Annotated in this window: 238 protein-coding genes, 4 tRNA genes and 3 pseudogenes (1 of these 245 cut by a window edge); 118 read left to right on the top strand and 127 right to left on the bottom strand. The window is 59.4% G+C overall.

Translation table 11 applies throughout. The features are described 5' to 3' along the window. On the top strand, positions 1-197 hold the 3' portion of the coding sequence (locus SYNCC9605_RS11525; protein WP_011365246.1) for a ribbon-helix-helix domain-containing protein. Its footprint begins 97 nt before the window's first position; 197 of the gene's 294 nt are visible here — the last part of the coding sequence; its start codon lies off the left edge, out of view; it ends in the stop codon at positions 195-197. Here SYNCC9605_RS11525 and SYNCC9605_RS11520 read toward each other — a convergent pair. The 6 genes from SYNCC9605_RS11520 to SYNCC9605_RS11495 are packed head-to-tail and all read right to left on the bottom strand — an operon-like array spanning position 194 to position 8,135. Further along, positions 194-1,333, bottom strand: a complete 1,140-nt coding sequence (locus tag SYNCC9605_RS11520) for an anhydro-N-acetylmuramic acid kinase (RefSeq protein WP_011365245.1) — start codon at positions 1,331-1,333, stop codon at positions 194-196. The genes SYNCC9605_RS11525 and SYNCC9605_RS11520 overlap by 4 nt on opposite strands. A gap of 4 nt (positions 1,334-1,337) precedes the next feature. After that, the gene (locus SYNCC9605_RS11515) at positions 1,338-2,042 is read right to left on the bottom strand and encodes a potassium channel family protein (protein WP_011365244.1); all 705 of its coding nucleotides are present in this window, start codon (positions 2,040-2,042) and stop codon (positions 1,338-1,340) included. A 24-nt stretch (positions 2,043-2,066) separates the two neighbouring features. Then, positions 2,067-3,482 (bottom strand): TrkH family potassium uptake protein, encoded by a 1,416-nt coding sequence (locus SYNCC9605_RS11510; protein ID WP_011365243.1) that lies wholly within the window; start codon positions 3,480-3,482, stop codon positions 2,067-2,069. A 29-nt stretch (positions 3,483-3,511) separates the two neighbouring features. Beyond that, on the bottom strand, positions 3,512-5,329 hold the full coding sequence (locus SYNCC9605_RS11505) for an SLC13 family permease (protein WP_011365242.1): 1,818 nt from the start codon (positions 5,327-5,329) through the stop codon (positions 3,512-3,514). After that, positions 5,317-6,993, bottom strand: a complete 1,677-nt coding sequence (hflX, locus tag SYNCC9605_RS11500) for a GTPase HflX (RefSeq protein WP_011365241.1) — start codon at positions 6,991-6,993, stop codon at positions 5,317-5,319. The genes SYNCC9605_RS11505 and hflX overlap by 13 nt, the downstream gene beginning before the upstream one ends. Beyond that, complete coding sequence (locus SYNCC9605_RS11495) at positions 6,990-8,135, bottom strand: NAD(P)/FAD-dependent oxidoreductase (RefSeq protein WP_011365240.1); 1,146 nt, start codon at positions 8,133-8,135, stop codon at positions 6,990-6,992. Before SYNCC9605_RS11495 ends, hflX begins: the two co-directional genes overlap by 4 nt. An 88-nt stretch (positions 8,136-8,223) precedes the next feature. Between SYNCC9605_RS11495 and SYNCC9605_RS11490 the strand changes: the two genes are divergently transcribed. Then, the gene (locus SYNCC9605_RS11490; RefSeq protein WP_011365239.1) at positions 8,224-8,970 is read left to right on the top strand and encodes a phosphoadenylyl-sulfate reductase; all 747 of its coding nucleotides are present in this window, start codon (positions 8,224-8,226) and stop codon (positions 8,968-8,970) included. Then, positions 8,971-9,696, top strand: coding sequence for a type III pantothenate kinase (locus SYNCC9605_RS11485; protein WP_011365238.1), 726 nt, complete (start codon positions 8,971-8,973; stop codon positions 9,694-9,696). Here SYNCC9605_RS11485 and bcp read toward each other — a convergent pair. Then, entirely contained in the window at positions 9,674-10,141 is a 468-nt protein-coding gene (gene bcp, locus SYNCC9605_RS11480; protein ID WP_011365237.1) for a thioredoxin-dependent thiol peroxidase, read from the bottom strand. The two genes, SYNCC9605_RS11485 and bcp, sit on opposite strands and share 23 nt — an antisense overlap. A 92-nt stretch (positions 10,142-10,233) precedes the next feature. On the opposite strand from bcp, the gene SYNCC9605_RS15630 reads away from it, so the two are divergent. The 3 genes from SYNCC9605_RS15630 (at position 10,234) to SYNCC9605_RS11470 (ending at position 11,677) form a co-directional block, all read left to right on the top strand. Then, the gene (locus SYNCC9605_RS15630) at positions 10,234-10,491 is read left to right on the top strand and encodes a hypothetical protein (protein WP_049749500.1); all 258 of its coding nucleotides are present in this window, start codon (positions 10,234-10,236) and stop codon (positions 10,489-10,491) included. 2 nt (positions 10,492-10,493) lie between these two features. Continuing rightward, a complete protein-coding gene (locus tag SYNCC9605_RS14945) occupies positions 10,494-10,655 on the top strand; it encodes a hypothetical protein (RefSeq protein ID WP_156783127.1) in 162 nt (53 codons plus the stop codon). A gap of 320 nt (positions 10,656-10,975) precedes the next feature. Further along, positions 10,976-11,677, top strand: a complete 702-nt coding sequence (locus tag SYNCC9605_RS11470; protein WP_011365235.1) for a hypothetical protein — start codon at positions 10,976-10,978, stop codon at positions 11,675-11,677. Between the two features lie 48 nt (positions 11,678-11,725). Here SYNCC9605_RS11470 and SYNCC9605_RS11465 read toward each other — a convergent pair whose 3' ends face one another. Further along, entirely contained in the window at positions 11,726-13,891 is a 2,166-nt protein-coding gene (locus SYNCC9605_RS11465; RefSeq protein ID WP_011365234.1) for an AAA family ATPase, read from the bottom strand. A 154-nt stretch (positions 13,892-14,045) separates the two neighbouring features. On the opposite strand from SYNCC9605_RS11465, the gene SYNCC9605_RS11460 reads away from it, so the two are divergent. From SYNCC9605_RS11460 to SYNCC9605_RS11450, 3 genes are read left to right on the top strand one after another with little or no spacing between them, the layout of a single operon-like run. After that, positions 14,046-15,119, top strand: a complete 1,074-nt coding sequence (locus SYNCC9605_RS11460) for an efflux RND transporter periplasmic adaptor subunit (protein ID WP_011365233.1) — start codon at positions 14,046-14,048, stop codon at positions 15,117-15,119. A 9-nt stretch (positions 15,120-15,128) separates the two neighbouring features. Then, positions 15,129-18,551: an efflux RND transporter permease subunit gene (locus SYNCC9605_RS11455; RefSeq protein ID WP_011365232.1), complete on the top strand. Its 3,423-nt coding sequence runs from the start codon at positions 15,129-15,131 to the stop codon at positions 18,549-18,551. Positions 18,552-18,559: 8 nt separating this feature from the next. Continuing rightward, on the top strand, positions 18,560-18,853 hold the full coding sequence (locus tag SYNCC9605_RS11450) for a hypothetical protein (RefSeq protein WP_011365231.1): 294 nt from the start codon (positions 18,560-18,562) through the stop codon (positions 18,851-18,853). 6 nt (positions 18,854-18,859) lie between these two features. Here SYNCC9605_RS11450 and SYNCC9605_RS11445 read toward each other — a convergent pair whose 3' ends face one another. Further along, positions 18,860-19,294 carry a hypothetical protein gene (locus tag SYNCC9605_RS11445; RefSeq protein ID WP_011365230.1) on the bottom strand — a complete coding sequence of 145 codons (435 nt, stop codon included), beginning with the start codon at positions 19,292-19,294 and terminating at the stop codon, positions 18,860-18,862. A 158-nt stretch (positions 19,295-19,452) separates the two neighbouring features. Between SYNCC9605_RS11445 and SYNCC9605_RS11440 the strand changes: the two genes are divergently transcribed. Further along, entirely contained in the window at positions 19,453-20,202 is a 750-nt protein-coding gene (locus SYNCC9605_RS11440) for a hypothetical protein (RefSeq protein WP_156783126.1), read from the top strand. A 49-nt stretch (positions 20,203-20,251) separates the two neighbouring features. Here SYNCC9605_RS11440 and SYNCC9605_RS11435 read toward each other — a convergent pair whose 3' ends face one another. Both SYNCC9605_RS11435 and SYNCC9605_RS11430 read right to left on the bottom strand, forming a co-directional pair. Then, complete coding sequence (locus SYNCC9605_RS11435) at positions 20,252-20,695, bottom strand: hypothetical protein (protein WP_011365228.1); 444 nt, start codon at positions 20,693-20,695, stop codon at positions 20,252-20,254. Between the two features lie 173 nt (positions 20,696-20,868). Continuing rightward, positions 20,869-22,527, bottom strand: a complete 1,659-nt coding sequence (locus tag SYNCC9605_RS11430) for an alpha-D-glucose phosphate-specific phosphoglucomutase (protein ID WP_011365227.1) — start codon at positions 22,525-22,527, stop codon at positions 20,869-20,871. A gap of 111 nt (positions 22,528-22,638) precedes the next feature. On the opposite strand from SYNCC9605_RS11430, the gene SYNCC9605_RS11425 reads away from it, so the two are divergent. Next, the gene (locus tag SYNCC9605_RS11425; RefSeq protein ID WP_011365226.1) at positions 22,639-22,989 is read left to right on the top strand and encodes a hypothetical protein; all 351 of its coding nucleotides are present in this window, start codon (positions 22,639-22,641) and stop codon (positions 22,987-22,989) included. A 38-nt stretch (positions 22,990-23,027) separates the two neighbouring features. On the opposite strand, the gene SYNCC9605_RS14940 is transcribed toward SYNCC9605_RS11425, so the two are convergent. The 12 genes from SYNCC9605_RS14940 to SYNCC9605_RS11375 all read right to left on the bottom strand — a co-directional run bounded on the left by SYNCC9605_RS14940 (position 23,028) and on the right by SYNCC9605_RS11375 (position 31,374). Next, entirely contained in the window at positions 23,028-23,222 is a 195-nt protein-coding gene (locus SYNCC9605_RS14940) for a hypothetical protein (protein ID WP_041435191.1), read from the bottom strand. 38 nt (positions 23,223-23,260) lie between these two features. Then, on the bottom strand, positions 23,261-23,632 hold the full coding sequence (locus SYNCC9605_RS11415; RefSeq protein ID WP_041435190.1) for a hypothetical protein: 372 nt from the start codon (positions 23,630-23,632) through the stop codon (positions 23,261-23,263). Positions 23,633-23,857: 225 nt separating this feature from the next. Then, positions 23,858-25,897 (bottom strand): methyltransferase domain-containing protein, encoded by a 2,040-nt coding sequence (locus SYNCC9605_RS11410; protein WP_156783125.1) that lies wholly within the window; start codon positions 25,895-25,897, stop codon positions 23,858-23,860. A 49-nt stretch (positions 25,898-25,946) separates the two neighbouring features. Further along, entirely contained in the window at positions 25,947-26,540 is a 594-nt protein-coding gene (locus SYNCC9605_RS15735; protein ID WP_308297695.1) for a phospholipase D-like domain-containing protein, read from the bottom strand. Positions 26,541-26,615: 75 nt separating this feature from the next. After that, the gene (locus SYNCC9605_RS15730) at positions 26,616-27,026 is read right to left on the bottom strand and encodes a phospholipase D-like domain-containing protein (protein ID WP_308297694.1); all 411 of its coding nucleotides are present in this window, start codon (positions 27,024-27,026) and stop codon (positions 26,616-26,618) included. A gap of 39 nt (positions 27,027-27,065) precedes the next feature. After that, positions 27,066-27,344, bottom strand: coding sequence for a hypothetical protein (locus SYNCC9605_RS15725; protein WP_011365222.1), 279 nt, complete (start codon positions 27,342-27,344; stop codon positions 27,066-27,068). 39 nt (positions 27,345-27,383) lie between these two features. Further along, on the bottom strand, positions 27,384-27,590 hold the full coding sequence (locus tag SYNCC9605_RS11400) for a hypothetical protein (protein ID WP_011365221.1): 207 nt from the start codon (positions 27,588-27,590) through the stop codon (positions 27,384-27,386). Further along, complete coding sequence (locus tag SYNCC9605_RS11395; RefSeq protein WP_011365220.1) at positions 27,581-28,654, bottom strand: DUF4912 domain-containing protein; 1,074 nt, start codon at positions 28,652-28,654, stop codon at positions 27,581-27,583. Before SYNCC9605_RS11395 ends, SYNCC9605_RS11400 begins: the two co-directional genes overlap by 10 nt. A gap of 184 nt (positions 28,655-28,838) precedes the next feature. Then, positions 28,839-29,627, bottom strand: coding sequence for a phycobilisome rod-core linker polypeptide (locus SYNCC9605_RS11390; protein WP_011365219.1), 789 nt, complete (start codon positions 29,625-29,627; stop codon positions 28,839-28,841). 90 nt (positions 29,628-29,717) lie between these two features. Further along, positions 29,718-30,311, bottom strand: coding sequence for a phycobiliprotein lyase (locus SYNCC9605_RS11385; RefSeq protein ID WP_011365218.1), 594 nt, complete (start codon positions 30,309-30,311; stop codon positions 29,718-29,720). A gap of 80 nt (positions 30,312-30,391) precedes the next feature. Continuing rightward, complete coding sequence (locus SYNCC9605_RS11380) at positions 30,392-30,730, bottom strand: hypothetical protein (RefSeq protein ID WP_011365217.1); 339 nt, start codon at positions 30,728-30,730, stop codon at positions 30,392-30,394. Then, positions 30,730-31,374, bottom strand: coding sequence for a helix-turn-helix transcriptional regulator (locus tag SYNCC9605_RS11375; RefSeq protein ID WP_011365216.1), 645 nt, complete (start codon positions 31,372-31,374; stop codon positions 30,730-30,732). Before SYNCC9605_RS11375 ends, SYNCC9605_RS11380 begins: the two co-directional genes overlap by 1 nt. Before the next feature lie 158 nt (positions 31,375-31,532). Between SYNCC9605_RS11375 and SYNCC9605_RS11370 the strand changes: the two genes are divergently transcribed. From SYNCC9605_RS11370 to SYNCC9605_RS11350, 5 genes are read left to right on the top strand one after another with little or no spacing between them, the layout of a single operon-like run. Beyond that, on the top strand, positions 31,533-31,889 hold the full coding sequence (locus SYNCC9605_RS11370; protein ID WP_011365215.1) for a ferredoxin-thioredoxin reductase catalytic domain-containing protein: 357 nt from the start codon (positions 31,533-31,535) through the stop codon (positions 31,887-31,889). 5 nt (positions 31,890-31,894) lie between these two features. Beyond that, a complete protein-coding gene (gene sufB / locus SYNCC9605_RS11365; protein WP_011365214.1) occupies positions 31,895-33,334 on the top strand; it encodes a Fe-S cluster assembly protein SufB in 1,440 nt (479 codons plus the stop codon). A gap of 42 nt (positions 33,335-33,376) precedes the next feature. Then, positions 33,377-34,165 carry a Fe-S cluster assembly ATPase SufC gene (sufC, locus tag SYNCC9605_RS11360; protein ID WP_011365213.1) on the top strand — a complete coding sequence of 263 codons (789 nt, stop codon included), beginning with the start codon at positions 33,377-33,379 and terminating at the stop codon, positions 34,163-34,165. A gap of 2 nt (positions 34,166-34,167) precedes the next feature. Then, positions 34,168-35,346 (top strand): SufD family Fe-S cluster assembly protein, encoded by a 1,179-nt coding sequence (locus SYNCC9605_RS11355; RefSeq protein ID WP_011365212.1) that lies wholly within the window; start codon positions 34,168-34,170, stop codon positions 35,344-35,346. Next, the gene (locus tag SYNCC9605_RS11350; RefSeq protein ID WP_011365211.1) at positions 35,343-36,623 is read left to right on the top strand and encodes a SufS family cysteine desulfurase; all 1,281 of its coding nucleotides are present in this window, start codon (positions 35,343-35,345) and stop codon (positions 36,621-36,623) included. The genes SYNCC9605_RS11355 and SYNCC9605_RS11350 overlap by 4 nt, the downstream gene beginning before the upstream one ends. Before the next feature lie 6 nt (positions 36,624-36,629). Here SYNCC9605_RS11350 and SYNCC9605_RS15270 read toward each other — a convergent pair whose 3' ends face one another. Continuing rightward, positions 36,630-36,803, bottom strand: coding sequence for a hypothetical protein (locus SYNCC9605_RS15270; protein ID WP_011365210.1), 174 nt, complete (start codon positions 36,801-36,803; stop codon positions 36,630-36,632). 200 nt (positions 36,804-37,003) lie between these two features. Next, the gene (locus SYNCC9605_RS11345; RefSeq protein WP_011365209.1) at positions 37,004-37,333 is read right to left on the bottom strand and encodes an MscL family protein; all 330 of its coding nucleotides are present in this window, start codon (positions 37,331-37,333) and stop codon (positions 37,004-37,006) included. A gap of 216 nt (positions 37,334-37,549) precedes the next feature. Here SYNCC9605_RS11345 and SYNCC9605_RS11340 point away from each other — a divergent pair, with 216 nt between their 5' ends. Further along, positions 37,550-39,073, top strand: a complete 1,524-nt coding sequence (locus SYNCC9605_RS11340; protein ID WP_156783124.1) for an alpha/beta fold hydrolase — start codon at positions 37,550-37,552, stop codon at positions 39,071-39,073. Here the strand turns inward: SYNCC9605_RS11340 and SYNCC9605_RS11335 are convergent. Beyond that, positions 39,070-40,977: a S9 family peptidase gene (locus SYNCC9605_RS11335; RefSeq protein WP_011365207.1), complete on the bottom strand. Its 1,908-nt coding sequence runs from the start codon at positions 40,975-40,977 to the stop codon at positions 39,070-39,072. The two genes, SYNCC9605_RS11340 and SYNCC9605_RS11335, sit on opposite strands and share 4 nt — an antisense overlap. Before the next feature lie 49 nt (positions 40,978-41,026). On the opposite strand from SYNCC9605_RS11335, the gene def reads away from it, so the two are divergent. From def to SYNCC9605_RS15265, 4 genes are all read left to right on the top strand, one after another. Beyond that, positions 41,027-41,632, top strand: a complete 606-nt coding sequence (gene def / locus SYNCC9605_RS11330) for a peptide deformylase (RefSeq protein WP_011365206.1) — start codon at positions 41,027-41,029, stop codon at positions 41,630-41,632. Positions 41,633-41,635: 3 nt separating this feature from the next. After that, a complete protein-coding gene (locus tag SYNCC9605_RS11325) occupies positions 41,636-41,833 on the top strand; it encodes a hypothetical protein (protein ID WP_006850702.1) in 198 nt (65 codons plus the stop codon). Positions 41,834-41,883: 50 nt separating this feature from the next. Then, the gene (locus tag SYNCC9605_RS11320; protein WP_011365205.1) at positions 41,884-42,513 is read left to right on the top strand and encodes a DUF3747 domain-containing protein; all 630 of its coding nucleotides are present in this window, start codon (positions 41,884-41,886) and stop codon (positions 42,511-42,513) included. An 80-nt stretch (positions 42,514-42,593) separates the two neighbouring features. Continuing rightward, positions 42,594-42,743 (top strand): hypothetical protein, encoded by a 150-nt coding sequence (locus SYNCC9605_RS15265; RefSeq protein WP_011365204.1) that lies wholly within the window; start codon positions 42,594-42,596, stop codon positions 42,741-42,743. On the opposite strand, the pseudogene SYNCC9605_RS11315 reads toward SYNCC9605_RS15265, so the two are convergent. Beyond that, positions 42,737-43,997, bottom strand: a pseudogene (locus SYNCC9605_RS11315) (YifB family Mg chelatase-like AAA ATPase). The gene SYNCC9605_RS15265 and the pseudogene SYNCC9605_RS11315 sit on opposite strands and share 7 nt — an antisense overlap. 75 nt (positions 43,998-44,072) lie before the next feature. Between SYNCC9605_RS11315 and SYNCC9605_RS11310 the strand changes: the two are divergent. Genes SYNCC9605_RS11310 through SYNCC9605_RS11300 form a run of 3 tightly spaced genes read left to right on the top strand, consistent with a single transcriptional unit; the run spans position 44,073 to position 46,656 of the window. Next, positions 44,073-44,414: a histidine triad nucleotide-binding protein gene (locus tag SYNCC9605_RS11310; protein WP_011365203.1), complete on the top strand. Its 342-nt coding sequence runs from the start codon at positions 44,073-44,075 to the stop codon at positions 44,412-44,414. 55 nt (positions 44,415-44,469) lie between these two features. After that, a complete protein-coding gene (locus tag SYNCC9605_RS11305; RefSeq protein ID WP_011365202.1) occupies positions 44,470-46,446 on the top strand; it encodes an ABC transporter ATP-binding protein/permease in 1,977 nt (658 codons plus the stop codon). A gap of 9 nt (positions 46,447-46,455) precedes the next feature. Next, a complete protein-coding gene (locus SYNCC9605_RS11300) occupies positions 46,456-46,656 on the top strand; it encodes a chlorophyll a/b-binding protein (protein ID WP_011365201.1) in 201 nt (66 codons plus the stop codon). Here SYNCC9605_RS11300 and SYNCC9605_RS11295 read toward each other — a convergent pair whose 3' ends face one another. The 4 genes from SYNCC9605_RS11295 to psbX are packed head-to-tail and all read right to left on the bottom strand — an operon-like array spanning position 46,657 to position 48,770. After that, positions 46,657-47,133 carry a TolB family protein gene (locus SYNCC9605_RS11295; RefSeq protein ID WP_011365200.1) on the bottom strand — a complete coding sequence of 159 codons (477 nt, stop codon included), beginning with the start codon at positions 47,131-47,133 and terminating at the stop codon, positions 46,657-46,659. It abuts the gene before it with no gap. Beyond that, complete coding sequence (locus tag SYNCC9605_RS11290; protein ID WP_011365199.1) at positions 47,130-47,660, bottom strand: hypothetical protein; 531 nt, start codon at positions 47,658-47,660, stop codon at positions 47,130-47,132. Before SYNCC9605_RS11290 ends, SYNCC9605_RS11295 begins: the two co-directional genes overlap by 4 nt. Before the next feature lie 5 nt (positions 47,661-47,665). Then, entirely contained in the window at positions 47,666-48,598 is a 933-nt protein-coding gene (locus tag SYNCC9605_RS11285; RefSeq protein ID WP_011365198.1) for a Ycf66 family protein, read from the bottom strand. A 49-nt stretch (positions 48,599-48,647) separates the two neighbouring features. Beyond that, complete coding sequence (psbX, locus tag SYNCC9605_RS11280; RefSeq protein ID WP_006851281.1) at positions 48,648-48,770, bottom strand: photosystem II reaction center X protein; 123 nt, start codon at positions 48,768-48,770, stop codon at positions 48,648-48,650. An 80-nt stretch (positions 48,771-48,850) separates the two neighbouring features. On the opposite strand from psbX, the gene SYNCC9605_RS11275 reads away from it, so the two are divergent. Beyond that, positions 48,851-49,180, top strand: a complete 330-nt coding sequence (locus SYNCC9605_RS11275; protein WP_011365197.1) for a YggT family protein — start codon at positions 48,851-48,853, stop codon at positions 49,178-49,180. Positions 49,181-49,182: 2 nt separating this feature from the next. Here SYNCC9605_RS11275 and accC read toward each other — a convergent pair whose 3' ends face one another. Next, positions 49,183-50,529, bottom strand: coding sequence for an acetyl-CoA carboxylase biotin carboxylase subunit (accC, locus tag SYNCC9605_RS11270; RefSeq protein ID WP_011365196.1), 1,347 nt, complete (start codon positions 50,527-50,529; stop codon positions 49,183-49,185). 119 nt (positions 50,530-50,648) lie between these two features. On the opposite strand from accC, the gene SYNCC9605_RS11265 reads away from it, so the two are divergent. The 3 genes from SYNCC9605_RS11265 to msrB all read left to right on the top strand — a co-directional run bounded on the left by SYNCC9605_RS11265 (position 50,649) and on the right by msrB (position 52,453). Continuing rightward, positions 50,649-50,730 (top strand) — tRNA-Leu (locus SYNCC9605_RS11265). 9 nt (positions 50,731-50,739) lie between these two features. Next, a complete protein-coding gene (locus tag SYNCC9605_RS11260) occupies positions 50,740-52,023 on the top strand; it encodes a hypothetical protein (RefSeq protein ID WP_011365195.1) in 1,284 nt (427 codons plus the stop codon). Positions 52,024-52,051: 28 nt separating this feature from the next. Beyond that, positions 52,052-52,453, top strand: coding sequence for a peptide-methionine (R)-S-oxide reductase MsrB (msrB, locus tag SYNCC9605_RS11255; protein ID WP_011365194.1), 402 nt, complete (start codon positions 52,052-52,054; stop codon positions 52,451-52,453). Positions 52,454-52,478: 25 nt separating this feature from the next. Here msrB and SYNCC9605_RS11250 read toward each other — a convergent pair whose 3' ends face one another. From SYNCC9605_RS11250 to SYNCC9605_RS11240, 3 genes are all read right to left on the bottom strand, one after another. Continuing rightward, positions 52,479-53,564 carry a PRC-barrel domain-containing protein gene (locus tag SYNCC9605_RS11250; RefSeq protein ID WP_011365193.1) on the bottom strand — a complete coding sequence of 362 codons (1,086 nt, stop codon included), beginning with the start codon at positions 53,562-53,564 and terminating at the stop codon, positions 52,479-52,481. A 90-nt stretch (positions 53,565-53,654) separates the two neighbouring features. Then, positions 53,655-57,263: a chromosome segregation protein SMC gene (smc, locus tag SYNCC9605_RS11245; RefSeq protein ID WP_011365192.1), complete on the bottom strand. Its 3,609-nt coding sequence runs from the start codon at positions 57,261-57,263 to the stop codon at positions 53,655-53,657. Positions 57,264-57,313: 50 nt separating this feature from the next. After that, a complete protein-coding gene (locus SYNCC9605_RS11240; RefSeq protein ID WP_011365191.1) occupies positions 57,314-57,670 on the bottom strand; it encodes a hypothetical protein in 357 nt (118 codons plus the stop codon). Between the two features lie 59 nt (positions 57,671-57,729). Here SYNCC9605_RS11240 and SYNCC9605_RS11235 point away from each other — a divergent pair, with 59 nt between their 5' ends. From SYNCC9605_RS11235 to SYNCC9605_RS11225, 3 genes are all read left to right on the top strand, one after another. Then, the gene (locus tag SYNCC9605_RS11235; RefSeq protein ID WP_011365190.1) at positions 57,730-58,152 is read left to right on the top strand and encodes a DUF883 family protein; all 423 of its coding nucleotides are present in this window, start codon (positions 57,730-57,732) and stop codon (positions 58,150-58,152) included. Then, positions 58,152-58,538: a phage holin family protein gene (locus SYNCC9605_RS11230; RefSeq protein WP_011365189.1), complete on the top strand. Its 387-nt coding sequence runs from the start codon at positions 58,152-58,154 to the stop codon at positions 58,536-58,538. The genes SYNCC9605_RS11235 and SYNCC9605_RS11230 overlap by 1 nt, the downstream gene beginning before the upstream one ends. 155 nt (positions 58,539-58,693) lie before the next feature. Then, the gene (locus tag SYNCC9605_RS11225) at positions 58,694-59,461 is read left to right on the top strand and encodes a hypothetical protein (protein ID WP_011365188.1); all 768 of its coding nucleotides are present in this window, start codon (positions 58,694-58,696) and stop codon (positions 59,459-59,461) included. Here the strand turns inward: SYNCC9605_RS11225 and SYNCC9605_RS11220 are convergent. Then, positions 59,443-60,585 (bottom strand): THUMP domain-containing class I SAM-dependent RNA methyltransferase, encoded by a 1,143-nt coding sequence (locus SYNCC9605_RS11220; RefSeq protein WP_011365187.1) that lies wholly within the window; start codon positions 60,583-60,585, stop codon positions 59,443-59,445. The genes SYNCC9605_RS11225 and SYNCC9605_RS11220 overlap by 19 nt on opposite strands. Positions 60,586-61,152: 567 nt before the next feature. Here SYNCC9605_RS11220 and SYNCC9605_RS11215 point away from each other — a divergent pair. Continuing rightward, on the top strand, positions 61,153-61,482 hold the full coding sequence (locus SYNCC9605_RS11215) for a hypothetical protein (protein WP_156783123.1): 330 nt from the start codon (positions 61,153-61,155) through the stop codon (positions 61,480-61,482). Between the two features lie 183 nt (positions 61,483-61,665). Here SYNCC9605_RS11215 and SYNCC9605_RS11210 read toward each other — a convergent pair whose 3' ends face one another. From SYNCC9605_RS11210 to SYNCC9605_RS11190, 5 genes are all read right to left on the bottom strand, one after another. Next, complete coding sequence (locus SYNCC9605_RS11210; protein ID WP_156783122.1) at positions 61,666-62,403, bottom strand: hypothetical protein; 738 nt, start codon at positions 62,401-62,403, stop codon at positions 61,666-61,668. A gap of 210 nt (positions 62,404-62,613) precedes the next feature. Continuing rightward, the gene (locus SYNCC9605_RS14115; protein ID WP_011365184.1) at positions 62,614-63,933 is read right to left on the bottom strand and encodes a cytidylyltransferase domain-containing protein; all 1,320 of its coding nucleotides are present in this window, start codon (positions 63,931-63,933) and stop codon (positions 62,614-62,616) included. A 278-nt stretch (positions 63,934-64,211) separates the two neighbouring features. After that, positions 64,212-65,066, bottom strand: coding sequence for a hypothetical protein (locus SYNCC9605_RS11200; RefSeq protein ID WP_011365183.1), 855 nt, complete (start codon positions 65,064-65,066; stop codon positions 64,212-64,214). Then, positions 65,066-66,715: an AAA family ATPase gene (locus tag SYNCC9605_RS11195; protein ID WP_041435178.1), complete on the bottom strand. Its 1,650-nt coding sequence runs from the start codon at positions 66,713-66,715 to the stop codon at positions 65,066-65,068. The genes SYNCC9605_RS11200 and SYNCC9605_RS11195 overlap by 1 nt, the downstream gene beginning before the upstream one ends. Positions 66,716-67,008: 293 nt before the next feature. Then, positions 67,009-67,218 (bottom strand): hypothetical protein, encoded by a 210-nt coding sequence (locus tag SYNCC9605_RS11190; RefSeq protein ID WP_049749494.1) that lies wholly within the window; start codon positions 67,216-67,218, stop codon positions 67,009-67,011. A 53-nt stretch (positions 67,219-67,271) separates the two neighbouring features. Between SYNCC9605_RS11190 and SYNCC9605_RS14935 the strand changes: the two genes are divergently transcribed. Next, positions 67,272-67,430: a hypothetical protein gene (locus tag SYNCC9605_RS14935; RefSeq protein ID WP_156783121.1), complete on the top strand. Its 159-nt coding sequence runs from the start codon at positions 67,272-67,274 to the stop codon at positions 67,428-67,430. A gap of 304 nt (positions 67,431-67,734) precedes the next feature. Here SYNCC9605_RS14935 and SYNCC9605_RS11180 read toward each other — a convergent pair whose 3' ends face one another. Both SYNCC9605_RS11180 and SYNCC9605_RS11175 read right to left on the bottom strand, forming a co-directional pair. Next, the gene (locus SYNCC9605_RS11180) at positions 67,735-68,949 is read right to left on the bottom strand and encodes an integrase (RefSeq protein WP_011365180.1); all 1,215 of its coding nucleotides are present in this window, start codon (positions 68,947-68,949) and stop codon (positions 67,735-67,737) included. Between the two features lie 168 nt (positions 68,950-69,117). After that, entirely contained in the window at positions 69,118-69,402 is a 285-nt protein-coding gene (locus SYNCC9605_RS11175) for a hypothetical protein (RefSeq protein ID WP_011365179.1), read from the bottom strand. Positions 69,403-69,614: 212 nt separating this feature from the next. Between SYNCC9605_RS11175 and SYNCC9605_RS15720 the strand changes: the two genes are divergently transcribed. Then, complete coding sequence (locus SYNCC9605_RS15720) at positions 69,615-69,758, top strand: DUF1651 domain-containing protein (RefSeq protein WP_308297693.1); 144 nt, start codon at positions 69,615-69,617, stop codon at positions 69,756-69,758. Between the two features lie 121 nt (positions 69,759-69,879). On the opposite strand, the gene SYNCC9605_RS14930 is transcribed toward SYNCC9605_RS15720, so the two are convergent. Both SYNCC9605_RS14930 and SYNCC9605_RS14925 read right to left on the bottom strand, forming a co-directional pair. After that, on the bottom strand, positions 69,880-70,074 hold the full coding sequence (locus SYNCC9605_RS14930; RefSeq protein WP_156783120.1) for a hypothetical protein: 195 nt from the start codon (positions 70,072-70,074) through the stop codon (positions 69,880-69,882). A gap of 442 nt (positions 70,075-70,516) precedes the next feature. Further along, positions 70,517-71,068 (bottom strand): hypothetical protein, encoded by a 552-nt coding sequence (locus SYNCC9605_RS14925; protein WP_198002452.1) that lies wholly within the window; start codon positions 71,066-71,068, stop codon positions 70,517-70,519. A gap of 305 nt (positions 71,069-71,373) precedes the next feature. On the opposite strand from SYNCC9605_RS14925, the gene SYNCC9605_RS14920 reads away from it, so the two are divergent. Then, entirely contained in the window at positions 71,374-71,988 is a 615-nt protein-coding gene (locus SYNCC9605_RS14920; RefSeq protein ID WP_049749492.1) for a hypothetical protein, read from the top strand. Positions 71,989-71,992: 4 nt separating this feature from the next. Further along, on the top strand, positions 71,993-72,646 hold the full coding sequence (locus SYNCC9605_RS14105) for an OmpA family protein (protein WP_011365176.1): 654 nt from the start codon (positions 71,993-71,995) through the stop codon (positions 72,644-72,646). Between the two features lie 418 nt (positions 72,647-73,064). Here the strand turns inward: SYNCC9605_RS14105 and SYNCC9605_RS11165 are convergent, their stop codons facing one another. Both SYNCC9605_RS11165 and SYNCC9605_RS14915 read right to left on the bottom strand, forming a co-directional pair. After that, entirely contained in the window at positions 73,065-73,343 is a 279-nt protein-coding gene (locus tag SYNCC9605_RS11165; RefSeq protein WP_011365175.1) for a hypothetical protein, read from the bottom strand. After that, the gene (locus SYNCC9605_RS14915; protein WP_156783118.1) at positions 73,340-73,528 is read right to left on the bottom strand and encodes a hypothetical protein; all 189 of its coding nucleotides are present in this window, start codon (positions 73,526-73,528) and stop codon (positions 73,340-73,342) included. The genes SYNCC9605_RS11165 and SYNCC9605_RS14915 overlap by 4 nt, the downstream gene beginning before the upstream one ends. Before the next feature lie 109 nt (positions 73,529-73,637). Here SYNCC9605_RS14915 and SYNCC9605_RS11160 point away from each other — a divergent pair, with 109 nt between their 5' ends. Together SYNCC9605_RS11160 and SYNCC9605_RS11155 are read left to right on the top strand one after the other, a co-directional pair. Beyond that, the gene (locus tag SYNCC9605_RS11160) at positions 73,638-74,198 is read left to right on the top strand and encodes a tyrosine-type recombinase/integrase (protein ID WP_257929312.1); all 561 of its coding nucleotides are present in this window, start codon (positions 73,638-73,640) and stop codon (positions 74,196-74,198) included. 217 nt (positions 74,199-74,415) lie between these two features. After that, positions 74,416-74,910, top strand: coding sequence for a hypothetical protein (locus SYNCC9605_RS11155; protein WP_011365173.1), 495 nt, complete (start codon positions 74,416-74,418; stop codon positions 74,908-74,910). A gap of 303 nt (positions 74,911-75,213) precedes the next feature. On the opposite strand, the gene SYNCC9605_RS14910 is transcribed toward SYNCC9605_RS11155, so the two are convergent. Then, on the bottom strand, positions 75,214-75,390 hold the full coding sequence (locus tag SYNCC9605_RS14910) for a hypothetical protein (RefSeq protein ID WP_156783117.1): 177 nt from the start codon (positions 75,388-75,390) through the stop codon (positions 75,214-75,216). A gap of 129 nt (positions 75,391-75,519) precedes the next feature. On the opposite strand from SYNCC9605_RS14910, the pseudogene gdhA reads away from it, so the two are divergent. Next, positions 75,520-76,875: pseudogene (gene gdhA / locus SYNCC9605_RS11150) on the top strand (NADP-specific glutamate dehydrogenase). 199 nt (positions 76,876-77,074) lie between these two features. On the opposite strand, the gene SYNCC9605_RS14100 reads toward gdhA, so the two are convergent. Then, the gene (locus tag SYNCC9605_RS14100; protein WP_011365171.1) at positions 77,075-77,533 is read right to left on the bottom strand and encodes a DUF3750 domain-containing protein; all 459 of its coding nucleotides are present in this window, start codon (positions 77,531-77,533) and stop codon (positions 77,075-77,077) included. Between the two features lie 355 nt (positions 77,534-77,888). Between SYNCC9605_RS14100 and SYNCC9605_RS11145 the strand changes: the two genes are divergently transcribed. Further along, positions 77,889-78,254: a hypothetical protein gene (locus SYNCC9605_RS11145; protein ID WP_011365170.1), complete on the top strand. Its 366-nt coding sequence runs from the start codon at positions 77,889-77,891 to the stop codon at positions 78,252-78,254. Between the two features lie 124 nt (positions 78,255-78,378). On the opposite strand, the gene SYNCC9605_RS11140 is transcribed toward SYNCC9605_RS11145, so the two are convergent. The 3 genes from SYNCC9605_RS11140 to SYNCC9605_RS14905 all read right to left on the bottom strand — a co-directional run bounded on the left by SYNCC9605_RS11140 (position 78,379) and on the right by SYNCC9605_RS14905 (position 80,282). Beyond that, on the bottom strand, positions 78,379-79,107 hold the full coding sequence (locus SYNCC9605_RS11140) for a hypothetical protein (RefSeq protein ID WP_011365169.1): 729 nt from the start codon (positions 79,105-79,107) through the stop codon (positions 78,379-78,381). A 3-nt stretch (positions 79,108-79,110) separates the two neighbouring features. After that, positions 79,111-79,239, bottom strand: coding sequence for a hypothetical protein (locus tag SYNCC9605_RS15625; protein WP_257929308.1), 129 nt, complete (start codon positions 79,237-79,239; stop codon positions 79,111-79,113). A gap of 851 nt (positions 79,240-80,090) precedes the next feature. Then, positions 80,091-80,282, bottom strand: a complete 192-nt coding sequence (locus SYNCC9605_RS14905) for a hypothetical protein (RefSeq protein ID WP_156783116.1) — start codon at positions 80,280-80,282, stop codon at positions 80,091-80,093. 962 nt (positions 80,283-81,244) lie between these two features. Here SYNCC9605_RS14905 and SYNCC9605_RS14900 point away from each other — a divergent pair. Then, positions 81,245-81,385, top strand: coding sequence for a hypothetical protein (locus SYNCC9605_RS14900; RefSeq protein ID WP_156783115.1), 141 nt, complete (start codon positions 81,245-81,247; stop codon positions 81,383-81,385). Positions 81,386-81,492: 107 nt separating this feature from the next. Then, positions 81,493-81,960: a hypothetical protein gene (locus SYNCC9605_RS11125; RefSeq protein WP_257929306.1), complete on the top strand. Its 468-nt coding sequence runs from the start codon at positions 81,493-81,495 to the stop codon at positions 81,958-81,960. A gap of 690 nt (positions 81,961-82,650) precedes the next feature. Here SYNCC9605_RS11125 and SYNCC9605_RS14895 read toward each other — a convergent pair. Then, entirely contained in the window at positions 82,651-83,076 is a 426-nt protein-coding gene (locus SYNCC9605_RS14895) for a hypothetical protein (RefSeq protein WP_011365167.1), read from the bottom strand. Positions 83,077-83,817: 741 nt separating this feature from the next. Here SYNCC9605_RS14895 and SYNCC9605_RS11115 point away from each other — a divergent pair. Continuing rightward, entirely contained in the window at positions 83,818-84,102 is a 285-nt protein-coding gene (locus SYNCC9605_RS11115; protein ID WP_156783114.1) for a hypothetical protein, read from the top strand. A gap of 64 nt (positions 84,103-84,166) precedes the next feature. Next, on the top strand, positions 84,167-84,709 hold the full coding sequence (locus tag SYNCC9605_RS11110) for a DUF2808 domain-containing protein (RefSeq protein ID WP_257929302.1): 543 nt from the start codon (positions 84,167-84,169) through the stop codon (positions 84,707-84,709). A 10-nt stretch (positions 84,710-84,719) separates the two neighbouring features. Here the strand turns inward: SYNCC9605_RS11110 and SYNCC9605_RS15620 are convergent, their stop codons facing one another. Together SYNCC9605_RS15620 and SYNCC9605_RS11105 are read right to left on the bottom strand one after the other, a co-directional pair. Further along, positions 84,720-84,854, bottom strand: coding sequence for a hypothetical protein (locus SYNCC9605_RS15620; RefSeq protein WP_255445653.1), 135 nt, complete (start codon positions 84,852-84,854; stop codon positions 84,720-84,722). Positions 84,855-84,989: 135 nt separating this feature from the next. Then, a complete protein-coding gene (locus SYNCC9605_RS11105; protein ID WP_011365164.1) occupies positions 84,990-85,205 on the bottom strand; it encodes a Nif11-like leader peptide family natural product precursor in 216 nt (71 codons plus the stop codon). Positions 85,206-85,294: 89 nt separating this feature from the next. On the opposite strand from SYNCC9605_RS11105, the gene SYNCC9605_RS11100 reads away from it, so the two are divergent. Continuing rightward, complete coding sequence (locus tag SYNCC9605_RS11100; protein ID WP_011365163.1) at positions 85,295-85,981, top strand: SDR family oxidoreductase; 687 nt, start codon at positions 85,295-85,297, stop codon at positions 85,979-85,981. Here SYNCC9605_RS11100 and SYNCC9605_RS11095 read toward each other — a convergent pair whose 3' ends face one another. The 7 genes from SYNCC9605_RS11095 to SYNCC9605_RS11065 are packed head-to-tail and all read right to left on the bottom strand — an operon-like array spanning position 85,982 to position 94,356. Beyond that, the gene (locus tag SYNCC9605_RS11095; protein ID WP_011365162.1) at positions 85,982-86,758 is read right to left on the bottom strand and encodes a sulfotransferase family protein; all 777 of its coding nucleotides are present in this window, start codon (positions 86,756-86,758) and stop codon (positions 85,982-85,984) included. A 3-nt stretch (positions 86,759-86,761) separates the two neighbouring features. Next, positions 86,762-87,679: a hypothetical protein gene (locus SYNCC9605_RS11090; protein ID WP_041435161.1), complete on the bottom strand. Its 918-nt coding sequence runs from the start codon at positions 87,677-87,679 to the stop codon at positions 86,762-86,764. Continuing rightward, positions 87,676-89,961 carry an N-acetylneuraminate synthase family protein gene (locus SYNCC9605_RS11085; protein ID WP_011365160.1) on the bottom strand — a complete coding sequence of 762 codons (2,286 nt, stop codon included), beginning with the start codon at positions 89,959-89,961 and terminating at the stop codon, positions 87,676-87,678. Before SYNCC9605_RS11085 ends, SYNCC9605_RS11090 begins: the two co-directional genes overlap by 4 nt. A 39-nt stretch (positions 89,962-90,000) precedes the next feature. After that, on the bottom strand, positions 90,001-91,320 hold the full coding sequence (locus tag SYNCC9605_RS11080) for a DUF6716 putative glycosyltransferase (RefSeq protein WP_011365159.1): 1,320 nt from the start codon (positions 91,318-91,320) through the stop codon (positions 90,001-90,003). Continuing rightward, positions 91,317-92,345 (bottom strand): DUF6716 putative glycosyltransferase, encoded by a 1,029-nt coding sequence (locus SYNCC9605_RS11075; RefSeq protein WP_011365158.1) that lies wholly within the window; start codon positions 92,343-92,345, stop codon positions 91,317-91,319. The genes SYNCC9605_RS11080 and SYNCC9605_RS11075 overlap by 4 nt, the downstream gene beginning before the upstream one ends. Continuing rightward, positions 92,342-93,649, bottom strand: coding sequence for a DUF6716 putative glycosyltransferase (locus tag SYNCC9605_RS11070; RefSeq protein ID WP_011365157.1), 1,308 nt, complete (start codon positions 93,647-93,649; stop codon positions 92,342-92,344). The genes SYNCC9605_RS11075 and SYNCC9605_RS11070 overlap by 4 nt, the downstream gene beginning before the upstream one ends. 26 nt (positions 93,650-93,675) lie before the next feature. Next, entirely contained in the window at positions 93,676-94,356 is a 681-nt protein-coding gene (locus SYNCC9605_RS11065) for a cytidylyltransferase domain-containing protein (protein ID WP_011365156.1), read from the bottom strand. Between the two features lie 32 nt (positions 94,357-94,388). Here SYNCC9605_RS11065 and SYNCC9605_RS11060 point away from each other — a divergent pair, with 32 nt between their 5' ends. The 3 genes from SYNCC9605_RS11060 to SYNCC9605_RS14095 all read left to right on the top strand — a co-directional run bounded on the left by SYNCC9605_RS11060 (position 94,389) and on the right by SYNCC9605_RS14095 (position 99,163). Then, positions 94,389-96,386 (top strand): capsular polysaccharide biosynthesis protein, encoded by a 1,998-nt coding sequence (locus tag SYNCC9605_RS11060; RefSeq protein WP_041435159.1) that lies wholly within the window; start codon positions 94,389-94,391, stop codon positions 96,384-96,386. A gap of 103 nt (positions 96,387-96,489) precedes the next feature. Further along, positions 96,490-98,379 carry a capsular biosynthesis protein gene (locus tag SYNCC9605_RS11055; RefSeq protein WP_257929293.1) on the top strand — a complete coding sequence of 630 codons (1,890 nt, stop codon included), beginning with the start codon at positions 96,490-96,492 and terminating at the stop codon, positions 98,377-98,379. A 58-nt stretch (positions 98,380-98,437) separates the two neighbouring features. Further along, on the top strand, positions 98,438-99,163 hold the full coding sequence (locus tag SYNCC9605_RS14095) for a 1-acyl-sn-glycerol-3-phosphate acyltransferase (RefSeq protein WP_198002451.1): 726 nt from the start codon (positions 98,438-98,440) through the stop codon (positions 99,161-99,163). On the opposite strand, the gene SYNCC9605_RS11045 is transcribed toward SYNCC9605_RS14095, so the two are convergent. From SYNCC9605_RS11045 to SYNCC9605_RS11035, 3 genes are read right to left on the bottom strand one after another with little or no spacing between them, the layout of a single operon-like run. Next, on the bottom strand, positions 99,126-100,394 hold the full coding sequence (locus tag SYNCC9605_RS11045; protein ID WP_041435155.1) for a beta-ketoacyl-[acyl-carrier-protein] synthase family protein: 1,269 nt from the start codon (positions 100,392-100,394) through the stop codon (positions 99,126-99,128). The genes SYNCC9605_RS14095 and SYNCC9605_RS11045 overlap by 38 nt on opposite strands. A 2-nt stretch (positions 100,395-100,396) precedes the next feature. After that, positions 100,397-100,684 carry an acyl carrier protein gene (locus SYNCC9605_RS11040; protein WP_257930029.1) on the bottom strand — a complete coding sequence of 96 codons (288 nt, stop codon included), beginning with the start codon at positions 100,682-100,684 and terminating at the stop codon, positions 100,397-100,399. Between the two features lie 42 nt (positions 100,685-100,726). Then, positions 100,727-101,665, bottom strand: a complete 939-nt coding sequence (locus SYNCC9605_RS11035; protein WP_011365150.1) for a GNAT family N-acyltransferase — start codon at positions 101,663-101,665, stop codon at positions 100,727-100,729. Positions 101,666-101,905: 240 nt separating this feature from the next. Here SYNCC9605_RS11035 and SYNCC9605_RS11030 point away from each other — a divergent pair, with 240 nt between their 5' ends. Then, complete coding sequence (locus tag SYNCC9605_RS11030) at positions 101,906-103,003, top strand: SLBB domain-containing protein (protein WP_257929290.1); 1,098 nt, start codon at positions 101,906-101,908, stop codon at positions 103,001-103,003. On the opposite strand, the gene purB is transcribed toward SYNCC9605_RS11030, so the two are convergent. Further along, on the bottom strand, positions 103,004-104,299 hold the full coding sequence (gene purB / locus SYNCC9605_RS11025) for an adenylosuccinate lyase (protein ID WP_011365148.1): 1,296 nt from the start codon (positions 104,297-104,299) through the stop codon (positions 103,004-103,006). A gap of 107 nt (positions 104,300-104,406) precedes the next feature. Here purB and SYNCC9605_RS11020 point away from each other — a divergent pair, with 107 nt between their 5' ends. Together SYNCC9605_RS11020 and SYNCC9605_RS15715 are read left to right on the top strand one after the other, a co-directional pair. Continuing rightward, the gene (locus SYNCC9605_RS11020; protein WP_011365147.1) at positions 104,407-105,033 is read left to right on the top strand and encodes an N-acetylmuramoyl-L-alanine amidase; all 627 of its coding nucleotides are present in this window, start codon (positions 104,407-104,409) and stop codon (positions 105,031-105,033) included. After that, complete coding sequence (locus SYNCC9605_RS15715) at positions 105,005-105,310, top strand: hypothetical protein (protein WP_011365146.1); 306 nt, start codon at positions 105,005-105,007, stop codon at positions 105,308-105,310. Before SYNCC9605_RS11020 ends, SYNCC9605_RS15715 begins: the two co-directional genes overlap by 29 nt. A 21-nt stretch (positions 105,311-105,331) precedes the next feature. Here the strand turns inward: SYNCC9605_RS15715 and SYNCC9605_RS11015 are convergent, their stop codons facing one another. Beyond that, positions 105,332-105,670, bottom strand: a complete 339-nt coding sequence (locus SYNCC9605_RS11015) for a P-II family nitrogen regulator (RefSeq protein WP_011365145.1) — start codon at positions 105,668-105,670, stop codon at positions 105,332-105,334. 125 nt (positions 105,671-105,795) lie between these two features. Here SYNCC9605_RS11015 and queF point away from each other — a divergent pair, with 125 nt between their 5' ends. Then, the gene (gene queF, locus SYNCC9605_RS11010; protein WP_011365144.1) at positions 105,796-106,185 is read left to right on the top strand and encodes a preQ(1) synthase; all 390 of its coding nucleotides are present in this window, start codon (positions 105,796-105,798) and stop codon (positions 106,183-106,185) included. On the opposite strand, the gene SYNCC9605_RS11005 is transcribed toward queF, so the two are convergent. The 4 genes from SYNCC9605_RS11005 to SYNCC9605_RS10990 form a co-directional block, all read right to left on the bottom strand. Continuing rightward, on the bottom strand, positions 106,173-107,471 hold the full coding sequence (locus SYNCC9605_RS11005) for a cytochrome c biogenesis protein ResB (protein WP_011365143.1): 1,299 nt from the start codon (positions 107,469-107,471) through the stop codon (positions 106,173-106,175). The two genes, queF and SYNCC9605_RS11005, sit on opposite strands and share 13 nt — an antisense overlap. A 5-nt stretch (positions 107,472-107,476) precedes the next feature. Beyond that, positions 107,477-108,166: a cytochrome c biogenesis CcdA family protein gene (locus SYNCC9605_RS11000; RefSeq protein WP_198002508.1), complete on the bottom strand. Its 690-nt coding sequence runs from the start codon at positions 108,164-108,166 to the stop codon at positions 107,477-107,479. Positions 108,167-108,244: 78 nt separating this feature from the next. After that, a complete protein-coding gene (locus tag SYNCC9605_RS10995; RefSeq protein WP_257930028.1) occupies positions 108,245-109,342 on the bottom strand; it encodes an FtsW/RodA/SpoVE family cell cycle protein in 1,098 nt (365 codons plus the stop codon). Positions 109,343-109,592: 250 nt separating this feature from the next. Beyond that, complete coding sequence (locus tag SYNCC9605_RS10990; protein ID WP_041435153.1) at positions 109,593-109,793, bottom strand: hypothetical protein; 201 nt, start codon at positions 109,791-109,793, stop codon at positions 109,593-109,595. A gap of 94 nt (positions 109,794-109,887) precedes the next feature. On the opposite strand from SYNCC9605_RS10990, the gene SYNCC9605_RS10985 reads away from it, so the two are divergent. Next, the gene (locus SYNCC9605_RS10985) at positions 109,888-110,694 is read left to right on the top strand and encodes a TlyA family RNA methyltransferase (protein WP_011365139.1); all 807 of its coding nucleotides are present in this window, start codon (positions 109,888-109,890) and stop codon (positions 110,692-110,694) included. A 56-nt stretch (positions 110,695-110,750) separates the two neighbouring features. On the opposite strand, the gene SYNCC9605_RS10980 is transcribed toward SYNCC9605_RS10985, so the two are convergent. From SYNCC9605_RS10980 to SYNCC9605_RS10965, 4 genes are all read right to left on the bottom strand, one after another. Further along, positions 110,751-110,951 carry a phycobilisome linker polypeptide gene (locus tag SYNCC9605_RS10980; protein WP_006851140.1) on the bottom strand — a complete coding sequence of 67 codons (201 nt, stop codon included), beginning with the start codon at positions 110,949-110,951 and terminating at the stop codon, positions 110,751-110,753. Between the two features lie 5 nt (positions 110,952-110,956). Then, on the bottom strand, positions 110,957-111,445 hold the full coding sequence (gene apcB / locus SYNCC9605_RS10975; protein WP_006849956.1) for an allophycocyanin subunit beta: 489 nt from the start codon (positions 111,443-111,445) through the stop codon (positions 110,957-110,959). Positions 111,446-111,484: 39 nt separating this feature from the next. After that, on the bottom strand, positions 111,485-111,970 hold the full coding sequence (locus SYNCC9605_RS10970) for an allophycocyanin subunit alpha (RefSeq protein ID WP_011365138.1): 486 nt from the start codon (positions 111,968-111,970) through the stop codon (positions 111,485-111,487). 409 nt (positions 111,971-112,379) lie between these two features. Continuing rightward, positions 112,380-115,331, bottom strand: coding sequence for a phycobilisome rod-core linker polypeptide (locus tag SYNCC9605_RS10965; RefSeq protein ID WP_011365137.1), 2,952 nt, complete (start codon positions 115,329-115,331; stop codon positions 112,380-112,382). Positions 115,332-115,477: 146 nt separating this feature from the next. On the opposite strand from SYNCC9605_RS10965, the gene SYNCC9605_RS10960 reads away from it, so the two are divergent. The 14 genes from SYNCC9605_RS10960 to SYNCC9605_RS10895 all read left to right on the top strand — a co-directional run bounded on the left by SYNCC9605_RS10960 (position 115,478) and on the right by SYNCC9605_RS10895 (position 125,142). After that, on the top strand, positions 115,478-116,647 hold the full coding sequence (locus SYNCC9605_RS10960; protein ID WP_041435808.1) for a class I SAM-dependent methyltransferase: 1,170 nt from the start codon (positions 115,478-115,480) through the stop codon (positions 116,645-116,647). Positions 116,648-116,693: 46 nt separating this feature from the next. Further along, positions 116,694-117,032 carry a hypothetical protein gene (locus tag SYNCC9605_RS10955; RefSeq protein WP_011365135.1) on the top strand — a complete coding sequence of 113 codons (339 nt, stop codon included), beginning with the start codon at positions 116,694-116,696 and terminating at the stop codon, positions 117,030-117,032. A gap of 24 nt (positions 117,033-117,056) precedes the next feature. Further along, positions 117,057-117,782 (top strand): F0F1 ATP synthase subunit A, encoded by a 726-nt coding sequence (atpB, locus tag SYNCC9605_RS10950; protein WP_006852023.1) that lies wholly within the window; start codon positions 117,057-117,059, stop codon positions 117,780-117,782. 170 nt (positions 117,783-117,952) lie between these two features. Then, positions 117,953-118,201, top strand: a complete 249-nt coding sequence (gene atpE, locus SYNCC9605_RS10945; RefSeq protein ID WP_006851467.1) for an ATP synthase F0 subunit C — start codon at positions 117,953-117,955, stop codon at positions 118,199-118,201. Between the two features lie 69 nt (positions 118,202-118,270). After that, complete coding sequence (locus SYNCC9605_RS10940) at positions 118,271-118,735, top strand: F0F1 ATP synthase subunit B' (RefSeq protein WP_011365134.1); 465 nt, start codon at positions 118,271-118,273, stop codon at positions 118,733-118,735. Next, a complete protein-coding gene (locus SYNCC9605_RS10935) occupies positions 118,735-119,217 on the top strand; it encodes a F0F1 ATP synthase subunit B (protein WP_011365133.1) in 483 nt (160 codons plus the stop codon). The genes SYNCC9605_RS10940 and SYNCC9605_RS10935 overlap by 1 nt, the downstream gene beginning before the upstream one ends. After that, positions 119,217-119,765: an ATP synthase F1 subunit delta gene (gene atpH, locus SYNCC9605_RS10930; protein ID WP_011365132.1), complete on the top strand. Its 549-nt coding sequence runs from the start codon at positions 119,217-119,219 to the stop codon at positions 119,763-119,765. The genes SYNCC9605_RS10935 and atpH overlap by 1 nt, the downstream gene beginning before the upstream one ends. A 57-nt stretch (positions 119,766-119,822) precedes the next feature. After that, on the top strand, positions 119,823-121,343 hold the full coding sequence (atpA, locus tag SYNCC9605_RS10925) for a F0F1 ATP synthase subunit alpha (RefSeq protein ID WP_011365131.1): 1,521 nt from the start codon (positions 119,823-119,825) through the stop codon (positions 121,341-121,343). Between the two features lie 13 nt (positions 121,344-121,356). Beyond that, positions 121,357-122,307 (top strand): F0F1 ATP synthase subunit gamma, encoded by a 951-nt coding sequence (locus tag SYNCC9605_RS10920; protein WP_011365130.1) that lies wholly within the window; start codon positions 121,357-121,359, stop codon positions 122,305-122,307. 103 nt (positions 122,308-122,410) lie between these two features. Then, positions 122,411-123,121, top strand: a complete 711-nt coding sequence (locus SYNCC9605_RS10915) for a TIGR02466 family protein (RefSeq protein WP_083757099.1) — start codon at positions 122,411-122,413, stop codon at positions 123,119-123,121. Positions 123,122-123,153: 32 nt separating this feature from the next. Further along, positions 123,154-123,483: a 2Fe-2S iron-sulfur cluster-binding protein gene (locus tag SYNCC9605_RS10910; protein ID WP_011365128.1), complete on the top strand. Its 330-nt coding sequence runs from the start codon at positions 123,154-123,156 to the stop codon at positions 123,481-123,483. After that, positions 123,480-123,665 (top strand): hypothetical protein, encoded by a 186-nt coding sequence (locus SYNCC9605_RS10905; protein WP_011365127.1) that lies wholly within the window; start codon positions 123,480-123,482, stop codon positions 123,663-123,665. Before SYNCC9605_RS10910 ends, SYNCC9605_RS10905 begins: the two co-directional genes overlap by 4 nt. After that, positions 123,662-124,714, top strand: coding sequence for a DUF3326 domain-containing protein (locus SYNCC9605_RS10900; protein ID WP_041435150.1), 1,053 nt, complete (start codon positions 123,662-123,664; stop codon positions 124,712-124,714). Before SYNCC9605_RS10905 ends, SYNCC9605_RS10900 begins: the two co-directional genes overlap by 4 nt. Further along, positions 124,714-125,142, top strand: a complete 429-nt coding sequence (locus tag SYNCC9605_RS10895; protein ID WP_011365125.1) for a YchJ family protein — start codon at positions 124,714-124,716, stop codon at positions 125,140-125,142. Before SYNCC9605_RS10900 ends, SYNCC9605_RS10895 begins: the two co-directional genes overlap by 1 nt. Here SYNCC9605_RS10895 and ald read toward each other — a convergent pair. The 5 genes from ald to SYNCC9605_RS10870 all read right to left on the bottom strand — a co-directional run bounded on the left by ald (position 125,139) and on the right by SYNCC9605_RS10870 (position 130,909). Then, positions 125,139-126,278: an alanine dehydrogenase gene (gene ald / locus SYNCC9605_RS10890; protein ID WP_011365124.1), complete on the bottom strand. Its 1,140-nt coding sequence runs from the start codon at positions 126,276-126,278 to the stop codon at positions 125,139-125,141. The two genes, SYNCC9605_RS10895 and ald, sit on opposite strands and share 4 nt — an antisense overlap. Positions 126,279-126,350: 72 nt before the next feature. Further along, a complete protein-coding gene (locus SYNCC9605_RS10885; RefSeq protein ID WP_011365123.1) occupies positions 126,351-128,036 on the bottom strand; it encodes an NAD+ synthase in 1,686 nt (561 codons plus the stop codon). Beyond that, a complete protein-coding gene (locus tag SYNCC9605_RS10880) occupies positions 128,036-128,617 on the bottom strand; it encodes a nicotinate-nucleotide adenylyltransferase (protein WP_011365122.1) in 582 nt (193 codons plus the stop codon). Before SYNCC9605_RS10880 ends, SYNCC9605_RS10885 begins: the two co-directional genes overlap by 1 nt. A gap of 1 nt (position 128,618) precedes the next feature. Continuing rightward, positions 128,619-129,914 (bottom strand): GTP-binding protein, encoded by a 1,296-nt coding sequence (locus tag SYNCC9605_RS10875; RefSeq protein WP_011365121.1) that lies wholly within the window; start codon positions 129,912-129,914, stop codon positions 128,619-128,621. Then, positions 129,911-130,909, bottom strand: a complete 999-nt coding sequence (locus tag SYNCC9605_RS10870; RefSeq protein WP_011365120.1) for a CNNM domain-containing protein — start codon at positions 130,907-130,909, stop codon at positions 129,911-129,913. Before SYNCC9605_RS10870 ends, SYNCC9605_RS10875 begins: the two co-directional genes overlap by 4 nt. A gap of 87 nt (positions 130,910-130,996) precedes the next feature. Here SYNCC9605_RS10870 and SYNCC9605_RS10865 point away from each other — a divergent pair, with 87 nt between their 5' ends. Further along, on the top strand, positions 130,997-132,325 hold the full coding sequence (locus SYNCC9605_RS10865) for an aminopeptidase P N-terminal domain-containing protein (RefSeq protein WP_041435147.1): 1,329 nt from the start codon (positions 130,997-130,999) through the stop codon (positions 132,323-132,325). On the opposite strand, the gene SYNCC9605_RS10860 is transcribed toward SYNCC9605_RS10865, so the two are convergent. Then, positions 132,322-133,470, bottom strand: coding sequence for a calcium:proton antiporter (locus tag SYNCC9605_RS10860; RefSeq protein ID WP_011365118.1), 1,149 nt, complete (start codon positions 133,468-133,470; stop codon positions 132,322-132,324). The two genes, SYNCC9605_RS10865 and SYNCC9605_RS10860, sit on opposite strands and share 4 nt — an antisense overlap. Before the next feature lie 4 nt (positions 133,471-133,474). After that, positions 133,475-134,173: a TIGR01548 family HAD-type hydrolase gene (locus tag SYNCC9605_RS10855; RefSeq protein WP_011365117.1), complete on the bottom strand. Its 699-nt coding sequence runs from the start codon at positions 134,171-134,173 to the stop codon at positions 133,475-133,477. Between the two features lie 102 nt (positions 134,174-134,275). Here SYNCC9605_RS10855 and SYNCC9605_RS10850 point away from each other — a divergent pair, with 102 nt between their 5' ends. Further along, entirely contained in the window at positions 134,276-134,791 is a 516-nt protein-coding gene (locus SYNCC9605_RS10850; RefSeq protein ID WP_011365116.1) for a 30S ribosomal protein PSRP-3, read from the top strand. A 168-nt stretch (positions 134,792-134,959) separates the two neighbouring features. Here SYNCC9605_RS10850 and atpC read toward each other — a convergent pair whose 3' ends face one another. Next, positions 134,960-135,370 (bottom strand): ATP synthase F1 subunit epsilon, encoded by a 411-nt coding sequence (gene atpC, locus SYNCC9605_RS10845; protein WP_011365115.1) that lies wholly within the window; start codon positions 135,368-135,370, stop codon positions 134,960-134,962. Positions 135,371-135,444: 74 nt separating this feature from the next. Next, positions 135,445-136,908 carry a F0F1 ATP synthase subunit beta gene (gene atpD / locus SYNCC9605_RS10840; RefSeq protein WP_011365114.1) on the bottom strand — a complete coding sequence of 488 codons (1,464 nt, stop codon included), beginning with the start codon at positions 136,906-136,908 and terminating at the stop codon, positions 135,445-135,447. Positions 136,909-137,130: 222 nt separating this feature from the next. Here atpD and groES point away from each other — a divergent pair, with 222 nt between their 5' ends. The 3 genes from groES to SYNCC9605_RS10825 all read left to right on the top strand — a co-directional run bounded on the left by groES (position 137,131) and on the right by SYNCC9605_RS10825 (position 139,723). After that, complete coding sequence (gene groES, locus SYNCC9605_RS10835) at positions 137,131-137,442, top strand: co-chaperone GroES (protein WP_011365113.1); 312 nt, start codon at positions 137,131-137,133, stop codon at positions 137,440-137,442. 77 nt (positions 137,443-137,519) lie between these two features. Next, entirely contained in the window at positions 137,520-139,154 is a 1,635-nt protein-coding gene (groL, locus tag SYNCC9605_RS10830) for a chaperonin GroEL (RefSeq protein WP_006851861.1), read from the top strand. Between the two features lie 218 nt (positions 139,155-139,372). Next, complete coding sequence (locus tag SYNCC9605_RS10825; RefSeq protein WP_011365112.1) at positions 139,373-139,723, top strand: hypothetical protein; 351 nt, start codon at positions 139,373-139,375, stop codon at positions 139,721-139,723. 59 nt (positions 139,724-139,782) lie between these two features. Here the strand turns inward: SYNCC9605_RS10825 and SYNCC9605_RS10820 are convergent, their stop codons facing one another. The 4 genes from SYNCC9605_RS10820 to gpmI form a co-directional block, all read right to left on the bottom strand. Then, positions 139,783-141,201: a hypothetical protein gene (locus SYNCC9605_RS10820; protein ID WP_011365111.1), complete on the bottom strand. Its 1,419-nt coding sequence runs from the start codon at positions 141,199-141,201 to the stop codon at positions 139,783-139,785. A 217-nt stretch (positions 141,202-141,418) separates the two neighbouring features. After that, positions 141,419-142,588: a hypothetical protein gene (locus tag SYNCC9605_RS10815; protein ID WP_011365110.1), complete on the bottom strand. Its 1,170-nt coding sequence runs from the start codon at positions 142,586-142,588 to the stop codon at positions 141,419-141,421. A gap of 737 nt (positions 142,589-143,325) precedes the next feature. After that, positions 143,326-143,556 (bottom strand): preprotein translocase subunit SecG, encoded by a 231-nt coding sequence (gene secG / locus SYNCC9605_RS10810; RefSeq protein WP_011365109.1) that lies wholly within the window; start codon positions 143,554-143,556, stop codon positions 143,326-143,328. Then, a complete protein-coding gene (gene gpmI / locus SYNCC9605_RS10805; protein WP_011365108.1) occupies positions 143,556-145,193 on the bottom strand; it encodes a 2,3-bisphosphoglycerate-independent phosphoglycerate mutase in 1,638 nt (545 codons plus the stop codon). The genes secG and gpmI overlap by 1 nt, the downstream gene beginning before the upstream one ends. A gap of 108 nt (positions 145,194-145,301) precedes the next feature. Here gpmI and pyrR point away from each other — a divergent pair, with 108 nt between their 5' ends. Beyond that, positions 145,302-145,853: a bifunctional pyr operon transcriptional regulator/uracil phosphoribosyltransferase PyrR gene (pyrR, locus tag SYNCC9605_RS10800; protein WP_011365107.1), complete on the top strand. Its 552-nt coding sequence runs from the start codon at positions 145,302-145,304 to the stop codon at positions 145,851-145,853. Here the strand turns inward: pyrR and SYNCC9605_RS10795 are convergent. The 3 genes from SYNCC9605_RS10795 to SYNCC9605_RS10785 form a co-directional block, all read right to left on the bottom strand. Further along, positions 145,837-146,058, bottom strand: a complete 222-nt coding sequence (locus SYNCC9605_RS10795) for a ferredoxin-thioredoxin reductase variable chain (RefSeq protein WP_041435801.1) — start codon at positions 146,056-146,058, stop codon at positions 145,837-145,839. The two genes, pyrR and SYNCC9605_RS10795, sit on opposite strands and share 17 nt — an antisense overlap. A gap of 30 nt (positions 146,059-146,088) precedes the next feature. Continuing rightward, on the bottom strand, positions 146,089-146,934 hold the full coding sequence (locus SYNCC9605_RS10790) for a hypothetical protein (protein WP_011365105.1): 846 nt from the start codon (positions 146,932-146,934) through the stop codon (positions 146,089-146,091). Between the two features lie 87 nt (positions 146,935-147,021). Continuing rightward, positions 147,022-148,596, bottom strand: a complete 1,575-nt coding sequence (locus tag SYNCC9605_RS10785; protein WP_011365104.1) for an Hsp70 family protein — start codon at positions 148,594-148,596, stop codon at positions 147,022-147,024. A 62-nt stretch (positions 148,597-148,658) separates the two neighbouring features. On the opposite strand from SYNCC9605_RS10785, the gene SYNCC9605_RS10780 reads away from it, so the two are divergent. The 4 genes from SYNCC9605_RS10780 to SYNCC9605_RS10765 all read left to right on the top strand — a co-directional run bounded on the left by SYNCC9605_RS10780 (position 148,659) and on the right by SYNCC9605_RS10765 (position 150,153). Next, positions 148,659-148,943, top strand: a complete 285-nt coding sequence (locus SYNCC9605_RS10780; RefSeq protein ID WP_011365103.1) for a hypothetical protein — start codon at positions 148,659-148,661, stop codon at positions 148,941-148,943. Positions 148,944-148,985: 42 nt separating this feature from the next. Further along, positions 148,986-149,213: a DNA-directed RNA polymerase subunit omega gene (locus SYNCC9605_RS10775; RefSeq protein ID WP_011365102.1), complete on the top strand. Its 228-nt coding sequence runs from the start codon at positions 148,986-148,988 to the stop codon at positions 149,211-149,213. 9 nt (positions 149,214-149,222) lie between these two features. Further along, positions 149,223-149,594: a DUF1818 family protein gene (locus SYNCC9605_RS10770; RefSeq protein WP_011365101.1), complete on the top strand. Its 372-nt coding sequence runs from the start codon at positions 149,223-149,225 to the stop codon at positions 149,592-149,594. Between the two features lie 313 nt (positions 149,595-149,907). Continuing rightward, positions 149,908-150,153, top strand: a complete 246-nt coding sequence (locus SYNCC9605_RS10765; protein WP_006851681.1) for a DUF2811 domain-containing protein — start codon at positions 149,908-149,910, stop codon at positions 150,151-150,153. Here SYNCC9605_RS10765 and SYNCC9605_RS10760 read toward each other — a convergent pair. From SYNCC9605_RS10760 to SYNCC9605_RS10735, 6 genes are all read right to left on the bottom strand, one after another. Beyond that, positions 150,105-150,842 (bottom strand): hypothetical protein, encoded by a 738-nt coding sequence (locus SYNCC9605_RS10760; protein ID WP_011365100.1) that lies wholly within the window; start codon positions 150,840-150,842, stop codon positions 150,105-150,107. The two genes, SYNCC9605_RS10765 and SYNCC9605_RS10760, sit on opposite strands and share 49 nt — an antisense overlap. After that, positions 150,817-151,263 carry an EVE domain-containing protein gene (locus tag SYNCC9605_RS10755; protein ID WP_011365099.1) on the bottom strand — a complete coding sequence of 149 codons (447 nt, stop codon included), beginning with the start codon at positions 151,261-151,263 and terminating at the stop codon, positions 150,817-150,819. Before SYNCC9605_RS10755 ends, SYNCC9605_RS10760 begins: the two co-directional genes overlap by 26 nt. 85 nt (positions 151,264-151,348) lie before the next feature. Continuing rightward, positions 151,349-152,734 (bottom strand): UDP-N-acetylmuramoyl-L-alanine--D-glutamate ligase, encoded by a 1,386-nt coding sequence (gene murD, locus SYNCC9605_RS10750; protein ID WP_011365098.1) that lies wholly within the window; start codon positions 152,732-152,734, stop codon positions 151,349-151,351. 42 nt (positions 152,735-152,776) lie between these two features. Beyond that, a tRNA-Val gene (locus SYNCC9605_RS10745) sits at positions 152,777-152,848 on the bottom strand. A 73-nt stretch (positions 152,849-152,921) separates the two neighbouring features. Beyond that, complete coding sequence (locus SYNCC9605_RS10740; RefSeq protein ID WP_011365097.1) at positions 152,922-153,698, bottom strand: photosystem II S4 domain protein; 777 nt, start codon at positions 153,696-153,698, stop codon at positions 152,922-152,924. Further along, complete coding sequence (locus tag SYNCC9605_RS10735) at positions 153,698-154,198, bottom strand: hypothetical protein (protein ID WP_011365096.1); 501 nt, start codon at positions 154,196-154,198, stop codon at positions 153,698-153,700. Before SYNCC9605_RS10735 ends, SYNCC9605_RS10740 begins: the two co-directional genes overlap by 1 nt. Positions 154,199-154,305: 107 nt before the next feature. Here SYNCC9605_RS10735 and serA point away from each other — a divergent pair, with 107 nt between their 5' ends. The 4 genes from serA to SYNCC9605_RS10715 all read left to right on the top strand — a co-directional run bounded on the left by serA (position 154,306) and on the right by SYNCC9605_RS10715 (position 157,756). After that, on the top strand, positions 154,306-155,892 hold the full coding sequence (gene serA, locus SYNCC9605_RS10730; protein ID WP_011365095.1) for a phosphoglycerate dehydrogenase: 1,587 nt from the start codon (positions 154,306-154,308) through the stop codon (positions 155,890-155,892). Then, positions 155,892-156,779 carry a 50S ribosomal protein L11 methyltransferase gene (gene prmA, locus SYNCC9605_RS10725; protein WP_011365094.1) on the top strand — a complete coding sequence of 296 codons (888 nt, stop codon included), beginning with the start codon at positions 155,892-155,894 and terminating at the stop codon, positions 156,777-156,779. The genes serA and prmA overlap by 1 nt, the downstream gene beginning before the upstream one ends. A gap of 155 nt (positions 156,780-156,934) precedes the next feature. Continuing rightward, positions 156,935-157,234, top strand: a complete 300-nt coding sequence (locus tag SYNCC9605_RS10720; protein ID WP_006043345.1) for a ferredoxin — start codon at positions 156,935-156,937, stop codon at positions 157,232-157,234. 99 nt (positions 157,235-157,333) lie between these two features. Continuing rightward, positions 157,334-157,756 (top strand): hypothetical protein, encoded by a 423-nt coding sequence (locus tag SYNCC9605_RS10715; RefSeq protein ID WP_049749532.1) that lies wholly within the window; start codon positions 157,334-157,336, stop codon positions 157,754-157,756. Positions 157,757-157,770: 14 nt separating this feature from the next. On the opposite strand, the gene psbV is transcribed toward SYNCC9605_RS10715, so the two are convergent. Together psbV and rnz are read right to left on the bottom strand one after the other, a co-directional pair. After that, positions 157,771-158,283 carry a photosystem II cytochrome c-550 gene (psbV, locus tag SYNCC9605_RS10710; RefSeq protein ID WP_041435140.1) on the bottom strand — a complete coding sequence of 171 codons (513 nt, stop codon included), beginning with the start codon at positions 158,281-158,283 and terminating at the stop codon, positions 157,771-157,773. 73 nt (positions 158,284-158,356) lie between these two features. Then, on the bottom strand, positions 158,357-159,316 hold the full coding sequence (gene rnz, locus SYNCC9605_RS10705) for a ribonuclease Z (RefSeq protein WP_011365091.1): 960 nt from the start codon (positions 159,314-159,316) through the stop codon (positions 158,357-158,359). 5 nt (positions 159,317-159,321) lie between these two features. Between rnz and SYNCC9605_RS10700 the strand changes: the two genes are divergently transcribed. From SYNCC9605_RS10700 to SYNCC9605_RS10690, 3 genes are read left to right on the top strand one after another with little or no spacing between them, the layout of a single operon-like run. Next, the gene (locus tag SYNCC9605_RS10700) at positions 159,322-160,809 is read left to right on the top strand and encodes a SpoIID/LytB domain-containing protein (RefSeq protein WP_011365090.1); all 1,488 of its coding nucleotides are present in this window, start codon (positions 159,322-159,324) and stop codon (positions 160,807-160,809) included. Between the two features lie 16 nt (positions 160,810-160,825). After that, entirely contained in the window at positions 160,826-161,536 is a 711-nt protein-coding gene (locus tag SYNCC9605_RS10695; protein WP_011365089.1) for a glucosamine-6-phosphate deaminase, read from the top strand. Between the two features lie 19 nt (positions 161,537-161,555). Continuing rightward, positions 161,556-161,819, top strand: coding sequence for a hypothetical protein (locus SYNCC9605_RS10690; RefSeq protein ID WP_011365088.1), 264 nt, complete (start codon positions 161,556-161,558; stop codon positions 161,817-161,819). 27 nt (positions 161,820-161,846) lie between these two features. Here SYNCC9605_RS10690 and SYNCC9605_RS14090 read toward each other — a convergent pair whose 3' ends face one another. Further along, positions 161,847-162,017, bottom strand: coding sequence for a Nif11 family protein (locus SYNCC9605_RS14090; protein ID WP_011365087.1), 171 nt, complete (start codon positions 162,015-162,017; stop codon positions 161,847-161,849). A 306-nt stretch (positions 162,018-162,323) separates the two neighbouring features. Here SYNCC9605_RS14090 and SYNCC9605_RS10685 point away from each other — a divergent pair, with 306 nt between their 5' ends. The 5 genes from SYNCC9605_RS10685 (at position 162,324) to SYNCC9605_RS10665 (ending at position 169,904) form a co-directional block, all read left to right on the top strand. Next, positions 162,324-162,614, top strand: a complete 291-nt coding sequence (locus SYNCC9605_RS10685; RefSeq protein WP_041435137.1) for a hypothetical protein — start codon at positions 162,324-162,326, stop codon at positions 162,612-162,614. A gap of 969 nt (positions 162,615-163,583) precedes the next feature. Beyond that, positions 163,584-165,512, top strand: coding sequence for an AAA family ATPase (locus tag SYNCC9605_RS10680; protein WP_011365085.1), 1,929 nt, complete (start codon positions 163,584-163,586; stop codon positions 165,510-165,512). Between the two features lie 41 nt (positions 165,513-165,553). Beyond that, positions 165,554-165,877 carry a hypothetical protein gene (locus SYNCC9605_RS10675; protein WP_041435134.1) on the top strand — a complete coding sequence of 108 codons (324 nt, stop codon included), beginning with the start codon at positions 165,554-165,556 and terminating at the stop codon, positions 165,875-165,877. Positions 165,878-166,715: 838 nt separating this feature from the next. Continuing rightward, positions 166,716-168,032: a DUF2252 family protein gene (locus SYNCC9605_RS10670; protein WP_011365082.1), complete on the top strand. Its 1,317-nt coding sequence runs from the start codon at positions 166,716-166,718 to the stop codon at positions 168,030-168,032. Between the two features lie 1,548 nt (positions 168,033-169,580). Beyond that, positions 169,581-169,904: a hypothetical protein gene (locus tag SYNCC9605_RS10665; RefSeq protein ID WP_011365080.1), complete on the top strand. Its 324-nt coding sequence runs from the start codon at positions 169,581-169,583 to the stop codon at positions 169,902-169,904. 455 nt (positions 169,905-170,359) lie between these two features. Here the strand turns inward: SYNCC9605_RS10665 and SYNCC9605_RS10660 are convergent, their stop codons facing one another. Then, the gene (locus tag SYNCC9605_RS10660) at positions 170,360-171,103 is read right to left on the bottom strand and encodes a YebC/PmpR family DNA-binding transcriptional regulator (RefSeq protein ID WP_041435794.1); all 744 of its coding nucleotides are present in this window, start codon (positions 171,101-171,103) and stop codon (positions 170,360-170,362) included. 52 nt (positions 171,104-171,155) lie between these two features. After that, positions 171,156-172,064, bottom strand: a complete 909-nt coding sequence (truB, locus tag SYNCC9605_RS10655) for a tRNA pseudouridine(55) synthase TruB (protein ID WP_041435792.1) — start codon at positions 172,062-172,064, stop codon at positions 171,156-171,158. 41 nt (positions 172,065-172,105) lie between these two features. Between truB and SYNCC9605_RS10650 the strand changes: the two genes are divergently transcribed. Both SYNCC9605_RS10650 and SYNCC9605_RS10645 read left to right on the top strand, forming a co-directional pair. Beyond that, positions 172,106-172,870, top strand: coding sequence for a class I SAM-dependent methyltransferase (locus SYNCC9605_RS10650; RefSeq protein ID WP_011365076.1), 765 nt, complete (start codon positions 172,106-172,108; stop codon positions 172,868-172,870). A 7-nt stretch (positions 172,871-172,877) separates the two neighbouring features. Further along, on the top strand, positions 172,878-173,324 hold the full coding sequence (locus SYNCC9605_RS10645; RefSeq protein WP_011365075.1) for a DUF2127 domain-containing protein: 447 nt from the start codon (positions 172,878-172,880) through the stop codon (positions 173,322-173,324). A 37-nt stretch (positions 173,325-173,361) separates the two neighbouring features. Here SYNCC9605_RS10645 and rpmA read toward each other — a convergent pair whose 3' ends face one another. Both rpmA and rplU read right to left on the bottom strand, forming a co-directional pair. Then, positions 173,362-173,628 carry a 50S ribosomal protein L27 gene (gene rpmA, locus SYNCC9605_RS10640; RefSeq protein WP_011365074.1) on the bottom strand — a complete coding sequence of 89 codons (267 nt, stop codon included), beginning with the start codon at positions 173,626-173,628 and terminating at the stop codon, positions 173,362-173,364. Positions 173,629-173,672: 44 nt separating this feature from the next. Next, entirely contained in the window at positions 173,673-174,038 is a 366-nt protein-coding gene (rplU, locus tag SYNCC9605_RS10635) for a 50S ribosomal protein L21 (RefSeq protein ID WP_011365073.1), read from the bottom strand. Positions 174,039-174,170: 132 nt separating this feature from the next. Between rplU and SYNCC9605_RS10630 the strand changes: the two genes are divergently transcribed. From SYNCC9605_RS10630 to kaiC, 3 genes are all read left to right on the top strand, one after another. Further along, entirely contained in the window at positions 174,171-175,055 is an 885-nt protein-coding gene (locus SYNCC9605_RS10630; RefSeq protein WP_011365072.1) for a circadian clock protein KaiA, read from the top strand. After that, the gene (kaiB, locus tag SYNCC9605_RS10625) at positions 175,052-175,417 is read left to right on the top strand and encodes a circadian clock protein KaiB (RefSeq protein WP_006850278.1); all 366 of its coding nucleotides are present in this window, start codon (positions 175,052-175,054) and stop codon (positions 175,415-175,417) included. Before SYNCC9605_RS10630 ends, kaiB begins: the two co-directional genes overlap by 4 nt. Before the next feature lie 65 nt (positions 175,418-175,482). After that, entirely contained in the window at positions 175,483-177,021 is a 1,539-nt protein-coding gene (kaiC, locus tag SYNCC9605_RS10620; RefSeq protein WP_011365071.1) for a circadian clock protein KaiC, read from the top strand. Position 177,022: 1 nt separating this feature from the next. Here kaiC and SYNCC9605_RS10615 read toward each other — a convergent pair whose 3' ends face one another. Together SYNCC9605_RS10615 and purD are read right to left on the bottom strand one after the other, a co-directional pair. After that, on the bottom strand, positions 177,023-179,089 hold the full coding sequence (locus SYNCC9605_RS10615) for an ATP-binding protein (protein WP_011365070.1): 2,067 nt from the start codon (positions 179,087-179,089) through the stop codon (positions 177,023-177,025). After that, positions 179,086-180,393 (bottom strand): phosphoribosylamine--glycine ligase, encoded by a 1,308-nt coding sequence (purD, locus tag SYNCC9605_RS10610; protein WP_011365069.1) that lies wholly within the window; start codon positions 180,391-180,393, stop codon positions 179,086-179,088. Before purD ends, SYNCC9605_RS10615 begins: the two co-directional genes overlap by 4 nt. A 58-nt stretch (positions 180,394-180,451) precedes the next feature. Between purD and SYNCC9605_RS10605 the strand changes: the two genes are divergently transcribed. Genes SYNCC9605_RS10605 through msrA form a run of 8 tightly spaced genes read left to right on the top strand, consistent with a single transcriptional unit; the run spans position 180,452 to position 188,251 of the window. Continuing rightward, positions 180,452-181,360 (top strand): hypothetical protein, encoded by a 909-nt coding sequence (locus SYNCC9605_RS10605; RefSeq protein WP_011365068.1) that lies wholly within the window; start codon positions 180,452-180,454, stop codon positions 181,358-181,360. Then, positions 181,357-182,109, top strand: a complete 753-nt coding sequence (gene purC / locus SYNCC9605_RS10600; RefSeq protein WP_011365067.1) for a phosphoribosylaminoimidazolesuccinocarboxamide synthase — start codon at positions 181,357-181,359, stop codon at positions 182,107-182,109. The genes SYNCC9605_RS10605 and purC overlap by 4 nt, the downstream gene beginning before the upstream one ends. Positions 182,110-182,151: 42 nt before the next feature. Continuing rightward, positions 182,152-184,335 (top strand): BamA/TamA family outer membrane protein, encoded by a 2,184-nt coding sequence (locus SYNCC9605_RS10595; protein ID WP_041435790.1) that lies wholly within the window; start codon positions 182,152-182,154, stop codon positions 184,333-184,335. Then, positions 184,335-185,162 (top strand): UDP-3-O-acyl-N-acetylglucosamine deacetylase, encoded by an 828-nt coding sequence (gene lpxC, locus SYNCC9605_RS10590; protein WP_011365065.1) that lies wholly within the window; start codon positions 184,335-184,337, stop codon positions 185,160-185,162. The genes SYNCC9605_RS10595 and lpxC overlap by 1 nt, the downstream gene beginning before the upstream one ends. Beyond that, positions 185,159-185,614 carry a 3-hydroxyacyl-ACP dehydratase FabZ gene (gene fabZ / locus SYNCC9605_RS10585; RefSeq protein ID WP_011365064.1) on the top strand — a complete coding sequence of 152 codons (456 nt, stop codon included), beginning with the start codon at positions 185,159-185,161 and terminating at the stop codon, positions 185,612-185,614. Before lpxC ends, fabZ begins: the two co-directional genes overlap by 4 nt. 5 nt (positions 185,615-185,619) lie before the next feature. Then, a complete protein-coding gene (lpxA, locus tag SYNCC9605_RS10580) occupies positions 185,620-186,444 on the top strand; it encodes an acyl-ACP--UDP-N-acetylglucosamine O-acyltransferase (RefSeq protein ID WP_011365063.1) in 825 nt (274 codons plus the stop codon). After that, positions 186,444-187,625, top strand: a complete 1,182-nt coding sequence (gene lpxB, locus SYNCC9605_RS10575) for a lipid-A-disaccharide synthase (protein WP_011365062.1) — start codon at positions 186,444-186,446, stop codon at positions 187,623-187,625. The genes lpxA and lpxB overlap by 1 nt, the downstream gene beginning before the upstream one ends. A gap of 32 nt (positions 187,626-187,657) precedes the next feature. Beyond that, positions 187,658-188,251, top strand: coding sequence for a peptide-methionine (S)-S-oxide reductase MsrA (gene msrA, locus SYNCC9605_RS10570; protein ID WP_049749531.1), 594 nt, complete (start codon positions 187,658-187,660; stop codon positions 188,249-188,251). A 284-nt stretch (positions 188,252-188,535) separates the two neighbouring features. Here the strand turns inward: msrA and SYNCC9605_RS15260 are convergent, their stop codons facing one another. After that, positions 188,536-188,718: a hypothetical protein gene (locus SYNCC9605_RS15260; RefSeq protein ID WP_041435129.1), complete on the bottom strand. Its 183-nt coding sequence runs from the start codon at positions 188,716-188,718 to the stop codon at positions 188,536-188,538. A gap of 793 nt (positions 188,719-189,511) precedes the next feature. Continuing rightward, positions 189,512-189,649, bottom strand: coding sequence for a hypothetical protein (locus SYNCC9605_RS14880; protein WP_156783112.1), 138 nt, complete (start codon positions 189,647-189,649; stop codon positions 189,512-189,514). A gap of 273 nt (positions 189,650-189,922) precedes the next feature. On the opposite strand from SYNCC9605_RS14880, the pseudogene SYNCC9605_RS14070 reads away from it, so the two are divergent. Further along, positions 189,923-190,047, top strand: a pseudogene (locus tag SYNCC9605_RS14070) (peptide-methionine (S)-S-oxide reductase); the annotation flags it as partial. A 527-nt stretch (positions 190,048-190,574) separates the two neighbouring features. On the opposite strand, the gene SYNCC9605_RS15255 reads toward SYNCC9605_RS14070, so the two are convergent. Next, positions 190,575-190,721, bottom strand: coding sequence for a hypothetical protein (locus tag SYNCC9605_RS15255; RefSeq protein ID WP_198002450.1), 147 nt, complete (start codon positions 190,719-190,721; stop codon positions 190,575-190,577). Positions 190,722-190,953: 232 nt separating this feature from the next. Between SYNCC9605_RS15255 and SYNCC9605_RS10555 the strand changes: the two genes are divergently transcribed. The 4 genes from SYNCC9605_RS10555 to SYNCC9605_RS15610 all read left to right on the top strand — a co-directional run bounded on the left by SYNCC9605_RS10555 (position 190,954) and on the right by SYNCC9605_RS15610 (position 192,364). After that, a complete protein-coding gene (locus tag SYNCC9605_RS10555) occupies positions 190,954-191,244 on the top strand; it encodes a DUF3104 domain-containing protein (RefSeq protein ID WP_041435126.1) in 291 nt (96 codons plus the stop codon). A 157-nt stretch (positions 191,245-191,401) separates the two neighbouring features. Further along, positions 191,402-191,569, top strand: coding sequence for a DUF4278 domain-containing protein (locus SYNCC9605_RS14065; RefSeq protein WP_071813050.1), 168 nt, complete (start codon positions 191,402-191,404; stop codon positions 191,567-191,569). A 96-nt stretch (positions 191,570-191,665) separates the two neighbouring features. Then, positions 191,666-191,818, top strand: a complete 153-nt coding sequence (locus SYNCC9605_RS15250; protein ID WP_198002449.1) for a hypothetical protein — start codon at positions 191,666-191,668, stop codon at positions 191,816-191,818. A 363-nt stretch (positions 191,819-192,181) separates the two neighbouring features. Beyond that, a complete protein-coding gene (locus SYNCC9605_RS15610; RefSeq protein ID WP_041435123.1) occupies positions 192,182-192,364 on the top strand; it encodes a hypothetical protein in 183 nt (60 codons plus the stop codon). On the opposite strand, the gene SYNCC9605_RS10540 is transcribed toward SYNCC9605_RS15610, so the two are convergent. Genes SYNCC9605_RS10540 through SYNCC9605_RS10515 form a run of 6 tightly spaced genes read right to left on the bottom strand, consistent with a single transcriptional unit; the run spans position 192,365 to position 196,371 of the window. After that, positions 192,365-192,601: a hypothetical protein gene (locus SYNCC9605_RS10540; RefSeq protein ID WP_011365057.1), complete on the bottom strand. Its 237-nt coding sequence runs from the start codon at positions 192,599-192,601 to the stop codon at positions 192,365-192,367. Next, the gene (locus SYNCC9605_RS10535; RefSeq protein ID WP_011365056.1) at positions 192,598-194,067 is read right to left on the bottom strand and encodes a leucyl aminopeptidase; all 1,470 of its coding nucleotides are present in this window, start codon (positions 194,065-194,067) and stop codon (positions 192,598-192,600) included. Before SYNCC9605_RS10535 ends, SYNCC9605_RS10540 begins: the two co-directional genes overlap by 4 nt. Positions 194,068-194,122: 55 nt before the next feature. Further along, positions 194,123-194,695 carry a hypothetical protein gene (locus SYNCC9605_RS10530; RefSeq protein ID WP_011365055.1) on the bottom strand — a complete coding sequence of 191 codons (573 nt, stop codon included), beginning with the start codon at positions 194,693-194,695 and terminating at the stop codon, positions 194,123-194,125. Continuing rightward, entirely contained in the window at positions 194,695-195,264 is a 570-nt protein-coding gene (locus SYNCC9605_RS10525; protein WP_011365054.1) for a hypothetical protein, read from the bottom strand. The genes SYNCC9605_RS10530 and SYNCC9605_RS10525 overlap by 1 nt, the downstream gene beginning before the upstream one ends. 47 nt (positions 195,265-195,311) lie before the next feature. Further along, complete coding sequence (locus SYNCC9605_RS10520) at positions 195,312-195,626, bottom strand: hypothetical protein (RefSeq protein ID WP_011365053.1); 315 nt, start codon at positions 195,624-195,626, stop codon at positions 195,312-195,314. A gap of 43 nt (positions 195,627-195,669) precedes the next feature. Further along, complete coding sequence (locus SYNCC9605_RS10515; protein ID WP_011365052.1) at positions 195,670-196,371, bottom strand: helix-turn-helix transcriptional regulator; 702 nt, start codon at positions 196,369-196,371, stop codon at positions 195,670-195,672. 201 nt (positions 196,372-196,572) lie between these two features. Between SYNCC9605_RS10515 and SYNCC9605_RS10510 the strand changes: the two genes are divergently transcribed. The 4 genes from SYNCC9605_RS10510 to pyrF are packed head-to-tail and all read left to right on the top strand — an operon-like array spanning position 196,573 to position 200,059. Then, the gene (locus tag SYNCC9605_RS10510) at positions 196,573-196,902 is read left to right on the top strand and encodes a DUF1825 family protein (RefSeq protein ID WP_011365051.1); all 330 of its coding nucleotides are present in this window, start codon (positions 196,573-196,575) and stop codon (positions 196,900-196,902) included. Positions 196,903-196,962: 60 nt separating this feature from the next. Next, on the top strand, positions 196,963-198,210 hold the full coding sequence (tyrS, locus tag SYNCC9605_RS10505; RefSeq protein WP_011365050.1) for a tyrosine--tRNA ligase: 1,248 nt from the start codon (positions 196,963-196,965) through the stop codon (positions 198,208-198,210). A gap of 50 nt (positions 198,211-198,260) precedes the next feature. Continuing rightward, positions 198,261-199,274, top strand: coding sequence for a phosphotransferase family protein (locus SYNCC9605_RS10500; RefSeq protein WP_011365049.1), 1,014 nt, complete (start codon positions 198,261-198,263; stop codon positions 199,272-199,274). Between the two features lie 59 nt (positions 199,275-199,333). Beyond that, on the top strand, positions 199,334-200,059 hold the full coding sequence (gene pyrF, locus SYNCC9605_RS10495; RefSeq protein WP_011365048.1) for an orotidine-5'-phosphate decarboxylase: 726 nt from the start codon (positions 199,334-199,336) through the stop codon (positions 200,057-200,059). Between the two features lie 50 nt (positions 200,060-200,109). On the opposite strand, the gene plsY is transcribed toward pyrF, so the two are convergent. From plsY to SYNCC9605_RS10470, 5 genes are all read right to left on the bottom strand, one after another. Beyond that, positions 200,110-200,721: a glycerol-3-phosphate 1-O-acyltransferase PlsY gene (gene plsY, locus SYNCC9605_RS10490; protein WP_011365047.1), complete on the bottom strand. Its 612-nt coding sequence runs from the start codon at positions 200,719-200,721 to the stop codon at positions 200,110-200,112. After that, complete coding sequence (locus SYNCC9605_RS10485) at positions 200,718-201,737, bottom strand: DUF3086 domain-containing protein (protein ID WP_011365046.1); 1,020 nt, start codon at positions 201,735-201,737, stop codon at positions 200,718-200,720. Before SYNCC9605_RS10485 ends, plsY begins: the two co-directional genes overlap by 4 nt. A gap of 107 nt (positions 201,738-201,844) precedes the next feature. Further along, complete coding sequence (locus tag SYNCC9605_RS10480) at positions 201,845-202,270, bottom strand: DUF3119 family protein (protein ID WP_011365045.1); 426 nt, start codon at positions 202,268-202,270, stop codon at positions 201,845-201,847. Continuing rightward, on the bottom strand, positions 202,267-203,016 hold the full coding sequence (locus tag SYNCC9605_RS10475; RefSeq protein WP_011365044.1) for an MlaE family ABC transporter permease: 750 nt from the start codon (positions 203,014-203,016) through the stop codon (positions 202,267-202,269). Before SYNCC9605_RS10475 ends, SYNCC9605_RS10480 begins: the two co-directional genes overlap by 4 nt. After that, entirely contained in the window at positions 203,013-204,341 is a 1,329-nt protein-coding gene (locus tag SYNCC9605_RS10470) for an MFS transporter (RefSeq protein ID WP_011365043.1), read from the bottom strand. Before SYNCC9605_RS10470 ends, SYNCC9605_RS10475 begins: the two co-directional genes overlap by 4 nt. Positions 204,342-204,472: 131 nt before the next feature. On the opposite strand from SYNCC9605_RS10470, the gene SYNCC9605_RS10465 reads away from it, so the two are divergent. Then, positions 204,473-204,543, top strand: a tRNA-Gly gene (locus SYNCC9605_RS10465). Between the two features lie 4 nt (positions 204,544-204,547). On the opposite strand, the gene SYNCC9605_RS10460 is transcribed toward SYNCC9605_RS10465, so the two are convergent. Further along, positions 204,548-206,653 carry a glycogen debranching protein gene (locus SYNCC9605_RS10460; protein WP_011365042.1) on the bottom strand — a complete coding sequence of 702 codons (2,106 nt, stop codon included), beginning with the start codon at positions 206,651-206,653 and terminating at the stop codon, positions 204,548-204,550. 41 nt (positions 206,654-206,694) lie between these two features. Here SYNCC9605_RS10460 and SYNCC9605_RS10455 point away from each other — a divergent pair, with 41 nt between their 5' ends. The 4 genes from SYNCC9605_RS10455 (at position 206,695) to SYNCC9605_RS10440 (ending at position 209,457) form a co-directional block, all read left to right on the top strand. Continuing rightward, entirely contained in the window at positions 206,695-207,354 is a 660-nt protein-coding gene (locus SYNCC9605_RS10455; protein ID WP_011365041.1) for a hypothetical protein, read from the top strand. Positions 207,355-207,487: 133 nt separating this feature from the next. Beyond that, positions 207,488-207,763, top strand: coding sequence for an HU family DNA-binding protein (locus SYNCC9605_RS10450; RefSeq protein ID WP_006850925.1), 276 nt, complete (start codon positions 207,488-207,490; stop codon positions 207,761-207,763). 67 nt (positions 207,764-207,830) lie between these two features. Next, positions 207,831-208,712, top strand: a complete 882-nt coding sequence (gluQRS, locus tag SYNCC9605_RS10445) for a tRNA glutamyl-Q(34) synthetase GluQRS (protein ID WP_011365040.1) — start codon at positions 207,831-207,833, stop codon at positions 208,710-208,712. Between the two features lie 397 nt (positions 208,713-209,109). Beyond that, positions 209,110-209,457, top strand: a complete 348-nt coding sequence (locus tag SYNCC9605_RS10440; protein ID WP_011365039.1) for a hypothetical protein — start codon at positions 209,110-209,112, stop codon at positions 209,455-209,457. Between the two features lie 9 nt (positions 209,458-209,466). Here SYNCC9605_RS10440 and SYNCC9605_RS10435 read toward each other — a convergent pair whose 3' ends face one another. The 4 genes from SYNCC9605_RS10435 to SYNCC9605_RS10420 form a co-directional block, all read right to left on the bottom strand. After that, positions 209,467-210,246, bottom strand: a complete 780-nt coding sequence (locus SYNCC9605_RS10435) for a prohibitin family protein (protein ID WP_011365038.1) — start codon at positions 210,244-210,246, stop codon at positions 209,467-209,469. 301 nt (positions 210,247-210,547) lie between these two features. Beyond that, positions 210,548-211,276: a succinate dehydrogenase/fumarate reductase iron-sulfur subunit gene (locus SYNCC9605_RS10430; protein ID WP_011365037.1), complete on the bottom strand. Its 729-nt coding sequence runs from the start codon at positions 211,274-211,276 to the stop codon at positions 210,548-210,550. After that, on the bottom strand, positions 211,273-213,192 hold the full coding sequence (locus SYNCC9605_RS10425; protein WP_011365036.1) for a fumarate reductase/succinate dehydrogenase flavoprotein subunit: 1,920 nt from the start codon (positions 213,190-213,192) through the stop codon (positions 211,273-211,275). The genes SYNCC9605_RS10430 and SYNCC9605_RS10425 overlap by 4 nt, the downstream gene beginning before the upstream one ends. Continuing rightward, positions 213,189-213,815: a succinate dehydrogenase cytochrome b subunit gene (locus SYNCC9605_RS10420; protein ID WP_011365035.1), complete on the bottom strand. Its 627-nt coding sequence runs from the start codon at positions 213,813-213,815 to the stop codon at positions 213,189-213,191. The genes SYNCC9605_RS10425 and SYNCC9605_RS10420 overlap by 4 nt, the downstream gene beginning before the upstream one ends. Before the next feature lie 144 nt (positions 213,816-213,959). Between SYNCC9605_RS10420 and SYNCC9605_RS10415 the strand changes: the two genes are divergently transcribed. Together SYNCC9605_RS10415 and SYNCC9605_RS10410 are read left to right on the top strand one after the other, a co-directional pair. Further along, a complete protein-coding gene (locus SYNCC9605_RS10415; protein ID WP_041435117.1) occupies positions 213,960-214,997 on the top strand; it encodes a hypothetical protein in 1,038 nt (345 codons plus the stop codon). After that, on the top strand, positions 214,994-216,088 hold the full coding sequence (locus SYNCC9605_RS10410) for a hypothetical protein (RefSeq protein WP_156783109.1): 1,095 nt from the start codon (positions 214,994-214,996) through the stop codon (positions 216,086-216,088). The genes SYNCC9605_RS10415 and SYNCC9605_RS10410 overlap by 4 nt, the downstream gene beginning before the upstream one ends. Here SYNCC9605_RS10410 and SYNCC9605_RS10405 read toward each other — a convergent pair whose 3' ends face one another. Then, positions 216,089-216,772, bottom strand: coding sequence for a TMEM175 family protein (locus tag SYNCC9605_RS10405; protein ID WP_257929152.1), 684 nt, complete (start codon positions 216,770-216,772; stop codon positions 216,089-216,091). Positions 216,773-216,859: 87 nt separating this feature from the next. Continuing rightward, positions 216,860-216,932, bottom strand: a tRNA-Thr gene (locus SYNCC9605_RS10400). Between the last annotated feature and the right edge of the window lie 9 nt (positions 216,933-216,941).

Below are 216,941 nucleotides of genomic sequence, written 5' to 3'. Positions count from 1 at the left end.
CGGAGCTGGAATCCCGCACGGTGAGCAACATGGCGCGGGTGTTGATCCAGCAAGGCGTGCAACGCCATGAGCAGGAGTTGGAGGCGTCCGCACCGGCCCCGACCCGTGAAGAGCGCCTGCGGTCCGCCCTGGAATCACAGCAGCCACGCCGTCTGAGGGGCGCTCCCCGGCGCTTGCGCTTGCACAGGCCCGGTTAGGCCGGATTCACCCGCACCCCGAGCACGGCTTCCCTGCTGGCTCCGGTGACAGCAGGGACATTGCCGGGATGCCCCCTCTCCTGCCACCAGGCCAGCAACGCGAAGACCAGGGCTTCTCGGGCTTCCGTCGGCACCCCCAGACTGCTGCTTGCATCGAGCTGCGCGCCTCGGCAGCGTCGCCGCAGCTCATCGATCAACACCGGGTTTTGGCTGCCGCCCCCGGCTGTGATCAGTTCGATCGGTGCGATGCCAACGCTCTGGCGCAGGTGCTCCAGATCCTGGGCAACCACAGCCGCGGAAAAGGCCGTCAACGTGGCGATGGCATCTGCCGCTGAGGCTCCACCCAGTTGTTTCAGGCGTCGGTTGAGGTCGGCCTGTCCGAAACACTCCCGTCCCGTGGATTTTGGAGGTGCCAGCTGGAAGTACTCCTCCTCGAGCCAGCGCTGGATCCAGAGCTCATCCGCATGGCCCTGCGCTGCCATCGCCCCACCCTGGTCGAAGCTTTGGGCGCCATTGGTGAACTGGCGCATGCCCAGGTCGATCAGGCTGTTGGCGGGTCCGCAGTCCCAGCCCAAGACCGCGGCATGGCGGTCGTTTCCACTGCAGGGGGGGATCAGGGTGAGGTTGGCAATGCCGCCCAGGTTCAACAGTGCCCGCCAGCCCTGCGTGCTCCCCAGTAGCGCTGCATCAGCCCGGGGCACGAGCGGTGCTCCCTGCCCACCAAGCGCCAGATCAGCGGCGCGGAAGTCATGCACCACGGGCCTTTGCAGCCGATGGGCCAGCAGGGGGGCCAGCAGCATCTGCCAGCTGGCCCCTCGTGCCTCGTCGGCCGGGGGGCGGTGCCAGACGGTCTGGCCATGGCAGCCGATCAGCTCAGCTTTGGCATCGGGGTCGCAGGCCAGGGCCGCCTCGGCTTGCGCCTCTGTGATGGCTTCGGCCAGCTCCAGCCAGAGGGCAGCCGGCATCGGAGCGCCCTGGCCGGCTGCCACCACCTGCCGCTGCAGTTCGAGCGGATAGGACTGATGGTGGTGGCGTAGCAGGGACCACTGAGGACGCTGGGGTGGGCCGTCGAAGCGCGCCAGCACTGCATCAACACCGTCAGCACTGGTTCCGCTCATCAGCCCGAGGCAGTGCATCGGCTCAGTTTCTGGGTAGCCGCTGCAGGTCGTCCACCAGTCCCATCACCACAAGCAGGTGCCCCTCCTCCAGCACGTGGGATGCCGGTGGGTTCACCATCAGGCTGCTTTGCGGTCCTGCCGCCAGCACGTTCACCCTGAAGTTCTTGCGCAGATTCAGATCCCTGAGCGAGCGGCCCACAAACGGTTCTGGAACCTTGATCTCCTCGATGCAGTGCTGTTCATCCAGGGCCAGCCGTTCCATCAGGTTGGGGCGCACCAGCTCCAGCCCCAGACGCTCCCCCTGCATGCGCGAGGGAAAGATCACCCGGTCGGCCCCCACCCGCTTCAGCATTTTTTCGTGCAGATCGCTTGTTGCCCTCGCGATCACCTGGCGCACGCGGCTGCCCTCGCTGTCTTTGGCGATCAAGGTGGCGGTGATGCTGGCCTCGATCGGTTCACTGATCGCCACTACCACGGTGCCCATGTCGAGCACGCCGGCTTCCCGCAGGGCCTCTTCGTCGGTGCAGTCCACGACGCGGGCCTCCACGCTGGGCTCTACCTGACGCAGTTCATCCACTGCTCGCTCTGAGCGGTCCACGGCCAGCACATCCGCTCCGTTCTGGAGCAGTTCCCGACAAACGGCGATGCCGAAACGGCCCACGCCGATGATCGCGAAGCCGAGTCTCTCGCTGCCCTGCGCTGGGCTCCACTGCCACCACTCCTTCATCGCTGCCTCCCCCGCTGATCGCGCTCAGACATACAGATCCTCGCTGGGATATCCGATTCGATTCTGGCGATTCATCTGAATTTGTTCCTGGGTCATCGCTTCCCAGATCGCACTCAGCAGCAGCAGGATCCCCAGCCGTCCCACAAACATCCCCACCATCAGCACAGCCTGACCGAAGCGGGGAAGTTCAACGGTCACCCCCAGATCCAGGCCCACCGTGGCGAAGGCGGAAATGCAGGTGAACAGCATTTCCATGAAGGTGAACGAATCCTTGCCGTTCAAATTGCTGGCGATGCTGATCAGCATTGCCATGGCCATCACGAACAGAAGGGAGCCCACCGTGATGCCAACGGCCCGCAGCACCACCTTGTCGTTGATGGTTCTGTTGCGGATCACGACCACCTCCCGCCCCCGCAGGGTGGAGCGGGTGGCCGCCATCAAGGCGGCCACTGTGGTGGTTTTGATTCCACCACCGGTGCCGCCAGGGCTGGCACCGATGAACATCAGCACCATCAGCAACAGCAGGCTGGATTCGGTGACGGTGTCGAGCGAGAGCGGCACGGTGCTGAAGCCGGCGGTGCGTGCTGTCACTGATTCGAACAAGGCCGTGAGCCAGCGCTCGGACCACGGCATGCCTGCGAAGATCTCGCCCTGGTTCAACCATTCCGTCAGGACCAGTCCCCCAGCTCCGAAGGCGATCAAGAGCATATTGGTGCGCAGCACCAGCCGTGAATGGAGGCTCAGACGGCGGCGGTTTCGCCGCCTGGGCAGCAGCTGCGTGCTCAGATCGCTGGTTACCCGCCACCCCAGGCCGCCGGTCACGATCAGCAGCATCACCACGGCATTCACAACGCCGTTGCTGCGGTAGCGCTCGAGGCTGTCGCTCCAGAGCCCGAACCCCGCGTTGTTGTAAGCCGAGATGCTGTGGAACACCGCCGCCCAGAGGCGTTCTCCGTGGTTGGGGATGTCATCGAAGCCGAAGTGATACAGGATCACAGCCCCCACCAGGATCACCAGCGTCGCCGTCAGGGCAATGCCACGAAACGTGCGCCCGACGCCTCCCACGCCGAATTCATCCAGGGCCTGCCCCCGGTCCAGCCGGCGTCGCAAGGCTGTCCCCTGCACCACGAAGCCCTGGAGAAACGTGGTGATGGCCATCAAGCCAAGGCCCCCCGCCAGGATCATCAAGGCCAGCAACGCTTGGCCGAAGGTCGTGAGATCGGTGCCGATGTCGATGATCGACAGGCCCGTCACCGTGATGGCGGATGTGGCGGTGAACAACGCTTCCCAAAGCCCAACGCTGCTTGAGGAGCAGAGCGGAGTGGCCAGCAGCAGCGTGCCGATCAGCACCACCAGCAAGCCGGTCACCACAGTGAACTGGGGAACCGTGAGCCGACGATGCCAGCCCTGGCTCCGTTCGATGGCCCTTCCGATCGGCACAGGCGCGCGCGAGATCTGACCAGTGTTGTTCAGGATCCGCCGTAATGCCAGAGGATCAAGGCCGGCACCAGAACGGTCATGATCACCGTCAGGCCGAGTCCGTAGCGGGTGACATCCAGAAATCGGTAACGGCCTGGGCCGAACACCATCAGGTTTGTCTGATATCCCACTGGGGTGAGAAAAGACTGACTGGCACCGAACAGCACTGTGATTAGCAAGGCGGTGGGAGATAACTGCAGGGACGGAGCCAGTTGCACAGCCACAGGCGCCAGCAGGGCGACTGAGGCGGCATTGCTCATCACTTGGGTCAACAGCGTGGTGCCGATGAAGACAACTATTAACGCGGCATAGCTCGGCCAGCCAGCCAGCCCCTGCTGGAGCACCAGGGCGAGGGCATCGGCCAGGCCCGTGCTCTGCATGGCGACGCTGAAACTGGTGAGGGATCCCAGCAGCAGGATCACGTCCAGCCGAATCGAGCGCTGCAGTTCACCAAGGCGAAGGCAGCCGGTGGCCACCACGCTCACCATGGCCAACAGCACTGCGGCCACAAGGGGGATGGGGGTGAGACTCGGCAGCAGCAGCATGGCCAGGGCGATGCTGACGGCCACGGGCTTGCGCCGCACGGTCGGGAGGTCATCCTCCAGTCGATCCAGCACCAACAGGTCATTGCTGGCCTGAAGGCCGCGGATGGAGTCGATCGGTGCCTGCAGCAGCAGCACATCTCCCTCTCGCAGGATCACCTGGCCAAGGCGTTCCTGAACGGTTTCCTGGCCGCGGCGAAGGGCGAGCACCGTGGCGTTGTGGCGTTGCCGGAACCGCAATTCCCGCAAGCTGGCGCCGGCCAGCGTGGAACCAGCCGGCAGCAACACTTCCACGGTTTTCTGACCGCTGGCTTCTTCGGTGTTCAGACTGAATCCGGCGTTCTGGCCCTGGGTGGTGAGCTGAACCGTGTGATCCTGCTGGAGACGCAGCAGATCCGGGCGGGTGACCCGCAGCAGCAGACGATCGCCCGCTTCAAGACGTCGGTCTGCCAGGGGGGGCAGCAACCTCTCCCCACCGCGTTGCAGCTCCAGCACGTCCACGTCGAAACGGCGCTGCAGCCGACTGTTCAGCAGTGAGCGGCCCACCAGCTCCGAGTCTGGGGGGATGCGCACTTCTGTGCAGTAACTGCTCGTTTTATTAGTGTTGCCCAGATCATCCGTCGTGGCACCACGGTCCGGCAGCAGCACTTTCGGAGCCATCACCAGGTAAAGGGCGCCGGCCAGCCAGACTGGCAGGCTGATCAGGGTGAAGCTGAACAGATCGAGGGAGCCATAGCCCAGTTGTTCGCTGATGTCGCTCACCAACAGATTCACCGAGCTGCCCAGCAGGGTGAGGGTGCCCCCCAAAACCGTTGAAAACGACAACGGCAGCAGCACCCGGGATGGTGAGATGCCGCGCCGTTGGCACCAGCCCTCCACCACGGGAAGCAGTGATGCCACCACGGGCGTGTTGGGTACAACTCCCGATACCGGTGCGATCACGAAGGCCATCAGCGCGATCAGACGGCGCGAGGAACGGATCCGCTCCGAGGCGATCAGGGCCCTCAGGCGATCCAGGGCACCGCTTTTGAACAGGGCTGCGGAGACCGGAAACAGGCCCAGAAGGGTGATCAGTGCAGGACTGCCGAACCCCGCCAGGGCCTCCTGGGGATTGAGCACCCCGGTGGCGATCAGAAGGCTCAGGCTGAGCAACCCGGTGAGCTCCGGGGCAATCACTCCGGTGATTAACAGCACCACCGCCAGACCCAAGACGGCCAGGGTGATCAACGCCTGAGGGTTCTGAAGAGCGCTGCTCAGCTCGGCCATGGCGGCGAGTCGCCGGTCGTCAATTGCGGCGATTCTGCCCCGGGATCAAAAAATTGCTCGCGCAACCACTGCTGTAGGCCCTGTAGCCCATCCCCCCGCACGGCCGAGAGAAACAGGGCATCGGGATCCCGCTGGTGAATCGTCTCGATCGCAGTCGCCTCACAGCGGTCGATCTGATTGGCGATCACCCGGCGCAGGGCGGTGCTGCCAAGGTCATCAAGCAGGCGATGCACCGTGTCCAAGTGGCCTTCCCAGTCGGGGTCAGCAAGGTCCACCACCAGCAGCAGCACATCGGCGTCCAGTGCTTCCTCCAGCGTCGCGCGGAAGGCTTCCACCAGTGGGGCGGGAAGATCGCGGATGAACCCCACCGTGTCGGTGAGCAGCAGACGTTGAGGGCGTGTCCCAGGGCAGGGCAGGTCGAGTTTGCGGGTGGTGGGGTCCAGGGTGGCGAACAACTTGTTCTCCGCCAGCACGCGGTCACTGGCCCGTTTGCCGCACAAGGCATTGAGCAGGCTTGATTTTCCTGCATTCGTGTAGCCCACAAGCGCCACCCGCGGCAGACCACGCCGTTGATCCCGTAAGCGGCTGCGGTGGGATTGAAGTTGGCGTTGATCGCGAAGCAGTCGTTCGATGCGTCGGCTGATGGCCCTTCGGTCTTTTTCCAGCTGGGTTTCTCCTGGGCCGCGCGTGCCGATGCCGCCGCCCTGACGCGACAGGCTGCTGCCCCGTCCCAGCAGGCGCGGCAACCGATAGCGCAGTTGAGCCAGTTCCACCTGAAGCCGCCCTGCCGCACTGCCGGCCCGCTGGGCAAAGATGTCGAGGATCAACTCACTGCGGTCGGAGACCGGGCAGCTGAGCAGCCGCTCCAGATTGCGGGCCTGTACGGGGGTGAGCTCCCGGTCGGTAATGACGAGGGAGGCCTGGCAGCGGCGGATCTCGAGGGCCGCTTCCTGAAGTTTCCCGGAGCCCCAGATCGTCTGGGGATTGGTTTGGCCCCGGCGCTGGCTGGTCCGGGCCACCGGTTCGGCACCGGCACTGCGCACCAGGCCTTCTAGCTCAGCCAGATCCCGCTGGTCGCGCCGTTCATCGCCACTGATCAGCGTGAGCAGAAGCACCCGCTCGTCTCCGGCCGCAGCGCTGCTGTTCTGCGGTTGGGGTTCGTCTGGCGTGAGGAGACAAAGGTTCCGAAGGTCGCCCTGTTCAAACGGCCTCCAGCCATCGGCTTGCGACGGGTCCGGGATCAGGAGCTCGGCAGGGCGAGCTCCATCGGCGGCTGGGCACGGTGCAAAGCGCAGCCAGTGTCGAGGAGCGATGTCGAGGGCGACCACAGCGTCGCGGGGATCGTGGGGCAGCCCTTTGCGAGCGAAAGGGCAGCTGATCAGTCGCCATCCCCCGCTGCTCCGTCGCGGGGTTGCCGGCAGATGCTGCAGCAGCGAATCGCTGCCGGTGAGAGGCCCCAGCCAGAGCAGGCGGCAGAGACCACGGCCGTCCAGCACCAGATGCAGTGGCATCTCCAGATCAAGCACCAGGTCTGCCAAGCGTTCGAGGCTCAGCAGATCGGCGCCGCAGTCTTCAGGATGGCGGCGATGGCTTAATCGCTCCAGTTGCCGTTGCTGGCTTGGGCGCAGACCACGGCAACGCCCGCCGAGGTGGGATTGCTTCAACGGTTCAGCAACCAGGCGCCTGCCGAGCGCAGACCCAGGGAGAGCCCTGGCAGACGGGTGAGGTAGGTGGCTCGTCGCAACTGGAAGGCCAAGGGGCCAGCCAAGGTGAGCCCCATGCCCGTGAGGGTGGCGTCACCGACACCGAGGCTGAGCATTTCGCCTCGGTCCTCGAATTCAAAGGGTTGTGGTTCTTGGTCCATGCGCAACGTCGCGATGGCTGCGGCAGTGGCATCGCCCTGTTGCATCGCCACCTGGGCGCTAGCGGGCCAAGGGCTACCAGGCCGGGCTGAGAGATCCCCGAGGGCGAATGTGTTGGCGCTGCTCACCAGGCGCAGGTCATCGTCAATGGCCAGACGCCCCCGTTCCAGTACAGGTGTGGGTGAGATGGGGGGGATGGAGGGGCTGCTTCCTGCGGTCCAGACCAAACCTGCGTGAGGCAGAACAGCACCATCGGCAAGAACCGCGGTGCTGGATTTCACTTCGCTCACGCTGGTGTTGAGTTGGACCACCACCCCTTTGCGTTCCAGCGCGGCCTGGGCCCGCTCACGATTGAAGGCTGTGCTGCCGGGAAGGATTTCATCGCCCATCTCCACCAGTCGAACGCTGGCAGCACCGTCGATCAGATCCGTCAGCTTGCAGGCCAGCTCCACGCCGGTGGGTCCCGCGCCAACAATAATCAGTCCGGCCGCTTCACCCCGTTGCTGGTGCAGGTTGTTCAGCCATTGCTTGAGGCGGCTCACATCGCTGAGGTCACGGAAGCCGGAGCTGTGCTCCTTGACGCCTGGAATGCCGAAATCATTGCCTTTCGAGCCCGTTGCCAGCACCAGTTGTGACCACCCCAAGCGGTCTCCGGAGGCCAATTCGATGGTCTGGCTGGTTAGGTCGACACCAACAACGCTGTCTTGGATCCAGCAGATGCCGTTGTTCAGCAGTTGGTCGTAGCGGGGGGCTACTTCCCAGCCTTGAAGTTCATCGCTGAGCAGTTCGTACAGCAGCGGTTGAAACAGAAAGCGATCCCGCGGTTCGATCAGAACGATGGGGCAGTTGGGCTGTCGTCGCTGAAGAGCAAGTGCCGTGAACAGTCCACCGAATCCACCGCCAACGATCACCACGGCATCCGTTGGGGACGAGGGTGAACGCATGAAGGGATCTGCTGGTACACAAACGATAGGAACCACACCCGGTCCCATGACAGGGGAAGATGGCGTGATGAAGGAGGCTCCTGAGGCCATGGTGTCCATGGCGGTGCAAAACGAGTTGCTCGAAGGGCGCAAGCTGCTGGAGTCGATGGAGCCGCAGCAGCGTTTGGCCTGGGGATTGGAGCAGTTCGGGGAGAACTTTGCTCTCACCACAAGTTTTGGGATCCAATCGGCTGTGCTTTTGCACATGTTGAGCACCCTCCCCGGGGGTGATGCGGTGCCAGTGATCTGGATCGATACCGGTTATTTGCCTCCTGATACCTACACCTACGCCGCTCAACTCACCCAGCAACTCAGGATTCGTCTGGTGGTGAGTCAGAGCGAGATGTCCCCGGCTCGGATGGAGGCCCTGCACGGGCGGCTCTGGGAGTCCGGTCGCGTCGAAGACCTCGAGACCTATCACCGGATTCGCAAGGTTGAACCCCTAGAGCGTGCGCTCAACGATCTAGAGACGCGCTGTTGGGCCAGCGGCGTGCGTCGAGGGCAGACCGATCACCGCCGCTCGATGACCGCCTTGGATCCGATTCGGGAGCGTTGGTCCCTGCGCCCCTTGCTCGAGTGGACGCAGCGAGACGTTTATTACTACATGCAATCGAACAACCTCCCCCAGCACCCATTGTTCGAGCAGGGCTATTCCACCGTTGGCGACTGGCATTCCAGTGGCCCGGACGTGGGAGATCTGAGTGGCCGCGACACCCGCTTCGGCGGGTTGAAGCAGGAGTGTGGAATTCATGTGCCCCAGGAGGCCAACGAAGGGCTGATGGGCGATGGCATCTGAGTGACGGGGTCTGAACGGGGCGGCGGTCGCGCTCTGCTGATTGGCAACAGCCGTTGGCATTGGGCCCAGCGTCAAGACAACGATGTACGTGTCGATCACGGGCCTCCTGAACCTGGTCGCATCGGGAACGACCCTCCGATCTGGGCGGCGGTGGCTCCGGTGCCCGAGTCGCTCATGGCCCACCAGGATCTGCGCATTCGCCTTGAGGATGTGCCCTTGCCAAAGGCTCCTCCTTGGTTGGGTGTGGACCGAGCTCTCGGGGCTTGGATGGCCTGGCGCTGCAGTCAGGAGCAACAGCTCGACTGTTCCAGGGGGTTACTGCTCGTGGATGCCGGCACCGTGTTGAGCCTCACCCGGGTGACGGCGGACGGTTGTTTTGGAGGTGGTCAGCTGATCCCGGGCTATCGGCTCCAACTCCAGGCCATGGCCGAGGGAACCCTCGGCTTGCCTTCAACCCCGGAGGTGCCCAGCAACGACGCTCTGCAGGAGGTGTTTCCACAACAGACCGTGGCTGCCATGCAGCGCGGTGTGCTGGAGGCAATGTTGGCCTCCATTGCAGCGGCTCAGCAGCACGCCCAAGGCTTGTTGTGGATCTGCGGTGGTGACGCTGACCTGTTGAAGCAACATTGGACCGGTGCAACGAAGTTGTTGCAGCTGGAGGGTGATCTTCAGTTGCAAGCATTGCTGAGCCTGGGTGCTGGGCTCAGCTCAGGCCGAGATCGCTGATCAGTGTGTCGGCCATGGTGGCAGCTTTCACCTTGAGATAAATCCGCTCCAGTTTTCCCTCTTCATCAATCAGGAAGGTGTGGCGCATCATTCCCATATATTCGCGCCCCATGAACTTCTTCAGCCCATAGCTTTCGTAGAGGCTGGCGACGGCACAGGGCTCCTCATCGGTGAGCAGGGTGAAGGGCAGCTCGTGCTTATTGATGAATTTGTTGTGGGAGGTGGCTCCGTCCTTGCTGATGCCCAGAACGGTGATGTTGTTGGCTTTCAGTTGCTCCCAGCGGTCGCGGAAGTTGCAGGCTTCTTTGGTGCAGCCTGGGGTGTCGTCTTTGGGATAGAAGTACAGAAGAACCTTCTTCCCGCGCAGTGACGCGAGGCTGATGGAATCACCGTTTTGGTCGGGAAGGGTGAAGTCGGGGGCGGCGTCGCCGATTTGCAGGCTCACGGAAAGGGCTCGATCAGTGGCGGCAGCGTACGGCCCTCAGGACAAGACTGTTCGTGCTGCCTACGTTGCAATCAACCTGCAGCTGTTGGGCCATGGCGTCGCGGATCCAGGTCGAGCAAATCGCGCGCTCCCTGGCGGCTCTGGGCCTTTTGGCCATGGGGTTGAGCGCACTTGTTGCGCCGCGTCATGGTTTCTCGTTGGATCACGCTGTTTCTCAGTCGTCGCAGGCGAATCTCAGTCGGCTGCTGATGCAGCGCGAAATCACCCTGCATCAACGCAGCGAAGCCGAAGCCCTGCTGAAGGAATTCACCTTTACCCAGATGACGCGCCACTTATGGGGTGAATTTTAGGCTTGCTCCAGGATCTGGGCCTGTCTGCAGGACCGCAGTTGCTGGCGACGGTGGATCGCGACGCTGTTCAGACTCGTTTGTGGCTTGAGCCCCATCACGGCACGGAGGCCTATACGGCAGAGGTGGCGCGCTCCGGTGGTCGGCTGCGGATTCATCACTGCTGAGGGTATCGGGAGGGAATCGGCCAGGCCGAGGCAGGGCATTGTCCGGATGGTTGGCAACGCATCTCTTTGAAGTGATCACAGCGTTCCACTTTTGAGTCCTCTTTAGGAAAAAACTGATCCCCAGTGTTGGGTTTCAGGTAGATCTCCCCGGCGAAATATTTTCAGCCCATCGATGTTTTCTAGATGGCCTGGTTCGGGTAATATTCTCTGACTTCTTGTTTTCGAGAAGGTCCAGATCGAGCTGAATTGCCGAGACTTACATGTCTCTTTTGCTCGGTAGTAGTTCTCTCAATGTTTCCCGATTCTTAAGCAATTTGGTGATGTCGGCATTTCTGATTGAGGGGGCTAATTTTTTTATTGATGCGCCCTTTGCTCGTCTCGTGTTTTCTCGTCCCGCCGTTGGCCTGCTGGCCGGCGCCTCCCTCGCTGCTCTGGCTGTTCCCGCTGGAGCAGGCACCAAGCGTCCCGTTCGCTGGAACACCGGTGGCGCCGTGTGGACCACCACATCCAAGGATTTCAAGGCTTTCTTTAAATCTGGTGAAATCAACGACCGTGCCCTGGATGCCGGCATCAGCAACTCCGGTTGGACTGCCGAGGAAATTCAGGAAGGCATGACCAAAACCTATGCCGTTGACATCATCGGCGTGTCCCGCTTCCTGTACTCCAATGACGGCGTCAAGTTCCTTATGGATCAGACCCGTTCTTACTTCCCCTACTGGACGATGACGCCCACTTCCGTGGTGGCTCTGCGGTCCGCGATCATCGCCGACTCCATCGACGGTGAAATCTCTTCCGCCGGCATCATGGCTGAGCTGCCCGTGGACTTCCGTCTGGCTGACATCTGCGGCACTTACGACGGCACCCAGAACGTCTGTGCTCCCAATCATTGCGAAGGAGACGCCCAGTGCACCTCGCTGCTCTCCTGGTACGTGTTCCTGCCTGCCTGCATTCAGGCCAACTCCGTGCTGCCCGAGCCCGCTGCTCGCCCCGCCTACGTCGCTCCTGCCCGTCCCCTCTGGTGATCAGGCACTGAGCCCTTTGCCTTCAGCCCCGGCTTTGGCCGGGGTTTTTTATGGCGTGCCTCGCTCGCCTTGGATCAGCTGATGGCGCATTGGCAGCCTTAAACCACCTTCGCCCAGGCCGTTCAACGATTGGCGCAACTGCGTCAGCACTTCCGTGCTGATCTCCCCCATGGCCTGCCGGTAGGGCGACCCTTCGGCCAGCCATCGCTCAGCCAGTTCCGTGCCCCCTGGAAGAGTGAGATGTTCAAGCCACTCCTCACAACGGAGCTGCCAGCCAGCCTTCTTCAATAACTCTTCTGGCCGCTGCTGCCGCTCAAGCCACTGTTGTTCTTGAGCCACAAGATCGCTGAACAGTTCTGTTGGATCGTCGTCTTGCAGCAATGCACCGGCGGGCCCCAGTTCGGCGCGGCTGATCAGCAGCCGTAAGCCCGTTTTCGGCTCGGCATGTTGGTTGATTGTTTTCAGCAGCGCCGTCCAGTTCTGACCTTGCAGATCGGCAGCGGCGAGCCGTCCTCCGATCCAGTCGAAGGCTTGGCTCGGTGGCAGAGCATCGAGGCTGCCGGTCAACAGGTCGGGCCGATGCTCCGGCTCGAGCAAATCCATCTGCGCTTCCAGCCGGCTGCGGTCGGCATCGTTGTCGCAGAGCATGGTGACGCCTCCCTCCGGGGCAGCCCTCAATGGATCGAGAGCCCAGATCAGCGACCGCATCCCCAGCAGCAGCACCCGATCTCGACGGGTCCAGGGGATCTCTCGCCAGAGCCGCTCGCGCAGGCGCTGCAGCCGTTCTCCTTCCTGCCCCAATTGGCGCTGCACCCAGCGGTCCACGCCAGGACGTTCGGGTCCGCTGCTCAACAGCAAAGGCTGGTCGGCCGCCAGCTCAGCGGCCGCGGCGAGTTGGGCTGCCCGGCGTTCCGCCATCCGCTGGCGACGTTCCCCCTCCCACCCGAGTTCTCCGGGCTGCCAGAACACCTCGCCTTGCAGGGCTGTGGGGAGGTATTGCTGCTCTACCCAGTGTTCGGCGTAGGCATGGGGATAGCGGTAGCCCACGCCATCGCCGAAGGCGGCTCCATCCCGGTTGGCATCGCGCAAATGCCCGGGCACGTCTTGTTTCTGCGCATCGCGCACGGTTTTGAGGGCATCAAAGAAGCCCAGAACGCTGTTGCTCTTTTCTGTGCTCGCCAGGTACAACGCGGCTTGGGCCAAGGGATAAAGCCCCTCGGGCAGCCCTACCCGTTCGAAGGCCGCGGCACAGGCTTCCACTACAACGATGGCCTGCGGGTCGGCCAGGCCGATGTCTTCGCCCGCTGCGATCAACATCCGCCGAAAAATGAAGCGGGGGTTTTCACCGGCTTCCACCATGCGTGCCAGCCAGAACAGCGCCGCATCGGAATCGGAGCCCCGCAGCGATTTGATGAAGGCGCTGATCGTGTCGTAGTGGGCATCGCCGTGCTTGTCGTAGAGCACAGCTCGCTGCTGAATCGATTCCTCGGCGATGGCCAGGTTGATCTGAATCACACCGTCGCCATCGGGTTCGGAACTCTCCACCGCCAGTTCCAGGGCATTGAGCAGGCTGCGAGCGTCGCCGCCCGCTACATCAACGAGGTGGTTGGCGGCATCGCTGCTGATGGCGATGGCACGGTCGCCGTAGCCCCGCTCGTTGTCTGCAAGGGCGCGTTGCAGCAGCCGCTGTAAATCCTCTGGTTCCAGAGGCAGTAAACGAAACAACCGCGAGCGGCTGACCAGCGCCTTGTTGACTTCGAAATAGGGGTTTTCTGTGGTGGCGCCGATCAGGGTGACGGTGCCGTTCTCCACCCATGGCAACAGCGCATCCTGCTGGGCGCTGTTGAAGCGGTGCACTTCGTCGATGAATAGGATCGTGCGCAGGCCATGCCGTTCAAGACGTTGGCGTGCAGCATCCACCTCGGTCCGTAAGTTTTTGACGCCCGCCAGCACGGCATTGAGGCTGCTGAAATGAGCTCGGGTGTGGTTGGCGATGATCCGCGCCAAGGTGGTTTTGCCGACCCCGGGCGGGCCATGCAGGATCAGGTTGCCGACTCGATCAGCCTTGATGGCACGGCGTAGGAGCCGTCCGTCGGCCAGGATCCCGCTCTGGCCCTCAAATTCCTCCAGCGTGCGCGGACGCATGCGGTCTGCCAAAGGAGCAAGCCGCCTCCGTTGCTGCTCACCGTGAAAAGCGAAGAGGTCCTGGCCCAACGAACAATCGGCGATGCCCCAGTGTCCCTGACGTTCTCAATCAGCGCTTGAGCTGGTCCAAATCGAATCTTTTTGCAGGCCTGTTTCGAGACGTCGAAACCTTTCCGGACAAGCTCTGAGGAACTCTGCATAATCCGGCAAAAGACATTTTGCCGTGCGTCATCCGCAGCGTCTTCTGATCACTTTCGCGGCTCTGATCACGGTCAGTTCCTGCAAGAGCGAAGCGCCGAAGCCGCCGTCGCCGAAGGTGCAGGCCGTCTCCACCCAGTTGGCTGAATTCACTGAAGGTGTTGACACCGTTAGCACGTTGGAGGCCAGCAATCTTGTCGAGCTCGCCGCCCAGTCGGGAGGACGGATTCTGGAGCTGAAGATTCGCCAGGGTGATGAAGTTGCGCCAGGTCAGCTGTTGGTGGTGCTCGATCAAGTCGAGAAGAAAGCCAAAGCCGACAACGCCAAGGCCAACTATGAGCGTTTCGCCTACTTGGCTGAGACGGGCGCTGCGTCGCAGAAGGACTTGGATCGCTATCGCACCCAATACATCTCAGCCCAGGCGGAGCTCGACTACAGCAATCTCACTTCACCATCCGCCGGCACGGTTGCTGACGTGAATGTGAAGGTGGGCGACGTGATTCAGCAAGGCCAGGTGTTCACCAGCCTCGTGCAGAACAACGAACTGGAAGCACGTGTGGAGGTGCCGGCGGTGTTCTCGACGCGTCTAGCTCTGGGGCAGCCAGTGTTGCTTAGCGCTCCGGGCAGTGATGAGTTGATGGCGACCGGGGAAGTCGGCTCGATTGACCCAAGGGTTAACAAGCAGACTCAGGGATTGTTGGTGAAGGCGGTCTTCGCGAATACTGATGGGCTACTGAAGGATGGCCAGCGTCTGCGCACCCGGGTGCAGATCAAGGCTGAGAAACAATTGGCCGTTCCTTTCGCCGCTGTCACCCAGACCTCCGGTCAGAGCTTCGTCTTCCGTGTCGGCAGCTTTGCGGAACTCAAAGAGAATCCTGGCAAGGCTGATCTCGAGAAGCTGGAGAAGGGAATCAAGGCCGGCAAACTCCCTGCTGATGCCAAGTTCGCCCTGCAGACGCCGGTCACGGTGGGCGAATTGGAGAACCAGCTGTATCCGATCACCAAAGGCCTTGATGCCAATCAGATGGTTGCCACAACCAATCTGCTCAACCTGAAACACGGCATGCCCGTGCTGGTGCAACCCGCCAAGGCGAACTGAGTTTGATCGATGTCTGCTTCCAACAATTTCATCACCCGGCCTGTTCTCAGCACGGTCTGCAGTCTGCTGATCGTGATCGTCGGCTTGATCGCGATTCCGATCCTGCCGATCGAAAACCTTCCTGATATTGCTCCTCCCACGGTGAAGGTGCAGGCCACCTATGTGGGTGCCGATGCGGTTGCTGTTGAGCAGGGGGTGACCTCCGTGCTCGAGCAGCAGATCAACGGGGTGGAGAACATGGACTTCATCACCTCCAACAGCTCGTCGGACGGTGTGAGTTCGATCTCCGTGTCGTTCGACAGTGGCACCGACGGCAACATCAACCAGGTGAATGTGCAGAACCGCGTCTCCCTGGCAGAACCTCAGCTTCCGGAGGAGGTGCGCAAGTCGGGTGTGACGGTGAACAAGGCCTCCAACTCGATCCTGCTCGTCTACAACTTCGTCAACGAAGACCCCTCCAAGACCGAATACTCGGTGGAGACGATCAGTGGTTACCTCGATAAAAACCTCACCGACAACGTCAAGCGGGTGAAGGGCGTCGGCGATGTCACCTACTTCGGCAACCGCAAGATCGCCTTCCGCCTTTGGCTGGACCCCGAGAAGCTGACCGCCAACAACCTCACGGCCACCGATGTGGTCAACCAGCTGCGAAGTCAGAACCGTCTGGTGCCTGCCGGCAAAATCGGCGGCGCCCCTGCCCCTGAAGGTCAGGAATACACCTTCACGGTGCAGCTGCAGGGACGTCTTACCAGCATCCAGGAGTTCGAAAACATCATTCTCAGAACCACTGATGCCGGTGGCTTGGTGCGGCTCAAGGATGTGGGCCGCGTTGAGCTCGGCGGTGAGACCTACGGCATTGATGCCATGGATCTCAAAGGCACACCTTCCGTTGGCATCGCGATTTACCAGCTCTCCGGAAGCAATGCCATCGAGGTCTCCAATGGCGTCAAGGAAGTGCTCAATGAGTTCGAGCAAACCCTGCCGGTTGGCCTCGGGGTCCAGAAGATTTACGACACCACCGACTTCATCAATCAGTCGATCAAAGGTGTGACCAACTCCCTTCGGGACGCAGTGATCCTGGTGGTGCTGATCCTGTTCCTGTTCTTGCAGAACTGGAAAGCCACGTTGGTTCCGGCCATTGCGATTCCGGTGGCCTTGATCGGCACTTTTGCCCTCGTGCTGGCCTTCGGTTTCTCCCTCAACCAGCTCACGCTGTTTGGTCTTGTGCTGGCCACTGGCCTTGTGGTGGATGACGCCATCACCGTGGTGGAAGACACCTCCGCCAAGAAGGCGGAAGGGATGACCTCGGTGCAGGCCGCCATGGAAACCATGGATGAGCTGTTCGGGGCTGTGATCGCCACCTCCCTGGTGAAGATGGCGGTGTTCCTGCCGGTGCTGTTTTTCCCGGGTGCCACCGGAACGATCTACAAGCAGTTCGCCGCCACGATCCTTTTCTCGATCGGCATCTCCACGTTCAACGCCCTTACCTTCTCGCCGATGCTGTCGGCCCTGCTGTTGTCTCGCGAGACCAAGGAGCTCAGCCGCAATCAGTACGCCACGGCCGGCGTGGTGCTTGGTTTCATTTACGGCTTGCTCAGTGCTGGCAACGGAGCGGCAGCAGCGTTGATCCCAACGGTGATCGGTGCGTTGGTCGGCTTCTTCGCGGGCAAGATCAGCGGTCTGCCCCTGCGTCTTCCCTTCACCGCTGGTGGTGCTGCGGTGGGTGTGATCACCACAGGGGTGATCATCTCCAATCCGATTCCGGTGGTGTTGTTCACCGCCATTGGAGGAGTCGTTGGCTACTTCATCCCGGTGATCTTCACCAACTTCAATCGTTTGTATGGCGGCTTTGAGAAGCGCTATGCCTCGATCCTCAACGCCGTGCTCAAAGCCCGTCCGATTGTGATGGCGGCCCTGGCGGCCGGCATTCTGCTGACGGGATTCGCCTTCACCCGCATTCCAGGTGGATTCGTGCCGATCGAAGACCAGGGCTATGCCATTGGTTTCGTGCAGGCTCCTGAGGGTGTCTCCAACGAGAAAACACTGGCGATCAACCGTCAGGTGGCGGAGGTGTTGCGCTCCGAGGAGGACATCGCCTCAGCCGCCCTGTTCAGCGGCGCCAGCCTCGATGGCAACGCGCCCAACAAGGGTCTGTTCTTCATCGGGATGAACCACTGGGATGATCGGCCCGGCAAGGACCACACCGTGGGAGCGGTGGTGAAGCGTCTCAACGCCAAGTTGTACAGCGCGATTGATGGGGGTCGGGTGTTTGTTGTTGAGCCCCCGTCGATTCCCGGTTATGGCACCGGTGGTGGCTTCGAGTTCCAGCTGCTCGACCAGAGCAGCGGCGTCTATTCGTTGAATGAGTTTTTCGGATCTGCTCAGCAGATCATTCAGACGGCGAACAGCGATTCCGTTCTCAATCAGGTTTACACGCTGTTCTCCCCCCAGGCTCCGCAATACAAGATTGATGTGGACCGGGAGCAGATGGCTTCGCTCGGTGTCGATTTCGCCTCCGCGATGTCTGTTTTCAGCGTCAACTTCGGTGGGCAATACGTGAATGACACCTTCCAGGAGGGCAAGGTGCGCAGGGTGTATGTGCAGGCCGATGAGGTCAGCCGGGCCACTCCCCAGCGGCTGTCGGCCATCTACGTCGCCAATGCCAAGGGGGAGCAGATTCCCCTCTCCGAGTTCTTCACCGTGAAGCAGACGGTGGGGCCCAGCGTCATTCCCCACTTCAACCTTTACCGCTCGATCAAGATCGACGGCACCCCCAAAGAAGGCAACAGCTCCGGTCAGGCGATCGGGGCGATGAAGCAGATTTTCAATGCGGGCAGTTACCAGGGTCTTGGGTTCGACTGGACCGGTATCTCCCGCGAAGAGGTGAAAGCCGGATCCCTGGCGGTGGTGATCTTCGCGCTCGGCATCCTGGCGGTGTTCCTGGTGCTGTCGGCTCAGTACGAGAGTTACACGGACCCGATCATCATCCTGCTGACGGTGCCGACGGCGTTGCTGGGGGCCCTGGTGTTCCTCGGCGGTGCCGGCCAGGTGCTCAACATCTACGCCCAGGTGGGCCTTGTGATGCTGATCGGTCTGGCAGGAGGTAACGCGATTCTGATCGTCGACCTGGCCAATCAGAAGATGGGTGAGGGCGAGTCGGCGCTGGAGGCTGCCAAGTTCTCCGCCAAGTCGCGTTTGCGGCCGATTCTGATGACGGCGATCTCTTCCCTCACCGGCTTCCTGCCCCTGATGCTGGCCAGTGGTGCTGGAGCTCAGAGTCAGTCGTCCCTGGGTCTGGTGGTGTTCGGTGGTCTTTTGGTGGCCACCTTCCTCTCCACCCTTGTGGTTCCTGTCTTCTACGTCGTGATGAAGACGTTGCTGGGAGAGGCCGATGCAAAGCCTCCCGAGGACGGTCCTACCCCCACCCCGTAACCGAGCTGATGGCTGAGTCGAAAACCGAGGTGAATAAGCACCAATCCTTCAGTGGCACGCGTGTGTTGATTGCAGTGGCCATCGGTGCCGGTCTTGGTTTGGGGGTGGCCTATTTCCTCAAGGTGCTGATCGACAACAGTCCTGCCGAGATCGCAGTCGGTCGACTGCGCCTCTTCTATCTAATGGTGTTCACATCGGGAGGCCTCGGCGGCTTCGCCATCGAGACGATGCGTCAGTTGCAGGAGGAAGCAACCGATCCTGCCTATCGACATAACAATTCCAACCGAGGCAAGCGTCGCTGAGTACGACTAATAAACCTCGATGTTCACTAGTGATTTGAATAATGCCGGGTTGTATTCGACAAGCTGTTTGTAAAATTTGCGGGCTGATCTGTTGTTCTTGAATCTGATGAAACCGGTTCTGGTTTCATTCCCTTCCAGGAATGAGATGGCGAAATCAATATCACCTGTTTTTTTGAAGAAGCGGATGAATTCACGGCGCCGGCTGTCATAGAGGTCAATACTTTTGACTTCGTCTCTGTCAAGAACCACGAGTTCTGATGGAAAGTTGATGATCAGTCGGTTGCCGTTGATTTGCGGATGACATGTCGCATAGGCATTGGAGATTGTGCAAAGTGCTTCCACTTTGAAGCTGCCTGCGGCTGAATCCGGCATGTTTGCCATGACCGGTACGAGAGTTGCACCGATGGTTGTGAGAGCTAAAGCGATGCTTGAAAGGCGCATGACAATCCTTACTACAATTGTGTGATATTTTATCGCGAGCTTATATCAGTGTTTTGAAGGGCTTCGCCGCGACTCTCTCTTTACTTGCTATGTCTTCAGCGGCAGCTGCTCCCGCTGGGGCGGTTTATGCAAATTCTGCAAGTTTCTCGAGTTCTTTCGTGGCGCCTCAGCAGCTAGCTCAGGTGCCTGGATCGGAGAGAAACACACGCTCCAATGACACAGCCGCCCCTGTTCAGCCTTCCGCAAGTGCAGAGGATGCACTCCGCAGCATTCGCTTCATCACGAGGGCAAAATTCGTTGTGATGCCTGTTTTTGATAAGTCAGGTTCTTCGATGCAGTACGGATCTGCAGGTGGCTCAATGAGCACCACCAACGAATTTGCAACCGAAGTTTTGAATGATTCGATTCGTGAAGCTGGCGCGACTACGATTTCCTGGTTCAAGGTGAATGCCGCCATGAACAAGAAATTTGGTCAGACAGGTCTTAATCGGGCAGACCTTACCAATGACTCTTTCATTCCCGAGTTGATGGAAGTTGGTAAAACTCTTGGGGCTCGATATATCATTCGTCCTGTCATTTTGAACCAGACGGATAGCTCTAGTACTGAGACGAGAGCAAATCCTGCTGCGTTTGTTCCGGTGGTGGGAATGTTTGCGCGTTCTACGAAGACGAAGACAAAGTCAAGTGCAACAGTGACGTTGAAGATCGACATCATCAGCATCAAGGAAGAAGATATTATTGGTGCCAAGCGCTTTGAAGGCGCGGTTAGAGACGAGAAGACCTCTTCTGGTTACTCCTACTCTTATGGAGCAACTTCTTCGACCGGCGGTATGTCTGCCATGGCGAAGGGTGCGTTATATGACGCGATCTTCCAGGCTGTAGACTTTATTTCGGATAAAGTTGACTGATTTTCGTAGAGTAATGGTTTCATCAATGGGGCCGGATGGGCCCCTTTTTTTAATTGATTTCCGCTGATGAGGCCTTGCGTCTTAGGGCGGCGAGCATCGGGTTGACGTATTGCGAATCGCTGAAGTTCACAATCATGTTCTGCTTGTCTCCAAAGTCGTCTCTGTAGTTGATGCTGAAGACGTGGCGATGAACAGCTTTCTTGAACAGAAGCCCTATGATATCGATCCGAGCCGCCAGCTCTGTATCCATCTTGAGCTTGGTTGAGTCGGTGTAATTCCAGGCTTGGATATTGCTGTATTTGATTTTGGTTGCTCTGCCCGTGTCAAATCTGGCTGACATGGATCTGCGCAAGAAACTCACGTTGCATTGCTCTTCGAGTTCAATTTGCGAAACGCAGTTGGCGTTGAAATAAAACTGCTGCGATTGTGCAACATTCGCATTTATAGAAAATGCTAGAGCGATTGCTGGTGATTTTTTGAGTAAAGATTTCATTTGACGATAGTTATTTGTGGATTGTATATCGATGCGGTCTTTTCTATCGTTGTATCGATCCTTCCTATGATGTCTTTGGGTTGGTTGGCGCTGAATTTCGTTTTTCTTTTCAGATCGACGCCTCCCTCTGGCCAGGGAAGGCGTCCTTCTTGCATCGTCACAGCCTGATGGGCTCAGGTGATCACGGTTGGGCGATCCATACCCGTGCGCTGCCTGATCTCTGCCAGGTCGTTGATGGCACTGATCATCTCGGCCAGGGCGATCTGGGGATCCTGGTTGAGATCGCCACTGTTGGGCACATAGCTCTCCAGGTAGATCCGAATCGTGGCGCCCTTGGTGCCTGTTCCGGAGAGACGCACCACCACTCGGCTGCCGTCGTCCAAAAGGATGCGCAAACCCTGGCCCGTTGTCACAGAACCATCAACCGGATCGGTGTAGCTGAAGTTGTCAGCTGTGCTGATTTTGCGTCCGGCAAAGGCTTGGCCTACCAGGCTCGGCAGCATGGATTCGAGGCGGTCGTAGAGATCATGGGCGGCATCACTTGCGACGGCCTCGTAGTCGTGACGCGAGTAGTAGTGGCGTCCGAAGCGCTTCCAGTGCTCTTCCATGATCTCGGCCACGCTGCAGCGGCGTTCTGCCAGGATCTGAAGCCAGAACAGCACGGCCCAGAGACCGTCTTTTTCGCGCACGTGGTTGCTCCCGGTGCCGAAGCTCTCCTCACCGCAGAGGGTGATCTTGCCGGCATCCAGCAGGTTGCCGAAGAATTTCCAACCCGTTGGGGTTTCGAAGCAGTCAATCCCCAGTTCCTTGGCCACCACATCCACCGCAGCACTGGTGGGCATCGAGCGGGCCACACCTGTCAGGCCGTTGGCGTAAGCCGGAACCATCGTGGCGTTGGCGGTGAGCACAGCAAGGCTGTCACTGGGATTCACAAAGCAGCGCTGGCCCAGGATCATGTTGCGATCGCCATCGCCGTCGCAGGCTGCTCCGAAGCGGTAGTCGTCACCCTCGAGCAGCAATTCAGCCAGGTCGTGGGCGTAGGTGAGGTTGGGGTCGGGGTGACCGTTGCCGAAGTCTTCCAAAGGTGTGCCGTTCCGCACGCTCCCCGCCGGTGCACCCAAAAGCTCCTCGAACAAGCGGGTGGCGTAGGGCCCGGTGACGGCATGCATGGCATCAAAGGCCAGCGGGAAATCGTTGCGGATCAGATCGCGGATCTGATCGAAGTTGAACAGCTCCTGCATCAGGGCCACAAAATCCTCGACGCCGTCGATCACCTCCACCTGCATCGCGCCGATGCTGTGCAGACCAGGGGCATCCAGAGGGATGACTGGCGCCTCAACAATCGTGTACTGCTCCAGGGTCTTGGTGCACTCAAACACCGCATCGGTGAAGGAGGCAGGGGTAGGCCCACCGTTGGCGCCGTTGACCTTTACGCCGAAGTCACCGTTCTCACCACCGGGGTTGTGGCTGGCGGACAGGATGATGCCGCCGATGGCTTTGCGCTGCCGGATCAGGTTGGAGGCGGCAGGTGTCGAGAGGACGCCGCCGGTGGTGACGATCACCTTGCTGAGGCCATGGGCCGCGCCCATCCGCAGAATCACATCGATGGCCCGGCGGTTGCCGTAACGGCCGTCTCCTCCAAGAACCAGGGTGCCGCCCTGCACACCCGGAAGTGTGCGGAGCGATGCTTCGATGAAACTCTCGAGGTAATGGGGCTCCTCGAACTGGCGACTGCTCTTGCGTAGGCCGGAGGTCCCAGGCTTCTGGTCGCTGAATGGAGCGTCCAGGTGCACCTGGCGTTGGGTCGGTTGCGCAGGGGCCGAGGCGGTCATCACGACGGTTGGGGGGTGTATGGGAAACCTAAACATGGAAATCCGTTTGCGAGGCGTCAGGCGCGACCAGTTGTCGCCGCTACCCTTTGGCCCGCATCAGGTCCGTCGACCATGCATCGCTCTTTGCTGCTCTGGATCGTCGCAATGGCTTGCACGACGTCGTCCGTTGGCGCATCGCAGAGCTGGAAACGGTCCCTCCCTTTGCAAGAAGCCTCTCAGCAAGCCGTGACTGCGGCCAATGCTGTAATCAATCAGTCAGGTTCGGAAGAATGCCTGCGCGGCAAGTTTTCCAATGCCATTTTGAGGTTGTCCAACAGTTGTGATGTTTCCGGCTATTCCTCAACGGAGTGTGAGTTGGCCTCAAAAATTGCTGGTCAGGAAAGCAAACTCAGCATGAGCGACATGATCGCTACATCCGAGACCTTGCTTGATTTACTTGGTGATTCAGCAACATCCAACTGATTGCCTCTGTATCTTCGATCGAGGTCACCCATCCCGGTTCAAAGCCCCTCGACGCGGATCAACTCTGTCTTCTGGAAACGTTCCGCGGAAAGGTTGATTTCAGAATCAGCAGCCACGGACTGACTGCTGCCGATGCGCAGATGTTCGTGGACGAGATCAAGAAACACCCCGACGTGAGCGTGGCGTTCATGGATGCCGTTCGCGGCGAGGTTGCCACCCTGATGCAGGGCCAACGGTTCAGCTTCGACTTTGATTGAGGCTCAGCCAAGGCTCATGCCTGACGCGACTGGGGTTTCTCTTTCTTGATCACTGGTTCGGCGCACACCTTGGGGATGCGCCGGGCTGTCGTGGTGATGCTGTCTTTTCGCCGGAAGTCGTTGGTGTTGGCAACCTTGGCTTGATCCATCAACGTCCACAGCACGTCTTTGCAGAGCCCCGGCAACCTGGAGTGATCCATCAAAGGATCTGCGAGCTGACGAACCCTCGCGCACACTTCCGTTGCGTTGTCGCGAGAACATGCATAGGCAGCATGTTCAATGCTGCGCAATTGATCTTTGCTGGGCCAGGGCTCGTAGGGCTCAGCTGCCATTGCCGGACTAGCAATGGCGAGCAGCAGCAGGACGCGTGTGAACTTGGATGTCATGGGAGCATTCTGGCGTGCTTCTGAGCAACTGAAGCCAATATTTACTGACGGTAGGTCAAGAAAGTATTTGATCATGGATTGAATGTTCAAGTCTTTTCTGCATTTTCTTTCTTTGCGCGAAATTTTCATTGTGCCTGTTGATAACGGTTGATCGCTGTTTGTTGGATGATTGCGTGGTTTGATTGCCCTGGGATGTCTTGATGTGATTGGATCCGCCGTAAACGGCTAAAATGGTTTGTAAGCCCAGAATTGATACATGCTTTGAAAAGTTGTGGGATTGTTGTTTTCGAATTCTCCCCAATTGCTCAGTGATGTTCCATTGGTGTCCTCTGGAAAAGAACGGTGGTATGCCATCTTGATTGCTGCTGGCACCATGAAGCCGCAAAATTCCAGATTTTCAGCCTCTAAAAGTTTTTGCAGGCTCTCTGTGGTGAATTGATGCTCTTGAACATGAAAGCAAAGATCGCGGCATTCGGAGAGCGAATAGAAGTCATTCACAAGGATCGATAAGTTTTTCAGTTCGTGCTGATCATCGTTGAATATTCGTCTGCGAAAATCTCTGATTTCCTCTGGCGTGCTTTTAATGCCCAGGCTCTTGATCAGCTCTCGTGCTGCTGTCACGTTCTGTCTGGCAAGTTTACTGTATAAGCCAATCTTTATGTAGCCACCTGGCTTCAGTTTGCTGTTGAGCGCTGCCAGCCCTCTGGCAGGATCTTGCATGTGATGCAGAACGCCGCTGCACTCAATAACGTCGTAGCTATTTGGAAGCGATTTTGCATCAAGAATGTCAAGTTGCTGGAGCTGAACGTTCTGCATCTTGTAGCCTTGCGTTTTTCTGGCTGCATACGACAGGCTGTTCTTGCTGATGTCTATGGCAGTGATTTGCGCATTTTTGTAGCGGCTGGCGTTGATCACTTGGTTTCCAGTTCCGCATCCGGCAATCAGGATCTTCGGCCTGGAGTTGGGTGCCAGGAGTTCATGGTTGAACGAGGGATTGGCAATGGTTGTTTCTAAGGAGATGAATTCAGCTGTTGGTTTTGCGAAATGGGGATGGGTGTGGTCTGCATGTTTGTATTGAGGGTATGGATTTTCCTCGTACATCTTCTGGACTGCAAGTGAGATTTTGTCCGTTATTTCGTTACTGCTATTGAGTCGGGCTTTGATGCTCTTCTCTGTTTCGACGTCGTTGTATTGGGTGTCGATGAAGGCCTTGCTCTCGTCGCTATTGATGGGGTACTTGTTGATGTCTTCTCGACTGGCGATGTCATAGATGGGTGTGTAGCAGCCTATAATGGGCAAATATTTCCTGAAAGCTGATCTGCTTTCCTTGATTTTTTTGATCAGATTTTTGACCCATTGTTGTTCTTCGTTTGATTGCCAATAAACGTATTCATTCAGAAAGCATTGTGTTGCCAGTGCCTCCAGGAGTGGTTTCAGCTTGGGAGGTATTGTGACGTCGCTCTTGGCTTGAACCAGGAAATCTTTTCTTAGCCGAGTGAGGAACTCCTCGATTTTTTGGTGGGGTGGGATTAGTAATGTCAGTGACTTTCTGAATCTCAAGTCTGATGCCAGGCGATAAAAAGTCTGGTTGTTGTCTGAGATGATGTTGTCTGCTTTGGTGGCTGTTTCGATGTCGTTCAAGTAATCTTGTATGAACAATTGACATATTTTCCGGTGAGAAAGGTCATTGCAATTAAGCAGTAATTCATAGGCTTTTCTGGCGCAGTCCCCGTTGAATGCATTGATGTTGATGTCGCTGGCCAGGCTTTTTAAATTTTGCAGCGCTTTGATGTTCCCTTCGTCCAACTCGATCGCTTTGACGGTGGCTGTTAGGGCTTCATCTGTTTCTCCAAGGTCTCGGTAAATACTGCCCAGATTCATCTGGAAAGTTGATGATTCGTGGTCAAGATCGAGCGATTTCAATGTGAATTGAAGTGCTTGATCAAGCTTGCCGATGTCTCGGTATAAATTGCCGATGTTGCTGTAGATCTGGGGGTCGTCCGGCTGGAAAGCTAAGGCTTGTTCGTAGTGTTGAAGGGATTCTTTGATTCTGCCGCTGTTCTTGCATAGGATTGCAAGATTGCAAAATACTGCAGGATCGGATGTTCCCGCAGCGATCATTTTTTTATAAATCGACTCGGCTTCTCGTAGTCGACCTGTCTTGTGAGAATAAATGGCTTGGTTGAACCATTTCTGGAAGTTCAGTTGCGGCTTTTTCGCCGATTTGCTCGTTTTTCCATGCGCTTCCCCTCCAAATCCAGCCACTTCATTTCTCTTCGCTTGTTTGAGTTTAGAGCGAAGCCAGTGCTCTTCATCATCTCAGTACCCCGTCCCCGCATCGAATCTTTTGACGATCGAGTTTTCGTTGGATGTGCGGTGTGATGCCCATTTCAGCCGTGTCCCAAAGGCGATCCATCTCACGGTTGAAGTGTTTGGCGAGTTGGGGTGAGTGGATCGCTAGCAGGGTTTCGTCGTTGGTGTGTGCAGCAGAGGGCGACCAGTTGAAGGATCCTGTGATCACGGTTTTGTTGTCGATCACGGCGAACTTGTGGTGGAGCTTGTCGCCGCGGGCGAGGCGAGGGGTGCCGATCCCTTTCAGGCCCTGCTCCAGCGGGCGATTGCCAGCTTCCACCTTGCAGGTGTGATCTGGAAGGGTGACCCCCAGTAGATCGAGCACTTCTGAGAACGGGCGGCTTGCAAACCCCGGATCCGCAACCAGTCTGATCTCAACGCCTTGCTTCATTTGCTCCCGCAGCGCGTTGGTGAGTTGCTGTGCTGAGAACACAAATAGTGCCATATCAATGCTCTTTTTTGCGGCTTTCAATTGCTCTGCCAATAGGTTTAGCCCGTGATTCCGATCTTTCTTGGGATGGGGTGAAAAAAGCACATCCACGCGGATGTCCCCCATCTGCACGGTTTGCACGCTTCCCTTTGCTTTCTGCAGACCAAAACGACTGTCCTGCGCGCCACCTGGGCCATCCCCTCACATCTGGGCGAATTCCTGGCGGAATACCAAGGCCAGCTCAGGGCTGTTGATCTGCAGCAGGTGATTCACATTGCCGCGGCTGGAGGGCCGGTCCGCATCACCGTGGAGGCCGGAACTGGTGAGATTGGCGCTGCCTGTAATCACTGTTGTTTGGTCGATTACCAGAAACTTGTGGTGCATCAAGCCGCTGCCGCTGCTCCCGTCTTCGGTGTCGTCAATCAGTGGAATGTTTGCCGCTTGGAGTAGCGCAATGGCATCCCCGAGGAAGGCTTCCTCTGAACTTGTTCTGCCATCTCCATTGCTGTCGGCCAGTTTGTTCAACTGATGCCAGCGTTGCCTGCCTCGCTGGTTCAATCGGCTGGGCCGGAGTTGGCTCCAGGCCTGGCTGTAGTTGTTCTCCAGCACCACGGCAACGTCAACGCCTCGCTGTTGTGCAGCGATCAGCGCTTAGGCAACCTTCGGAAGATTGAGTTCTTGAACCGCCACCAGCACCTCCTCGTTGGCGCCATCAATGGCGTCAATCAGCCATGCCTCCATGTCGTCACCATTGCGCCAGTCCCCTGTGAGGGGTGATCGGTAGTGCGATCTGGCGTTGTGGTTGAAGACCACATCGATCTGTTCGGGCATCGCCGGTTCTGCCGGAGCCATTCCCACGACCGAACCAGCCTGGCTGCAGCCACCACACACAAGAGCCGCTGCCGCCCATCCCAGTGTGTTCTTCAGCATCGAGACCAAGACCTTGCCTTGATCAGAGTTCCCCGATCTTCAGTGGGGCATCTCCGCGGTCTTCAGCATCGCCACAAACCAGAGTCCACTCAGCACGAGGGCGACGCCCACTCCGGCTCCAATGCCCACCCGTGCCATCACCAAGGGCACGACCAATGGAAAAACCATCGCCCCCGCAAGAGGAGTGATGGCCACGAACCAGCGCAGAGACGCTGGTGCTTTCGGATCAGAAGGGTTCAGAACCACTCGGCGCGGGCTTCGCTTGCAGGGTTGCTGTTGTCTTCGGGCGTCTGGCGCTCAAAGTTGAGCGTGATGTTGCGCTTTTGCTCTCCATCGGAAGCGGTGGCTTCGATGCCGTACATCTGCTGGCCATCGCGGAAGGGCACTTGAATCCGGAAGGTGCCATCGGTGGAAAGAGGCACTTCTTCTCCACCGATGGTGAGACGGGCCGAAGGGTCGGTGGCGCCGTAGACGATCAGTTCTGCGTCAGCCACCAGCCAGAAGGATCGTTGGCGAGGAGCTACGCCACCAATGCCCGACTCGTTGCGGCCGCTGGCCCAGAGTCCAGCACCTGAGTCGTTCAAGCCGGACGTGTCAGCCGAAGTGTCGAAGCCTTCTTGGAATTCTTCAGAGCCAACCCGACGTCTCCGGTAGTGAACCGTGGCGCTTTGGTAGAGCCGCTCATGCAGACCACTGTTGCTGGATTCAATCGGTGCGACGGGAGTTGCAACCGGTTCGGCCGGGGCTGCATCGAGGCTGAAGGGCACGAACTGATCAAGGATCTGCTCGCTTGGGTGGAGAGCGGGAACGCGGGCCACTGAAGAGAAGGCCAACGACATCCAGTTGGAGCCGATGCGGTAGCCCAGTTCCACCCGATAATCCCGGTCGCAGAGAGGCACTGGCAAGTACCACTCGGTGCTGTGGCTGTCGACGGGCACTTCCTGCAGCGTATGGGGATGGGCGTTGCCGTCCTGCATCCCGGTCACGTCTGCCAGGCGTAGGCAGAGCCGGCTGGCGCCATCTTTCTGGGCCACCTTCCGGTCGGTGTCCGAAATCTCCCAGAACACATAGGCCCACTGGGGATCACGCGGCAGGAACACCACGCGGGTCTCGCTGCTGCCGATAGGTGGTGCGTTGAGCTCAGCCTCGATGGCCTTCAGGTCTCCACCGCGCTTCTGCTGACGCTTTGCAACCTCGTCGACCAAGGTCTCCTTGCTTTTGCGGCTGTAGAGCGGCACCCCTAAGTCGCTGGCGATCTGACGCAGTTGACGAAGGGTGAGACGTGCCAGTGATGACAGGGTTTGGGACACGTCTAAAAACTCCAGGTTTCGTTTGGGATCATTGTGATCCGAAAAATTCCTTTTCGATGCGTTAGGGGACCAAGGGTCAGTGGATGCTGACCACTGGATCAACTTCGATCCCGGGGATCACAGTCAGACACACAAAAAAAGCGGAGCCGAAGCCCCGCTTTTCTCAACAAGTTTGGTGCTGGGATCAGCGGCCGATGGTGCGATAAGGCACCTTGGTTAGGTAGTCCATATCGGCGCTGGTGCTTGGGCCGACTCGGCGGGGATTGCCGATTTCGCTCACCCAGGCCATGTAGTCCTGCGGAGACCCACCCTTTTTGATCTTCGCGCGCTCCGGAAGCCTCTTGGCAGGCCCGCCTGTAAAAACGAGTTGGGGGAAGCCAAGAATGTTCCGGTAGTACTCGTCGTAGCGGGGGGTGGTGATGTTGAAGGGAGTGTCACCGAGCTCTCGGCCGGGTAGAACGCGGTTCCGCTGGTAGGGAACCGTGTCGTAACCGAAGGCGTCGAGGTACTCGGTGCTGTCGAGCAACACATCGACGAGGCCTTCCAAGCCTTTGGTCGCAATCACGATCGACCAGGAGAGCTCTTCACCCTTGCCGTTCACTTTGCGGCCAAGGATCCTCTCGCACAGGTGACGGACAACTTTGTAATTGCTGTTGAATCCGTAGAAGGTGCGCTTGAAGGTGTCGGAGAGCAGCAGACCGCGAATGAAATCGCGAACGGTGATCTGGCCATCCTTCAGCTGGGACTCAAGGTTGACGTCCCGATCAGTTTTGAAGGCGTGGAAGAAGATCTGCCGATAGCCGGCTTCGACGACGGTGTCGAAATTGTCGCGATCGTCTGCGATTTCCAGGGAGTAAGCCCGGGATCCCTCGTCGGAGCCGACACGAAGGTTCGGAACACCTGACCTCAGAGAGTTCTGAGTAATCGGTGCGTACTCCAGAAGAGGAATGGCCACGCGAGCTACAGCATCCACTGGGAGCGATCGTAGAAGTGCTCGGTCTTGCCCCCTTCAGCTGCTGTTGCAGCGATTACATGCCGTAATACTTTCTCTAGGTACTTCTGCTTACCAGCCGAAGGGGGCAAGGGCGGCTCCGCTTGAAGCCCTCGCCGGGCTGGGCTGATCAATATCGTCCAGCTGCCGGGTTTCGATGCAGAAGGAGGCGTTGTTGGAGAGCCCCTGCACCGTGCTGGTGCGCAGCCGCACGTTCTCGCTGGCGAACCAGAAGCGCTCCAGGGAGCTCATCATTTCGTAGTCGGTCGTGAGGATCAGGCCGTTTTCGTCGTCCATGCGGAACTGGCCCGCCACCGGTGCTTTTTCGGCATAACCGCGATCCCGCAGCAGCAGTCCCCGTCGACCCGTTTCGTCTTTGGGGATCAGTCCGAACATGGTCTGGTCTTCATGAGATTCACCGGCCCGATCCCAGGCCATCGATCCGCTCCAGCGCACCCAGCACCCCCCCACGATCTGCTCAACGCTGGCGTTGTTGCGTTCGGCGATCTCCGCAAGGCGTTCGTCGCCCTTGAGCAGTTCCTCCACAACGATGAAGGAGGCGCCGGCTTCGGCGCGGCGATGCAGCAGGTGGTGCTGACTGCGTTGTGAGGTCCAGCGGCCACAGCTCAGACGAAAGAAGCTGAGGGCGTCCGAGATCTCAAGCATCACCGGCGTTGAGGAAGTGAGTTGATGATGGCAGCCCGACCTAGTCACCCACGACAGCCGTGTCACCCACGACAGCCGTGTCAGCCACGGCAGCGGGCTTCGGCGGCGCTGATCAGATCGTCGAGGGTCAGCGCCAATGGAGGCTTGCCCAGTTCAAGCGCCAGTTGATCCAGCTGGTCGGCGGCAGCGTTGAGTTGCAGCAGCAAGGTGTGGAGGAATGCCGGATCGTCAGCGACCACGGGTTGTTGCTGGCACCAGCGCCGCCGTTGGTTTTCGTCGGGGATCGCTTTAGTGCTCCCGGGAGCAGCCATGGCTTGAAAGCTGTCAAGGCAATGGCTCAGCACTCGCAGGTGATGGCGATCCAGCTGGGGCAGCAGGGTTGAGTCGATGCGTTCAATCGCGGCTCTGTCGATGGCCATCAGCCCTGCGCCAACGGGGTGATGCGGAACCCGCAGGCGTGCCCCCCCTCGAGCCGCCAATGCACCCGTTCCACCCGGCAGTCCGGCACGGTGCGGCGAATCAGCAGCAATTCCTGGTCGCAGACCGCAGGAAATTCTTCGGCAATGCGCTGCACGGAGCAGTGGGCTTCCTCGAGCCGCCAGCTGATGCCGTCGTCGTCCCGGTTGCAGACCGTCACGTAGCCCTCGTCGCGGCGCAGCCGTGCCAGGTGTTCGAGTCGAGCTTCCAGGGAGGCTTCGCCGAGGCTTTGCCGGTACTGGCTGGCCTTTGACTCCGCCTGCTGATTCAGCAGCTGGCGCACGGTTGCTTCGGGGAGATGGCTGCGCATCGAATTCAGCAGGCCGAGGGCGAAGCGGCCGCTGCCATCGGGGAACTGGGCCCGTCCTTCGTCGGTGAGGCACCAGCGGTTGCTGGGACGACCCGGACCGCTGGCATTGCTGCTGGCGCGGACCAGGCCGCTGTCGGCAAGGGAGCGCAGGTGCCGCCGCATGGCCTGCACGGAAATGCCTACGGCCCCGGCGAGGGTGCCAGCGTCCTCCTCCCCGCGCTCCAGCAGCAGGGAGAGCACGGCGTCGCGGGTGTTGGCGGGGGCCGAGGCGCTCATGGGGAGGCGAAACCTCCCCACACGATGCCACCGAATTGCCTCGGCGTGTCGGCCGTGTTGAGGGTCACAATGGGGAGCCCGCTGACCGGAGGCCTGTTGGCCTAGGCTTTCAGTAAGGAAACCGCGGGGTTTCGTAATTCGCCGCTCCCTCCACCTAAATGTCCGACGCCCCTCAAGAGCCGACAGCAGAAAGCCTGGAGGTCATCCGCAAGTTCGCTGAAACTTACGCGCAGCGCACCGGCACTTATTTCTGTGCAGACTCCAGCGTCACGGCTGTTGTTCTGAAGGGTCTGGCGCGTCACAAAGACGATCTGGGCGGTGCGCTGTGCCCTTGTCGCCATTACGAAGACAAGGAGGCCGAGGTCTCGCAGGCCTTCTGGAACTGCCCCTGCGTTCCGATGCGCGAGCGAAAGGAATGCCACTGCATGCTCTTCCTCACCGAGGACAACCCCTTCGCTTGCCCTGAGAAGACGCAGACCATCACCACCGAAACGATCAACGCCACCGCCGGCTGAGCTGAATGACCAGTACCTCCACACGGGATCTCGTCAGCCAGCCGTACAAGTACGGCTTCGTCACCGAGATTGAGACCGACAAAATCGCCAAGGGTCTCAGTGAAGAGGTCGTTCGCCTGATCTCGGCCAAGAAAGAGGAGCCAGATTTCCTGCTGCAGTTCCGGCTCAAGGCGTTTCGCCACTGGCTCACCCTCGAAGAACCCGACTGGGCTGCTCTGGGTTATCCCAAGATCGATTACCAAGACATCATTTATTACGCGGCTCCCAAGCAGCAGGAGAAGAAGGCCAGCCTCGATGAAGTGGATCCGAAGCTGTTGGAAACCTTCGACAAGCTCGGCATCCCGCTGAGTGAGCAGAAGCGCCTCAGCAACGTGGCCGTGGATGCTGTATTCGACAGCGTTTCGATTGCCACCACCTACAAGGAGAAGTTGGCGGAACACGGGGTGGTGTTCTGCTCCTTCAGCGAAGCGGTCAAAGAGCATCCCGAGCTGATTGAGCGCTACCTCGGCACTGTTGTTTCCAGCAACGACAACTATTTCGCCGCCCTGAACTCAGCGGTGTTCAGTGACGGATCCTTCGTCTTCATTCCGAAGAGCGTCGAGTGCCCGATGGAGCTCTCCACCTACTTCCGGATCAATTCCGGCGACACCGGACAGTTCGAGCGCACCTTGATCGTGGCCGAAGAAGGTGCGTCCGTGAGTTACCTCGAGGGCTGCACGGCTCCGATGTTCGACACCAACCAGCTGCATGCGGCGGTGGTGGAACTTGTGGCTCTCGACGATGCCTCAATCAAGTATTCCACGGTTCAGAACTGGTACGCCGGTGATGAAAACGGCGTCGGCGGGATCTACAACTTCGTGACCAAACGAGGCCAGTGCCGCGGTGATCGCAGCCGCATCAGCTGGACCCAGGTGGAGACCGGTTCTGCCATCACCTGGAAGTACCCCAGTTGCGTGCTCCAGGGTGCTGATTCGGTGGGTGAGTTCTATTCCGTGGCCCTCACCAACAACTGCCAGCAGGCCGACACCGGCACCAAGATGGTTCATGTCGGACCGCGCACCCGCTCCACGATTGTGAGCAAGGGCATCAGTGCAGGCCGCTCCAGCAATAGCTACCGCGGTCTTGTGCAGATGGGGCCTAATGCCAAGGGTGCCCGCAACTACAGCCAGTGCGATTCGATGCTGATCGGCGATCAAGCTGCTGCGAACACCTATCCCTACATCCGTTCGCAGCAGCCGCAGGCGGCCATTGAGCACGAGGCCAGCACCTGTCGCATCTCCGAAGACCAGCTTTTCTACCTGCAGAGCCGTGGCATCGGGTTTGAAGAGGCCGTTTCGATGATGGTCAGCGGCTTCTGCCGCGACGTCTTCAATCAGCTGCCGATGGAGTTCGCCGCTGAGGCCGACAAATTGCTGGCCCTCAAACTTGAGGGGTCCGTGGGCTGATCCCCTCCCCCACCTTGTCTCTGTTTTTTAACGACGCCTTCCGTGATTCGCCCTGACGCTGAGCTGCTGCTCGATATCCAAGACCTGCATGCCTCCGTTGAGGACAAGCCCATCCTCAAGGGGGTGAATCTACAGGTGAGGGCTGGTGAGGTCCATGCCGTGATGGGTCGCAACGGCAGTGGCAAGAGCACGCTTTCCAAGGTTTTGGCCGGGCATCCGGCCTACCGGGTCACGGGCGGCACAGTTCGTTATCGCGGCCAGGGTCTGTTTGAGCTGGAACCTGAAGAGCGGGCCCGTCTGGGGGTGTTCCTCGGATTTCAGTACCCCGTTGAAATCCCTGGCGTCAGCAACCTGGAATTCCTGCGGGTGTCTACTAATGCCCGGCGGGAAAAACAGGGGGAAGAGGAGCTCGACACCTTTGCCTTCGAGGATCACGTGAACGACAAGCTCAAGGTGGTGCAGATGGATCCTGCCTTCCTTGAGCGCAGCGTCAATGAAGGCTTCTCCGGGGGCGAGAAAAAGCGCAACGAGATTCTCCAGATGGCGCTGCTGGAGCCCGTGGTGGCGATCCTGGATGAAACCGACTCCGGCCTGGATATCGATGCCCTGCGCATCGTGGCCGGTGGTGTGAACCAGCTGGCGACGAAAGACAACGCCACGCTGCTGATCACCCACTACCAGCGTCTTCTCGATGAGATCACCCCGGACTATGTGCATGTGATGGCGGCAGGCCGGATCCTGCGCACTGGCGGACGGGAGCTGGCCCTTGAGCTGGAGCAGACTGGATATGACTGGGTCGATCAGGAGCTGGCCGCTCAAGGAGCAGCTTGACCATGGCGAGCAGTGTGCTGGCACCGGTGCAAGAGCGCGGTCGAGCCGCGCTTGAACAGCTTGGTCTGCCCAACCGCCGCCAGGAGCCCTGGCGCCTCACCGACCTCAAGCGGCTTGCGGCCGTTTCGGAATTGCCGGTCAGTGCCTCGCCACCGTCCACGTCCCTGCCGGCCAGCCTGGACGGTGTGACCCGTCTGATGCTCAATGGTTTTGATGATCCCCTGGCCGGCCAGGTGCTTCCTGAGGGAATCACGGCGCTGAACGCCGAAGAACTCGAGCAGGCCCTCGGCCACACCCTGGATCGCTGCGGTTGTGCCCAGGTCTGGCCCGTGGAGTTAAACCATGCCAAAGCCCAGCAGATCCTGGCCCTAAGGGTGCGGGGACGGGTTGGCCCGTTGGAGCTGGTCCTGGCGGCGGGTGCCGGGTTGAACGCCACGCGGGTGCTGCTGCTGTTGGAGGAAAAGGCAGAGCTTGAGCTGATGCAGGTGCTGCTGGCAGAGGGGGCGTCGGCCCACAGTCATGTGCTGGAAGTTCATTTGGGGCAGGAGGCCCAACTCCGCCATGGCGTTCTGGCCACTGCAGATGGGGTGTCATCGCTGATGGCCCATTTGGCCGTTGAGCAGGAGCCCCGCAGCTCCTATGCCCTCACTTCGGTGGTTCAGGGCTGGAACCTGGGACGGGTGGAGCCCCGGGTGGTGCAGGTGGATGGCCAGGCAGAGACCGTGCTTAAAGGTCTGGCTGTCACTGGCGCCAAGCAGCAGCTGGCCACCCACACCGCCGTGCGCTTCGACGGGCCGGAGGGGGAGCTGGATCAATTGCAGAAATGCCTGGCCGGTGGGCAGTCCCACGCGATTTTTAACGGCGCCATCAGTGTTCCCCGCGATGCGCAGCGCACCAATGCCGCGCAGTTGAGCCGTAACCTGCTGCTGTCCGGCCGGGCCCGGGTGGACACCAAACCTGAGCTGGAGATCGTGGCAGACGATGTGCGCTGCGCCCATGGCGCCACCGTGTCGCAGCTTCAGGACGATGAGTTGTTCTATCTCCAGAGTCGGGGCATCGCTGCGGCGGATGCAACGGCGCTGCTGCTGCGCGGTGCCTGTCAGGAGGTGATTGCCCAGCTTCCTGCTGCTGCGCAGGCCTGGCGCCCCCTGGAGCGCGTGATGGAGAGTCTCGCCCCATGACGATCGCTGCTGAAGCACGATCCAGTGCTGATTTTGTGGATTTATCGTCTCGATATCGTGCCGATTTTCCGATTCTTAAGCAGCGTGCCCCCGACGGAAGGCCGCTGATTTATCTCGATCACGCTGCCACCAGCCAGAAGCCCCGTCAGGTGCTCGAGGCGCTGCAGCACTACTACAGCTGCGACAACGCCAACGTGCACCGCGGCGCTCACCAGCTCAGTGCCCGTGCCACCGATGCCTTCGAAGCGGCCCGCAGCACGACGGCGGCCTTCATTGATGCCGCCAGTCCCCGGGAGATTGTCTTCACCCGCAATGCAAGCGAAGCCATCAATCTGGTGGCGCGCACCTGGGGTGACGCGAACCTCAAGCAAGGGGATGAAATTCTGCTCACGGTGATGGAGCACCACAGCAACCTGGTGCCCTGGCAGCTGTTGGCCCAGCGCACCGGCTGCGTGCTGCGCCATGTGGGCATCACCGATTCCGGCGAGCTGGATCTCGAGGATTTTCGGGCCCAGCTCAATGAGCGCACTCGGCTCGTGAGCCTGGTGCACATCAGCAATTCCCTGGGTTGCTGCAATCCCCTCGATCAGGTCATCCCCGCGGCCCATGCCGTTGGCGCCTGCGTCCTCGTGGATGCCTGCCAGAGCCTGGCTCACAAGCCCATTGATGTGGTGGCCCTTGATGCCGACTTCCTGGTCGGCTCGTCCCACAAGCTCTGTGGTCCCACCGGCATGGGATTCCTCTGGGCGCGGGAGTCGCTGCTGGAGGCGATGCCTCCCTTCCTGGGCGGCGGCGAGATGATTCAGGACGTTTTCCTGGACCACAGCACTTGGGCGGTGTTGCCCCATAAGTTCGAAGCGGGCACCCCTGCCATTGGTGAGGCGGTGGGCATGGGGGCAGCGATTCGCTATCTGCAGATGGTGGGTCTGGAGGCGATTCAGGCCTGGGAGGCGCAGCTCACCAGGCATCTGTTCGCTCGGCTGCAGGCCATTGATGGTGTGCGGGTCTTGGGCCCTACGCCGGATCAACAGCCCGAGCGTGGTGCCCTCGCCACATTCCTGGTGGATGGCGTGCATGCCAACGACATCGCCGCTCTGATTGATGCCTCCGGGATCTGCATTCGCAGTGGTCACCACTGCTGTCAGCCCTTGCACCGCATCTATGACGTGACAGCTTCAGCGCGGGCCAGCCTGAGTTTCACCAGCACCTTTGAAGAGATCGACCGCTTCAGCGAAGAGCTCGCTTCCACGGTCGCTTTCTTGCGCGAGCACAGCTGAGCCGGCTCAGGCCGCCAGCTGATCGTTGTGAGCCGCGGCTTCGCGTTGCCGCAGGGGAACAACCTTGTTGGTTTCGATGGAGTACTTCACCCAGCGGTAAGAGCGTGCACAGGGACGGGGCGCTGCGTTGATCGGTTCAGGGCTGGCGTAGCTGTTGCCGCGATAACGCAGGATCCGCATCAGTTCTGTCGAAACTTGCGGCAGCTTTTCAGGCCTACCGCTGTTGCATGGGTTCCGTGGGGCACAGGTTGAACGTTCCTGCTGGTTGCTGGCTCAAGCCATCACAACTGCTGAACGGGGTTGTGTGGGTTGTAACATTCCGGTAGGGAAGCACTCTTTCGTTTCAGGCCGAACACGGTTGATCGAACGGATTCACGTCTTCAGTCGGCCGGAATGTTGTCCCGCTGAGAGATGCGCTCGAATCGCTTCGTGGCCTGAATGATGATGAACAGGGCCCAGGCCACAAGCATGGCCGAAACGAAGGTGTCGAGCACTTTGCCAATAGCGATGGGCCCGCCGAAGTAGGGGATGGCGAGGTCCTTGTAGCTGCCATGGGGGATGAATGGATTGATCAGCGGCATCAAAAGGTCGGTGGACAGGCTTTTGGTGATCGCTGAAACCTGATCACCCACGACCACGGCGATGGCCAGGGCCAAGACATTGCCCTTGGTGAAGAAAAAATCTGTGAATTCCTTGAGCAGCCGTTTCATGGCGTTTTCCCTCGATGCCGTTTTCGGCCCTACGTTCACAATCAACCCTTTCCCCGGCAAGTCCAGGCTCACCAACCCCCCATTCAGAAGCGGAGCCAGTGTTGAGGCAAAGCTGGTGCTAACAGCGGGGGCCAGAACCCCTTGGGTTCTGTGGGAGGGCTTGCATTGTCAGGTGCACCAAGGATTGGAAGACGGGGTTGTTGTCGATGGCCTGCGATGACGTCTCGCGCACGGGTGAGTGCCCACTGGCTCAGCAGGGCATTGGCGGCGTTGCCGGTTCTGGCCCTGGTCAGTCCCTTCGGCGCGCGGGCCCTGGCGGGTCAATCGTCCCCGCCACTCCGTTGGCAGGTCTGTAATAACGACACCTTGGCCTCCCAAGGCTACGAGTGCGCCAGCTTCACCCGTCCGCTCCGCCGATCTAAGCCCGATGGCCCACAGGTTGAGCTGGCGGTCTTCCGGCTTCCGGCCACGGGGTCGGCCCAGGAGCGGATCGGCACGCTCTTTTTCAATCCCGGCGGTCCAGGAGCCCCCGGACATGGCAGTGCTGTCAAGGGACTGCTCTTGCCTGAGGAGGTGCGGCGCTCCTTTGACTTCTTCACCTGGGATCCCCGGGGGCTTCGCCAGTCCAGACCTGCGTTGGCTGATTGCGCGGTGGCTATGCCCCACCGGCCGGCCACAGGACCCGTCGATTGGCAGTGGGTGTTGATGCAGCGTCAGCGGGAGCTGGCCGAGAGCAACCGCTACTGCATTGCCCGACACCGCAAATTGATCCCGCAGATGGGCACGGTTGAGGCGGTCCACGACTTGGACGCCCTCCGCCAAGCCGTGGGCGATGACCGCCTCAATTTCTGGGGGGTCTCTTATGGAACTGTGATCGGCTCCACCTATGCAGCGCTGTTCCCCGGGCAGGTTCGCGCTCTGGTTCTCGATGGAAATGTCGATCCCTGGATTGATCTCGGTGGTTTGCGTCACTCCGCTACTGCACCCGATGACGCGATTCGCTTCTTCCTGCAGCTGCATCCCGACCTGAAACGTCCACTGCAGCGTTCGCTAGCCCGGCTGGCCCGAGAACCCCTCACCCTGCCCGACGGCAGCTCATACACCCGCTGGGATCTGTTGGATCCCTTGGTCAACTACATCTTCATTTCCAGAGTGTCCGGGACCTATGGACGCACCATGATCGAAACGGTGCACCAGGCCTTGTTTGGAGCTCCGGCGGAGCAAACCGCGGCGCTGACGACGTTGGAGCACCCCCTGTTGCGCAGTCCAAGCCGGGATACCAACGCTGGCGCTGGTTTTGCCGCCGTCGCTTGTCAGGACTTTCCCCAGCGGCCGTCCCCGCAGCAGCAGGCGGCCTGGCTCGGCGATCTCACCCGTCAGGCCCCGCTTTATGGCGGCAGCCTTGGAGTGAACTTTCTTGCCCTCTGCAGCGGCTATGAGGATCTGCATGCCAGCACACCTGTGCCTCGCGCTCCCTTCCCCGAGCGTCGCGTCTCCGGCTTGATCATCGGCTCCAGTTGGGATGCCGCCACCCCCTGGGTTTGGTCTGCTGCGATGGCCCGGGCCTTCCCGTCGATGCGCACTCTCCAGGTGGTCGGCAACGAGCACGGCATCTACACCAATGCCCAGTCCTCCTGCATGGAGGAGGCCGTGAGCGACTACCTGCTCAAGGGCACCGTGCCGCCCACGGATCTGAGTTGCCCCTACGTGAAACCGGCCAAGCAGCAGTCCTTCCCTTAAGCGTCGGGCAGGTTGAGCTGGCGGCGGAAGAACGCTTCGGTCGCTTCCAGCACCTCGATCTGGGTGGCTTGGTTGCGGAAGCCGTGGCCTTCCTCCTCGAAAAGCCGCACCTCCACCGGGATGCCATTGCTGCGCAGGGCCTCGGCCATGCATTCGGTTTGCTCTGGAGGCACCACCTTGTCTTGCAACCCCTGGAAGAACAGCACCGGGCAGCGGATTCGATCGGCATGCAGCAGCGGCGACCGCTGCTCATACAAAGCCCGCGCCGCGGGCCAAGCCCCCACCAGGCCATCGACGTAGCGCGCTTCAAATCTGTGGGTGTCTTCGGCCATGGCTGTGAGATCACACACCGCATAGCGGCAGGCACCGGCCCGGAACACGTCGGTGAAGCACAGCGCCGCCAGGGTGGTGAAGCCGCCGGCGCTGCCGCCTTCGATGGCGATCTTGCCGGGATCAGCCCGGCCGGTCTCGATCAGAGCCTGGGCTGCTGCGGCGCAGTCGGCCACATCCACCACGCCCCAGCCCCCGTTGAGGCGCTCCCGGTAGTCCAGGCCGAATCCCGTTGAGCCGCCGTAATTCACGTCCACCACGCCCCAGCCCCGGGAGGTCCAGTACTGAATCGCCAGGCTGAGGCCGCGGCGAGCCATGGCCGTTGGTCCGCTGTGGCTTTTCACCAGCAGAGGTGCAGGCCCTGATGGGTTGCCGCTGGGGGGGTAGTACCAGGCATGGGTGCGTTCGCCCTGGTGGCCGTTGAACCACAGCGGTTCGGCCACGCTGATCGCCTCAACCGGCAAGGGTGCCGCGATGGCGGGGCTGTGGCTCCAGAGCGGCGTGGCCGGTCGCAAATCGATTTCCAGCAGACCGGTCACGCTGGTGCTGTTGCTGGCCACGGCCACGGCGCGGCCATTGCATGCGCTCAATCCCGCCAGGTCATCAAACGGTTGCGGCAACGGCAGCACCGTTCCATCCAGGCTGAGCCGTTGCAAAGCCCAGGCCCCGCGGCTGCAGACGGCTGCGATCAGCTGCTCGCCATCCCAGGCCGTGGTGCTCATCCCATAGATCCACTGGGGCATGGCCGTTTCAGCAGCCATCGGCCAGGGCTTCTTCCAGGCGGCGCCGGCGCTGGGCTGAAGCATCAGGTTCCACCATCCTGTGCTGTCTTCCGCCACAAGCAACTGCCCGTCTGGCAGCCACTGGGGTTGAAACACCGAGACGCCGTCGCCTCCGGCCAGCTGGCCCGCTTGGAGCAGCTCGCCTGTGTCGCTGAACTCTGCGCACCAGAGACTGCTGCTGTCCCAGGGCATGGCGGGTTGCTGCCATTCCACCCAGGCGAAACGGTGACCATCGGGGCTCAAGCAGCCGTAGCCCGCAAAGTCCGTCGGTTGATGCAGCCGCCGCGGGGTTTGATCGGTTCCGCTTAGCGCCAAGCTCACCAGCTCGTCACGGCCCTCGATTTCACGGATGCCGATCCAGCGCTGCCTGGGCAGATCGAGCACGCCATCCGCCAGCTCCCAGTCGCCCTCCCGGCTGAGCCGTTGGGCTGCTGCCAGTGGGGTGGGTTGATGGGTGCTGGTCTGGGGCAAGCGCCAGTCCTGACGCCAGAGGCAGCCGCCCTCGATCCAGGCCAGGATCAGCCTGTCCTGCTCTACCGCGGTGGCGAGCACCCCGCCGCCGTAGTCATGCACCCGACTGCGCAGGTTGCTGGAGGCCGGCGTCAGCTCCTGTGGTTCTGCTTCGGAATCGCCGAAGCGCCGGATCAAGGCTGTGGTGCGGCCGCGCTCCTGGGGGCGCTGTTCCAGCCAGATCATCCATACCGTTGAATCGGGACCGCACACCAGCGCCGGTTCCTTCAGTCCCGGCAAACGGCCGACGGCATGTTGCGCGGATAAGCGGGCGGCTCCCATGTCGTCTGATTCAGGCCGCTTACCATGCTGGATCAACGCGGCGTTGGTCTTGGCAGGAAGCTTTGCAGAGTTGGCCCGTCAGGCCGATAAGTCGCGCGACACGATGCTGGTGCCCAAGACGGCCCTTGAAACTCCGCCGTTGGAGATTCACACCCTGGGCGATGAGGTGCTGCGGCAGCCCGCGCGACGCATCGGCAAGGTGAATGAGCAGGTGCGTGAGCTAGCCCGCGACATGCTGCGCAGCATGTACACCGCCAAGGGCATTGGCCTGGCGGCGCCTCAGGTGGGTATTCACCAGCAGCTCCTGGTGATTGATCTCGACCTTGAAAATGCAGCCACGCCGCCCCTGGTGCTGATCAATCCGGAAATCACGGCGGCCAGCGCCGGGCTCGATACCTATGAAGAGGGCTGTCTCAGCATCCCCGGGGTGTATCTCGATGTGGTGCGCCCCACTGCGATTGAACTGAGCTTCCGCGATGAGATGGGTCGGCCCCGAAAGATGAAGGCCGATGGCTTGATGGCCCGTTGCATTCAGCACGAGATGGACCATCTCAATGGCGTGTTGTTTGTCGATCGCGTCACTGATCAAGACGGTCTGCAGAAGGAGCTCAAGGAGAAGGGCTTCGAGCGCCAAGATGTGCGGAGCGTCGCCTGATTTATGCCGATGAAACCCCTGGCCGGCGTCTTTCTGGCCCTCGCCTGTGTTCTGGGTATCGCTAGCACTGGTTGTGTGTTTGAACTCGCCTACGGCGATCCTGATCTCGGGGTCAAAACCACCAGTTGGATCCTGGCGCTGGCGGCCCCGGGAACGGTGGGAACCCTTTTGTTCGCCATTCGCCTGAACAAACCGGCCTGATCGGGGGCGACCGATTCAGGCATCACTTTTACGATCCGCTCAGTTCCTCCATGGACGTGATGGCACGCTTTCGAACCGTGGCCGCTGCCGGCCTCGCTCTCGCAGCGACCTCGGTACCGGTGGCCCTGGCCCAGGGTTCGTTGTTCACGGCAGTGCCTGTGGAGTTGAGCAACTTCGTCTTGGTGTCGGCCCCGATCGGTCAGGGCGAGCGTTCACAACTGAACATCTACGAGCAGCGCACCACGAAACGCCCCTGTTTTGCTGTGGCCGCAGGATCTCCGGCCATGGTGGATCCGCTGTTGTCCACCTTCGATTTCACCGGGGTCTGCAACCGCTACATCGATGGGAACGGCTATTCCCTGCGCATTGGTGGTGATGACCTTGGCACCCGTTACAGGCTCAGTGTGGTGAACACCGGCAGCGACATCGAGCTGCTGGCCACACCTACCAAGAATCCCTCGCAGCCCACCATGCTCGTGGCCCGGGCCGGTGGTGCCGCCAGCGGTTTTGTTCAACTAAAGCTTGAGCCTGGCTGGACCCTGAAGCGGCGCGCCTACGGCAAGAAGAGCCTCGGTCATCTCTATGTCTACCGGGACAGTGCGCCTGTGACCGGTTCCAGTGCGAGCCCTGCACCGGTGGCGGCTGAACAGATCGAGAGTTCCACGGCTCCGTCCTACTGAGCTAGCGCAGAACCGGTCAAAACACCTGTTGTAGTCCTCTGTCAGTGATTTCACACTGAAGACAGACCCCGGAGGACGTCATGAAAACAACGGTTGTGCAGTGGTTCCAGTGGTTCGGTGAAGCGATGACCCATGCGCTGGGTTCGTTCGACGACCGTCATCTCCAGCCCCCGCCGATCGGCACCCAGCCCTACCGGGACACACCAGACAAGCGTGCCCGCGACTACTGAGCGCCAGGCTGCTTGAGCAGATCGGTGCAGCGGAAGCAACTCGCTTCCGCTGTTGCGTTTCGATCGACGCTGGTCCGGTCGTTGAGATCAGCAATGGTGCGCGCCACGCGCAACAGCTGAAGGCTGCTGCGCGTGCTCAGGCCGCGCTGGTTGATCAGCTGTTCCCAGAGTTCAAGCGCCGTCGCCTCGATGGCTCCGCTCTGCTGCAGCGCTGCCGCCGATAGCCGCCCATTGCTGGCTCCATCGGGATTGCGCCTTTGCATCCGCTGCCGGGCTCGTTCAATCAATGCGGGCTTGCACCAGGACGCTGAGGCTTGCGTTTGTCTGGGTTGTTTCAGTACTGCTGCCATCTCCCTGGCGGAGCGCCGTTCCAGCCGCAGTTGCAGATCGAGCCGATCCAGCAGCGGGCCGGAGAGCCGCTGCCAGTAGCGCAGGCGTTGGCTGATGCTGCAGCGACAGCCATGGTCGCGGTCGCCATGCCAGCCGCAGGGTCAGGGATTGGTGGCGGCCACCAGCGTGATCAGGGCCGGGAACACCGTGCTCTGCTGGGCACGGCTGATCTGCACGGCGCCGTCCTCCAGGGGCTGCCGCAATTGATCCAGCACCGTTCGCGGAAATTCCGCCAACTCATCGAGGAAGAGCACGCCACCGTGGGCCAGGCTCACTTCACCAGGGCGGGGTGAGCGTCCGCCGCCGAGCAAGGCGGCTGCGGAGCAACTGTGGTGTGGCGATCGAAAGGGGCGTTGCTGCTGCAGTTGATCAATGCCATTCAGATGCCCGGCGATGGAATGGATGCGCGTGATGGTGAGCGCTTCCTTTTGGTTCAGGCTTGGCAGTAGCCCTGGCAGTTGATGGGCCAGGCGGGTCTTGCCGCAGCCGGGGGGACCCACGAGCAGCAGGTGATGGCCGCCGGCTGCCGTCGAGGCCCAGTTCACCTGCGCACCAGAGACCCTCCAGTTGAGGGCGGGCGAGCTGCCCGCTGGCCACCAAAATGGCTAGGGCGATGGGGAGATCAAAGGAGGGACCTTCCTTGCGCAGATCGGCTGGAGCCAGGTTGATCACCACGCGCACCAGGGGGCCGCGGAAGCCGCTGTTGCGCAGGGCGGATCGGACCCGCTTCCGGGATTTCTGAATGGCCTTGTCCGGCAGACCCACCAGCTGGACGCCCGGCAGGCCCGGGGCGATATCCACCTCCACCACCACTGGTCGGGCCTCCAGGCCTTGCAGGGATGCACTGAGACAACGTGCCAGCATTCTGTGGAGGGTGACGCAGGAGATTCATGCCCCTGCTGTCACACCGGTCCGGCTGTTCCTTTGTTTTCAAGGCCCATGGCAGACGACACGATCTTCGGGAAGATTCTTCGTGGCGAGATCCCGTGCGATGAGGTCTACAGCGATGAGCAGTGCCTGGCCTTTCGCGACGTCGCCCCCCAGGCGCCCGTTCACGTGCTGGTAATTCCCCGCAAGCCGATCGAGAGTCTGCGGTCTGGTGCTGCTGAGGATGCGGCCTCGCTGGGCCATCTGTTGCTGGTGGCTGCCCGCGTGGCCAAACAGGAGGGTCTGGATGACTTCCGCACGGTGATCAACAGCGGCGCCGGTGCGGGGCAGACGGTGTTTCACCTTCATGTGCACGTGATCGGTGGGCGTCCTCTGGCGTGGCCTCCCGGTTGATGTCAGCGGCGAAGCGGCGCGTCGGCAGCCAGACTGAGCACAGTTCAGCAGTGGCATGACCCACCAGCTTCAGAACCTGCGCAATCAGGCCGCCAAGCTGCGTCGGCTTTCGCAGCCCTACTTCTTCCCCTACACCGAAGACAACGGCTGGCAGTTCCTTGGACTGCTGGTGAGCCTGCTCTTCTGTGTGGCCGGGATCGTGCTGTTCCTGGTCACCGGGTTGATGAACGGCCTGTCGTGGCTGTTGCCGGAGCTGACCGGCCAGTACCTCGGGGGCGTCCAGTCCTCCCTGGCCATGCTCTGGTCCCGTGGCTGGGGGGCGGGAATTAGTGCCCTGTTCGTGCTGGGGGCCGTGGTGTTCGCCTCCGTGCGGGGCCAGCTGAGGCACCGCCGCTGGCTGCCCTGGCTGTTTCTCGGCCTGATCATCCTGATGCTGTTGAGCGTGAACGGCATCAATGCCGGCATCACATTCATCGCCAGGGATCTGACCAATGCGTTGATCTCCAAAGACGGTGATGCGTCGTATCGCAACCTCTGGATCTACGGCGCCTGTTTTGCGGTCGCGCTGCCGATTCGCAGCCTGCAGTTTTATTTCACCCAGAAACTGGGGCTGTTCTGGCGGGAATGGTTGTCGCTGAGCCTGGTGGACGATTACCTCCGGGATCGGGCCTATTACGTGCTCAATCCCAACGATGAAGCGGCCACCAATGTTGATAACCCCGATCAACGCATTTCCGAGGACGTGCGTGATTTCACAGCGCAGGCCCTTGGTTTTGCGCTGAATATCTTTGATTCGATTCTCACTTTTTCCCTCAACATCCTCATCCTTTATTCGGTGAGTGAGGGGCTCACCTTCGCCCTATTGGCCTACGCATCCGGAGTCTCTGCCCTGATGATCGTGGCCGGTCGAAAGTTGGTTCGGTTGAACAACTTCCAACTGCGCTTTGAAGCGGATTACCGCTATGGCCTCGTCCGGGTGCGGGACAACGCTGAATCAATCGCTTTCTATGCCGGAGAGCAGCAGGAAGCCAAGGAGGTGACGCGTCGCCTGGCCACCGTTGTTGAAAACTTCAATCTGCTGATTGTCTGGGAGGTGCTGCTGCGGGTGCTGCAGCGTTCAAGCATCTACGCCAGCAATTTCATCCCCTATCTGATCCTTGCGGCTCCGATTCTTGCCGGGGAGATGGATTACGGCGGCTTTGCCCAGGCGAACGTCGCCTACAACCTGGTTGAAGGATCGTTGTTTTTCATCATCTACAACATCGAAGCCTTGGCTCGGTTCTCGGCATCGATCAACCGGCTTGAAGGCTTTCAATCCAACATCTCCAACCTCGATCCGGAGGAGTGGAGTGATTACATGCCGCGGATTGTGCCCTCTGAGCGCCTGGCGCTGCAGGGGGTGACGGTCAAAACACCCCGCACCGACAACGTGCTGGTGCGAGACCTCAGTTTCTCCCTGGACAACGCCGAGGGCCTGCTGGTGGTTGGACCCTCCGGCTGCGGTAAGACCTCACTGCTTCGGGTGGTGAGTGGCCTGTGGGGCTCGCCGACAGGCACTGTCTATTCCCCGGGGCAGGGTGATCTCCTTTTCATCCCCCAGAAGCCCTACATGGCCCTGGGATCTTTGCGCGAACAGCTCTGTTATCCCCTCGATCAGGCCCGTTTCAGTGATGAACATCTGCGGGCTGTTTTGGATCAGGTGATGTTGGGCAAACTTCTGCAGCGCTATCCCGACCTCGATATCAAGCAGGACTGGCCGCGGCTGCTCTCTCTGGGTGAACAGCAGCGACTGGCCTTTGCGCGGCTGCTGCTTAACTCGCCCAAGGTCGTGGTGCTGGATGAAGCCACCAGTGCCCTGGATGTCGAGACTGAATCGCGCCTTTATTCCCTGTTGCGGGATCGTGAGGTGGCGTTCATCAGCGTGGGCCACCGTCCAACCCTGAGGGATTTCCATGACACCGTTCTGGAGCTCAGCGGCGATCACGACTGGCGGCTGATCCCGGCGACCAGCTATGACTTCGGGCGTTCCTGAACCGGCCGGATGACCTCCACCAGCGAGACCCCTGACACCACGTCCGTTCCGGAGACGTCCGCCACCACCAACGATGTGCCCGCCTTCGGCTGGAGTGGTTATGCCGAGCGGGTGAATGGCCGTTTCGCCATGGTGGGTTTTGTGGCGGTGCTGTTGATCGAGGTGCTCAGCCGCGACACCTTCCTGCACTGGGCGGGGCTGCTGCCCTGATCAGGGCAGGCGGATCAGATCCACATCCCAGCGTCCGTTCCGGCTCACCTGCACCGCCAGTCGCCGGCCTAAACCGTCCAGGCTGACGCTGCGGGGCACACCCGGTGGATCCAGGGGCAGCCGTTGTGTCGCCCCGACGTTGCGCCTATAGAGCACCAGTTCGGTGCGGTCCTCCCGTTGCTGGACCACGGCCAGGCGTTGCCCATCGGCACTGACGCTGACGCTGATCGGTTGGGCATCAGCACGGTTGAGGCCCGGCAATGGGACGGGGCTGCGGCTGCGCAGGTCGATTAGTTCGACCCGCTCCCGTCCATTGCGTTGGCCCAGGCTTGCCAGCCAGCGTCCCCCCAGGGATGGATCCCGCCGGCTGTTCACGGATTGACGCAGCAGGCCGTTGAGGTCGGGCCGGGGCGTGGGCCTGGGACTGCTGCAGCCGGTCACAAACGCCAGGCTGAAAATCAGAGCGACGCGGATCATGGCTCTGACGACAGCGCCGGTGTGGAGAGGCTCTGCCCCGGAGGACGATCCGGCTCGAGCAGATCACTCAGATCCAGCAGTTCCACGCGCCACCGGCCTTGATCCGTCACCTGCAGGGCGATCTGCTGTGCATCCGGCGCAAGGCTGAGCAGCACTGGGTCTCGGCCCCCGGGCAGCGGCAGGGGGTGCATGCGTCCGTTCAGACGGTCGGTCACCACCGCAAGTCGGCGGCGCCCCCGCTGGGTGATCGCTGCCAGGTATCGGCCGTTCCAGCTCAGGGAGGGGGAGCTGTGGGGCTGATGTCGGCTCAGCTGGGGAACAGAGACAACGGATCCATCGCTGAGGCGGCGCAGCTGCACTGTGGGTCGGCCGCCGTGATCGCTGACGACCGCCAGCCACTCACCACTGCCACTCAGAGCTGGGGCCTGCTGGCTGGTGGAGAGCACGCCACCACTGGCCCGTTCACTGCGACCGTTGCAGCCCGCCAGCGCCAGGCTGGCGAGCAGGATCAGCAGCGGACGAGGCAACTGGCTCAGTCGTCGAAGCGGGAGCTGTTGTCCCGCGGTCTGCCGGACGAGGGCCGTGAGCTCCGGGGGGGTTGGCGGTTGCTGCTGGGCCGGTTCGAGGCGACGGGCGGTTCACCAGATCGTCTGGAGTCGCTCGCGGTGTTCGGGTTACCGCTGGGGCGTCCCCGATTCGGTGCGGAACCACTCGGCGCTGAACTGCGGCTTGGGGCGAAGGCGGCATCCTCGGCTCCTGAAGGAGCGCGTTCGCCGGCAGGACGCTCAGGGCGCCCAATGGGCCTGCTGCCACGGCGTTGTTCCTCTCGATCCGTCCGTCTGGAACCAAAGTCGGGGCGTCGTTCATCCCGGGCTTCGCCGGCGCGGAAGCGAGCCATGCGGCGGGAGCGCTCGTCGTTTTGGTCCCAGCCGGAATCGCCCTGATCACGGTCTGCCGATCGACGGCTGGCGGCTTCCTCAGGAATGGCGGCGCGGCTGGCGCGGCGCGGCCTGTAGAACTCCTCCTCAGGCCGTTCTTCGGCGTCATCGTCACGGCCTGAGAAGCGCCGTCTCAACGGCTGGGGCTCATCAAAACGGTCGAAACCGCCGTCATCCCAGCTGCCCCGCAGGCCCCCTGTGCCTCCGTCTCGGGCCGGTGCCGGTTCGTCATCGAAGTAGGCGGAACGCCGTGCTTGTTCGGTGGCCACGCCGCGCAGTCGCACGCTTTCGTAGGCGAAGAACACGGTGGTTCCAGCCAACAGGAATTGGCCGAACTGAAGAATCGGGTCGAGGCGCCACCCCTGGAAAAACAGGATGCCGCCGCATAGCAGCCCGATGGCTGCAAAGAACACGTCGTAGTCCCGCGCCAAGGCGGGCTTGAACGATCGCATGAAATAGAGCAGAGCGCCGCCGACGGCCAAAACGATGCCGACGATGCTGGCCCAATTGAGACTGGCGTTAACCAAAGCTCTGCTCCCGCTTAGGAGTCAGTCTACGAGGGGCGCCAGGGGCGGATCAGAGCTTGCGGTCGACCTGGTCGGTTTGGCTCAGCAGGAACAGGGCGATGGAGGCAGGAATCACGACGATCACACCTCCCCAAAGGAGGCTGCTCAGGAAGTTGGAGAGGGAGGGGGTCATGGGGTTGCTGCCGTCTGCTTCAAAGCCGCGCCGATCTTAAGAAGCGATGCCGTCTTTCTACGATGAGGGGACGATTTGCTTTGAGCTTTGTGACGCCGCTGCTGCTGCAGGCCCTGCCAGTCCTTCATTTGCTTCTGGGCTTGCTGCTGGCGGCCTGGACCCTGGCATTTCTGCTGCGCATCGTGCTCACCTGGTACCCCCAGGTCGATCTGAACAAGGGCGCCTGGCCCCTGGTGGCATGGCCAACGGAACCTGTGCTCTCGGTGAGCCGTCGCGTGATCGCCCCGATTGGTGGAGTCGACGTCACTCCAGTGATCTGGGTGGGCTTGATCAGCCTCGTGCGCGAGTTGCTGGTCGGCCAGCAGGGGCTGTTCTCCCAGATCCTGATGAACGCCCAGGCGGTTGCCTGAGCTCAGGGGAGCATCTCCTGCTCCACGAACTTGGTGTGCACATCGCCGTTGACGAACTCCGGCCGATCCAGCATCTCCAGATGGAATTCCACCGTGGTTGGAATCCCGGTGACGGCACATTCATTCAGGGCACGTTTCATCCGGGTCATGGCGTGGTCGCGGTCTTTGCCCCAGACGATCAGCTTGCCGATCAGCGAGTCGTAAAAGGGAGGGATGTCATAACCCGTGTAAACGTGGCTGTCGACGCGCACACCCGGCCCGCCGGGGGGAAGCCATCCGGTGATGCGTCCGGGTGCGGGACGGAAGTTGTGCCGGGCATCCTCGGCATTGATCCGGCATTCGATCGCATGGCCAGTAAGCTGGATGTTGTCCTGGCGCACGCTGATGGGTTCGCCGCCGGCAATGCGCAACTGCTCGGCGATCAGATCCACACCCGTCACCATCTCAGTGACCGGATGCTCCACCTGGATCCGGGTGTTCATTTCCATGAAATAGAAGCCACCGCTGCGATCCAGCAGAAATTCCACCGTTCCGGCGCCCTCGTAATTGATGCTTCGGGCGGCAGCAACGGCGGCTTCGCCCATGCGGCGGCGCAGGTCTGGATCCAGGGCCGGGCTGGGGGCTTCCTCCAGCAGTTTCTGGTGACGGCGCTGAATCGAGCAGTCCCGTTCACCAAGGTGCACCACATTGCCGTGGCGGTCGGCCAGCACCTGCACTTCCACGTGGCGGGGCCGATCGATGAATTTCTCCAAGTACAGGCCTGGATTGCCAAAAGCTGCTTCCGCCTCCCCCTGGGCTGCTTTGTACAGGCTCTCCAGCTGACTGGCGTCCGGCACCAGGCGCATGCCGCGTCCACCGCCGCCGGCGGTGGCCTTGATCATCACGGGATAGCCCATTTCCTCGGCCAGGGCGGCCGCCTGGCTGGTGCTGCTGAGCAGGCCTTCGCTGCCGGGCACCGTAGGAACGCCCACCGACTGCATGGTCGATTTGGCGGTCGACTTGTCCCCCATCGAGCGAATCGCGTGGGGTGACGGCCCGACGAAGGTGAGGCCGTGATCACGGCACATCTCGGCGAACTTGTCGTTCTCCGCCAGGAAGCCGTAACCGGGGTGGATGGCGTCAGCACCGCGGGAGGTGGCGGCCGCCAGGATGTTGGGAATGTTGAGGTAGCTCTTGCTGCTGAGGGCTTCGCCCACGCAAACCGCTTCATCAGCGAGCTGAACGTGAAGAGCGTCCTTATCGACGGAGCTGTACACCGCCACGGTGGCGATCCCGAGCTCGCGGCAGCTTCGAATGATCCTTAGGGCAATCTCGCCGCGGTTGGCGATCAGCACTTTGCCGATGGGCATCCCGCAGCATGTTCAGGCCTGACGCCGGATCGTATCAGCGCCGACTGAAGATCCAGAGAGGGAAGACCCTGCCCGGTATGATCTGTCCTCGACAACACCCGAGCGGTGAAGTCGACCACGCGGATGTGGTGGAATTGGTAGACACGCACGTTTGAGGGGCGTGTGGCTTCGGCCTTGCGAGTTCAAGTCTCGCCATCCGCATTTTTTTCTTTGGCTCGTCCCCGCGCAGCAGAACCAGGACCGGCCGTCGTTCTCGTTTCAAACGGTCCCGGTGAGCTGACAACCTGGGTCAGACCCCTCGCGGAACGACTGCATTCCAGCCTTCGCTTGCGACCTCGGTCGTCGGAGGCACCAGCCTCCCTGCATCTGGTGTTGGTGCCCTGTCCCAATGCCACCGGCCAGGAGCGCGCGGCAGCGGAGCCCTGGGGCTTGTTCGAGCGCATCGTGCCGGCTGGACGCTTCTGGTTGCTGCTGCTGCGTCCCCGGCGCTACGGCCCATGGCCGCAGAAGGGTGTTGTGGTCTTCCTGGGAGGTGATCAGTTCTGGACTGTTCTTCTTTCGGCCCGTCTCGGCTACCACCACATCACATATGCCGAGTGGGTGGCGCGCTGGCCGGGCTGGAACGATCGGATTGCGGCGATGTCGGACGCGGTGCGCCGCCAGCTGCCGGTGCGTTACCAGCCCCGATGCCGCGTGGTCGGCGATCTGATGGCGGATTTGTCCTCCTTCGCTCGCCGAGAGGATCCTCTTCCCGGGGGCCAGTGGGTGGGCCTGCTGCCTGGGTCCAAGCCGGCCAAGTTGAGCGTCGGTATGCCGTTTCTGCTCGACACCGCCGATCGTCTGGCTCGGTTGCAACCCGGATGTCGCTTCCTGCTGCCGTTGGCACCCACCACAAGCGTTGATGAGTTGCTGCGTTTCGCCGGCACATCCAACCCGATTGCTGCCCGCTACAGCGCTTCTGTGGCGTCGGTGGAGCAAGGCGAGTCGGTGACGGAGTTGGTCACGAGGGCGGGGACGCGGATTCGTCTGCTGGAGCAGCATCCGGCCCATGGCCCCCTGAGCCAGTGCGCCCTGGCCCTGACCACGGTCGGTGCCAACACAGCCGAGCTCGGCGCCCTTGCCGTGCCGATGATCGTGATTGTTCCCACCCAGCACCTGGAGGTGATGCAGGCCTGGGACGGCGGGCTGGGCCTGCTGGCGCGTCTGCCGGGATTGCGGCGTCTGATCGGTGTTCTGTTGAGCCTCTGGCGTCTGCGCAACAACGGGTTGATGGCCTGGCCGAACATCAGTGCGGGCCGCGCCGTGGTGCCGGAGCGGGTGGGGGCGATCACACCGGCGGACATAGCGAAGGAGGCCTGCGATTGGCTGGACGCCCCCGAGCGGCTTGAGGGCCAGCGCCAGGACCTCCAGGCCTTGCGGGGAGAACCCGGGGCGGTGGCCGCGTTGGCTGCAGAGGTGAGGGGGTTGCTTCCCCGAGAGCTCAGTGGTTCCTAGGCTGCGCCCCACTCTTGTTCCGACGACCATGTCCTCGTCCAATCCGGTCGAACGCAGCGCCGAGGAGTGGAAGCAATCCCTGACGCCGGAGCAGTTCCAGGTGGCCCGCTGCGGTGGAACGGAGCGGGCTTTCACCGGGGCTTACTGGAACAACAAGGCCACTGGGATGTACCACTGCGTCTGCTGTGGTGCGCCGCTGTTCAGCTCTAAGACCAAGTTCGATTCAGGCACGGGCTGGCCCAGCTTTTGGGATGGTGTCAGCTCCGAGGCGATCACCACCAAAGCGGATCTGACCCACGGGATGGTGCGCACCGAAATCAATTGCGCTCAATGTGATGCCCACCTTGGGCATGTCTTCCCCGATGGCCCCGCGCCAACGGGCCAGCGCTACTGCGTCAACAGCGCATCGTTGGATTTCAAGGCGTCCTGAACAATTGTCGGCGCCTTAGATCCGTTCACCAGGGATCGTCGAGATCCTGGCTCCGGCGCTGGGGCGCTGAATCCTCCATCGGTTCCACATCGAGAGGTTCGCCGGACTGCTGAACCGCGCGGCGGGAGGCTGGCATGGCACGCCGCGGAGGCTGTTCCTCGTAAGCAGGCTGTTCTTCATAAGCAGCCTGTTCTTCGTAGGCAGGCTGCTGCTCGAAGGGTGCAGGTTCGTTGTAGGTCCGTGCTCGCTCAGGCGGCCGCTCGTCGTAGCGAGGAGGCTCGGTGTAAGGCTGCTCGTCGTACCGCTGGGGCTCATCGAGGTAGCGGCGTTGCTGCATCGACTCCTGTCGCCGGTCCTCCAGCTCCACATATTCCAGTTCCGCATCAGCCTCAAACCGTTCGGCTTCTGAAGCCTGAAGACGCCGTTGCTCTTGCTCCTGGGGTTGTCCGGAGGTGAGCTGATTTTCCACGGGCACCAGATTGACGCGGTACCGCTCCCGCTCCTGCTCTTCCCAGCTGGGACCACCGACTCCCAGCTTCTCAAGCACCCCGCTGTTCAGCTGTTTGAGCTTGTCTTCGGCACCTTCGTAAACAATGATCCGATCCGGGCCACTGCTGACGATCTCCTCCACAGGCATTTCCCAGGTGCTCAGCACTCCTTCCCCCAACAGGGGCACGCCCAGGGCGCCCATCACCAGGGTGGCGAGCTCTCCGGTTTCGATGTCGAAGGCGAAGCCGAGCACCCGCCCCAGCTGCTCGCCCGACTCAGTGATCACCTGGCAGTTGATCACCCGGCTGTAGCGCTCGGGGTTGAAGTTCTCGCTGAGGGAATCGGCCGAATCCACCAGGATCACATCGCCCACCTGACGGATCCGGTCCAGCGGCATCCAGCGCGGCAGGCCTGGCAGGAACCGGGTCAGGGGATTGTCCCGCAGCCCCACGGCCACCACTTCACGGCGGTCGATATCGACGATCACTTCACCCACCACCCCCAGGCGGCGGCCGGTGTCACGGGTGATCACCTGGGTGCCCATCAGTTCGGAGCGCAACCAGAGTCGATCGCTGGGCACGCCGGTGGTGATGGCGTCGTTTGGGGTAGGGGTCGGGGTCAAGCGCGGGCCCTCGGCCATGGACATTCAGATCATTGTGGCGCAGGGGTTCCGCCTGTCACGTTCAGATTGCACAGCGAAAACTCCGATCGTTCAGGCGGCGTCCGGTAAACCCACCACCTGGGTGTGGGCGCCGCGGGCCTGGGTCACCCCGATGGTGCGCTGGGCTGCGCCGATCATCGGCCGGCGGTGGCTGACCACCATGAACTGGGCTGCCTCGGCCTGACGGGCGATCAGGGCTGCGAGACGCTCCACATTCACGCCGTCGAGGAAGCTGTCCACCTCGTCGAGGGCATAGAAGGGCGACGGCCGGAAGCGCTGCAGGGCAAACAGGAAGCTCAGGGCGGTGAGTGATTTCTCCCCACCCGACATCGAGGCCAGGCGCCGCACGGTTTTGCCCTTGGGATGGGCCACCAGGGTGAGGCCCCCTTCCAGGGGCTCATCCGGGTTCTCCAGTTGCAGGTGACCATCACCATCGGAAAGTGAGGCGAAGATCTCGCGGAAATGGCCATCCACGGCAGTGAAGGCCTCCATGAAGGCGTCCTGGCGCAGGGTGGCCACGGTTTCGATCCGCAGCAGCAGTTCCTCCCGCTCGCTGTTGAGTACCTCGAGCCGTTCGTTCAGTTCGTTGAGCCGCTCTTCGAGGGCCTCCAGTTCCTCCAGCGCCAGCATGTTCACGGGCTCCAGCGCTTCCATGCGCTGTTGGATGGCCTGCAGATCGGCCTGCAAGGCCTCGAGCCCTGCCAGGCGCAAGGAATCTGGGATCTCCGGCCTTGGGTCCGGCAGGGCCTGCTCCATCTCCTGCAGGCGCACCGCACCGCTGCGCTGCTCCTCGATCAATCCCTCGCGGTCTTCCTTGAGCCGTTCCAGGTTCCATTCAGCCTGCTGCAGGGCCTGACGCTGGCGGCCTACCTCGGCTTCTGCGGCATCTCTGGCCCGGCGCTGGCTTCCGAAGCGCTCCTGCAGGTCGCTCTGCTGCTGCTCGAGCTGTTTCCGCTTGTCCTGGAGGTCGCTCTGCTGCTGGCGCCAGGCTCCATGGGCGCTGGCCAGGGCCTTCACACCCTCCTGCAATCGGGCTTCTTCGGCGGCCAGGGCCTTCTCCTGGTCCCCCAGTCGTTCAATCGCCAGTTGCCGTTCACGGCGGGCATTCAGCCGCTGGTCGCGTTCGCTGCGGGCCGCCTCCAGCCGTTGGTCGGCGGCTTCCTGCTCCGTTTGCAGTTGGGCCCAGGCGGCGGCATCGTCGTTGTTGCCGCTGTTGCGCTCTGCCTCATCCAAGGCCTGGAGCTCAGCGGTGAGTGGGGTGAGTGCAGCGCTGATGGCTTCGAGCCGCTGCTGTTGCTCGGTCTGGTCCTGCTGCAATCTGCTGAGCCGTTCGGCCCGCTGGCGGCTGCGCTCGAGCAAGGGGCCGTGGTTGCGCCGCGCGGCATTGCGCTCGGCGATTAATGTCGCCTGTTGCTTTTCCAGTTCGCGCAGCTGGGGTTTCTGCTGCTCGATCAGTTGCGCCAGCTTCGACTCCTCCCGCCGGCAGGCCACCAGGGATTCCCCTAGTTCCAGCAGGCGCCGCCGCAGGGGTTCGGCTTCGTCCTGATCGCTGCTGCGGCCGAAGCTCAGGCTGCTGCTGCGCTGGGAGAAGCTACCGCCGGTCATGGCGCCGCTCTTCTCCAGCAGCTCCCCGTCCAGGGTCACAGCTCTGGAACGGCCCAGTTGTTGGCGGGCGCTGGCCAGGTCGGAGAACACCAAGGTGTCCCCGAAGACGTAGGCGAACACCTGGTCGTAGACGGGCTCGAACCGCACCAGTTCCACGGCCCGGCCGATCAGTCCAGCGCCGCTGTCCCCACCTGGGCGTGCTCCCCGGGCAAAGGCGGCCGATGAGCCCCCGCCACCAGGAGCGCGGATCTTGTTCAGGGGCAGGAAGGTGAGCCGGCCGGCACGGCGGCTCTTGAGCAGTTCGATGGCGCGGGCGGCAATGCGGTCGTCGTCGACCACCACCTGTCCGAGACGGGCCCCTGCGGCCACTTCCAGGGCGAGGCGATGACGATCCTCCACCTCCCCCAGCTGGGCTACAGGGCCGTGGATGCCATCGAGGCCGGCCTCCAGCAGCAGGCGCAGGGCGCCGGTGCCGCGGCTTTCCTGAAGGGCATCCCGCCGGCTCTCCAGGCGAGCGATCTCCCGTTCCAAACGGGTCTGCTCCTGTTCCAGTCGGCTGCGGGTGCGCTGTTGGATGGCCAGGGATTCGGCGGTCTGCTGGAGCTCCTGTTTGCCGTCGGCAATGGCTTGCAGCAGGGTTTGCCAGGTCTCCTCCAGGGTTGCGAGCTGTTGCTGCACGGCGTCGCCATCGGCGCCGTCCTGCTGCTGCTCCTGGGTGAGCTCCTCCAGTCGTTCCCGTTCCTGGCGCAGCCGTTCCTGCAACTGCTGCTGTTCCTCCGATAAGGGAGCGACGCTGCTTTGCAACTCCTGCCGGCGACGGCTGCGGCGCTTCTGTTCCTCCACCCAGGCGCCGGAGCGGCCTGCCACATCCGCCAGCCGGCGACGGGACATCTCCACCGCCGCTTCAGCGGCTTTGCAGTTGTCGTCTGCGGCGCTCAGGGCATCCTGATGGGGATCGCGTTCCAGCTCCCGTGATTGCAGCTGCCACTGCTGGCGACGGGTGGCGAGGTCATGGCGCTGCGCCTGCAGTTTCTGGCCTTCCTCCTGGTGGAGGCTGGCCTGGCGCTCCAGTTCGCGGCTGCTGGTGTCGAGGCCAGCCAGTTCCGCCTGAACCGCCAGCAGCTGGTCTTCCCCCAGGGCCTTCACTTGCTCCTGGAGCTGCTCCAGTTCGGCCACAGCTTTGTTCAGCTGCTCCCGGCCGCTGGCGATGGCCGCGGCGTCTTTCTGCTCCTGGGCTTCCAGCGCCTGTTGGCGCGTGGCCAGATCCTTGAGGGCCTGCTGGGCGGCTTCGTAGGCCAGCACCATTTCTTGGCGTCGCCCCAGCTGCAGCCGTTCCCTGAGCTCCTGGTACTGCCGGGCCTTGGCGCAGTCCTTCTCCAGCCGTTGGCGGCTGGCCAGCAGTTCCTGCTCAATGATCCGGCAGCGCTCCTGGCGCTCCTGCACGTCATCAAGTTTGCGGCGGGTCTGTTCGATCCGGGTGTCGAACAAGGCAACACCGGCCAATTCATCGATCAGGCCGCGGCGGTCGCGGTTGCTCATCGACACGATGCGGGTGACGTCCCCCTGCATCACCACGTTGCTGCCCTCGGGATCAATCCGGAGTCGGCGCAGCTGGGTCTGCAGCTGCTGCAGGTTGCAGGTCACCCCGTCGGCGCTGTAGCTGGAGCTGTAGGAGCCCCCTGGCATCACCCGCAGTTTGCGGGTCACCGTCCATTCTTTTTGCCCCGGTTGAATCCAGGGCCCCTCCGCCGGTGCCTCCAGGCCTTCCTCGGCGGCATCAGGTGTCCAGTCGCTTAGATCAAAGCGGACGCTGACGGTTGTTTCAGCGGCCTTGCCAGCCTTGAGCATGCCGCTGTTGACCAGGTCCGGCAGGCGGTCAGCCCGCATGCCACGGCTGGTGGCCAGGCCCAGGCAGAACAGAACACCGTCGAGGATGTTGCTCTTGCCGGAGCCATTGGGTCCGGTCACGACGGTGAATCCCTCCTCGAGAGGGATCGTCATCGCTCCGCCGAACGATTTGAAGTGCGTCAGCCCAACCTGATTGATATGAACCAACAGGATCCGGGGCTGTTAGCAGGCCGAAACTAGCGGAACCCACGAAAAGCTCAAGGGTTCGATAATGAGCAGTGCCCAGCTGAGATGCGCAGGCAGCCCTGAAGATCGCCCTCGAGCTGCAGGGTCACGTCTGCATCCGTGGCCTTGGGGAGCACGCCGCTGTAGCTGCCGGTATAGATCCGTTCAGCCCAGCCCCGATTGCCTGAAACGGCAGCACTGCGAATTTCCAGCCAGACCTTTCGATGGGCCGGCAGCGGAACCGCTGGTTGGGCCTCTGCGTTGAGCTGCGGCACTGTGGCCAGCCGCCAAGTTCGACAATTGGGCCCGTCCTCCAGCAGTAGATCGAAATGGCAACCAGAGGGGTCGTCCGGTGCTCCGGTGTGACGCAGGAGGGCGTATCGCTGCAAAGACTTTCCCTCAGCCTTCAGTCTCCCTACCCTTCTAAAGCGTCCTGCCAACGGTCTTTATGGCCTCGCCATCGCCGCAATCCAACGGCAGATTCGAGCACCACTTCCGTGAGCGGTTTGAAAGCCTGCTGCCGACGATTCAGGAGCGCTGGCCGGATCTTGCTGAGCACACCCTTGAAGCCACCCGGGGGAGTGTGGATGAGTTGGTTCGGTTGATCGAACAGAACACAGGCCTGACGCCCCAAGGGGTTCGGGAGCAACTGGAGGAACTTCTCCACAGCGCCACTGATCGAAGTCGCGACTGGGCCGACAGCCTGGATCCCCTCGAAGAGCAACTGGAACAGCTGCTGGATGAGTTGAACAGCACCCTTCGGCCGAAGATCGAGGCGCCTGTGCGCCAGCGACCACTGCTGGCTGTGGGTGTTGCTCTAGGTGTTGGGTTGCTGCTGGGCAGCATGCTTCGCGGGGGGAGGCGTTCCTGATGGCTGATCAGGACTCTCCCCGCGGATTTGGAGCGGCAGGTCGGGTGACAGCACTGGCGGCGTCAGTGATGGATCTGCATGTGCGGATTGCTTTGCAGGAAGTGGATCGGGAGAAACGTCGACTGATCAGCGGTGGCTTGTTCCTCGCCATTGGCGGCACCGCCATGTTCCTGGCCTTGCTGGCGGGCCAAGCATCGTTGCTGTTGTGGATTCAGGCCCAGTGGGATCTGGAGTGGATGCGTGCTCTGTTGAGCCTTGCCGTGGCCAATCTGGTGCTGGCGGGCATCAGTTTGCGCATTGGCGGCCAGGTGCTGAAGGGGCCGTTCCTGCCGCAGACGCTGGAGGGACTGATGAAAACGGTACGGGCAGTCATGGGACGCGTTTGAACGTTTTTGCGAATGCTTAAGGCTGCGTTAATCTCGCTTTAACGTTCGGGCCGTGGATATTTGGGGCTGTTTAAAACTGTTGACGGCTCAGAAACTGGCTCTTTTTTTGGTCGAACAAAAGGAAGCATCGCATCGAGCCTGATGCCGACACATTGATGATTGTTGCCGGTCCTTGTGGATCGGGAAAATCTTCGATCCTTCAAGCGGCTTACAAAGTAAACTTGCCTTTGTTTGGTGCTGAGTATCAGTCTTGCTTTGGAAAATCTTGCAAAGACAAGACCTGCGTTGAATATCCGGATTTCAAGAAAGCTCTTCGGAAGAAGTCATTTTTTCAGGCCAGGCATGTCAAGTCGCTGATGCTTGAGGATTCGTTGCCTCGCCATGTGTTGCTGCATGTGGACCTATATCAGGTGTTGCTTGGTATTGATCCTTCTTGCTATCCACGCTCCTTGAGAATGCGTGAAGCATTGAGGGCAATTCGGCTTGGAAAAAATATTGAAAAAAAACGCATGGCTTCAAAGCGGGGAAAGCGATCGTTTGCCAGTTTGCAGATTGCTTCGGAGAATGATCAGATGATGCGATTTTATCTTCAACGCCGATTTTTCATGCGTTTCAAGCGCATTCTTGTTAACACAGTGAACTGCAATTTTTTCGATACAGCTCGGCAGCTGGCTGTTCGTAAGCAAAAGAGGAGCTCGAACTCGCGAAGGCTTGAGCAGTGTCGAAATAAATACTTTTTGGCTCCAGAGGCCATCGCTCAATCCATTCATCGCGAGCTGTATGCGTCTTGGGAGAGGAATCTTTCGATGCTTGACCCCGCTGCCGTTTTCACCACGCAGGTCTCTGCATCTGGGGATCTTTTGGTTAACGGTTCGCTGATTGTTGCGGATTGGAGCAAGCGTTTTCAGCGAATCTCGTATTGAAGCCAGCGGCAATCGATGCCGCCATTGCTTACAGGAATTCGGCGTGATGCTTTAAGCCGCAGCGCACCGGTGAGCTTTGGATTGCCACTCAGCAGCCACAGTTGCCAGCCGGAAGCTTCCTGCCGAACGAATTGACCCAGGGCGCCATACAGCGCATCAAGCTCCTGTTCGTCACCGATGCGCTGGCCGTAGGGCGGGTTGCACACCAACACCCCCGGGCCGTCAGGTAGCGCTTCGGCTTGGAATGATCCGGTGTAGATGCGGATGACTCCACCCAGCCCGGCGGCCTCCACGTTGGCGCGGGCCTGATCGGCAATGGTGGGATCTGTCTCAATCCCCAAGAGCAGGGGAAGTGTGAGGTCTCCCCTGCGGCGTTGCCGGGCGCGATCGACTTCTTTGTCCCACAGGTCGGGCTGGAAATCGGCCCAGCCCTCTAGGGCAAAGCGGCGCTCCAATCCCGGGGCTTGTTGTAAGGCTGCCAGAGCCGCTTCGATCAGCAGCACACCAGACCCACAGCAGGGGTCCACGAGGGGCTCGCTCCCATCCCAGCCCGTTAAGCGAATCAGCCCAGCGGCCAAGTTCTCCTTCAAGGGTGCGGCACCCATGGCGGCCCTGTAGCCGCGGCGGTGCAGGCTGCCGCCACTGCCATCGAGGCTCAGCTGTGCTTCTCCGCGGCCGAGGTGGAGGTGCAAGGAGAGGTCGGGGTTGTCGAGATCGATCGAGGAACGTTCCCCCCAGAGATCCCGTTGTGCATCCACAAGGGCGTTTTTGACCTGTAAAGCCGTGAAATGGCTGTGGTTCAGCCCTGGTGCCGTTCCGGTTACATCCACGCGGAAGGTCATCGAGGGATGCAGCCAGCGCTCCCAGTTGAGGGCGTGGCGGATTCCGTCGTAGAGGTCATCCCGGCCCTGGCAGGGGAAGCGTGCCACCTGGCGCAACAGCCGGAAGGGCAGTCGAGCCTGGAGGTGCAGCCGGTAGAGACAGGCCATGTCTGCCTGGAAGCTGACGGCACGTCTGCCAGCTTTCACGGTATGGGCGCCAAAGGCGCTGAGTTCTTCGCCAGCGGCTGCTTCCAGGCCTTGTGGCACAACTGCCACAGCGGATAGCCGGTTTGTTCGACCCAAGGCCTTGTGCTCCAGGTCACCACTCCTGTCAGAATGACAGGGTCCGGCTTCGTCGGACTAGGTGATCCACACCAGTGTTTCGGACAGCGGTTCGATTCCGCTCAGCTCCATTCCCCCTCACGGGGCTGCAATGGTTTCGACGGGGCATGAGGAGGGTGACTGAAGCCTGCTCGGTGAGAGCAAACCCGTAACTGCGAACAACATCGTTCGTTTCTCCCGTCAAGCAGCCCCTGTTGCTGCCTGACCCTTTAAGGGAGATGGGGTGAGGTCAGCCTTATCACCCAAATGACTCATGGGGGCTGGAAGGCCCCCTCAACTATTCCAAGGCATGGGTTCTCGCTATCCTTGAATTGTCCTGCTTGCTAATCAGGACAAATTTCAGGACAAATTCATGGGTGCTTTGGCCGCGGCGGAACGGTCTGAGATCAGTGTTTTGGATTACGCGATCCAGCGACTGGATCAAAAGGATTTCCGTGTTCGCTTGAGGTCAGCTCTTGATGAGGTGGACCTGGATTCACACACCTCTAAAGCTCTCAAGCGTGTTCTTCGTCGTCGGGGGCTCCTTTGATGCCGAAGAGGGTCGAGGTCGTTGATCGAGTTCAGGTCGCTCACTCCAAGCTCTTGGAGGGCTTTAGCTGTACTGCTGTTGTGGCGTACCTGGCGGAGACCAAGGGGGTGAGCCGTAGAACAGCGCAAAGAACTGTTCAACAGGCTTACGCCTTGATCAGGGAGGACATCGACAAGGCGAACGTCCAGCGCAGTGATCTTGTGGCTCAGGCCATTCATTTGCTTATGGAGAGTGCACGTCTGGGCTTGGCGCAGAACAACCCTGGTGCGGTTGTCGGTGCAGTGGCCCAACTCGACAAGCTCTGTGGGCTTCAATTTCCCGGGCGGTAATAGCTTTTGATGCTTGATCTGGAATATCTTGAAAGCCTATGTTGTAGAGCTAAAAGACAAATTAGGGACTAGGCGAGGTCTTATTTATTGTGCAGTCCTTCGAGGGGGATGTTCTGTGGGTTGAAACATAAAAAGTCAATGTCTAGCGAGATTCAAATTCTCTGCAATCCTGATGAAATTTATTCAGCAATCAATGATCGGCTCACTGGTCAAGAGAAAGTCAAATAGACTCCTATTGACAGGGACAAAATTAATTTCTCCGGAATTTATTTTCATCAGATCGCTTTTTATTTCCGGAAATAGGGGAATTAGCCTTTCCCGTGGTCTAATCATTTTTACATCATGCCTTACATTAAGACTGCGATGATTTGCAGCAATCCTCAGAAATCTATCGCCTATAGGTGCAACTTGCAACTCGCCATTTTCATACGACTCGTAGCATCTCTCTAGAAATTCAAAGGTATTCATTAATCCTGAAATTGAATTCAAAGATCCTGCATAAAACGAAACGTCTAATTTGAGATCAATGTTTTTCTTGATCGAAGGAGACGTTAGTATTTCATTGTCCTTCTTGGAGAGAGCCTCCCAATCGATGTACTGCCTTTCTTCAAAAAGTATTTCGGACTGCACTCTACAGTACGCATCATATTTATTGTATCTATCGACTACCGCGTTAAACGCTAGTTGGTTTATGTATGATAGGGGAAGAGAGCTTCTCCATGAGCGTTCATTTGCAATAAGACTTTTGGGGACAGCGATTGTGCCGATTTGTGTATGGTAGTCCTCGCAAAAAGGATGTATAATTTCCTCTGCTATAGGAACTTTTTGCGAAATAATATTCAATTCATCTCTTAGCTCTCTATCCTTTTTGAGGTATGTATTAACTCTTGATGCTTCATAGTTCTTGCCTGTTCTGCGCAAGCATTCATGTATTTTAAATTTGTCTACGTTTCCTACGTTATCCCAAATGCAGAAAAGAAAATCGTATTCACAATTATGGAGAAGATTGTCGACCCAGTTACTTATATTGTCTGAACAATTGCGAAGTTGTCCCGTTACAATGACTAGAACTTTTTGCATGGTTTGAAGCACTGGGTAGTTTTTGTGGTACAGATTCGATATTTTTTGCGTCTAAAAATCTCCTCTCTCCGCTCTCAAAGCGCTGACATTTATTCCTGTAGCAATATCCGATATTATTTCACCTTCTTTCCTGATGCTTTCTTTTGCAAGCTCTAAGACAGTTTTAAAGTGCTTTTTTGGTATGCAAATAGTTCCTTCGTTGTCGGCGAACATCATGTCTCCCGGACTAATGAAAACTCCGTCAATACAAATTCGATTGTTCATAGATGAATATACTGCCCTATTTTTTACATCTTGGCATGTGATCCCTTTGGCGAAAACTGGTAGTCCTAGGCTACAAACTGCTTCTTGATCACGCGTCATTCCCCCTATAACTGCACCGATGGCGCCAGATCTGATGGCTAAATTGGCGTTTAATTCACCAAAGTAAGCAAACTCTTGGCAATCATTTTGTACGCAAATAACGTCACCTGGCACGAGAGTTTCATAATGCTTTAATGCATCATAAACTTCGTCGAATCTATCTTCTTTTGATTTTCTGCGAAGATGCATTGTCTTTGCGGGGCCAAAAATCTTTGCGTTGTTTCGGCATTTTTGATTTAATCCTCTTATGATTTGTGATTCAAGACCTAGGCTATCGAGTATATCTGAAATTATTGGACTAGACAGCAAAGAGGACAAATTTCTCAGCAAGTTCCTTTCCTGCTCTCTTTTCCCGGCTGCTAATAATTGCGCCATCTCTAGGTCCTCTTCATAATTAACATCAACTGCTTCAAGCGGTTTCGCTTCTATCAAGCAAGGATTCCTTCCAATTCTTCTTTCAGTGTCTAAAGCAGCTTCCCTGGAACATACATAAAGCCCCATGGTTTCAACAGTAGTGCTTTCAATATCAGCACTATTGGGGATGGAATCAATGCTATACAAAGGAAGGTCATTCTTCCACATATAAAACTTTTCTTTTCTGACTAAAAAACTGGAATCCCAGCAAGATCCATCTTGAGACATTTGGCCGACTTTCGAGAAACAATTTTTTATTGTATTATTTTCAATAAATGGAGATGTGCAAAGATGTTGCGCAATGACTTGGTGATTGCAGCTAAAGACTTCATTGAGGAAAAGCTTATTTCCATCGGTTGCGTTAGTGGCTAAAGCTGGATCACGTATTAAAGGCTTGAATCCTTCTAAGTGACTTGCCATCTTAAATATCTCAGGACATTCACTGTCTAAATATACTTCATAATCATCTCCTAACTGCAATAATTTTTCGAGTGTATGAAGAAACAGGGGTTTTCCATCTAGCAACCTTGTATTCTTGGAAGCAACTCTTTCGCTATTGCCTTTTGCGGGGAGAAATATTGCGTATTTTTTCATTTAATTCTTGATCTAATAACAATTTTAGCCCCCTAAGCATGAATCCGGTCAGTGGCTCCGAATACTTCTTGAATCGTAATAAATCAGGGTGCGATGCTTGTCGCTTTAATCATATTGTTAATTCTTTTGCCTCGTCAGCAATGGCGGAGTTTTCATTGCCGCCTAACTACTTTCCAGCAGCCGTGTCAGCTGTGCCTGCAGCTTCAGAGCACCAACTGCATTGCTGTGTTGCTTGCAGCGGATACTGGCTTCGATGATTTCGTCTAGTAGGACTAGTCCTACAAACGGCTTCTGATGTCTTGCAGCAGCTCCCGTTCATGCCGCTCAATTTCTTGAGCCGCTTTGATCTGTTCAGCATCGATGTGGTTGCTGATGCAGGCGCGAACCATTGAACGCAGAACATCTGGCCTGATGGCATCAACCTCACAGCTGATGTCAGAGCCAAAGTTCTTGGAACGGCTGTCTGTGGCCTTTGTTGGCCGTGTCGGCAACAGCAGCTCTGCAATTTGGTCTTCGTTGACCGCAACCCGCTTGAATGCCAAGGCGTCGGAGTCAACAAACTCCTGAAGGCGTTGCTCAGTGTTCCGGCTGATGTCGACGCCAGAAGGGTCAAAGTCGCCGAAGTAGTAGATGCTGGCTTCACCACCCCACCTTTCTTCAAGTTCCTGCTGGATCGTTGCTGCGGCGCTGTGTAGGTAAGACAACGACGGGTAGCCACGAGTGACCATCAACGGCACGTCGTATTCCCTGGTGACCTCGTACAGAACGCCTGAAAGAGCGTCCTTTTCAAGCCAGACCTCAACGTATTGATCGTTGGTGTTTGGATTCCACAGAGAGCGTCTGTAGGCCCGTTGTGCCTGCTCTAAGCAGTCATCAAGACCGCCATAGGTCATTGGCTTTCTGATCCAACGGGTGTTGTCAGCGAGCCAATGCCAAGGCAACTCACCACCAACGCGCATATTTGCGGTGAGACGACATACGGTCTGTTTGTACTCAGCCTCCGTTTTGTTGATGACGCCAAGGGTGGTCAGTTGATAGAACAGCTGCCTGACGGTCATTGGCTGCATCTCTCTGCACAACTGGTAGATGCGGAGCTTGATGTGATCGATTTCAGCTTTGGTACGTCTTGCCATCAGACGACCTCCGGACGTGGGCCCCATGCCGGATCGTCTTCACCACCTATGTACGGAACTGTTGTTGAAGTGGGGGTGTGCGTGACATGGGAAAAATCGCCAACCCCATATAGGTATTCGGGACGCCCACGCTTGCCAGTTCTCCGCGGATGCCGCTGGAGCCGACCCTGTTCAAACAGGTCAAAGCAAACCAACCGGGCATGTTCTGCGTTTCCACCGAGAGCTATCACCATCTCGTTGATGGACATGTAGCCGTGCTGTTGAACATGCGTAAGGACCCTCGCTCCCAGCCTTTCTGCGTCGGTGGGTAGTTGCTGGTCTTGTTCATCCGCAAGCCACCAGTTGTATGTCTCACGGTCCCGATGAAGAAGCCATTTGGTGCCTTCCACGATGTTTCGCTTGCCGAGGGCATGGAGTGAAAACCGCTCGACCTCAAGGCTTGTCAGTCCCCAGCAGTCTTGAACGGCCGCACTGATCGTGTTGATACCGCTGATGTCTTCCCACTGAATCTCCGTACGCTTTCGTCTGACGCCATTGCCGCCTTGGCGGGTCTTGTTGAGATGGGCAGTCGTTAGAAGCAGTACGTTGTTGTTAACCGCTGCTTTGTTGAGCTTGTACAGAAGGTCGACAATTTCAAAATCAACTGTCCGCTGCCCTTCGCTGCTCAGCACGGTGGTCAAGCTGTCAATCCCGATGACGTACCACTTACGCGACTCAATGGCTTCGAAAAGCTCTTCAAGAGGGAACGGACCTTCGGGGTAGATGACATCGAAGTTGCGTTTCAGCTCCTGTCGCCGGAACTTCCGTTCAGCGAACTTCTCAGGTTCATCTCCTTGGATCAGCAGTGCATTCGCTTGTTCTGTCTTGAACACCCCCAGAAATGGAGTTCCTTCTTGAATTGCCTCTATGCAGAGGTTCATCAAGGTGGTCTTGCCCGTGCCTGAATCGGCAGCCAGTAAAACGATGCCGCTGGCTGCGAACTGGTTAACCCGCCAGATTTTTCCTAGGTCCCGCACACCCCCCTGGGCAGAGTTTGCGATGAGTTCAGCCAAGTGACTTAGGTCTGGTTCAGGCTCCTGGCTCACGAAGGGGTTGTCCTCCTGGACTCCATTGAGCACGTCCTCTATGGATGCACCGTCTGCAATCCAGTCGGCTACGTCCAGCCCGCCATCCTTTGGCATCGCACCATTCCACTCAGGTGTGCCGGGGTAAACCAGTAGCCACCGACAGCCGGGATAGGCGCTCGCCACTTTGCGGGCGTACTTCACCCCCGCCTGATCTTGGTCAGCCACCACAACCACTCTTGTTGGATCGAAGTGGCCGCCATCCCGTTCCGGATTGAAACCCTCACAACCGCCAAGGGTGGCCACAGCGTTCAATCCGAGTCGCCTCAAAGCATCAGCGCATGGCTCTCCTTCAGGGATGAACACGTAGGGCGCTCCATCTATGAGGGCTTGCTTTGCCTCACTTAATCCGTAGGGAACAACCCGATCTGCCAGTTCTCTGGGTCGATAGCCATCAATCAGGCTCTCCTGCCAGATCTTGCGTTTGCCCTTTCCGTCATCTGTCCGGTGAACTTCCAGCGTCGGTTGGCCCTTTTCATCGCAGTAGACCCAGCTGCGGCGACCTTTGGGGCGGATCGATTTCAAGGTTCTGTTCGAACCTTGATTTGGATTTATCGCGGGGGACAGGGCATTTCGGATTGACCGTTTGCCCTTTTCAGTGCTGCTGCAGTTGCAGCCATAAGCAGCCCATTTGCCAGTACTGAGGTTCACCTTGAAGTTTGGGGCTCCACAGCCCGGTACTGGGCAGAGAAAGCTGTGATCTCCATTGGGTGTGTTTGTGCCTCCGTCTGGTTGCAGATTGGCTAAGTGGTCACGAATCTCAAATCCCATTGAGTCCCCCTACATGTTTGGTGATCGATTGACCGCTGATTGATCTCTCAAACATCCCTGCCTCCGTAGGTCTCCACTTCTGCAGGGTCGATGCGCTTGAAGTGAGTAAAGGACTGTTCCGTTGTCTCCAAATGCCACTGCAGAGGTGCACGCGTCGAGGCACCAGCAAAGCGATAGTCGATGCCTTCTTCGAACATCGCTGTCGTGTTCTTCAATCGCTTGAGCGTTTTTGGATGCACGCCCAAATACGCGGCCATGGCGGCCGTATCAATCCACTGAGATTGCATTGTTTTCTCCTTTACTTGTTGCCTTGTCCTGTTCTCTTACTGCCGTGGTGAAATACGGCGAATTCACGCAGATGGTGCTCCAGGGCGTCGTTAAATCGCTCTTTGAGGCAGTTTGGGAGCTGAGTGCCGTTCACAAAGACACGCCCGTCTCCCGGGAAGTGAAAGTGGCTTCCATCGCTTAGGAAAGCTTGGTACAGCTCGTTCAACTGCTGGGTCGCGGGCTTTTTAGTCCCTTTCGGAGTAATGACCCCAGATTTGTTGTGACGTCTAAGAGGTTTGGGCATACCAGTCCTGTGAAATCGTTGACAGGTGCGGCAGACCCCGGTTCGGTTCCTTGCTGGAGGCTCGCAATCCAGTAGGCCCGAATAACTCCTTGTGGAGAGTCAGAGCACGACTGCCCGAAGGAATCGTGACGGTTGTGTGAATTATAGGGTGCTCAATTCCTTCTGTTCCCATTTGCTTGTCGAACGTGCGTTCTTGCGGTGCCTAGCTACCAATAGCCGCTTCAAAAGCTGCTCTTGTTGTTGCGTCCGTCGCTGATTCATAGGCTCTGCTATGGGCGGCAAGTCCGTGTCCCATTGCTCTGCAGATTTGGGCGGTTTCGATGCCATATCGATGGGCTCGCACGCTGTAGCCATCGCGAAATGAATAAGGTCTCAGCCACATGCCTTTGACTTCGTATCGCTGCTTCAACTCAAGCCATTCAGGTTGGCGGTTCAAGTGGTTCAGCACGTATCGCCCGTTTAGTTTCCTGAGGTCGCCATCACGGCCAACCGGTAGCTCCAAGAGACCCGCATCCATGGCCTGGCAGAGATTCCAGGAGACTTGCTCTCCTGATGGTTTCTCTAATGGCAGGGGCAGCAGCCATCTGGGATCGCAACGGTTTGGACCCGAGATCTTCCGGTAGCTGCACCATAGGCCGAGATCGCCTGCTTCTGTTCTCCTTGGAGCGAGGTATTGCAGCTCTACTGGCCTCAGACCAAATAAGACCATCAGCCGGAAGACGTTGCCCCAAGCATTGTTTCGAGCGTCTATCGCTTCGATCAGATGCAACACCTCTGCATCTGTCAGCGTCGCTTTTGTCTTCTTTTCAGCGGGCCGACCACGTAGTTCCTTGATGCTTGTCTGACTGATTCGCCATGACGCGGGCATTTGGTGGCGACTTACCGCATGGTCCATGAGATTTCGCAAGGCAAGGCAGCAAGCGGCTCTGCTCGATGGTTTCCCCGCCCAACGCTTCAGGGTTTGCTTGAGGAGTTCATGGCCATCAGCGGGTGAAGACCGGCTGCGAAGCGCTTTCAGGGCTTCATTGAAGTAGGGCTCGTAGTTGTCTCGGTACGTCGAGTCGAGGATTTGGTTCCGCCCTTCTTGGAGGGTCTCGCGAAAGCTCTCAACTATTGATGGCCACCCTTTGTTGGTCGTTGGCTTGAGCTTGTCGCTCGTGCCGCTCACCTCAGCAATGGCCTGCTTCAGGGAGACATCACCTTGCATCCACAGCGGATAGACCCGGTTGATCAACAGCAGTGCATCGCCGACGGCTTCAGCAGTCCAGGGGAATGGAAGGTTTGCAGAGTCAGTGCGGAGATCCTTCGCCCGGATTTTCAGCCTGACCTTTCCGCTGTTGTTCCCGACAGTCCACCCCTGGCGTCCAGTTTTGACGGCTGCTCGGAAGCCTTCTTCCCATTTGGCAGCTAGGACCAAGGTTCAGGACAAATCTCAGGACAAATTAGCTCCTCTTGCTTCCCCTGTGTAATCCTCTGTTCCTTACAATTCCTGTCTATGACTCGCTTATTGGCTGATGTCTGAGTTCTTCCAGTCAATTGATTAATCCGTATCACCCAATTGACTCACGGGGGCTGGAAGGCCCCCTCAACTATTCCAGGCCAGGGGATCTAAGAGATTCAGGCCGTTGACAGAATCCAGTTCGTTGACAAGGCGTTGACAACGATCCGGGAATTCGGCTCGCGTTGACAACGATTCGGCGTCCAGCCGGTCCAGCACCATCGCCCCCAGCAGTCGCTTGCTGTTCCAGGTCAGGTGGGCCAGCAGCAGGCGCACCGTGGTGGCCGCCACTTCGGGATCGCCGGTGGCCAGGCCATCAAGCCATGGCCCCTCCAGCCTTTCCAAATCCGCCAGACCCTGAAGACACGTCATCTCAACGTTGGTCGTGGCGGTTCCCGGCTTGGGCGTTTGTTGGCAACGCCAGTTTGGCGACGGCGATGGCCAGAATCCACCCCATGGCAAACAAGGACCGCGCCACCAATCCCCCGCCTGAGAAACAGGGTGGTGAGGGTTGGCTTGTGAGTCCTGAACAGCAACTGCTTTGTCAGTTCAAACCTGACTAAGCCACGGTTCACGCCCAGTGGGTGGCGGTGCGCACCTACAGCTGGGTGCCACCTCGCCCACCAGTCCCGCAAACCCGCAGAAGGATGCTTCGGCACAACGCCATCGACGCGTGGGACAAGATGCTCAGAACAGGCTGGCGGCGGTGCTCACCGCCAGTGCGCTGAAGACAATCGTTTTTCGCTAAGACAAACGGACCCAGCAGTTGCCGCTGACATGGGTCCGCGTCCCGCCCGGAGCCCATCCAGAACGGGACGCACCTTAAATACGCCAGTGACGCGAGTCGATTCAGAGCGATTCGATACCAACCTCAGCTTTTTGTTGCCAAGAGAAAAAAAGCTTGCGGCGGTGTCCACCACCCGTCTGATAACGCTGAACTGACTCCCCGACCGGAAAGAGAGGGAGCCAGCTTCTGATCAGCGCCCAATGACAGGGATAGGCCATTGGATGGAAGAAGCTCGACTGAACTTCCGGCGACACCATCGCCTCTGTAATGGGTGCAGTGCCGTTCAGATGAGGCGGCAGCGGCGACCAAATGACTCGCTGAAATGTTGTGGCAACTGAAAACGCTGATCTGACTCCCCGCTCGCCAGAGAGGGAGTCAGGCCGTTGCTTGCTGTGTCGGCGTGAAAAGAACGCTGACACTCAGCGCCCAATGGTTCCTACAAAAACCATGGGATGGAGGTCTTGGGGACTCCGAGGACACCCTCACCCCAGCTGTCGTGCAGTGCCGTTCAGATGACGCGATGGCAGTGTTCAGATGATTACTTCTGCCCGTAAACCTCGATCCAATCAATAGGTATGTGCGAATTTGGAAGAAGCTAACCCACCCAAAGTCCTTGCAAACGCAGGGACTTTTTATTCACATCTCACAACAAGGATCATGCAAATTTCCGGCAAAGCTTTGTTAGCTGTCGCATCAGCATCAATGTTGTGCAGGCATAGCCCGAATCATGGGTTTCTGAGGCTTAACTTCTTGAGTCTTCCATGGCGGAATGTACGAACCAGACTTCACTCCATATGCTCGGCAGTCCTCCATAAGCCTTATACGTTCATTCGCACTTTTTATCATGTATTCAGCCGCTATGGCCGGAGAACTTCCTGATACGGGAGGATGCCACTTAATAATATTCTCCCTTTCCTCTGGGCCAAATCCATTGGCTCCTAAGCATTGTCTGAAGCGATTACGATCAGGTTTCCAGTATAATCCACGTTCATCAGCGTCAGTATTTGATCGCACAAACATGTACGCCGCTGCACATACAATTGAACGCTCGTATCTGAGATTTATTGAAATATATTCTGTATTGTATACCTCGCATTGCGAGCTATCAATATCATCAGTGTCACTTTCTTCTGCTTGGTTTTTATCACTGTCAATTTTTTCTTTAGGGCATTGCCTTGAATCTCGATTGGCTCCAATCCAATTGCCATTTACGTTTATTAAGTCGTTGCCACAGATAATGTCTTGAGCCATGGCTGGCATTGCCAGTAAAAATACGTCAATAACAATGAATCTGGTAAGTGGCTTCATTGGAAACACTTAATTTTAAGAAGCTTTGTTCAGAGTCTAATGCATACAAGCAAATATCAGTAATTTTATTTATTTGAAGGCCAGCGAGGTTGTCTAATTAGTGAATTAAGCTAGCCAAGTGAGCCAAAAGAAGAGAACGCCCCAAGCTTTTTTGGGATGGCCGCTGCTTAAGATAACGTAATAAATCGTGCCAATGAATCGGTCGATTCGTAAAATTACAGCATGGTCAATATTTATTTTTGAATTAGATGAATCTTATCAATCGCTATCTAGGCCTATTTATTTCCAACCTCTTGATAGCTTTTTTGTTGATGGGGTGTAACGAAAAGAATTTTACAGCCGAGCAAGAGAGTCAAGTGAGTAGTCAGGAAGAGGTTGAGGCGAAATCTACCAATACAAAGAAAATTAATCTGAGTAATTTTGTTGAAAGCAATAATCCAGGTAACGAAGAATCTGTCCTAGCGACAGAGCCCTATCGGCTTCAGGGGATTGAAGTATCCCTCCTTGATGTTAAGCGAGCAAGCGGAGACACTTTGAATGTGTACTGGAGGGTGTCAAATCAATCTTCTGCCACCCAGGAGTTAGTTAAGTGTAGTACTGGTTGGTATTGCAAGTATCAATTGGCCGCAGGCAACTGGGGCGATGGAATATACATTATTGATAGTGCAAATCAAAGAAAGCACTTGGTGGTTAGAACGGACAAGAAGCCTGTAGTCAGTACATCAGAAACACCGCTTTCGATTGAACCTGGATCTAGTATAAATCTCTGGGCAAAATTCCCAGCCCCTCCACTTGATGTCAAAAAAGTTTCCATTTATATACCCGGTGTGGCTCCAATGGAAGATATCCCTATATCGGAGTAGATTCTTGAAAAAAAATATTCCCCTTCGGCAAAGCATTATCAGGCCACTACCTCTTATAGCAATTGCTTTAATTTCATACTTGAGTGCTAATAAACTTTTTGCTGGATCTGACAATATTGTAGCTAATACAAGCCGGGAACCTGTTAAGGATATAAAAATTGAAGGAGGGCTTGATTATGTTCCAAGTAATAAGGAAAAGAGTGAATCAATTAAAGAACTTAAGTTTCGTGTTCTGGACCTTGATTACCCGATCATTGATTTGTATACATCGACTAAGTCGCAAGACGAGCTTCTAATTGATATCTCATCCGATATCCTTTTCGATTTCGATAAGTCAAGTCTTAAGCCTTCTGCTTTTCCATCGCTTCGAATTGCTTCAAAGCAAATTACTGAAATGGCTCGTGGTGATGTCCGTATAGAAGGGCATACAGATTCCAAGGGGGCTGATGCGTACAATCAATCTCTTTCTGAAGCAAGAGCGGAATCTGTTCGTAAATGGCTCGTTGAGAATGGTGGATTGACTGATATTAACTTTGTTGTTAGAGGGTTTGGAGAAACCAAGCCTATAGAACCGAATGAAACTGATAAAGGAGAAGATAATCCTGCAGGCAGACAACGCAATCGTCGTGTAGAAATAATCGTCAATACCTCAGAATAATTCAATCTCACTGCTTAAATTATAATAATTTATCCAAATTTGGATGATCTTGTCTAGTTCCCATTCATTTTGTTGTAACTTGGTCCTGAGTGTCCACACTTGGCTTAATAACACTGCCCTCAGTAAATATAATTATTAGGGAGAATCGCGCTGGTATGGCAGGCTCGCTAATGTTCAACAAAAGCACTTTTAAATTGCTGCATTGCCATCTCCCGTTTGTAAGCAGCTCCTTTTTCCTTGCTGGGCATTAAGGAGTGGAGAACGCGCTGCATTTTGAAGCAGATGGTTGATGATATCGGCCAAATCTTCTTATACGGCAACTTGCCTAATTTACTGCAGTCATTTATATCTAGCCAGCAGAATCCACCTCCCCACGGCCCCCGGAAAAAGATGGATCACTGACTCCAGGGAATCCCTATTAAGGAGCGCTCCGCTGGCGTCCAAACTTCTTATCCATTTGCTCTTCTTGTTTCAGGAATGCCTCGCGTTCAGCCTTTCTGGCTTCCTTCATCCGCAGGCTTTTTCCGTGTTTCACATTGGCGGGCGCCAGTAGTTGTGCTTCTGCTTCAGGAATGCCCTTTTTGGCGCAATAGGCGTCATATTCCCGTGATGCTTGCTTGGCGTGAAAATCACGGGCGATAGATCGTGCCTTGGCTGCAGCAGGGTTAGAAGCGCCTGGAAGGTTGAAGTTGATCATTTAATTTCCTCCTCTTTCAAAGCTCTGTGCAACTCGTCCTGCAACCTGCTCACCAACGTCAGCTGGTTGGAGTAATCGATCATTCCACGATTTACATCCCCGGCCCCCCAGTTCACCCAGGTCAATGACCGCAACCTGGCTTTATCATCCTTCAACTGTCCCCTCAGCTCCTCGACGGTGGCCATCAGCTCGGGCCCCCATAAGCCTTGTCCTGAGCGTTCTGGGCATCAGAGCGCAACTGCCTTGTCCTGTCCTTATCAATCCGCTGAGCACCCAAACCCCCGAAGAACAAGAATGTCGGCACCAAAGCTGGCCAAACCGCTGGCTGACTCTGATCTGACATCAGTTCTGGGTGTCATCAGTGCCGCGAAGGCAAAGGGGTCAGCCATCGCAGCGCGTGACTACGTCATGGTCCGCGGGTCGTATTTGCTCGGGTGCCGTGTATCGGAGCTGTGCCGCCTGCGGTGGGAGGACATCGAACCGCTGGATGAGGGTGGCAACGTTCGCCTCCTGGGTAAGGGGAGCAAGCCCCGAACCATACGCGTCAGCACCGACACGCTGAAGCTGTTCGAGTCGTTGGGCCGCGGCGAGCCTGGGGACTGGCTTTTCTCAAGTAATAAAAGGAATGGCCCATTGACCCGTCAGGCGGTGGCCGCTCGCATGGCGATGTGGGGACGGGAGGCAAACGTCCGGCTCCACCCGCACCGTTGCCGCCACACCCATGCGACTCATGCAATTCGGAGGGGCGTGGACGTTTTCACCCTTTCAGCGACGCTCGGCCACAGCTCGACGGGAACCACATCTCACTACGTTCTTGCTGAGCCTGGTGAGAGTTCATCTCTCAAATTGGGTTGATGGCCCGTTTTGACGTAATGCGTGTTGCGACTGCTGTTGCTGCTGCTCAATGACAGCCTCACGCTTTAAGCAAGAGACAACCAATTCGGCGTAAATCGGAAGATACTGCTTAAGCATGCTTGAAATAAGTTAAAGACACAGATTTCCTTAGCGGGGATTTGTGATCCTAAAAGAAGCTCAACAGGGCTAGTATCATTCAAAGTTTACGAAAAGAGCCTTGACCATCTCACCTCAGATGAAGATAAAGCTCGATCGTATCGATGCACTTATCAGCGAAGGGTACACGCTGAATAAAACATGGGGCTATTACCCAGATCTGAAAACATCATCAGGAAAATCTGTCAACATTTTTGGCTCACTATTCCGCCTTTCTGGCCCCGCTGGTTTTTCCTGGATTGCTTTTTTCTTCCCCTGGGCTGTCTGCACGCAGATCAAAGAGTGGTCGTTTTTTTATGTTGTTGCGATTTTTTCAATCTTCGATGTAATTCTAGACATCTTCTCCGAAACACCAACCAGCATCACAAGTTTTCTGGGTTTGCTAATCTGTTATTGGTACGCGTGCATGTTTCCTTATCTACGATACTTGGCCGCTAATCGGGATGTGGATGAGATCTCCAGAACCTATTCCATCTTGATTGGGCTCGCCTTGTGTTTGGCGGCTCTTATTCCAAGTTTCATCCTGGCCTTTGTTTCAAATACAGTTGTGGTTTAAGAGTAATACGCTTACGACTGATGAAAAAAGCACTTCTTTTAATTCCACTTGCCACGGTGACCGGAATCTAGACGACGACAACTAAGGCCACGTCAGGCATTGGTCTTATTCTCTCTGCGTTCACCGTTGCTGCGCCCCCCTCACCGCATCACTAGATCGAGGGATATTTTGCGGGTAAGACTCTCCATCAGTTGAGGGATTGGTATTGCTGCCCTCTTGCGCTGGAAATGTCAGCCGATAGACAGCTTCATCTGCGCATGGGCCGGATGTGATGACCCGGCTTTTTTGTACCTGGTGAAGTGATCATTTGACCACTGCCATGCGCCCGGATAAGGGTGGGGCTGAATAAGCCAAGTAATCCTGACCATAAAGTGAACGCAGTCGAACAAGGATGTTGTTGGTGTGGTGCCCGTGGATGCAGATGATCGACCTGATGATGTTGTCGGTCTCATCGCGTCGATTGAACTGATAGCGGGTCATGCGTATCACTCGCACTGGGATAGTGAGAAGTAATACATATTGACTAATCATGATAATATTCTGCACTTAATTAAGTTTATTCACTTGCCGTGCCAATATAAATTTACACAACTAGAGAATGGTCAATTTATGTCTGATTCTACTAGCCATGAGTTAGATAATTTTATGAAAGGCCTCATAAAGAGAAATCCAGGAGAGCCTGAGTTTCATCAAGCTGTCCATGAAGTTGTTGAAACTCTCATTCCATTCGCCCTTGACAACCGAGTTTATAGAGATGCAAAGATTCTGGAGCGGATGACGGAACCTGACTGAGTCGTCATCTTCCGGGTGTGTTGGGAAGATGATGCAGGCAATATCCGCACAAATCGTGCGTGGCGTGTACAGTTTAATAACTCCATTGGCCCATACAAAGGTGGAATACGTTTTCATCCGAACGTCACCTTAAGTGTCCTCAAATTCTTAGGTTTTGAACAGACCTTCAAAAATAGCCTTACTGGTCTGCCAATGGGTGGAGGCAAGGGTGGATCTAATTTTAATCCTAAAGGTAAAAGTGATCGGGAGGTAATGCGATTCTGTCAATCTCTTATGATTGAACTCCATAGACATATTGGTGAAGATACAGATGTACCTGTTGGTGATATCGGAGTTGGTTCTCGTGAAATTAGTTATATGTTCGGACAGTACAAGCGCCTTGAAAACCGTTTTAGTGGAATCTTAACTGGCAAGGGGATATCGTTCGGTGGAAGCCTTGTTCGTACTGAGGCGACGGGTTATGGATGTATTTATTTCTGTGAAAATATGCTCAATTATATAGAGGACTCTCTTGCTGGAAAAATATGTTGCGTTTCCGGATCAGGGAATGTAGCACTCTACGCAGTTGAAAAGGCCATTGAGTTAGGAGCAAAGGTTGTTACTCTTTCTGACTCAGATGGTTTTGTACACGTTCCAGACGGCACTAATATTGAAATGTTGGCCTTTATAAAGGAGTTGAAGGGGATTCGCCGTGGGCGAATCCATGAGTTTGCTGACCACTATGAAGGTGTTGATTTTTACGCTGGAAAGCGTCCATGGGATGTCCCCTGCGATATTGCCCTCCCTTGTGCCACGCAAAATGAGATCAACCGTGAGGATTCAAAGGTCCTCATTAAAAACGGCGTCAAAGCTGTTATCGAAGGTGCAAATATGCCAACCAATCTTGACGGTATTCATGAATTTCGCCAAGCAAAAGTATTACTTGCTCCTGCCAAAGCTGCCAACGCTGGGGGTGTAGCTGTTTCTGGCCTTGAGCAGAGTCAGAATGCATTGCGCCTGTCGTGGAGTCGCGAAGAGGTCGATCAACGTTTAATATCGATTATGATGGAAATCCACTCTAAATGCGTTCAGAATAGTCAAAGATTTGAAGACTTTACAGACTATATCTTAAGAGCCAACATTGCAGGATTTACAAAAGTCGCTGATGCAATGTTGGCATATGGAGTTGTTTGAGTTTTTAGCAGTGGATATATGATCATGTTGTGCTAGGAGGGGTGGATTCACATAATAAAATCCAATCGACGGTCAGCTTTCTATATTCATGCTCTTCACGTACAGTGCAATCCAGCACCTTGCACAAATAGATATCACCGAAGTCAAGTATTTACCATTGCGACTGACGAAGATAAATTTGTCTTCAGAAAAGCTGCTTTCAGTACGTCTTGGCTTGATATTTTTCTGGCACTGGAAAGTTTCTGCCTATTGCTCTTGAGCGGAGAATTGCCTTGCCTTGGACGATCCATTGGGCGAATGTATTGCTGTTCGGGCCAGGCCAGTATCTGTACTTATTGGTGAATGGATAGGTTTCTGGAGAGGATTCAATTTTCTTGATTATTGAGACAGCCTCTTCATCTATCCATTTTTGAATTAATTGTGATGGCCCGTTGCCAACGCCTTGGTAGGGATCCAGAAGATTCTTATGAAGGTGGCCCCAGCTTGAATCGTTGCAGTGGGCATGTTGCCATATCTCCCATCTATCACATTTCTGAAGCTTGTTGTCCTCACCGGCATGAAATACCAGTAGCCAATAGTGGTCAGCAAAGATTCCTGGAAAGCTGGGGATTTTTGCGGCGCGAAGCTCGACTCTGACCAAGCTTGCCTCCTTATGCAATTGTTCTTTTGCGAAGGCTAATTGCTTAAAGAGTGGTCGTCAGTCGCCTTCAGTTGCTCTTAATGAAGAAGAGGCGATAAAAAGGAGGACGGTTATTCACCAGCCCCCCTTTTTATTGATTGCTCGGGCACCCCTCGCATTCCTATTTTAGTACAGATATGTGCTTAATTTGTTGTCGGTGCCGATGGCTAATAACCTCCCTATCAAGGATCTCGCTCGAGCTGCGAAACGTCGTAAGTGTTCTTGCGTCCACTCACCGGCGCTACCCCGACGTGTTGCCGTTGTTCGTCAGGATCGTACTTATCACCCACCGCGAGCTAATCGCCCACCTGCTGAACACGGAACCTGACTGGCCATGGCAAAAGCCAACGCAGAAGCCACTGCCGAGCGAGTCGATCACCTCCAGGGAATGATCCTGGCGGGTGAGACGAACACCGCTTGTGTCGCATATGCGCGACAAACATGGGGGGTCTCCAGGTCACAGGGCTATCGGCTCATCAAGCGGGCTTGGCGTCAGGTCCTTGACGACATCGAAGGCCCCGATCTCGACCGGCAAGAGATGTTGGCTTGGTGCGTTCAGACCTTGATCGAGACGGCTGGCCAGGCCAAGGCCCTGCGGAACCCAGGAGCGCTGGTGGCTGCCATCCGCCAGCTCGATTTGATGTGCGGTCTGGGTATTAATTTTCAACGTGGCTGCAATGTCCACAGTCGCCCCCGTTGAGTTTTTCAGTTGCTTCCACGCAGAATTTGCGACTTCTCCGGACTGCTCGGCTGGAGATTTCAGATAAGGCGGGTAATGCACGACCCGCCTCTTTTATGGCCTGCAGACCGCACCCTCCCCACCCTTACTTCTCAAAGTGCCAGCTCTTGGCATCTTCTCCAATGGAGTCATCAGATGTGATCTCACTAGCTGTGTAGATCCCGATTTCTTCGAATTTCAGGAGAGGGCCGTTCTCCGGGCGGAACAGCCATGTCAGAAGCTTGTTTTTTCTGTATTCGAGGTTCCACTCAAGAACTTTGTCGAAGTATTTGCATTCCCAGTCCCCCTGGAGAGTCTTGATGAACTGCTCGCACTCAGCTTTGGCTTCTAACCGTGAGCTGCTGTCGATGGCTGGACGCTTAGCGGCTCTGTGGGCGTCAAAGTTTCGAGCGGTAACTAAGCCCGTCCAGAGAAGGCCGGGTGCAATCCCAATCGAGCCAAAGACAACGGGGATAAGCCAGACGCTTATTCCCTTGTTCTCTTGTTGCCCCTTAGAAGTTCCCTGTTTTGGTGCCTGCTTCTCGGGCCTCCGTCTCATCCACCCATCGGCAAACATCCTGCCCAGCTCCTGCTCTTCTTCAGGGGTGAAGAATTCAGAATCACGCCGAGCTTCCTCAACTTTGATGCGGTTGCGGATGCCGACCAATTCCTTACGGGTGCAGAGCTGAATGACGCAGCCAGGAATAAGGGTTTCTTTTTTGCCCTTCAGACCCATGGCAACGGCATAGCTGCCTTGCTTCCACACCACCTTGCTGAACTCGTCGACGGCGTAGGTCGATGGATGCCAGTCGGTTGGGATTTGTGGGCAGGTCATTGGTTAGTTCTTCATTGCTCGGCGGCTGCCGGGAATGACGGTGTCCTTGTCGATGTTGAACAGGCCGCAGGCGATGCCGACGAGGATGCCTGTCTCCCGGGAGGGCAGGGTGAAGGCGTTGAAGAAGGTCATTGACCAGAGGCCACCCCACTCGACCTTGTTCTTCAGCGTCTGGGGCTTCTTTGATGCCGAAGAGGGTCGAGGTTGTTGATCGAGTTCAGGTCGCTCACTCCAAGCTTTTGGAGGGCTTTAGCTGCACTGCTGTCGTGGCGTACCTGGCGGAGACCAAGGGGGTGAGCCGCAGAACAGCGCAACGAATTATTCAACAAGTTTACGCCTCGAACACATACGCAATGGCGTTACCTAGCTTTACGAATAGGTGTAGCTGAGTGACATTTTAAGTCGCTAATTCTCCCCAGTTTCTAGTTTCTGCACATCTAATTTACTAATTCCATGTCTTTTGTATCTTCACGACATCAAAAGCGTATAAATGCTCAACTTGAACATTTGGCGCGTGAAGCAGAGGCCGAAACCAATAGAAGACGGTTGGAAATTATGGAATTAAGGCGACTTGAACACTGGCAGTACGAGGCAGGATCTCAGTCTTGACTTGAGACCCTTAACGGCGATTACGTTGAACGTGAGCTGTTCTGTGCCAGCTCACTCACATTTTGTAGCGTCACCCACTGCAGTCCTGTTGGCGAAGGTGGCCGCCACAGTTCTGTTGCCAACAATCCGTAAGGCGTTTGCAAGGGAAATCGCTAATACAGGCTAGGCAGCCAGCTGATCCTCAAGATCAGAGAGCTCGATCTCTAACTGTTTGATTTTGCTCAAAAGGTTTTCATTGTGTAGGCAGGTTCTGTTTCCTGAAGGAAGGCACTCCTCTCGATAAAGCATGAGTCGATTGATATCGATCTCTCCTTTCAGAAAATCACGATAAGAGCCCACAACATACAAGGCTAGGTCCCGAGATTGTGGCAAGTTCATTTGGTCTTTGCATCATCAAAATCGTCAAATGTTTGGGATTCAGCATCAGCAAGCTTCTTGTCTAATACCTCTACTTTTCTTATAAGGGGCCCATAAAGCTCTTTGGCGCTGGGGCCTGGGGGAAGAAACGCATCCCGATACAGCATCAGTTGAATTATCTCGTTCTCGGCTGATCTGGAATCATTCATGGCACACAAAGGCGTAGAGGGAAAAACAAGGATGTGTGAATTTCAGTCGTACTGGACGTACTTTCGTGAAGGTCTACGAAGCTCGCGTTCCTCCTTTTCATGCTGAATTCTCTGCAAGCGGAGATATGCAGTTGCGCAAAGAGGGCATTCACAGGGAACGCCACAATCTTCAAGCTGCCGCAATGCAACTTGGGCCTGATAATACTCAGGCCAAGAATATGAAGTCACCGCGATTGGGGCGGAGGACGTGTTGACTTTGCACGAATTTCAAAAAACCTTTTGTGCTAGTCGGACAATGTGCTGAACTCAACAACATAAGCTGTGGCTGTAGTTACATGTCATGAGCGGCGAAGCTGATCAAGTTGACGCCCTACAGGGTGACGAGACGGCAACTGCTACGAGCTATCAGGCGAGTATTGGCGGATTGTTAAATGACCTTTGCGCGTAGTCCCCGTGCCGGATCGTCTTCACCACCGATGTACGGAACTGTCTTTAGGGAGGGGGTGTGCGTGACATGGGAAAAATCACCATCCCCGTCTTGGCTGAAAAGCACATCCCCAAGGTGAGGGATGAGGAAAACCGGCGTTGACTGCCCATCAGTCCATCGGTTGAGGGATGCGCCCCCTCAAACCGGGCAAAACAATGGCTCGGTTGATGGAGGTGCTTTCCCCGTGAAACGGCGAGGGTTGGTTCAGAGACAAGAGACCAATGCCTGTCGTTGCCCTATTTGTCGTTGTCTGGATTCCGGTCAGCGTTGCTGCCTGCAAGTGGATTGCTGACGCCTGATGGTTCCCAGTTCACCAACATCTTTCTCATGAGTAAGTTGGAGAACTAATGAACGACGATCTCAACTGGGTCAACGCCGACCTGGGGATCCACATCGTTTCAAGGGTCTGATTTGCACGCTGCCCTGGTATCAAATGACGTGCCCAGAACCTGAAAACGCCATTAGCTTCGCTGGAATGAAGAACCCTCTTGCCTACATCGGTGGCGGCGTGATCGTCGCGGTCATGTTCCTGGCTGTTTTCGTTGGCGGCGCCAACGCTGGTGACTGCACACGCAGCCAGTCAGCTGATGCACCAGCTGCGAAAGGCCACCACTGAGGCACATTGTGCCAAGGGTTTGAATCGCTACCGCCGACATCCTTGCCTCCAGCCTTAATAGGCCAATGAGAAGGCGACACTGGATTCCCTCGGCTCTGCTTGTGACTGTGGGTGGCCTAGGTGCACGGGCCTACTACAGCCATGCGGACGCATTTCTCCCAATAGAGTCGGCTGGAAATGACGCTACTTCTTTTGCCGTAACCGCTAAGCAAGTCAAAGCTCACTTTGATTTCAAAAGCGCAGGGATCATCTCTGACTTCAAGAGGTGCCACTGGACTCGTGGCCAGCTCAACAAGGCTGAACCGGGCACAGGAAACGAATATTTCAAATGCGAAGAGCTCAAGTCTTATGTGGAGCCTGTTGAAAGATTGGAGGCCGCTTCACGTCAGGACTTGGTTCAAAACTGCGAGCAGGCAATCAAAGCTGCTCTCTGGGATCCAGGGAGCTATGTATTCGTAGATCACCTGTACGTCGCCAATGAAATCAACGGTGTCGATGTTCGTTTGACCTACTTGGAAAACGACGGTTATGGCGGTCGTGATCAGTGGCAAGCAACCTGCAGCTATCAGCTGTGATCAAACGTCCATCACGTTGGGCGTCTAGCGATCGTTGCCATCCTTGGTGCATGAGAAAGCTTCTGCTCCTCTTGCCACTGATCGCTCTACTGACTGCCTGACAGAACCCGTTAGAGATGGATTACTGCCTTCGCTGGATGGCAGTTGGCGACAAGGTCGAAGCAGAGACCAAAAAAGCACTCTGCCTAGGCGAAAACGACGATCTAGAGGCTTATTGCAAGGAATACCAGGACATCGCTCTGAGCGGTGGAATGGTTTTTCTTAGACGTCGATAAAGTCGGGCGTTCCGTTCCACCCTCCAGCTGATCTGCCGTCCCACCTAGTTCACCGTTACTGAAAACTCTCAGCCGAACCTCAGAACAAATTAGACGAATGCAACTTAACTGGCAGAGGACGAAGGCACAGCGACCTAACCCAGGAGACATCTCTTCCCTCCTGGGTTTTTCTTTGGGAGGCTGTTACTCCCTCAACTGAGGGATATGAACGCCCCCAGAGCACTCCTATCAGGGTCTTTTTTGTACAGGGGCACCGCTTTTAAGCCACAATTATCTTTGTAGCAAAGGTCAAGATGAGGCTTGGAGTAAGAGCCAACAAACACAAGACGAACCCAATCAAGATGGAAGAGATTTTACAGATTTCATCCACATTCTGCTTGGCAGCCAAATATCTGAGATAAGGAAACATGCATGCCTACCAGTAACAGGTTAGTAAATTTAGCAAGCTTGCGATGCTGGTTGATGCCTCAAAGAAGATGGCTAAGATTGTATCGAAGAGCGAAAAAATGAATAATGAATAATGAATAATGAATAATGAATAATGAATAATGAATAATGAATAATGAATAATGAATAATGAATAATGAATAATGAATAATGAATAATGAATAATGAATAATGAATAAAAAAATGGCCACTCTCTGATTTGCACGCAGACAGCCCAGGGGAAGAAAAAAGCAACCCAGGAAAAACCAGCGGGTCCAGCAAGGCGGAACAGTGAGCCAAAAATATCTACAGATTTCCCTGCCGATGTTTTTAGGTCTGGGTAAAATCCCCATATTTTATTTAGCGTATATCCTTCGCTGATAAGTGCATCGATACGATCCAGCCTGCTCTTCATCTAAGGTGAGATCCTCAAAGTTCTGATCGTGATGGTTGAAGGATATTAAGCCTATTGAGCTTCTTTGGGATCACAAATCCCCGCTGAGGAAGTTTTGGGAGGCCTTTAGAGGTTAGTAGCAGCCAGGTAATTGCTTGGTAGATCCTTTTCTTTCATTATTTCTCATTCAAAAAATAGGGGCGGTGTTTTAAGCCGCTTCACGAGGATGCCCATCACCGACGGAGCATTCGTCTCGTCAGCAAAATCAGGGTTCACCCGCCCTTGCAGTACCTCGCCCTCTCAGGAGACAACGGTGGATCCCAGCCAGTTTTAGGCGTCAACACGCAGATCGCTGAGGGGATGGTCTGAAGCAACAAGCAGAATGCGATCACCAACAGCGCGAAGCCTGTGCCGGGGGCGTGGATGTTGGCTTGGAACCAGGGTTTGTTTGCCATGTCATCAGTTTGGCGCTGATCGTTTCAAGCAACCGTTTACATTCGCTAGGACAGACGGACCCAGCAGTTGCCGCTGACATGGGTCCGCGTCCCGGCCGGAGCCCTCCAGAACGGGACGCATTTTGCATAAGACGGTGATTGCAATCGATTCAGCCAGAATCGATATCGGAGTTGCTGTTTTGTCACAAGCAGAAAGAAGAAGAGTTGATCGCCCATTTCGCTTTTTCAAGATTGGTCTGGCTTGCGATGTGTGGGCGTGAATCGACTCTGTTTGGCAGAGGGGCTGCTCGATGAGCCCGGGCTCCAGTTGGACGTGCTGACCCATGAAGCCATCCACGTGGTTCAGGACTGTCTGGCTGGTTTGGAGACGCCCTCGTCGTCCACGATCAGCCTGATGCTGCAGGCGCAGGGTGGTTTCAGCCCCGCGCATTTTGATCGGTTTTTGTCGCACCATCTCGATCCTTCAACGGCGGACCATGTGCTGACGGTGACTGAGACGTTGGGACCGCTGCAGCGACAGCGTGAAATTGAGGCTTATGCGCTCCAGAGTCAGACCGGCATGGTCGAATCCTTGTTGACAAGGCATTGCTGAAGTCTTTCGAGGGTTGGCATTTCGGCTTGAGATGTTGCTCTAGGACCATCGCTAGCCTTGGCTGATGAGTTGGGGCGATCGGGTGAAGCACCAGTGGATGGCCATGTTGTTGTTCGCTCCAATGGTGTGGCTGGAGGTGCCTCCATCATTCGCCCAATCCTTGTTTGATCGTCCCCCAACGCGGGTGATGATTCATAACCCTGAATCCACCGAAGGATTGCGCAACCGCACCACGATTACGGTTGTGGTTCCTGAGAATGCTGGTAATTCCCTTCGAGAGATTGTCTTGCGGCAGCTGCCCAACCTTGATCAGTGGGATTGGGGGCACCTGGAGCCTCGGGTTTATCTCGGCGACTATTCCCTTCGCAGCAAAGGCACCGGCGGACTGGCATCCGCTGTTGTCTCGGAGTCAGAAGAGGTCTTGAACATCAAGCTCACACCAGGGATTCAGCCGGGACAAACGGTGAATGTTGTCTTTCGCGGCTTTAATCCTCAGTCGAGTATCTATCAATGGTCAACGGAACTCCTCGCAGCTGGCGAGGATCCCGTCCGTTATGTGGGCCCCACACTTCGTTTGAACGTTTACGAGCAGGATCCGTATCGTTAATTGAGGGCTATTAGAGCAAGTTGGGGTAAGCATTGAGCAATCCCCAGATCACCAGTGCGGTAATCGAGGCAAAGATCACGGCTGTCCACGCCGCAAGATCGGCGCTGTTGCTGGACCCCTGCAGAAGCTGTAGAAGGCGTGCCATCAGAAGCAATGCAAGCCCTTCGGTTCTGGCTCAGCTCGCTGGCAAATTCCAGTCTTGTTTGCGAGTCCTCATAGACGGAAAACTGCGCTCAGATTCAAGTTGTTCCGCTTCATCAGCGCGAAGCGCTCCTCGGGATTAGTGGTATTCCCCCGGGTGCTGGATCTTGGTGACGCTCACTCCCGAAGAGCTCTTGCCTGAGAAGCGCAGCAGTTCATCGCCGGAGACTTCGTAGCCCAACTCCTGTGCAATCAGGGCCGCAGCATCGGCACTCACAGCCTGGAGCACCTGCTCTCGCAGCGAAGGATCTTTGGAGATGTGAGCAAAAAATTGCCGGAGTTGGTCCGTGCTCATGCGGCTGGTGAAGTCCTGTTGATTCTGACTGCTCTGCTCCTGTCCCTGCCCTTTGCCTGTTGACTGGTGCGGAGATCAGCTCCGAGGGGATGACGCAACTGGCGGTGTCAGGTGCTTCCGGCAAAACCGGATGGCGTGTGGTTCAGGAAGCGCTCAAGCGCGGTCAATCGGTCCGAGCCATCGTTCGGCCGGGATCTGAGCTGCCTTCAGCTCTGGCCCAGGCCGAGAAGGAAGGACTCCTTGAGGTCCTTCGCCTTGAGCTGGACACGGCGGAAGCGTTGCTCCATGCGCTGCAGGGCTGCACGGCATTGGTGATCGCAACGGGCGCTCGACCGTCGATCAATCTGGCAGGTCCCCTGCAGGTTGATGCCTGGGGCGTGCAGGCGCAGGTGCAGGCTTGTCGTTCTCTGGGATTGAAGCGCGTGGTGCTGGTCAGTTCCCTCTGCGCTGGCCGTTGGCTGCATCCCCTCAACCTGTTCGGCTTGATCCTGATTTGGAAGCGGGCTGGTGAGCGTTGCCTGGAACGCAGCGGTCTGGATTGGACCGTGATCCGACCGGGAGGCCTCAGTGAAGAGGACAGCCGCAGCACAACGGAGGGCATGCTGGTGACAGAGGCCGATCAACAGCAGAGCAACAGCATCCCTCGCCGTCTTGTGGCACAGATGTGCCTGGACGCAATAGAGCAGCCACGTGCTTGTGGCCGCATCCTGGAAATCACCAGTTCCCCTGCCCAGCCCAAGAAGTCGCTTGGACAGTGGTTGGATCAGATCGCTTGATCAACGTCCGAAGCCAAGCTCTCGGAGCCAGTTGGACAGCTTCAAGCCTTTGCTGTGCAGCGTGTTGATTGCCGGTAGGGGCTTGTTCTGAATCAGGTGATCCACAGAAACATCGTTGTAGAACAGGCGCGTATCGTCTCCATAAATCCGCAATGTTTTTTCGATGAGTGCATCGCTGTTGAAGTAATCCTGCAGGCCGCCGCGATCACTGCGTCGGACATTCTTCTGTGGTAACGACTCCATCACCTCGACACCTTGTCGGGCCAGGATGTCGCGTAGTTCAGCCCAATGTTCGTTGATCTGTTCCACGCGTCCAACAAACTTCGGCACGATTTGATTGCCAATGCAAAGCAATTGGCTCTGAGGCAAGATGTGAACGTCATATTGCTTGTAAGGCGTCTCAATTAAGACGTCAAGAAAATCCTCGAACGACATTCCGTGGGTGACGCCCATGTTCTGCATCGGCTGGGGTGGTTCCTCGTTTTCGATCACTTTGTTGTTGTAAGCCGCGATCAGCCTGTCGAAGGGGTTGCGTACGAAGCTGAAGCTGAAATGGCTGCGCCTGTACTTGCGGGCACGGCGAAGCGTGATCAGCTCCGTCTCATGATTTGTTTCTTGCTGCCAGAACTTGTCAGAGGTGGTTTTTGTCCCTTTGGGGGGCATTTCACTGAGCAGACGGCAAAGGGCCGCTTTGATCGAGGAATTCGCCGCTTTGGGAACCCGCCCATAGAGCAGGTTGTAGTGCTTCATCCGGATGAAGTGATGTGGTTGGGCCATCGATTAAGAGCTCTTGCAGAAATTTTTTTCGAGGAATTTGCGAAATAGTTTCCATTCGCTCCGGCTGAACAGGGGGCGCGCCTGCACCGCCAGTTCAAGGCCCCTTTCGCTTAATCCCGGATTGGGGGTTTTGCTCAGCTTGTTATTCTCTGTGCTGGCCTCCAGTTGCTGCTTGAGCAGATCGGCTTGGTTGGGCAGGGCCCACTTCAGCAGATTCCAGAGAAAGATGCTCGGCTCCTGGGGATTGCTGGCTTGGTCATAGTTGAGGGTGACGACGGTTAGGTCGCGTTTGCTGCGGAGTTTGGAGAGGCTCTGCTCGAGTTGTTGGGGATCGCTGTGGGAGAAATCAGCCGTTTGTCGGAACGTGTCGAAGTGACTGGTCTCAGGCGTGTGGTGCCCTTCTTTGATCAGCTGGGTATGGCAGGAGCGGATAAAGGCTTCTGGATTTCTGTTAGCAAACAGCACCGTCCATGCGATTGATCGCAGCCCCAGGCTGTCTTCCAGACCGGTCATCAGGCGTTTGGTGCGAGCTTTGGCGTACCGATACAAACCAGGCTTGTGTTCTTTGTTCGGAACTTTGTTGCGCCCTTCATCGGTCAGGCCGCTGCGCAATGTGCCAAAAATTGCCTCGAAGGAGAGAAAGATGGTGTGGATGGATTCCGGCTTGTCTCCCGCCAGCTCCAGAAGATTGGTTCTGGTTTCTGCTTGAAGAGCTGAGGACGTTCTGCGATCCAAGCGCCCCCATTGCAGATGCCTCCATAACTTTGGGCAACGCTTTTTGAAGGTGTTCGGCCCGAGATAAAGCACTCCCTGTTTCAACAGCAGGTCTTGGTTTCTTTTGAGGTTGCGCTGGACGTAGGTGCTGCCCGTTTTGTGCAGCCCGCAATGCAGAACGATTCGCTTGGGTTGAAGCTGACTCACGCGACATGCCGCTGCTGGCTCAAATCAACACAGCCTTCAAGGCGCTCAAGGGCGAGCCAGGCGCCTTCCCCGTTGTTCTTATGGCCTTGCCAGATTTCGGGGATGAAGCTTGCTTCGGGGGCCAGTTGACCCATCAGGGCAAACAGCTGCACCCAGTCGATCTCACCGTCGTGGATCTGCAGCCCTTCACCATCCACGTCCTTGGCGTCAGCCAGATGCAGGTGGGCTGTGAACGGAAGGATCGCCCTGAGGAAGCCACTGAAGGAGGCATTGAGGTGGGTGCAGGCGAGCTTGGAGTGGGAGGCATCCAGGCAGACGCGCATGCCGGTTCCCTTGCAGAATTCCTCGATGAAGTCGGTGTCGACGAAGAGGTTGTGATATCTCTGCCCCCCGAAGTGCCAGGGGAAGGGGGGCATGGTTTGGGGAATGATTTCCACCTCGTCAGAGGTGTTGATCTGCTGAAGGCTCTCGATCAGGCGTTGCCGTAGCGATTGCAAGTCCGCGCGCTCGAGATGGTGGTGCTCTGAGAATCCCCCGACGTTGGTCACCAGTAGAACGGGATCGGGGCAGTCGAAACGATTTCGCAGGTCACGAGAGATGTCGACCACGCGCTGGAGTTCTGCAATCGAATGGCGGCGGTAGTCGCCATCAGCGCTGCAGAGGTCGAGGGTGTGATCCCCAGCAAACAATTCGGGGGCATGCACCACCAGGCCTATCGGCTGCTTTGTCGGCAGCACTTCATCGAGGTTGATCTCGAGATCCTTGTAGCTGAGATGGATTTCAACAAGGTCGAGATTGCTGCTGGCAGCAAAGCTCTCGATGTCGTGATAACGAACCGGTAGGCCAAAGCGGTGTTGGAATCGGTAGGCGCGCGGCGTAGCGGCCGGGGTTTCAAGGTCTGAGGGAAAGAAAAAATCGCCGGCGGCTTTGCTCACCGGCAGCGTCTTGCCAATGAGGTCGGCAAGACGGTTGGGCTGCAGGCCTTGCCCCGGGCTCTGGATGCCCACCATCGCCTCGGTGATCTCCGTGCCGGCAGGCACGTCGCATCTGGCGACGAGACTCTTGGCCAGCACTTCGCGGTTCATCATTTCGCCCTGGCTGATGCTGCGCTCGCCGCTGCTGCCCATCGACTCTTCCACCCGGCGAATGCCGTGGATCATCTGGGCGAATTCATTGGGCAGGAGGCTCACCTTGTGGTCGTTGCCTTCCATAGAGCGATCGAGGGTGATGTGTTTCTCGATCACCACGGCGCCGAGGGCGGCGGCGGCAATCGGCACTTCAATGCCCCGTTCATGGCCGGAATAGCCCACGGGAGCCTCGGCCAGGTCGCGCAGCCGCTCGAGGTAGCGCAGATTGACGTCCTTGAAGGGGGTGGGATACGTGGAATTGCAGTGCAGCAGCACGTAACCGGCTCCCTCGTTTTGGAGGTGGCGGATGCCGGAGCGGATCTCCACTTCCGAAGCCATGCCGGTTGAGCAGATCAGGGGTTTGCCGGTCTCCGCCAGGCTGGAGAGAAAAGCGTGGTTGGTGAAATCCGCCGACGCCACCTTGAAGCCTTCCATCCCCCAGCGGTTGAGCTTCTCGAGGCTCGTTTCATCCCAAGGGGTGCAGAGAGGTACCAAGCCTTTGCTGGCGGCATGGTCAAAGCAGCGGAACAGCTCATCGTCACTGAGTTGGAAGCGCTCGAGCAGATCCAGGGTGTACTGGGTGCCCAGATCGGAGGCCATGTCGTTGCTATCGCCTGAATTGCGATACAGCCGGCTCATGTCCCGCATCTGGAACTTGGCGCAGTCCGCCCCTGCGGCGTGGGCGGCATCGATCAGTTGAAGAGCGGTGTCGAGATCGCCGTTGTGGTTGTTGCCGATCTCGGCGATCAGAAAGCAGGGGGCGTCATCGCCGATGCGGTGGGAACCGATCTGGAGCCCGTCGGTGGCGCGTCGGGCCACGGCGACGATGCGGCCATGGCTGTCCAGCAGCGGCAGCGCAATGATGCGGGAATTGAGCAGGGCACTCAGATCACTGGCGCTGGTGCCTTCGACGGCCGACCGGCAGTTGGCGTTCATGGCCGCAGTGACCGGCCGGTTCAGATCAATCTCGCCGCATCCGGCAATCCAGCGTCGGAAGTCACCATCGGTGAGAACGCCCTGGAGAATGCCACTTTCCGAGACAACAAAAATCAGGCGGGACTGGTTCGCCGTGATCTTGCTGAGTGCCGAGAGGATGCTGTCTTCCGCGAAGACAACGAACTGGGTGAAATTTCGCTCAATCAGGATGCCTCTCACCGTTCTGTTCGGCCGCCTGGGTTGAGTCCGTTATTCAACTTACTTCAGATCTCTGTACGACATCAGCAGTGAGATCTGTCGTATCAGCGGATTGGCTTGGCGGACGGCCCAATGGCGGCGGGCAACGCCGCGGTGCAGCGGTCGCATCATGGTTGCTTGCCAGAGCAGCTCCCGAGCACTGGTCCAATCTCCACTCGCGATGGCGGCTTCGGCTCCCAAGCGCAACTGGTTGAAGCTGGACTGGGCATTGCCCGGGTATCCAATGCGGCTGGGCGGGGGCTCCGGTGTCCGGTGTTTTTGTTCGTTCAGGGCCTCCAGAAGCGCGGAGGGACTGAACTGCTGGCCATAGCCCATCCATTCCAGCCAGCGCGGATCCGGGGATGGCCCCTCGGCATCAAGGGCATCCAGGTTGGGGATGGCCTCCAGGGAGCGCCACACACCGCTGCCGGCATAAACGTGGCCTCCATAGTTCGGCTGCAGGCCCAAATCACTGATGGCAATCGCCCGGCAGCCGAAGTCGAGGGCGTCGAAAAAAGCGGTTGAGGAGAGAGTGGCCAGCAGCCGGGCCTGCTTCAACAGCACTGGCAGTGGTCGGTAGTCCAGTCGCAGATTGGTGGGAGGCACCCCCAGGGTCTGCTGCAGGGTGGTGCTGATGTGGGTCTCGACATCATGAAACGTGGCATCGCCGGGGGCGATCCGGGGTTTGATCACCACGTCCCAGTTGGGAGAACGTCGGGCCAGATCGCTCAGCAGGCGCACGAGTTGGGCCCGTTCGCTGCTGGTCGCGGGCATGATCACCTGTTCGGCAAACACCAGTCGCCGCGGGCGTTCCGCTAAGGGAGTGCAGTCTGTGCAAGGGGCGTTGCGCCGCAGGCCGGTCAGCACGGTGCGCTGCTGTGCAAACGGGGTTCCGGTTACCAGTTGCTCCAGGGCGTCCCGATCGCGCGGGCCGCTGAGGCATATCAGGTCGTAACCCATTCGCCAGCTCACCCCTTCGATGAAGTGGTCGAGCACCACACCGTTGAACCCACAGAACAGCAAGGGGCGCTGGCGATTCCGTTGCAGGGCGAGACGGATGTCGTTGATCTTGCTGCCCGTCAGGAAAACGCCGATGGCATCAAAGTGCTGCAGCCGCCGATCCCTCAGCAACCGAGCCAGGCTTTGGTGGCGCAGAGTTCCTCGCTCGGCCAGGCGTTTCAACAAAGCCTGGGGTGTTCCGTCCCGTGGAATCACACTGAAAGTCCAATGAACGTTCAGCGCGGTCGGAGCACTGCAAAGGGCCTCACAGGCCAGCAGCTGGCTGTCGCTGTCCGCGATCAGCAGCACATGGAGCGTGGGCTGGCTCGCAGTTGCTGTCATGGTTCCTCGCGGAGCGCCAGGTCGCTCAGGGCCCTGGCCAGACGCTGCGGCCCGTCGGTGATGTCGGCGCCATTGCCATCGAGCCAGGCTTGGTTCGCCATTGGCAGCTCCCTGACGGCATCGAGGTGGGGGATGCTTCGAAGGCGATGCATGGCACCGCAGCCGAAGAACCCAGTTGTGTTCTGTTCATCGTGGATGCCGTAGTCGCCCACGATGATCGGGATCCGGCCCCAGGCCATCGCCGCCAGGCTCCATGGCGAGCTCACCGTGAGGCAGGCGGTGCAGGACCCCAGCAGTGGCAGAAGTTGGCCAGGGGCCGCTTCCAACAGGTTGTCGGCCAAGGGTTCATCGCTGGCCATCAGCGTTGTCGTTGCGCTCCAGCTGTGGTCGTGTTGCACCATCACGGTCCAGTTCGGCCGTTGCCGCGCCCAGCTGTTGAGTTGGCGAAGCAAATGCTCATGGGCTCCCAGATGGGTGGGGATCCGCTCCTGGATCAAGGCCAACAGCAGGGGCTTCTGGGTTGGGGCACATGGTGCGTCCTGAGGGAACCAGAAGCCTGTGCAGATCACAGGGGGAACACGAAGGCTTATGGGCCAGTTGAAGGTGAGCGATCGGAGTTGTCGGCGTTGGTGCTCGCCGCTCACCAGCAGAAGATCACACCCCAGGCGCAGGCTGAGATCCTGAATCAGGGCATCCCCCACCAAAGGCACGAGGGGGCCGCTGAACAACGCCGCTGGCATCCGTCCGACTGCCCTGCAGAGGTTTTGATAGGTCTTGATGAAGCGTGGGATCTCGTCCGGGTTCTGCAGGAAGAGGCCGATGGCTGTGACCTGCTCCAACAAAGGGTGAGCGGGCAGCTGAGCCAGGTCGATGCTCAGCTGAGGTGCGGGTGTGGTCAGAGGTTGGTGTCCCTGCAGCGGAGGCCCTGCCGTGATGCAGCGCAGCCCCTGTTGCTCCAGCGCTTCCGCCATCAGCCAGCAGGCGGAATGCTCCAGCACTCCATCGCTGATCAGCAGGAACGTCATCGTTCCCGCAACAGCTTGGAGAGCCAACCGAATCCCACCACACCGTCACGCAGGCTGCGCACAATGCGACGGGTGCGGTGACGTTTGCGCTGGCTGGAGCGGGCACCACCACTGCTCAGCATCCGCCGGCCTCCGTTCTTCAACGCAGCCTTCTGCCAGGCACTGCTGCCCCAGCTCAGAGGGCCATGATTGAGCACGCCGAGGGGGGCTGCCGGTCTGGTCAGCTTGTCAACCAGAGCCGTGATGAAGCGATCCTCACCGTCGCGCTGCAAGCCCTGCTGTTCGAGCCAATGAACGTCGTGGATAAGCTCGAAGGGGTTTGCTTTGATCGCAGCGAAACTGGCGATGGCGCCCGAACTGGCGAAAAAATGGTTGCCGAGGGTTTCGGTCACCCCCAGATCACCGACAATGCGGGTGCTGATTCCCATCGCCATGGATTCCATGGCAGCTGTGGAAGAGACGGTGATGGCGCAGCCGCACTGGCGCAGAAGTCGAGTGGCGGGCTTGAAACTGAGTTTCAGATTTGGCTGATCGCGCGTCATCTTGTCGATCACGCTGGCCATCTCCCCGTGGCGTCGATGCAGGGTGCTCTCGATGCTCGACGTTCGGGGTTTGAAGATCACGGGGTGATCGGGCCAGGCTTCGGCAAGCTCCTTGATCTGATCACAGAGGAACCTGCGCTGCAGTGGGTGCACCGGAATCGAAGGCTGTTCAAAAAACACGATCGAGGGGGTGTCCGGTGTTTCAGAACGCGGCTTCGTTTGCCAGAGAATCGGCAGTCCAGTGACCACGGCATTGCTGCTATCAAGGCCCAGGGCCTTGCGGCCACGGCCGTAAAGGGCCAAATCGTCTGCACTGTTGAGACAGAGCAGGTCAGCGCCTGAACGATCCATCATTCCCTCGAGGCCGAAGCGGAACAGGATTCCTGGGTAAGCGCCAATCAGGCGTGGGCGTTGGTCCTGATCCACCCAGATGTTTTTCAGTTGCAGCAGCGCATCGCGGCTGCGTTGGCCATCCAGGCCCAGGATCAGAGCGTCGACATTCCCCGGCATGGCGCCGCAGAGCTGACGCAGGTCGTTCCAGCTGTGTTTTTCGATGCGGATTTTCGGGTCGATCCGCCGAATTTCGAGGCGTTGCCGCCTGGAGAGGGCCCGGTTGTTCAGCTCCAGCAGCAGCAAGGTGACATCGGCACCCTCCCGCCGGCAGGACGCCAGCATGGTCATCGCCAGCTTGCCGAAGGAGTCGAAGCAGGCGACGGCCGCAATCTTGCGGCCAACGAGGCGCTTGGATTCTGCGGGCGCCATCGACTCCGAAACCTTGCTGGGCAAAATTACTCGCCTTTCTGGGCCGCGATGCTGCGGCAGAGGGCCAGATCCTCGGGCGTGTCAATTTCTGGTCCCACCTCCTGCAGCACCACTGGGCTTGTTGGTGGGCAGAAGCGGCTGCCACAGCGCCGGAAGGCCGTGATGGCCATGGCGTAGATCGCGCCGGTTTCCAGAAAAGCTGGTTCGAGGTCCTGCCGACGTTGGCGGAGCAACGCAGGGTCGTGGTTGATGCCTCGCCCATCGGCCCGCCAGAGGAAGCCATGCCAAGGCGTGACAGAGAAGCTGCTGTTGCTGCCCCTTCCATGGAGTGCGGCCAGCACGGCATCGATCTGGGCTCCTGTCGTGAAGGGGGATGTGCATTGCAGGAACACCAGCTCGGTTTCGAGAGGGCCCTGCTTTTCCAGAACATCCAGGGCATGCAACAGCGCCGATTCAGAACTGGCGGTGTCGCCGGCGATCTCCGCCGGCCTCCGGATGACCTCGGCCCCTTCGGTTTCGGCTGCGGCTGCAATGGCTTCGTCGTCCGTGCTCACCACCACCCGCCCCACGCCGTTGCTGGCGAGGGCTGCACGGATGCTGCGGCAGACAAGGGGCACCCCTCCCACCGTTAGAAGGTTTTTGCCTGGAATTCCTTTGGATCCACCACGGGCGGGGATCAGGGCCAGCGCGCCACGGGGGACTGCCATCGGTGAGGATTCAGTGCGACCTGTCTTACCCGATGACCAGGCCTGCTGCTCTGCGACTCGGGGTTCCGGCCCGGGGGATGCTCGCGCACCGCACATTGGCGCAGCTGCTGTCACCGGACCGTTTGGTGCCGGGCCGCCGCCGCGATGTGGATGTTTTGTTGGCCTGGGGGCGGCGACCCAGTGCGTTGCGGGTCGAGCGACTGGCTCGACAGTGGGATCTACCGGTGTGGCACCTCGAGGACGGTCTCCTTCGCTCGGTGGCCAAGGGCCGGGAGCATCCACCGCTCGCTCTGCTGGTGGATGAGCTGGGGGTGCATTTCGATGCAACGGCCCCGAGTCGGATCGAGCAGTTGATTGCGGCGCCGATCACGGTGACTGAGGCCAACCGCGCACGCGCTCTGCAACGGCTGTGGTGCGAGCAGCGGCTCAGCAAGGTCAACCCCCCGCGGGAGGCGGAGGCGCCGCAGGAGTCCTACGTGTTGGTGGTGGATCAATCCGCAGGGGATCGATCGATTGCACTTGGCCTGGCGGATGCCAGCTGCTTCCAGCGGATGCTTAAGGCTGCTTTGCAGGACCATCCAGACTGCACGGTGGTGGTGAAGGTGCATCCGGATGTGATCTCCGGGCGTTCCAGGGGCCATTTCACCGCCGAAGATCTGGCTCACCCCCGTGTTCGTCTCAGTGCGGACGGTGGCCATCCGGCCCGTCTGCTCGAGCGGGCACGGGCGGTCTATGTGGTCACCTCCCAGATGGGGTTTGAGGCTTTGCTTTGGGGTCGCCCGGTGCACTGCTTCGGCATGCCGTTTTACGGCGGCTGGGGGCTGACCCATGACCGATGCGACGCCCCGGCCCGGCGACGCCAGGGGGCCAGTCTGGAGGCCCTGGTGCATGCCGTTCTGGTGGGAGCCTGCCGCTGCATCGATCCCCAGCTCCATCAGCCCTGTCGTATCGAAACCTTGATGGGTGCGATCGGCTTGCAGCGGCGCCTCCAGGCCCAACAGCCTCGGCGCTGTGTGGCCTTCGGCTTCACCCCCTGGAAACAGCGCAACCTGCGCCGCTTTCTGGCGGGCAGTCAGCTGCGCTTTCGCGCTCCATGGCGACGGATTCCCCAAGGTGTTGATGCTGTGGTGGTCTGGGGTCGCCGTGCCAAGCCGCGGTTGCTTGAGGCTGCGGCGCGGCGGCAGCTGCCGGTGCTGCAGGTGGAGGACGGCTTTCTGCGCTCGGTTGGACTCGGGGCTGATCTGGTGGATCCGGTGTCCTGGGTGGTGGATCACCAAGGCGTTTATTACGACGCCACCCGGCCGAGCGATCTGGAATCGCTCCTGGCGACGCAGCGGTGGACGTCGGCCCAATGCCAGCGGGCCGCGGCGTTGCGTCAGCGGTTGGTGCAGGAGGCGATCACCAAATACAACCTGCAGGCGGAACCTTGGCTTCGTCCTGCTGGAGCGCACCGGGTGGTGTTGGTGATCGGTCAGGTGGAAAGCGATGCCTCGATCCGCTACGGCGCCCCCGGGCTGCGTACCAACAGGGCGTTGTTGGAAGCGGTGCGGGCAGCGGAGCCTGAGGCCTACCTGGTGTACAAACCGCATCCCGATGTGGTGGCAGGGCTCTGCCGTGCCGGTGCCGGCGAAGACGCCGCCGCTGCGCTCTGCGATGAGGTGCTGCCCCAGGGGTCGATCCAGCAGCTGTTCACCCAGATCGATGCACTGCATGTGCTCACCTCCCTGGCAGGGTTTGAGGCGTTGCTGCGCGGTCTTGAGGTGCATTGCTGGGGCCTGCCGTTCTATGCCGGCTGGGGTCTGACCCACGACTTCGAGCGTTGCGGTCGTCGTCAGCGGCAGCTTTCTTTGGACGAGCTGGTTCATGCCGCCCTGATCGACTATCCCCGTTACGTCAGCCGAAACAGCGGCTGGTTCATCACCCCCGAGCAGGCTATCGATGAACTGGTGGCTTGGCGTGCCGCTCCTCCGCAGCGGCGCACACTTGTGCAGGCCCTCTTCCGCCACTGGGGACGGCTTCGGCGCCGTTGAGCCGTGTCAGGATTTTGTCCATTGATGGGCGGGTTGCAGTTTGGGCAGGGGACGGGCGCCAGCTCTCGTACAGGTGCGAATCGACGGGCCTGTGCTGCTGTTGATGGGCCCCATCGGTCTGTTCTTTGCTCGTTTCTGCCGCTACCTGCAGGGCTGTGGCATCCCGGTGACCAAGGTGGCGTTCCCCCTGAGGGAATTCGGCTTCCCGGCCGATGTTTGTGTGTCTTACAGCAAGGGGATGGACAGCTGGCGTCCCTTCCTGCGTCGGCTGATTGAGGAACGGGGCATTCGCCACATTTTTATGTATGGCGATTTCATCATTCCCCATCGAATCGCCATTGAAGAAGCACGCAACCTTGGGGTTGAGGCCTGGGTGTTTGAGCTGGGTTATCTGCGCCCCAACTATGTGACTCTCGAGCGGGATCGGGTCAATGCCCGCTCCAATCTCAACAAGCCAGCGATTTTTTATCGGGAGCTGCCCCCCTGCGACCAGCTGCCCCAGAACATCGTTCTTGATCCCGGTTGGCGCTGGCGCAAAGCCTGGAAGGCCCCGACGTTCATTCAGCACGCCTTCACCCGCTACCCGATCATCGAGGGTGAGCACAAACTTCAGCCCTCGCCCAGGTTTCTCTGGTGTCAAGTGCGTGGAAGCTGGCGCTACTGGCTTTACCGCTGGCAGGAACAATCGGTGAAGCAGCGGTTGCTTGAACACTGCTCGTTCTTCCTGGCTGTTCTGCAGGTCTCCAGTGATTCCCAGATTCAGATGGGGTCGCCTTACCGGGGCATGCACGACTTCATCGAAGACGTGATTCGATCCTTTGCCGGCCATGCGCACGCCTCCGACCACCTGGCCTTCAAGCACCATCCCCGGGATCGGGGCTACAACAACTACGCCTCTTTAATCCGTCTGCTTGCTAAGCAATACGGCGTCACAGGCCGGGTGCACTACTTCCACGATGGCCCCCTCAGCCGCTATCTGCGCACTTGCCGTGGGGTGATCACGGTGAATAGCACCGTGGGGCTGCAAGCCCTGTTCCATGCGGTGCCCACCAAGACGATGGGGCACACCTTCTACAACCTGGAGGGATTGACGGATCAGAAACCTCTCGACGGCTTTTGGTGTGATCCTCAGCCTAGCAATCGAGCCCTGTTCTATCGCTTCTATAACCATCTGGTGCTCACCACCCAGGTGAATGGCAATTTCGATGGGGACTTCCCCTTCCGCACCACCTTCCCAATCGGTCCGGAGGCCCGTCAGCTCCCCCCCAGCCCACGCCTGCCGGTCTTAATTCCTGAAAATTCAGTTAATGCCTTGCAGTTGTTAGGGAGAATTTTCTGCCGACTTTTCTGTCTCACCTTGGCTCTGGCTTTGTTCGCGCTGATGAATGTATGTGTGTGGATGAAATGGCGTGATTCTGCTGACAAATTATTTTCAATTCTGTCAGCGTTCCTGTTGCGATCCCTTGGCGTCCAGGTGATTGTTGATGACAGTCAGGTTTGTGAGCGTGTTGGATTCAACATTATTCAAGTTTATGATCAATCCAGCTGGTTTGATTTGCTCGTTGCTCGGGGTTCTTTTGGGCTAAACACTTTGTTTGCAGATTCAGGAAATTTGCGTTTCGAGAGATGTTCTGGTGTTGATCTGTCGATTGACGAAAGTAATGAGAATATAAATTCTTATACTGATCTGTGTGTCGGGGGTAGGCAAATTTGCATTCCCTTTGCTGCGAATAATCGAGAGCTTGTGAAGAGTTTTTGGTCCGTTTGTCGTTCATGCAATTTGTTGATCGTTCCTTGGATTTTTGTTTATGAAAACAGCGTTGATTTTAATATTAACACTGTGGATAAATTCTTGAGACTTTTTTGTTCTCGTCTCGCTTCGCCGGTCTTGCTTGTCAGGGCTAGACGAGCTCGTTCGTCTGCTATCAACTGTCCTTCAGGTATGAATGCCGAAGAATTTGTGATGAAAGTTGAGTCGATGTTTTTTAGTTGATGTCGATTAAAGTGTCAATTTTATCGATTGTATGAGACTAATCACTGTCTTTAGTAGGTTGTTTGCACGTCTTTTTTTGCTTCTTAGTGCGTATCTTGCTTATTTGGCTCAGCTCCCGTTGCTGGTGCTGGGCTACAAAAAATCTGCTTCCCTGTTGTCATCAGTTTTTTCACGTCAACTATTAAAATCTTTGGGTGTAAATGTTGTTGTCAAGTCCAATTTTGATTGGTCGGTACCAGCGAGAGGATATGTTCATATCTATAATCATGAAAACCCCTTGGATGTCTTCATTATTCAGGGCTATTTGAGGATTCCTAGTATCACGACAGCAAGTTCGCATCTTGGAAAAATATTGCCTTTTTTTGACCGTTGTGCCAGCAACGCTGGTCATATTCTTCTTGATCATATGGATTCGGAGTCTAGGCGAGCATCTGTTTTGAAGTCTTTCGACGTCATGTCAACGCACGGGCAAATGATTATTGCCCCGAATGGCTCGCTTGTGACATCGATTTATCAGCGTGCCTCAAGAAGCCCACAAGTTCTCGCAAGAAAATTTTCAACACGTATTGCGCCTTGGGTGTTTAGATATGGAGATATTGGCCTTTCGAGAAATGATCTTTACAGTCCTTTTGCGATTTTGGTGAAGCGCTTGATGGCTCCAGAGGCAGAGATAACGTGCTCGCTCTATGAGGAAGATTTAGATTCCATACCAGTCAGTCTGCCAAAGAAGTCATTTGAGCCTGCGGTTATAGATTTTTACTGCTCGAGGAAAGAACAATGCTGATATTGTGACCACCAAATCCAAATGAATTTTTCAGCATAAATTGTTCTTTGCTTGTATTTTTTAATTTGACAGGCTTTTCTGTCGTTACATTGATGTTGATTTCTGGATCTAGAGGGTCTGAATTGATCGTTCTTGGAAGTATTCCTTTGTGAAGGGCTTGAATCCCAATGATTGCCTCAACCGCTCCTGCTGCTCCCAGTAAATGCCCGAGTTGTCCCTTGGGTGCAAACACGGGGAGGTGGTCAGCGGCATGTCCGAGACTCCTTCGGAGGGAGCGTGCTTCAGCGAGGTCACCCAGAACGGTGCCGGTGGCGTGGGCCTGAACGGCGCACAGATCCCGCGGTTCAATTCCGGCACGATTGAGAGCATCTTCAATGGCTCGACTCGCCTGGATCCCTTGGGGTTCTGGTGCCACGATGTGATGGCCGTCGCTGCTGCTGCCGCAGGCGAGTTGCCAGCCAAGAGCTGAACCTCTTGGGGTGTCTTCCTCTCGCATCATCGCTAGGACTCCTGCTCCTTCCGAAAGCACGAACCCGTCACGGTCTTTGCCGTAAGGCCGGGACGCCTGCTCAGGGGCATCGTTTCTGCAGGAGAGAGCCCTCATGGCCGAGAAGCCGACAAGCCCAAGCCGGTTCACGGGTGCTTCGGTGCCGCCGGCCAGCACGAGATCGGCACGCTTGTCGTTGAGCAGCATCTGGGCCAGCATCATTGCCTCAGCTCCCGACGCGCAGGCCGAGACTGGGGTGTGCGCACCTCCGTGAAGGCCTAGGTCGATGGCTACTTGGCCAGAAGCCGCATCAGGGATCAGCATTGGCACGGTGAGTGGATTGACCCGTGCCGGCCCTCCGTGGGTCAGCTGATTGTGCTGTTCATGCATGGTGTGGAGTCCGCCGATCCCGGTCCCCAGCACCACAGCAACTCGGGCTGGGTCAATGCTTCCGATGGCTGCTGAGGCCATGGCCCAGGCCTTTCGAGCAGCCAGCAAACCCAGTTGTGCGCAGCGGTCAGAGCGCCGTTGCAGCAGAGGCTCAAGGGATTGGGTGGCGGCAACGGGCACGCATCCAGAAATGCGTACCGGTAGATCTTTGCTCCAGTCTGCCGTCAGGGAGCTGATGCCGGAGCGCTCCGCCAGGACGCTTTCCCAGGTTGATTCGGCGTCACAGCCCAGGGGTGATACGGAACCCCAGCCCACGATCGAGACCCGCTGGGAGATGTGCTGCCGTACTGCCATGGTTAGGCGGTTTGGGCGTTGGGGGGATCGATATCGAGCGATGCCAGATGGTTCTGAATATCACCCACCGTCTTGAATTGCAGGAGTTGCTCCTCCTGGATACGAATACCGAAACAGGTGTCGGCCTCGATCAGGATTTCGTAAAACCCCAAGGAATCAATTCCGATGTCTTCCATCAGACGGGCATCCGGGGTGATCGCTGCAGGGTCGGCGCCGGAAATGCGATGCAGGATCTCGACGAGGCGGCCCTCTAGCTCTTGCTTATCGGGAGATCCCTCTCTCAACACCACCAACCTTTTGATCCAGCCAAAGTACCAGTGCCGCTTCGTTTATCACTTGCCTCGGTACCAGCTGAATTGCTGGTAGACGGGTTGATGATCAACGTCGATGAAGAAGGCCAGGCGATCCTTCGGCAAGCGTGAGAGATCGGCGGCCATCAAAATTTCCGTGATCTGGTTGAAATCCCGTGCCAAGGAGAGGTCGCAGACCTTGGCTTCCATCAGGTTGAAATACTGGCGCAACAGCACAGGAAGACGGAAGTCTTCGCTGTGGTCCTGTCGGATAGCCAGCTCTAATGCCTGAACGTTGCTGATCGGGTGGGGGGTGTTACGTGGCTGGATGGCGTTGATCGGGTGTCGTGGTGGCGGTAATGCCGGGCTCGTTCTGCGATAAGGAGGGCGCATCAACGCACTGAGAAAGGCTGCATTGACGGCATCGCTGTGGGCGAAGTGGTTGTAAGAGACCAATCCGTGCAGGATGCTGAATCCCGAGTGGGCTGCGATCAGGAGGCCTCCGCGGAACAAAGCCATCAGAGAGTGCGGTTGGCGCTGAAATCGTGGGGCTAGAGCAACCCGACCGATCTCCACGTGATGTGTTTGCTGCGCCAGCGTCGCTTTGATGCCGGGATAGACGTGCTCCAGGTAGGACTGTTGGCTACCAGGGAGCTCCTCGGCGGCCATGAATTGAGGAACGAATTGCAACCGGGCGGACCCGGCGAGGGCTCCGCTGCTGGGCTCCAACAGGATCAGATGGTCATAAGCCGAGTCGCGGCCATCGAGGTCCCGGGTGTTGCCTGACCCGGAGAGCTGTTGGCGGTAGGTGGATTCCCGCAGTGTGCCAACGGCATCTGCGACGACTTTAAATTTTTCTCCGGGGATCAGATGAAGCTCTAGACCGTCGAGGCGGAACAACATGCTGCTCGTGTGATTGGCGTCTCGCCAACCGTGAGGAAGCAGGACGTCACTCTGCGCTGATGGTCCGGTCTGCGTCATGGTCCATATCCCTGGATCGCATTATGCGGGAAGATTGTCGTCCATTTGGCTGCTGACTGAGTTCCACCCATGGTTATGCCCCTTACAAAGACAGGTCTCACCGCAGGTGTTGCAGCAGCAGTTCTTTGTTCGATCTCAGGGGTTTTTGGTGAAGGCCTTCGGGCTGAAGAGCGGATCAACTGGCTTAAGACGAACGAATCGATTGCAAGGAACTGGCCCAAGCGCAATCGGAAGTCGAAGTTGACCGCCCCAATGGAGTGGGAGGTGGAGGCCCAGCCCACCTTGGCGCTGCAGGCACCGCCCCCGCTCCCAACCACTCCTGGCCTGCCTCCGAGGGGTTACCGCTATCGCCTTGCTCCTGGGGATCAGCTGGTGACCTCAGTGTTCAAGATCGATGGTTACGAGGCTGAGGTTCAGGTGTTGAGCGATGGCACCATCAACCTGCCGCGACTGGGAACGGTTGAAGTTTGGGGATTGACGCTTGAGGAAGCGCGTCAACGTATTACTGACGGTTACAGCCGATTTCTGCGGCGACCGTTGGTCTACCTGGACCTTGTGAAACAGCGTCCGGTTCGGGTCACGGTCACGGGCGAGGTCGCTCGCCCAGGTGTTTTCACTTTGCCTGTCAACGGTGATGCATCCCTGGGTTCGACGAGCGATCTCTCTGATGTAAGTGTTGGAAGCGATGGCGGCGGCTGGCCGACCATGGTGGATGTGATTCAAAAAGCTGGCGGACTTTCAGCGACTGGTGATCTGGGCCGATTGGAACTGCTGCGCCCCTCTCCCGCCCCTGGTGGTCAAACTCAGAGCTTCATTTTCGACTATCTGACCGTTTTGAAGGAGGGAGGTTTTGCCCCGAATCCTCTGATCTATGACGGCGACAGCATCAGAGTGCACAAGGCGAAAACAGCTACCAATCTGGACTTGTTGACAGCTTCTGCTTCGAACTTCGCCCCGGCGGCAATCAATGTGCAAGTTGTTGGTGAGGTTTTAGCCCCAGGCGTGGTCCAAATCGGTTCGAATGCACCTTTATCTAGCGCGATCCTTGCCTCCGGAGGAGTCACCCGACGCGGCAGTGTGAAGCGCGTGAACCTGATCCGCATTGATCGAAAGGGACGCCCCACGGTGAAGCAGTTGCGCTACGAGCCCAATGCTGTCCTCAGTAGTGCCAACAATCCGCCCCTGCGCAATGGCGACGTCGTGGTGGTGGACCGCAACACCTTCACCAAGGTCACCGACACGATGACCGACGCCATGCTGCCGTTTGAGCCGGTTGTGGATGCGGTCTCGGTGTACCGCTTACTTGGTTTGCCAATGCCGTCGAATGTCGGCCGTTGATTAAATCCCCAGTCGGTCCCAGATCACGCCCAGATTCTCCTGGTGCAATGCGGTGCTGAAGCAGTCGGCCAGTTCGGCTGCCGACAACCGGCTGGTGACATCGCCATCCGCTTCAAGGTTGGCGCGGAAGTCGCCGCCGGCGGTGTTCCAGGCCGTGTGGGCGTTGCGTTGAACGACTCGGTAAGCCTCCTCTCGGCTCATGCCGGTGCCCACAAGAGCGAGTAACACCCGCTGGCTGAACACCACGCCGCCATACACATTCATGTTGCGTCGCATGTTCTCGGGGTAGATCCCAAGACCCTTCACCACGCTGGTCATTTCCCGCAGCATGAAGTGCAGGGTGACTGAGCAATCGGGAAGCATCATTCGCTCCGTGGAGCTGTGGCTGATGTCGCGCTCGTGCCAGAGGGCCACGTTCTCAAGGGCAGCAATGGTGTAGCTGCGCAGAACCCGGGCCAGACCGCTGATCCGTTCACTGCGGATCGGATTTCGTTTGTGGGGCATGGCGGAGCTGCCCTTCTGGCCCTTGGCGAAGTTTTCCTCCACTTCCAGCACGTCGGTGCGCTGGAGGTTGCGGATCTCGGTGGAGAAGCGCTCCAGGGAGGCGCCCACCAGGGCGAGGGTCTGCACGTAGTCGGCATGGCGATCGCGGGAGATCACTTGGGTGCTGGCGGTATCGGGGGTGAGACCGAGGATCTCGCAGGCAATGGCTTCCACCTGGGGATCGGTGTTGGCATAGGTGCCCATGGCACCGCTCACCTGGCCCACCGCCACATCCTGCTCGAGCCGATCCAATCGAATCCGGTTGCGTTCGGTTTCCGCCAGCCAGCCAGCCACCTTGAACCCGAAGGTGATCGGTTCGCCGTGGATGGCATGGGAGCGGCCGATCATTTCGGTGCCTTTGTGGGCTCGGGCCAGGTCGCGCAGAGCCTCGGCCAGGGCATCGAGTTCGGTGCGCAGCAGGGCCACGGAACGCTTCAGCTGCAGGGCCACGCCGGTGTCCAGCACGTCGCTGCTGGTCATGCCCACATGGATGTGGCGCCCGGCATCACCCACCTGCTCACTCACGTTGGTGAGGAAGGCGATCACGTCGTGGCGCACCTCGGCTTCGATTTCGAGGATGCGCTCCACCTCGAAGCTGGCCTTCGACTTGATGGTGTCGAGGGCCTCTTGGGGCACGCGGCCGAGCCTGCAGTTGGCTTCGGTGGCAGCGATCTCCACATCAAGCCAGCTCTGGAATTTCGCCTGCTCACTCCAGACGGCTCCCATCTCAGGAAGGGTGTAACGCTCAATCACCGGCGCGCTCGGTTGAACAACCCAACAAATCTATGGGGCCGCCTCCGCGCGCCTGAGAGAGCCCCTGTGCTGTCGTTCGACCTCTGGATTGTCGCCATCCTTGGGCCATGACCCCGACGCTCTACCTGCACTGGACTGCAACGCCCTACGACTGGATCCGCCCTGGGCACTATCACTCGATCATCAGCGGTGATGGCCGTGTGCACCGGTTGCATGATTACAACGTGGATCTGCTGGCTCACACCTACGGCCGCAACCGCAACAGCGTTGCGCTCTCCTGTGCCTGCATGGGCGGTGTGCCCGATCCATGGACACAGCCCCTAACGGATTCCCAACTCAACAGCCTCTGTGCCGAGGCCGCTGCCGTTGCCCGCAGCTGGGGCTGGGGCGCGGATCAGATCACGGTGGAGCGGGTGATGACCAATGCCGAAGCAGCCACCAACCGCGATGGTCGTTGGATGCACGACAACTACGGACCGGTGATCTGGGGCGGGACGGGGGAGCGCTGGGATCTGCTTCAGCTGTCCAAGAACGGTGCCACCGACGGAGGAGAGCAGCTGCGGCATCGCATTCAGGCCCTGATGCGGAAGTCGGATGCGCTGTTTTGTTTGAGCAGGACCTGCTTGCCTTCCGGGGCACCACCACCATTCAGGCCCGAGGCCGTGAGCTCTCGGTTCAGTTGGATGCCTTGGCCGCTCCTGGGCCTTGGCGTCCAATCTGCTGGAGCGTTATGAGCTGCCGTTCGCCTGGGATGCAAGCCACCGCAGGGTTCTCATCGGAGCCATGGATGTTAGCCCCACCTTTCGTAAGGAAGGTGTTCAGGCTGAGGTGGGTTGGCCGCTGTTTGAGATGTCGCTCCAGAGCGGCTCAGCCCCGGTGATTCTTCGGGGAATTCTTCGGCCCGGAACTGATGGGGACCGGGCCTGGTGTCGGGTGGTGGAATTCGCCGAGGAATTCGGCATCTCCATTGGTTTCAATCCGCTCAGGCTTGGAGAACGTCGCGGCGGATAGGGCTGTTCTGGCGTTACAGACTCAGAGTGCCGTGCTGTCGCGGTCGCCGGTGCGGATGCGAACCACCGATTCCACGGGGCTGATGAAGATCTTGCCGTCACCGATTTCACCGGTGCGGGCGGCATCAGCGATCGACTCGACCACCTCTTCGACGCGGTCGTCCTCGACCACCACTTCAATCTTCAGTTTCTGCAGAAATTCAACGGTGAATTCCGAGCCGCGGTAGCGCTCCACCTGGCCTTTCTGGCGGCCGAATCCCCGCACTTCGCTTACGGTCATCCCGATGATGCCAGCCTCAACCAGCGCCACCTTGACGTCTTCCAGCTTGAAAGGACGAATGATTGCTTCGACCTTTTTCATGGGGGGAGTACGGATCTGGTATCAAGGATGCCCCGGTTCTCGGAGCCGTGCGTGGCGGCTGTTACAGAACGCTGCCGAAGCTTGACTTCCTAGGGTCGCGGATCAGAACTGGATCCCTCAGCCCTTTGACCCAGACCCCCCTCTACGGCGAACGCGCCATCGCAGAAGCCGAGCTGATCTGCTTCGACAACCCCCGGCCTGGGCGCCCCTATGAGGTGTCGATCGAGCTGCCGGAATTCACCTGCAAATGCCCCTTCTCCGGCTATCCCGATTTCGCGGTGCTGCGCATGATTTATCAACCCGGGCCGCGGGTGGTGGAGCTGAAGGCGATCAAGCTGTATGTGAACAGCTACCGCGATCAGTCAATCTCCCATGAGGAGGTCACCAACCGTATCCTTGACGATCTGGTGGCGGCTACTGATCCGGTGTGGATGCAGCTGGAAGCCGATTTCAACCCCCGCGGCAACGTGCACACCGTGGTACGAGTGAGTCACGGCACCCGTCAGCCCTGCTGATCGACCACCACCTGCTGCAGCAACTGAGGCAATTCAGTGGCGAAGGCGGCAAGGTTGCGGTTGCAGAGGCCACCCACGCTGAGGGTTCCATCGGCAGCTATGGCCCACAGCTGCCGGGTGGCCACGAGGCTCAACCCACCGCCCACAAGCAGCACTGCGAAGCCCAGGTACACCAGCGGGACCCCAGGATCCCGTTTGAGCAGCAGCCCGCTCGCCGGCAGCACCGCATCGACCCGCATCGGCAAGCCTTTGACTTCTGCTGAGGGTCCACCCGGTCGCAGCCGGGCGAGCTGCTGGCCGTCGGCATCGAACACTGTGGCGGGACCCTGTTCGCTCTCCAGGCTTAGAAACACTGGTTCTGTTCCATCGGGGCGGGTCGGCAGCACCAGACCCCAGATCTGATCGCCCAGCTCCGGATAGGTCTGCAAGGGCAGCTCCAGCACGGGGCTGCGTCCGATCTGCAGGCTGATTGTCGCGAGCGACCAATCGGCCTGGTAAACGGTAATGCCCCGGTGCCGCAGCGGGTGATTGACGCTGATTTCAGCATCCAAGCTTTGGTTGGGTCCCTGCAGCTTCAGAGCTGAGCGGAACTGTTCCGTTCGGCCCGCCGGGTCCCGATCAATGGCGAAGCGGTCCAGGGTGATCGTCAGCTGACTGGTGCCATCACGATCCAGCAGATCGAGGCTGCGGCCGGGGGCCAGGAATCGCTCAAGGCGGTTCCCCGCCAGGGCGCCCCAGGCGGCGCCCAGCATCAGCAGCACCAGGCCGGTGTGCACCAAGAGGGGCCCCACCCGGCCGATGGCGCCTCGTCGGGCCGCCAACCGCTGGGGCTTGCGTTGCACCTGCCAGCCGCTGGCCCGCAGCACCGTCTCCAGCTGCGTCAGCCCCTGGCTCGTGTCGGGGCAGGGCTGGCTTTCGGCGATGGCCAATTTGCTCAGCTGGCGTGTGGTGCGGTAGTCGATCCAGCGCCGGGCCGCCATCAGTGCTGGCCACTGACGGCGCCAACTGCAGAGGATCAGGGCGAGCCCCAGCCAGGCCAGTAGGGCCAGAAACCAGCCGCTGGAATACACATGATCGAGCTGCAACTGCAGCACCTGCTCGCCGTGGAGCAGCCCCAGCCAGGGGGTATCGGAGTAGGCATCGATGTAGCTCGAGGGTGGATCCCCCTGGGGGATGCCGGTGCCCACGGCACTGGCCAGAGCAATCAGCAGCAGAAGCACGATGGCCAGCCGCAGATCGCTGAACCAGGCGGCCAGGCGTTTCAGTGGGCCCATCCCGCTCGCCATCCCCATCAGCTCCAGCGGGCCAGCAGGGTGAGCAGACCGCTGGTGAGCAGCACCACTCCGCTGGCTGGCGGCACCCAGCGACTGATGCCCCGCAGGGCGAGCAGTTTGGGAATGGCTGCTGCAAAGGTGCCCGCCAGCAACAGGGGCAGCACCTGGCCGATGCCGAAGCTGCTGAGCAGGGCTACCCCTGCCAGGGGACGTCCGCTCTGGGCAATCCAGCCCAGCAGGACCGCCAACACGGGGGTGGTGCAGGGTGAGGCCGCCAGCCCGAAAGCCAGTCCTGCCGCCACCGGCGCCAGCGGGGCCGGCACCTTCTGACGCCATTGCTCCGGATCCGGGCCGCTGGGCAGTGGAATCCGCAGCACTCCCAGCAGGTTGAGCCCCATCGCTATCGCCAGGATCGCCACCAATGTGGGGATCAGTGCTGGCACCTGGCCGTAGATCCGGCCCAGCAGTCCGCTGATGCTTCCCAGCACCACCAAGGCACCGACGATGCCGCCGCAGAAGGCGAGGCTGCGCTGCCAGGCCGGTTGGCCATCGTCAAAGCCCGCCAGGTAGGCCAGCGTCACCGGCAGCAATGACAGGGAACAGGGCCCAAGGCTGGTGAGGGCGCCGCCACCAAACACCAGTGCCAGCGTCAGTGGACCTGGATCCGCGAGTGCGCTCTGCAGCAGCTTTTCGCTGCTCTGAGCCATATCGGAGAGCAGCAGCAGATCCACAGGTGCCCCTAAGTGTGCAAAGCCTATCCAGGCAAGCCTGTCACCAGACCAGGCTCAGCGTCGACCCAGCGACCGTTGTAGCCCATGGGATCGCCCGCCGATCAAGCCGGTGGATTCCAGTGAACAGCGGATCAGCAGGCCCAGGATCACCAGGCTCGATATCAGCGAGTTGCCGCCGTAGCTGATCAAGGGCAGTGGCAGACCGGTGGTGGGCATCGCCCCAGAGGCGACCGCGATGTTCAGGATCGACTGGCCCACCAGGATCGTGCTGCAGCCGATGGCCACAAGCCGTGCCTGGTTGCTTCGGCAGCGCAGGGTCACCCGCAGCCCCACCCAGGCCACCAGCATCAGGAACAGCAGCAGCAGCACCGAGCCCACGAATCCAAATTCCTCGGCGAATACCGCGTAGATGAAATCGGTGCTCTGGATCGGCAGGTATTGGAGCTTTTGGGTGGAGAGGCCATAGCCCTGCCCCATCCAACCGCCCGATCCGATCGCCAGCAGGCTCTGCACCAGCTGATAGCCATCTCCCATCGGATCGTTCCAGGGATCCAGAAACGACACCACCCGGATCCGCTGATATTCATTGATCAAAATGCTGGAGGTGCCCAGCAGCGATCCCGCAAGGGCGGTGCCCAGCAGGCTGCGCCAGCGCAGGCCGGCCGCTATGGCCACCATCCAGAGGGTGAGTCCCATCAGGGCCGCTGTGGAGAGGTTGGGTTGCTTGAGGATCAGCAGCAACAGCCCGCCGAAGCTCCCCAGCCAAAGCAGCTTTTGGTCGAGGCTCATGCGGTTCCAGGGAGCGAACAGGTTGGCGGCCTGCAGCACCACAAAGGGTTTCACCAGCTCCGAGGGCTGCATCTGCAGTGGGCCCAGCACCAGCCAACGGCTGGCGCCGTTCACTGTGGTGCCCATCACCAGTGTGGCGGCGATCAACAGGCAGCCAATCCATAGCCCCGGGCCTGACCAGCGCAGCCAGCGCCGAAGGTTGGTGGAGATCGTGATGCCCAGCAAACTCCAACTGGCCATTAGCCAGATGGCCTGCCGCTTGAGGTAAAAGCCGCCGTCGCCCATTTCTCGCAGGGCCACCCACCAACTTGCGGACGCGAGCACCACCAGCCCTGCCACACTCCAGAATCCGGCCAGCCCCATCAGTAGGCGAGCTTCCGCAGGCCAGAGCTGCCAAGGCAGGGGCAGCAGCCGCTGGATCAAAGTCGACTTCTGAGCCTCTTGTTGTCCCCGTCGTCCCGAGGCTCTTTGGAGGGTTGTCGCTTGACCCAAACGTTTGCTCAAACAGCGTCAATGCTCCATTGAGCCGTGAAATGGTTGCCTTGCCAAGGCACTGATTGAACAGAATTGTTGGCTAGGAGTCTTTGCAGGCGTTGGTAAGCAGTGGTTTCGTTTATGCAGCGTTCAAGCGCTCATGCTCAACTTCCCATTGCACTTGGGATCCCCAGGATTGCTGGCGCACCCAGCAGCGTCCCCCGCGGCAGTGAAGAACTTGAAAGGGCGGCAGGTCGGAGGGCTGGTTATCGAGCCGCACAAAGCTGCCCGGCCGCAACAGCGGCACCACCTTGGCGGGTTTAGGGCGGTGGTTGGACACGTCGCTCGACGAGAATTAAAAATCCTCCAGGCAGAACACGTTCCAGCCGCTGGATCGCCGGATTTCTTCGGAATCGGTCTGCTTTTATGTCGCAATGGCGTCCAAACAGCGTCTTGATCTGGAACTCCTGACCCGTGGATTGGTCAGTTCACGCCAACAGGCGCAGCAATTGATTCGTGCTGGAAAGGTGCGGGATGGTTCCGGGAACCTGTTGGATAAGCCCGGAACAGAGGTGACGCCGGAGCGAGAACTTGTGGTGGAGCAGCCCCCCCGCTTTGTCTCTCGAGGGGGCGAAAAACTGCTAGAGGGCTTGAGGGCTTTCCCTGTGCCGGTGAAGGAGCGTGTCTGCCTGGACGGCGGCATCTCCACAGGGGGATTTACCGATTGCCTGCTGCAGCACGGCGCTTCTCGTGTTTATGGCGTTGATGTGGGTTACGGCCAGACGGCCTGGAGCTTGCGGACTGACGAACGGGTGGTGCTGCGGGAACGCACCAACCTGCGCCATCTGCAGCCCGACGATCTCTATGGAGCTGGCGATCCCTGGCCCAGTTTGGCCGTCACCGATGTGTCGTTCATTTCTCTGCGGCTGATTCTTCCAGCCTTGCGCCGGCTGTTGCGGGGCCCAGAGACCGATGCTCTGGTGCTGGTGAAGCCGCAGTTTGAGGTGGGCAAGAGCCGGGTCGGAAAAGGGGGCGTGGTGCGTGACCCTGCGGCCCACAGGGATGCCATTGAATCGGTGATTGCAGCAGCAGCAGAATCGGGTTGGCAGCCCCAGGGCTTGGTGGCTTCACCCATCACCGGGCCTGCCGGCAACCACGAGTATGTGCTCTGGTTGGGGGAGGGAGATGCCGCTGTTTTTCCGGATCTCGATGTTTTGGTGGCGCAGACCCTCCACGGTTGATGGCCAAAAAAAAGCCCGGTAGTGAACCGGGCTTGGGATTTGCTTTGGAGCGGAGTTCAGTTGCCGACGTTGACCTGCTGACCCCCGGTGCAGAGCTCCACCTTGATGATGCGGCCGCCCTGCTTTTGGATGCGCTGTTGTTCAGCGAACCAGCTGTCGTAGGGCACCCACTTGGTGAAGAAGGTGTTCTGCAATTCGCGCTGCGTCCGAACCTTTTCAGGGCTGGGGATGCAGGCGGTGACTTTGAACAACCGCATGGGGCTCAGTTGCCGAGACCGGAGCAGATGTAGTCGAAGTAAACACCCATTTCCTTGCCGGCATCAGGGCCGACAAGTCCGGCGGTGACTTCCTTCATGGCTTGGATGGCCTGAACGGTGGCGCCGATGGGAACGCCCAGGGAGTTGTAGGTCTCCTTGAGGCCGTTCAGAACACGCTCGTCGAGGATCGAGGTATCTCCGGCCAGCATGGCGTAGGTGGAATACCGCAGGTAATAGTCCAGGTCGCGAATGCAGGCGGCGTAGCGGCGAGTGGTGTACATGTTGCCGCCGGGACGGGTAATGTCCGAGTACAGCAGGGCTTTGGCAACGGCATCACGGATGATGGCCGAAGCGTTAGCGCTGATGGTGGCAGCAGCGCGCACACGTAGTTCACCACTGGCGAAATACGACTCGAGGCTGCCCATCGAAGCCGTGTCCAGGTAAAGCCCCTGGACGTCCGACTTGTTGATGACGTTGGTGATGGCGTCTTGCATGGATCGGTGAGGAGGCGAGAGGGAAAATCAGCGTGCGGTTCAGGCGAGGGAGCCAACCACGTAGTCGAAGTAGGTGCCGGCTTCCTCTGCGTCGGCTCCGGTGAGGAGGCCCATGGCGACAATTTTCATTTCGCGCACGGATTCAGCCAATGCTTCCAGGGGTGTGCCCAGGGAGCGGTAGAGCTCTTTGGCGCCAATCACACCGATCTCTTCGATCGGGGTCACGTCACCGGCAACGATGCCGTAGGTGACGAGGCGGAGGTAATAATCCATGTCACGCAGACATGTGGCGGTCATCTCTTCGCCGTAGGCGTTGCCGCCGGGGGAGATGACATCGGGACGCTTCTGGAAAAGCTGACCACCAGCCTGCTTGACGATGCGCTCGCGGCTCTCGCACAGGACCTGGGCCACGCGCAGACGGCGTTGACCGCCGGTGACGAAGGCTTTGATCTGGTCGAGTTCGCCAGGGCTGAGGTAGCGGGCTTCGGCGTCCGCGTTGATGATCGAGTTGGAGACGATGCTCATGCAGTTCTGCCTCGAAACAAGCGGCCGCCCGTAGGAGACCGGTATCCGGTGAATAAGGGGTGATCCCGAGGGATCGTGTCCCAGACTAAAGGCTGGGACAGGGGGTCGAAGCGTTGGGAGCGAGACTTGTTCACATCGGTCAACACTGACCGGGGTGAGCTCGCTCCCTTGGATTCGGCTGTTGCATTCTGCGCTGGCGATGGCCAGGGAAATTTGGCCGGGTAACAGTTCTTCACGGCGCGTTTGTTCTGCAAAGAAGCCTTGGCATCACTGCGATCTGCGAGATCGAACCTGATGTGGTCACGACGCACAAAAATGATCCCGATGAAGCCTTACTTCACCGGGATCAGATCACACAAACCACCGTGATTTGTGGAGGCTGTTTGTCAGGGAAATGGAGACCTGAGGATCAGATCGCGTCGCCCTTGGGGGGATTCAGGCCGGCATTGCCGCGGTAGAGCGAGGCCGTGCGCTGGATGGTGGCTTGGTTGACCCCTGATGTGGTCGCCATGCCGTCGATGCGGGGCACCGTCGTGCTGATCCGTTCCGCCAAAAGTTCAGTCACGGCAGCGCCATGACCCGCTTGAGCGCGGGTGATCAGGAAGCGGCTGGTCTCCGCTGGGGTGGTGGCGCGTCCCAGCAGAGCCAAACCTGCCGCAGACGCGGCTCGAAGGGGTGCCATTGTGGCGATTCGGTTCTGAAACGCTTCGCTCATCGCTACCTCAGCAATGAACTCGGTCAGGTCAATGTCCTGATTGCGCAGCCGTGATTCCGCGCTGATCAGACGCTCATTCCCTGTGGGGACACGGTTGAGAAGCTGCTTGTAAGTTGCATTCACAGCAGTCTCGAGCTCATCTTCGCTGTACGGCTGTTTCAGCTCCAGCGTCGCGGGAAGTCCACCCCGCAAGCGGAATCCTTCAGCGCCTTCTGTGACAAGAGCCATGCCCATGCGTGGGAGTGCTTGCCCGCTCCGCGCGTTGGAAGAAATCAGCTCAACGCTCCATGACCGGCCACCAATGCTGGTTGGCGTTGAGTTGCTGGCTCGCCGCATAGGGAAGCCAGTCCTGTTGGACGCAAGACGTTGTTGACGCACTACCGAGAGCCAACTGGGCGCAGCGGCATTTCCGCTCGTCTTTGTCGTGAAGTCTTGGGTGGCTGTCTTTTGCGTGTCGGGCAGGTTGCGTGGCGTCACATCGCCACTACTGCGGAATGCCTCGGACCGCTGTGTTTCGGGACGGCTGCTGAGGGTGAGGTCAGCGGCAGCCTCAAGATTGAGAGCACGTGACCAGCCTGGAGTTCGGCGTGCAGTTACATCACCGGGTGTAATGAAACGTTCGTAGGGAACTGTGTCGGCCCCAAAAGCTTCGCTGTAGTCCTTGCTGTCGATTAGTGCGTCCACCACGCCGAAGAAGCCCTGTCTTGCGGCTGTATCGAAGAGCGCATCGATTTCCCAGCGGCCGAAGGTGGGTCGGCCCAGCAAACGCCGATGCATCACTTCGATCGCCTTCACGATGTAAAGACCGCTCCAGTAGCGGCGTCGGAAAGCATCGGATTTGGCAACTGCCCGAACAAAATCCCTTAGTGAGATGTCTCCGTTTTCGAGGCGGGCTTCATCAGAGCTCATGCGCTCTCCCGCATAGCCACCATTGCCGAGCACTTGCACGTAAACAGCCTTGATAACGGCTTGGGTGCTGGCTTCAGTGGTGCGAACGCTGGGCTGACCACCTCGACCTGGATTCACAGTGCCACCCGTGGCGATCTGCTGAAGTCGCATCACACGCGGACCACCCTTGCGGGGGCGGCTCTTGCGGAAACTGTCGCTGTCCAGTTGGCCAGGGCTGTTGAGGCCGTTGCTCACGAGCAATCGGCGACTGTCGTAGCCGTAGGGGGCTGGTCGGGTGGCCACCGAGGCCGTTCCGCTCGGGAAGATGGCGCCGAATTTGTTCGCCACCGGATCATTGCCACCGCCGTAGACGTGCTGGTCGGCAAAGGGCTGGCGGTAGGAGGCGTAGAGGGTGACGTACTGCGGTGCGCCATCGAACGGGGCGCTGAAGTTGAACAGCTTGCGGTTGGAGCCCCAGCCGGCACTTTCCTGAGCTTCCGTGCCGAGATCCCGCAGATAGGGAACGGTTTCCTCTCCGAAGGCCTGGGCGTATTCCGAAGAGTTCACCAGCACATCCACCAGGCCATTGAGGCCCTGGTCGCTGAGGATCGCGAATGACTTGCGGAATTCCTCGAGGGAGCTGATGCCCCGGCCGAGGAAGTGGCGGTAAGCCAGTTCCACCACGCGGCTGTTGACGAAACCGTCGTGGAACTGCTGGCGGTATTCCTTGCTACGGCCGAGGGCACGAACGAATTCGCGCATTGAGATCTGGCCCTGGGCGACTGCGCTGGCTTTGTCTGAACAGGGGGTCTGGGAGTAGCCCTTGGCGATGTCTCGCTCAAAAACCTGGCGGTAAGCGGCACGGATGATTTCTGCTTTTTCGGCACCCGACAGACCCGGCCGCATTTCAAACAGCTGGCGTCCTTCGGATGCCAGGGCATAGATCGCGGGCAGCTGCAGGCCCTGTTGCACCGCACTCCCCTGGCGTTGCTTGGTGCTGGGGGTGGGGATGGCCAGCTCTTGCAACAGAACGTTGAAGCAGTCGATGGTCATCTGACGGGCTTCAGGACGATCCCGCAGTAGTTCCGCTGAGGCGGCACGCATTTCCTGAAGGGCCACATTGGTGGCGGCCAGGGAGCAGTTTTCGAGAAGGATGTCCCGCAGCCCGCGGGTGTTCACCGCAAGGATGCTGGGGTCTCCGGCGACCAGTGCGTAACCCACATAGCGCAGGAACCAACCCATGTCACGCACTGACTTGCGCATGAAGGCCGGGCCGTATTTGGCCACGCTGATGGCGTTGAAGCCTGTGGGAAGCACCACACGAATATCAGCATCCCCACCGGCCCCTTCGAGAAGACGCGTCAGGAAGTTGCCTCTTTTTTTTGTGCCGCTATCGCCAGTGAACGTGCGCACCGACTGCTCAAACGCGGCTTGGTCAGCTGCCAGCGGAGTGCCTTCCTGACCGGTTGAACGGCCGGTTTCTCCTGTTGTAAGTGGGGCTTCAAGGAAGGAGAGGGGCGTGCCTCCCACAAAAATTCTGTTGGCGGCGCGGGCCACGATGGCCTCGGCGTTGGCCGCAATGATCCGGGACGCTTCGATCCGGTCCTGACCGGTGCGGAAGAAGGTCACAAGACTGTCCAGTTCCCCAATGTCAGGGAATCGATCCTGCTGCTCTGCCTGACGGACGCTGGAGAGCGGCAGCGTGTCGAACAGTTGGGGAGACACGCGCGGGCTGCCGCTGCTGGCGGTCACTGTCATCGACGAAAGCAAGCCGGATCGCGCCACGTTACGGCTGCTGGGATGGCCCTCCGTGGCCCCATGAACAAATGTTTGCAGGCCTTGCGGTGCTGCAGGGGATCCACGGGTGTGGCGTGAAAAGCTCGCAGGCGCGAAATCAGCGCTGCATGACCCACCCCAAGCCCAGTGATGCTGCGACTCCCGTGGTGAGTGCGTTTTATGACCGCTTTCCCTTCCCGGGGGATCCACTGCAGGACGGGCCGCCACCTGGATACAACTGGCGTTGGTGTCACCGCAGTGTTCTGGCTGCCGTGTACGGATCGATCCCTGCAGGGATGGAGGCGCCGCGGATCCTCGATGCCGGCTGTGGCACGGGGGTGAGCACCGATTACCTCTGCCATCTCAACCCGGGGGCTGATGTGCTCGGGGTGGACATCAGTGATGGGGCTCTTGCTGTGGCGCGGGAACGCTGCCGGCGCTCCGGGGCGGCCGAGCAAGTGACCTCCCTGCGTCAGGAGCAGCGCAGTCTTCTTGATCTGAGTGACGAAGGGTCGTTCGACTACATCAATTCGGTGGGGGTGTTGCATCACCTGGATCAGCCGGAAGCGGGGTTGCGCTCTCTGGCGGATCGCCTGGCTCCGTCGGGTCTGCTGCATCTCTTTCTTTACGCCGATGCCGGTCGCTGGGAGATCCATCGCACCCAGAAAGCGCTAAGTCTTCTCAATGCCGGCACAGGCTCGGAGGGCCTGCGTCTGGGGCGGGAGCTGTTCGAAACCCTGCCCGAGGGCAACCGCCTTGCCCGTCATCACCGGGAACGCTGGGCCGTGGACTGCGCCCCTGACGCGAATTTCGCGGACATGTATCTGCACCCGCAGGAAACCAGTTACAACCTCGAGCTTCTCTTCGCGTTCATCGAAAGGGCAGGTCTGCATTTCGCCGGCTTCTCCAATCCGGAGGTTTGGGATCCATCCCGTCTTCTTCAGGGAGAACTGCTGGAGCGAGCCCAGGCCTTGCCACCGCGTCAGCAGTGGGAGCTTGTGGAGCAGCTGGATCCCGACATCAGCCACTTCGAGTTCTTTCTCTCCGCGGCACCGGTGGAGCGACCTCGCTGGAGTGATGAGGCCCTTGGCCTGGCCAGCGGTTTGGTTCAGCCCTGCCTCTGGGGGGAACCCGATCCGATTCTTGGTCGCAACATGGAGCCCATTCAGCTCAGTGATGCCGACCGCGCCCTGCTGAGGATTGTCGCTGAGCAGCCGGAACAGAGGCTGGGGGCCCTTGCGTCTCCCGATCAGATCCGCGACCTTGTGGATCGCCAGCTGCTTCTGTTGGAGGAATAACAGCAGCGAACGCGTGATAGATTCCGCGCGCCAATTCAGGCAGCGCTTGGAAGATTTTTACCGTCTTCAACGTCGCCTGCTGTTGGCCACCGTTCTGGTGTCACTCGTCACGGTTCCGATCGTGGCTCTCATCATGAATCTCTCGGTGGCCGGCAGTGTTCTTGTGGGCTCCTGCGCCGGACTTCTGTACGTGCGCTTGCTTGCTCGCAGTGTGGCCCGGCTCAGTGACCAGTCCCGTGGACTGGGGCGTTTTCAGCTCATCGTTCCAACCCTGCTTGTGGTTGGTTCGGCCAAGCTGCCTCAGCTCGATCTGCTGCCGGCCTTCCTGGGATTCCTTCTCTACAAGCCCGCCCTGATTCTTCAGCACGTCTTCGACGACCGCTGAGTCTGAGCACTTTTCTCTGCACCCATGGCTTTGTTGCCCTTACCACTCCCGTTCGCTGAACTGGAAGTGGGTCATCACCTGTACTGGCAGATCGGCGATCTGTATCTGCACGGCCAGGTGTTCCTGAGCTCCTGGATCCTGATCGGCATCCTCCTAGCTGTTGTGCTTGTCGGCACCCGCGGGATGAAGCGTGACCCGATCGGTCTGCAGAACCTGCTCGAATTCCTCTGGAATTTCATCCGCGACATCGCCCGCGACAACATCGGCGAGAAGTACTACCGCGACTGGCTGCCGTTCATCGGCACCTTGTTCTTGTTCATCTTCGTGAGCAACTGGGGCGGAGCTCTGATCCCCTGGAAGATCTTCGAACTCCCCGAGGGTGAGCTCGGCGCTCCCACCGCAGACATCAACACCACCGTGGCGATGGCTCTGCTGGTGTCACTGGCGTATTTCTATGCCGGCCTGAGCCGAAAGGGTCTGCGCTTCTTCGAGCTGTACGTGGAGCCGACCCCGATCATGCTCCCGTTCAAGATCATCGAGGAATTCACCAAGCCTCTCTCCCTCTCCTTCCGTCTGTTCGGAAACATCCTTGCCGACGAATTGGCTGTAGGCGTGCTGGTGTACCTGGTTCCGCTGATCGTGCCCCTGCCTGTGATGCTCCTGGGTCTGTTCACCAGTGCCATTCAAGCTCTGATCTTCGCGACCCTGGCGTCCTTCTACATCGGTGAAGGCCTCCACGAGGCTCACTAAAAACCGATCTCCTCTATCGCCTGAGAACGGCGATCTGCTAAACACATCCGCGCGCAGGTCCGGCATTGCACCCGGGCCCGTTCCTTCGGGAATGTCCCTGCGCGGGGGGAACCGATCCCCAAGTCCATTCCGTACAGCGCTCCCCTGCGCTTCCCCTTACACCACCCAACATGGATTCCATCACCTCCGCCGCTTCCGTTGTGGCTGCTGGCCTGGCAGTCGGCCTCGCCGCCATCGGCCCTGGTATCGGTCAGGGCACCGCGTCCGGCGGCGCTGTTGAGGGCATCGCCCGTCAGCCCGAAGCCGAAGGCAAGATCCGCGGCACCCTGCTGCTGTCCCTGGCGTTCATGGAATCGCTGACCATCTACGGCCTGGTGGTGGCTCTGGTGCTTCTGTTCGCCAACCCCTTCGCCGGCTGATCAGTGCAGGGGGATCGCTGATCCCCCTCCTGAGCTTCTTGTTTCGATTCCTTCCCAGCGCACCCTTCCATGACCTGGCTTCTGCTCGCTGAAGCAGGTGTTCCGGAGGGAGGTCTTTTTGACCTCGATGCCACCCTTCCGCTGATGGCGGTTCAGGTGGTTCTCCTCACCTTCCTGCTCAATGTCCTCTTCTTCCGTCCGGTCGGCAAGGTCGTGGAAGATCGCGAGGGCTACATCTCCACCAGTCGTGCTGATGCCAAGCAGAAGCTTGCTCAGGTTGAACGCCTGGAAGCTGATTTGGCTGAACAGCTGAAAGGTGCCCGCCAGTCCGCTCAGGCCGTGATCGTTGAGGCGGAACAAGAAGTTGATCGGCTTTACCGCGAAGCACTGGCCCAGGCGGAAGCTGAAGCCAATCGCACCAAAGAGGAAAGCCGTCGTGCCATCGAGGCCGAGCGTGAGTCTGCCCGCACCCAGCTCAAGGGTCAGGTGGATCAGCTAAGCACCACGATCATCAACCGTTTGCTGGCCGCGTGATGACCCTCAATCTCAATCCGCTCGAGACCAATCTGGTCAACCTGGTCATCGTGATCGGGCTCCTGTTTTGGTTCCTGCGCGGTTTCCTGGGAGGAATCCTGGAACGCCGCCGCGCCGCCATCCTTCAGGAATTGCAGGACGCAGAGTCCCGCCTGAAGACCGCCACCGAAAACCTGAGCCAGGCCCAGTCCGAGTTGGCTGCTGCCCAGCAGAAAGCCGAGAAGATTCGTGCTGATGGTCAGGCCCGTGCCGCAGGCATCCGTGCTGAAGGCGAGAAGCGCACCATTTCCGTGATGGCTGCGATCAAGGCCGGTGCCGATGCCGATGCCGAGGCTGATGCTGCTCGGATCAAGGACAGCCTGCGACGTGAGGCTGCCCTGGCGGCAATCGACAAGGCCCTCGCCGTACTTCCGGCTCGTCTCGATGCCAGTGCTCAGGCCAAGTTGATCGATTCCACCATCAAAAACCTGGAGAACGCCTGATGCCTCTCCTCAACTCTCTGGCTACCCCCTACGCCGAAGCATTGCTTCAGGTCACTGAGGCCCGTGGCGAGTCTGAAACAGTTGCTGATCAATGCAAGCAACTGCTTGCGATCTGGAACGACTCTGAAGATTTCCGCGACGCCATGGTGTCCCCGGTGCTTGAGCCGGACGCCAAGAAGCAAGCACTCAAGGCGCTTGTGGGTGAGGATGTAACTCCTTCAGTTTTCAATTTGCTGAAGGTGTTGGCTGACCGTCAACGCCTCATTGCTTTCGATGCGGTGATGCTTCGCTACCTCGAGCTTTATCGGGAACAGCAGGGCATCACGCTGGCCCAAGTCCGTTCTGCTCAAAGCCTCACTGAGGATCAACAGGCGGCACTGTCCAAAAAGGTGCAGGCCATGGCCGGCACCAACAAGGTCGACATCGACCTCAGTGTGGATCCGTCCCTAATCGGCGGTTTCGTCGTGAGTCTCGGATCTCAGGTGATCGACGCCAGCCTGTCTGGCCAGGTTCGTCGCCTCGGTCTGGCACTCGCCAAGGCGAGCTGACCTCACTCTTTCCTCCACCGCTCCTTCCTCCCCAACTCCCAGCAGGGATCACACGCCATGGTTTCCATCCGTCCCGACGAGATCAGCGCCATCCTCAAGAAGCAGATTGAGGACTACGACAAGTCGGTTTCCGTCAGCAATGTCGGCACCGTTCTGACCGTGGGCGACGGCATCGCCCGCGTTTACGGCCTGCAGCAAGCCATGGCCGGCGAACTTATTGAATTTGAGGACGGCACTGAAGGCATCGCCCTGAACCTCGAAGACGACAACGTCGGCGCGGTGCTGATGGGTGAGGGCTACGGCATTCAGGAAGGCAGCACGGTGAAGGCCACCGGCAAAATCGCTGCTGTGCCCGTGGGTGAAGCCATGTTGGGCCGGGTGGTGAACTCCCTGGGCCGCGCCATCGACGGCAAGGGCGAAATCGCCACCAGCGAGACGCGCCTGATCGAATCCATGGCTCCCGGCATCATTCAGCGCAAATCGGTGCACGAGCCGATGCAGACCGGCATCACCGCCATCGACGCGATGATCCCTGTCGGCCGTGGCCAGCGTGAGCTGATCATTGGTGACCGCCAGACCGGCAAGACCGCCATCGCGATCGACACGATCCTGAATCAGGCGGATCAGGACATGATCTGCGTCTACGTCGCTGTGGGTCAGAAGGCTGCTTCAGTGGCCAACGTCGTTGAAGTGCTGCGTGAGCGCGGCGCCCTCGACTACACCGTGATCGTGGCAGCCAACGCCTCCGAGCCCGCTGCGCTGCAGTACCTGGCTCCCTACACCGGCGCCACCATTGCCGAGTACTTCATGTACAAGGGCAAGGCCACCTTGGTGATCTACGACGATCTCTCCAAGCAGGCTGCTGCTTACCGCCAGATGTCGCTCCTGCTGCGTCGTCCGCCCGGTCGTGAGGCCTACCCCGGCGACGTCTTCTACTGCCACAGCCGTCTGCTCGAGCGTGCAGCCAAGCTGTCTGACGCCATGGGCAAGGGTTCCATGACTGCCCTGCCGATCATCGAGACCCAGGCCGGTGATGTGTCGGCTTACATCCCCACCAACGTGATTTCGATCACGGATGGTCAGATCTTCCTCAGCTCCGACCTGTTCAACTCCGGTCTGCGTCCTGCGATCAACGTGGGTATCTCCGTGAGCCGGGTGGGTGGTGCTGCCCAGACCAAGGCCATCAAGAAGATTGCCGGCACCTTGAAACTGGAGCTGGCCCAGTTCGACGAGCTGGCCGCCTTCTCCCAGTTCGCTTCTGACCTGGACGCCTCCACTCAGCAGCAACTGGAGCGCGGCAAGCGCCTGCGTGAGCTGCTCAAACAGCCTCAGTTCAGCCCCCTGATCCTGGCTGAGCAGGTTGCCATCGTTTACGCCGGTGTGAAGGGCCTAATCGACGACGTTCCCGTTGACAAGGTTGTCGACTTCTCCCGTGAACTGCGTGAGTACCTCAAGTCCAACAAGGCTGAGTTCATTACCGAAATCCAAGAGAAGAAAGTGATGAGCCCTGAGGCTGAGGCGATCCTCAAGGACGCCATCACCGAAGTTGTGTCCACCATGGTCGCCTCTGCGGCCTGAAGGAGCTGCCGACATGGCGAATCTCAAGGAAATCCGAGACCGAATTAAGTCGGTCAAAAACACCCGCAAGATCACCGAGGCCATGCGCCTCGTGGCTGCGGCCAAGGTGCGCCGCGCACAGGAGCAAGTGCTCCGTAGCCGTCCCTTCGCGGATCGGCTGGCCCGGATCCTGGAAAACCTCCAGTCCCGCATGGGCTTCGAAGATGCTGCATCACCTCTGATGCAGCAGCGCAATGTGGAGACCATCACCCTGGTGGCGGTCACCGGTGATCGCGGCCTGTGCGGTGGCTACAACGCCAACATCATCAAGCGCACGGAACAGCGTTTTGCTGAGCTGAAGGGCAAGGGCTTCGATGTGAAGCTTCTGCTGATCGGCACCAAAGCCATCGGCTACTTCACCCGTCGTGACTACCCGATACAAGCCACCTTCTCTGGTTTGGAACAGGTTCCCACCGCCGATGAGGCCAACACGATCTCCACGGATCTGCTGGCTGAGTTCCTGGCCGAAAGCACCGACCGCGTTGAGCTGATCTTCACCAAGTTCATCAATCTGGTGAGCTGCAAGCCCGTGGTTCAGACCCTCCTGCCCTTGGATCCTCAGGACATCGCTGATCCTGAGGATGAGATCTTCCGTCTCACCACCAAGGACGGCCTTCTGACGGTGGAGCCTGGTGCAGGCCCTGCCAACACTGAGCCGAAGATTCCTTCGGACATCGTGTTTGAGCAGACTCCCGAGCAGCTGCTCAATGCGCTTCTCCCCCTGTATCTGCAGAACCAGTTGCTGCGTTCCCTGCAGGAATCGGCTGCTTCTGAGCTGGCTAGCCGGATGACGGCCATGAACAACGCCAGCGATAACGCCAAGGAATTGGCCAAGACCCTCACCCTTGACTACAACAAGGCCCGTCAGGCTGCGATTACTCAGGAGATCCTTGAAGTTGCAGGCGGTGCTGCCGCTGTCGGTTAACCATTTCGGCTGATCCTTTCGGTCGATCGATTCATTAGTTGCCGGTCCTTCGGGGCCGGCTTTTTTGTGCTGTGTTATCGGTGAAGCGCAGCGGTTGGAGGGTGTGGGCGTGCTTCAGCTTCATCAGCTCTTTCCCACTGTGGTTGCAACAACTCAACTGCCTCTCGACCCCCTGCAGCAGGCCTCCTGCATGCAGGCTCTGCTGGCGCTTCGCGGTGAAGCCGACGGCAACTCCAGCGAGGGCTGTGCCTGGACGGGGGACCTGCACGGGGTGTGGCAGCTGCATCAACAGGAGCCCTTTCAGGACATGGCCCAGTTGGTGGTGGATCAGGCCTGGAGCTATCTCGATTCGCTTGGGTTTGAGCGAAGCCAAGTGGCTCTGCATCTGCAGCGTTGCTGGCCGGTTATCAGTAATTGGGATCAAGCGGTTGGTCGCCACCATCACCCCAATGCCCATCTCAGCGCTGTTCTTTACCTCACGGGTAACGGCTCTGGTGAGGAGGGCGTGTTGCGGCTGTATGCGTCACATAAAACCAATGAGTTGGTGGCGGGTTTGGCGGTGGGTTATGGCGGCCCGATTGCTGAAGGCCACCCGTTGAATCTGGCCTACTGGGACCTGGCACCACGCCCGGGTTTGCTGGTGCTGTTTCCGTCGAGCCTGCAGCACAGCGTTCTGCCCAACGATGCCCCAGACGAGCTGCGCTGTTCGATCAGTTTTGATTTCGTGCTTACAGCACCAGTGCAGGGTGGTTCGCCGGAATATCTGGCGCCCCACCCCCGCCTTTGGGACTCGCTGGACGAGCCCATTGCCTGAGAGAATGCGGCCTCTTCCTGATTGAGCCCGGCATGTCCGACGTGGCCACTTACACCGTCCGCGCCGAGTTCGAAGGCGAAACCCACAGCTTTTCCTGTCGCTCTGACCAGACGGTGCTGAACGCTGCTGAGGCCGCTGGCATTACCCTTCCCAGCTCCTGCTGCTCCGGGGTGTGCACCACCTGTGCTGCAGTGATCAGCGAGGGCAGCGTTGAACAGCCCGATGCCATGGGTGTGAAGGGTGAGCTTCAGCAGCAGGGCTACAGCCTGCTGTGTGTGGCTTTTCCGCGGGCCGATCTCACCCTTAAGGCGGGGCAAGAGGATGCGCTCTACGAAGCCCAGTTCGGTCAATATCAGAAGTGAGGCTCACCAGCCTGCAACGCCAATTCCTCTGGCCCGCTGATGTGCCTCTGGTTGAGCTGCGCAGTTGGACTCGTCAGCAGTTGGCGAAGGAGGGTGATGTGCTGCGTTGGGCCCTCACTGCAGTTCGAACCAGCGCCGATGGTGCTCGAACACTTCAAGTGGAGGCAGTGATCAGCGCGTGAGCTCGGCACCAATGCCAACGCTGATGCTGGTGCCCACTGGCATCGGTTGTGACATCGGTGGCTACGCCGGTGACGCCTTGCCGTCTGCACGGTTGCTGGCTGCAGCGAGCGGCTGCTTGATCACCCATCCCAATGTGATGAACGGGGCTTCGCTGTATTGGAGAGATTCCCGCGTGCTCTATGTGGAGGGCTATGGCCTCGATCGGTTTGCCGTGGGTGAGTGGGCCCTGCGGCCGGTGCGGAAGCAACGGATCGGTTTGCTGCTCGACGCCGGGATCAATCCCGAGCTGGCCCAGCGCCAGATACAGGTGGTTGAGGGCTGCCGCGCCAGCCTGGGTTTGGAGATTGGCCCAGTCATTACAACGGATGCGCCGCTCGAGGTGACACTCGAGCGCGGTGCCAGTGGCGCCAGCTGGGGGCGATTGGGGTGTCCCGACGCCCTGTTGCGGGCTGGCGATCGCTTGAAGCAAGCCGGGGCGACGGCGATTGCGGTGGTGGCCCGCTTCCCCGAGGATCCAGAGAGTGAGGAGTTGGCGGCCTATCGCCAGGGCAGTGGCGTGGATGCGTTGGCCGGTGCTGAAGCGGTGATCAGTCACCTGCTGGTGAAGCATCTGCAGATCCCCTGTGCCCATGCCCCCGCTTTGGACCCTTTGCCCCTGGATCCGCAGCTGGATCCAAGGGCGGCGGGTGAGGAGCTCGGCTACACCTTCCTAGCCTGCGTGTTGGTGGGGCTCAGTCGGGCACCGGATCTGGTGAGCGGCGATCGGCAGTGCGGTGACGTTGACGCGTCGCAATTGGGGGCCGTTGTCGTTCCCGAGGGTGCCCTGGGGGGGGAGGCGGTGTTGGCCTGCGTGGAGCGCAATCTGCCCGTGGTCTGCGTGGCCAATCCATCGGTGCTGTCGGTCACGGCCGACGCCCTTGGCTTGAGCCAGGGGGTTCTCCATGCCAGCAGTTACAGCGAGGCAGCAGGGTTGGTGCTGGCGCTGCGGGAGGGATTGAGTCCGGCGTCCCTGGGCCGGCCCCTGCCAGCGCTGCAACGGTTAGATTGATGCCTGGCGGTTTTGGTGCAGCCTCCGATCAGAGCCCTTGCCCCTGTGGGGGTGGTGTTTATCGCAACTGCTGCGGGCCCTTGCATCGCGGCGATCAGCGTGCCGATACGGCTGAACAGCTGATGCGTTCCAGATATTCAGCCTTTGCGCGCGGCGAGATCGACTATCTGCTGGCCACCAATCCCGAGCCGGATGTTCCAGAACAGCAGCGGCGCCGTTCCCTGGAGCGGAGTTGCCGGCAGACCCGTTGGCTCGGCTTGACCGTGCTTGCGATAAGCGCGGGCGGCCCGAGGGATCTGGAGGGTACGGTGCAGTTCGAAGCCCATTATCGCGGTGGGGTGTTGAAGGAAACCTCCCTGTTTCAGCGTCGCGATGGCGCGGACGATGGCCCTTGGCTCTATCTGGGTGCACTCCACTTGGAGGGCTAACGGAGGCAGGCCATCGGATGCCGCGGCGGTACCCCGAGTGCCTTGGCCACGCCGGGATGGCACACCGATCCCTGCACCGTGTTCAGGCCGGAGATGAGTTCCGGTCGTTCCGTCACCGCCTCCTCCAGGCCCCGCCCGGCGATGCCCAGGATGTAGGGGAGGGTCACGCTCACCAGGGCTTCAGTGGAGGTGAACGGCACCGCCCCCGGCATGTTGCCCACGGCGTAGTGCTGCACGCCGTGGATGGTCACGGTGGGATCGCGGTGGGTCGTCTCCTGGCTTGTGGCGATGCAGCCGCCTTGGTCGATAGCCACATCCACGATCACCGAACCGGGTCGCATCTGCTTCACCATCTCCGCGTCCACCAGGGTGGGGGCCCGTCCGCCGGGGGTGAGCACGGCTCCGATCACCAGATCCGCCGTCGGCACCAACCGTTCCAGCAGTCCGCGGCTGCTCACCACACTCATCAAGCGACCGCGCCGGTCGGCCTCCAGGCTGCGCAACCGCTGGGGTGAGCGGTCGAGCAGCAATACCTCGGCATCCATGGCGGCGGCCGTTCGTGCGGCATTCCAGCCAACGGTGCCGGCGCCAAGCACCACCACACGGGCCGGCTGCACGCCGGTGCAGCCCCCCATCAGCACACCGCGGCCGCCGTGGGGTTTCTCCAGCAGGTGAGCTCCCACCTGGGCTGCCAAGCGCCCCGCGATTTCGCTCATCGGTGCCAGCAACGGCAGGCTGCCGTTCTCCAGCTGCACGGTTTCGTATGCGATGGCGGCAGTTCCCGCCTCCAGCAGGGCTTCGCCAACGCTGGGATAGGCGGCCAGGTGCAGGTAGGTGAACAGCACCATGTCCTTCCGCAGGTAGGCAAATTCCTCCGCCTGCGGTTCCTTCACTTTCACCACCAGATGGGCGCCCCAGGCCTCGTCGCGGCTCACCATTTGGGCACCGGCGGCGGCGAAGGCTTCGTCACCGATTCCTGCTCCAGCCCCGGCTCCGGTTTCGATGCGCACCTCCAAGCCTTGGCTGACCAGCTCCCGCACCGCATCGGGAGTCAGCGCCACGCGCTGCTCATCGAGCTTGATCTCCTTCGGCACACCGATGCTGGCCATCGGTGCCGAGAGGACGGAGGCTGCCATGGCGGCTTAAGGGGGTCCCTTCAATCTGGCTCCGCTGCGCGTAACCCGCCACTTCTCCAGGGTTGGACTGCGCTAGGCCGCGGCAATGGGCAACCGCCAACCGCTGCCGAAGGCCTGGGGACTCACCTTGAGCAAAGGTGCCGCTTGGCGTCGCTTGAACTCGGCCCGTTTCAGCAGCCGTTCCACCCGTTCAACAAGAGCGGGATCGTGGCCGGCCGCCACCAGGGTTGGTCCGGACTGGCGCTCCTGGATCAGGGCTTTGAGCAGTGCATCCAGGGCGTCGTAGTCGGGCAGGGAGTCGCTGTCTTTCTGGTTGGGCCTGAGCTCGGCGCTGGGGGGTTTACGGCGGATTGCTTCCCCCACCAGCTCCCCGTGCGTCGGTAGTCCCAGCGCCTGGCGGCAGCCCCGGGCTGCGTCGCTGTCAAGCCAGTCGCAAAGGGCAAACACGCTGGTTTTGTAGAGATCGCCAATCACCGCAAGCCCACCGTTCATGTCGCCGTAGAGGGTGCAGTACCCCACCGCCAGCTCGGATTTGTTGCCGGTGGTGAGGAGCAGTTGGCCCTGCTGGTTGGCCACGGCCATCAGTAGGGAGCCGCGAATGCGTGATTGCAGATTTTCCGCCGTCACGCCCTGGGGCTTTGCCCCCAGCGGTGCTGTCAGGGCCTGGTCGTAGCCCTCCATCAGGCCGGCGATGGGCACTGTGTTGGTCTGCAGCCCCAACCGTTCGGCCAAGGCCAAGGCGTCGTCGATGGATCCAGACGAGCTCCAGGGGGAGGGCATCAACAGCGCTGAAACCGCTTCGTTCCCAAGAGCTGCTGTGGCGATCACCGCCACCAGCGCTGAGTCGATGCCGCCGCTCAACCCCAGCAAGGCTTGTTTGAACCCGCATTTCCGGGCGTAGTCACGCACCCCAAGCACCAGGGCGCGGAACAGTCGCTCAATGGGATCCATGGGTTGGATCTGGCCGTGGGACCGCACAGTGGTGGGATGGCCGCTGTCCCAGACCGCCAGGTGCTCCTCGCAGACGGGGAGTTCCAGCTGCACGGCGCCATCGGCTCCCACCACAAAACTGGCCCCGTCGAACACCAGCTCATCGTTCCCCCCCACTTGATTGAGGTAGATCAGTGGGCAATTGAGGCGTTGCGCCGCTGCCGCCGCCAGCTGTTGGCGCAAGGCTGGCTTGGCGGCATCGAAGGGGGAGGCCGCCAGATTGATCACCAGATCCGGCTGTTCGGGGACCAGTTGATCGATGGGATCCGGTCCGTCCAGGCGCTCGCGCTGCAGGCCGTCATCCACCCAGAGGTCTTCGCAGATGGTGAGGCCTAATCGCTTCCCGTTGGGCAGGCTGAGCAGGCAGGGCCCATGGCCCGGGCGGAAGTAGCGCCGCTCATCAAAGACGTCGTAACTGGGCAGCAGCTGTTTCTGGGCAATCGGCCGCCAGCCCAGGCGATTCACCAGCACCACACCGTTGTGCAGCCGTGGACTGCGGGCATCGGATGCGGGCAGCGCAGCTCCCACCAACAGGGTGACGCTGCTGTTGAGTTGGTTCACCAGCCACTGCAGCATCGTGTCTTGCTGCTGGATGCGGCTGGGTTCGAGCAACTGGTCCCGGGGGGGATACCCCCAAAGGGAGAGTTCAGGGGTGAGCACCAGCTCAACAGCCTGCTCTTCTGCCCTGCGCACGGCCTCCAGAATCCGCTTCGCGTTGCCCTCGAAGTCGCCGACCACGGGGTTGAGTTGCGCCAGGGCGATGCGCATCAGCAGAGGCTCCCCGAAAGGCCATAAAGATTGTGCTGGAGCAGTAGCGGCCACACCGCTTCAGGGATTTGCGCTTCGTTCGGTTGTTGGCGCAGTTGCGAACTGGCGGTGGCGGGAACCTCAAGATCCAGCAGATCCACCTGTCCGCCCAGATCGCGCAGGGCCTGCAGCGTCGCGTCCTCGAGGGGCCAACCCTTGCGGGGGGCGATGGCCAGGCGGCACTGCGGCAGCCAGCAATTGCTCTGTTTCCAGCGGGGAATCTGTCCGGCGAGATCGCTGCCCACCACAAACACCAGCTCCCGATCAGGCCAATGCTGGGCGGCCCGTTGCAGGGTGATCAAGGAGTAAGGGCTGCTCAGATGCTGGGCCAGCTCCAGCCGTTCATCCTGCAGTTGCTGCACCAGCTGGCCGAGCAGCATCGCTCGCAACTCCAAGGGGGCATCGTGCTGTTTCAGGGGATTGTCACTGGCCCAGGTCGCCACGTGGCCGTAGCGGTTCAAGAGCCCCTCCAGCAGCACCTGATGGCCGCGGGTGGGTGGATCGGCGCTGGTGCCCAGCAAGGCGATGGCAGCAGCGGTCATCTCAGGGCAGCAGTGGTTGCAGATCCTGCTCCAGGACTTTGGGCCAGCGCAACAGCCAGTGGTGCACCACGGGATCACGTTCGGCCAGCCGGCGCAGCAGCGCACCGGGTTGTCCACCGCGTCGGCGCAGCAACTGCTGAGCTACGAGACGCCCGGTTCGGCGGCTGGCGTGCACCGCAAGGGCGGCTTGGGCCAGGGCCACCGGGGCTGCAGGGGCCAAGCTGCCGCCGCCGCTCACCGGCACCAGCAGAAGCAGTGCCTGCTTGAGGGCCGCCAGCCCCAACTGCACCCCGCCCAACAAGGCGTTGTGGCTGGAGAGTCGGGTGAGCAGCAGCCGTGCCGCCGTTGGTGTCATCGGCAGGTTGTAGAGACGGCTGAGCTGCAGCACCAGGGCGGTGTCGCAGGCCATGCCTCCCGCCATATCCAGGGCCATCACTGGGTTGACGGCCACGCCCGTGGCCTTGGCGGCTGCATAACGACCGATCAGGCTCTGGGCCGTGCGGCGGTGCTGTTGCAGCCTTAGTTCTTGGCAGGCCTTCTGGAAGTGGTCGGCCTGGCGCAGCGACTGGATCGCCAGCAGCAGGGTGCCTTCGTTCTCCAGCTGTTGGCAGAGCTGCTTCTGCAGATCCTGCACCTGTGGCGTCGTGATCCTGCTGCGCACCCGCCCATCGGCCTGGATCTGGGGGCTGCGGGGTGCTGCCGCTGCCGCGGTGATCGGCAGATCCACCGGCAGCCTTGCGCGAATGCTGCGCAGCAGGGTGGCACGTTCCTGCTTCGGCCAGCGGTCGCTCCGGTTCAGCACCAGCTGCAGGGGCTTGCCGCTCTCCAGCAGCGTGCGTAAGGCCTCCAGGTCGGCCCGGGTCAGGTCGCTGTCCACCACTAGCAGCACCAGATCGGCCCCCATGGCCACGCGGGAGGCCAAGCGCGCCCGCCCGGCGGCATCGATTTCATCAATGCCGGGGGTGTCCACCAGTTCCACCCTGGTCAGCCCGGCAATCTCCACGGGCCAGTCCACCGCCTGCTGACGGCGGGTGCTGCCGTGGGCGACATCCGTTGCCAGCAGTGGGCGGCGGATCAAGGCATTGATCAGGCTGGATTTGCCAACCCCCACCCGACCAAATAGCGCAATGCGCAGGTGTCGTTGCTGCAGCCGTTGCAGCTGACGATCCAGTAGCTGCAATTGGCCCCCCAGCAGTCCCTGGTCCCGTGGGCTCAGCTGAAGCTGACTGTGCCACTGCTCCAGCAGCAGCTGGCAGCGCTCAATGGTGTGGGGCGGGGTGGGTTGCATTCCGTTCATGCTGCCGGCTTGCGCCACCAGCCGGCCAGCACGGCCAGCACGGATTCGGCACCGATCACGCCGACAAAGCCACCGAATTCATCCACCACAACGCGTACGCCACCGCTGTCGCGCCGGAAGCCCGTCAGCAGCCGATCGGCCCGGATCATCTCGGGCACGTATTCCACCGGTTCGCAGAGGTCAACGGGTGTGAGCAGGCCGCGGTTCTCCAACAGGGCGGTGAGCACCCGCTCGCGGCTGGCCACCCCGAGCACCTTGTCCACTTGGTCGCCCAGCACCACCCACCAGGGATCGTTGGTGCTCATCAGCTTGGCCCGCTGGGCTTCGATGCTGAGGCTGCCGTCCAGGGTGGGCGCCGCCACCCGCGGCGTCATCAGGTCGCGGGCGGTGAGGTCGTTCAGCTGAAACACCTTGCCGATCATCGCGGCTTCATCGGCTTCGATTTCTCCTTTCTGGGAGCCCAGGCGGGCCAGCAGACGGATCTCCTCCTCATTGGTGCTGAGTTCCGCTTCGGCAGTGATGGCCGGCAGCATCCGTTCCAGCAGCAGCACCAGCGGCCGCAGCGCCAGGCCGAGCCAATGCAACAGGGGTGCGCTGGCCAGGGCCACCGGCAGGGCCAGACGGCTTCCGAGGGCTTTGGGCAGGATTTCCCCCAGCAGGATCACCAGGACAGTCAGCCCGACCGAGAACACCGGCAGGGCCACACCGCTGATCTTGCGCTGCTCAAACACCCAGGCGGCATAACCGCCCAGCATCAGGCTGCCGAAAATGTTGAAGCCGTTGTTAGCGATCACCAGAGCCGACAGGGTGCGCCCCAGCCGTTGACGCAATTGCGCCAGCCGCCTGGCCCCGGCCACGGGGCGTTCCCGGGCCGCCAGCTCGTGCACCCGGATCGGACTCACGGTCAGCAGGGCAGCTTCCACTCCGGAGCAGAGGGCCGAACCCAGCAGCACCACCAAAACCAGCAGCAACAGCACCAGGAGATCGGAGCTCATTGCCGTCTGAGACTGCCTGCATCGTAGAGGCCCTGGCCAGTTCGGCCTTGCCAACTGCCATCCTGTTCTACTGAACGCTCTGCTGCTGTGAACGGTTTCGACTCCGGCATCCACGCGCGTCGTCGCGCCCTGTTCATGGAGCAACTCGGCGCTGCCGCGGCGGTGATTCCGGCCGCGGCATTGGCGACCCATCACGCCGACTGCGAGTGGCCCTTCCGACAGGACAGCGACTTCTTTTATCTCACCGGTTTTGATGAACCGGATGCGGTGGCTCTGCTGCTGCCGAATCGACCGGAGGGCGAGCGCTATGTGCTGTTCGTGCAGCCCAAGGATCCTGCCGCCGAGGTGTGGACCGGCTTCCGCTGGGGCATCGAAGGAGCTTTGGAGCGCTACGGCGCGGACCTGGCCCATTCGTTGGATCAGCTGAGCGAAAAACTGCCCGAGTACCTCGCCGGTGCCGAAGCCATCGCCTTCCGGGTGGGCCGCCACACATCGGTGGAGTCGATGGTGCTCTCGGCCTGGGGGCGGCAACTCGATACCTATGCCCGCACGGGGACGGCGGCCCTGGGCCTGGTGGCGCCAACACCGATCCTGCATCGACTGCGCCTGCGCAAGGAGCCCCATGAGTTGGAGCGTCTGAGGGAGGCCTGTCGCATCTCCTCAGAAGCCCACGAGCTGGCCCGATCGATCACCCGCCCGGGCATGAATGAAGCCGAGGTGCAGGCGGCGATGGAGGCCCACTTCCGCAGCAACGGGGCTCGCGGTCCTGCCTACGGATCCATCGTCGCTGGCGGTGATAACGCCTGCGTGCTGCACTACACCGCCAACACGGCCACGCTCCAGGACGGCGACTTGCTGCTAATCGATGCCGGGTGTTCCCTGGAGGATTACTACAACGGCGACATCACCCGCACCTTCCCGGTGAATGGCCGCTTCACGGCGGAACAGCGGGAGCTCTACAGCCTGGTGCTGGAGGCCCAGGAAGCTGCGGTGGCTGTTGTGGCTCCCGGCGGCACCGCGGAGGCGGTGCACAACACAGCCCTGCGAATTCTGGTTGAGGGCCTGGTGGACCTTGGCCTGCTGATCGGGGACGTGGACGGCATCATCGAGCGAGGAAATTACCGTCACCTGTACATGCACCGCACCGGCCATTGGCTGGGTCTGGATGTGCATGACGTGGGGGCCTACCGGCTCGGTGAGCAACCTGCGCCGCTCGAGCAAGGCATGGTGCTCACCGTTGAGCCCGGCCTTTACGTCAGCGATCGCCTCAGCGTGCCGGAAGGACAGCCTGAGATCGACGATCGCTGGAAAGGCATCGGCATCCGCATCGAAGACGACGTTGCCGTCACCGAGACCGGCCATGAGGTGCTCACCGCGGGCGCCCTCAAGAGCGTTGCTGCGATGGAGCGTTCCTAGGCCACCTGCAGCAAAATCCAGAACAGAAAAATCACCAGCTTCATCAGGCCTTCAATGCCGGTGAGCCGAGCGTGGGGATAGCTGAGGATCAGCGTCAGAGCCAGGAGAACCATCTCAAAGGGTTCGAGTCCCAGGATCACATCGGTCCCGGTGATTCCCCCAAGCACCAGCACGGCTGGAACGGTGAGGCTCACTGTGGCCACGACCGACCCGTACAACGTGTTGATCGATCGCTGCACTTCGCCAGCGGAAGCGGCCTGAATGGCGTTGAGAGCCTCTGGCGCCAGGATCAGCATCGCCACCAGCACCCCCGCCAGAGAACTCGGCAGGCCGAGATCGGTAATGCCGGTTTCGATCAGCTGCCCCATCGATTCGGCAATCAGGCACACCACCAGCAGTCCTGCCACAAGCAGTGACGCTGCTTTCCACAGCGGCAGGTCGTTGTCGTTGTTCTCGGCTTCCAGGGTTTCCAGCGCTTCGCCACCCCCGCCAACAGCGACGATCAGGCTCTCCCGTTCGGTATAAAGACTGCGGTAACGCCCCATTTGGGCGGTTAAGAAGATGGCGTAAACGCCAAAGGCCACCACGGAGAGCACCGCATTCACAGGAGTGCTGAAATTGGCCTCCGTGGTGCTACGGCTGAAGTTAGGAATCACCAGTGCCAGCACGCACATGGTGCTGATCAGGTCCCAGTACGTGAGGGCCCCCAACAGGTTGGGAGCGGCCATTTGGCTGGTGTCCACCTGCCCATCGCTTCCCAGCGTCCCGCGTCGCACGGCCGCCAAAACGTTGCAGATTCCGGTGACGCCGGTGAGGGCGATCATCACCACTGAGAACATCGAATCCCTCGCCAGAGTTGGGTTGCTCTCGCCTGTGAGCATGGTGCTGGCCACCAGGGCGAGTTCGATGGTCATCACCGCGGCTGTAAGCACCAAAGCTCCATAGGGCTGGCCGATCAGCTCTGAGACGCGATCGGCCTGGTTGGCCACGCTTTTCGAGAGCACAAGAACCACTCCGCTCAGCAAAGCCAGGCCGGCGAGAACGATGCTGGTGGGTTGCACCAGAAGCCACGCCATCACGCCGCTGAATTCAATCGAAACGAGGGCGACGAGGCCGATCAGGATCGGCAGAAGCAGGCGCACCATCGAGTCATTGCAACAGAGCCGGGATTAACTCCCGTGTCGCTCCCACAATGCAGTCTGCGCCGGCATTGCGCAGCTTCTGGTGATACGCCATCACGTCTGCCACATGGGGAGGTGCCACGGCAAGGCTGCGCCATCTCAGCTCAGGTCGCCGCTCCCGGGCGTTGATCACCGTTTGCACATCCGCCACGGTGTCGCCGATGTAGGCGACCCACTCCGGTGTCTCTCCATCCGCCAAGGTCTCCGCCATCCGTAACAGCCCTGTGGGGTCGGGTTTGTCTGGTGCATCCCCCATGGCAATCAGGGATGGTTTGTTGAGTCTCAGGCGCTGCTCCAGAACGAATCGTGCTGAGGGGGGTTCAGCTCCGCTGACGAATCCCCAGCGGATGCCTCGGCTGGATAGCTCTTCAAAGAAAGCGGAATCCACCAGCAGCGGTTCATCGCCGATGAAGCCCGTCCAGTCGCTGGGATCACCCTGAGGATCGCCGCCGAAGTAGTAGCCACTGAAAACATCGATCAATGCTGTGCGATCCGGAAGCTCAGTCCCGTGGCGTCGCAGCAGTTCCATGCTGGCGTCCCAGTCGTTGTTCCACCGGCCTTCTCCCTTCAGGTTGTCGATGTCCTCGGGTGTGGGACGCCAGCCGCTGTAGTGCTGGACTGTTTCCTGAAGAGCACGGCGGTAGCTGCCAGCCACATCGCGGATCACACCATCGATATCGAACAGCAGGATGGTTGGGGATCCCAGAACATCTCGTGGGGAGCGGCTGGTAGGTTAGTTGTTTGTATTTCTGTCTTGAGCGCTGACACCATGACGGTCACCGAAGGCGCTGCCCCTACCGACCAGGAGGTCGCGACTCCGTCCGCCGACGCGGCTGAAGGCGCCACCCAGGCAGCTGAAACCACTGAAAAGCCTGCAGCCAGCGAAGGCGAAGGCCGTCCTGTGCTGAAGGGCGCAGCCGCGGCTCTGGCCACGGCCACCATCGATGCCGATGGTGTTCCTTCCGGTTACACCCCCAAGGCTGATGAAGGCCGCTTCCTGCTGAAGATCCTCTGGCTTCCCGACAACGTGGCCCTCGCGGTTGACCAGATCGTTGGTGGTGGCCCCAGCCCCCTCACCTCCTACTTCTTCTGGCCCCGTGAGGATGCCTGGGAAAGCCTGAAGACCGAGCTGGAAGGCAAGAGCTGGATCACCGACAATGAGCGGATTGAAGTGCTCAACCAGGCCACTGAGGTGATCAACTACTGGCAGGAGGAAGGCAAAGGCAAGAGCCTCGAAGAGGCCAAGGCCAAGTTCCCTGACGTCACCTTCTGCGGTACCGCCTGATTTCCATCCTTCAGGTTGTTGCTTCAAACCTGCCCTAGGGCAGGTTTTTTAATGCCTCCCCGTTGCGCGTGGGGTGACTGGATGATGCACAACGAACGACACCAATAAAAAAGCCAGGGGCGGAAACCCCTGGCGCATTGAATGTCATCCGTGGATCAGGTGGATGAATCAGTCGGCAGTTTTGCTGGCCTGAAGGCGAGCGCGAGCTTCATTGAGCTGTTGCTGGGCTTTGAGCTTTTCCGGAGAAGACGGTTGACCTTCCATGCCAGCCACCATGATGGTTGCCTTTTGGAAAGCGGTCTCGGCTGCAGCGGCATCGATGGAGCTGCCCAGTTCGGCCTTGTTCACCAGAACGGTGACTTCATCGGCGTCCACTTCGGCGAAACCACCCATCAGAGCGATGGAGTTCCAGGCACCGTTGGCACGCACCCGCAGCACACCGATATCGATGGCGGTGAGCAGGGAGATGTGGCCAGGCAGGATACCGAGTTGACCGGTGGTACTGGGCAGGATCACCTCATCGGCGCTGCCATCAAAGACGTTCTGGTCTGTTGCCAGCACGCGGAGGGTGAGGGACATGAACCTTGGTTCGAAAAGAGAACGGACTGACGAGAAACACGTGATCGGGGGTGTGATTCACACCCCCGCAGGGATCACTTGGTTTCGGCGGCGATCTTCTCGGCCTTGGCTTTCACTTCCTCGATGTTGCCCACCAGGTAGAAGGCAGCTTCGGGGAGGCTGTCCAGCTCACCGGCAAGGATCTGGTTGAAACCAGCGATGGTTTCCTCCAGCTTCACGTACTTGCCGGGCATGCCGGTGAAGATCTCGGCCACGAAGAAAGGCTGGGAGAGGAACTTCTCTACCTTGCGGGCACGATCCACGGTGCGACGGTCGTCTTCCGACAGTTCGTCGAGACCCAGAATCGCGATGATGTCCTGCAGTTCCTTGTAGCGCTGCAGGGTGGACTGCACGGCACGGGCGGTGCGGTAGTGCTCGTCACCCACCACGGCTGGCTGAAGCATGGTGCTGGTGGAATCGAGTGGATCCACAGCGGGGTAGATGCCCTTGGAGGCCAGGGCACGGTTCAGCACCGTGGTGGCGTCGAGGTGAGCAAAGGTGGTGGCCGGAGCAGGGTCGGTCAGGTCGTCAGCAGGCACGTAAACGGCCTGGATCGAGGTGATCGAACCTTCAACGGTGGAAGCAACACGCTCCTGCAGTGCACCCACGTCGGTGCCCAGGGTGGGCTGGTAGCCCACAGCGGAAGGCATGCGGCCCAGAAGTGCGGACACCTCGGAACCGGCCTGCACGAAGCGGAAGATGTTATCCACGAACAGCAGAACGTCCTGCTTGTTCACGTCGCGGAAGTGCTCCGCCATGGTCAGAGCGGAGAGACCAACGCGCATGCGGGCACCGGGGGGCTCGTTCATCTGGCCGTAGCACAGGGCCACCTTCGACTTGGAAAGGTCGTCGGCGTTGATCACGCCGGACTCCTTGAATTCCTCGTAGAGATCGTTGCCCTCACGGGTGCGCTCACCCACACCACCGAACACGGACACACCGCCGTGCTCCTTGGCGATGTTGTTGATCAGCTCCTGAATCAACACGGTCTTGCCCACGCCGGCGCCGCCGAACAGGCCGACCTTGCCCCCCTGGCGATAGGGAGCCAGCAGGTCGATCACCTTGATGCCGGTCTCGAACACCTTGGGCTTGGTCTCAAGCTCGGTGATGTTGGGGGCATCCCGGTGGATGGGAGCGGTGGCCGTGGTGTTGACGGGTCCCTGCTCGTCGACGGGCTCGCCCAGCACGTTGAAGATACGGCCGAGGGTGCCTTCACCCACAGGCACGGAAATCGGTGCACCGGTGTCAACGGCTTCCATGCCGCGGACCAGACCGTCGGTGCCACTCATGGCAACGGCGCGAACCCGGTGATCCCCCAGAAGCTGTTGAACCTCAGCGGTCAGGGCGACGTCATCGCCCGCGGGGTTTTTCCCCTCGATGCGAAGAGCGTTATAGATCTTGGGCAGTTTCCCGGCGGGGAATTCAACGTCCAGAACCGGGCCGATCACCTGACGGATCACACCCTTGGTGCCAGCAGATGCAGGAGCAGAAGCGACCATAGGAAGGAGAGTTGCGGGAACAGGCGCTGCGCGCTCGGACCCATTCAGAGCGGCGCAACCCTACCACCGCTGTGGTTTCCCCTCACCGGTTCGGTCACCCGCACAGCTTGGGGTATGGCCCGAGGGGTGGTCGCTTGCATACGTTGGCACTCATCGGCATCGAGTGCCAACTCGCGTCGATGCGTGGCGCATTGCGCCCTGTCCCTGCTCCTGCAAGTACCCATGGCTGCTGTTTCTCTCAGCGTCTCCACCGTCAAACCCCTCGGCGACCGCGTGTTCGTCAAGGTCTCTGAATCCGAAGAGAAGACCGCCGGCGGCATCCTTCTGCCTGACACCGCCAAAGAAAAGCCCCAGGTGGGTGAAGTGGTTCAGGTGGGCCCCGGCAAGCGCAACGACGACGGCAGCCGTCAGGCTCCCGAAGTTGGTGTGGGCGACAATGTCCTCTACAGCAAGTACGCCGGCACCGACATCAAACTCGGCAGCGATGAATACGTGCTGCTGTCCGAGAAGGACATCCTGGCTGTCGTCAACTGAGATCAGCCCCGCTGCATTGCGGCTTGAGTCTCAGCTCAGCCTTCCTTAATCATCCTCTTCATTAGGAAACGCCTTCCATGGCAAAGCGCATCATCTACAACGAGAACGCCCGTCGCGCTCTCGAAAAAGGCATCGACATCCTCTGCGAAGCCGTCGCCGTGACCCTGGGCCCCAAAGGCCGCAACGTGGTGCTCGAGAAAAAGTTCGGTGCACCCCAGATCATCAATGACGGCGTCACCATCGCCAAGGAGATCGAGCTCGAAGACCACATCGAGAACACCGGTGTTGCTCTGATTCGTCAGGCCGCCTCCAAAACCAACGACGCTGCCGGTGACGGCACCACCACCGCTACCGTTTTGGCCCATGCCATGGTCAAGGCAGGTCTGCGCAACGTGGCTGCCGGTGCCAATGCCATCACCCTGAAGAAGGGCATCGACAAGGCGTCCGATTTCCTGGTCAGCAAGATCAAGGAAATGGCCAAGCCCATCGCTGACAGCAATGCCATCGCCCAGGTGGGCACCATCTCCGCTGGCAACGACGAGGAAGTCGGCAAGATGATCGCCGACGCCATGGACAAGGTTGGCAAGGAAGGTGTGATTTCCCTCGAAGAGGGCAAGTCCATGGAGACCGAACTCGAGGTCACCGAGGGCATGCGCTTCGACAAGGGCTACATCTCCCCTTATTTCGCCACCGACACCGAGCGGATGGAAGCCGTCCTCGACGAGCCCTACATCCTGCTCACCGACAAGAAGATCGGTCTGGTGCAGGATCTGGTGCCCGTGCTGGAGCAAATCGCCCGCACCGGCAAGCCTCTGCTGATCATTGCAGAGGACATCGAGAAGGAAGCCCTCGCCACTCTGGTGGTGAACCGCCTGCGCGGTGTGCTGAACGTGGCCGCCGTGAAGGCCCCTGGTTTCGGTGATCGCCGTAAGGCCATGTTGGAAGACATGGCAGTACTGACCAACGGTCAGCTGATCACCGAGGACGCTGGTCTCAAGCTGGAGAACGCCAAGCTGGAGATGCTGGGCACCGCCCGTCGCATCACAATCAACAAGGACACCACCACCATCGTTGCCGAGGGCAACGAGGCGGCTGTCGGCGCCCGCTGCGAACAGATCAAGAAGCAGATGGACGAGACCGACTCCACCTACGACAAGGAGAAGCTGCAGGAGCGTCTGGCCAAGCTGGCCGGTGGCGTGGCTGTGGTGAAGGTGGGTGCGGCCACCGAAACCGAGATGAAGGACAAGAAACTCCGTCTCGAGGACGCCATCAACGCCACCAAGGCGGCTGTTGAGGAAGGCATCGTTCCTGGTGGCGGCACCACCCTGGCGCACCTGGCTCCGGCCCTGGAGCAGTGGGCAGCCTCCAGCCTGTCCGGCGAAGAACTGATCGGCGCCAACATCGTGGCTGCTGCTCTCACCGCTCCGCTGATGCGGATCGCTGAAAACGCTGGTGCCAACGGTGCTGTTGTGGCTGAGAACGTCAAGGCTCGCGCTGGTGCCGAAGGCTTCAACGCTGCCTCCGGTGAGTACGTCGACATGCTGGCTGCCGGCATCGTCGATCCCGCCAAGGTGACCCGCTCCGGTCTGCAAAATGCCGCATCCATCGCTGGCATGGTGCTAACCACCGAGTGCATCGTGGCTGATTTGCCTGAGAAGAAGGAAGCAGCTCCTGCCGGCGGCGGCATGGGCGGCGGCGACTTCGACTACTGATCGCTGATCGGGTGGCCGAGAGACCACCCGATCACCCCAATTCAAGTCATACCGAGAGGTCCTGCGGGGCCTTTTTTATTGCCTGGACCGTCTTGTGATGTCTAGGGTTTTCAAGACATGTGCTTTGCGGAGTTTGCTCTCGGCTGCAGTCCATGAATCTATGAGGGTTCAGGAGTGCTCAGGCTGATGTATTGTTTAGTATTGTCGAGTCGGGACAAATGCCCCAGCGACCCGGAGCTTTTGCTGCTCAGTTTGCCCCTGAGACGCTGCAGCGTTTCAAGGACCTTTGTCGAGAGCAAGACAAGGCCTATTCCAAAGTCTTGGAGCGTCTTGCCCGGTTGTACGTCGAAACGGATGGAAGAATTCTTTCGGCAGTTGATTCAGGAGGAGTTCCCTCAAAAGGGGTGCAGAAAAGGCAGGTTCAGGTTGAGTCTCTTCAAAACAAGTTGTTGGAAGATCTGTTGAAGCGCGTTGAGATTCTTGAAAAAAAGGAGACCAAAACGTTGTATGAGTTGGATCGCGTTCACAAGGAACTTGCCTTTTTTAAATCAGGCTTGCAGGCCCCATAGCCTAATAAATGCATTCAGAAGAAAGTCTTGAATGCTTGCTTGTTGACTGGCAAGATGGCTTAATCGTCGAGATCTAGCATGTCTGTGACCATGTTAATAACAATTTCTGTCTTAATACTATAGCTAATAAGTCCGGCACCCAGATTTTTGTTTGATGTCCCTTTTGCAAATAAATTGCCTACGTCCTTGACCAGAGATTTATCGACTATTTTGACGGTAGTGTTGTTAATTCCTGTTGGAAAAACGCAATGTTTTTCATTGGAGTGCAAAATACCTGGTTTTTTGCAGAAGCGATGTGGAACAAGTTGGCCGGCGCCCGCATTGGCAATAAAGAAATCAACATCTTGACAGCGTTGTATTTTCTCTCGGTACGTTTGTCCCACCAGGCTTACGACCGACACATTGGGAAAAGGTAATAATTTTTGCCTAATCGAAGTGACAACTTCAAGATCTTGATTGACTGGGGTTGCTTTGCTTCCACTCAGGCGAGCATGATTTGAATTCTCGTATTCGGTAAAACCATCAACCATAAACACAAACGAATCAAACCAAGGCGTTAGTTGTTGTACAAAAGCGGGGAGAAAGTCTTCTTGTTCGATCCATATCCTTTTCTGCCCAGAAATACCAAACCAAAGAGTGAGGGTATTGCTTTTATTAAATACTTTTCTGATTTGGTTGAATACTTGATTCAATCGATTCCATATGATGTTGTTGTACCAGCCTTTGGAACTGTCTAGGTAGACAACTTTCTCCATTTTTTCGGAATATTGATCAAGCTTCATTTTCAACTGATTCGAGCCGATGACCAATGGAAAGAGGGAAAATGTGGGCTGTTTTTTTTGGGTTACTGAGAGCTTCTTGTAATGTCTAGGGATGAAAAAAGAGTTGTTGCTAATGATTGGCTTGTCAGTCTCTAGCCAGACAAGCCATTTAAGTTGATCGTAGAAGTGATGGTATGGTCTTTTTTGATCGAGGAGGTAGCCGGAAAATGTTGCCTTTTTCGTGCCATACCTTCTCGAGCTTATCTTATTCTTGCCATTGAAAAGTCTTTTGATTGCATTTAAAATTACATCGTCGTTAACAGAAGACTTATGTTTGCCTGAATATGACTCTGTAAAGATTGCATCAACAAATGATGTGCATTGGCATAGGATCCATTGATTTTGGTTGTTTGAGTCGCTAAAGAAAATAAAGTTACACATGCCTTGCCGGATATTTTTAGTAACAAAAGTATCTAAATTTTCTAGGAATGGATGAGGTAAGTAAATTGCTTCCTGCTTCTTGTCAATTGATTTGACTAATGCTTGAATTGTTTCAACGTTGCCGGTTTCAATTGAATGAATTATATTTTTCCATAGTGGACTACAGATCTTTTGAGCAAGAGAGCTGGGAAGCTTTTTAGAAGGAATATGAAATTTGTACTTTATTGGTTTTTTAGAACTCAAATTTTTATTCACTGTGTTCCTCTCTTCATCCAACGACTATACATGGTTTCTCTTCGTCAGCCTGCTCATGCTTGTGTTGTTCAAAACGTTTATGGTATCAATGTAAGTTTAATGTTGTTGGTTTTGAATTTAGATTAAATAATTGTGCTTGTACTTTGCTGAGAGATTTTTGCTTTAAATTTCTTTAGTATTTTGGCTTCTGTGTATGAGTCTTGGGTTGAAAAGTTTATTTGGATGTATTGACATTATTTTAATTCTTCTGATTGTTTGAAAGTTGTTTCCTTGCGCGTTCTAGGAGTTTGGTCAGTTTCTGTCCTTGCGGCCGGTTTTCTTTGGCGACCTCTAGCAACTCAACCTCTGTCGTTTTAGAGACTTTCCCGGATTGGCTTAATTTAATAATCGCATCTACAGTGTCATTGGAGAGTTTTTTTTGAGACTTTTCGGCAAAAAATTGTTGGAGTGTGTCTCCAATAAGATCCATAGATATGGATTCTTCGATGCGGATTTTCTCGGCTTCTTCTGGTGCCAGTGGATCTGCACTTTCATGGCAGAAACTTGAGGGCAGGGTCAACTTTTCGTTTGGTTCGAGGCGTGAATTAATGGTTTGAAGGTATATATTATTTTTGTCGTAGACTTTCTTGAGCTGTTGCTGAGTGATTTTACATTTCTGGGCTTTAAGCTTGGGTTGATTTTTAATCAATGCATCTGAAATTCTTGTGCTAATCAATGGGAATTTCCCGTAAAAAAGCGCATTGATGGTGATTAAAGTCTCAAGTTCTTTCTTGCTGAGGCTTCTATTAATAATCGCTCCGTTTATATTGTCTGCAGGATAGAGCTCTTCTGCTCCTATTGATTTAAAGACCTGCTGCGTAATATCATGTTTGTGAGCTGAGTAATTGATGATCGTATTTTCGATGCTCGATTGAGACATCAGGTCGATAATTTCGGCCGCCTTGGCGTGATGTGACGAGATGAAAAACCTTGCTCTTATGAATTGCTCTAGCGGCATAGAATCTCCATGTCGTTTTACGCGTTGTTGGTACTCAGAGGAAAGCATCTCGTCGACATCTCTTACTGCAAGGATGATGTGCAAATCAATGAAATTTTCCCAGCTACTTTTTCTTTGAATTAAATCTGGAATGAGCCAAAAAAGTGATTCCGAGCTTAAAATTATTTTTGAGTTGTTTTGATTCTTTTTTGCGATCTCTAGCAATTGATCGCTCAAGCTTATCTCGGGGTTCGGCTGCCAATTGCCAGATGTGATTTCAAGCCGAGAAGCTCGATCTCGCAGAGATGGCTGGATGGGATAACTGATGCCTCGTTTGGCTAGCTCCTCTGAGGCAATTGCCAGTGCTGACTGAATCGCAGAAGTTCCTGTTTTTCCGTGGCCAATGTGCAGGAAAAGTTTGGTTTTTTTCACTGCACTCCATCAATTCTAGGTGACTTTAGCATTGGCTCCGTCTTTGTCGTTCTCCTATTTGTGTGAGTGTCAGATCACCGTCTGTTCCTGCGACTTGTTTTTAGCCTTTAATGTGAATATGGAATTCATATTTTAAACCGTGTCCTGGTTGATTGGTCGTGTGGAGGTTGTGATTGTGCGTTGGCTTTGATTTACTGCTTTTGATAAGCATTTTGTGAGAAAGCTGGGGCCTAGTGTTCGATTTGGTGGCTGATCTGGAGTAAGTTTATAGTGCTTTTCTATATTCTTGTTGGTGTGTTATTGTTCGCCGATGGCCGGGTTATTGGTAAGATCAGTTCATGGGATTTCAGGCCGCACTTTGAGCAAGAATCTTTTTTATAGTGTTTTATTATTGCGTGGTTAAAAATTGCTGCTGAGGCTTCAGAGTTTGTGTGCTGTTAATGGTGTTTCGGAGGAGGGGTGAGATTATTATTGGCCAGGATGACTTCTCGATTTATTATTTGAATTAATAAAAATTGACAGCGCTGGAATGTGCTTTGCCTTCTTTCCGGCAGGGGTACCGTGACTGGTTTGCAGGTTGCCAGGTTATTTGTAGGGTCTTGAGGGTTTTGGTGGATCTGTCTGTGTTGTGAGAGATGCCTTATGCCAGTTCGATCACACCGTTTTAATAATCTGATCCAAAAAATAAACGGATGAAATAATCCGCTCTGAAGTCGTTGCTGCTTGATCTGAATTACTCAGCTCAACCAACCAGCACTCAAGATCACGGCCAAAGTCAAAAACAATGCAAGGCAGGTCCAAGTCAGCCGGTTCAACGTTGCTTCGGCGCTGCTGGCGCTACTGAACATGGAGCTGCCGCTGGCGGCCAAGCCACCCATGCCATCACCCTTGGGGCTGTGCAGGAGCACCAAGACGATTAACAAAAGGCCGGTACCGATCCAGCTCCAGGACAAAATTGAGGTCAGCATCAGACGGAAAGAGGCAGGCGAGCGGTTTTGGGGGTGGGGTCCATGTTGGACATCGGTGCAATCAGACTTTCGCCGGTCATGGCCGTCGGTTGTGGTAGGTCGAGAATCTGCAGCAAGGTTGGAGCGATATCGGCCAGCCCCCCGTTATCGCGGAGAGTGATCGAGTTGCCATGGCCAGGCAGCTTGCGCCGTTCTCCTTCAATCAGGATCGCAGGCACAGGATTCGTGGTGTGGGCTGTCCAGGCTTGCCCGTCTGCACCCTGCATCAACTCGGCATTGCCGTGATCAGCTGTGATCAGCATGGTTCCGCCCTGACGACCTACCGCATCCAACAACCGCCCAATGCAGCAATCCACGGTTTGGATCGCCTCCTTGGCGGCATCCATTACGCCGGTGTGGCCCACCATGTCGGGGTTGGCGTAATTGATCACGATCAGCGAATACTCCGCCCTTTCAATGGCTGAAATACAGCTGTCTGTGAGTTGCTCAGCCGACATCGCTGGTGAAAGGTCATAGGTGGCGACCCTCGGCGAGGGCACCAAGTGGCGGTCTTCTCCCGAAAGTGGCTGTTCAATCCCACCGTTCATGAAGTACGTGACGTGGGGATACTTCTCCGTTTCGGCGGTGCGGTACTGCTTCAGACCAGCGTCTGCAACCACCTGCCCCAATAGTTGGTCGAGTGGTTCTGGAGGGAAGGCAACTTGAACGGGGAGGTCCTGTTCCACCTGCGTGAAGGTGACCACATCCAACTCAAGCGTGTGGCTGCGTTCGAAGCCATCGAAATCGGGAAGGCAGAGCGCCTGCACAATCTGGCGGGCGCGATCGGGCCGGAAGTTGAACACCAGAACGCTGTCGCCATCCTTCATGACGCTGTTCTGCAGTCGCACCGGTTCGAGGAATTCATCGGTGATCTCTTCGGCATAGCTGTCCGTCAGCACCTGGCCTGCCGTCCGGTTGTCGACGGAGAAGTTCGGATCGGTGTAGAGGTTGTAAGCCTTTTCGATTCGCTCCCAGCGCTGGTCCCGGTCCATGGCCCAGTACCGGCCACACAGGCTGGCGAGCTGGCCCACGCCGCTTCGGCTCAGGGCTGCTTCCACCTGGCTGATGTATCCGGGTGCGCTCTGGGTGGGTGTGTCGCGACCATCGGTGATGGCATGCACGGCGAGATCGGTGATGCCGCTGTCGGCAGCCCACTGGATCAGCCCACAGATATGATTTATATGGCTATGAACGCCCCCATCGGAGCAGAGGCCAAGCAGGTGCAAGGTCCCGCCCCGCTTCTGGGTGCGTTCCACCAGTTCCTTGAGTGCTTGGGTTTCGCCCAGTTGATTGCTGCGCACCGTGTCGCTGATCCGCACCAACTCCTGACGAATGATGCGGCCTGCACCGATGGTCAGGTGGCCCACTTCAGAGTTGCCCATCTGTTGATCGGGCAGACCCACATGGGAGCCACTGGCCTCAATCAAGGTGTGTGGATAGGTATGCCAAAGGGCATCCATTACCGGAGTGCCGCCTTGCTGGATTGCGTTGTGCTCGCTTGCGTTCCTATAACCCCAGCCATCAAGAATGGCGAGAACGACCGGTGCGACTGTCCCGGTGCGTCCTGAAACGTTGGTAATGCTTTTCCCCACGTTCACCCGCGACCGACGGTTCTTAAGGACTCTTGCAGAATCAACCTAACGCCACGCCAGCCCTCAAGCTGCAATTTCACCCAATCCCCACACCCTTGCACTGCTCAACCCTCCATGGCCGACCCTGACCGGATCGAAATTCTTTCGGAGCGTGAGCTTGGTTTGACCCTGGCGCGGTTGGCGTCTCAGGTGCTTGAAAGTGCCGAAGACAGCCGTCGATTGATGCTGTTGGGGATCCCCACCCGTGGTGTTCAGCTGTCCAGGGTGTTGGCACGTGAATTGGAGCGGTTGACAGGCCATGCCATCTCCCAGGGGTCCATTGATCCCACGTTCCATCGCGATGATCTGGAGCGCATCGGCACCCGTCTGCCCCAGCTCACGACTCTGCCCACCAGCATTGAAGATCGTCAGGTGATCTTGGTTGACGATGTGATCTTCACGGGGCGTACGGTGCGTGCCGCGTTGGAAGCGATGCAGAGCTGGGGGCGGCCGCAACGGGTGATGCTGTTGGCAATGATGGATCGAGGCCATCGGGAGCTTCCGATTCAGCCTGATTTCTGTGGCCGTGTTGTTCCCACCCGGCGCAGCGAGACTATCGAGCTGCGCCTGAGGGATGTTGATGGTGAGGAGGGGGTTTTCCTTAGCCGAATCAGTCGGCAGCCTTGAGTTCGTCGGCGCGGAAATGGGCCTTGTAACGGCCGAAGGCAACGATTACGGGCAGCGTTGGGCTGATTACCCGACCCTTCCAATCATTGAGAACGTTCGCCACCTCACCGGTCTGGCCTTTCATATCAAAGGCTTTGCCCCGGTGTTCGGGATGGTTGAACACAACGACGGATGCCTCCACCGTCACCCTGTCGCCCGCCTGCATCGCACCTGAATCATCCACAGGTTCATTTTGTCACGGGCTTGGGGACGAGCGTCGACAGAAACTTTCAGGGCCGTCCTCTTCGACGCGACCGCCCAGGTGACTGCAGCCCACGGAAAAGGCCGTCCAGGGGTCCAGGCCTCGGAGCAACTGGTCCTTGACGGCGGCATCCAGCCTGTCACCGCTGATCACGTCGGCATGCACCGCGGGATGTTGCTGGTGTTGCCGGGCTTCATCGAGGGCCTGAATGGCGTTCTCCACCTGTTGACGGGTGATGCTTGCCTGCTTTTGCCACCAGGGATGGTCGAGTTTGTTGAGGCTGTCCAAGGCCTCCCACCAACGTTCTTGCTCCACCAGCTGGACCAGCCGACCCTGTTCCAACCGATTGCGGTTCCAGATCTCCCTCAGCGTTGCACTGAGTTGGCTGATCGAACTGCGCGTGGGGCCTTTGAGGGGATCCAGCAACTCGAGTGCCTGCTGCAGGTCTCCCTCGCGAAACAGAGCAATCGCCTGATCCATCAGGGCCTGGTGCCAGCGTTCAAGGGTCTTGCGATGGAGGGCGAGATCGCCATAGCCCGAGGCGACCAGTTGCTGCTGCAGCGTGAGGGCAGCGATCTGATCGCCTTGGTCCCAGAGAGATTCGGCGTGCTTCTGGCGGCAGAAGGCCTGTTCTTCCGGTGCTCCTTCGCCTAACCATCGCAGGGATGAGAGTTGCTCACTCGTGCGGATGCAGGCCTCGTAGTCGTTGGCGTCGAGGGCGCTCTGGAGCCGCTCCGGCAGTTGTCGTTCCCACCAGTAAGCACCTGTCGCAATCGCCAGCACCAGTCCCAGGGTTCCAACACCCCAAAGCCGTAGCAGCAGTTGGTGCGGTGCCGCCACGAAGGGTGGAACTGAACATTGGTTCTGTTTTATGGAGTGACAGCTCCCGTTCCAGGGGCCTGTGGACGGACGTCTTATCGGACGGTCTTATCGAACAGCCCCCAGCGTTGGATGGGACCACGACGCCCCGGAGCGCAGATCGTTGATCTCCAGCTGAAGCTGCGCATCTTGATCAATGCTCCAGCACAGCCGCAGGCAGTCTTCGCCCTGTTCTCCGGCGGGCTCCAGGGGCAGCACCAGCTCGGTGCCCGGCCAGGGCTGGTGGGAGACCTCCCCGGCGGTCTGCTCCTGGAGCGTTGGCAAACCATCGACAAAGACCACGCTGTGGCTCCCTTGGGGGATGGGCTCCCCCAACACCAGCTCCAAGCTGCGTTGGCCGGTCCGGCTGGCGGCCAGCACAAGCTCCAGGGGGGCTTGGCTCGGCCAGGGTTGACCGGTCACGAAGAGGGGATGCCAGCGGTGGCTGTTGCTGCGCTGATCCCAGAAGCGGAGGGAAACGCCGTGTTGCAGCACATCCCGGATGGCGACCCCTGGCGTGAGTTGAAGCGCGCCCAGGGCGACGGCTTCCACCGGTGGCGGGGTGAGCAAGGGTGCTGGTGCTGTGTGCTCGCTGAGCCACTGGCGCAAGAGGGGCAGCTGGGCACCGCCTCCGACGGCCACCACGCCCTCGAGATCTTCAAGGCTGCAGTTGTTGCGGCGACCGCCGGCGAGACAGGTCTCCAGCAATTGTTCGAGTGCGTCTCCGAAGCCGCGCTCCAGCAGAAGCGCGTTGAGTTCGCTGCGCGACAGGCGGAGCACATGCTCCTGCTCATCCACCGCCAATTCCATCAGGGGCTCGCGTTCGGCCAACGCGGTGTCGCTCAGCCGGCATTTAAGCCTTTCGGCGGCATTGAGCAGGGGGGCGCTGGCGGCTTGACCCGGGCAACAGCGGTCCACAATCCAGCGATCGATGTCACGGCCGCCGAGGCGCAGCCCTGCCTTGCCCAGAACCTTCGCTGTGCGCAGCATCTGCCGGCTGTTGTCCCCCAGGTTGCGCCCCCCCAGCCGCAGCAGTTGGGCGATCGGTGCGGCACGACCTTCTCCTCCCTCCAGAGCCACCAGGGCCAGATCCAGGGTGCTTCCGCCCAGGTCCACCACCAGCAGAGTGGAACCAGCCGGAAGCCCTGCACCCATGGCGGCTGCTGTGGGTTCATCCACCAGGGCGATCTCGGCCACCGGCAGCGTGGTGCAGGCCTCCAGCAACCAGCTGCGATAGGCCCGGTAACACTCCACCGGGGCGGTCAGCACCAGCCGCTCGACCGGGAGATCGCTGGGGAGCCGGCTCCAGATCTGTCGAAGCAACTGTTCTCCAGCCCAGCGGGCTGCTTCCTGTTCTGGGGCATCCGCTTGACCGATGCGGCCTTTGAAGTCGCGATGCAGACGGCTGTCCACGGAGTCATTGAGGCCTGACTCGAGCACCTGCCGGCCAATCAGGGGCCGTTGCGATGCCTCCCACACCAGGCTGGGAATTTCACCGGCCCGGCTGCAGATGGCGGGCAGGTTCAGCAGATCGGCAGTTGTGGATGTCGCTCCCTGATAAGCCACCACCGTGGTGGTGCTGCCCAAATCGATGGCGAGGGTTACGCCCCGTTGGTCTGAATGCTGAAGCTTTTCTTCGCCCACGCGATCTCTGACCGTGCTCAGGGCACGGTGAAGTCAGGATGAGACTAGGGGGACTGGCGGCGATGGATCGATTGCAACAGCTGATCTTCTCCTTCTACCGGGAAGAGCCTGACCTGCAGGACAGGCTGGAGCCGCTGCGGAGCTGTCGCATGCGTCGCAGCTGGGGCAGCATCCGCATCGAGTGCATCGACGATGCGCATCTCGAGGAATTGAGTGGTTTGGTCGCTGATCTGCGCTTGCCCCTGGCGGCCTTGGGGATGGGGCGCCAAATCGTGTTGCGGGTTCCTGGCTCCCGTCAACGGGCATACCCCATGCACGTGCCTTTTCACACCGACCAGCTGGCCTGAGACGGCCACCACTTAGTATCAAGAAGTTTGACCTAGAAGTCTGTGCTTTCGGCCGGAGTCGATTCCAAGGATCTTTCCAAGCGTGGCGAAAGCTTGATTCGCCAATCAAGCAACCGTTATCTGACAACGGTGCGGATCGCCTTCCGGGCCAAGCAGCGCCGCTTCGACGACTTTGACGGTCTTCTGGAGGAGTCCAGCGTTAAGCCGGTTCAGCGGGCCATCGTCGAATTGAGCGACGAGCAAGACCAGCCCGATCTGCTGCCTGGTTGATCCATCGGTGTGATCCAGCAGGAGGGGGACGGTTGGCGGGTATCGCACGACCCCTCCCGCGGCGAATATTGCGTTCTTATCGGAGGAGAACGCTGGGCATTTGAGTTGACCGAGCCGGAGTGGCGGGATCTGGTGGATCTCGTGGCAACCCTGGAGCAGCAGCACAGGGGTCTGGTTGATCAATTGATTCCCGAGGAGTCGATTGAGCTGGAGCTGGATCGAGGCGTGTGGTGGGGATGCTTGAGCGGTGATCGCAACCAATGGGAGTTGCGCATCCTGCTTACCCCGCTGCAAGGACGTGCGGCCGAGGGGGAGTGGCCGGCCCCGGCGGCGGCGGCGGCCGTTGCTGCCTTGAGAACGTTGTGGGACTCGCAGCATTGATTAATCCAGCTAATCGTTTTTGAGTCATTGATTTCTCCCGCCCTTTCCCTGCTGCTCTGCACAGCTTTTCCACAGGTCATGGGCCGTAAATGTCGTTCTGGTGGGTTTCTGTGGAAATCCCCCGTTTTTTGTTGTTTTTGCTTGACGATGGCGGCGGGCTGCGCAGTTCCGCCTAGGCCGGCGCTTCGACCAGTGCAGGAGTGGCTTTCTGGCAGGGATCTCGCCTGGAGATTCATGAGAATGGCCCCGTGTTGGTGGCCCTTGACGGTGGCGCCGTGGTGTGGAGAACTAGTGTTCGTTTCGAAGTGAAAAGATGCCGGAAGGCCTTGAGCAAGCCGCGGCTGAAACCAGTGTTGTGAGTTTCCAATCGGAAGTGCCGCAGCCCCTTCAGCAAGCCATGACCCAGTTCATTGAGGGGCATCCGAACTGGGATCAATACCGTTTGGTTCAGGCGGCGCTTGCCGGTTTTCTGGTGCAGAACGGCCAGGCATCGCGGGAGATCACCCGGGTTTACGTCGGAAACATGTTCCGCCGGGAATCGCTGATCAATGGGGTCTGAGGCCGGCAGCAGGCCATCAGCACCAGGGCGCTGAAAGGGAGGCTGAGCAGCAGTCCCAGGGTGGCTCCGATCAGCCCCAGAAGATTGAGGCCAAGCAGCATTCCCAGCAAAGCCAGCACCTTGAGCCCATTGCGGTGCACCAGTTGGCGGCTGTGATCCATCGCCTGGAGGGCGCGGCAGCGCTCGTGCACGAGCAGCGGCAGGGCCAGGGTTTGGCTGAACAGCCAGCTCAGCAGCACCACTCCCCCCAGCAGCACGCTGAGGCCTGCCAAGGCCGTGCTCCAGCGTCCGAGCGCCCAGCTCAACGACTGAATCAATCCGACGCCACCCAGCACGAGCACCAGCTCAAGCAGCACCAGGGTGAAGGCCTGGCGCAGCAGCTGTCTCCAGCTCTGCTGGGGTCGGTCGTCGCGTCTATCGGGGAGCAGGCCATCCGTCAGCTGCAGTAGGGCCAGGAGAGGCAGCAGTGGAAGCACCAGGCTGATCAACACCGACATGTCCCCCAGTCGATTCAGCCATGGGGATCCCGCCAGGCGCAGGTCGTGGCCGATCACCGCAGGGCCACTGGCACTGATCAACACCAGTGCCGCCAAGCCAACACAGCGCCAGGGCCCCCGGCTGAAGCCGATCCAGGCCCTCGGCAACAGGGTGACCAGTGGGATCTCAGTGGAGATGGCCAAGCCGTGCAAGGAGGTCGTTGGCGGTGTTGGTTGGCACCGGAAGGATCGAGAGCCTGTTGCCGCGTTTGATTACGGGCAGCTGCTCTTCGCTGTAGAGCTCCCTCAGTTGGTCGAGACTGAGCAGGGCGTCGAATTCGCCAAGGAATCGCAGGCGTGCGCAGTCCCAGCGTGGTTTCTCGGGGCTTGACTTTGGGTCGTAATACTTGGCCGAGGGATCAAACTGAGTGGGGTCCACCAGGCCGGTCTCCATCACCTCCATCAGCCCGATTATCCCGGGTGGTTTGCAATTCGAGTGGTAAAAGAAGGCCTGGTCGCCCACGTCCATGCTGCGCATGAAATTGCGGGCCTGGTAGTTGCGGATGCCGTCCCACAGTGTGGTGCCCTCGTGACGCAGATCATCGATCCCATAGGCGTCGGGTTCGCTTTTCATCAACCAGAAGGTCACGTCACAACGCTTGTTTCACACCATCATCGGACCGTTAGGCCAAGATGCATCCCATTGCGTTCGTTTGGTCTCAGGCTTCGTCAAGCAGGGGGTTGATCAGGGTGCGGAAGTGTTCCCCTCTGGCCTCGAAATCCCGATATTGATCAAAGCTGGCGCAGGCCGGTGACAGCAGCAGCGATGAGGCCTGATGCCGCTGCACGGCCCCTTCAGCCAGGTTCACAGCGCTTTCGAGCTCGGGGCATTGCAGCAGTTCGCCGGGGTATCCAGCCGCTTTGGCCAGGCTGGCTAGCTCATCGGCCCCCGCACCGAACAGGATCAGGCTGCAGGCCTTGCTTTGCAGCTGCTTCAGCCAGCCACTGGCGTCGCCCTGTTTGGTCTGCCCCCCGGCCAGCACCACGACGGGGCCCTGCACGGCTCGCAAGCCAACCTCGGCTGCGTCGTAATTGGTGGCTTTGCTGTCGTTGAACACGCTGGCTCCCGCCAATGTGCCCAGCTGCTCAAGGCGGTGCGGTACGCCCGGAAACGTGCGCAAGGCGTCGGCGATCTGCTGCGGGGATAGGCCGGCCTCCAGGGCGGCAGCGGTCACCAGCAACAGGTTTTGGCGGTTGTGGCGGCCTGGCATCGCCAGGACATCAGCCGCAAACAATCGGGTGGTGTTGTTGCGCACCATGCCCTCGTCATCAATCCAGAGGTCGGCGGGCTGGTTGTCCGGATGCGCGCCCTCACTGCTGACCCAGGTGCCGCGGTTCCAGCTGCTGCGTTGCTGGCGCAGGTCTGGATCATCGGCATTGAAGAGGGCGCACTCCGAGCGTTCGAGCAGCCCACGTTTGATGGCCCGGTAGGCCTCCAGGCTGCCGTGGCGCTCGAGATGGTCTGGGGTCAGTGTGGTCCAGATGCCGATCTTGGGGGCTACGGCGGGTGCTGCCTCGATCTGGTAGCTGCTTAGTTCCATCACGAGCCAATCCGGCCGCGGCTTGGCCCCTGAGCCGATCTGGCAGGCCAGCTCTGCCGCGGAGAGGCCTATGTTTCCCCCCATCGGCGCCGTGAGGCCTGCGGCCTCCAGTACGTGGCTAAGCAGATGGGTGACCGTGGTTTTGCCGTTGGTTCCTGTGATGCCGATCCAGGGGATCTGCTGAAGGGCATCCCAGGCCGTATCCATCTCGCCGCGCACCTGGACGCCCTCGGATCGCAGCTGGACCAGGGTTGGGTGATCCCAGGGAATGCCAGGGCCGATCACCACGGCGTCCAGGTTGTCGCGCCAGGCGTCAAAGCTCTGCAGGGTCAGGGGCTGCCCTAGCACAACCTGAATGCCCTCTTCGGCGAGGGTTTTCGAGGTGTGTTGGAGGGCTTCGTTATTGCCCCGTTCGAACACAACAACGTCGTGATTCTGCTGCTTGAGCAGACGCGCAGCACCCAAACCTGAACGACCCAAGCCAACGACAATCGTGCGTGTCATCGCGAGGTCTGAAGTTCGGGAACGCAGTCCCTACAGGGAAAGTGGGCGATACTGGATTTGAACCAGTGACTCCTACAATGTCAATGTAGTGCTCTACCCCTGAGCTAATCGCCCGACATCGATCAATATGAAATCTTGTGATTTCATCGACCGAGGATGAACAGTAGCAGCTGGTGGGCAGCTCAACTCAATTGCGGCGCAGTTCAACGCGCCAGCGCTCCCGTTTGGTGCGGGTGAGTGAGAGCACCTCCACCGAGCCACGATCCTGCAGCTGCAGCCGGTCGCCCACCACCAGTTCACGGCTGGCTTGACGCACGTTGCCCCAATTGAGCCGTAGGCGCCCGGCTTTGACGTGGGTCACGATCTTGGCCCGGGACAGCCCGAATCCTGCCGATGCAATCGCATCCAGACGACAGGAGGCCTCCACCGTTTGCAGGGTGCGGACGCTGCGTTGCACAGGCTGTTGCAACTGCTCCAACGGGCGGGATTCGCAGCGAATCTCGACCTCGCGCACGGCACCCAGGCGGCCATGCAGGGCTTTGGCTGCGCTGGGGGTGCAAATCCCTTGCCCGCCGCGATCGCCCCGTACCCAGAGATCGCCGATGTTGTCTGCATCGACGCCCATGGTCTGCAACGCTTCACGCAGGTCCTCGGGGGAAAGCGGGTCGAAGAGGAAATTGCCTTCGATCAGCAGGCCTTGAATGGGGGGCTCTGCATCGGGGCTGTCGTCGCGACGGTGGCAGAGCAGCCGTTGGCGTTCGGCTCCTGGGTAACCGCCATCACTCATCCAGGTCAATTCACTGAGGCTTCCCAGGCGAGCCATGGCTTCCTCCCGCAGCGGTGCGCTGAGGAAGGGACTCCAGGCCGGTTGCCAGGTGCGCAACACCTGCTCCGCGAGATCGACCAGCAGCGTCAATTCCTCCGGGTTCTGGGTCCCCGCCTTTAGCTCCTCTCGGGGCAGCATCACAGGTCGTTCAGGCGAACCACCTGCTGCGGCAGCGACTTTTGAATCACCTGCCAGGGGGCCTCGATGCCATTGGGGGTTTCCAGCAGCACCAGCCAGCGTCCTTCGTCGCGGCGGTTGCGCAGGATCCGCACGCCTGCATCATTGTCTGAATCCACGCTGGCGGCTGCGGCGTAGCTCCCCATCAGGCCGGAGCCCATGCCCAGCAGGCCGCCGATCAGGGTTTCACCCCAGGGGCCAAAGCTGGCGAAGGTGGTGAGGGTGGTGATCTTGGTGAAGGTGACCCCTGCCATGAAACCGAAGGGCATCAGCCAGCGGGCCATGCCGCGCTGCCGCTGTTGGCGCGTGAGGTTGGGGTTCAACAGGGCAACCTTGTCGATGGCATCCCCATTTGGGGGGATCGTCAGACACTTCAGCAGCGGCAGATCGGTGTCCCGGAGCCGCTGGGTCAGGCCTTCCGCCGCGGGGGCATCGGCCATCACCATCACACAGACGGGCATGGGGGCATTCAGATCCAATGCGCTGAATTCTGAACCCTGTGCTTCGAACTGGAGGGGTTGGTGGATGTCGATCTCTACAGTTCACCGCGGCAGTTCTGCGCCTTTCGATGACGAAAGTTCTTGTCTCCGATCCGATCGACCAGGCCGGGGTCGACATCCTTGACCAAGTGGCGCAGGTGGATCAGCGCACCGGCCTCTCTGAGGAGGAGCTGATCGGGATCATCGGTGAGTACGACGGATTGATGATCCGATCCGGCACCCAGGTGACCGCAGCGGTGATCGCGGCGGCGAGCCGGCTCAAGATCATCGGCCGCGCCGGCGTCGGCGTCGACAACGTTGATGTGCCTGCGGCCACCCAGCGGGGTGTGCTGGTGGTGAACTCGCCGGAGGGCAACACCATCGCTGCAGCGGAGCACGCTCTGGCGATGATGCTGACCCTCTCGCGGCACATTCCTCAGGCCCATGGCGGCATGCGGGCCGGCAAGTGGGATCGCAAGAAATTCGTCGGCAACGAGCTCTACAAAAAGACCCTGGGGGTGGTCGGTCTTGGCAAGATCGGATCCCACGTCGCCAGGGTTGCCCAGGCCATGGGCATGGAGGTGATCGCCTACGACCCCTTCATTGCCGCTGACCGGGCTCAACGGATGCAGGTGAAGCTGCTGGAGCTGGATGAGTTGTTCCGCACCGCCGACTACGTCACTCTGCACATCCCGCGCACCAAGGACACCGAGAACCTGGTGAATGCAGAACTGCTGCGCACGATGAAGCCCACGGCGCGGATCGTGAACTGCGCCCGTGGCGGTGTGGTGGATGAGGCGGCGATCGCTGAAGCGATCAACAACGGTGTGATCGCCGGCGCTGGCCTTGATGTGTACGCCAGTGAGCCTCTGGCGGAAGACTCCCCCCTGCGGGCGGTGGAGCGTGGTCTGGTGCTGACGCCTCACCTCGGTGCGTCGACGGAAGAGGCCCAGGAGAATGTGGCGATTGATGTGGCAGAGCAGATCCGCGATGTGCTGCTGGGTCTGCCGGCCCGTAGTGCGGTCAACATTCCCGGCCTCAGCGCAGAGATCATGGAGCGGCTCAAGCCCCATCTCCAGCTCGCTGAGACGGTTGGTCTGCTCGTTAGTCAGCTGGCTGGTGGTCATGTGCAGGAGATGGAACTGCGGTTGCAGGGTGAATTCGCCAGCCATCCCTCTCAGCCTCTGGTGATTGCTGCTCTGAAGGGTCTGCTCAGTGCTGGCCTTGGCGACAGCATCAACTTCGTGAATGCCTCGCTTGAGGCCAAGGCCCGCGGCATTCAGGTGCTGGAGGTGAAGGATGAGAGCAGCCGCGACTTCGCCGGTGGTTCACTGCAAATCACTACCCGTGGTGACCAGGGCAGCCGCAGTGTCACCGGTGCCGTCTTTGCCGATGGCGATCTGCGCATCACCAGCATCGATGCCTTCCCGGTGAATGTGACCCCCAGCAGCCACATGCTGTTCACCCGACACCGGGACATGCCCGGAATCATTGGTCACCTGGGCTCTCTGCTGGGCGAACACAACGTCAACATCGCCTCCATGCAGGTGGGCCGCAAAATCGTGCGCGGCGATGCGGTGATGGTGCTCAGCATCGATGATCCGATCCCAGCAGATCTGCTGCAGACGATCACGGCCATCGATGGCATCCAGGAAGCGCATCCGGTCACGCTCTGATGTGGTGGCGTCTCACACTCCCGTGTCCTCCGGAGCTGGAGGAATCGCTGGTGTGGAAACTGATGGATCTTGGGCTGCATCGCCATGCGGTGCAGCATGCGCCAGAAACGCCTGATCGCAAGACGCTGTTGGTCTGGCTCCCGAAGCCGGAGTGGCCGGAGCCGCAGCGGCAGGAGCTGGTCGCCAGCTTGCAGCCGCTGGCGGAGCCCTTTGGACTCAGCCTGCCCGATGGTCACTGGGACGATGTGGCGGACGAGGATTGGAGCCTCAGCTGGAAACAGCACTGGCAGGCCGATCCCGTCGGTACGGGGCTGTTGATCCTTCCGGCCTGGCTGGAGGTTCCGCCGGAGCATGCCGACCGGCTGGTGATCAAGATGGACCCCGGCAGTGCCTTTGGTACCGGAAGCCACCCCACCACCCGGCTCTGCCTGAAAGCTTTGGAGCAGTCGCCTCCGGTAGGGTCGCTCGTGGCCGATCTGGGCTGCGGCAGCGGGGTGCTGGGCCTTGCTGCGCTGGGCCTGGGGGCGGAGTCGGTGGTGGCCGCTGACACCGATTCTTTGGCGGTTCGTGCCACAACGGACAACCGCGGCCTCAACGGCCGATCGGAGGCGGAGCTTCAGGTGGCTCTTGGTTCTGTGGAGACCCTGAACGAGCTGCTCGCCCCCCGCCGCGCTGATCTGCTGCTCTGCAACATCCTGGCTCCGGTCATTGAAGCCCTCTCCCCGGGGTTTGAGGGGCTGCTTCAGCCCGATGGATGCGCACTGCTCAGTGGGCTCTTAGTGGATCAGGCGCCGCGCCTGAAGGAGGTCCTCGGGGGCTTGGGCTGGTTGGTCACCGCCGAGGCGGCGCAGGGCCGCTGGGGGCTGTTGGAGATCCGCCGCCGCTAGGCCGGGCCCTATAAGCCAGGCTTATCAGAGTGGGGTCTCCGATTGGTCCTCCTCCCCAGTGGCCCCGGAATCGTCAGGTTGAGCACCTATTTGAAGTAAAAATATGACGTTCTGCAGGACCGGGTTTTCCGGAACCCTGTACGCATTCATCAATCATGGCTTCCTACAAGGTCACCCTGGTCTCCGAGAGCGAAGGTCTGAACAAGACCATCGAAGTGCCTGACGACCAGTACATCCTCGACGCTGCTGAAGAGCAGGGCATCGACCTCCCCTACTCCTGCCGCGCTGGAGCTTGCTCCACCTGCGCCGGCAAGATCACCGCTGGCACCGTCGATCAGTCTGACCAGAGCTTCCTGGACGACGACCAGATCGAAGCCGGCTTCGTGCTGACCTGCGTCGCCTACCCCACCAGCGACTGCACCATCAAAACCCACGCTGAAGAAGAGCTCTATTGAGCCTCTTTCCTACAACTGGACGTGTCCTCAACCACCCCTTCGGGGGTGGTTTTTTTTGGTCTGGTCGTCTTCCATGCGTGTCCCTTGTCTTCTCCTGCCGTGAGCCGCCCCGAAGTCGACGATCTTCTGGAGCCCGGCAGCGTTCACACCAGTCCCGGCGGGCAGTACAGCTTCCGCGTCATCGGGCCCTGTTGCCGATTGTTTGATCGTGAAGAACTGCCCTGGCCCTGCTGTCGTCTGGCCTGGCGCAGCAAGGAGCCAAGCTGGCGACGGATCGGACGGCGGTTTGTTCCCGATCTGGCGGCGCGGCGTTGCCCCTCCTACGCCGTGGAACTGCTGCAGCCAGGGGGCCGGCCCACACCCACCGTGCTGACCCTGTTCTCCGTTCGTTTCAGCCGAGATCTGCAGGAGTGGTGGTACAGCCGCCATCCCAACTCCATGGCCCCTGAGCAGGTGAGTCCCCAAAAAAAAGACCCGGACGACCTGAGGCCGCCGGGGACAGACAATTCTGATCGGAGTTGATCGGCGGAAACTGATCAGAAGTAGATCTTGCCGCCACCCCAGGCGCTGCCTTGGACTTTGGGGGACACCAGGATGTAACCGGCCATCAGGCGCAGATCCTCGTCATCAAGATCGCGCATGGCGGGATAGAGCTCAGCGTCGCGCATGCTCGGGTGGAGGTCAGCAATGCTGTATTCACCGTCGTAGGAGGTGGGGTCCTTCATGTAATCAACCAGTGCCTCAACGTTGTCGCGGGCCGGGGTGGCCAGGGCCAAAGTCTCAGGATCCAAGCCCACGTTGTGGTTGGTCTTGGTGATGCCACCGGCGTGGCAGGTGCCGCAGCTGGTGTTGAACACCTTGCGGCCAGAATCGATTTCGCGATCGCTGAAGGTCACCTCTGTGCCGGAGGGATCTGCTGGAACCGTCAGGGTCTCAGCGTCCCACTGGGCCGCCTGAGCCGGAGAGGTAACGGCCAAACCGATCAGCACCGGGATGAGGACCAGAAGGCCCTTCAGGGACCGACGCAAGGAAGAGAACACAGAGGCCATGAAGGTAAGGGGGTGTGACGCATTCACCGCACCAAGCTCTTGTATCACGGGGAAGTGACCCTCTGTGGCCGGATCACGAACTGTTGCAGCGTGGTTTGACATCAATGCTGAGGAAGTCCTTGGCCAGCAGGGTGTTGGGGAAGATCGCCTTGGCCTCGTTCAACAGGTCCTGGGGCGTGACCGGGTTGCCCAGCACGTAGCGCGGGCTGAGGTGGGTGAGCACCAGCTGCCCCACACCCGCTTCGGCGGCCGTCTGGGCAGCCATGGTGCTGGTGGAGTGCTGTTTCTGGAACGCCATCTCCGCCTCGCCATGGGCAAAGGTGGATTCATGGATCAGCAGATCCGCGCCGCGGGCAAGCTCGATGGCCGCCTCGCAGAACACGGTGTCGGTGCAATAGACGACGCTTACACCGGGCCGTTCCTCACCGCAGAGGCTGGTGCCGTCGATGCTGCGACCGTCCTCCAGGGTCACCGTTTCGCCCCGCTTCAACTGGGCGTACACGGGGCCGGGCGGGATGTTCAGTTCCCGTGCTTTCTCAATGTCGAAGCGACCGGCCAGGGGCTTCTGTTCGATGCGATAGGCGTAGGCCGGCACACGGTGGGTGAGCAGGGTGCAGCGCACCGTGAAGTCGTCGTCCTCGAACAGAAGCGTGCCCTGCTCGGCTGCATCCCTGACCCGGTGGACGGCGAGGGGATAGCCGATCCGGGTGGAGCTGGTGCGCAGCACACCATTGAGGTAGCTCTCCAGCGGGTCCGGCCCGTAGAGATCCACCCCTGCGGAGCTGCTGCCGGCGAGGCCGAGGCTGGCGAGCAGACCAGGCAGGCCGAACACGTGGTCGCCATGCATGTGGGTGATGAACACCCGGCGCAGCTGCGACAGCCGCAGATCACTGCGTAAAAACTGATGTTGGGTGCCCTCGCCGCAGTCGAACAGCCACATCTCCGAGCGCTGCGGCAAGCGCAGAGCCACGGCTGAAACGTTGCGGGCCCGGGTGGGTACCCCAGAACTCGTACCGAGAAATGTGACCTGCAAGGCCGGTGCTCCTCAGGACTCATGCTGCCACCTGGCTGAACCCCGGAACAGGCGGCACACTGGGACGCCTGTGGATCTCCAGCGTGCGCCGCGCTTCCGTTGCCATCGGGCTGGTGCTCGTCGCTGTGATCGCTCCATCACCGGCTGCGCTGGCCCGCGGCCGCGAGCCGCAGATGCGCGTGCTGCTGCTGGAGAACAACCGGGTCAGCCTGCGTTCCGATGGTGCACAGCCGCTGCGGGTGCAGGGACTCCCCGGCGGAGAGCGACGGCCGCAGCGGCTGCAGCTCAGCCTTCAAGGAACCCGCCTGAGCGCCACTGTGGATGGCCGATCGATGCGGCTGGCCACCAGCACCCTGGTGACGGTGCAGAACGACGATCCACGGGGCATCTGGCTTGGGGAGCGTCGCTACCGCGGTGTGCTGCGCATCAGCAGCCGAGGCGGGCGCTTGCGGGTGATCAACAGCCTTGGCGTTGAGACCTATCTCAACAGTGTTGTCGGCAGCGAAATGCCTCACCGCTGGCCCCTGGCTGCCTTGCAGGCCCAGGCTGTGGCGGCCCGCACCTATGCATTGAAACAACTCAGCCGCGGTGGTGCCTGGGATGTGAAGGCCACGGTGGCGAGTCAGGTGTATCGCGGAGTGGAGTCGGAAACCCCGAGCACACGCAAGGCGGTGGCGAGCACCCGTTCGCTGGTGCTCGTGCACGGTGGTCGCCTGATCGATGCCGTTTTTCACAGCAGTTCTGGCGGGGTGACCGAGGCGAGCGGGATGGTCTGGCGCCGCCAGCATCCCTATCTGGTCAGCGTCCCCGACCACGACCAGCACAGCCCGGTGCACCGCTGGGAACAATGGTTTGATCCTGCCGGGCTGCGTCAACGGCTGCCCGAAACCGGTGGGCTCCAGGCCGTTGAGGTGCTGAGTCGTTCCGGCAGCGGTCGCGTGCGCCAGGCCCGCGTGCGCGGCCCCCGCGGATCGCTGGTGCTCAGCGGCAGTCAGCTGCGCAAACGGTTGGGTCTCAAAAGCACGCTGGTGAACTTTGAGATGGTGACGGGGCGGCAGCGGTCTCCCGTGGAGCTTCAAGTGCGACGGGTGACTGCAACCGCCCGCCCGGGCTCCCGCATCGATCGGATCACGTCATCGGTGGCTCGTCAGAGGGGAGCACGGCCCCCCCTGTTGGTGGCCCCTCCGCCGGTGCTGGTCAGCAAGACGGCGGTGCGTCGTTGGTCCGCCGGCGGCCTTCAGCTGCTGGTGAAGGGCCAGGGCTATGGCCATGGCGTTGGCATGAGCCAGTGGGGAGCCCACGGCCTGGCGGAGCAGGGGGCCCACTTCCGCTCGATTCTTCAGCACTACTACCGCGGGGCTGAGGTCGTTCCCTACCGGCCGCACCATGACCCATCGCTGGCGCTGAAGCCCCCAACAAAGCCACTCTGGAGAGACATGCCGGTTTCGCCCCTTGGCACGGTTTCCCTGTCATCTGCAACGCCATTCCAGTGACACGGATCTCTGTGCTGTGCTGGCGGCCCATCTGGAGTGTCATCTGCGCGGTTGGCAGGGGCCTGATCCGCTGAAGCCTTTGGGACTGGCCACAGGACGGACGATGGAGCCGCTGTATCGCACCCTGGTGGAACGGCTGCTGTCGTGGTCTGCCGATGAGCTGGAGTCCCTGCGCGCCCGATGGTGCAGTTTCAACCTGGACGAATACCTCGGACTTTCGGCGGACGACCCCCGCGGCTACCGGGCCTACATGACCCATCACCTCGCTGCACCGTTGGGCCTGCCCGCTTCAGCGGTGCATCTTCCCGACAGCACCGCTGCTGACGGTGCGGCTGCTGCGCGGCGTTACGGCCAGCAGCTCAACCGTTGCGGAGGCATCGGTTTGCAGCTTCTGGGGCTCGGCAGCAATGGTCATGTGGGTTTCAACGAGCCGCCCTGTCCTCCTGATCAGCACTGCCATGAGGTGGAGCTGACCTCTGCGACCCGGCAGCAGAACGCGGTGCTCTTCGATGGTTGCGTTGAAGCTGTTCCCCAGCGGGCCATCACCCTGGGCCTCTGGGAGATCCTCGAGGCTGCTGAGATTCATCTGGTGGTGACCGGCGCCGCCAAGGCCGGCATCCTCCAGCGCTTGTTGGCCTTGAAAGAGCCAGACCCTGGGCTGCCTGCCAGTTGGCTGCTGACCCATCCCAATTTCTGGCTCTGGTGCGATGCAGCGGCTTTAGCTTGAACAGCCGAGAGCAGCGGCGATGAGCATCGATCCCGTGGAACGGCGCCTTGAGCAGAGTTTTGAGGCGGAACGCTGGACGCGCTTTATTCAGGACTGTCAGGACCTTGAGCAGTTGCGCGAGACGGCCCTGGCGTTGGTGCAGCAGTTGGCCCAGCAGAAGGCGGCCAGTGCCTGGATGGCCACCCGGGCCTCTGAATCGGAAAACGCCAAGTTGGAGATGCTGGCGCAGATGATTCGTCAGCAACCCGATGGCGAGGCTGACCAGGCGACCGAGACTCCCTGAGGGGGCGGCCGCCGGTCTCCTCGGTGTTCAGTGTTCCCTTTGCCAGCGGCTCAGGTGAGCGGGGGAAAACTTATGGCCGTGTTTGGCGCCGACCTTGACCAGACAGGAGTTGTCCTTGCCGCAGCGTTGCACCTCATCGCGGATCGAGTCGTTGCTTTGCACCCGCGACATGAACGTTTCCAGCTGTTTCATGGACATGGGCAATCCTCCAGAAGGGATGCCCTCTGCCTAGCGCTGGGGTTGATCGGGGCTCAGGGCCTCAAGCTTTGGTGCGGATTTGCTGACGACAAACTTCAAGGAGGCGTCAGTCGAGCTCCAGTTCGTCGGAGAGATCGAGGTTGGCGCTGACGCTGCGCCATTCATGACATCTCTTGGAAGCCTGCTAAAGCTGGATAAATCCCTGTGTCAGAGGGCTTTTGGGCTCATTGAAGTCTGCGGGTAAATATCCCGTCTAGGCGCATCTTTGCCCAATTCTGCGCCCGCCATTTCGCCTTGATTTCTGCCATGGCCGTCAACTGGGAGAAGAATCTCCGCCGTCTGATTAAGTACACCCATGGGCAGGGTTGGAGCCTGCGTCAAAAGGGTTTGGGCGCTACGCAGGTCACACGCCGTTGGAGTGACAACAGCCGTAGCAGCGCCACGGTTCGAATTCCCTGGAAACGGTCATCCGGGCCAAAATTGTTGGCTGTAGTCGAACGGCTGGCGATAGCCATCGCGCCGGAGGCCGAAGGTGGTCAAGGCTTGACTCTGGCAAGAGCAGCTGAGCTGATTCAGCTGCGGGCCAGGGCCATTTGACGGTTTACAGCTGCCGTCATGGGTACACCTTCCGCCGTACCGGAATGGGCCTCGATCACCGGACGCTGAGTAAGTTGATGGGCCATGACCCTCAGACTCACCTCAAGCATTACGGCTGATGGAGCGATGACGAATCCGTGGCCGCGGCGGTCGCTGCTGCTGTGGCGGCGCGGAACACCGCATCCCTATCGAGTCGAGTAACTACCCGGTGACACTGCCTGTAGTGGTAAGGGGTTCAGGTAGGCCATGGCAGCATTAAATGGGGTAGTTAAGCTGGACTCAATGCAAAGGCTCGCAGGCGATCCCTGCCCCGGAAGCACGAACACCATTCGTTGAGATTCGATTGGCTTTGCAGCTGATCTCTCCTCCAAAAAAGCCAGCACCTCCCGAGGGGTGGCAAGGTCCTGCGACCCTCCCTGTTGACGCCTTAGAACTGATTATTGGTCGGCTTCCTAAGGGCGTTAGTCAGCAGTGGTTGCTGGACATGGCATGGGACTGGCGTAATTCATGCGTCACCCCTGAGGTGTAGATCCCTGTTCGCGTTCCTTCGGAATCGCATTTGTTGGAGATGGAGAAGGTGGCCCCTCAAGTGACCGCCATTTATCGCCAGCAGATTGCTGAGACCATCGCAGGCAATTAACGGATGAAACTAACGCGTACGATTGCGCGTGTGCAGCAGCTGATCGTTGATCAATACGGATGGCCTGAGCGGGACTGAAGCCCGCAGCCTGATATGCCCACCCAATCCCCTGTCGAGGAGTGGATGGCGACTGGCCGTGCCTAACGGGCAACCGGCCTGAGCCGTAGCACCCTGCATCGCTGGAAACACGACGGTCTCTTAGAGGAGGGCATTCACTTCAAGCAAGGAGCAACTCCTTAGAGCCCAACTCGTTGGAATGTCTCGGCAATCGAAGACGCGATCAGAGCGCGTCGTGCGTTGCCTTTACGCCCATCAAGTGGAGCTAAGGAATGAGTCTTAGTTCCGAACACTTTCGTTATCTGAAGGAGCGAGGGACCAACCCCGAGCGACTGAAGGAGCGCTACGCCTCCAAAGGCAAAGACCTTTGCATCCTGTACTGCGACCCCAAGGGGGAGCCGTACAAAAACAGCAAGGGCGAGAACTACATCGTCTGCCGAATGTTCCCCAGCGGCAGACCGAAGTTCAAGGCACCGTTTGAGAGTGGTTCACGCCCGTACTTCAGCCCGTTAATGCCTGACGGCTATCTCGAAGACATCACCATCCCGCTGGTGCTGATCGAGGGACCGGTCAAGGTCGATATCTGTTACAAGCACATCCCTGTTGGTTATTGCTTCGTCGGTCTGACAGGTACTTGGAACATCGTCGATCGGCGTGGTGATGACGGGGTCTGGAGAGAAGACAACGACACTCGCGTGCTCCCAGAGCTGAAGGCCATCCCGATGAAGGGGCGGCAGGTGATCGTCCTGCTCGACTCCGACATCGCCGACAACCGATCAGTATCTGAGGCCGCCAAGTTCATTGCCAACTGGGCCAGAAAGCGTGGAGCGTTCCCCCACAAGGTCACCCTGCCCAATGAGCCGGATGGTCGCAAAAACAGCGCTGATGACTTCCTGGTGCGGCACGGTGCGCCGCAGCTAATTGAACGGCTGTTATCTCCAAAAGTGATCGGCTGGCCGTTGCCTGCCCCACTTCTGACTAGTGAAGTGGATTTAAGAAGTGATTACGACGCAACGGAAGAGCAGGAGCTAATTGAGCACCTCTCGAAAATCACCGACATCCAACTGATGGATTCAACGCTGCGGCGTGTTTCCAGAAAGATCGGGCGGAAACACGACGAGCTACTGGCCCTTGTCGAAGACAACCGCGCCGGTGATGAAGATCGAGGCTTTCTCTGCTCTGACGAAGACCTGGAACAGTCCGACATCGATAGCAAATGGATTGTTCCTGATGTCCTGCCTCGTGGTGAGTTGATCGTTATCGCTGCTGATTCCGGCGCGGGTAAATCGCTCCTCACCTACGACCTCTGCCGAGCGCTCATCCGTGGCGACAAATGGCTGGGGTTCAGTGTCCCCAAGATGCGGGTGCTGATCTTTCAGTTGGAGGAGGGGCGCACCATGGCGTCTCGACTCACAGCCTTTGGTTTTCATCACTGGAGCAAGCGCGGTGAAGGCTGGGAGGCAGGGCAATCATTTGATCTGGCAAAGCCCCGCCACCGGCAACAGCTCACGCGACTGATTGAGTCCGGCTACGACTTTGTGATGGTGGATCCGCTGCGTGCGGTCTCCAGCCTCGACATTGAAGAGAACTGCGCCGACATCGGAAAGAAGGTCGTTCGTCCCCTGCGCAAGCTGATCACCTCCGCCGGTGCATCGGCCGTCGTTATTCACCACAACAGCCGCCATAGCGGCAAGTACGCAGGGAACGGCGACATCAAAGCAGCGGTTTGGGGACTGTTCTCGCTGCGCCGCATCGAAGAGGGTCGGCCAGATGAGCTTCACCTCTCATCCCTTGAAGCTCACGACGGCAAATGCCGTGATGGTGACCCCATCGTGTTGCGCAATAGCAAAACCCGCTGCGAGGGGTACGACGGCAGCCAGGGCAACTGTGAATGGAACCTTCTGGGGATGGAGCAGCACGACTGCCCAGACCTGCCCCTGATGAAATGGTTCGAGGCTTTGCTTGCGCAACAGAGTGAGCCGCGCACCCTTCGTCAGATCGGTGAATCGTTGTCCCTTCCAGCCGATGGAACCAAGGTCAACGGAACCCTGAGAACGATGGCGGCCAAGTCCGCAATCATCCGCCGCTGGGCGATCAAAGAGACGGGAAAAACGACTATTTATTGGATGCCCGTTGACAGACGACCTGATGCTTTTCAGCAACCTCTCCCCCGTCAGGCGCTGAAAAGGATGAAGAGTTAACCCTCTTGTCATCACGCGAGGTTTCAAGGGTTAACCAAGGGATGAACGAGGGTGAACTACCTCTGGAACAGTTAGCCGAAGAGGGTTGCACTGAAAGAACGGTTAACCCAATCGCCCTAGTCCCTGACTGCCGGGTTAACTCAGAGCCTGAAAACCCCCCGTACAGGGAGAGGGGGTGCATTCCCACCCTCAACGGGCAGACCGACGTCTTCTGGCAAATCGTCGACAGCAACCCCAACGACCTTCCGGTTCAGATCGCCAACAAGCTCCAAGCCGCCACCGGTCGCAACCTCAGCGGCGCTCAGATCAAACAGTTGATTGCAGCGGGACCACCTGCAATCGAAACCAATGACGGATTTATCTAATGCATATCTCGCCACTAATTTGTTTTCTGTAAGAATGAAGCTATGGCGAAGAAATCAGATAAAGCAGAGATAGACCGGCGGATTCATGCCGTCGTCAAACTGTTGTCGTCCGCCAAAACAAACTCCTACATCCTGCGATTCTGCGCGGAGGAATGGGAGTACAAAAGCGACAAGCCGAAAAGTACCTGCAACGCGCAAGGGAGATCATTAAGGCTGACTACTCAGTCGAACTCTCTGATTTCCTTGGCACGCGTCTGGCCCTGCTGGATGAAATCATCGAAGCCATTATCCGCTGCAAGCAACACAGCAATGCAGTTGGGGCTCTTAAGCTTCAGGCGCATCTCACTAGGCTACTGGAAGGCAGTTAGATGGTAATGAAAACCCCGCCCATTGCTGACGGGGGTGTGTGTGAGGTTTTGTTGGGAGATGGATAGCAACAACATCAGCGCTCCCTGCTTTTCCATTACGGGTTTTGTATAGCTTTCAGCCAATACGCATAAGGCTTCCCGATAGTGAATCAAATCAAGCTAATTTATTGAGACAGGGAGTAAATGGCAGCAAGAAATGTAGGCCATTGCAGTAGCTGGACAACGAGCATTCAAGCTTTGACATGCGATGTCACCAATCCACCATTTTCATCAATATCTTTTTTGATGGTTGCCAATGACTGAGGTGCTGCTTGGGAGCTGCAGAGGCTTAACGAACCCGACTAAGTGCTAATACTCAGTCAAAGAGGGTAAGCATTTACACTTTTCAAAACATTAACAATGCCCATAGTAGCTATAGCTGGGTTCGCCTTGCAAGATCCGACATTATCATCCTTCACCAATCTTGCTCTATGAAGAATTTAATTTTTGAATCAAGAAGCTATGATAGGAAAGGAAAGGTATGCGAGTCAATTGAGTATCACAATAAACATATTTCTGCTAAGGCAAAAGAAGAAAAGTTTAAAAAAATGAAAGCCTCACCTTATGCATTTTACAGGGGATCCAACCATATTTATTGGTCTGATTTCGCTGGCAATTGGCAACTCCACCGCTTTGGAGGCAGTGCGTTTTCAAGGACATGGCTCGAGGGAGATGCTCACGTTTACAATATGGGAGCTTATCTCAATGATATCGAAGTTGTTTCATATGGCTTCGATGATTACGACGATTCATTGGTAGCAGATTACCAATATGATGTTTGGAGATTTGCCATCAGCATGGTACTTGATTGTCAAGAAAATGGAAAATTATCCACAAGCGATATTTCAAAGTGCGTGCAGACTTTCAGTGTACACTACTTGGAGACCATTGCAACATTTGAGAATGATGATTCATTCTCTAGCTCATTTAATAAGAGCAATACCGGAAAGCCATTAATGAAGTTTCTTTCTAAAACTGAGAAGAAATTTAGTCGTGCCAGAATGCTTAATAAGTGGACTGTAGCCAACGAAACAAGGCAATTCAAGAACATAAAAGGCAAGCTTACTCCTTTAGATAAGGATTTAGAATTATATGGGAAGTTGATGGAGTCATTCAAAGGGTATGTTGATACGGTCTCTGAGGAATTTCTGAGCTACTACAAGGGTCACTATGAAGTGTTAGATCTAGCGGTTAGGAAAAGTGCTGGAACAGGCTCTCTCGGTCTACAACGTTATTATGGGTTATTAAGGGGTAATACTGACAGCACCTACGATGATGTTATCCTTGATGTGAAGCAACAAGTGCAGCCAACGGCATTTAGTTATTTGAGTGAGGAAGAAATAAAAGAATATAACTACAATTTCGAAAATCATGCTCACCGCCACGCAATAGCATATCGAGCTTTATCGCAATATCCAGACTGCCATATCGGTTGGCTCAGTATTGATGGAGTCTGCTTTTCGGTGCGCGAGAGATCGCCATTCAAAAATGACTTTCCCACTTTCAAACTGACAACAATAAAAGCTTACTCAGCTATGGCAAAGCAGTGGGCGGAAATAATGGCTAAAAAACATTTAAAAGCGGCCCGGAAATTGAACGGGTCCCTAGATCCATATGTGTTTGAAGCAACGCTAAACCGCATCACCCACGATAGAACTAAAGAGTTTGGAGTATTTGTCAACCAGATTGCACAGTGCTATGCCAGACAGGTACGCAAAGACTGGCTTTACTTCTGCGAAGGCTTTTGAGAAGGTCTTAGTCAGCGAACTTTATTGTCAGATTCGTCAATCATCTCCTCCCAAGCCTGACGTATTCCGTCTAGGAATTTATGTGTTATCAATTTGGATTGAATCAAATTATTTCGTCGTCACTGTGCATACCGCGAGTCAAAAGTTTGAACGACTATTTCACATTTTCGTTACAAGGACCGCAGCTTTCACGAGGCGCCAGAAAAGGCTGGTGGTGAGGGGTGGCTGTATTCCGAGCTGCAGCAGAAGCTCTGTCAGTTCAAGCCTGACACGGCGACCATGCATGCGCAGTGGGTAGCCATCAGGACCTACAGCTACGTTCCGCCCCGCCTGTCAGGTGAAGTTCAACTCCCTCAGTTGCGAGTTGCACTGGTTGTCTGTTCGTCCTAAGAAAAGGGAAGTTGATCGACGAATCAATGCCAATCGCAAACCAGAAATGCGCGTGTGAGCCCTGCAGCTGCAGTGTTTACCCTGAAAAAGCCGTTCAGAAAGATTGAAAGATTTATTGCTCTCAGCCCTGTGCTGATGGTCACGCCGGAGAAGAGCAATGTTGTTCAAGTTGTGATTGCTGCTGATTAGTCACAGCAGTAGCAGTATTGTTAGTCGTCCACTGTTTAATATTAGGGAGTATTGTTGAAATTTATTGGTGGAGTTGGAAATTGCTGATTACTATCTTTAAAGGTGCATGAAATCAGGAGATAAATTACTCCAATGGAAGCGATGGTAGTGAAGAAAAGATAAAAAGCCATAATTTATAATAGCTGATGAAGCCAGGCAAATCCTGTATCAAGAATTACAAGAATTTGGAATTCATTTTAATATCACTGACGGCTTGCCGCTTCTTCAGAGCCTCTTTCAGTTGTCCCCTGAAGTCCAAAATCTTTTTAGTGCCTCACTCTGCTTCTACTAGGCATATTTTGCTCACTGCATAAATAGATTTCCATGAACATTTTGATACTTTGGTGCACCATTATATTCACCCTCTCTGTAATAGACATCCTGGTAGTTAGAATTTAGCATATTTGGATTATCTGCTGTAAAGAGTTATTCAGCAGAGTCACAGCGGTCGCAGTCTTGCGAGTCGTCCACTCTGCATTCAATTAAGGGAACCACCGATACACAACTAACTAAATTTGAATCCCTAAGTACCCGTACTTGAATTCCGCCATTAGATTCTTCTACTAACTCCAGAGCGAGCCCAACTAGCTCTTCCCCATCGGCATTCTTGTAATTCAATATCACAAGACGTTGAAGTTCTGTTGGACTCGACACGAGTGATAAGGCGATCTTGAGAGGATTTAACGCTGATCTGACTCCCCGCATCGTCAGAGAAGGAGTCAGTTCAGTCATCAGCGCCCAATGGTCATGACGCCATTGGATGGAGTGTGGATTCTCCAAAGACACCATCACCCCGGCTGGGGGTGCAGTGCCGTTCCTATGACGCGATGGCAGCGACCAAATGAGCTGCTGCATCGATCAGTCTGATCCGATCTGAGAATCCCCTGATTGGGGGGTGCGCAATCAACTCATCACGGTGATGCTGGCGCCATGAAACGACTCATCTCCATCGCCGTCGCTGTTCTTGCCATCGGCGCAGCAACACCAGAGGCAAAAGCTGAAAGTGTTGCAGACGAAGTGATTGCAATGTGCACCAGGAACAAAGCCAATGAACGCATCCGTGAATTCTTGGCCAGAGATTCAAATATCCTCAACCTGTGCTTTCTCCGAAAGAATGGAGACCTGAGTGCTTCCAGGTTTTCCGTCTTGGTTGCTGAGCAACTCAATCTCAAACAAGTCAGACCATTTGGGCAGGAACTTTTTGAAACCTCCCAGCTCAATTGCGAGCTGCTCACTGGTGTGAAATTTCAATAGATCACCAGACCTTGATCGTCTCCGAGCTGCCGATGGCCCAGGTCGTCAGCCCCTGCTTAGCGCCAGCGCGGCAATAGCGGGAAGGTTTCGTTTCATCAGGCATCTTGTCTTTCTGATCACCGTCGTTGCAGGTGGTGCCATCGCGGATCCCCCAACTGAGGGCTCTATCCGAATTGGGCTGATCGCTACAGCAGTCCTTGATCCCATTGGCCTGTGTTGCGCCTCCTTGGTTAGTTGGTGGCGTTGCAAGGGTTTTGGTTGCCCTGTTTGAGGGCGGAGGTCTCAACGTTTCTCAAGACGCTGCTGGAGTGGCTGTGCGGGTTGTCTGCGCTCTTCCCTTGATGACATTGCTCTTGCATCTGCTTCTCCTTTGAGCCATTCCAGTTGAGCTTTGGGCATTTCTGCGCCCTACGCCAGCTATTGCTTGCAAAGACTCGGCTTTAAAAGTAACGACATCAATCGATCTCCAGTTCGTCGGCCAGATCCAGGTTGGCGCTGACGCTGCGCACATCATCGAGCCCATCGAGGGCATCCAGCAGCTTGAGGCAGCTGCGGGCGGTCTCGGGATCATTCACCGAAACGCTCGTCTGGGCGGACCAGTGATGGCCCCACTCCCTCACATTCCAGTCTGCGTGGCGCAAGCCGTCCTGAAGGCTCTCCAAGGCCTCGAACGGGCCGTGCACCACCACAGCCCCGTCCAGGAGTTCATAGCCATCAGCGTCCAGCTCCAGGAGGCTTTCCAGTAGCCGTTCCTCATCGTCGGGGCCGGCGTTGAGGATCACTTCGCTGCGGTGTTCAAACAGATAGGCCACGCAGCCGTTTTCCCCCAGGTTTCCGCCGTTCTTACTGAAGGCAAGCCGCAGATCCGCCGCGGTGCGGTTGCGGTTGTCCGTGAGTGCCTCCACCAGCACCGCCATGCCGCCAGGGCCATAGCCCTCGTAGCGCACGTCCTCCAGTTGGGCCCCATCACCGGCCTGACCTGACCCCTTGGCGATGGCCCGCTCGATGTTGGAGGCGGGAACCCCAGCGGCGCGGGCTTTGCTGATGGCCGTACGCAACTGAAAATTTCCAGCGGGATCGGCTCCGGCACGGGCCGCCACCATGATTTCCCGCCCCAGCCGGGTGAACACCGCCCCCCTTTTGGCGTCGACGACGGCCTTGGTGCGTTTGATCTGGGACCATTTGCTGTGGCCAGCCATCGCGTCAGGGCAGTGCGGGATGCGCTCGGAGAGTACTGAGCGAAGGGTGGTTTCAGCCTGCTGCATCGAAGACCACCTTGGGCCGCAGCAAACCTCCGCTCTCGCGGTGGCCGATGCCGGCCATGCTCCCATCGGCGTTGCACACCACCACCGCCTCTCCAGCACCGGGATTCATGGCGATGCGTCGGCCGCAGCGCCAGTCGATCTGATCGGCTTCGCTGAGATCACGCCGGGGCAGGTCCCCCAGGGCCAACAGTGGCGACAGGGGATCGGGCGGCACAGCGTCTCGCTCCGGCAGGGGATGGGCCTGGTGCGCGTGGAACCCCAGGGCCTGGGTGCGGCGCAGGGAAGCAAGACAACCTCCGCAGCCGATGCGGTCCCCCAGATCCCGGGCGATCGAGCGTATGTAGGTGCCGGCGGAACAGTGCACCTCGATGCTCAGCTGTCCCAGGGCTGCATCCCAATTCAACAGCTCCAGCCGGTGCACGGTGACGGCCCGTGGCGGCAGATCCATGGCTTCACCGCGCCTGGCCTTGGCATGGGCCCGTTCGCCATCGACATGGACGGCGGAGACCTGCGGCGGATGCTGCTCAATCGCGCCCCGGAACGCCTCCAGGCTGCTGTTGAGCTCGGCTTCACTGAAGGATGGCCAGGCCTGCTGCTCCAGCAGCTCTCCTTCCAGATCGTCGCTGCTGGTGCGCCGACCCAGTTGAATCACCCCGGTGTAGGTCTTCTCCCCTGGGAGGTAGGGCAGCAGTCGGGTGGCCGGTCCCAGGGCAATGGGGAGAACTCCGGTGACGGCAGGATCAAGGGTGCCGCCATGACCCACCCGTTTGAGGCCGTAGCTGCGGCGCAGGCGGCTGACGCAGGCATGGGAGGTGAGGCCTGCGGGCTTGTCGATCACCACGAAGCCGAAGGGGCCGTTCACCGGGGCTGGAGCGGGGTGCCCTGACTGTTGCATTCCGCCGGCTGCGTAGGTTGGCCGCTCTCTGATGCCCATCCATGCCCCAGCTCCGCAGTAGCACGGATGTGGACGTCTCCCCTTTTCTGGCGGACGGTTTGGGCATCAAGCAACACCTCAGCCGCTACCTCGACCTCACGCTGGAGCAGCTCGAGCAGCGTCTGCCCAGCAGCACCGACGACCTGGCGGATCTGCACCCTGGTGCGTTCCGGCCGGAGGACGCCACCACCTTTTATGAAGACACGGTTGGTACGGGGCACCTGCTGGAGCTCGCGGCCTGGCATCTTTCCAGTGCGGACTACATCGCCGACACGCTGCGGCTGCAGGGCATGGCGGTGCAGGGCCAGGTGCTGGATTTTGGCGGAGGCATCGGCACCCATGCCCTTTCGGCGGCGGCGCTGCCGGAGGTTGACCAGGTCTGGTTTGTGGATCTCAATCCCCACAACCAGGCTTTTGTGCAGCAACGGGCGGAAAGCCTGGGCCTGGCGGACAAGCTTTCGGTGCATCGTGACCTCAGCAGCACGGGCGATGTGCGTTTCGATGCGGTGGTCTGCCTCGATGTGCTGGAACATCTGCCGGATCCTTCGGCGCAGCTGCTGGAGTTTCACCAGCGCATGGCGCCCGGGGCCATCGCTCTCCTGAACTGGTACTTCTTCAAAGGGCATCAGGGGGAGTACCCCTTCCATTTCGATGATCCGGCCCTGGTGGATGGTTTTTTCCGCACCCTGCAGACTCAGTTCCTGGAGGTGTTCCACCCCCTTCTGATCACGGCCCGGCTTTACCGTTCGCTTGACGGCAGCGTTTGACGCCTCAATGAGCAAAGCAGCCGACAAGGGACTTTGGCTGATCCGCTTGATCGTGATCAAAAAAGTCCTGCTCGCAGCCGTGCTGCTGGTGATCAGCCTGGCCGCTTTGTATGGCGATATTCATTACGCACAGCTTTCGGACTTCGCCGACACCTGGGGCCAGGCCGATCGCCGGCTTTTGGCAGCCATGGCCCAACAGGGGGCTGTGCTAGGCCCGACGCGCTTGATCCAGTTGGCGGTAGTCTCAGCCCTTTATGCGCTGCTGATCCTCGTTGCAGCTTGGGGCACGTGGTTTGGTCGTCGCTGGGGTGAGTGGTTATTGGTGGCGCTGCTGGCTTTAGCTCTTCCTCTCGAGATCATGCACGCCTTGCACGAACAAAGCCCCAGAACGTTTGTCGTCCTGGGGCTCACAGTTCTGGGGCTGGTGGTAACCAGCCGTCGGGTTTTGCGTTGATTGCGAGGCGCTGAACGCAAACGCAATCTTTGCCTGGTCAAGCAGTGGCCGTTATGTTGATGCGCTTGCGGTTGCGCAGGCCGCGTCGGATCGATTCGAACTTCACGATGCCGTCGGTGAGGGCGAACAGAGTGTCGTCCTTGCCTTTGCCGACATTGACGCCGGGCAGAACGGAGGTGCCGCGCTGGCGAATCAGGATGGAACCGGCGGTGACGGTTTCGCCGCCGTAGGCCTTCACTCCAAGGCGTTTGGCGTTTGAGTCTCGGCCGTTACGGGTTGAGCCTGTGCCTTTTTTATGTGCCATGAGAGGAGATGCTGGTGGGGCGGTTGATGGAGCGGGGGGTGAGGTCAGCTGATGGCCTTGCCGCCCACGGAGATGGACTCAACCATCACCCGGGTGAGTTCCTGCCGATGACCATTCTTACGGCGGGTTTTCTTTTTGGGGCGCATTTTGTAAACGATCACCTTCGGTCCGCGGCGATGGGCCATCACCTTGAGGGACACGGTGGCGTCTTTGACATAGGGCTGGCCGAGAGTGGTGCCCTTGCCGTCCTTCACCAGCAGAACGTTTTCAAGCTTGATGGTGTCATCCACCTCGGCCTGAAGCCGGTCGATGTCGTAGTAGCGGTTGGGCTGCAGCCAGATCTGGGTTCCTGACGCCTCAACGATGGCGTAGGTCCCGCTCTGTTCCGCGGCTGGTTTCGTGTCGGCCATAAGGTGAAAGGACGCGTTCAGGCTCGGCGAACCGATTCAGGCCTGAGCCGCAATCGAAAGACAAACAAAGATCTTCGTCTCTGACACGCCCCATCGTCAAGATTTAGATACTTCGACGCTTCGGATGCCCGGATGGCCAGGCCGGCCCTCACTGTTGCTCTCGTGCTGGGCAGCCCAGCTTTGGTGGAAGCCTGCCGCCCCTGGCTGCCGGCCAATCGTTACGAGTCGGTTGTTCTGACGGTTGATCCTGGGGAGACCCTGGCAGCTGTCCTCGGACCCCGGCAGGACGATTTTGACGCTGTGGTGCTCGAGCAGAGTCTGCTCGACGCTGAGGTCAAGGAGCAACTGCTGGCGGCGGGTCTGCTCTTCCCCGCCGTGATCGTTGGGGAGGTGAAGGGTCAGGTGGATTACCACCCCGAGGAGCTGCATCTGCCCGACGACCAGCTGGCCCAGCTGGGATACAACGTTGATGCGGCCATTTCGCGTTTTCTGCGCCAGGGGCGCGCCGATGGACGCCAGGACGACAGCAGCTCCTCCTCCCGTGCCGTCAGCAACCTCTCCGATCGCCTGCAGGAGCGACTTGGCTACCTAGGTGTTTTTTACAAACGGGATCCATCCCGCTTCCTGGGCAGCCTGCCCCCCGAGGAACGCAGGGATCTGCTGCTGTCGCTTCAACGCACCTATCGGGACCTGCTGGCGAGTTACTTCAGTGATCCGGCTGCGGCCAATCAGGCCTTGGAAAGCTTTGTCAACACCGCTTTTTTCAGTGATCTACCGATCACCCGCACCGTTGAGATCCATGTGGATCTGATCGATGAATTCTGGAAACAATTGAGTTTTGAGGGCCACAAACATGACTTTCTTCAGGATTACCGCCTTGCGCTTCTCGACGTGATGGCGCACCTGTGTGAGATGTACCGGCGGTCCATTCCGCCGGACCTTCCTCTGTCGGGCACGGCCTCTAGCCGTGTACGTCGCCCGATGGATCAGCTCGATGCCTCGGAGGAGTCGTCATGAGTCCCCGCAAGACCTACATCCTCAAGCTCTACGTGGCGGGCAACACGCCCAATTCGATGCGGGCGCTGAAAACGCTGCGCAACATCCTCGAAACCGAATTCCGGGGGGTGTATGCCCTCAAGGTGATTGACGTGCTCAAAAATCCGCAACTGGCGGAGGAAGACAAGATCCTGGCAACGCCAACGTTGTCCAAGATTCTTCCACCGCCGGTGCGGCGCATCATCGGTGACCTCTCCGATCGCGAGCGGGTGCTGATCGGCCTGGATCTGCTCTACGACGAGCTGTCCGATACGTCGCTCAATTCGAGTTTGATCGATGCGGTCGATGAGGAGACCGACACGACCATTTCTTCAGATCCTTAAGCGACATGGTGCGCTCCAGCACGGTTCATCCCGTGCTCACTACGGTCAAGCCACAGGTGGTTGCCATGCAGTTCCCTCCGACCAGCGGTCAGCCTCAGATGCAGGTTCAAAAGCTCCCGACAGGGATCGAGGGCTTTGATGATGTGTGCCAAGGCGGCCTGCCGATCGGCCGCAGCACGCTGATCAGCGGCACGTCCGGCACCGGCAAGACGGTGTTTTCACTGCACTTCCTCCACAACGGCATCAAACAGTTCGACGAACCCGGCATCTTCGTCACCTTTGAGGAATCGCCCCTCGACATCCTGCGCAATGCCGCCAGCTTCGGCTGGAATCTGCAGGAGATGGTCGAGCAGGACAAACTCTTCATTCTTGATGCCTCACCGGATCCTGACGGTCAGGACGTGGCCGGCAGTTTTGATCTCTCCGGCTTGATCGAGCGGATCAACTACGCCATCCGCAAATACAAGGCCAAGCGCGTTGCCATTGACTCGATCACGGCGGTGTTCCAGCAGTACGACGCTGTGTTCGTCGTGCGCCGTGAGATCTTTCGGTTGATCGCGAGGCTCAAGGAAATCGGCGTCACCACGGTGATGACCACCGAACGGATCGACGAGTACGGCCCGATCGCCCGCTACGGCGTTGAAGAATTTGTGTCCGACAACGTGGTGATTTTGCGCAACGTGCTCGAGGGAGAGCGGCGTCGGCGCACCCTGGAGATTCTCAAGCTGCGGGGCACCACCCACATGAAGGGCGAGTTCCCATTCACGATGGGCACCCATGGCATCAGCATCTTCCCGCTTGGGGCCATGCGCCTCACCCAGCGCTCATCCAACGTCCGGGTCAGTTCCGGCGTGCCGCGCCTGGACGACATGTGCGGCGGTGGTTTCTTCAAGGACTCGATCATCCTGGCCACCGGAGCCACCGGAACGGGCAAGACGATGCTCGTCTCCAAATTCATCGAAGACGCATGCCGTAACAAGGAACGCGCCATCCTGTTCGCCTACGAGGAGTCGCGCGCCCAACTGCTGCGCAACGGCACCAGCTGGGGCATCGACTTCGAGCAGATGGAGCAGGACGGGTTGCTCAAGATCATCTGCGCCTACCCCGAATCCACGGGTCTTGAAGATCACTTGCAGATCATCAAGACGGAGATCAGTCAGTTCAAACCGTCGCGGATGGCGATCGACTCTCTCTCCGCCCTGGCGCGCGGTGTGAGCCACAACGCCTTCCGTCAGTTCGTGATCGGGGTGACCGGCTACGCCAAGCAGGAAGAGATCGCCGGCTTCTTCACGAACACCTCCGAGGAGTTCATGGGCAGCCATTCGATCACGGACTCTCACATCTCCACGATCACCGACACGATCCTGCTGCTGCAGTACGTGGAGATCCGCGGCGAGATGGCCCGTGCCTTGAACGTGTTCAAGATGCGCGGTTCATGGCACGACAAGGGCATCCGCGAATTTGTGATCACGGGCAATGGTCCTCAGATCAAGGATTCCTTCTCCAACTTCGAGCGGATCATCTCCGGTGTGCCCCATCGGGTCACCACCGATGAGCGCAGCGAGTTGTCGCGCATCGCCCGCGGCGTCTCCACCGAGGATTGACCTAAAGCTCGACCGCCTCGGCGATGGCGTTGCGGCTGCGCCGTTCCGCTTGCAGCTGCAGCTCATCCTTGTCGGCCTTCGCCAGGGGCAGATCGAACCAGAAGGTGGTGCCCACCTCGGGCTCACTCGCCATCTGAACTTGGGCGCCGTGTTTCTCGAGAATCCCGCGCACGATCGAGAGACCCAGCCCGGTGCCAACTTCCGTGTGAACGGCGTTTTCGACCCGGAAGAAGCGATCGAAAATGCGCTCCTGATCAGTGCTGCTGATGCCGCAGCCCGTGTCGGCGATCTCCACCCTCAGCTTTGGCAGCGGTGAGGTGAGGGCGCAGGTGGGTCCGTCAGTGCCGGTGATCGCCGTTCCCTCCACAGAACAGGTGTCGGGCCAGGGATAGGCCCGCAGCGCGAGGGGGCCACCGGGTCGGCTGAACTTGAGGGCATTGCCCATCAAATTGTCGAGCACCTGCAGCAGCAGGTCCCAGTTCCCCAAAACATCAGGCAGATCTTCGGGAACATCGAGAACCAGTTCCACCTCGCGATCTTCGGCATTCAGCCGGTAGGTGCGTAGGGTCTGCTCCATGGCTGGGCGCATGCTGATCGGTTCGAACTGCAGGGTTCGACCCGACTCCAGCCGGGAGAGATCCAGCACATCGTTCACCAGCCGGGTGAGTCGATCGGTTTCGTCGTTGGCGACCCCGAGAAACTCTTTTTGTTCATCGGGGCTGAGCTGATCGCCGAGGTCGTGCAGGGTTTCGACGTAGCTCTTGATGTTGAACAGCGGCGTGCGCAGTTCATGGGAGACGTTGCTGATGAAACGGCTCTGGGCCGCATTCAGCTCCACCTCGCGGGTGAGGTCCTGGATGGTGACGGCGATGCCCTTGAGGGTTTCACCACTGGCATCACGCACCGCCTGCAGGACGATTCGCAGGGTGCGGGCCGGTTCCCCCACGCTGCAGCGCAGGTCTTCACTATCAGAGCCGCCACCGAGCAGAGCATCGAGGGGACTGTGCAGTTCGATGGCCAGCAACTCCGGCAGTTCCCCCACCAGCTCCTGGCCTTCAAGGCTGCGCCCTTCCCAGCGGAACAAACGCCGCGCCGTGGGATTGGCCAACACGATGCGGCCGTCGGCATCCAGCAGCATGGCGCCATCGGCCATGGTAGCGATTAACGACTGTTGCTTCACCTGGGCGGCCGTGAGCTCCTCGATGTTGGCCTCGTCATAGGCCTCGAGCTGGGAGGCCATCGCGTTGAAGCCGGTGAGCAACTCCCCCAATTCCCCTCCAACTGGCAGATCAACCCGGGCACCGAAGTTGCCGGAGGCGACGGAGCGCACCCCCCGCAGCAGTTCCTTCACCGGTCGAGTGATGGTGAGGGCGTTGAACACCGCGCCAAGGATCACCAGCACCCAGATCGAGATGAACACGGCCACCGTTACTTCCCTCGTGAGGGCTGCGCTGGCCAGGGCGGTCTCATTCGGGTTCACCCCGAGGCCGAGAACGCCGTAGTACTGACCCCCCCGGATAAGAGGGACGAACACATCAGTGACGGCACCCTGGGGTGTGAGGTGTTGCCGCACCAGGGGGTTCTGTGGGCGTCGACGCAGCTCATCGGGCAGTTCCAGACGTCGGTTGAGACGAAGCTCCCCATCCCCACTGCTGGGGGTGGCGCTGATCGGGATCCCCAGATAAACGACGCCTTCGGGATCGGCGAAGAATATGTAGCGGACGCTGCGGCTGGAGCGCCAGAACTTTTCGGCGACGTTGGCCAGCTCACGGTCCTGCCCCTGCGCCACCAGTTCAGTGACGTTGCCAGCCAGCAGCAGGCCCAGATCCCGGGCGTAGCGCGTGTCGTTCATCACGGCATCGCGCTGAATGCCATTTAGAGCGAAGAAGGTGATGCCCGTCATCATCAGGCTCACCACCAGGGTGGCAATCGCCAGCAGCTTGGTCTGGAGGGTGAATTCCGCCCACCAGGCGGTGATGCGGTCCCAAAGGTTCTGGTCCTCCCCTGGCGGTTTGCCATTGGGGGGAAGCGCCCAATCAGCGATTGCTGCTCCGCTGCCGCTGCTCATCCGCCCGAGCGCACCTGATGGCCGATGTCTCGACGGTAGGTGATTCCGGCGTAATCGAGCTGATTGAGACCGTCGTAGGCCCCGGCGAAGGCGGTATCGAAGTCATCGCCCTGGGCGACGACGGCAAGCACCCGGCCTCCGGCGGTGAGCAGTTCGCCGGAGTTGTCTCGGCGGGTGCCGGCGTGAAACAGCTGATGGTCTGGGCTGGGGGCAAGGTCGATGCGGATCGCATCGCCCTTGCGGGGGGACTCGGGGTAGCCCTCGGCGGCCGCCACAACGCAGGCACTGCAGCGTTCGGCGATGCTCAGCTGAGGGGCCAGATCAAGGCGACCCAGAGCACAGGCCTGCAGCACGGCGCCGAGCTCCGGGCCGAGCAGTGGCATCAACGTCTGGCATTCGGGATCGCCAAAGCGACAGTTGAACTCGATCACCTGGGGGCCGTCGGCCGTGATCATTAGGCCGGCATAGATCACGCCGCGATAATCGATTCCGCGTTGGCGCAGGGCCTTGAGGGTGGGCTCCAGCACGATGCGGCGCACGTCTTCGAGGCCCTCGGCATCCAGCAGTGGGGCGGGGGCATAGGCGCCCATGCCGCCGGTGTTGGGGCCGCAATCGCCTTCGTTGAGCCGTTTGTGGTCCTGCGCCGGGGGCAAGAGCACCATCCGCTCCCCATCGCAGAGGGCAAACACCGAAACTTCAGGGCCCTCCATCCGCTCCTCCAACACCAGCTGGGAGCCTGCAGCCCCGAATCGCCCTTCAAAGGCTTCGCGGATGGCGGTTTCCGACTCCTCCACGCTGTCCGCCACCGTGACGCCCTTGCCGGCGGCCAAGCCATCGGCCTTGACCACCAGAGGACGTTGGACCTCCTGCAACACCGCCAGGGCTTCGGCTTCACTGGCCACCGCCCAGTGGCCCGCCGTGGGCACCCCCGCCTCTTGCATCAGCTGCTTGGCCCAGGCTTTGCTCGCCTCCAACTGGGCCCCCTCTGCTCCAGGGCCGAACACGTCGAAGCCCGCCTCTCGCAGGGCATCGGCAACTCCAGCGGCCAGCGGCGCTTCCGGACCCACCACCACCAGGTCGATGCCGTTCTGCTGGCACAGCGCGATCAACCCAGCGCGATCGGTTTCGCCCACCGCCAGGGCGCTGCCTTCAGCGCCACCGTTGCCAGGGGTGATCCAGACCGTCTCCAGGCCCGGACAACGGGCCAGGGCCCAGGTCAGGGCCTGTTCTCTGCCGCCGCCACCGACGACGAGGGCGCGTTGGAGGGCAGGCAGCGTGTTGGGACGGGTGGACGAAATGGCCATGGTTGCGGGAGGAACGGTTTGGGCCTCGTAGGTTTTCCTTTGTAGACCGCAGCCCGCCATGGGGACTTCCCTTTTCCCCTTCGCCCTCACCCTTCTGGCTGCTATTGCGGCAGCCCCGGATCCGCAGGTGATGCGCGAGGAACGCTTTCAAAGTGTTCTCGCTGAAATGGATGTGGCCGCGGCGGGGCAGGCCTGTTTTGATCCCCGCATGGCGACCTCCGATGGCCGTCGTCAGGCCCTGCGCGATCGGCTTTTGGCGCTGCATCCGGTAATCGATTCTTTGGAGCTGGTGCTGGCGAACGCCGAAGCCCTGATGAGCTGCGGTGCCCCCGAAGCTGCAGCCGTGGTGCTTGATCGCTACATCCCCCGTGTTGGCGATGAACGGCGCCAGTGGCTGTTGTTGCGCTGGCGTGCAGCAGCAGCAGCTCTGGATCACCGCCAGGCGGCCTTAGCGCTGCGCCGTTTGGTGGATGGCAACCTGATGGCCCTGGATGCGCCTCTGTTCCCTGATCAGCCGTTGCCGGATCAGGGCAATGGGCTGGATCAGTTGGCTTTGCATGAAGCGGCCCTGGGCCGCAACGCTGTGGCTGTGGAGGTGCAGCTGCTGGGCGACCTGACGGGTGTGCAGGGGGCGCAGCGTCTGTCGCGCGCGGCGCAATGGCTCGATGCCGATCAGTTCGATCAAGCCGATCAACTGCTGGAAACCGCCTTGGATCAAGCGGCGGCAGCGGAGGCCTGGGGCTTGGCGATGGACCTGCTGCATCAACAGTTGCAACTGCAGCTGGCGGCAGGGGGTGATGGTGAGCGGCCGCGTCAGCGGATGCAACGCCTGGCCACTGTTCTCGATGACCGCTATTCGCTCCAGCAGCTGCAGCCTGAGGCCGAACCCGATCCCCTGCTGCGTTCACCGCGGGATCCCGGAGGCCATGCTGATGTAAGACCATCAGCCCTTGCACCTTCGCCATGATGCCCGATCACGGAGAGCTGCTGTACGAAGGCAAGGCCAAGCGGGTGTTCGCGAGCACGGATCCCGACCGGGTGCTGGTGGAGTTCAAGAACGATGCCACCGCCTTCAATGCTCAGAAGAAAGCTCAGCTGGATGGCAAAGGTCGGCTGAACTGCCAAATCTCAGCGCGGTTGTTCGACCTGCTGGAGCGTGAGGGGGTGCCGACCCACTACTGCGGTCTGGCTGGGGAGACCTGGATGCTGGTGCGCCGGGTGAGGATCATCCCCCTGGAGGTAGTTCTTCGGAACATCGCCACCGGTTCGCTGTGTCGTCAGACGCCGATCGCTGAGGGCACAGCCATCGAACCTGCCCTGTTGGATCTGTATTACAAGGACGATTCCCTCGGCGATCCGTTGTTGACCGAGGCTCGTGTGCAGCTGCTCGGGGTGGCAGACACCGCACAACTGTCAGCGATTGAACAACTGGCCCGCCGGGTGAACGCGGTCTTGCTCCCGTTTTTTGACGAACTTGATCTGCAGCTGGTCGATTTCAAGCTGGAGTTGGGGCTGGCATCGGATGGAACACTCCTGCTGGCCGACGAGATCAGTCCTGACACCTGCAGGCTCTGGGACCGCCGTAATAGCAACGCCGAAGACCGGATTTTGGACAAGGACCGCTTCCGCAAAGATCTCGGTGGGGTGATGGAGGCCTACGGGGAGGTCCTCAAACGGGTCCAAGGCAACTGCCCCAACCCCCGTAACTGCCTGTAAGGTCAGCGCACCTTTTTGTGGCTTCGGCCAGCCTGCGCCTCGATGACCCGCCGTTCGTCCCGCCGCTCCTCGGTTGCAGTACGTCGCACGGTTTTGGGCCTGATGCTGGGAATTCCCCTGGTGGCTCCACCAGTGATGGCGCAGGACGCAACGCCTGCAGACCAACCCCTCGAGGGGGGAGAGGTCATGGTGGACGACACCTTGGTTGAACAGCCCCGGGTTCTGATTTCTGAGGTGCTGATTGAAGGCATCGATGGCCACCCTGAAGAGGAACGTCTTCAGATCTCCACCTACGACGCCATGCAGGTGCGTCCAGGGATGCGTGTCACCCGCGAGGAGCTTCAGAACGACCTGAATGGCATTCAGGCCACGGGCTGGTTCTCGGATGTGCGCATCGTTCCCCAGAACGGACCGCTGGGCGTTCAGGTGGTTGTTCAGGTGGAGCCCTTCCCTCCCTTAAGTGCAGTGGAGATCAGCGGCGACGATGAAAATCTCCTTTCGGATGTGGTGATTGAGGAGACGTTTGCTTCCGATTACGGGCGCACGCTGAACCTCAACGATCTGCAGCAGCGGATGAAGGCTCTCCAGGCTTCAGTGGCCGGTCAGGGCTATTCCCTGGCACGGGTGTCCGGTCCGGAACGGGTCAGCCCTGAGGGTGTGGTCACGCTCAAACTGCTGCAGGGCAGCGTGTCTGACGTTGAGGTCAAATTCCTCACCAAAGAGGGTGATGACACTGATGAGAACGGCAATCCCATCCGCGGCAAGACCAAGGAGTGGGTGATCACCCGAGAGGTTTCGATCCAACCCGGCGATCCGTTTAACCGCAATGCCCTTGAGCGGGACATCAAACGGCTCTACGCCACCCAATTGTTCAGTGATGTCAAGGTGACTCTGCGGCCTGTGCCGGAAGAGCCTGGCGATGTGGTGATCGTGCTTGGCATCGTCGAGCAGTCCACCGGTCAGCTCTCAGGCGGTCTCGGCTACAGCCAGAGCCAGGGTGTTTTCGGTCAGGTGCAGCTGCAGGAAAGCAATCTTTTCGGCCGAGCCTGGAATCTGGGCACCAACATCACCTACGGCCAATACGGCGGACTGGCCAACCTCAACTTCACGGATCCCTGGATCTACGGCGACAAGCACCGCACCAGCTTCCGCACCTCTGTGTTCTTGAGCCAGCAGGTGCCCCAGGTTTTCCAAAGCGAAGACAACGGCAACATCCGCACCGCGAAGGACTACGCCGACAACGGCTCCAACAAGGCCTACGAGACCGGTCGTAAATACGGGTTCACCGATGGAGACAAGGCTCCAGGCGAGGTCAACAAGGCCGACAGTGAGTACCCCAACCGCAGCTGGTTCGACTACGAGGGTGACACGGTTGTGCTTCGCAAGGTTGGCGGCAACTTCTCCTTCTCACGCCCCCTGAATGGTGGTGATCCTTATAAGGACAGCAAGTGGAATGTCCTGGCTGGGATGTCCTTCGCCGAAGTGCGGCCAATCAACTTTGCCGGTGACACGAGGCCCTATGGCGTGTCCAACAACAAATTCCGCAAGGGCAAGGTCAACAAAGACGACGTCATCTGTGTGTCCTACAACTGCGCCGACACCAACACCCTGGTGGGGATGCGTTTCGCCACCACCTACAACAACTTCAACAACCCCCGCAATCCAACCAGCGGCAACTTCTTCACCGCCGGAACCGAGCAGTTTCTCGGCATCAACAATGATTCGCCCACCTTCAACCGTCTGAGGGCCAGCTACACCCAGTTCTTCCCGGTGGATTGGCTGAAGATCCACAAGGGTTGCCGTCCCAAGGCCGGTGAGCAGGCCGATTGCCCGCAGGCCATTGGCGTGCAAATCAAAGGTGGCGCGATTATGGGTGTAGCGCCCCCGTACGAGGCGTTCTGTATGGGTGGATCCAATTCGATTCGGGGTTGGTACGACTGTGATATGGCGGTGTCCACGGCTTTTAGCGAACTCACGATCGAGTACCGCTTCCCGTTGATCAGCATCTTTTCTGGCGAGGTGTTCATGGATTCCGGCACCGATTTCGGCACTCAGAAGAATGTGCCTGGCAAGCCTGGCTTGCTGTTGGATAAAGACGGATCCGGTGTTTCTTTCGGTACCGGTGTGATCGTGACCACGCCGGTTGGTCCGATCCGGGTTGAGGTGGCCACGAAAGACTTCAGCTCTGATTACCGCTTCAACCTGGGCGTGGGCTGGAAGTTTTAGTGATCAGCTGGCCTCAGGACTACTCCGCTGCCTGGACGCTTGCAGCGGAGACATCACTCTCTGGTATCGGCCTTCACAGTGGTGCTGAGGCCACCGTGGAACTTCGGCCGACAGACCATCCTGGTTTTCAGATGCGTTTGCCGGGCATGGATCAGCCGATCCAGCTTCGGCCTGATCAGGTGCGCGACAGCCCGCTGTGCACAACCTTGGTTCTGGGCTCCAGCAAGGTGGCCACCGTCGAACATCTGCTGGCGGCCCTGGCCGGTTGTGGGCTGAGTCATGTGGAGATCGTGCTCGATGGCCACGAAGTTCCTCTGCTGGATGGCTCGGCCCTGGGCTGGGTGGAGGCGATCGCTGCGGCTGGTTTGGTCCCGGCGGCGACCCCGCGGCCGGCTCAACCGCAGTTGGAGCAACCCTTGTTGCGCACCCGAGGCAACAGTGTGATCACAGCCACCCCCGCCGATTGCTTTGGCGTTGTGGGGATCATTGACTTCCCCCAGGCGGCCATCGGCCGCCAGCAGTTCGCCCTGGAGCTAACCCCCCAGCGCTTTGTTGATGAGATTGCTCCAGCACGCACCTTCGGTTTCCGGGAGCAGGTGGAGCAGCTTCGTGCTGCCGGGTTGATCCAGGGTGGCGCCCTGGACAATGCCTTGGTCTGTGACGGTGATAAGTGGATGAATCCACCGCTGCGGTTCGAGGATGAACCGGTGCGCCATAAGCTCTTGGACCTAATCGGCGACCTGGCCCTCGTCGGTTTTCCGCAGGCACAGGTTCTTGTGTACAAGGGGTCCCATGGTCTTCACACCGATCTCGCAGCCGCTTTGTGACTGAATCCACCACCTCAGATGTCGTGCTGACCAGCGAGCAGATCGCCGGTTTGCTTCCGCACCGTTACCCCTTCGCGCTGGTGGATCGGGTCATCGCCCATGATCCCGGGGTTTCGGCCACGGCGATCAAAAACGTGACCATGAACGAGCCCCAGTTCCAGGGGCATTTCCCCGAGCGTCCGCTGATGCCCGGGGTGCTGATTGTCGAGGCGATGGCGCAGGTGGGTGGTCTGATCGTCACCCAGATGCCGGATCTGCCCAAGGGTCTGTTCGTTTTTGCCGGCATCGACGGGGTACGCTTCCGGCGCCCTGTGGTTCCCGGAGATCAGCTGGTGATCCGCTGTGAACTGCTCAGCCTCAAGCGCAAACGCTTCGGCAAGGTCAAGGCTGAGGCCACAGTGGATGGCGATCTGGCCTGCTCCGGCGAATTGATGTTCTCCCTGGTGGACTGAGCGGGATGTCGCAGCAAACGACGTCACAGCAGATCCACCCCACGGCGGTGGTGGACCCGAAGGCCGAGCTGGCCGCCGGCGTGGTGATCGGCCCCGGTGCGGTGGTCGGCCCCGAGGTGGTGATCGGAGAGAACACCTGGATCGGTCCCCATGCCGTCCTGGATGGTCGGCTGACCCTGGGCCGTGACAACAAAGTGTATCCGGGCGCCTGCCTTGGTCTTCCGCCACAGGATCTCAAGTACCGCGGTGCCAACACCGAGGTGTTGATCGGTGATGGAAACACGCTGCGGGAATGCGTGACGATCAATCGCGCCACCGAAGAAGGCGAGGTGACCCGCATCGGCAACGGCAACTTGCTGATGGCTTACTGCCATCTGGGCCACAACTGCGATCTGGGCAACAAAATCGTGATGTCCAATGCCATTCAGGTGGCGGGCCACGTGGTGATCGAAGACCGTGCGGTAGTTGGTGGCTGTCTGGGCATTCACCAGTTCGTGCACATCGGTGGGATGGCGATGGTGGGCGGCATGACCCGTGTCGACAGGGATGTGCCCCCCTACTGCCTGGTGGAAGGGCATCCGGGCAGGGTCCGGGGGTTGAACCGCGTTGGCCTCCGGCGCAGTGGCCTGGCTGCCAGCCATGACGGCGCTGAACTCAAGCAGCTGCAGGACATCTGGACCCTGATGTATCGCTCTGACCTGGTGATTGCCGACGCGCTTCAGCAGGCACGCAGCCAGCCCTTGCTGCCGGCGGCTGAGCACTTCTGCCGGTTCCTGGAAGCCTCCACTGGTCAGGGCCGACGGGGACCGATGCCGGTGCAGGGCCGCTGATGGTTCGGCTGCTGATCAGCACCGGAGAGGTTTCCGGTGATCTGCAGGGCAGCCTGTTGATTCGCGCCTTGCGGTTGGAGGCGGAACGACGGGGGCTCGAGTTGGAGCTGCTGGCCCTGGGTGGCCCGCGCATGGAGGCGGCGGGTGCAGCATTGATCGCCGACACCGCGCCGATGGGAGCCATCGGCCTGTGGGAGGCCGTTCCGTTGATTCTTCCCACGCTGCGGCTGCAGGCCCGGGTGGATGCGCTGTTGGCGGAACATTCCCTTGATGGGGTAGTGCTGATCGACTACGTCGGGGCCAATGTGCGCTTGGGCACTCGGCTGCGGCGCCAGCAACCCGAGCTGCCGATCACGTACTACATCGCCCCCCAGGAGTGGGCTTGGCGTTTCGGCGATGGAAGCACCACCCGTCTGCTTGGCTTCACCGACAAGATCCTGGCGATTTTCCCGGCGGAGGCCGAGTTTTATGCCGCCCGTGGTGCGGATGTGAGCTGGGTGGGTCATCCGTTGCTGGACAGCTTCCAGAACCTGCCCGATCGCGCCAGATCCCGTCGCCAACTGGGTCTGGATCCAGAGGCCCCGGTGCTGTTGCTGCTGCCAGCCTCGCGGCCCCAGGAGTTGCGCTATCTGATGCCACCTCTGGCCCAGGCGGCTGCTCTGTTGCAGCAACGCCACCCTGATCTTCAGGTGCTTCTGCCCGCTGGGCTTGCGGCGTTCGAAGCGCCCCTGGCTGCGGCGCTGCAGGAGGCCGGGGTCCGTCATGGGCGGGTGATTCCCGCCGCTGAAGCGGATGGGCTGAAGACCACCCTCTGTGCAGCGGCGGATCTTGCCTTGGGCAAATCCGGCACGGTGAACCTGGAACTGGCCCTGCAGGGGGTTCCCCAGGTGGTCGGTTACCGCGTCAGCCGACTGACGGCCTGGGTTGCCTGCCACGTGCTGCGCTTCCAGGTGGACCACATCTCCCCGGTGAATCTGTTGCTCAAGCAGCGGTTGGTGCCGGAGCTGCTGCAGGATGAACTCACGGCTGAGGCCCTGGTGGAGAGGGCGCTCCCCTTGTTGACCGCCACCCCTGAGCGCCACGCCATGCTGGAGGGGTATGACCGACTGCGGGCCACCCTGGGGGCTCCTGGGGTCACCGAGCGGGCGGCCAAGGCCATCTTTGATCAGGTGATCGATTGAAACGAACTCTGCTGCTGCTGTTTACCTGCCTGATGTTGTTCAGCTGGCCCCAGCGCGCCATGGCTGAGCTGCAGACGGCCGTCTTTGCAGGAGGCTGTTTCTGGTGCCTGGAGCACGACCTTGAGGATCTGCCGGGGGTGCGTGATGCCGTCAGCGGCTACAGCGGCGGCCAGCTGGAGCGTCCCACGTACCGGCAGGTGAGCAGTGAGACCACTGGGCATCAGGAAGCGGTGCAGGTGCGTTTTGATCCTGATCAGATCAGTTATGCGGAGCTACTGCGCAGCTACTGGCGCAATGTGGATCCCCTTGATGGCGGCGGACAGTTCTGCGACCGCGGCGATTCCTACCGGCCGGTGATCTTCACGGCCGATGTCGATCAGGCTGAGGCTGCTGAGGCCAGTGCGCAGGCGGCGGCCCGCGAGCTGGGACAACCACGGTCTGCCTTGAAGGTGGAGCTCAGGCAGGCGGCTCGCTTCTGGCCGGCCGAGGGCTACCACCAGAACTATGCCTCGACGAACTCAATTAAGTACAACTTCTATCGATTCAGCTGTGGGCGGGACAAACGCCTCGATCAGGTCTGGGGTGAGAACGCCCGCACTGGCAACGACTGGTCGAAGAAGGACTAGACCTCCGCAGACGAGCCTCAGTCGCTCATAAAAAAAAGGAGGCTGGCCCCTCAGCCTGCCTCCGCTCGACGCATTGAAGGCATCACGCCTCCGCTGGACACTGTGCTCAGCTGAACCATTTATTCCTGAGCTTGCACAGATTGCTCCGACCATCTGGATTAAGCATTAAGGCTCAGTTGAAGTTCTGTGTGGCGATGTCTAGAAAGTTGAAGCGACCTCTATATCCGTTCGACGCGTCGTCGCAGGAAGGCGAAAGACACGCGGGCCCCTCACCCGCGACTTCCTCAAGCCTCGACTTCAGTCTTTTCGTCAGCCTTCCGAGGAGCCTCTGTTGAAGTTTGCTCAGCTGTCTCGGCGTTGTGATGGCAAGCGTTAGCGACGTTGGCGAAAGCAGTCATGACCATGATCGCGATGATCACGGTGCCACCGAAGAAGGCAATGTTCGGATGACGGTTCACGAGAGACATGCCTAACAGTCAGGTGACCCTATCGGCTCAACTCAGACCCTGGGGACGATGTGGGTGACGAGGTCAGCGTTGACCCAATCGTTCATAAAAGAGGGGGTCGGCCCATCAGCCATCCCCCCTTCAATAAATGCACGACGCGTTAAGGCACCACTGCCTTCCTTTTCATCATCACCACGCGAGGGCGCTACTGGAGTTATGGGCTGCTTCAAAAACGAGGCCAATTAGGCATTACAACCCAGCGAGAATCGTTCTCACGTAACCGATTATTCAGTCGGTGCGAGCACCACTGCAACGCCATCGGGAGATCTGAATGCATGCAGCGGGTTTCCCTCGGCCCGCTTCTCCCCCCGTCCAGCAGGTAGCAGGTGATGCGTCACGCCCTGCTTCGACAGAACTACAACTGATGTGCTGCATTGGACGACTGACCTCTGGGGCAGCGGAACCACCATCAGTCGGCTTAGCCGGTGGTTTCGTCTGAAAGGAAAAATCTCCAGAACCCCTCAGAACTGGAGACCGTCCAACTGCCTGATGCAGCTCTGCATTCAGAATTGTCGAAGCTATGAAGCGAAGCCTGGGTGCGGAGGTACGGATGACCGCGAGACCTTCACAGGCGCGCCCAACGGTGTCGAAAAAGCGCATAAAAAAGGCGGGTCGTGCATTACCCGCCAGATCTGATATCTCCAGTCGAGCTGTCTGGAGAAGTCGCAAACTATGCGTATGGAAAATGTAAAAAACCCGTTGGCACGACTGTGGACTCAGCACCCACGATGAGAATTAATACCCACGATTGTAGTTACGCGGCGACAGCAGGGCCGGTTTCCATGTGGTGCACTGCCTTCCAGTTGCGGCGGCAGTGCGTCAGGTGCTGCCCTTGCTGAAGCTGCGCCTCTTGCAGGGTGCAACCCACAACGGTGTGGCAGCGACCATCCATCCCGTAGGTGAACCACGCACACGAGATGCAGACCTGTTCGTTGTACGACCGCTACATCACCCGCTCATCAGCGTGTGGCCACGCCTCCATTACCTCCATCGACTTCCTGTAAGTACAGATGTACTATCAAGGGAGTTGCGAAGGCTGCAACGGAAGCGCCTTAAGAAAACCTTTGGCACAGCTCACCCACCTGGCGGTTGGTGGCGATGTTGGTGTTGTGGCACTGGAGCGATGCGGATGCCACACGGGGATCGAGGCCTAACGGACTCTCCCCACCAGAACTATGCCGAGAACAACGCTGTCAAATACAACTTCTACCGGTTCAGCTGTGGTCGTGACCGCAGGCTCGACAGCGTCTGGGGCGACACGCTCGCTCCGGTAACGCCTGGGGGAGCTAGCGCCCAGTTCTGGTGGTCTTAAGGCCTCAGCCTTCCGACGCCATAGCCCAGCAATAGGCCAACAGCTCCCCTGACGGAACCAGCCGTCAGTTGCATCCGTTGAGTGGGGCTAAGCCGGCCTGCAAACACCAATGCTGCTGCAACAACGAACAGCAGCAGCGCTGTGACCAGCACGGCATCAAGGGATCGGTTGCCTGACTTTCCACTCTGACCACCACCTCGCTTTATGGGTGGTTCCCTCCGAGCGGTTCGTTCACATCCAGTTCACGATCAATGCGATTGAGTTCCTGTTCTGCAGGGGATCGGTCCATCGCTCAAAGATGGCAGCATAAATCTTCCGCAGACCGCCCTCGCGAGCGAGCCCGATCGCTCAGCCAGATGATCACCCGTGTGATCGCCCAGGCGAGGGCGACACCCAACAAGATCGAGAGCAGTGACTCCACAGCACAGCACTTGAGAACATCGGCAGGCGCCGGATTTCCATCAATATGCCGATCTGATCAAGGATTGCGTGAGGACTGTTGCGATCAGTCGCGTGCTTCTGCGTCCTTGTCTTTGGCTGGCTGTGTTGTGGCATGAGGCTTGGATGCCGCCTTAGCGGCCAGGGAGGCTTCCAGGCGCTGCAGCTGCGCTTCGCGCAGTGCGTTGGAAATGCTGAGGGTGCGGTCAGTCATCGATTGGCGTTCTCGACAGCGGCAGGGTCAGGACCTTGTGCGATCGAAAGGCGGCCTACAAAACTGGAGTCTGTCGAAACCTAGACACCCATCGGTCCACGTCTAGGGAGCAAAAGTGCTTACGTCAGAGTCTGGCAACACACCTGAACCCCGGCGCCAGCCCCCCATCCACTGGTTGCCAAACCAGCGTCACCATGACTATGAGTACAGGCGTACCATCTCGAGGGCGTGCATGTCGGTTGATCACGGCGATCTCACGGTGAAGGCGGAAGCTCCGTTCCTTCATGTCCGCCCAGGGCACTTCGTGATTGTGGGTGGAGATCACCTTGATCAGGGGGATTGGTGGATGGGGCAAGTGATCTTCTGTGAGGGGAGTGCTCGCCATCCCAGACTCCCGTTCTTATTTCAGGTGGCTGATGTGGACACCGGTGTCATCAAGTGGATCAACGCTGGTGCGGTCTCTGACGTGATCTGGTCGATGGATGGATGGCCTGCCAGTGCGCCCGTCTGTGAGGAGTGCTGATCAAGGGGTGGTGTGTATCCGCTCGAGCAACGCGGGGTTGGCGACTGATCTATAAATGTGCTTGTAGCAACCGCTACAAAACGTTCACCCCTGCTTGCGGGGGCGCAGACGCTCCAAGCCACGGAACGGGGACTTGGGTTTTCTCGAGGAACATCCAATGACGGCACTTCTTTATCGAGGTCACACCTATGAAGCAGCACCATCAGCACCCAAAGTCTGCGTTGAGTTGACCTACCGGCGCGAGCACTACACCACCTGCCGCCAGGAGCTCCTGCGCGAAGGTCGCCGCACCCTCACATACCGAGGCGTCACCTACACCAAGTAGGTCGAGGCAAGGGTTTGTTGTGGGGTGAACTGGTTCGGCGATCACGGTTCGCGCGGGATCTCGTCATCGTGGGAAGCAGCCTGTCAGCGCCCTTCGATGGGAACGGACCTCACCGCCATCGTGATTTCCTCGGTGTTTCTCGGGGTGGGATTTGTGATTGCCAAATTCTTCCCCGAAGCGGCGTTGTTGGCTGCGGTGTTCTTGGTGGGGCTGGCAATTCTCAATGTCGCCCTTGTCCTGGTGGGCTGACTCCCATAAAAAAGGGGGGTGTTCCCTAGGCACCCCCGCGTTCGACGCATTGCTCCTTCACCGAAAGAAGCAACCGAAGGATGGCCTGGGCTCCTGAGGCTGGTCGTCGCCATCGCGACAAAACATCCCTGCTGTGAGGGACCCAAGAAAAAAGCGAGAGCTTTCAGATCGCTCCAAGGGATGGAGTGGGCCGTTACTTGATCAAATCTGGTCGAATTCCTTAAGAAACCAACACTCAACCTGTTGAAAAGATTAAGCGCGACAACCTGAATGATTCAGCAAGTTCTCAGTGAACAGACGGGTTTCCGGCCATCGACCAAGCTTCGAGCCACGCTTACGATTTGGTGGTGAGAGGAGGGTTGTATGTATCTGCTGACCATTAAGGATGGTCTTGGCACCCGTCATATCGGTCCCTACGCGTCACCGAAGCACGCATCGGACGATCTTGATCGTGTGTTGGAAACCTGCTCTGAGCGAGCACGGTGGCAGATCCATGCACTTGAAACCCCGGATCGTTCGCTCGAATTGCAGCCGGTTGCCTCCTGATCAGCTCTGACGTCGCCCCGGGAATCCTCGGGTCAGTCCGCTGTCGATCATCAGGCCGATGCCTGCGTTGATGCAGATAAGGCTGAGGGTTCCGTACCAGAACCAGGGGCCTGCGTCCTTACCGAGCATCTGAACCACCTTGCGGCTCACCGCCTCTCCGAACAGGCAGAGGCCCACTGGTAGCAGCAGTACCCCTAGCTGAGCCTTGATGTACCAGCGCACCGGGGAGCGGCTCATGACTGGGCCAGCACCCAGTTCACCAGGGTGCGAACGCCGTAGCCGGTGGCACCAGCGGGATTGACGCCTTTGCCCTTGTCGCTCCAGACCGGCCCGGCGATGTCGATGTGGGCCCAGGCGGTGTCTTTGGCCACGAACTCCTTGAGGAACAGGGCCGCTGTGATCGAACCGCCGGGTCGCGGGCCGGTGTTTTTCATGTCGGCCAGCAACGACTTCAATCCATCCTTGTAGGACTGCCGCAGTGGCATGCGCCAGAGCCCTTCCCCGCCCGTCTGAGCGGCAGCATCGAGGGCCTCCGCCAGATCGTCGTTGTTGGACCACAGCCCGGCCATCTCATCCCCCAGGGCAATGACGCAGGCTCCGGTGAGGGTGGCCAGATCAACCACGGCATCGGGCTTCTGCTCACAGGCGTAGAGCAGGGCATCGGCGAGGGTCAGCCGGCCTTCGGCGTCGGTGTTGTTGATTTCGATCGTCATGCCGTTGGCGGCCATGACGATGTCGCCGGGGTGGACGGCGGATCCATTCACCATGTTTTCGCAGGAGGCCACCACCATGTGCACCTCAACGCCGGCTGGCTTGAGTTCGGCGATGCTGCGCATGGCACCGAGCACAGCGGCACTGCCGCCCATGTCGAACTTCATCATGTCGATCTGGGCTGCACCAACCTTGAGGTTGTAACCGCCGGAATCGAAGGTGAGGCCTTTGCCCACCAGGGCAACGCGGCGTTTCACCTCGCCCTCGGGGCGATAGATCAGGTGGATGAACTTGGGCGGCAGATCGGAGCCCTGGCTCACGGCCAGGAAGGCACCCATGCCCTTGGCTTCGCAGTCGCTGCGCTCGAGCACCTTGAGCTCAAGGCCGTGGTCCTTGGCGATGCCAGCAGCCGTGTCGGCGAGGGCGGCCGGGGTGACCACGTTCGGGGGGGCCGCCACCAGCTCCCGGGCCAGTTCCACACCGGCGCAGGTGGCATTCACCGCCGCAAAGCCGCTTTCGGCGGCGGGGCTGAGGTCGATCAGCTCCAGAGCCTCAGGGATCCGGCGCGGGTCCGGCTCCTTGCGGAAGCGCTGGTCTTTGTAGAGGCAGAGCCGCACCGCTTCAGCACAGATCCGGGCAGCTTCTTGGGCATCGCTTCCCGCACAGGGCAGTTGCAGGCCCAGGCTGCCTTCACAACCGATGGCGGCCTTGGCGGCCCGGGCGGCGGCACCGCGCAGGCGCTCGGTATCGATGGCGTCGCTCTCGCCTAGACCCAGCACCACCAGCCGTTGCGGTCCCCCACCGAGGGGCGTGATCACCAGTTGGTCGCCGGGCTTGCCTTTGAACTCCTGCTGCTTGAGGGCATCGGTGATGCCGGCAAAGCGTTGTTCCAGGGCCGTTGCCGTGGCATCGACATCGCCCTGGGGAAGACCCACCGCCAGCACATCGCCGTTCCACTCCTGCAAATCGGCGGAGGACAGGGAGAAGCGCATGGGTGGACGCGTCAACAAAGGACGAGCGTAGCGATCCCGCGTGATGGGTTTGGCCTTAGAGCTCGGCGGTGAAGGGGGTGGCCCAGCGCTGGCGGGTTTCCTTGTTGAACGGAGGCCACCAGCGTTGGATCAGCTGTTGTTCCAGGGCCCGCCGGGCGCGGGTGGCCTTGGGCACATCACAGCTGAAGCGGATGCTCAGCTGGGCGCTCAGCTCACAGCGGTGCAGGGCTTCGCCGTAGGCGGCGAGGTAGGCCTTGCAGTCGTGATCACCTTTCCAGCGGCGCTCGGCGGCCAGGGTTTCGCCCACATACAGCAGAAGCGGCTGCTCCAGCTGGGCTGGCCTGTCCATCACCAGGTAGATCGCTGCTCCGCGGTGAGACGGGTCCGGCCAGCGCCAGAAACTCATCGCCAGGGGGGTCAGGGCCAGTGGATTGATGGCCGCGGCAGCGTCTTCGGGGCTAGCACCGAACAGATCCCCCTGGGCTGCGCCGGCGCTTTCTCCGCGGAACAGCGGCGCCTGATGGGCATGCAGCCGCTCTTGCCAGGCGAGCAGCTGATCCCGTTGCAGGGGCAGGTCGGGCCCATTGCTGAAGGCCAGTGCGCCAGTCGAGAAGAGATCCCCCTGCATCAGGGCAGCGGCAGGCTGGGCCCGGAGCGTCGGCTGCCGAAACTCACCCGGCCGATCAGGGCTTCCACGCTGCTGGCGGGCAGGCAGAGCCGCTCCTGCAGATCGGCCAGATCCTTGAAACCGTCGCGTCGGCGTTCCCGCATCAGGTTGGCCAGCCGTTGTTCCGGCCAGCCAAGCAGGGCCAGCTGATCGGCGCTGGCGTTGTTGAGGTCCAGGGGAGCGGCCTGCGGCTGCGGTGGGGCATCACCGTGCCACTGGAAGAGCAGATGGGGTGTCCAAAGCTTGGCCAGATCGCTCGGCAGCTCCAGCAGCCGGAACAGATCATCGGCACTGGCGAATTGCACCCCACCCCCCTGAAGCCGCACCAGTAGATCGGCTGTGTCCTGGCTGCAGCCGGGAAGCTGCAGCCACTGATCGCGGCTGGCCCGGTTCACATCCATCACCCAGGCCGGCGGCTCGGGCGCGATCGGTTCAGGCTGCGGCAACGCCGGCTTGGGTCGTGCTGGCAGCTGCCCTGTGGCCTGCAGCACCCGCCTGGCCAGGGGATCCAACCAGTGGCTGCGGGGCATGCTGCTCAGCAGAGATGAGCCGACCTTAACGAGGGTGTAGGGCCGCGTCAGCGCAGCTGGCGCACAAGCTCCTCACAACCCCCCTGTTCGTTGATGTATTGGTACAGCAGATCGTCGTAGCCGGGAGCGCTTTTCACCTCGTTCCGGTCGGCGTCGCTCATTCCTTTGCTGATTAGAAACCGGGTGGCGATGTCTTGGGCCTTGGCGGCCTTCATTTGCTTGGTTTCGACCAAGCAGCGGGCATTGGCCTCAGCGATGGTTACCAAAGCTGTGATGCGCTCGCTGGCGGCGAAGCCTGCTCGTTGAACGAGGCTGCTGACGCTGAGAACCACCAGGGCTGTAAGGGCGGCGCGTTTGACCATGGCGTCTGCACCGTTGGAGTCCCCTCAGGATGCTCCTTCAGGGCTAGGGGGTCCAGCGCGGAATCGGCAGCGGTGGATCCACCAGGTTGCGCTGAAAGGCGATCAGCACCGCCTGGGTGCGGCTTTTGGCATCGAGTTTGCGCAGCAGCCCGGTGACGCAGTGCTTGGTGGTTTCAATCGAAAGATGCAGCTGATCGGCAATCTCCTGATTGCTGAGGCCTTTGCAGAGCCCGCGCAGCACGTCTTCTTCCCGCAGGCTCAGCACGTCGCTTAGGGGATGGGCGGCGTCTCTGGAGCCACGGTCGTGGTTAGCCACTCCGGCAATCACTGAATCCATGTGGCTGCCATCGCTCTCCATGGCGCGCAGCACGCTGAGCAGGCCGCCATTGCCGATCCGCTCATGGCTGCAGAGCCCTTCGCATTGCGCCTTGGCCGCGGCGTGAATTGTGCTGAGCAACGGGCGCTGAATCAGCATCAGGCAGCGCAGGGAGGGCTGCTGGGCCTTGGCAGCCGCCACCAGCGAGGGGCCGTTGCCGCGCTCGAGCTGGTCGCTGCAGATCAGCAGATCAGCGGCTGTGTGGCTGAGACAGGCGAGGGCTTCCGCTTCGGTGCTTGCGGCCCCCACCAGGGAGCCGATGCCGTTGAGGCTGTGCACCAGGCCGCTTATCAACACGCGATCGGCGGAGGCCACCACGATGCGGCGCCCTTCCAACAGGGGCCGGTGGCGCTGGGGAAGGTCACGCATCGCGCTGAGCTGAGCGGTGAAGTCCACATCCTGGAGGCGGCCCGAAACTCACCATGAATTCGGATGCCACCAGCGGGTGGTGCGGGTCAGCAAGACCGTACAAAACGCTGTTGCTGATGCCAAGCCAAGGTGCGGCGATCACCCCCGTTGCCACTGGTGAATCCTTGGCAGACTTTGCCGAAGCAGTGCGTGATGCCGACGATGGCCTTCTTCGATTCCGACATCGTTCAGGACGAAGCCAAGCGCCTGTTCAGCGATTACCAGCAGCTGATGCAGCTGGGCAGTGAGTACGGCAAGTTCGACCGGGAGGGCAAGAAGAAGTTCATCGAGACGATGGAAGAGCTGATGGGCCGTTACCGGGTGTTCATGAAGCGCTTTGAACTCTCGGAGGATTTCCAGGCCAAGCTCACAGTGGAGCAGCTGCGCACCCAGCTCAGCCAGTTCGGCATCACCCCCGAGCAAATGTTCGATCAGATGAACTCCACCCTCGAGCGGATGAAGGCGCAGATCGAGCAGCCCCCTTCCAGCTGAACCAGCTCGACCTGAGCCAAGACTCGTACGATCGCCAGCGCTTGCTCATTGCGCCTCCCTATGCCGGACTCCATCCCGTCGTTGCCGGATTGGTTGTCTCGGGGCATGGCCGACCTGTTCCCTGCCGGCGATCCCAGTGATGCGGATCAGGCCCTGGCGGCCCGGTTGGCCCAGGCCGAAAAGGAAGGACGGCCGCTGCGGGTGAAGCTGGGCATTGACCCCACCGGCAGCAACATCCACCTTGGTCACAGCATCCTGTTCCGCAAGTTACGGGCTTTCCAGGACGGGGGCCACACGGCAGTGCTGATCATCGGGGATTTCACGGCGCGGATCGGCGATCCCACCGGCAAGAGCGCCACGCGGGTGCAGCTAAGCAAGGAGCAGGTGGCCGCCAACGCCTCCACCTATCTGCGCCAGTTGGGGCAGGACCAGCCCAAGGAAACGGCGCTGCTCGATTTCGAAACCCCTGGCCGCCTGGAGGTGCGATACAACTCCGAGTGGCTGGAGGGCATGGATCTGCCGGCGGTGATCGGCCTGCTCGGCACCGGCACCGTGGGCCAGATGCTGGCCAAGGACGACTTCTCCAAGCGCTACGGCAGTGGAACCCCGATCGCGCTGCATGAATTCCTCTACCCGTTGCTGCAGGGCTACGACTCGGTGGCGGTGAACGCGGATGTGGAGCTGGGCGGCACCGACCAGAAGTTCAACGTGGCCATGGGCCGCGACCTGCAGCGCCACTTCAACAAGGGCACCCAGTTCGGCCTGCTGCTGCCGATTTTGGTGGGTCTAGATGGGGTTCAGAAGATGAGCAAGAGCCTCGGCAACGTGGTGGGGCTGGAGGAGGATCCCCTGTCGATGTATTCCAAGCTGGAGAAGGTCGGCGATGCGGCGATCGACGACTACGTCACGTTGCTGACCGATCTGGATCTGGCGTCGTTGCCGGATAACCCGCGCGAGAAGCAGAAGGCGATGGCCCTGGCGGTGACCGCCAGCCGCCACGGCATCGAAGCAGCCCAGAAGGCCCAGAGCGATGCCGCCACCCTGGTGGGCGGCAGCGGTGATGCCGGCGCTGATGTGCCCGAGGCCTCCCTGGCGGAGGTGAACTTCCCGGCCAAGGCCTTTTACTTGTTTAGCGCTGTGGGCATCTGCGCCAGCAGCAGTGAGGCCCGCCGCCAGATCAAGGGCGGCGCGGCGCGGCTGGAGGGGGAGAAGATCACTGATCCCAACCAGGAGTTCACCTCAGCGGCGGAGCTGGAGGGCAAGGTGCTGCAGCTGGGCAAGAAGACCTTCCGGCGCTTGGTGGCCTGAGCCGCCGGATATCCCCCTTTTGGGGGATCCGCCAAGAGAGAACTGGCGCGATGGTGCGTTTATCCAAGCGAAGAACAATGCCAGCGCAAGTCCTTGAACCTGAATTCAGATCCGATCAGCAAATCACGGCCGATTTTTTAGCCTTTCTGCAATCGGAATCGTCAGACCGTGTCCACTATGAGGTTGAACCCTCGCGGCTGACCGGTGGTGCTGATGCCCGGCTGTATCGCTACAAGCTGATTGACCAGGAGCCAAGGGTTCTTCGCATTCTGCGTCCAGCCCGTGAGGTGGCGGAGCTTTTGCATCATCAGGTTGTGCATCAGATCCTGAATCAGCAGGGCCTCAATGCCCCCATGATTCATCACGTTTGTGCAGACAAATCAGTCTTGGGAGGTGTTTTTGCGGTGATGGAGCTGGTGCCCGGTCAAACGGTGTTTGGGATGGCTCCTGAGCTTCATGCCAAGGCCGTGGGTGAGTCGATGGCCACCATGCATGAGCTGGATGTGAGGCCCATTGTTGAGTCGTTCAGACGGGCTGGTGTTCCGGATGAGCGATTTTTGGACCCTTTTGTTCGTCAAAAGGCATTGGGTTTTTTTGAAGAGAAGACCCCCTGGGCTGCTGATCTGATGGCTTGGCTGCGGGATCATTTACCCCTTGATGCTGAGAATCTTGCTGTGATTCATGGTGACTATCACGGCGGTAATCTGATGTTTAAAAATGGTTCTTTGTCCGGGGTTCTGGATTGGTCTTTTTGTATTTCTGACCCCGCTGTTGATCTTGCTCACACAATGAATGATTATCTGGTTTTTATTCCCCAGATTGGACGGGGGATGTCATCTCATTTGTGGGAACTGATCATGGATGGGGTTCTTCAGGCTTATCAAGCCATAAGGCCTTTGAACCATAAGCACATCAAGGCCTGTCGAGTTTTTCATCTCTTTGGGGCGTTAACTGCCGGTCCTGTTGGTGGTGGCATCGAATTCATGCGAAAGCCTGAATCGCAGCGCGACTATCTGAGCTTCATTAAGCAAGCAACTGGTATCAGGCTTTCGCCCTCAGCCTGAACATCTGTTGAGATGCGCTGGCCGAGGCGACAGGATGGTCTCCGGATCAATCGCTTGCCTTGGCTCCGACGCTCTCCGCTGACCCCGCCGATCGGATCATCGTGGCCCTCGATGGCATGGCGCCGGATCAGGCGCTGCGCTTTGCAGCCCACGTGGACGGGCTGCGCTGGGTGAAGGTGGGTCTGGAGCTGTTCGTGCAGGCGGGGCCAGAAGTGGTGGCCCAGCTGCGCGAGCAGGGGCTGCGCGTGTTTCTTGACCTCAAATTCCACGACATCCCGGCCACGATGGCCGGTGCCTGCCGGAGGGCGGCGGCGCTGGGGGCCGAACTGATCACGGTGCATGCCTGCGCCGGCAGCGAAGCGCTCAAGGCAGTCAAGGTTGCGGCAGAGGAAGGAGCCCAGGCTGCTGGGCAACCCGCGCCCACGTTGCTGGCGGTGACGGTGCTCACCAGCTGGGAGGAGCAACGGCTGCAACGGGAACTCGCCATTGCCCAGGGCATCGCCGAACGGGTGCCGGCGTTGGCGCAGCTGTCGGCGACCGCCGGCATTGGTGGTTGTGTGTGCTCACCCCTGGAGGCCGCGGCATTGCGGGCGCAACACCCTCAACCGTTCGCGCTGGTCACCCCAGGCATCCGCCCCAGAGGAGCAGCCGTTGGTGATCAAGCCCGGGTGATGGGGCCGGCTGAGGCGATTGCCGCTGGTGCCAGTCAGCTGGTGATCGGCCGGCCGATCAGCAAGGCCGAGGATCCCAGCGCTGCTTTTGCAGCCTGTTGCGGAGATCTTTGATCGGCGCGCTCCAATCTGTTGTGTGAGCTGGTTGTGCTCAAGGAGCCAGCTCAGCCCTTGGCTTTCGCGCCAATCTTGGGTTCGGTGCCCGCCAGCAGCCGTTCGATGTTGCTGCGATGGCGCCAGAGCACCATCAGGCTGGCCACCAACGACACCACTACGTAGGCGCTGCTGCTACCAGAGAGCAGCATCAACAGTGGCAGTCCGATGGCGGCCACCACGCTGGAGAGCGACACGATCCGGAAGATCGAGATCACGGCCATGAACAGGCCAAAGCAGGCCAGTCCCACCGGCCAGGCCAGGCCCAGAAATATGCCAAGGCCAGTGGCCACCGCTTTGCCGCCCTTCCAGCCCAGCCACACCGGCCAGATGTGCCCGGCCAAGGCCGCCAGGCCCGTCAGCACCTGCAACCAGTCGTTGAGGCCGACGCTTTTCGCCAGCAGCACCGCCAGGGCGCCTTTGCCCACATCAATCAGGAACACCACCAGGGCTGGGCCCTTGCCCACGTTGCGAAGCACGTTGGTGGCGCCGGTGCTGCCGGAGCCGCAGTCGCGCAGATCGATGCCCTTGAGCCAGCGGCCGGCGAGGTAACCGCTGGGGATGGCTCCCAGCAGGTAGCCGATGGCCAGCAGCAGCAGGGCGGTGAATGCTGTTTGGATCACAGCAGATCGTCGTCGTCGAGGCGTTCACCCGGTCCGGCCGCGAAGGCCAACCAGAGGGGGAACTGAAGCACAGGGATGTCGACGCTGCGCTCGGCCGCATCGATCAGGATCAAGGGCACTTCGCCCCGTTCCTCCAGCCGGTCGGCCCGCTCCACCAGGGCTTCCGGGCGCTCGAACAGCACGATGCCGCTGCTGGGGCCGAAGTCTTCCCGGCCCAGGCCCAGGGCATCCTGCAGGCCGCGCCGCCATTCACCGAGCCGTTCAGGGCCGCCGGCCAGCACCAGGCACTGGAACTGATCGCCGTACAGCTCACCGATCACCGCGATCAGAGCCGCGCTCGCCAGGATGTTGCGCGGCCGGGTGCCGCGGCTGGGCTGGGCGCCACGTCCGCCCTGATTGAAGAACCAGTCCTCCAGCAGGGCCGTGTCGCGGGCGTCGATGCTGCGCCGCAGGTTCCAGGGGTCGGCGTAGACGTCGGGCTGTTTGAGGAAGCGCTCCAGGGTCTGGCGGATCAGCTCTTCATCGGGGCGGAAGGTGTCGGCCACCGCTGGCGGCGGAGTGCTCTCGCCAGTCTTCTCTGGCGCTGCTGGGTTGTCTGCCGCCTGATCGAGGGGGGAGGGCTGCACCACCATCGGCTGCACCACCAGCTCCAGGTTTTCCACGCTCTGCACCAGGTCCTGCAGGGCGCCGCCCAGGTACTCCTGGAAGCCCCTCACGCGGCGGGCGATGGCGTCGGACTGGCCGGCGAAGTTGGCCTTCAGTTCGGCCTCGAGTTGCTGTTTGCGGGAGCTGAGGGCGGTGATCTCCGCCTGCAGGGCATTGCGGCGCTCCTGCAGATCCTTGAGGGCCAGCTCCATCACGGGATTGGCTTCTGCGGCGGAGGGCTCGGCACCGGTGGTGCTGGCAGGGTCAGTGCTGGTTTCGCCGCTGGACTCTGCCGGGGCCTGTTCCGGTTCAGGCGCCTGGGGGGTCAGGTCGGTGTCGTCGGGCATTGCGTCAGCTGCCGTGCTCTCCATCCCTCCATTCCAGCCGACCAGAACGCAGAAAAACAGGTGGCATCACAACTGCGACAGGGTTGCACGGAATTGCATGGATATATGCACGAAATCGCATCGAAATCGTGCTACTTCGCGCTATTGCTCGTGCTGTCTTCCGGGTCGCCGTTCGGCACTTCCAGCGCTCCCACCCGCAGTTCCAGCTGTTCTCGCAGCTCCTTGGGGCTGAACAGGATTGGCAGAAAGTGAATGCTTTGGGTTTCGCGGAAATAAAAGAGGCCCGGCAGCCAGGGGGCGAACAGCCGCCAGCTCAGCCATTGGTCGTAGGGGAAACGCCGCAGCTCGCGGCCGTTCTGCCACACGATCAGAGCGTCTTCCTTGAATTCCAGCCGCAGGCTGGCGCTCTGGATGAGCAGAAACAGGCCGAACAGCGCCACCACAAAGGTGGGCCAGGGGGAGAAAGGCAACGGCAGCAGCGCCAGGCCGAGGGCCACCACCAGCAGCGGCAGCCGCACATCCGGCTTGAGGGTGACGGGGGCGGGGGTTGAACTCATGCTCCGAATAGAACCTGGGTGAGAACGACATCCATCAAGGCCACCAGGATCAGGATCATCACCACCGCTCCGGTGGTGCTGGTGCCCACTTCCTTGGGGCCGCCACGGGTGGTCAGGCCCCAGCCGCAGGCCACCGTGGCGATGATCATGCCGAAGACCACGGCCTTCACCAGCATGAACGGCAGGTCCAGCGGGGCCATCCAGGTGCGCACCGAAGTCCAGAACACCGCCGGAGGAATGTTATAGAGGGCTGTGCTGGTGAGTTGGCCCGACCACACCGCCACCAGGAAGAAGAAGAAGCACTGCACCGGAGCCATCACCACCATCGCGATCATCCGGGGCACCACCAGGTACTCCACCGGATCGGTGCGCAGCATCGTGATCGCGTCGATCTGTTCGGTCACCTTCATCGTGCCCAGCTGGGCGGCGTAGGCGGTGGCCACCTTGCCGGCCAGCAGGCAGGAGGTGAGCAGGGGGGCGATCTCCCGTGCCAGGCCGATCGCCAGGATGCCGCCCACCGTTGATCCCGCCCCCTGGCGGGTGAGTTCTGCGGCCACCTGAATGTTGAACACCGAGCCGGCGGCCACCGAGATGATCAACACAATCAGCACGCTGCCTGGGCCAGCGTCCAGCAGTTGCTCAAGCAGCTCGCCCCGATCAATCCGGCCGCGCAGGGTGGCGGCCACGGCCTGGCCTCCGATCAGCAGGCTGGCGCCCAGGCGTTTGATCGAACGGGGCGTGTTCATCCGGCGGCCTTCTGCAGGTGGGCTCCACGGTCGGGCCAGCCTCGCATCACCACAAGGCCAAGCAGCACAAGGATCGAGGGAATCAGGCCCATGCAGAGCCGAATCGCCAGCAGGGCTGAATCCGGCTGTTCGATGAAACTCAGCGCTCCACTGCAGTTGCCTCCCTTGGCGGAGATGTAGCCGGTGAGCGAGAGCAGGCTGCCGAACACCGACATGGTCAGGCCGATGATCAGCTTCTGGCCGAACACCATCCAGGCGGTGTAAAGCCCGGCGGGTTTGCTTGGGTCAGCGTCGATCGCATCCGGCAGCAGCGACCAGGGAATCAGATAGGCCGTCGCCGCTCCCACCCCCACCAGGGCAATCAGCCCCACCAGCGGCAGCAGTTGCAGCAGGCCGGGATCCGCCGCCAGGGGAGGGAACAGCATCGAGAGCAGGCAGGCGCTGATCCAAAGCCCCGCGCCCCAGCGCAGGGTGGCGACGCGGCCGATGCGGTTGCTCATGTTGCTCCAGAGCTGAAGCCCCAGCAGGGCGGCGATCTGGAAGGGCAACAGGATCCAGGTGGAGAGGTTGGCGGGCACGTGCACCACCTGCACCAGCCAGATCAGGGCCACCACCTGCATCAGTTGCAGGCCAAACCAGAGCAGGAGGTAAAGCCCCAGCACCTGGCGGAAGCGGGGGTTGGCCAGCACCCGTTTGAGCTGCTGCATCGGCGGCACGTTGTTGGGCACCGGGCGTTGGGCCCGCTTGGCGTAGGGGGCCAGCCCCCAGCAGCAGAGCAGCGTGGTGGTAGCAGCGATGCTGCCGGTGATGCGGCCCATGGCCAGGTAGCCCCCGCCTCCATCGGTGAGCACCACCGAAGCCACGATCAGGCCGCTCAAGCCCGCCAGGATCGAGCCTGTGAACCGCGCCGCATTGAGGCGGGTGCGAATGGCGGTGTTCGGCGTGAGTTCGGTGCTGAGGGCGGCGTAGGGCAGGTTGACGCTGGTGTAGGCGGTCATCAGCAACACCGCCATCACGGCGTAGTACGTGGTGCGCTGCACTGTGTCGCCCGGGGGTACCCACCACATCGCCGTCAGGCTGATGCCCAGGGGCAGGGCTGCGGTCAGCATCCAGGGCAACCGCGGGCCCCAGCGGCTGCGGGTGTGGTCGCTGAGCCAGCCGATCAACGGATCATTCAGCGCGTCCCATACCTTGCTCACCGTGAGCAGGGAGCCGGCGATGAAGGCCGGCAGGCCTGCGGCGCAAATGAAAAAGGGAAAGAGATAGAAGCCCAGCTGGGTGGCGGCAAGCCCGGTGCCGGCGTCGCCGAGGCCGTAGGCGAGCATCAGCCTGCGGCGGGATCCCTGCAGGGATGCGTCGGTCGATGTCACGCGGAGGCTGGGGTCAGGCGGATTGCCATAATGAATGCGTGCTTACGACACCACCAACCCCTGGGGCAGTGATTCGTTTGTACTATGCGGGTGTTGTGTAATGGTAAGACCTCAGCCTTCCAAGCTGATGACACGGGTTCGATTCCCGTCACCCGCTCTGATTACAACCGAAGGCCTGAGATTTCCTCTTCGGCAAGCAGCAGCACGAAGCTCCGACTTTGCAGAGGTATCTCCATGCAGCTGAAGTTCACCGGCTCAGCAGGAAAATCCTGGGGGCTGGGCAACGAGGTGTCGATCACCCGCTTCCAGGGGGATGCCGGAATCGGCAATTCAAAGCTGAGACTTTCCTTGTAAGCGTTGAAGCCCATCCAGAGCAGAGCACCGCGGCTGCCGCTGTGGAGGCTGGTGGCCGTGGTGCGGCTCCAGGCCGCCCAGTCGGGTTTGGCCAGGCTCACGCCGTGCCATTGCCGCCAGAGATCGCTCCGCTGTTCGGATGGCTGTGGTGCTGATTTGCGGTTGCTTTCCCGTGGCGGCACCAGCGGATTGAACAGCTGCGGCAGGGCCTGGCGCAGCCGCAGCAGCCGCTGCAGAAACAGCTTGAGTTCCAGGTCGCAGTGGTCTTCATCCCAGACCATCCACCCCAGCGGACTGTTCTGGCACCAGCTGTTGTTGTTGCCTCCCTGGCTGCGGCCCACTTCATCGCCCATCAGCAGCATCGGCACCCCGCGGGCCAGCAGCAGTGAGCTGAGCAGGTTGCGTTGCTGCCGGCGCCGCAGGGTCTGCACCAGGGGATTGCTGCTAGGGCCTTCGATGCCGTGGTTCCAGCTGTTGTTGTGGTTCTCGCCGTCGCGGTTGTCTTCGCCGTTGGCCAGGTTGTGTTTGCGGTTGTAGCTCACCAGATCCGCCAGGGTGAAGCCGTCATGGGCGGTGATGAAATTCACCGAACGCCCCAGGGCTACGGGCTTGCCGTCATAGAGATCAGGGCTGCCTTTGAACCGCTGGGCCAGGGTCCAGGTGCTGTGGTCGTCACCCTTCCAGAAACGCCGCATGCCGTCGCGGAAATGGCCGTTCCAGGTGCCGATCCGCTTGGCGGGGAAATCCTCTAGCCGATAGAGGCCGCCGCAATCCCACGGTTCGCTCACCAGTTTGAGGTCGCTCAGCTGCGGGTCGGCCCCCATCGCCGTGAACAGGGGCGGGTCGTTGAGGGGTTTGAGTTGATTGCCGCGGCTCAGGGCGATGCCCAGGTCGAAGCGGAAGCCATCCACCCCCAGCTCCAGGGCCCAGCACCGCATTGATTCGAGGATCAACTGGGTGCTGATCGGCGCGTTAGCGGCGATCGAGTTGCCGCAGCCGCTCACATCCAGATAATCGCCGTCGTCGTTCTGGTGGTAGTAGACGTCATCAGCACAGCCACGCCAGCTCAACGTGGGGCCATGGCGGTTGCCTTCCGTGGTGTGGTTGTAGACCACATCCAGCAGCACTTCGATGCCGGCGTCATGGCAGGCGGCCACCAGTTGGCGCACCTCATGGCGGGCCTGCAGCGGATTGCTACTGCTGCAGTAGCCGTGGTGGGGTGTGAACCAGCTCAGGGGGCTGTAACCCCACACGTTGTCGCGCCCAGGGGGGGCATCGGCCGGATCGAAGCAGAACACCGGCAACAGCTCCACTGCCGTGATGCCCAGTTCCTTGAGGTAGGGCAGCTTCTCAATCAGCCCGAGGTATGTGCCCCGGTTCGCTGCGGCAACGCCCGCATCCTCGCGGCGGGTGAAGCCCCCCACGTGCAGCTCGTAGATCACCGTGCGTTGCCAGCTGTGGCGTGGGCGCGGATGGGCCTGGAAATCAAACAGATCCCGTTCGCACACCACCGCCTTGAGGCAGGTATGGGCATTGGGTGAGAGGCCGGTGGCCAGCACCCGGTCGTAGACGTCCCAGCCGCTAATGGCGCGGGCGGCGGGGTCGAGCAACACCTTGGAGGGGCGGAAGCCATGGCCCCCTGGTGCCAGTGGCCCGAAGACGCGGTAGCCGTAACAGCAGCCTTCGCCGACTCCTTCCACCTCCACGTGCCAGTAGTTGCCCGAGCGGTGACGTCGAACATCCAGTTCGATCACCCGTTCCGGGCTGCGGTCATTGCTGTTGCTGTAGAGCAGCAACTCAATCCGGTCGGCCCCGGGGGCCGCCAGCACGAAATTCACCCCCCGCCTGGTGAGGCTGCTGCCCAGGGGCCAGGGAGAACCGGGGTGAATGCCACTCAAAGCCCGTTGGGGCATCTCGACTTCAAACTAGTGGTTTGGTCCGTTGTTATGAACCAATGGCGATGACCACCACACTTGAGGCCGGTCGGCCGCCGCAGCAGCTGCGTGACGACCTCTGGTTGTTTCCGCCCAACCGCGACAGCCAGGGCGGCAGTTCCTGGTGGCTGGGTCTGGACCCCGAGCCCGTGTTGGTCGACTGTCCGCCGTTGACGGAGGCCAGTCTCACGGCTCTGCGCCAGTTGGCGGGAACCCGCAGCCCAAGGATCCTGCTCACAAGCCGTGAAGGCCATGGGCGCCTGCGTCGTGTGCAGGAGCGCCTGGGCTGGCCCGTGCTGGTGCAAGAACAGGAGGCCTATCTCTTGCCCAACGTTGAGCCGTTGGAGACCTTCTCTGAGCACCACACCACCGCCAGTGGTTTGCGGCTGTTGTGGACGCCGGGTCCTACGCCGGGAAGCTGTGTGGTGTTCGCTCCGCCACCAAAAAACCTGTTGTTCTGCGGGCGTTTGCTGACGCCATGGGGGCCCGGTCAGCTCGCACCGATGCGCCATGCCCGCACGTTTCACTGGCCCAGGCAGCTGAACAGTCTGGCCAAACTCAGGGACTGGATTCCTTCAGATGCCAGTCCCCAACTGCTGTCTGGAGCGGCGCTTGGCGCTTTGCGTGGTGAGCGTCTCGTGCCCTTCAGTGGTTGGAGTGATGTTGCGGAGAACTGCTAAAGCATTGCGGCACAGCACGTTTCGCTTGCAGCAACCGGTTGCTCTCCATACGATTGGGCCGCTTGGGGAAGGCAGCGGCGAGCCCACTACGCCGTATCTGAGCCGTCTCCCGCCCCCCGACTCTCTCTAACCAATGAACAAAGCTGATCTGGTGAATCTGGTGGCTGCTCGCACCGAGCTCACCAAGACCGACGTTTCCATGGTTGTCGACGCCGCCATCGACACGATTATCGACTCCGTGGTGGAAGGTAAGAAAGTGTCCATCCTGGGTTTCGGCTCCTTTGAACCCCGTGAGCGTTCCGCCCGTCAAGGTCTGAACCCCAAAACCGGCGAGAAGATCGCGATTCCCGCCAAGCGTGTTCCCGCCTTCACCGCCGGCAAGATGTTCAAGGATCGCGTTCAGGGCTGATCGACGTCTCAACCTTGTTGTCCGGGCGGCCCATCGGGGTCGCCTTTTTTGATAGTTGTTTCAGGTGATGGCTCTTCCAGAGCATCTGCAGCGGCATCTTGAGGCGGGTCGTGCCCTGACTGCCGCCGGTGGCTACCGCGGTCGTTTCGCTCCATCGCCGACCGGGCTGCTCCATCTGGGCAACCTGCAGACGGCCCTGCTCTCGTGGCTGGCAGCACGTCAGGCCGGTGGGGCCTGGTTGCTGCGCATCGATGACCTCGACACACCGCGCAACCGCGCCGGTGCGATCGAGGCGATCCAAAGCGATCTGCGCTGGTTGGGCTTGAAGTGGGATGGTCCGGTGCTGCTGCAAAGCGAGCGGCGTGGCATTTACCACTCTTGGTTGTCGTGGTTGCGCCGATCCGGACGTTTGTTCGCCTGTCGCTGCTCTCGGCGTGAGCTTGCCGATCAGCCGATCTATTCCGGCTTCTGCCGTCAGGCCGTTCATAACTGGGGCTGGCAGCGGCAGCGGCTCCCCAGTTGGCGACTTCGGGTTGCCGACGACGATCCCCACGGCAGTGGCGATGTGGTGCTGCGGCGAGCCGATGGCTTCATCGCCTACCAGCTCGCCACCGTGATCGACGAACTCAGTTTCGGCATCAACGATGTGGTGCGTGGTGCGGATCTGCGCGAGGCCCTGCCAGCGCAGCGCAGCCTCTTTGCGGCCCTGGGTGAAGCTCCGCCCCGCTTCCGCCATGGGCCGCTGCTCTGCGATGCCAGCGGCCAGAAACTCTCCAAGCGTGAAGCCTGTGCAGGCTTGAAACCCTTGCGTGATGCGGGGTTGGATGCGGCTGCTGTGATTGGTCGTTTGGCCTCAGGCCTTCAGCTCGTGGCCCCTGAGGCGCGTATTAGTGCAACAGAGTTGCTCGAACACTTGACGCAGCAGGCCATCAATGCGGTGATTTCTTAAGGAATACTTCGGGATCAGGCGTGGGTTTTCGACCCACACTGAATCTTCGTCAGATCCCTCGGATCATGTGCACGTGCACCATTTGTGGTGGTAGTAGGATGCAGCGGGTGTCGGGTGATCGCTTCCGAACCTGCATCGTCTGTCTTGGAACCGGTCAGATCAGTTCAGCGGTGCAATCGGCACCGCTGAACCATCAGCCCCTGAACACTCCTGGCCTAGCCAAGATCAGCTGTCCAACCCGGCCCCTGGCTTGAATCTCAGCCCAGGGGAGTCTTCTGGTCGTTCTGGATCACGAAGTAGGTGGCCGTTGCCACCACGATCAACAGCGGTACCGCGGTGAACAGCAGCAGGGCAATGGCGGTCCAGTCGGTATACACGGCGGGGAGATTTGTCGAAGTTGAGGCATCATCTCAGCAAATCGCCCCCCTGTGCCCTGCTCGCGCGCTCCGTCACAGTCCTGCTCGTTCTTGGTGTGATGGCCCCTGGGGTGAGGGCATCGCCTCTGGCCGCTTTTCAGGCCCGTGCTCAGCGCTGCCTTGAGCACAGCCATTTTCAGCTCTGTGAACAAGCTTTGATCGAGGCGGAAGCGCTGCAGCGACAGGCGTCGGCCCGTAGTGCCTACCCCTGCCAGACGCTGCTGCTGGGGGTCCAGGCGGATCTGGTGATGCAGCAGTTGGAGGCCGGCCGCGGCGTTCAGGCCATGGCTGACCTGGAGGCGGCTATCCGCGGCTGCGCTGGGCTCTGAAGCGCCTCGTTATTGGCCCACAATCACCGGCGGTGTGCTGCCTCCGCGAATGGGAGGAACCACCTTGGTTTTTCCGTCCCACTTATCGAGGAACAGCTTGTAGAGGACGCTGTCATTCAGAGACCGGGTCAAGGTCTGAAACTTCAGGGCTTCTTGTTCGGCGATCTGAACTTCTGTTTTGGCGCGCAGAAGCTGTTGTTGAGCAATTTGCTTTTGCTCGATTGCTGCCCGGTATTCCTCGGCAATTTTCAAGCCAGTGATGTCCAATCCTTTGACAGCCACATAGTCGAATTTGCTAAGTTCGTTGGAAACACTTTCTTGAACAAGTGTAGAGATATTGTTCCAGTCGGTGGCAATTGTATCGAGTTCATATTTTGAGAACACCGATTTCAGGGATTTCAGCAGTGAAGGCTGAATCACCCTTGCATAGATTGCGGAATCGTCTGTGGCAATCGTGCTGTAGATCCTGGGTGCTTCACCGGGCTTCACCGCATATTTCACCGTGGCTGTCGCTTCAATCACCTGCAGGTCTTTGGTGAGCGTTGAGAATTTTTCGGGGATGACCTGCGTTCTGACGCTGAAATTATGGGTCGCCTGAATGAACGGAAGTTTGAGGTTCAATCCTGGCTCTCTGGGGGTCTTGGAGACTTTCCCAAGGGTGGTGACAACCCCGACTTCACCGGCGGGAACAACGAACACACTGGAGATCAGGGCAATGCCACCGATGAAGACCGTGGTGACGCCCACCACTGTTTTGGTGATCTGCTCCGGTTGGGACTTGGATTGCATGCTCCTGGCTTGAATCGATGCTTCAACAAACAGTAGTGATGGCGCTGTGGTGATGCGAAAAAAGTTTCTGATGATGTCTGGGCTGGAGCTGCTGCGATTTCCCTCGGGTCACTGATCGAAAGAGTGTGTGGATCCGAGTCGTTAAAATAGGAATCGTTGATCAACATCACCGCACTCTCCTGCGTTGAGGGTGTGCACGTCATTCGTTGCCAGCGATGATGGGGGCCTGCAGTTGCCAGATCAGGCATCGATTGCGCCAGGCCGTGTTGTTGCGCCAGATTCCGGTGGCAACCCGCCAGGATCAGCGCCTGCGCTCACGGTGCATCCAGCTGATCCAGTCAGCGGAAATCTCCTGGGGACAGACCGCCTCGCATTCGAGGTTGCTGCTGCAGCTGCCGAAGCCCTCCGCCTCCATCTGGCGTTGCATGGCGTCGGCACGGCTCGCCCGTTCCGGCTGCCCCTGCGGCAGTTGCCCCAGGTGCGCCAGCTTGGCGGCCACGAATAGGCTGGCCGAGGCATTGCGGCAACTGGCGACGCAGGCGCCACAACCGATGCAGGTTGCTGTGCTGAAGGCGCTGGTGGCCTGCTCCCGGCCAACCGGCAGGGCGTTGCCATCCGGGGCCTGGCCTGTGCCGGTTGAGCAGTAGCCGCCGGCCGCGATCAGCCGGTCAAAGGCCGAGCGGTCCACCATCAGATCCTGGATGGGAGGGAAGGCCGTGGCTCGCCAGGGCTCCAGGGTCAGCACCACGCCATCGTCGAATTCCCGCAGGTAGAGCTGACACACCGATGTGGCGGCCCGTGGGCCATGGGCCTGGCCATTCACCAGGAAGCCGCAGCTGCCGCAGATGCCTTCGCGGCAGTCGTGCTCGAAGCTCACCGGCCGTTCCCCGCAGCTGATCAGTTGTTCGTTGAGCTGATCGAGGGCCTCCAGCAGGGAGAGGTCGGGGGAGACGTTCTCCAGCCGATGGCTCTGGTATTCACCGGGTTGATCGGCGCTGCGTTGCCGCCAGATTCGCAGGGTGAGTTTCATTTGTAGCTCCGGGTGCTGGGTTGCAGCGCGTTGAACTGCAGCGGTTCGCTGTGGCAGATCGGCTCACCGTCGGCCTTGTGTTCCCAGGCCGCGATGTGCGCGAAGTTGACGTCGTCCCGTTGGGCTTCACCCTCGTCACTTTGGTGTTCCTCACGGAAGTGGGCGCCGCACGACTCCTCGCGGGCCAGGGCATCCCGCAGCATCAGCTGGGCCAGCCCGAAGAAGTCCTTGACCCGCAGGGCTTTCTCCAGCTCGGCATTGGGGCCGCTGGCTTCGCCGGGCACCCTCACCTCGGCCTCAAACCGCTCCTCCAGCGCCTTCACCTGCTCCAGCCCTTGCGCCAGACCATCGGCATGGCGGCTGATGCCGCAGCGGTCGATCATCACGCTGCCCAGCTCGCGATGGAAGCTGTCCACCGGAGTGTTGCCTTCGCTGTTGAGCAAGTGGCTGATGCGGCGCCGGGTGCTTTCCAAGGCCTCTCGGCAGGCCGGGTGATCGGTCGCCACATCCTCGGCTGGTGTGCCCGCCAGCCAGGCCGTGACGGTGGATGGCGCGATGAAGTAGCCATCGGCAAGCCCCTGCATCAGGGCGCTGGCGCCGAGGCGGTTGGCGCCATGTTCGGAGTAGTTCGCTTCCCCCAGAACAAACAGGCCGGGGATCGAACTCATCAGGTGGTAATCCACCCAGAGGCCGCCCATCGTGTAGTGGGGGGCGGGGTAGATCCGCATCGGTTTTTTGTACGGGTCGTCGCCGCTGATGCGCTCATACATCGTCATCAGGTTGCCGTAGCGGGCAGCAATGGCGTCTTTGCCTTCGGCTTCGATGGCATCGGTGAGGTCGAGGTACACCGACCGCCCCCCTGGGCCAACACCCTGCCCCGCGTTGCAGAGTTCTCTGGCCCTCCTGGAGGCGACATCCCTCGGGGTCATGTTGCCGTAGGTGGGATAGAGCCTCTCGAGGAAGTAGTCGCGTTCCTCTTCAGGGATTGCCTCGGGTTGACGTGCATCGCCAGGGGTTTTGGGCAGCCAGACCCGACCGTCGTTGCGCAGGCTTTCGCTCATCAGCGTCAGCTTGCTCTGGAAGAGATCTCCACTGGGGATGCAGGTGGGGTGAATCTGCGTGAAACAGGGGTTAGCGAACAGCGCACCTTTGCGGTGAGCCCTCCAGATCGCACTGGTGTTCGATTTCAGCGCGTTGGTGGAGAGGAAGTAGACGTTGCTGTAACCACCCGTGCAGAGCAGAACCGTGCGGGCGGTGTGCACCTCCAATTCACCGCTCAGCAGATGGCGCGCCACCGCACCGCGGGCGACCCCATCCACGGTGATCAGCTCGAGCACGTCACGGCGGGTGAGCAATTGAACGCGACCCAGCTCCACCTGGCGCATCAAGGCCTGGTAAGCGCCGTAGAGCAATTGCTGGCCGGTCTGTCCCCGGGCATAGAAGGTGCGGCTTACCAGGGCTCCGCCAAAACTGCGGGTGGCCAGGCTGCCGCCGTATTCGCGTGCGAACGGCACCCCCTGAGCCACACATTGATCGATGATGCCGCTGCTGATTTCCGCCAGCCGTTGGCAGCCTGCTTCCCGGGCTCGGAAGTCACCCCCCTTGAGGGTGTCGGCGAACAGGCGACTGACGCTGTCGCCATCCACCGCCACGGAACGTGCGGCGTTGATGCCCCCCTGGGCTGCCACCGAATGGGCCCGCCGCGGGCTGTCGTGAAAGCTGAGCACTGTGACCCGGTAGCCTTGTTGGGCCAGCGTTGCAGCAGCGGAAGCCCCCGCCAGGCCGGTGCCCACCACAAGCACATCCATCTGCCCTTTGCGCAGAGGGCTGATCAGCGGCAGCCCCTCGCGGGTGCGTTGCCAGGCACTGGTGAGCGGCTCGGCGGGAATCCTTGGATCAGGAAGTCCGTTCGTCATGCCAAGCCTCCGAGGGCCAGTCCCAGGCTGATCAGTAGAAAACCTCCGCCGATTCCCGACGCCAAGAGGCGACCTCCCCAGCGGATGCTGGGGCCGTTGGCCGGGGTGAGCAGACCCAGGTTGCGGTGTCCTGCTTCCGCGCCGTGGAGCAGATGCAGGCCGATGGCTAGACTAACGGCGGTATAAACCATAAGGTTGATCGGTTGCTGCAGCACCTGCTGCAGCACCTCCCGTTCCAGCCCGTCGCTCGGCCGTGGCCAGCGCAGTTGCTGCAGGTGCAAGAGCAGAAATCCCAAGGTGATCACGCCGGCAGCCACCTTGCTGCGGCTGGCCAGAGCGTCCAATGGACGACCGCGACGGCTGAGCAGCGCCGCCGTGTTTCCAGCCCCCCGATTCCGAAGCGTTTTGGCGACGGTGAAGCTCAGATGCATGGCTGCGGTGGCGGCCAGGCCGGCCTCCAACACCGGCAGCCATGGCTGGTGATGCAGGGCCGTGGCGTACTGCTCGAAATGCACCGGAGCGATCAGCGCGGGCAACAAACCGGCCAGATGAACCACCAGAAACAGCACCAGCATCAACCCGCTCAGAGCCGATCCAATGCGCACCAACGTCGGTTCCTGCATCAATTTCGGAGTTCGCTTGGCATCAGGTCTTCACTGATTCCCAGGCCAATCGTATGCAGGAGCTGCGAAAGGCTGGTCGCAGCCTGGCCGTCCGCATTCAACCTTGTCATGGTGGGGAGGCATTGAACGCTTGCAGGCGTGAGGGTGAGGTCCCGGCGTTGGACATGGCGGCTTCTCTGGGTCGCTCTGGCCTGCGTTCTCACCCTTTCCCTCGCTCAAGTGGGATGGGGCGGGCAGGCCGCTGTGGAGCAGAGGCCCGCAGCGATCGACTGGGGGAGGGTCCCGGCGGAGGTGATGGAGCCGGAAGGCCCGCCGCTTCGACTTGGTGCCTACATCACCAACATCAACAACATCGATCTCCTGCAGGACCAGTTCTCTGTGGAGATGCTGCTTTGGACGGAATGGGCAGGTGATGCCCAGTCGGATCCGAGCGATAATCTGATGATCCTGAATGGGATTTACGACGGCGATATCCAACGGTTTGAGCGGGTGAGCCATGAAAAGACGGCCACAGGCTCCTGGAATCTTTATCGGGTGCGTTCAGCTGTGGTGAAGCGGTTTCGGCTTCAGCGTTATCCCTTTGATGATCAGATTTTGCACATCCAGATCGGTTTGGCGGATCCACTTCAAACCGTGAACCTGAATGTGGTGGATCAAGAGGCTGTGATGGTCTCACCTGGGTTGCTGCTGCCGGGCTGGACCTTGAAGTCGGCCGGTGCCTATGCCTCAAGCGTGAGCCTGATGAGCGATTTGGGACGTCCCCTCGCGGCTGGAGAGGTGATCCGTCGTCAACCGGCCGTGTCGCTGGATGTGCCGATTCAGCGGCACAGTTTGCTGTTTGTCGCCCCCGATTTTCTGGGTTACATGCTCGCGGTTGGTCTCTGCATCATGAGCCTGTTGATCACCCGCAGCCGGGACGATCTCATCCTCGCTGCAGTGGTGTCAGCGGGGGGGAATTTTGTGTTCATTGCTGGGAAATTACCGGTGACTGCCATGGCGGGCTTCATCGGGAATTTGCAGCTGATTATTTTTCTGGGAATTTTGTATGTGGTGGCCGCAGATGAACTGATTGATGTCCACCTCCTCAATGTGAATAATCGTCTCTCAACGGTTTTGCGGGTGTTGTTGTTGCCCAGCTATGTCGCCATGACCTTGATTGGCATTTATTGGATCATCCCATGACCCAACTGAGGCCTCCTGATGCCGGACGCCAGCAGCCCCTGGGCTCGTGGGCCTTGGCGACAACTCTGATCACGCTCTTAGTTCTGCTGGTGGGAGCGTTGATGCTTCAGCCGAAGCTGACTCAACGGCGCCTCAACATCGACGACCGCGATGTGTTGACGGCCGACGAGGTCGCCGAGCTTCCTGAAGGAACGCTCGCTGTTGTGCTGGATCGAAGGCCCGGCCAAGACGCGTCTGACTTTCGTTATCGGCTGTTGAAGTTGGTGATGGAACGCAGTGGTCAGCCCCATGTCCTGGGGCTGAGTGCTGTTGTTCAACCGCAGTATGAGGCCATCGCTGCACTTGCCGCAGGCCGTGATCAGGTTGGCGGCAATCCCCATCGGCTCTCGGTCGGGGTGTATGGCGCTGGCCGCGAATTGCACGAACGGTTACGTCCGATCGAGATCCCAGTCACGGGTGGTCTGTTGGGGTTGCGAGTTGGCTGGACCAATCAGGCGGCTCTGCCTGATCTCAAGACGGTTGATCGCGTCGGTGACTTGCGTCGTTTCACGCTGCTGCAGGGCTTGGGTTGGAGTGATGTTGATGTTTTTGATGCGGCTGGACTGCGCACCTACACGGCGCGATCAGAGAGTTTTTTCCGACTTGTGGACAACAACCGTGTTCAGCTGTTTCCCCGTGGTCTCGCTGAATTGGCGGCTGAAGATGTCATCGTGCAGCGCACGGCCCCTCAAACGCTGCTCGATCCCCATCTCTTGATGGCCTATCCCTTCGCTGGGTTTTTCTATGTCTCTCCGAGCAACAAGCCTTTGGCGCAGGCCATTCGTCGGGGCTTTGAACAGGCGATCTCAGATGGTTCCTATCAGCGTTTGTTGGAGGAGGTGATCATGACACCTTGGTTGAGAAGGAACTTGAACTTGAGTTCTCGCAAGGTGCTGGTGTTGAGCAATCATGAAGCTCAAAACGTTTTGGCTGGCGTTGATCCACGTCATTGGATGATTCCCTGGAACGACCTTCTTCAACGGCGCATTTCAAAGGGTGCTGCTTTGTGTGAGATTGTTGAGCTGAAACAGCTTTGTTCGCCTCGTTACTAGCTAAGAAGAGCCCTTGAAGGTTTCGCTGAGGCGGCGTCTGAGCTTGGCTCCGTTGATGTTGCTCAATGCGATGTAAGCCAGAATCATGAGGCCAACGGGAGCGAGGGGAGTTTGAGCGCCAAACAACATGGGAAGCCAGTTGAGGGGCAACAGAAGGAATAAGAATGCTTTGACCCTCGTACTGCGCTCCAATGCCTTCAGGTTGGAGATCGCTTCGAGGTTTGCTTTGCTTCTGGCAAGCAGAGACATCAAGCCAAACATGCTGGCAATCATCAACAGCATGCAAATGCTTGACGCTGTCCCATGGGTGATCCAGTCCTTGAGAATCGTGGCCTGACTCACGCCGGCGTTGATTTCCTCGGAGGCGAGATTTGTTTTGGAGTTGAGGATTAAAAGAATGTTTCCTGCGCCCAGGCAGGTTAAGGCCAGAATCAGGCCGTTAACAAGGTTCTGTCGGATGTGTCTGATCCCGGAGAGTTTGAGGATGGACTTATGGAACGACCACAACTCATAGAGAATAAAAAAAGTGGCGGTATAGACGATTAGCTCGTAGATAAGGATCCCGCTGATTGTTGTGATCTCAACTTGTTTCTCGATGGTGTCGATGACTTCGGATGCGAGCTCTGGCAACTCAATCGCGATCAGAGTCATTGCGACGGCGTAAACGCCATCAATCAATCCCATCCACATCTCAGCATTGGGGGATTCCAGGTGCTGGATTAGTTGCCGCAATGGTCATTTGTATGCACTTATGCATCCATTTTGATCGAAAGCCGATGACCTGACTTGAACAGGCGACCCACGCTTTACGAAAGCGTTGCTCTACCGGCTGAGCTACATCGGCGGCGTCAGC

Origin of the sequence: Synechococcus sp. CC9605 (assembly GCF_000012625.1) — a bacterium.
Taxonomy (GTDB): domain Bacteria; phylum Cyanobacteriota; class Cyanobacteriia; order PCC-6307; family Cyanobiaceae; genus Parasynechococcus.
The sequence above is the reverse complement of the archived record's forward strand: the minus strand, read 5'-3'. Positions and strand labels throughout refer to the sequence as shown.

Excerpts from the sequence above, each read along its gene's own strand:
- SYNCC9605_RS10825 (WP_011365112.1), top strand. The coding sequence starts at position 139,373 with ATGCCCCAGCGACCCGGAGCTTTTGCTGCTCAGTTTGCCCCTGAGACG.
- SYNCC9605_RS14090 (WP_011365087.1), bottom strand. The coding sequence starts at position 162,017 with ATGTCCATGAAACAGCTGGAAACGTTCATGTCGCGGGTGCAAAGCAAC.
- SYNCC9605_RS10980 (WP_006851140.1), bottom strand. The coding sequence starts at position 110,951 with ATGCGGTTGTTCAAAGTCACCGCCTGCATCCCCAGCCCTGAAAAGGTT.
- accC (WP_011365196.1), bottom strand. The coding sequence starts at position 50,529 with ATGCCCATCGGCAAAGTGCTGATCGCCAACCGCGGCGAGATTGCCCTA.
- SYNCC9605_RS14880 (WP_156783112.1), bottom strand. The coding sequence starts at position 189,649 with ATGGATGGTCGCTGCCACACCGTTGTGGGTTGCACCCTGCAAGAGGCG.
- SYNCC9605_RS15630 (WP_049749500.1), top strand. The coding sequence starts at position 10,234 with ATGGCGTCGCGGATCCAGGTCGAGCAAATCGCGCGCTCCCTGGCGGCT.
- SYNCC9605_RS11140 (WP_011365169.1), bottom strand. The coding sequence starts at position 79,107 with ATGACCTGCCCACAAATCCCAACCGACTGGCATCCATCGACCTACGCC.
- SYNCC9605_RS10670 (WP_011365082.1), top strand. The coding sequence starts at position 166,716 with ATGAAGAATTTAATTTTTGAATCAAGAAGCTATGATAGGAAAGGAAAG.
- SYNCC9605_RS10470 (WP_011365043.1), bottom strand. The coding sequence starts at position 204,341 with ATGCTCGCCTACGGCCTCGGCGACGCCGGCACCGGGCTTGCCGCCACC.
- SYNCC9605_RS10480 (WP_011365045.1), bottom strand. The coding sequence starts at position 202,270 with ATGAGTTCAACCCCCGCCCCCGTCACCCTCAAGCCGGATGTGCGGCTG.
- tyrS (WP_011365050.1), top strand. The coding sequence starts at position 196,963 with ATGCCGGACTCCATCCCGTCGTTGCCGGATTGGTTGTCTCGGGGCATG.
- rpmA (WP_011365074.1), bottom strand. The coding sequence starts at position 173,628 with ATGGCACATAAAAAAGGCACAGGCTCAACCCGTAACGGCCGAGACTCA.
- SYNCC9605_RS10755 (WP_011365099.1), bottom strand. The coding sequence starts at position 151,263 with ATGAAAAGCGAACCCGACGCCTATGGGATCGATGATCTGCGTCACGAG.
- SYNCC9605_RS11100 (WP_011365163.1), top strand. The coding sequence starts at position 85,295 with ATGACGCAACTGGCGGTGTCAGGTGCTTCCGGCAAAACCGGATGGCGT.
- SYNCC9605_RS10500 (WP_011365049.1), top strand. The coding sequence starts at position 198,261 with ATGGTGCGTTTATCCAAGCGAAGAACAATGCCAGCGCAAGTCCTTGAA.
- SYNCC9605_RS10650 (WP_011365076.1), top strand. The coding sequence starts at position 172,106 with ATGCCCCAGCTCCGCAGTAGCACGGATGTGGACGTCTCCCCTTTTCTG.
- SYNCC9605_RS11225 (WP_011365188.1), top strand. The coding sequence starts at position 58,694 with ATGATTGTTGCCGGTCCTTGTGGATCGGGAAAATCTTCGATCCTTCAA.
- pyrR (WP_011365107.1), top strand. The coding sequence starts at position 145,302 with ATGGCCGACCCTGACCGGATCGAAATTCTTTCGGAGCGTGAGCTTGGT.
- SYNCC9605_RS10430 (WP_011365037.1), bottom strand. The coding sequence starts at position 211,276 with ATGAAACTCACCCTGCGAATCTGGCGGCAACGCAGCGCCGATCAACCC.
- SYNCC9605_RS15250 (WP_198002449.1), top strand. The coding sequence starts at position 191,666 with ATGGGAACGGACCTCACCGCCATCGTGATTTCCTCGGTGTTTCTCGGG.
- SYNCC9605_RS10850 (WP_011365116.1), top strand. The coding sequence starts at position 134,276 with ATGACGGTCACCGAAGGCGCTGCCCCTACCGACCAGGAGGTCGCGACT.
- atpD (WP_011365114.1), bottom strand. The coding sequence starts at position 136,908 with ATGGTCGCTTCTGCTCCTGCATCTGCTGGCACCAAGGGTGTGATCCGT.
- SYNCC9605_RS10530 (WP_011365055.1), bottom strand. The coding sequence starts at position 194,695 with ATGCAGGGGGATCTCTTCTCGACTGGCGCACTGGCCTTCAGCAATGGG.
- groES (WP_011365113.1), top strand. The coding sequence starts at position 137,131 with ATGGCTGCTGTTTCTCTCAGCGTCTCCACCGTCAAACCCCTCGGCGAC.
- SYNCC9605_RS10435 (WP_011365038.1), bottom strand. The coding sequence starts at position 210,246 with ATGCAATCCAAGTCCCAACCGGAGCAGATCACCAAAACAGTGGTGGGC.
- SYNCC9605_RS11515 (WP_011365244.1), bottom strand. The coding sequence starts at position 2,042 with ATGAAGGAGTGGTGGCAGTGGAGCCCAGCGCAGGGCAGCGAGAGACTC.
- SYNCC9605_RS10420 (WP_011365035.1), bottom strand. The coding sequence starts at position 213,815 with ATGCAGGAACCGACGTTGGTGCGCATTGGATCGGCTCTGAGCGGGTTG.
- SYNCC9605_RS15625 (WP_257929308.1), bottom strand. The coding sequence starts at position 79,239 with ATGACCTTCTTCAACGCCTTCACCCTGCCCTCCCGGGAGACAGGCATC.
- SYNCC9605_RS11520 (WP_011365245.1), bottom strand. The coding sequence starts at position 1,333 with ATGCACTGCCTCGGGCTGATGAGCGGAACCAGTGCTGACGGTGTTGAT.
- SYNCC9605_RS11490 (WP_011365239.1), top strand. The coding sequence starts at position 8,224 with ATGGTGTCCATGGCGGTGCAAAACGAGTTGCTCGAAGGGCGCAAGCTG.
- SYNCC9605_RS14920 (WP_049749492.1), top strand. The coding sequence starts at position 71,374 with ATGAATCTTATCAATCGCTATCTAGGCCTATTTATTTCCAACCTCTTG.
- SYNCC9605_RS11200 (WP_011365183.1), bottom strand. The coding sequence starts at position 65,066 with ATGGCAAGACGTACCAAAGCTGAAATCGATCACATCAAGCTCCGCATC.
- msrB (WP_011365194.1), top strand. The coding sequence starts at position 52,052 with ATGTCCTCGTCCAATCCGGTCGAACGCAGCGCCGAGGAGTGGAAGCAA.
- SYNCC9605_RS14895 (WP_011365167.1), bottom strand. The coding sequence starts at position 83,076 with ATGAAGAGCAGGCTGGATCGTATCGATGCACTTATCAGCGAAGGATAT.
- SYNCC9605_RS11370 (WP_011365215.1), top strand. The coding sequence starts at position 31,533 with ATGTCCGACGCCCCTCAAGAGCCGACAGCAGAAAGCCTGGAGGTCATC.
- ald (WP_011365124.1), bottom strand. The coding sequence starts at position 126,278 with ATGGCAGCCTCCGTCCTCTCGGCACCGATGGCCAGCATCGGTGTGCCG.
- SYNCC9605_RS11005 (WP_011365143.1), bottom strand. The coding sequence starts at position 107,471 with ATGGCGAGCGGGATGGGCCCACTGAAACGCCTGGCCGCCTGGTTCAGC.
- SYNCC9605_RS11020 (WP_011365147.1), top strand. The coding sequence starts at position 104,407 with ATGACCCCGACGCTCTACCTGCACTGGACTGCAACGCCCTACGACTGG.
- SYNCC9605_RS10970 (WP_011365138.1), bottom strand. The coding sequence starts at position 111,970 with ATGAGCATCGTCTCCAACTCGATCATCAACGCGGACGCCGAAGCCCGC.
- SYNCC9605_RS10685 (WP_041435137.1), top strand. The coding sequence starts at position 162,324 with ATGGCCGTCAACTGGGAGAAGAATCTCCGCCGTCTGATTAAGTACACC.
- SYNCC9605_RS10630 (WP_011365072.1), top strand. The coding sequence starts at position 174,171 with ATGGCCAGGCCGGCCCTCACTGTTGCTCTCGTGCTGGGCAGCCCAGCT.
- groL (WP_006851861.1), top strand. The coding sequence starts at position 137,520 with ATGGCAAAGCGCATCATCTACAACGAGAACGCCCGTCGCGCTCTCGAA.
- SYNCC9605_RS10615 (WP_011365070.1), bottom strand. The coding sequence starts at position 179,089 with ATGAGCAGCGGCAGCGGAGCAGCAATCGCTGATTGGGCGCTTCCCCCC.
- SYNCC9605_RS10780 (WP_011365103.1), top strand. The coding sequence starts at position 148,659 with ATGGATCGATTGCAACAGCTGATCTTCTCCTTCTACCGGGAAGAGCCT.
- SYNCC9605_RS11430 (WP_011365227.1), bottom strand. The coding sequence starts at position 22,527 with ATGACCGCCTCGGCCCCTGCGCAACCGACCCAACGCCAGGTGCACCTG.
- SYNCC9605_RS11235 (WP_011365190.1), top strand. The coding sequence starts at position 57,730 with ATGGCCTCGCCATCGCCGCAATCCAACGGCAGATTCGAGCACCACTTC.
- SYNCC9605_RS10935 (WP_011365133.1), top strand. The coding sequence starts at position 118,735 with ATGACCCTCAATCTCAATCCGCTCGAGACCAATCTGGTCAACCTGGTC.
- SYNCC9605_RS10880 (WP_011365122.1), bottom strand. The coding sequence starts at position 128,617 with ATGACCGCTGCTGCCATCGCCTTGCTGGGCACCAGCGCCGATCCACCC.
- SYNCC9605_RS15735 (WP_308297695.1), bottom strand. The coding sequence starts at position 26,540 with ATGGGGGACATCCGCGTGGATGTGCTTTTTTCACCCCATCCCAAGAAA.
- rplU (WP_011365073.1), bottom strand. The coding sequence starts at position 174,038 with ATGGCCGACACGAAACCAGCCGCGGAACAGAGCGGGACCTACGCCATC.
- lpxB (WP_011365062.1), top strand. The coding sequence starts at position 186,444 with ATGGTTCGGCTGCTGATCAGCACCGGAGAGGTTTCCGGTGATCTGCAG.
- SYNCC9605_RS11095 (WP_011365162.1), bottom strand. The coding sequence starts at position 86,758 with ATGGCCCAACCACATCACTTCATCCGGATGAAGCACTACAACCTGCTC.
- SYNCC9605_RS11065 (WP_011365156.1), bottom strand. The coding sequence starts at position 94,356 with ATGGCAGTCCCCCGTGGCGCGCTGGCCCTGATCCCCGCCCGTGGTGGA.
- murD (WP_011365098.1), bottom strand. The coding sequence starts at position 152,734 with ATGACACGCACGATTGTCGTTGGCTTGGGTCGTTCAGGTTTGGGTGCT.
- SYNCC9605_RS11340 (WP_156783124.1), top strand. The coding sequence starts at position 37,550 with ATGACGTCTCGCGCACGGGTGAGTGCCCACTGGCTCAGCAGGGCATTG.
- SYNCC9605_RS10595 (WP_041435790.1), top strand. The coding sequence starts at position 182,152 with ATGACCCGCCGTTCGTCCCGCCGCTCCTCGGTTGCAGTACGTCGCACG.
- secG (WP_011365109.1), bottom strand. The coding sequence starts at position 143,556 with ATGCTGACCTCAATTTTGTCCTGGAGCTGGATCGGTACCGGCCTTTTG.
- SYNCC9605_RS11325 (WP_006850702.1), top strand. The coding sequence starts at position 41,636 with ATGCCGATGAAACCCCTGGCCGGCGTCTTTCTGGCCCTCGCCTGTGTT.
- apcB (WP_006849956.1), bottom strand. The coding sequence starts at position 111,445 with ATGCAAGACGCCATCACCAACGTCATCAACAAGTCGGACGTCCAGGGG.
- SYNCC9605_RS10735 (WP_011365096.1), bottom strand. The coding sequence starts at position 154,198 with ATGCCCGTCTGTGTGATGGTGATGGCCGATGCCCCCGCGGCGGAAGGC.
- SYNCC9605_RS11455 (WP_011365232.1), top strand. The coding sequence starts at position 15,129 with ATGTCTGCTTCCAACAATTTCATCACCCGGCCTGTTCTCAGCACGGTC.
- SYNCC9605_RS10920 (WP_011365130.1), top strand. The coding sequence starts at position 121,357 with ATGGCGAATCTCAAGGAAATCCGAGACCGAATTAAGTCGGTCAAAAAC.
- truB (WP_041435792.1), bottom strand. The coding sequence starts at position 172,064 with ATGCAACAGTCAGGGCACCCCGCTCCAGCCCCGGTGAACGGCCCCTTC.
- gluQRS (WP_011365040.1), top strand. The coding sequence starts at position 207,831 with ATGGCTCTTCCAGAGCATCTGCAGCGGCATCTTGAGGCGGGTCGTGCC.
- SYNCC9605_RS11385 (WP_011365218.1), bottom strand. The coding sequence starts at position 30,311 with ATGCTTGAGATCTCGGACGCCCTCAGCTTCTTTCGTCTGAGCTGTGGC.
- SYNCC9605_RS11015 (WP_011365145.1), bottom strand. The coding sequence starts at position 105,670 with ATGAAAAAGGTCGAAGCAATCATTCGTCCTTTCAAGCTGGAAGACGTC.
- atpE (WP_006851467.1), top strand. The coding sequence starts at position 117,953 with ATGGATTCCATCACCTCCGCCGCTTCCGTTGTGGCTGCTGGCCTGGCA.
- SYNCC9605_RS11310 (WP_011365203.1), top strand. The coding sequence starts at position 44,073 with ATGGCAGACGACACGATCTTCGGGAAGATTCTTCGTGGCGAGATCCCG.
- SYNCC9605_RS14925 (WP_198002452.1), bottom strand. The coding sequence starts at position 71,068 with ATGGCTCAAGACATTATCTGTGGCAACGACTTAATAAACGTAAATGGC.
- SYNCC9605_RS10665 (WP_011365080.1), top strand. The coding sequence starts at position 169,581 with ATGAAACGACTCATCTCCATCGCCGTCGCTGTTCTTGCCATCGGCGCA.
- SYNCC9605_RS10740 (WP_011365097.1), bottom strand. The coding sequence starts at position 153,698 with ATGCTGCCCCGAGAGGAGCTAAAGGCGGGGACCCAGAACCCGGAGGAA.
- SYNCC9605_RS15265 (WP_011365204.1), top strand. The coding sequence starts at position 42,594 with ATGAAAACAACGGTTGTGCAGTGGTTCCAGTGGTTCGGTGAAGCGATG.
- serA (WP_011365095.1), top strand. The coding sequence starts at position 154,306 with ATGACGAAAGTTCTTGTCTCCGATCCGATCGACCAGGCCGGGGTCGAC.
- SYNCC9605_RS11080 (WP_011365159.1), bottom strand. The coding sequence starts at position 91,320 with ATGACAGCAACTGCGAGCCAGCCCACGCTCCATGTGCTGCTGATCGCG.
- SYNCC9605_RS11035 (WP_011365150.1), bottom strand. The coding sequence starts at position 101,665 with ATGACGCAGACCGGACCATCAGCGCAGAGTGACGTCCTGCTTCCTCAC.
- atpH (WP_011365132.1), top strand. The coding sequence starts at position 119,217 with ATGCCTCTCCTCAACTCTCTGGCTACCCCCTACGCCGAAGCATTGCTT.
- SYNCC9605_RS11470 (WP_011365235.1), top strand. The coding sequence starts at position 10,976 with ATGTCGGCATTTCTGATTGAGGGGGCTAATTTTTTTATTGATGCGCCC.
- SYNCC9605_RS11160 (WP_257929312.1), top strand. The coding sequence starts at position 73,638 with ATGTCGGCACCAAAGCTGGCCAAACCGCTGGCTGACTCTGATCTGACA.
- SYNCC9605_RS10485 (WP_011365046.1), bottom strand. The coding sequence starts at position 201,737 with ATGGAGAGCACGGCAGCTGACGCAATGCCCGACGACACCGACCTGACC.
- SYNCC9605_RS11320 (WP_011365205.1), top strand. The coding sequence starts at position 41,884 with ATGGACGTGATGGCACGCTTTCGAACCGTGGCCGCTGCCGGCCTCGCT.
- SYNCC9605_RS10475 (WP_011365044.1), bottom strand. The coding sequence starts at position 203,016 with ATGAACACGCCCCGTTCGATCAAACGCCTGGGCGCCAGCCTGCTGATC.
- SYNCC9605_RS15255 (WP_198002450.1), bottom strand. The coding sequence starts at position 190,721 with ATGACTGACCGCACCCTCAGCATTTCCAACGCACTGCGCGAAGCGCAG.
- sufB (WP_011365214.1), top strand. The coding sequence starts at position 31,895 with ATGACCAGTACCTCCACACGGGATCTCGTCAGCCAGCCGTACAAGTAC.
- SYNCC9605_RS10405 (WP_257929152.1), bottom strand. The coding sequence starts at position 216,772 with ATGGGATTGATTGATGGCGTTTACGCCGTCGCAATGACTCTGATCGCG.
- atpA (WP_011365131.1), top strand. The coding sequence starts at position 119,823 with ATGGTTTCCATCCGTCCCGACGAGATCAGCGCCATCCTCAAGAAGCAG.
- SYNCC9605_RS10965 (WP_011365137.1), bottom strand. The coding sequence starts at position 115,331 with ATGACAGTGACCGCCAGCAGCGGCAGCCCGCGCGTGTCTCCCCAACTG.
- SYNCC9605_RS14900 (WP_156783115.1), top strand. The coding sequence starts at position 81,245 with ATGAAGAACCCTCTTGCCTACATCGGTGGCGGCGTGATCGTCGCGGTC.
- SYNCC9605_RS10875 (WP_011365121.1), bottom strand. The coding sequence starts at position 129,914 with ATGAACGGAATGCAACCCACCCCGCCCCACACCATTGAGCGCTGCCAG.
- SYNCC9605_RS11165 (WP_011365175.1), bottom strand. The coding sequence starts at position 73,343 with ATGATCAACTTCAACCTTCCAGGCGCTTCTAACCCTGCTGCAGCCAAG.
- SYNCC9605_RS10540 (WP_011365057.1), bottom strand. The coding sequence starts at position 192,601 with ATGAGCCGCTCCCCGGTGCGCTGGTACATCAAGGCTCAGCTAGGGGTA.
- SYNCC9605_RS10860 (WP_011365118.1), bottom strand. The coding sequence starts at position 133,470 with ATGGTGCGCCTGCTTCTGCCGATCCTGATCGGCCTCGTCGCCCTCGTT.
- psbV (WP_041435140.1), bottom strand. The coding sequence starts at position 158,283 with ATGGCCTCTGTGTTCTCTTCCTTGCGTCGGTCCCTGAAGGGCCTTCTG.
- SYNCC9605_RS11075 (WP_011365158.1), bottom strand. The coding sequence starts at position 92,345 with ATGACGTTCCTGCTGATCAGCGATGGAGTGCTGGAGCATTCCGCCTGC.
- SYNCC9605_RS10960 (WP_041435808.1), top strand. The coding sequence starts at position 115,478 with ATGACCCACCCCAAGCCCAGTGATGCTGCGACTCCCGTGGTGAGTGCG.
- SYNCC9605_RS11110 (WP_257929302.1), top strand. The coding sequence starts at position 84,167 with ATGAGTTGGGGCGATCGGGTGAAGCACCAGTGGATGGCCATGTTGTTG.
- SYNCC9605_RS10895 (WP_011365125.1), top strand. The coding sequence starts at position 124,714 with ATGCCTGGCGGTTTTGGTGCAGCCTCCGATCAGAGCCCTTGCCCCTGT.
- SYNCC9605_RS10425 (WP_011365036.1), bottom strand. The coding sequence starts at position 213,192 with ATGACGAACGGACTTCCTGATCCAAGGATTCCCGCCGAGCCGCTCACC.
- SYNCC9605_RS11450 (WP_011365231.1), top strand. The coding sequence starts at position 18,560 with ATGGCTGAGTCGAAAACCGAGGTGAATAAGCACCAATCCTTCAGTGGC.
- SYNCC9605_RS10605 (WP_011365068.1), top strand. The coding sequence starts at position 180,452 with ATGGGGACTTCCCTTTTCCCCTTCGCCCTCACCCTTCTGGCTGCTATT.
- SYNCC9605_RS11350 (WP_011365211.1), top strand. The coding sequence starts at position 35,343 with ATGACGATCGCTGCTGAAGCACGATCCAGTGCTGATTTTGTGGATTTA.
- SYNCC9605_RS11055 (WP_257929293.1), top strand. The coding sequence starts at position 96,490 with ATGGGCCCCATCGGTCTGTTCTTTGCTCGTTTCTGCCGCTACCTGCAG.
- SYNCC9605_RS14910 (WP_156783117.1), bottom strand. The coding sequence starts at position 75,390 with ATGACCCGCTATCAGTTCAATCGACGCGATGAGACCGACAACATCATC.
- SYNCC9605_RS10535 (WP_011365056.1), bottom strand. The coding sequence starts at position 194,067 with ATGCGCTTCTCCCTGTCCTCCGCCGATTTGCAGGAGTGGAACGGCGAT.
- SYNCC9605_RS11230 (WP_011365189.1), top strand. The coding sequence starts at position 58,152 with ATGGCTGATCAGGACTCTCCCCGCGGATTTGGAGCGGCAGGTCGGGTG.
- SYNCC9605_RS11335 (WP_011365207.1), bottom strand. The coding sequence starts at position 40,977 with ATGGGAGCCGCCCGCTTATCCGCGCAACATGCCGTCGGCCGTTTGCCG.
- lpxA (WP_011365063.1), top strand. The coding sequence starts at position 185,620 with ATGTCGCAGCAAACGACGTCACAGCAGATCCACCCCACGGCGGTGGTG.
- prmA (WP_011365094.1), top strand. The coding sequence starts at position 155,892 with ATGTGGTGGCGTCTCACACTCCCGTGTCCTCCGGAGCTGGAGGAATCG.
- SYNCC9605_RS15610 (WP_041435123.1), top strand. The coding sequence starts at position 192,182 with ATGTATCTGCTGACCATTAAGGATGGTCTTGGCACCCGTCATATCGGT.
- purC (WP_011365067.1), top strand. The coding sequence starts at position 181,357 with ATGATGCCCGATCACGGAGAGCTGCTGTACGAAGGCAAGGCCAAGCGG.
- SYNCC9605_RS11305 (WP_011365202.1), top strand. The coding sequence starts at position 44,470 with ATGACCCACCAGCTTCAGAACCTGCGCAATCAGGCCGCCAAGCTGCGT.
- SYNCC9605_RS11145 (WP_011365170.1), top strand. The coding sequence starts at position 77,889 with ATGGCAAAAGCCAACGCAGAAGCCACTGCCGAGCGAGTCGATCACCTC.
- SYNCC9605_RS11300 (WP_011365201.1), top strand. The coding sequence starts at position 46,456 with ATGACCTCCACCAGCGAGACCCCTGACACCACGTCCGTTCCGGAGACG.
- SYNCC9605_RS11175 (WP_011365179.1), bottom strand. The coding sequence starts at position 69,402 with ATGACGTGTCTTCAGGGTCTGGCGGATTTGGAAAGGCTGGAGGGGCCA.
- SYNCC9605_RS11415 (WP_041435190.1), bottom strand. The coding sequence starts at position 23,632 with ATGACATCCAAGTTCACACGCGTCCTGCTGCTGCTCGCCATTGCTAGT.
- SYNCC9605_RS11505 (WP_011365242.1), bottom strand. The coding sequence starts at position 5,329 with ATGGCCGAGCTGAGCAGCGCTCTTCAGAACCCTCAGGCGTTGATCACC.
- SYNCC9605_RS10675 (WP_041435134.1), top strand. The coding sequence starts at position 165,554 with ATGAACGAGGGTGAACTACCTCTGGAACAGTTAGCCGAAGAGGGTTGC.
- SYNCC9605_RS11345 (WP_011365209.1), bottom strand. The coding sequence starts at position 37,333 with ATGAAACGGCTGCTCAAGGAATTCACAGATTTTTTCTTCACCAAGGGC.
- SYNCC9605_RS10910 (WP_011365128.1), top strand. The coding sequence starts at position 123,154 with ATGTCCGACGTGGCCACTTACACCGTCCGCGCCGAGTTCGAAGGCGAA.
- SYNCC9605_RS14930 (WP_156783120.1), bottom strand. The coding sequence starts at position 70,074 with ATGGTGTCGCCGGAAGTTCAGTCGAGCTTCTTCCATCCAATGGCCTAT.
- SYNCC9605_RS11425 (WP_011365226.1), top strand. The coding sequence starts at position 22,639 with ATGCATCGCTCTTTGCTGCTCTGGATCGTCGCAATGGCTTGCACGACG.
- SYNCC9605_RS11375 (WP_011365216.1), bottom strand. The coding sequence starts at position 31,374 with ATGAGCGCCTCGGCCCCCGCCAACACCCGCGACGCCGTGCTCTCCCTG.
- SYNCC9605_RS10680 (WP_011365085.1), top strand. The coding sequence starts at position 163,584 with ATGAGTCTTAGTTCCGAACACTTTCGTTATCTGAAGGAGCGAGGGACC.
- SYNCC9605_RS10765 (WP_006851681.1), top strand. The coding sequence starts at position 149,908 with ATGCCGGAAGGCCTTGAGCAAGCCGCGGCTGAAACCAGTGTTGTGAGT.
- SYNCC9605_RS10510 (WP_011365051.1), top strand. The coding sequence starts at position 196,573 with ATGGCCTTCTTCGATTCCGACATCGTTCAGGACGAAGCCAAGCGCCTG.
- SYNCC9605_RS10645 (WP_011365075.1), top strand. The coding sequence starts at position 172,878 with ATGAGCAAAGCAGCCGACAAGGGACTTTGGCTGATCCGCTTGATCGTG.
- psbX (WP_006851281.1), bottom strand. The coding sequence starts at position 48,770 with ATGACCCCCTCCCTCTCCAACTTCCTGAGCAGCCTCCTTTGGGGAGGT.
- SYNCC9605_RS11060 (WP_041435159.1), top strand. The coding sequence starts at position 94,389 with ATGACCAGGCCTGCTGCTCTGCGACTCGGGGTTCCGGCCCGGGGGATG.
- kaiB (WP_006850278.1), top strand. The coding sequence starts at position 175,052 with ATGAGTCCCCGCAAGACCTACATCCTCAAGCTCTACGTGGCGGGCAAC.
- SYNCC9605_RS10450 (WP_006850925.1), top strand. The coding sequence starts at position 207,488 with ATGAACAAAGCTGATCTGGTGAATCTGGTGGCTGCTCGCACCGAGCTC.
- msrA (WP_049749531.1), top strand. The coding sequence starts at position 187,658 with ATGTTGTTCAGCTGGCCCCAGCGCGCCATGGCTGAGCTGCAGACGGCC.
- SYNCC9605_RS11435 (WP_011365228.1), bottom strand. The coding sequence starts at position 20,695 with ATGAAATCTTTACTCAAAAAATCACCAGCAATCGCTCTAGCATTTTCT.
- SYNCC9605_RS10455 (WP_011365041.1), top strand. The coding sequence starts at position 206,695 with ATGGCGATGACCACCACACTTGAGGCCGGTCGGCCGCCGCAGCAGCTG.
- SYNCC9605_RS10690 (WP_011365088.1), top strand. The coding sequence starts at position 161,556 with ATGAGCATCGATCCCGTGGAACGGCGCCTTGAGCAGAGTTTTGAGGCG.
- SYNCC9605_RS15260 (WP_041435129.1), bottom strand. The coding sequence starts at position 188,718 with ATGTCTCTCGTGAACCGTCATCCGAACATTGCCTTCTTCGGTGGCACC.
- SYNCC9605_RS10460 (WP_011365042.1), bottom strand. The coding sequence starts at position 206,653 with ATGCCCCAACGGGCTTTGAGTGGCATTCACCCCGGTTCTCCCTGGCCC.
- SYNCC9605_RS10940 (WP_011365134.1), top strand. The coding sequence starts at position 118,271 with ATGACCTGGCTTCTGCTCGCTGAAGCAGGTGTTCCGGAGGGAGGTCTT.
- SYNCC9605_RS11000 (WP_198002508.1), bottom strand. The coding sequence starts at position 108,166 with ATGGCTCAGAGCAGCGAAAAGCTGCTGCAGAGCGCACTCGCGGATCCA.
- purD (WP_011365069.1), bottom strand. The coding sequence starts at position 180,393 with ATGGCCATTTCGTCCACCCGTCCCAACACGCTGCCTGCCCTCCAACGC.
- SYNCC9605_RS11190 (WP_049749494.1), bottom strand. The coding sequence starts at position 67,218 with ATGGCCGCGTATTTGGGCGTGCATCCAAAAACGCTCAAGCGATTGAAG.
- SYNCC9605_RS10870 (WP_011365120.1), bottom strand. The coding sequence starts at position 130,909 with ATGAGCTCCGATCTCCTGGTGCTGTTGCTGCTGGTTTTGGTGGTGCTG.
- atpC (WP_011365115.1), bottom strand. The coding sequence starts at position 135,370 with ATGTCCCTCACCCTCCGCGTGCTGGCAACAGACCAGAACGTCTTTGAT.
- SYNCC9605_RS14915 (WP_156783118.1), bottom strand. The coding sequence starts at position 73,528 with ATGGCCACCGTCGAGGAGCTGAGGGGACAGTTGAAGGATGATAAAGCC.
- SYNCC9605_RS10410 (WP_156783109.1), top strand. The coding sequence starts at position 214,994 with ATGACCCAACTGAGGCCTCCTGATGCCGGACGCCAGCAGCCCCTGGGC.
- SYNCC9605_RS10525 (WP_011365054.1), bottom strand. The coding sequence starts at position 195,264 with ATGCCCCGCAGCCACTGGTTGGATCCCCTGGCCAGGCGGGTGCTGCAG.
- SYNCC9605_RS10520 (WP_011365053.1), bottom strand. The coding sequence starts at position 195,626 with ATGGTCAAACGCGCCGCCCTTACAGCCCTGGTGGTTCTCAGCGTCAGC.
- kaiC (WP_011365071.1), top strand. The coding sequence starts at position 175,483 with ATGCAGTTCCCTCCGACCAGCGGTCAGCCTCAGATGCAGGTTCAAAAG.
- SYNCC9605_RS11445 (WP_011365230.1), bottom strand. The coding sequence starts at position 19,294 with ATGCGCCTTTCAAGCATCGCTTTAGCTCTCACAACCATCGGTGCAACT.
- SYNCC9605_RS10660 (WP_041435794.1), bottom strand. The coding sequence starts at position 171,103 with ATGGCTGGCCACAGCAAATGGTCCCAGATCAAACGCACCAAGGCCGTC.
- SYNCC9605_RS10515 (WP_011365052.1), bottom strand. The coding sequence starts at position 196,371 with ATGCGTGACCTTCCCCAGCGCCACCGGCCCCTGTTGGAAGGGCGCCGC.
- SYNCC9605_RS11295 (WP_011365200.1), bottom strand. The coding sequence starts at position 47,133 with ATGATCCGCGTCGCTCTGATTTTCAGCCTGGCGTTTGTGACCGGCTGC.
- SYNCC9605_RS15270 (WP_011365210.1), bottom strand. The coding sequence starts at position 36,803 with ATGCGGATCCTGCGTTATCGCGGCAACAGCTACGCCAGCCCTGAACCG.
- SYNCC9605_RS14115 (WP_011365184.1), bottom strand. The coding sequence starts at position 63,933 with ATGAAAAAATACGCAATATTTCTCCCCGCAAAAGGCAATAGCGAAAGA.
- SYNCC9605_RS11045 (WP_041435155.1), bottom strand. The coding sequence starts at position 100,394 with ATGGCAGTACGGCAGCACATCTCCCAGCGGGTCTCGATCGTGGGCTGG.
- SYNCC9605_RS11495 (WP_011365240.1), bottom strand. The coding sequence starts at position 8,135 with ATGCGTTCACCCTCGTCCCCAACGGATGCCGTGGTGATCGTTGGCGGT.
- SYNCC9605_RS14905 (WP_156783116.1), bottom strand. The coding sequence starts at position 80,282 with ATGAATGATTCCAGATCAGCCGAGAACGAGATAATTCAACTGATGCTG.
- SYNCC9605_RS14065 (WP_071813050.1), top strand. The coding sequence starts at position 191,402 with ATGACGGCACTTCTTTATCGAGGTCACACCTATGAAGCAGCACCATCA.
- SYNCC9605_RS10795 (WP_041435801.1), bottom strand. The coding sequence starts at position 146,058 with ATGCAGGCGGGCGACAGGGTGACGGTGGAGGCATCCGTCGTTGTGTTC.
- SYNCC9605_RS10720 (WP_006043345.1), top strand. The coding sequence starts at position 156,935 with ATGGCTTCCTACAAGGTCACCCTGGTCTCCGAGAGCGAAGGTCTGAAC.
- SYNCC9605_RS10995 (WP_257930028.1), bottom strand. The coding sequence starts at position 109,342 with ATGGGGCTGGCCGGATTCTGGAGTGTGGCAGGGCTGGTGGTGCTCGCG.
- SYNCC9605_RS10985 (WP_011365139.1), top strand. The coding sequence starts at position 109,888 with ATGGCGTCCAAACAGCGTCTTGATCTGGAACTCCTGACCCGTGGATTG.
- SYNCC9605_RS11215 (WP_156783123.1), top strand. The coding sequence starts at position 61,153 with ATGCCGAAGAGGGTCGAGGTCGTTGATCGAGTTCAGGTCGCTCACTCC.
- atpB (WP_006852023.1), top strand. The coding sequence starts at position 117,057 with ATGGCTTTGTTGCCCTTACCACTCCCGTTCGCTGAACTGGAAGTGGGT.
- SYNCC9605_RS11355 (WP_011365212.1), top strand. The coding sequence starts at position 34,168 with ATGGCGAGCAGTGTGCTGGCACCGGTGCAAGAGCGCGGTCGAGCCGCG.
- SYNCC9605_RS11380 (WP_011365217.1), bottom strand. The coding sequence starts at position 30,730 with ATGGCCATCGACAGAGCCGCGATTGAACGCATCGACTCAACCCTGCTG.
- SYNCC9605_RS15725 (WP_011365222.1), bottom strand. The coding sequence starts at position 27,344 with ATGCTGAAGAACACACTGGGATGGGCGGCAGCGGCTCTTGTGTGTGGT.
- SYNCC9605_RS15620 (WP_255445653.1), bottom strand. The coding sequence starts at position 84,854 with ATGGCACGCCTTCTACAGCTTCTGCAGGGGTCCAGCAACAGCGCCGAT.
- SYNCC9605_RS11105 (WP_011365164.1), bottom strand. The coding sequence starts at position 85,205 with ATGAGCACGGACCAACTCCGGCAATTTTTTGCTCACATCTCCAAAGAT.
- SYNCC9605_RS10885 (WP_011365123.1), bottom strand. The coding sequence starts at position 128,036 with ATGCGCATCGCCCTGGCGCAACTCAACCCCGTGGTCGGCGACTTCGAG.
- SYNCC9605_RS10555 (WP_041435126.1), top strand. The coding sequence starts at position 190,954 with ATGTCGGTTGATCACGGCGATCTCACGGTGAAGGCGGAAGCTCCGTTC.
- SYNCC9605_RS11070 (WP_011365157.1), bottom strand. The coding sequence starts at position 93,649 with ATGGCGCCCGCAGAATCCAAGCGCCTCGTTGGCCGCAAGATTGCGGCC.